198 protein-coding genes, 2 tRNA genes, 5 pseudogenes and 1 riboswitch (2 of these 206 cut by a window edge) are annotated in these 230,686 nt (G+C 42.7%); of the genes and pseudogenes, 107 read left to right on the top strand and 98 right to left on the bottom strand.

The genetic code is table 11. The annotated features are described in order from the left end of the window. Together FIV01_RS16100 and luxQ are read left to right on the top strand one after the other, a co-directional pair. Positions 1–682, top strand: the 3' portion of a protein-coding gene (locus FIV01_RS16100) for a substrate-binding domain-containing protein (protein WP_152432014.1). 416 nt of this gene lie to the left of the window's left edge; 682 of the gene's 1,098 nt are visible here — the last part of the coding sequence; its start codon lies beyond the left edge, outside the window; its stop codon occupies positions 680–682. Then, a complete protein-coding gene (luxQ, locus tag FIV01_RS16095) occupies positions 682–3,249 on the top strand; it encodes a quorum-sensing autoinducer 2 sensor kinase/phosphatase LuxQ (RefSeq protein WP_152432013.1) in 2,568 nt (855 codons plus the stop codon). The genes FIV01_RS16100 and luxQ overlap by 1 nt, the downstream gene beginning before the upstream one ends. Before the next feature lie 59 nt (positions 3,250–3,308). Here luxQ and glpD read toward each other — a convergent pair whose 3' ends face one another. The 6 genes from glpD to yccS all read right to left on the bottom strand — a co-directional run bounded on the left by glpD (position 3,309) and on the right by yccS (position 13,236). Continuing rightward, a complete protein-coding gene (gene glpD / locus FIV01_RS16090; protein WP_152432012.1) occupies positions 3,309–4,841 on the bottom strand; it encodes a glycerol-3-phosphate dehydrogenase in 1,533 nt (510 codons plus the stop codon). A gap of 329 nt (positions 4,842–5,170) precedes the next feature. Then, positions 5,171–8,791 (bottom strand): Ig-like domain-containing protein, encoded by a 3,621-nt coding sequence (locus FIV01_RS16085; RefSeq protein WP_152432011.1) that lies wholly within the window; start codon positions 8,789–8,791, stop codon positions 5,171–5,173. 231 nt (positions 8,792–9,022) lie between these two features. After that, positions 9,023–10,282: a hydroxymethylglutaryl-CoA reductase gene (locus FIV01_RS16080; protein ID WP_152432010.1), complete on the bottom strand. Its 1,260-nt coding sequence runs from the start codon at positions 10,280–10,282 to the stop codon at positions 9,023–9,025. 88 nt (positions 10,283–10,370) lie between these two features. Next, entirely contained in the window at positions 10,371–10,649 is a 279-nt protein-coding gene (locus FIV01_RS16075) for a hypothetical protein (RefSeq protein ID WP_152432009.1), read from the bottom strand. Positions 10,650–10,708: 59 nt separating this feature from the next. After that, the gene (locus FIV01_RS20630; RefSeq protein ID WP_172971863.1) at positions 10,709–10,870 is read right to left on the bottom strand and encodes a hypothetical protein; all 162 of its coding nucleotides are present in this window, start codon (positions 10,868–10,870) and stop codon (positions 10,709–10,711) included. A gap of 209 nt (positions 10,871–11,079) precedes the next feature. Further along, complete coding sequence (yccS, locus tag FIV01_RS16070) at positions 11,080–13,236, bottom strand: YccS family putative transporter (protein ID WP_152432008.1); 2,157 nt, start codon at positions 13,234–13,236, stop codon at positions 11,080–11,082. 193 nt (positions 13,237–13,429) lie between these two features. Between yccS and helD the strand changes: the two genes are divergently transcribed. Continuing rightward, positions 13,430–15,505, top strand: coding sequence for a DNA helicase IV (gene helD, locus FIV01_RS16065; RefSeq protein ID WP_152432007.1), 2,076 nt, complete (start codon positions 13,430–13,432; stop codon positions 15,503–15,505). Further along, entirely contained in the window at positions 15,453–15,830 is a 378-nt protein-coding gene (gene cutA / locus FIV01_RS16060) for a divalent-cation tolerance protein CutA (protein WP_343040092.1), read from the top strand. Before helD ends, cutA begins: the two co-directional genes overlap by 53 nt. Here cutA and FIV01_RS16055 read toward each other — a convergent pair. After that, the gene (locus tag FIV01_RS16055; RefSeq protein WP_152432005.1) at positions 15,794–16,411 is read right to left on the bottom strand and encodes a DUF2238 domain-containing protein; all 618 of its coding nucleotides are present in this window, start codon (positions 16,409–16,411) and stop codon (positions 15,794–15,796) included. The two genes, cutA and FIV01_RS16055, sit on opposite strands and share 37 nt — an antisense overlap. A gap of 236 nt (positions 16,412–16,647) precedes the next feature. On the opposite strand from FIV01_RS16055, the gene FIV01_RS16050 reads away from it, so the two are divergent. Both FIV01_RS16050 and FIV01_RS16045 read left to right on the top strand, forming a co-directional pair. Continuing rightward, positions 16,648–17,487, top strand: a complete 840-nt coding sequence (locus tag FIV01_RS16050) for an isopenicillin N synthase family dioxygenase (protein WP_152432004.1) — start codon at positions 16,648–16,650, stop codon at positions 17,485–17,487. A gap of 129 nt (positions 17,488–17,616) precedes the next feature. Next, positions 17,617–18,234: a DNA-J related domain-containing protein gene (locus tag FIV01_RS16045; RefSeq protein ID WP_114786364.1), complete on the top strand. Its 618-nt coding sequence runs from the start codon at positions 17,617–17,619 to the stop codon at positions 18,232–18,234. Between the two features lie 51 nt (positions 18,235–18,285). Here the strand turns inward: FIV01_RS16045 and FIV01_RS16040 are convergent, their stop codons facing one another. The 3 genes from FIV01_RS16040 to FIV01_RS16030 all read right to left on the bottom strand — a co-directional run bounded on the left by FIV01_RS16040 (position 18,286) and on the right by FIV01_RS16030 (position 22,776). Next, on the bottom strand, positions 18,286–19,941 hold the full coding sequence (locus FIV01_RS16040; protein ID WP_152432003.1) for an ABC-ATPase domain-containing protein: 1,656 nt from the start codon (positions 19,939–19,941) through the stop codon (positions 18,286–18,288). Between the two features lie 69 nt (positions 19,942–20,010). Next, the gene (locus FIV01_RS16035) at positions 20,011–21,900 is read right to left on the bottom strand and encodes a putative bifunctional diguanylate cyclase/phosphodiesterase (protein ID WP_152432002.1); all 1,890 of its coding nucleotides are present in this window, start codon (positions 21,898–21,900) and stop codon (positions 20,011–20,013) included. Between the two features lie 276 nt (positions 21,901–22,176). Then, the gene (locus tag FIV01_RS16030; RefSeq protein WP_152432001.1) at positions 22,177–22,776 is read right to left on the bottom strand and encodes an arylesterase; all 600 of its coding nucleotides are present in this window, start codon (positions 22,774–22,776) and stop codon (positions 22,177–22,179) included. On the opposite strand from FIV01_RS16030, the gene FIV01_RS16025 reads away from it, so the two are divergent. The 3 genes from FIV01_RS16025 (at position 22,775) to FIV01_RS16015 (ending at position 27,618) form a co-directional block, all read left to right on the top strand. Next, the gene (locus FIV01_RS16025) at positions 22,775–23,449 is read left to right on the top strand and encodes an ABC transporter ATP-binding protein (protein ID WP_152432000.1); all 675 of its coding nucleotides are present in this window, start codon (positions 22,775–22,777) and stop codon (positions 23,447–23,449) included. The genes FIV01_RS16030 and FIV01_RS16025 overlap by 2 nt on opposite strands. Then, positions 23,449–25,890: an ABC transporter permease gene (locus FIV01_RS16020; RefSeq protein ID WP_152431999.1), complete on the top strand. Its 2,442-nt coding sequence runs from the start codon at positions 23,449–23,451 to the stop codon at positions 25,888–25,890. Before FIV01_RS16025 ends, FIV01_RS16020 begins: the two co-directional genes overlap by 1 nt. A 288-nt stretch (positions 25,891–26,178) precedes the next feature. Continuing rightward, the gene (locus FIV01_RS16015; RefSeq protein WP_152432754.1) at positions 26,179–27,618 is read left to right on the top strand and encodes an FAD-dependent oxidoreductase; all 1,440 of its coding nucleotides are present in this window, start codon (positions 26,179–26,181) and stop codon (positions 27,616–27,618) included. A 92-nt stretch (positions 27,619–27,710) separates the two neighbouring features. Here the strand turns inward: FIV01_RS16015 and FIV01_RS16010 are convergent, their stop codons facing one another. The 3 genes from FIV01_RS16010 to FIV01_RS16000 are packed head-to-tail and all read right to left on the bottom strand — an operon-like array spanning position 27,711 to position 30,092. Then, positions 27,711–28,643 (bottom strand): 5-oxoprolinase subunit C family protein, encoded by a 933-nt coding sequence (locus FIV01_RS16010; protein ID WP_152431998.1) that lies wholly within the window; start codon positions 28,641–28,643, stop codon positions 27,711–27,713. Beyond that, positions 28,640–29,347 (bottom strand): 5-oxoprolinase subunit B family protein, encoded by a 708-nt coding sequence (locus FIV01_RS16005; RefSeq protein ID WP_152431997.1) that lies wholly within the window; start codon positions 29,345–29,347, stop codon positions 28,640–28,642. The genes FIV01_RS16010 and FIV01_RS16005 overlap by 4 nt, the downstream gene beginning before the upstream one ends. A gap of 10 nt (positions 29,348–29,357) precedes the next feature. Further along, on the bottom strand, positions 29,358–30,092 hold the full coding sequence (locus FIV01_RS16000) for a 5-oxoprolinase subunit PxpA (protein WP_152431996.1): 735 nt from the start codon (positions 30,090–30,092) through the stop codon (positions 29,358–29,360). A gap of 226 nt (positions 30,093–30,318) precedes the next feature. Between FIV01_RS16000 and galE the strand changes: the two genes are divergently transcribed. After that, a complete protein-coding gene (gene galE / locus FIV01_RS15995) occupies positions 30,319–31,329 on the top strand; it encodes a UDP-glucose 4-epimerase GalE (protein ID WP_152431995.1) in 1,011 nt (336 codons plus the stop codon). A 254-nt stretch (positions 31,330–31,583) separates the two neighbouring features. Here galE and FIV01_RS15990 read toward each other — a convergent pair whose 3' ends face one another. Then, complete coding sequence (locus FIV01_RS15990) at positions 31,584–32,219, bottom strand: hypothetical protein (RefSeq protein WP_152431994.1); 636 nt, start codon at positions 32,217–32,219, stop codon at positions 31,584–31,586. A 397-nt stretch (positions 32,220–32,616) separates the two neighbouring features. On the opposite strand from FIV01_RS15990, the gene FIV01_RS15985 reads away from it, so the two are divergent. Both FIV01_RS15985 and FIV01_RS15980 read left to right on the top strand, forming a co-directional pair. Next, on the top strand, positions 32,617–33,156 hold the full coding sequence (locus FIV01_RS15985; protein ID WP_152431993.1) for a cytochrome b: 540 nt from the start codon (positions 32,617–32,619) through the stop codon (positions 33,154–33,156). After that, the gene (locus tag FIV01_RS15980) at positions 33,153–33,725 is read left to right on the top strand and encodes a YceI family protein (RefSeq protein ID WP_152431992.1); all 573 of its coding nucleotides are present in this window, start codon (positions 33,153–33,155) and stop codon (positions 33,723–33,725) included. The genes FIV01_RS15985 and FIV01_RS15980 overlap by 4 nt, the downstream gene beginning before the upstream one ends. Positions 33,726–33,765: 40 nt before the next feature. On the opposite strand, the gene FIV01_RS15975 is transcribed toward FIV01_RS15980, so the two are convergent. Next, positions 33,766–35,397 carry an ATP-dependent endonuclease gene (locus FIV01_RS15975; protein WP_152431991.1) on the bottom strand — a complete coding sequence of 544 codons (1,632 nt, stop codon included), beginning with the start codon at positions 35,395–35,397 and terminating at the stop codon, positions 33,766–33,768. Between the two features lie 197 nt (positions 35,398–35,594). On the opposite strand from FIV01_RS15975, the gene FIV01_RS15970 reads away from it, so the two are divergent. Together FIV01_RS15970 and FIV01_RS15965 are read left to right on the top strand one after the other, a co-directional pair. Beyond that, positions 35,595–37,340, top strand: a complete 1,746-nt coding sequence (locus FIV01_RS15970) for a bifunctional metallophosphatase/5'-nucleotidase (protein WP_152431990.1) — start codon at positions 35,595–35,597, stop codon at positions 37,338–37,340. A gap of 650 nt (positions 37,341–37,990) precedes the next feature. Continuing rightward, a complete protein-coding gene (locus FIV01_RS15965) occupies positions 37,991–38,179 on the top strand; it encodes a hypothetical protein (RefSeq protein ID WP_114786377.1) in 189 nt (62 codons plus the stop codon). 70 nt (positions 38,180–38,249) lie between these two features. Here the strand turns inward: FIV01_RS15965 and FIV01_RS15960 are convergent, their stop codons facing one another. The 4 genes from FIV01_RS15960 to moeA form a co-directional block, all read right to left on the bottom strand. Further along, positions 38,250–38,963, bottom strand: coding sequence for a riboflavin synthase subunit alpha (locus FIV01_RS15960; protein ID WP_152431989.1), 714 nt, complete (start codon positions 38,961–38,963; stop codon positions 38,250–38,252). A 216-nt stretch (positions 38,964–39,179) separates the two neighbouring features. Next, a riboswitch (FMN riboswitch) is annotated at positions 39,180–39,321 on the bottom strand. Positions 39,322–39,401: 80 nt separating this feature from the next. Next, a complete protein-coding gene (locus FIV01_RS15955; RefSeq protein WP_152431988.1) occupies positions 39,402–40,232 on the bottom strand; it encodes a sulfurtransferase in 831 nt (276 codons plus the stop codon). Positions 40,233–40,282: 50 nt separating this feature from the next. Beyond that, positions 40,283–41,032: a molybdopterin-synthase adenylyltransferase MoeB gene (gene moeB / locus FIV01_RS15950; RefSeq protein ID WP_152431987.1), complete on the bottom strand. Its 750-nt coding sequence runs from the start codon at positions 41,030–41,032 to the stop codon at positions 40,283–40,285. Between the two features lie 8 nt (positions 41,033–41,040). Further along, complete coding sequence (gene moeA / locus FIV01_RS15945) at positions 41,041–42,276, bottom strand: molybdopterin molybdotransferase MoeA (RefSeq protein ID WP_152432753.1); 1,236 nt, start codon at positions 42,274–42,276, stop codon at positions 41,041–41,043. Between the two features lie 253 nt (positions 42,277–42,529). Between moeA and folE the strand changes: the two genes are divergently transcribed. Both folE and dbpA read left to right on the top strand, forming a co-directional pair. Further along, positions 42,530–43,183, top strand: coding sequence for a GTP cyclohydrolase I FolE (gene folE, locus FIV01_RS15940; protein ID WP_152431986.1), 654 nt, complete (start codon positions 42,530–42,532; stop codon positions 43,181–43,183). A 109-nt stretch (positions 43,184–43,292) separates the two neighbouring features. Then, the gene (gene dbpA, locus FIV01_RS15935) at positions 43,293–44,669 is read left to right on the top strand and encodes an ATP-dependent RNA helicase DbpA (RefSeq protein WP_152431985.1); all 1,377 of its coding nucleotides are present in this window, start codon (positions 43,293–43,295) and stop codon (positions 44,667–44,669) included. A 133-nt stretch (positions 44,670–44,802) separates the two neighbouring features. Here dbpA and msrB read toward each other — a convergent pair whose 3' ends face one another. Continuing rightward, positions 44,803–45,936, bottom strand: coding sequence for a peptide-methionine (R)-S-oxide reductase MsrB (gene msrB / locus FIV01_RS15930; protein WP_152431984.1), 1,134 nt, complete (start codon positions 45,934–45,936; stop codon positions 44,803–44,805). Between the two features lie 147 nt (positions 45,937–46,083). Continuing rightward, positions 46,084–47,289 carry an aromatic amino acid transport family protein gene (locus FIV01_RS15925; RefSeq protein ID WP_152431983.1) on the bottom strand — a complete coding sequence of 402 codons (1,206 nt, stop codon included), beginning with the start codon at positions 47,287–47,289 and terminating at the stop codon, positions 46,084–46,086. Positions 47,290–47,852: 563 nt separating this feature from the next. On the opposite strand from FIV01_RS15925, the gene FIV01_RS15920 reads away from it, so the two are divergent. From FIV01_RS15920 to FIV01_RS15895, 6 genes are all read left to right on the top strand, one after another. Then, complete coding sequence (locus tag FIV01_RS15920) at positions 47,853–48,428, top strand: acyl carrier protein phosphodiesterase (RefSeq protein ID WP_152431982.1); 576 nt, start codon at positions 47,853–47,855, stop codon at positions 48,426–48,428. A 36-nt stretch (positions 48,429–48,464) separates the two neighbouring features. Then, a complete protein-coding gene (locus tag FIV01_RS15915; protein WP_152431981.1) occupies positions 48,465–49,736 on the top strand; it encodes a DEAD/DEAH box helicase in 1,272 nt (423 codons plus the stop codon). Positions 49,737–49,769: 33 nt separating this feature from the next. Beyond that, the gene (locus FIV01_RS15910; RefSeq protein WP_152431980.1) at positions 49,770–50,276 is read left to right on the top strand and encodes a GNAT family N-acetyltransferase; all 507 of its coding nucleotides are present in this window, start codon (positions 49,770–49,772) and stop codon (positions 50,274–50,276) included. 247 nt (positions 50,277–50,523) lie between these two features. Continuing rightward, positions 50,524–51,297 (top strand): substrate-binding periplasmic protein, encoded by a 774-nt coding sequence (locus FIV01_RS15905; RefSeq protein ID WP_152431979.1) that lies wholly within the window; start codon positions 50,524–50,526, stop codon positions 51,295–51,297. A 151-nt stretch (positions 51,298–51,448) separates the two neighbouring features. Next, entirely contained in the window at positions 51,449–52,777 is a 1,329-nt protein-coding gene (locus tag FIV01_RS15900; RefSeq protein WP_152431978.1) for a hypothetical protein, read from the top strand. A gap of 198 nt (positions 52,778–52,975) precedes the next feature. Further along, positions 52,976–53,542, top strand: coding sequence for a GNAT family N-acetyltransferase (locus tag FIV01_RS15895; protein WP_152431977.1), 567 nt, complete (start codon positions 52,976–52,978; stop codon positions 53,540–53,542). A 78-nt stretch (positions 53,543–53,620) separates the two neighbouring features. Here FIV01_RS15895 and FIV01_RS15890 read toward each other — a convergent pair whose 3' ends face one another. After that, entirely contained in the window at positions 53,621–54,514 is an 894-nt protein-coding gene (locus FIV01_RS15890; protein WP_152431976.1) for a LysR family transcriptional regulator, read from the bottom strand. A gap of 144 nt (positions 54,515–54,658) precedes the next feature. Here FIV01_RS15890 and accD point away from each other — a divergent pair. The 5 genes and pseudogenes from accD to FIV01_RS15865 all read left to right on the top strand — a co-directional run. Then, positions 54,659–55,399 (top strand): annotated as a pseudogene (gene accD / locus FIV01_RS15885) (acetyl-CoA carboxylase, carboxyltransferase subunit beta); the annotation flags it as partial. A 19-nt stretch (positions 55,400–55,418) separates the two neighbouring features. Then, positions 55,419–56,030, top strand: a complete 612-nt coding sequence (locus tag FIV01_RS15880) for an OmpA family protein (protein ID WP_152431974.1) — start codon at positions 55,419–55,421, stop codon at positions 56,028–56,030. Positions 56,031–56,114: 84 nt separating this feature from the next. After that, positions 56,115–56,366, top strand: a complete 252-nt coding sequence (locus FIV01_RS15875; protein ID WP_114786396.1) for a DUF6482 family protein — start codon at positions 56,115–56,117, stop codon at positions 56,364–56,366. A gap of 198 nt (positions 56,367–56,564) precedes the next feature. Continuing rightward, positions 56,565–57,272 (top strand): AraC family transcriptional regulator, encoded by a 708-nt coding sequence (locus tag FIV01_RS15870; RefSeq protein WP_152431973.1) that lies wholly within the window; start codon positions 56,565–56,567, stop codon positions 57,270–57,272. 113 nt (positions 57,273–57,385) lie between these two features. Further along, a complete protein-coding gene (locus tag FIV01_RS15865; protein WP_152431972.1) occupies positions 57,386–58,321 on the top strand; it encodes a DMT family transporter in 936 nt (311 codons plus the stop codon). On the opposite strand, the gene FIV01_RS15860 is transcribed toward FIV01_RS15865, so the two are convergent. From FIV01_RS15860 to FIV01_RS15840, 5 genes are read right to left on the bottom strand one after another with little or no spacing between them, the layout of a single operon-like run. Beyond that, on the bottom strand, positions 58,301–59,206 hold the full coding sequence (locus FIV01_RS15860; protein WP_152431971.1) for a hydroxymethylglutaryl-CoA lyase: 906 nt from the start codon (positions 59,204–59,206) through the stop codon (positions 58,301–58,303). The two genes, FIV01_RS15865 and FIV01_RS15860, sit on opposite strands and share 21 nt — an antisense overlap. Further along, positions 59,203–60,015 carry an enoyl-CoA hydratase/isomerase family protein gene (locus FIV01_RS15855; RefSeq protein WP_152431970.1) on the bottom strand — a complete coding sequence of 271 codons (813 nt, stop codon included), beginning with the start codon at positions 60,013–60,015 and terminating at the stop codon, positions 59,203–59,205. The genes FIV01_RS15860 and FIV01_RS15855 overlap by 4 nt, the downstream gene beginning before the upstream one ends. Positions 60,016–60,024: 9 nt before the next feature. After that, positions 60,025–61,629, bottom strand: coding sequence for a carboxyl transferase domain-containing protein (locus tag FIV01_RS15850; protein ID WP_152431969.1), 1,605 nt, complete (start codon positions 61,627–61,629; stop codon positions 60,025–60,027). 10 nt (positions 61,630–61,639) lie between these two features. Beyond that, positions 61,640–62,809: an isovaleryl-CoA dehydrogenase gene (locus tag FIV01_RS15845; protein ID WP_152431968.1), complete on the bottom strand. Its 1,170-nt coding sequence runs from the start codon at positions 62,807–62,809 to the stop codon at positions 61,640–61,642. 56 nt (positions 62,810–62,865) lie between these two features. Beyond that, on the bottom strand, positions 62,866–63,243 hold the full coding sequence (locus FIV01_RS15840) for a MerR family transcriptional regulator (RefSeq protein ID WP_114786443.1): 378 nt from the start codon (positions 63,241–63,243) through the stop codon (positions 62,866–62,868). Positions 63,244–63,489: 246 nt separating this feature from the next. Between FIV01_RS15840 and FIV01_RS15835 the strand changes: the two genes are divergently transcribed. From FIV01_RS15835 to FIV01_RS15805, 7 genes are read left to right on the top strand one after another with little or no spacing between them, the layout of a single operon-like run. Further along, positions 63,490–64,701, top strand: a complete 1,212-nt coding sequence (locus tag FIV01_RS15835) for an acetyl-CoA C-acyltransferase (protein ID WP_152431967.1) — start codon at positions 63,490–63,492, stop codon at positions 64,699–64,701. 19 nt (positions 64,702–64,720) lie between these two features. Then, complete coding sequence (locus FIV01_RS15830) at positions 64,721–66,214, top strand: CoA-acylating methylmalonate-semialdehyde dehydrogenase (protein ID WP_152431966.1); 1,494 nt, start codon at positions 64,721–64,723, stop codon at positions 66,212–66,214. Positions 66,215–66,225: 11 nt separating this feature from the next. Further along, entirely contained in the window at positions 66,226–67,380 is a 1,155-nt protein-coding gene (locus FIV01_RS15825; protein ID WP_152431965.1) for an acyl-CoA dehydrogenase family protein, read from the top strand. An 18-nt stretch (positions 67,381–67,398) separates the two neighbouring features. Next, the gene (locus tag FIV01_RS15820) at positions 67,399–68,187 is read left to right on the top strand and encodes an enoyl-CoA hydratase (protein ID WP_152431964.1); all 789 of its coding nucleotides are present in this window, start codon (positions 67,399–67,401) and stop codon (positions 68,185–68,187) included. An 8-nt stretch (positions 68,188–68,195) separates the two neighbouring features. Then, positions 68,196–69,326: an enoyl-CoA hydratase/isomerase family protein gene (locus tag FIV01_RS15815; protein WP_152431963.1), complete on the top strand. Its 1,131-nt coding sequence runs from the start codon at positions 68,196–68,198 to the stop codon at positions 69,324–69,326. A gap of 17 nt (positions 69,327–69,343) precedes the next feature. Further along, entirely contained in the window at positions 69,344–70,246 is a 903-nt protein-coding gene (gene mmsB, locus FIV01_RS15810; protein ID WP_152431962.1) for a 3-hydroxyisobutyrate dehydrogenase, read from the top strand. A 12-nt stretch (positions 70,247–70,258) separates the two neighbouring features. Further along, positions 70,259–71,017 (top strand): SDR family oxidoreductase, encoded by a 759-nt coding sequence (locus FIV01_RS15805; RefSeq protein WP_152431961.1) that lies wholly within the window; start codon positions 70,259–70,261, stop codon positions 71,015–71,017. A gap of 58 nt (positions 71,018–71,075) precedes the next feature. Here FIV01_RS15805 and FIV01_RS15800 read toward each other — a convergent pair whose 3' ends face one another. Then, a complete protein-coding gene (locus FIV01_RS15800; protein WP_172971862.1) occupies positions 71,076–72,743 on the bottom strand; it encodes an electron transfer flavoprotein-ubiquinone oxidoreductase in 1,668 nt (555 codons plus the stop codon). Between the two features lie 216 nt (positions 72,744–72,959). Here FIV01_RS15800 and FIV01_RS15795 point away from each other — a divergent pair, with 216 nt between their 5' ends. The 3 genes from FIV01_RS15795 to FIV01_RS15785 all read left to right on the top strand — a co-directional run bounded on the left by FIV01_RS15795 (position 72,960) and on the right by FIV01_RS15785 (position 76,015). After that, positions 72,960–73,709, top strand: a complete 750-nt coding sequence (locus FIV01_RS15795) for an electron transfer flavoprotein subunit beta/FixA family protein (RefSeq protein WP_152431960.1) — start codon at positions 72,960–72,962, stop codon at positions 73,707–73,709. A 10-nt stretch (positions 73,710–73,719) separates the two neighbouring features. After that, entirely contained in the window at positions 73,720–74,658 is a 939-nt protein-coding gene (locus FIV01_RS15790) for an electron transfer flavoprotein subunit alpha/FixB family protein (protein WP_152431959.1), read from the top strand. 166 nt (positions 74,659–74,824) lie between these two features. Then, a complete protein-coding gene (locus tag FIV01_RS15785; protein ID WP_152431958.1) occupies positions 74,825–76,015 on the top strand; it encodes a GGDEF domain-containing protein in 1,191 nt (396 codons plus the stop codon). A gap of 17 nt (positions 76,016–76,032) precedes the next feature. Here FIV01_RS15785 and FIV01_RS15780 read toward each other — a convergent pair whose 3' ends face one another. From FIV01_RS15780 to pdhA, 3 genes are read right to left on the bottom strand one after another with little or no spacing between them, the layout of a single operon-like run. Next, positions 76,033–77,169: a dihydrolipoamide acetyltransferase family protein gene (locus FIV01_RS15780; protein WP_172971861.1), complete on the bottom strand. Its 1,137-nt coding sequence runs from the start codon at positions 77,167–77,169 to the stop codon at positions 76,033–76,035. Continuing rightward, positions 77,166–78,149 (bottom strand): alpha-ketoacid dehydrogenase subunit beta, encoded by a 984-nt coding sequence (locus FIV01_RS15775; protein ID WP_152431956.1) that lies wholly within the window; start codon positions 78,147–78,149, stop codon positions 77,166–77,168. Before FIV01_RS15775 ends, FIV01_RS15780 begins: the two co-directional genes overlap by 4 nt. Beyond that, a complete protein-coding gene (pdhA, locus tag FIV01_RS15770) occupies positions 78,142–79,236 on the bottom strand; it encodes a pyruvate dehydrogenase (acetyl-transferring) E1 component subunit alpha (protein ID WP_152431955.1) in 1,095 nt (364 codons plus the stop codon). The genes FIV01_RS15775 and pdhA overlap by 8 nt, the downstream gene beginning before the upstream one ends. A 630-nt stretch (positions 79,237–79,866) precedes the next feature. On the opposite strand from pdhA, the gene FIV01_RS15765 reads away from it, so the two are divergent. From FIV01_RS15765 to FIV01_RS15755, 3 genes are all read left to right on the top strand, one after another. After that, positions 79,867–82,179, top strand: a complete 2,313-nt coding sequence (locus FIV01_RS15765) for a methyl-accepting chemotaxis protein (RefSeq protein ID WP_152431954.1) — start codon at positions 79,867–79,869, stop codon at positions 82,177–82,179. Positions 82,180–82,369: 190 nt separating this feature from the next. Beyond that, positions 82,370–82,456 (top strand) — tRNA-Leu (locus FIV01_RS15760). A 36-nt stretch (positions 82,457–82,492) separates the two neighbouring features. Beyond that, positions 82,493–82,566: transfer RNA gene (locus FIV01_RS15755), tRNA-Cys, on the top strand. A gap of 306 nt (positions 82,567–82,872) precedes the next feature. Here FIV01_RS15755 and FIV01_RS15750 read toward each other — a convergent pair. Next, the gene (locus tag FIV01_RS15750) at positions 82,873–84,033 is read right to left on the bottom strand and encodes an MFS transporter (protein WP_152431953.1); all 1,161 of its coding nucleotides are present in this window, start codon (positions 84,031–84,033) and stop codon (positions 82,873–82,875) included. 654 nt (positions 84,034–84,687) lie between these two features. Between FIV01_RS15750 and FIV01_RS15745 the strand changes: the two genes are divergently transcribed. From FIV01_RS15745 to FIV01_RS15735, 3 genes are read left to right on the top strand one after another with little or no spacing between them, the layout of a single operon-like run. Then, the gene (locus tag FIV01_RS15745; RefSeq protein WP_152431952.1) at positions 84,688–86,382 is read left to right on the top strand and encodes a hypothetical protein; all 1,695 of its coding nucleotides are present in this window, start codon (positions 84,688–84,690) and stop codon (positions 86,380–86,382) included. A 5-nt stretch (positions 86,383–86,387) separates the two neighbouring features. Next, the gene (locus FIV01_RS15740; RefSeq protein WP_152431951.1) at positions 86,388–87,488 is read left to right on the top strand and encodes a TolB family protein; all 1,101 of its coding nucleotides are present in this window, start codon (positions 86,388–86,390) and stop codon (positions 87,486–87,488) included. Next, positions 87,488–92,188, top strand: coding sequence for an OmpA family protein (locus tag FIV01_RS15735; RefSeq protein ID WP_152431950.1), 4,701 nt, complete (start codon positions 87,488–87,490; stop codon positions 92,186–92,188). Before FIV01_RS15740 ends, FIV01_RS15735 begins: the two co-directional genes overlap by 1 nt. Before the next feature lie 120 nt (positions 92,189–92,308). Here FIV01_RS15735 and FIV01_RS15730 read toward each other — a convergent pair whose 3' ends face one another. Together FIV01_RS15730 and FIV01_RS15725 are read right to left on the bottom strand one after the other, a co-directional pair. After that, positions 92,309–94,240: a gamma-glutamyl-gamma-aminobutyrate hydrolase family protein gene (locus FIV01_RS15730; RefSeq protein ID WP_152431949.1), complete on the bottom strand. Its 1,932-nt coding sequence runs from the start codon at positions 94,238–94,240 to the stop codon at positions 92,309–92,311. A 281-nt stretch (positions 94,241–94,521) separates the two neighbouring features. Further along, positions 94,522–94,650, bottom strand: a pseudogene (locus FIV01_RS15725) (thioredoxin TrxC); the annotation flags it as partial. Positions 94,651–94,799: 149 nt separating this feature from the next. Between FIV01_RS15725 and FIV01_RS15720 the strand changes: the two are divergent. The 4 genes from FIV01_RS15720 (at position 94,800) to FIV01_RS15705 (ending at position 102,493) form a co-directional block, all read left to right on the top strand. Further along, complete coding sequence (locus tag FIV01_RS15720) at positions 94,800–95,888, top strand: ketoacyl-ACP synthase III (protein WP_152431948.1); 1,089 nt, start codon at positions 94,800–94,802, stop codon at positions 95,886–95,888. A gap of 80 nt (positions 95,889–95,968) precedes the next feature. Next, a complete protein-coding gene (locus FIV01_RS15715; protein WP_152431947.1) occupies positions 95,969–97,099 on the top strand; it encodes an exonuclease SbcCD subunit D in 1,131 nt (376 codons plus the stop codon). Positions 97,100–97,111: 12 nt separating this feature from the next. After that, positions 97,112–100,153, top strand: a complete 3,042-nt coding sequence (locus tag FIV01_RS15710) for an SbcC/MukB-like Walker B domain-containing protein (RefSeq protein WP_152431946.1) — start codon at positions 97,112–97,114, stop codon at positions 100,151–100,153. A gap of 225 nt (positions 100,154–100,378) precedes the next feature. Then, positions 100,379–102,493, top strand: a complete 2,115-nt coding sequence (locus FIV01_RS15705; RefSeq protein WP_152431945.1) for a bifunctional glycosyltransferase/CDP-glycerol:glycerophosphate glycerophosphotransferase — start codon at positions 100,379–100,381, stop codon at positions 102,491–102,493. 48 nt (positions 102,494–102,541) lie between these two features. Here the strand turns inward: FIV01_RS15705 and FIV01_RS15700 are convergent, their stop codons facing one another. The 5 genes from FIV01_RS15700 to ylqF all read right to left on the bottom strand — a co-directional run bounded on the left by FIV01_RS15700 (position 102,542) and on the right by ylqF (position 108,114). Continuing rightward, positions 102,542–103,192, bottom strand: coding sequence for a hypothetical protein (locus FIV01_RS15700; RefSeq protein WP_152431944.1), 651 nt, complete (start codon positions 103,190–103,192; stop codon positions 102,542–102,544). 96 nt (positions 103,193–103,288) lie between these two features. Next, a complete protein-coding gene (locus FIV01_RS15695; protein ID WP_152431943.1) occupies positions 103,289–104,248 on the bottom strand; it encodes a TDT family transporter in 960 nt (319 codons plus the stop codon). A gap of 67 nt (positions 104,249–104,315) precedes the next feature. Next, a complete protein-coding gene (gene clcA / locus FIV01_RS15690) occupies positions 104,316–105,719 on the bottom strand; it encodes a H(+)/Cl(-) exchange transporter ClcA (protein ID WP_152431942.1) in 1,404 nt (467 codons plus the stop codon). Positions 105,720–106,152: 433 nt separating this feature from the next. After that, a complete protein-coding gene (locus tag FIV01_RS15685) occupies positions 106,153–107,124 on the bottom strand; it encodes a CobW family GTP-binding protein (RefSeq protein WP_152431941.1) in 972 nt (323 codons plus the stop codon). Positions 107,125–107,169: 45 nt separating this feature from the next. Beyond that, complete coding sequence (gene ylqF, locus FIV01_RS15680) at positions 107,170–108,114, bottom strand: ribosome biogenesis GTPase YlqF (protein WP_152431940.1); 945 nt, start codon at positions 108,112–108,114, stop codon at positions 107,170–107,172. Positions 108,115–108,419: 305 nt separating this feature from the next. Here ylqF and FIV01_RS15675 point away from each other — a divergent pair, with 305 nt between their 5' ends. Further along, positions 108,420–109,982, top strand: a complete 1,563-nt coding sequence (locus FIV01_RS15675; protein ID WP_152431939.1) for a methyl-accepting chemotaxis protein — start codon at positions 108,420–108,422, stop codon at positions 109,980–109,982. Positions 109,983–110,015: 33 nt separating this feature from the next. Here FIV01_RS15675 and add read toward each other — a convergent pair whose 3' ends face one another. The 3 genes from add to tal form a co-directional block, all read right to left on the bottom strand. Next, complete coding sequence (gene add / locus FIV01_RS15670; RefSeq protein ID WP_152431938.1) at positions 110,016–111,014, bottom strand: adenosine deaminase; 999 nt, start codon at positions 111,012–111,014, stop codon at positions 110,016–110,018. An 87-nt stretch (positions 111,015–111,101) separates the two neighbouring features. Then, positions 111,102–113,093: a transketolase gene (gene tkt / locus FIV01_RS15665; RefSeq protein ID WP_152431937.1), complete on the bottom strand. Its 1,992-nt coding sequence runs from the start codon at positions 113,091–113,093 to the stop codon at positions 111,102–111,104. 79 nt (positions 113,094–113,172) lie between these two features. Then, entirely contained in the window at positions 113,173–114,123 is a 951-nt protein-coding gene (tal, locus tag FIV01_RS15660) for a transaldolase (protein ID WP_114786171.1), read from the bottom strand. 445 nt (positions 114,124–114,568) lie between these two features. On the opposite strand from tal, the gene FIV01_RS15655 reads away from it, so the two are divergent. Beyond that, positions 114,569–115,549, top strand: a complete 981-nt coding sequence (locus FIV01_RS15655; protein ID WP_152431936.1) for a sugar-binding transcriptional regulator — start codon at positions 114,569–114,571, stop codon at positions 115,547–115,549. Between the two features lie 190 nt (positions 115,550–115,739). Here the strand turns inward: FIV01_RS15655 and FIV01_RS15650 are convergent, their stop codons facing one another. Continuing rightward, positions 115,740–116,792, bottom strand: coding sequence for a hypothetical protein (locus FIV01_RS15650; RefSeq protein ID WP_152431935.1), 1,053 nt, complete (start codon positions 116,790–116,792; stop codon positions 115,740–115,742). A gap of 586 nt (positions 116,793–117,378) precedes the next feature. Between FIV01_RS15650 and FIV01_RS15645 the strand changes: the two genes are divergently transcribed. After that, entirely contained in the window at positions 117,379–118,449 is a 1,071-nt protein-coding gene (locus FIV01_RS15645) for a hypothetical protein (protein ID WP_152431934.1), read from the top strand. Positions 118,450–118,692: 243 nt separating this feature from the next. Here the strand turns inward: FIV01_RS15645 and FIV01_RS15640 are convergent, their stop codons facing one another. Next, positions 118,693–120,168, bottom strand: coding sequence for a DUF1214 domain-containing protein (locus FIV01_RS15640; RefSeq protein WP_152431933.1), 1,476 nt, complete (start codon positions 120,166–120,168; stop codon positions 118,693–118,695). A gap of 132 nt (positions 120,169–120,300) precedes the next feature. On the opposite strand from FIV01_RS15640, the gene FIV01_RS15635 reads away from it, so the two are divergent. Continuing rightward, a complete protein-coding gene (locus tag FIV01_RS15635) occupies positions 120,301–121,326 on the top strand; it encodes an AraC family transcriptional regulator (RefSeq protein WP_152431932.1) in 1,026 nt (341 codons plus the stop codon). A 125-nt stretch (positions 121,327–121,451) separates the two neighbouring features. Then, positions 121,452–122,456 (top strand): DUF1214 domain-containing protein, encoded by a 1,005-nt coding sequence (locus FIV01_RS15630; protein WP_152431931.1) that lies wholly within the window; start codon positions 121,452–121,454, stop codon positions 122,454–122,456. A 62-nt stretch (positions 122,457–122,518) separates the two neighbouring features. On the opposite strand, the gene FIV01_RS15625 is transcribed toward FIV01_RS15630, so the two are convergent. Beyond that, complete coding sequence (locus FIV01_RS15625) at positions 122,519–123,433, bottom strand: LysR family transcriptional regulator (RefSeq protein ID WP_152431930.1); 915 nt, start codon at positions 123,431–123,433, stop codon at positions 122,519–122,521. 296 nt (positions 123,434–123,729) lie between these two features. On the opposite strand from FIV01_RS15625, the pseudogene FIV01_RS15620 reads away from it, so the two are divergent. Next, positions 123,730–124,299 (top strand): annotated as a pseudogene (locus tag FIV01_RS15620) (Tn3 family transposase); the annotation flags it as partial. Here the strand turns inward: FIV01_RS15620 and vgrG are convergent. From vgrG to FIV01_RS15605, 3 genes and pseudogenes are all read right to left on the bottom strand, one after another. Further along, positions 124,299–124,790: pseudogene (vgrG, locus tag FIV01_RS15615) on the bottom strand (type VI secretion system tip protein VgrG); the annotation flags it as partial. The pseudogenes FIV01_RS15620 and vgrG overlap by 1 nt on opposite strands. A gap of 317 nt (positions 124,791–125,107) precedes the next feature. Continuing rightward, positions 125,108–125,854, bottom strand: a complete 747-nt coding sequence (locus FIV01_RS15610; protein ID WP_152431928.1) for a hypothetical protein — start codon at positions 125,852–125,854, stop codon at positions 125,108–125,110. Next, complete coding sequence (locus tag FIV01_RS15605; protein ID WP_152431927.1) at positions 125,855–126,043, bottom strand: hypothetical protein; 189 nt, start codon at positions 126,041–126,043, stop codon at positions 125,855–125,857. Between the two features lie 435 nt (positions 126,044–126,478). Here FIV01_RS15605 and FIV01_RS15600 point away from each other — a divergent pair, with 435 nt between their 5' ends. Next, positions 126,479–127,000: a hypothetical protein gene (locus FIV01_RS15600; RefSeq protein WP_152431926.1), complete on the top strand. Its 522-nt coding sequence runs from the start codon at positions 126,479–126,481 to the stop codon at positions 126,998–127,000. 574 nt (positions 127,001–127,574) lie between these two features. Then, positions 127,575–127,805 (top strand): hypothetical protein, encoded by a 231-nt coding sequence (locus tag FIV01_RS15595; RefSeq protein WP_152431925.1) that lies wholly within the window; start codon positions 127,575–127,577, stop codon positions 127,803–127,805. Between the two features lie 76 nt (positions 127,806–127,881). On the opposite strand, the gene FIV01_RS15590 is transcribed toward FIV01_RS15595, so the two are convergent. Both FIV01_RS15590 and FIV01_RS15585 read right to left on the bottom strand, forming a co-directional pair. Continuing rightward, positions 127,882–128,439 carry a PhnA domain-containing protein gene (locus FIV01_RS15590; protein ID WP_152431924.1) on the bottom strand — a complete coding sequence of 186 codons (558 nt, stop codon included), beginning with the start codon at positions 128,437–128,439 and terminating at the stop codon, positions 127,882–127,884. A 79-nt stretch (positions 128,440–128,518) separates the two neighbouring features. After that, complete coding sequence (locus FIV01_RS15585; protein WP_152431923.1) at positions 128,519–129,307, bottom strand: M48 family metallopeptidase; 789 nt, start codon at positions 129,305–129,307, stop codon at positions 128,519–128,521. Positions 129,308–129,390: 83 nt separating this feature from the next. Between FIV01_RS15585 and FIV01_RS15580 the strand changes: the two genes are divergently transcribed. The 4 genes from FIV01_RS15580 to FIV01_RS15565 all read left to right on the top strand — a co-directional run bounded on the left by FIV01_RS15580 (position 129,391) and on the right by FIV01_RS15565 (position 132,107). Beyond that, on the top strand, positions 129,391–129,840 hold the full coding sequence (locus FIV01_RS15580; protein ID WP_152431922.1) for a hotdog fold thioesterase: 450 nt from the start codon (positions 129,391–129,393) through the stop codon (positions 129,838–129,840). After that, the gene (locus FIV01_RS15575; protein WP_152431921.1) at positions 129,841–130,074 is read left to right on the top strand and encodes a DUF3389 domain-containing protein; all 234 of its coding nucleotides are present in this window, start codon (positions 129,841–129,843) and stop codon (positions 130,072–130,074) included. A 76-nt stretch (positions 130,075–130,150) separates the two neighbouring features. Then, entirely contained in the window at positions 130,151–131,872 is a 1,722-nt protein-coding gene (locus FIV01_RS15570) for an SgrR family transcriptional regulator (protein ID WP_152431920.1), read from the top strand. Then, positions 131,856–132,107, top strand: coding sequence for a hypothetical protein (locus tag FIV01_RS15565; protein WP_152431919.1), 252 nt, complete (start codon positions 131,856–131,858; stop codon positions 132,105–132,107). The genes FIV01_RS15570 and FIV01_RS15565 overlap by 17 nt, the downstream gene beginning before the upstream one ends. 361 nt (positions 132,108–132,468) lie before the next feature. On the opposite strand, the gene FIV01_RS15560 is transcribed toward FIV01_RS15565, so the two are convergent. Further along, positions 132,469–134,601: a TonB-dependent hemoglobin/transferrin/lactoferrin family receptor gene (locus FIV01_RS15560; protein ID WP_152431918.1), complete on the bottom strand. Its 2,133-nt coding sequence runs from the start codon at positions 134,599–134,601 to the stop codon at positions 132,469–132,471. A gap of 277 nt (positions 134,602–134,878) precedes the next feature. Between FIV01_RS15560 and FIV01_RS15555 the strand changes: the two genes are divergently transcribed. Then, the gene (locus FIV01_RS15555) at positions 134,879–135,751 is read left to right on the top strand and encodes a LysR family transcriptional regulator (RefSeq protein WP_415846749.1); all 873 of its coding nucleotides are present in this window, start codon (positions 134,879–134,881) and stop codon (positions 135,749–135,751) included. A gap of 8 nt (positions 135,752–135,759) precedes the next feature. Here FIV01_RS15555 and FIV01_RS15550 read toward each other — a convergent pair whose 3' ends face one another. Beyond that, positions 135,760–138,429, bottom strand: a complete 2,670-nt coding sequence (locus FIV01_RS15550) for a bifunctional acetate--CoA ligase family protein/GNAT family N-acetyltransferase (protein ID WP_152431916.1) — start codon at positions 138,427–138,429, stop codon at positions 135,760–135,762. A 220-nt stretch (positions 138,430–138,649) separates the two neighbouring features. Here FIV01_RS15550 and FIV01_RS15545 point away from each other — a divergent pair, with 220 nt between their 5' ends. The 4 genes from FIV01_RS15545 (at position 138,650) to yciH (ending at position 141,269) form a co-directional block, all read left to right on the top strand. Beyond that, positions 138,650–139,189 (top strand): SPOR domain-containing protein, encoded by a 540-nt coding sequence (locus FIV01_RS15545; protein WP_152431915.1) that lies wholly within the window; start codon positions 138,650–138,652, stop codon positions 139,187–139,189. 157 nt (positions 139,190–139,346) lie between these two features. Beyond that, on the top strand, positions 139,347–140,339 hold the full coding sequence (locus tag FIV01_RS15540; RefSeq protein ID WP_152431914.1) for a D-alanine--D-alanine ligase: 993 nt from the start codon (positions 139,347–139,349) through the stop codon (positions 140,337–140,339). 234 nt (positions 140,340–140,573) lie between these two features. Beyond that, positions 140,574–140,951 carry a DUF3319 domain-containing protein gene (locus FIV01_RS15535; protein WP_152431913.1) on the top strand — a complete coding sequence of 126 codons (378 nt, stop codon included), beginning with the start codon at positions 140,574–140,576 and terminating at the stop codon, positions 140,949–140,951. Between the two features lie 6 nt (positions 140,952–140,957). After that, positions 140,958–141,269: a stress response translation initiation inhibitor YciH gene (gene yciH / locus FIV01_RS15530; RefSeq protein ID WP_152431912.1), complete on the top strand. Its 312-nt coding sequence runs from the start codon at positions 140,958–140,960 to the stop codon at positions 141,267–141,269. Between the two features lie 265 nt (positions 141,270–141,534). Here the strand turns inward: yciH and FIV01_RS15525 are convergent, their stop codons facing one another. Continuing rightward, positions 141,535–141,807: a helix-turn-helix domain-containing protein gene (locus FIV01_RS15525; protein WP_152431911.1), complete on the bottom strand. Its 273-nt coding sequence runs from the start codon at positions 141,805–141,807 to the stop codon at positions 141,535–141,537. Positions 141,808–142,070: 263 nt separating this feature from the next. On the opposite strand from FIV01_RS15525, the gene FIV01_RS15520 reads away from it, so the two are divergent. From FIV01_RS15520 to FIV01_RS15505, 4 genes are all read left to right on the top strand, one after another. Next, positions 142,071–142,418, top strand: a complete 348-nt coding sequence (locus tag FIV01_RS15520) for a hypothetical protein (protein WP_152431910.1) — start codon at positions 142,071–142,073, stop codon at positions 142,416–142,418. 3 nt (positions 142,419–142,421) lie between these two features. Then, a complete protein-coding gene (locus FIV01_RS15515) occupies positions 142,422–143,069 on the top strand; it encodes a hypothetical protein (RefSeq protein WP_152431909.1) in 648 nt (215 codons plus the stop codon). A gap of 552 nt (positions 143,070–143,621) precedes the next feature. After that, positions 143,622–144,098, top strand: coding sequence for a hypothetical protein (locus tag FIV01_RS15510; protein ID WP_152431908.1), 477 nt, complete (start codon positions 143,622–143,624; stop codon positions 144,096–144,098). 14 nt (positions 144,099–144,112) lie between these two features. Continuing rightward, entirely contained in the window at positions 144,113–144,466 is a 354-nt protein-coding gene (locus FIV01_RS15505) for a type II toxin-antitoxin system YafO family toxin (protein ID WP_172971860.1), read from the top strand. Positions 144,467–144,485: 19 nt separating this feature from the next. Here FIV01_RS15505 and FIV01_RS15500 read toward each other — a convergent pair whose 3' ends face one another. Further along, complete coding sequence (locus FIV01_RS15500; RefSeq protein WP_216649466.1) at positions 144,486–145,028, bottom strand: hypothetical protein; 543 nt, start codon at positions 145,026–145,028, stop codon at positions 144,486–144,488. A gap of 461 nt (positions 145,029–145,489) precedes the next feature. On the opposite strand from FIV01_RS15500, the gene FIV01_RS15495 reads away from it, so the two are divergent. The 18 genes from FIV01_RS15495 (at position 145,490) to FIV01_RS15420 (ending at position 153,572) form a co-directional block, all read left to right on the top strand. Beyond that, positions 145,490–145,669, top strand: coding sequence for a hypothetical protein (locus FIV01_RS15495; RefSeq protein ID WP_152431906.1), 180 nt, complete (start codon positions 145,490–145,492; stop codon positions 145,667–145,669). After that, positions 145,669–146,046, top strand: a complete 378-nt coding sequence (locus tag FIV01_RS15490) for a hypothetical protein (protein WP_152431905.1) — start codon at positions 145,669–145,671, stop codon at positions 146,044–146,046. Before FIV01_RS15495 ends, FIV01_RS15490 begins: the two co-directional genes overlap by 1 nt. Next, on the top strand, positions 146,046–146,537 hold the full coding sequence (locus tag FIV01_RS15485) for a hypothetical protein (protein WP_152431904.1): 492 nt from the start codon (positions 146,046–146,048) through the stop codon (positions 146,535–146,537). The genes FIV01_RS15490 and FIV01_RS15485 overlap by 1 nt, the downstream gene beginning before the upstream one ends. Next, complete coding sequence (locus FIV01_RS15480) at positions 146,518–146,757, top strand: hypothetical protein (protein ID WP_152431903.1); 240 nt, start codon at positions 146,518–146,520, stop codon at positions 146,755–146,757. The genes FIV01_RS15485 and FIV01_RS15480 overlap by 20 nt, the downstream gene beginning before the upstream one ends. Next, a complete protein-coding gene (locus FIV01_RS15475; RefSeq protein WP_152431902.1) occupies positions 146,735–147,394 on the top strand; it encodes a P-loop NTPase family protein in 660 nt (219 codons plus the stop codon). The genes FIV01_RS15480 and FIV01_RS15475 overlap by 23 nt, the downstream gene beginning before the upstream one ends. A 246-nt stretch (positions 147,395–147,640) precedes the next feature. Beyond that, the gene (locus tag FIV01_RS15470; RefSeq protein WP_152431901.1) at positions 147,641–148,450 is read left to right on the top strand and encodes a major capsid protein P2; all 810 of its coding nucleotides are present in this window, start codon (positions 147,641–147,643) and stop codon (positions 148,448–148,450) included. A 9-nt stretch (positions 148,451–148,459) separates the two neighbouring features. Next, entirely contained in the window at positions 148,460–148,729 is a 270-nt protein-coding gene (locus FIV01_RS15465) for a hypothetical protein (protein WP_152431900.1), read from the top strand. Positions 148,730–148,738: 9 nt separating this feature from the next. Beyond that, complete coding sequence (locus FIV01_RS20625; RefSeq protein WP_172971858.1) at positions 148,739–148,888, top strand: hypothetical protein; 150 nt, start codon at positions 148,739–148,741, stop codon at positions 148,886–148,888. After that, positions 148,885–149,091, top strand: coding sequence for a hypothetical protein (locus FIV01_RS15460; protein ID WP_152431899.1), 207 nt, complete (start codon positions 148,885–148,887; stop codon positions 149,089–149,091). The genes FIV01_RS20625 and FIV01_RS15460 overlap by 4 nt, the downstream gene beginning before the upstream one ends. Beyond that, positions 149,076–149,504, top strand: a complete 429-nt coding sequence (locus tag FIV01_RS15455; protein ID WP_152431898.1) for a hypothetical protein — start codon at positions 149,076–149,078, stop codon at positions 149,502–149,504. The genes FIV01_RS15460 and FIV01_RS15455 overlap by 16 nt, the downstream gene beginning before the upstream one ends. Then, entirely contained in the window at positions 149,497–150,003 is a 507-nt protein-coding gene (locus tag FIV01_RS15450; protein ID WP_152431897.1) for a hypothetical protein, read from the top strand. Before FIV01_RS15455 ends, FIV01_RS15450 begins: the two co-directional genes overlap by 8 nt. Further along, on the top strand, positions 150,003–150,611 hold the full coding sequence (locus FIV01_RS15445) for a hypothetical protein (protein ID WP_152431896.1): 609 nt from the start codon (positions 150,003–150,005) through the stop codon (positions 150,609–150,611). The genes FIV01_RS15450 and FIV01_RS15445 overlap by 1 nt, the downstream gene beginning before the upstream one ends. Then, a complete protein-coding gene (locus FIV01_RS15440; protein ID WP_152431895.1) occupies positions 150,611–151,546 on the top strand; it encodes a hypothetical protein in 936 nt (311 codons plus the stop codon). Before FIV01_RS15445 ends, FIV01_RS15440 begins: the two co-directional genes overlap by 1 nt. Before the next feature lie 11 nt (positions 151,547–151,557). Next, positions 151,558–151,728, top strand: coding sequence for a hypothetical protein (locus FIV01_RS20620; RefSeq protein WP_172971857.1), 171 nt, complete (start codon positions 151,558–151,560; stop codon positions 151,726–151,728). 53 nt (positions 151,729–151,781) lie between these two features. Further along, positions 151,782–152,201: a virion protein gene (locus FIV01_RS15435; RefSeq protein WP_152432751.1), complete on the top strand. Its 420-nt coding sequence runs from the start codon at positions 151,782–151,784 to the stop codon at positions 152,199–152,201. 91 nt (positions 152,202–152,292) lie between these two features. Next, positions 152,293–152,511, top strand: a complete 219-nt coding sequence (locus tag FIV01_RS15430) for a hypothetical protein (protein WP_152431894.1) — start codon at positions 152,293–152,295, stop codon at positions 152,509–152,511. Positions 152,512–152,767: 256 nt separating this feature from the next. Next, complete coding sequence (locus tag FIV01_RS15425; protein ID WP_152431893.1) at positions 152,768–153,079, top strand: hypothetical protein; 312 nt, start codon at positions 152,768–152,770, stop codon at positions 153,077–153,079. Beyond that, positions 153,054–153,572: a hypothetical protein gene (locus FIV01_RS15420; protein WP_152431892.1), complete on the top strand. Its 519-nt coding sequence runs from the start codon at positions 153,054–153,056 to the stop codon at positions 153,570–153,572. The genes FIV01_RS15425 and FIV01_RS15420 overlap by 26 nt, the downstream gene beginning before the upstream one ends. Here the strand turns inward: FIV01_RS15420 and FIV01_RS15415 are convergent. Further along, positions 153,562–153,981 carry a DUF3653 domain-containing protein gene (locus tag FIV01_RS15415; protein WP_152431891.1) on the bottom strand — a complete coding sequence of 140 codons (420 nt, stop codon included), beginning with the start codon at positions 153,979–153,981 and terminating at the stop codon, positions 153,562–153,564. The two genes, FIV01_RS15420 and FIV01_RS15415, sit on opposite strands and share 11 nt — an antisense overlap. Positions 153,982–154,280: 299 nt before the next feature. Between FIV01_RS15415 and FIV01_RS15410 the strand changes: the two genes are divergently transcribed. Next, positions 154,281–154,724 (top strand): hypothetical protein, encoded by a 444-nt coding sequence (locus tag FIV01_RS15410; protein WP_152431890.1) that lies wholly within the window; start codon positions 154,281–154,283, stop codon positions 154,722–154,724. 251 nt (positions 154,725–154,975) lie between these two features. Then, positions 154,976–155,221 carry a hypothetical protein gene (locus FIV01_RS15405; protein WP_152431889.1) on the top strand — a complete coding sequence of 82 codons (246 nt, stop codon included), beginning with the start codon at positions 154,976–154,978 and terminating at the stop codon, positions 155,219–155,221. 15 nt (positions 155,222–155,236) lie between these two features. On the opposite strand, the gene FIV01_RS15400 is transcribed toward FIV01_RS15405, so the two are convergent. Continuing rightward, complete coding sequence (locus tag FIV01_RS15400) at positions 155,237–155,962, bottom strand: DUF429 domain-containing protein (protein ID WP_152431888.1); 726 nt, start codon at positions 155,960–155,962, stop codon at positions 155,237–155,239. A 167-nt stretch (positions 155,963–156,129) separates the two neighbouring features. Here FIV01_RS15400 and FIV01_RS15395 point away from each other — a divergent pair, with 167 nt between their 5' ends. Next, positions 156,130–156,672 carry a hypothetical protein gene (locus FIV01_RS15395; RefSeq protein WP_152431887.1) on the top strand — a complete coding sequence of 181 codons (543 nt, stop codon included), beginning with the start codon at positions 156,130–156,132 and terminating at the stop codon, positions 156,670–156,672. Between the two features lie 19 nt (positions 156,673–156,691). Here FIV01_RS15395 and FIV01_RS15390 read toward each other — a convergent pair whose 3' ends face one another. The 11 genes from FIV01_RS15390 to FIV01_RS15340 form a co-directional block, all read right to left on the bottom strand. After that, positions 156,692–157,165, bottom strand: a complete 474-nt coding sequence (locus tag FIV01_RS15390; protein ID WP_152431886.1) for a GNAT family N-acetyltransferase — start codon at positions 157,163–157,165, stop codon at positions 156,692–156,694. A gap of 478 nt (positions 157,166–157,643) precedes the next feature. Further along, complete coding sequence (locus FIV01_RS15385) at positions 157,644–157,796, bottom strand: YoaH family protein (RefSeq protein WP_114786196.1); 153 nt, start codon at positions 157,794–157,796, stop codon at positions 157,644–157,646. A gap of 78 nt (positions 157,797–157,874) precedes the next feature. Further along, a complete protein-coding gene (locus FIV01_RS15380) occupies positions 157,875–159,089 on the bottom strand; it encodes a conjugal transfer protein TraF (protein ID WP_152431885.1) in 1,215 nt (404 codons plus the stop codon). Positions 159,090–159,148: 59 nt separating this feature from the next. Continuing rightward, the gene (locus FIV01_RS15375) at positions 159,149–160,021 is read right to left on the bottom strand and encodes a DUF2861 family protein (RefSeq protein ID WP_152431884.1); all 873 of its coding nucleotides are present in this window, start codon (positions 160,019–160,021) and stop codon (positions 159,149–159,151) included. Next, entirely contained in the window at positions 160,021–160,680 is a 660-nt protein-coding gene (gene vxrB, locus FIV01_RS15370; RefSeq protein WP_114786199.1) for a response regulator transcription factor VxrB, read from the bottom strand. The genes FIV01_RS15375 and vxrB overlap by 1 nt, the downstream gene beginning before the upstream one ends. Next, positions 160,655–162,109: a sensor histidine kinase VxrA gene (gene vxrA / locus FIV01_RS15365; RefSeq protein WP_152431883.1), complete on the bottom strand. Its 1,455-nt coding sequence runs from the start codon at positions 162,107–162,109 to the stop codon at positions 160,655–160,657. Before vxrA ends, vxrB begins: the two co-directional genes overlap by 26 nt. A 145-nt stretch (positions 162,110–162,254) precedes the next feature. Further along, a complete protein-coding gene (gene pntB, locus FIV01_RS15360) occupies positions 162,255–163,631 on the bottom strand; it encodes a Re/Si-specific NAD(P)(+) transhydrogenase subunit beta (protein WP_152431882.1) in 1,377 nt (458 codons plus the stop codon). Positions 163,632–163,643: 12 nt separating this feature from the next. Then, positions 163,644–165,182 carry a Re/Si-specific NAD(P)(+) transhydrogenase subunit alpha gene (locus tag FIV01_RS15355; RefSeq protein WP_152431881.1) on the bottom strand — a complete coding sequence of 513 codons (1,539 nt, stop codon included), beginning with the start codon at positions 165,180–165,182 and terminating at the stop codon, positions 163,644–163,646. A 247-nt stretch (positions 165,183–165,429) separates the two neighbouring features. After that, complete coding sequence (locus FIV01_RS15350) at positions 165,430–165,711, bottom strand: HlyU family transcriptional regulator (RefSeq protein WP_152431880.1); 282 nt, start codon at positions 165,709–165,711, stop codon at positions 165,430–165,432. Positions 165,712–165,721: 10 nt separating this feature from the next. Next, positions 165,722–166,093: a late competence development ComFB family protein gene (locus tag FIV01_RS15345; RefSeq protein WP_152431879.1), complete on the bottom strand. Its 372-nt coding sequence runs from the start codon at positions 166,091–166,093 to the stop codon at positions 165,722–165,724. 247 nt (positions 166,094–166,340) lie between these two features. Continuing rightward, positions 166,341–167,276, bottom strand: coding sequence for a GGDEF domain-containing response regulator (locus tag FIV01_RS15340; protein ID WP_152431878.1), 936 nt, complete (start codon positions 167,274–167,276; stop codon positions 166,341–166,343). A 173-nt stretch (positions 167,277–167,449) separates the two neighbouring features. On the opposite strand from FIV01_RS15340, the gene FIV01_RS15335 reads away from it, so the two are divergent. Beyond that, the gene (locus FIV01_RS15335) at positions 167,450–167,884 is read left to right on the top strand and encodes a DUF3069 domain-containing protein (RefSeq protein WP_152431877.1); all 435 of its coding nucleotides are present in this window, start codon (positions 167,450–167,452) and stop codon (positions 167,882–167,884) included. A 38-nt stretch (positions 167,885–167,922) separates the two neighbouring features. On the opposite strand, the gene modC is transcribed toward FIV01_RS15335, so the two are convergent. The 4 genes from modC to FIV01_RS15315 are packed head-to-tail and all read right to left on the bottom strand — an operon-like array spanning position 167,923 to position 171,954. Continuing rightward, complete coding sequence (gene modC, locus FIV01_RS15330) at positions 167,923–169,029, bottom strand: molybdenum ABC transporter ATP-binding protein ModC (protein ID WP_152431876.1); 1,107 nt, start codon at positions 169,027–169,029, stop codon at positions 167,923–167,925. Continuing rightward, on the bottom strand, positions 169,029–169,715 hold the full coding sequence (gene modB, locus FIV01_RS15325; protein ID WP_152431875.1) for a molybdate ABC transporter permease subunit: 687 nt from the start codon (positions 169,713–169,715) through the stop codon (positions 169,029–169,031). Before modB ends, modC begins: the two co-directional genes overlap by 1 nt. 11 nt (positions 169,716–169,726) lie before the next feature. Beyond that, on the bottom strand, positions 169,727–170,485 hold the full coding sequence (gene modA / locus FIV01_RS15320) for a molybdate ABC transporter substrate-binding protein (RefSeq protein ID WP_152431874.1): 759 nt from the start codon (positions 170,483–170,485) through the stop codon (positions 169,727–169,729). Continuing rightward, positions 170,482–171,954, bottom strand: a complete 1,473-nt coding sequence (locus tag FIV01_RS15315; RefSeq protein WP_152431873.1) for a cobyric acid synthase — start codon at positions 171,952–171,954, stop codon at positions 170,482–170,484. Before FIV01_RS15315 ends, modA begins: the two co-directional genes overlap by 4 nt. Positions 171,955–172,116: 162 nt before the next feature. Between FIV01_RS15315 and FIV01_RS15310 the strand changes: the two genes are divergently transcribed. Next, positions 172,117–172,482, top strand: a complete 366-nt coding sequence (locus FIV01_RS15310; RefSeq protein ID WP_152431872.1) for a YgiW/YdeI family stress tolerance OB fold protein — start codon at positions 172,117–172,119, stop codon at positions 172,480–172,482. A 97-nt stretch (positions 172,483–172,579) separates the two neighbouring features. Beyond that, positions 172,580–173,098: a hypothetical protein gene (locus tag FIV01_RS15305; RefSeq protein WP_152431871.1), complete on the top strand. Its 519-nt coding sequence runs from the start codon at positions 172,580–172,582 to the stop codon at positions 173,096–173,098. Positions 173,099–173,179: 81 nt separating this feature from the next. On the opposite strand, the pseudogene FIV01_RS15300 reads toward FIV01_RS15305, so the two are convergent. Continuing rightward, positions 173,180–176,110: pseudogene (locus FIV01_RS15300) on the bottom strand (chitinase C-terminal domain-containing protein); the annotation flags it as partial. A gap of 345 nt (positions 176,111–176,455) precedes the next feature. On the opposite strand from FIV01_RS15300, the gene FIV01_RS15295 reads away from it, so the two are divergent. Continuing rightward, on the top strand, positions 176,456–177,604 hold the full coding sequence (locus FIV01_RS15295) for an iron-containing alcohol dehydrogenase (RefSeq protein ID WP_152431869.1): 1,149 nt from the start codon (positions 176,456–176,458) through the stop codon (positions 177,602–177,604). 36 nt (positions 177,605–177,640) lie between these two features. Here the strand turns inward: FIV01_RS15295 and torS are convergent, their stop codons facing one another. Beyond that, positions 177,641–180,529 (bottom strand): TMAO reductase system sensor histidine kinase/response regulator TorS, encoded by a 2,889-nt coding sequence (gene torS / locus FIV01_RS15290; RefSeq protein ID WP_152431868.1) that lies wholly within the window; start codon positions 180,527–180,529, stop codon positions 177,641–177,643. 80 nt (positions 180,530–180,609) lie between these two features. On the opposite strand from torS, the gene torT reads away from it, so the two are divergent. After that, positions 180,610–181,608: a TMAO reductase system periplasmic protein TorT gene (torT, locus tag FIV01_RS15285; protein WP_152431867.1), complete on the top strand. Its 999-nt coding sequence runs from the start codon at positions 180,610–180,612 to the stop codon at positions 181,606–181,608. A 10-nt stretch (positions 181,609–181,618) separates the two neighbouring features. Continuing rightward, complete coding sequence (locus tag FIV01_RS15280) at positions 181,619–182,074, top strand: methylglyoxal synthase (protein ID WP_152432750.1); 456 nt, start codon at positions 181,619–181,621, stop codon at positions 182,072–182,074. Positions 182,075–182,092: 18 nt separating this feature from the next. On the opposite strand, the gene FIV01_RS15275 is transcribed toward FIV01_RS15280, so the two are convergent. Continuing rightward, positions 182,093–182,596 (bottom strand): flavodoxin, encoded by a 504-nt coding sequence (locus FIV01_RS15275; RefSeq protein WP_152431866.1) that lies wholly within the window; start codon positions 182,594–182,596, stop codon positions 182,093–182,095. A gap of 153 nt (positions 182,597–182,749) precedes the next feature. On the opposite strand from FIV01_RS15275, the gene FIV01_RS15270 reads away from it, so the two are divergent. From FIV01_RS15270 to FIV01_RS15255, 4 genes are all read left to right on the top strand, one after another. Then, positions 182,750–183,220, top strand: a complete 471-nt coding sequence (locus tag FIV01_RS15270; protein ID WP_152431865.1) for a CreA family protein — start codon at positions 182,750–182,752, stop codon at positions 183,218–183,220. Between the two features lie 109 nt (positions 183,221–183,329). Then, positions 183,330–184,634: an inosine/guanosine kinase gene (locus tag FIV01_RS15265; protein WP_152431864.1), complete on the top strand. Its 1,305-nt coding sequence runs from the start codon at positions 183,330–183,332 to the stop codon at positions 184,632–184,634. Between the two features lie 249 nt (positions 184,635–184,883). After that, complete coding sequence (locus tag FIV01_RS15260) at positions 184,884–186,647, top strand: methyl-accepting chemotaxis protein (RefSeq protein WP_152431863.1); 1,764 nt, start codon at positions 184,884–184,886, stop codon at positions 186,645–186,647. 182 nt (positions 186,648–186,829) lie between these two features. After that, positions 186,830–187,906 (top strand): DUF3541 domain-containing protein, encoded by a 1,077-nt coding sequence (locus FIV01_RS15255; RefSeq protein ID WP_152431862.1) that lies wholly within the window; start codon positions 186,830–186,832, stop codon positions 187,904–187,906. 201 nt (positions 187,907–188,107) lie between these two features. Here the strand turns inward: FIV01_RS15255 and FIV01_RS15250 are convergent, their stop codons facing one another. The 4 genes from FIV01_RS15250 to nrdD form a co-directional block, all read right to left on the bottom strand. After that, positions 188,108–188,605 carry a DUF2247 family protein gene (locus FIV01_RS15250; RefSeq protein WP_152431861.1) on the bottom strand — a complete coding sequence of 166 codons (498 nt, stop codon included), beginning with the start codon at positions 188,603–188,605 and terminating at the stop codon, positions 188,108–188,110. Between the two features lie 11 nt (positions 188,606–188,616). After that, positions 188,617–194,139, bottom strand: a complete 5,523-nt coding sequence (locus FIV01_RS15245) for an RHS repeat-associated core domain-containing protein (protein WP_152431860.1) — start codon at positions 194,137–194,139, stop codon at positions 188,617–188,619. 339 nt (positions 194,140–194,478) lie between these two features. Continuing rightward, positions 194,479–194,961, bottom strand: a complete 483-nt coding sequence (nrdG, locus tag FIV01_RS15240; protein ID WP_152431859.1) for an anaerobic ribonucleoside-triphosphate reductase-activating protein — start codon at positions 194,959–194,961, stop codon at positions 194,479–194,481. Between the two features lie 3 nt (positions 194,962–194,964). Further along, positions 194,965–197,085, bottom strand: a complete 2,121-nt coding sequence (nrdD, locus tag FIV01_RS15235) for an anaerobic ribonucleoside-triphosphate reductase (protein WP_152431858.1) — start codon at positions 197,083–197,085, stop codon at positions 194,965–194,967. Positions 197,086–197,362: 277 nt separating this feature from the next. Between nrdD and FIV01_RS15230 the strand changes: the two genes are divergently transcribed. Next, positions 197,363–198,259: an endonuclease/exonuclease/phosphatase family protein gene (locus tag FIV01_RS15230; RefSeq protein ID WP_152431857.1), complete on the top strand. Its 897-nt coding sequence runs from the start codon at positions 197,363–197,365 to the stop codon at positions 198,257–198,259. An 18-nt stretch (positions 198,260–198,277) separates the two neighbouring features. Here the strand turns inward: FIV01_RS15230 and FIV01_RS15225 are convergent, their stop codons facing one another. The 4 genes from FIV01_RS15225 to FIV01_RS15210 all read right to left on the bottom strand — a co-directional run bounded on the left by FIV01_RS15225 (position 198,278) and on the right by FIV01_RS15210 (position 201,600). After that, on the bottom strand, positions 198,278–198,703 hold the full coding sequence (locus FIV01_RS15225; protein WP_152431856.1) for a YeeE/YedE family protein: 426 nt from the start codon (positions 198,701–198,703) through the stop codon (positions 198,278–198,280). Continuing rightward, positions 198,700–199,119, bottom strand: coding sequence for a YeeE/YedE family protein (locus tag FIV01_RS15220; RefSeq protein ID WP_152431855.1), 420 nt, complete (start codon positions 199,117–199,119; stop codon positions 198,700–198,702). The genes FIV01_RS15225 and FIV01_RS15220 overlap by 4 nt, the downstream gene beginning before the upstream one ends. 78 nt (positions 199,120–199,197) lie before the next feature. Next, on the bottom strand, positions 199,198–200,196 hold the full coding sequence (locus tag FIV01_RS15215) for a hypothetical protein (protein ID WP_415846748.1): 999 nt from the start codon (positions 200,194–200,196) through the stop codon (positions 199,198–199,200). A gap of 81 nt (positions 200,197–200,277) precedes the next feature. Beyond that, a complete protein-coding gene (locus FIV01_RS15210; RefSeq protein ID WP_152431854.1) occupies positions 200,278–201,600 on the bottom strand; it encodes an anaerobic sulfatase maturase in 1,323 nt (440 codons plus the stop codon). Between the two features lie 174 nt (positions 201,601–201,774). Between FIV01_RS15210 and FIV01_RS15205 the strand changes: the two genes are divergently transcribed. Together FIV01_RS15205 and FIV01_RS15200 are read left to right on the top strand one after the other, a co-directional pair. Next, positions 201,775–202,563, top strand: a complete 789-nt coding sequence (locus tag FIV01_RS15205; protein WP_152432749.1) for a formylglycine-generating enzyme family protein — start codon at positions 201,775–201,777, stop codon at positions 202,561–202,563. 132 nt (positions 202,564–202,695) lie between these two features. Then, positions 202,696–203,676: an HAD family hydrolase gene (locus FIV01_RS15200; RefSeq protein WP_152431853.1), complete on the top strand. Its 981-nt coding sequence runs from the start codon at positions 202,696–202,698 to the stop codon at positions 203,674–203,676. A gap of 45 nt (positions 203,677–203,721) precedes the next feature. On the opposite strand, the gene FIV01_RS15195 is transcribed toward FIV01_RS15200, so the two are convergent. Next, the gene (locus FIV01_RS15195) at positions 203,722–204,627 is read right to left on the bottom strand and encodes a LysR family transcriptional regulator (RefSeq protein WP_152431852.1); all 906 of its coding nucleotides are present in this window, start codon (positions 204,625–204,627) and stop codon (positions 203,722–203,724) included. A gap of 77 nt (positions 204,628–204,704) precedes the next feature. Here FIV01_RS15195 and FIV01_RS15190 point away from each other — a divergent pair, with 77 nt between their 5' ends. Next, on the top strand, positions 204,705–204,890 hold the full coding sequence (locus FIV01_RS15190; protein ID WP_152431851.1) for a hypothetical protein: 186 nt from the start codon (positions 204,705–204,707) through the stop codon (positions 204,888–204,890). Between the two features lie 143 nt (positions 204,891–205,033). On the opposite strand, the gene FIV01_RS15185 is transcribed toward FIV01_RS15190, so the two are convergent. The 8 genes from FIV01_RS15185 to FIV01_RS15150 all read right to left on the bottom strand — a co-directional run bounded on the left by FIV01_RS15185 (position 205,034) and on the right by FIV01_RS15150 (position 215,771). Beyond that, positions 205,034–206,344 (bottom strand): BatD family protein, encoded by a 1,311-nt coding sequence (locus FIV01_RS15185; protein WP_152431850.1) that lies wholly within the window; start codon positions 206,342–206,344, stop codon positions 205,034–205,036. Further along, on the bottom strand, positions 206,344–208,059 hold the full coding sequence (locus FIV01_RS15180; protein ID WP_152431849.1) for a vWA domain-containing protein: 1,716 nt from the start codon (positions 208,057–208,059) through the stop codon (positions 206,344–206,346). Before FIV01_RS15180 ends, FIV01_RS15185 begins: the two co-directional genes overlap by 1 nt. Next, positions 208,052–209,143, bottom strand: coding sequence for a vWA domain-containing protein (locus FIV01_RS15175; protein WP_152431848.1), 1,092 nt, complete (start codon positions 209,141–209,143; stop codon positions 208,052–208,054). Before FIV01_RS15175 ends, FIV01_RS15180 begins: the two co-directional genes overlap by 8 nt. After that, positions 209,136–209,678: a DUF4381 domain-containing protein gene (locus FIV01_RS15170; protein ID WP_152431847.1), complete on the bottom strand. Its 543-nt coding sequence runs from the start codon at positions 209,676–209,678 to the stop codon at positions 209,136–209,138. The genes FIV01_RS15175 and FIV01_RS15170 overlap by 8 nt, the downstream gene beginning before the upstream one ends. Continuing rightward, the gene (locus tag FIV01_RS15165; protein ID WP_152431846.1) at positions 209,679–210,641 is read right to left on the bottom strand and encodes a DUF58 domain-containing protein; all 963 of its coding nucleotides are present in this window, start codon (positions 210,639–210,641) and stop codon (positions 209,679–209,681) included. A gap of 12 nt (positions 210,642–210,653) precedes the next feature. Beyond that, a complete protein-coding gene (locus FIV01_RS15160) occupies positions 210,654–211,637 on the bottom strand; it encodes an AAA family ATPase (protein ID WP_152431845.1) in 984 nt (327 codons plus the stop codon). A gap of 114 nt (positions 211,638–211,751) precedes the next feature. After that, entirely contained in the window at positions 211,752–214,070 is a 2,319-nt protein-coding gene (locus FIV01_RS15155; protein WP_152431844.1) for a tetratricopeptide repeat protein, read from the bottom strand. A gap of 153 nt (positions 214,071–214,223) precedes the next feature. Beyond that, positions 214,224–215,771, bottom strand: coding sequence for an arylsulfatase (locus FIV01_RS15150; protein WP_152431843.1), 1,548 nt, complete (start codon positions 215,769–215,771; stop codon positions 214,224–214,226). Positions 215,772–216,114: 343 nt separating this feature from the next. On the opposite strand from FIV01_RS15150, the gene FIV01_RS15145 reads away from it, so the two are divergent. The 4 genes from FIV01_RS15145 to FIV01_RS15130 all read left to right on the top strand — a co-directional run bounded on the left by FIV01_RS15145 (position 216,115) and on the right by FIV01_RS15130 (position 220,507). Next, positions 216,115–217,665, top strand: coding sequence for an arylsulfatase (locus FIV01_RS15145; protein ID WP_152432748.1), 1,551 nt, complete (start codon positions 216,115–216,117; stop codon positions 217,663–217,665). A 132-nt stretch (positions 217,666–217,797) separates the two neighbouring features. Beyond that, positions 217,798–218,910, top strand: a complete 1,113-nt coding sequence (locus FIV01_RS15140; RefSeq protein WP_152431842.1) for an OmpP1/FadL family transporter — start codon at positions 217,798–217,800, stop codon at positions 218,908–218,910. Between the two features lie 312 nt (positions 218,911–219,222). Continuing rightward, complete coding sequence (locus tag FIV01_RS15135; RefSeq protein ID WP_152431841.1) at positions 219,223–220,050, top strand: winged helix-turn-helix domain-containing protein; 828 nt, start codon at positions 219,223–219,225, stop codon at positions 220,048–220,050. Further along, on the top strand, positions 220,037–220,507 hold the full coding sequence (locus FIV01_RS15130; RefSeq protein WP_152431840.1) for a hypothetical protein: 471 nt from the start codon (positions 220,037–220,039) through the stop codon (positions 220,505–220,507). The genes FIV01_RS15135 and FIV01_RS15130 overlap by 14 nt, the downstream gene beginning before the upstream one ends. 105 nt (positions 220,508–220,612) lie before the next feature. Here FIV01_RS15130 and FIV01_RS15125 read toward each other — a convergent pair whose 3' ends face one another. The 7 genes from FIV01_RS15125 to FIV01_RS15095 all read right to left on the bottom strand — a co-directional run. Next, positions 220,613–221,044 (bottom strand): InvB/SpaK family type III secretion system chaperone, encoded by a 432-nt coding sequence (locus tag FIV01_RS15125; RefSeq protein WP_152431839.1) that lies wholly within the window; start codon positions 221,042–221,044, stop codon positions 220,613–220,615. A 24-nt stretch (positions 221,045–221,068) separates the two neighbouring features. Continuing rightward, positions 221,069–223,081 (bottom strand): type III secretion system export apparatus subunit SctV, encoded by a 2,013-nt coding sequence (gene sctV, locus FIV01_RS15120; protein WP_246210550.1) that lies wholly within the window; start codon positions 223,079–223,081, stop codon positions 221,069–221,071. Positions 223,082–223,153: 72 nt separating this feature from the next. Continuing rightward, complete coding sequence (locus FIV01_RS15115; protein ID WP_152431837.1) at positions 223,154–223,486, bottom strand: hypothetical protein; 333 nt, start codon at positions 223,484–223,486, stop codon at positions 223,154–223,156. Next, complete coding sequence (locus FIV01_RS15110) at positions 223,486–223,884, bottom strand: hypothetical protein (RefSeq protein WP_152431836.1); 399 nt, start codon at positions 223,882–223,884, stop codon at positions 223,486–223,488. Before FIV01_RS15110 ends, FIV01_RS15115 begins: the two co-directional genes overlap by 1 nt. Position 223,885: 1 nt before the next feature. Further along, on the bottom strand, positions 223,886–224,287 hold the full coding sequence (locus FIV01_RS15105; protein WP_152431835.1) for a hypothetical protein: 402 nt from the start codon (positions 224,285–224,287) through the stop codon (positions 223,886–223,888). Continuing rightward, on the bottom strand, positions 224,277–225,353 hold the full coding sequence (locus tag FIV01_RS15100) for a TyeA family type III secretion system gatekeeper subunit (RefSeq protein WP_152431834.1): 1,077 nt from the start codon (positions 225,351–225,353) through the stop codon (positions 224,277–224,279). The genes FIV01_RS15105 and FIV01_RS15100 overlap by 11 nt, the downstream gene beginning before the upstream one ends. 446 nt (positions 225,354–225,799) lie before the next feature. Further along, positions 225,800–230,686, bottom strand: partial view of a M91 family zinc metallopeptidase gene (locus FIV01_RS15095; protein WP_152431833.1) — the 3' portion only. Its footprint extends 2,847 nt past the window's final position; only the last 4,887 of its 7,734 coding nucleotides appear in the window; its start codon lies beyond the right edge, outside the window; its stop codon occupies positions 225,800–225,802.

The following is a 230,686-nucleotide window of genomic DNA, read 5'->3' as shown; positions in this document are numbered from 1 at the left end:
ACACCGAAAATTTATTGAAAATGTACTCAGCTCTACTGATACCAAGCTTGTTTTACAAAATATCACTACGCCAGTTAGAGCATGGGGAGACCAAAAACCCTTTATGTATGTCGGTTTTGACCATGTTAAAGGTATGCGCCTACTCAAGAACTACTATAAAGAAAACGTGCCAGTTGGAAGTCGTTATTCGGTGTTATATTTTTCTGAAGGCTATGTCAGTGATGCTCGTGGAGATACTTTTATTGAAGAAATGAGTCACCACGATTCTTATCAACTATCGTCATCTTTCTATACGGCTGCGACACAAGAGTCTGGCTATAACGCTGCTATCAAGGCTGTGGAGAAAGACCCTGAGATTTCCTTTATTTACGCATGTTCTACAGATGTAGCACTGGGTGCTGCTCAAGCCCTGAAAAAATTGAATAGGAATGACATTCTTATAAACGGTTGGGGGGGAGGCAGTGCCGAGCTAGAAGCATTGAGTAAAGGGGAGTTGGCGGTGACTGCGATGCGCATGAATGATGACACTGGTGTTGCTTTGGCTGAAGCGATTAAATGGGATATTGAAGGCAAAGATGTGCCAGATGTTTATTCTGGGGACTTTGAATTGGTAACGAGAACTGATATGCAAACCAAAATTGACAAATTAAAGCAGAGAGCTTTTAGGTATTCGGACCAATAATGTCATTTTTAGCTCGGCGAAGGACTAAAAAGCGTCTTGCCACTTTATTAACGCGTTCGATTTTTCTTACCATAGCAGTTTTATCCTTGGTGGTCGTATTACAGAATTACCAAGTAAATCGACAAGTGGTCTCTCAAGAAGTGGCTCGATCTAAGCTTCAAACCCAAAGTTTGGTTCAGCAAATTTTAAATTTTAGACTCGAAGCCCTTGAAATACAGCAAGATAGTTATAGTCGTAATGGCTCACTGGTCGATGCCTTTATCGCAAAGGATACAAATCGACTTGCTCGATTTTTTAATGGTATTGATCAAGCGACTCCAGAGTTAGCGCCTGATTTTCGTTTTATTACAGAGCAATCTCAAATAGTTTGGGATGATGCCAATTATCAGTTTTATGGCCTTTCAATGGGACAGCTATCGCACATAAGCCAAGACATGACGACAGGGGGTAGCTGGCATTTATCTCAAACCCCTTCTTTACTGGGTACCCGTTATCTTATGGTACGTCGTGTTCCTATTGTCAATATGGCGTCTGGAGAGGTACTGGGTTACTTACATATTGCGGTCGTACTAAACAACAACTTTTCTCTTATGAGTGCAGTGTTGAGAGGCAGTAATGCTGATCAAGTATTGCTTGCTGTGGGATCAGAAGTTATTGCATCAAGCACGAAAGATATCGATTTAAGTCATATCGAATGGTTGGAAGAATCAGCCGTGGATTTTACTGTAAGTCAATATATGGTTTCGAAAACAGATTTGACAATCAGCGACGTTCCAACGTTTTTGTCTATCTATACCATTCAGGATAACAAACCCATTGTTATTATGGTGCGCAGCCACTATATGTGGGTTGCAGTGGCTGTTGTACTCCTTTTCTTGATCGCAGTATATGGCCGTTTATGGCTCGGTAAGCGAGTCTCAAAAGAACTGGTGAAGCTGATGAAATATACAGAAAGTTCGGTCGAAACGAAAGGAATGACTCGATTTCTTGGCTCACACATAGAAGAGTTTGACCAAATCGGTTCCTCTTTTGAACTCTCTTTCCAACGATTTCATGAGCAAGAGAAGCAATTTGCGGACTTATTCAACTTCTCTCTATCGCCAATGACGTTATGGAATGCTCAAGGACAGTTATTAAGAAGTAATCCAGCCGCTGAAAGAAGCTTTTTGGTCAATAACGAGTCAGAGAATGGCGATTACCACTTACTAATTGAAAAGCTTGGCCCTCACATCCGCTTATGTGCAAAAGGTGCGGCATTAAAAGGCATTAACATATCAATAAGAGACAAAACATATCGTTGGAACCTGTCACCTATATTTATAGATAAGGGAGTAAATAATGTTTTGGCTCAAGGGCAAGATGTGACAAGCTTTGTTGAAGCTGAGGTTCAAAGTCTTGCTGCAAGGAGAGAAGCGGAAGAGACGGCAAAAGCAAGGTCTGAATTTTTGGCAAAGATGAGTCATGAACTGAGAACTCCCTTAAACGGCATTTTAGGCGTTTCGCAATTACTAAAAGGAAAGTTATCAGATACTCAAGATGTTGAACACCTCGATGTACTTTGTAATAGTGGTGAACACTTATTGGCAGTACTCAATGATATTTTAGACTTTTCAAAAATAGAGCAAGGTAAGTTTCAAATCCAGTCTGTAGATTTCCGACTTGTGGAATTGGTCAGTGCCGTAGAAAAAATATACACACCTTTGTGTGAAGAAAAAGGTATTAGTTTTGAAGTTTTTACTAATCTTAGCGACGAGACTTTTGCCCACAGTGATCAGGTAAGGCTTAATCAGATTTTATTCAACCTTGTGAGTAATGCTATCAAATTTACACACAGGGGTAGTGTAACAGTATCAATAATGTGTCGTAAGCAACCGACAGGGTACTATTTGAATGTCGGTGTAGAAGATACAGGAATTGGTATAGAACAAGAGCGGATAACCTACATTTTTGAACCGTTTGTACAAGCTGAATCGACCACCACAAGAGAATATGGAGGGAGTGGTCTTGGGCTTGCTATTGTTCATAGTCTAGTAGAAATGTTGAACGGTGAAATAGAAATAGAGAGTACTATCGGAAGAGGTACGCATTTGCAGTTATCCATACCCATTGAACTCGTTGAATCTGCAGAGCAAGTGGAAACCAATACGTTAGTCGAACCAGCGAGCTTATTTGCGCGACCGCTAAATGTGCTTTTGGTCGAAGATAATCATACTAATGCGTTCATTGCTAAGGCTTTTTGTGAAAAATATGGTATGGACGTAATATGGGTTCAAGATGGTTATAATGCGATCGAAAAGCTCAAACAACAGAACGACATTGACCTAATTCTTATGGATAATCAATTGCCCAATTTGGGTGGGATTGAAACGACCAAAATAATTCGTAACGATATGATGTTGGATACGCCGATCTTCGCTTGTACTGCCGATGGTATGCAAGATACCAAGCGTGCCTTTCTAAATGCAGGCGCTGATTATGTCATCATAAAACCAATCAAAGAACTTGCATTAAATCAAGCGCTTATTCATTACAAAGAAAGTCACTTAAGTAAGAATAAAGACTTTTAATCGATGGATAATTGAAGTAAAAGCCCAATAAAGCGCTATTGGGCTTATGTGTTTTGTGTTCAAGCACAGTATTTATTTTTCTCGTACTCGTGGCTTTCTAGGTAATTGGAGATTGCAAGATAAGACTCATCATCACACAGCAAATGTAGCTTACTGCGGCGCTTAAGAACATCGTCAACGCCTACAGCGAACTCGTGTTTAACGAGATAATCAATTTCTTTTTGATAGATACCTGGCGCAAACATTATGCCTAAATCTTGTTTTGTTTTGACACCACTGAGCAATCGATTCACTCGACTGCCATAAGACTGAATCCAACGTGAACGTGTATCAGCGTCAACAAATGGAATATTAGCAGCGAGTTGGGATTGCATGGCTGGCCATGAGAAGTTCTCCCCTCCGGGTAAAGGAGTATCTTTCGTCCATGGTTTGTTGAGGTTAAAATATGGAGATAGTTGCTGCATCGCTGATTCAGCTAGCTTTCTATATGTTGTCAGCTTACCACCAAAAATTGATAATAGTGGTGCTTGGTTTTCTTTGTGATCTAACGAAAGTGTGTAATCACGAGTAATCGCTTGAGGTGAATCTGACTCGTCATCGCAAAGTGGACGAACACCACTAAAGTCAGAAAAAATGTCATCCAATGTTAATTGTTTACGGAAGTGGCTGTTGGTGACCTTGAGCAAATACTGTTTTTCATCATCGCTTATCGATACGTTTCTGGGATCTCCTTTGTACTCAACGTCAGTGGTTCCTATGATTGAAAACCGACCCAAATAGGGAATCACAAAAACGATACGATGATCTTCATTTTGCATAATGTACGCCTGTTCTTCATCGTGAACTTTGGGTACGATAATGTGCGATCCTTTTATTAACCGAATACCATAAGGTGAATTTAACTCAGCATTTTCAGTGAGGAAGTCTTTCACCCATGGTCCGGTAGCATTAACTAAGGCTTTCGATCTTCTAATAAGTGTTTGCCCTGAACGAAGATCATGTATCTCTACATGCCAAACACCGTTCTCCCGTCTTGCTTTGGTTACTTGACAATAATTGCTTACTTCAGCTCCCAGCTCACGGGCTTGGATAATGTTAAGTACCACAAGCCTTGCATCATCAACCCAGCAATCTGAGTATTCGAATCCAATACTCAGTTCAGGCTGCATAACGTTTTGGTTATCAAGCGCAATTTTTTTACTCCCTGGTAGAGATGTACGCTTTCCTAGGTGATCATAGAGGAAAAGGCCTGCACGAATCATCCAAGCGGGGCGTAAAAAAGGGCGATGGGGTAATCTAAATCTCATAGGGAAAGCGATATGTGGCGCTTTTGCTAATAGAACTTCTCGTTCTGCTAAAGACTCGCTGACTAGACGAAACTCATAGTGTTCTAGATATCTCAAGCCTCCATGTATTAGCTTTGAACTTGCAGAGGAGGTAGAACCAGCAAAGTCTTGGGCTTCATACAGTCCAACTTTGAGGCCTCTTCCTGCGGCATCGACCGCGATACCAGCGCCATTTATTCCTCCACCTACAACAATGATATCCAGTAGTTCCTGTTCTTTTTGGTCACTTAAGTAACTATTAGTCATAAAACCGCCATTTGTTATGTTCGTTCGAGCGTTTATTTTTCGTTATACAATCATATTGTAGCTTTTATTGTTAGCGTTTGTCTGGTCAAATATGACCAAGATCATCAAAATAATCACGATTCGAAATTAAATCGAACGAAAAATGTGTTTTTGTGAAAGCTTTTAGGAGTGAATGATGAGAAATTAGGAGGGATACTGGAGCGGCTAACCGCTAGATTCTATGTGTCTATCTGATAAAAAGTCTAGCCCGATGGCTAGACTTTTCTCTCTAGTTTTAAACCAGCACTTTTTTATGGTGGTCTATCCGTATTGCTGGGTGCACATTTGTCCTACCTAGGATTAAGACCTAGCTCTTGTAGCACCAGTTTGAAATTATCACGGCGCTCTGTCATGTTATGAACATCACCAGTTGAGCAAGTTGAATCTGGGCACCCACGGTTAACGATGCCTGAAATATCATCGATAAACTGATGACCTTGCAGGCCGCTATCCACATACTTTTTTAGTTCGTTGTAATAGTTCCAGTCAGGGTATTGGCCACCTTCATCATTGTATTCCTGTACTGACGTTACCCAATAAAAGAGGCCGGCTATCCACTTGATCTCTCTATTTTCCTCAGAGCTACATATCAACCCAGGGTTTGAACAGAAATCCAACTCTGCATATAGAGGATTAGTTGGTGGCGCTTCAACCGTTACACCATCAATTGTTTTGCCTATAGTAGATGGGTCAACGTGTGAACGACCTAGATAATGGTTAAGTGTTCCGAAGTTTTGACGACCTGTCGTTTGGATAACGCCTCGTCCCCACCATCCGCAGCCTTCTACGCTTTCTTGACTACTGCCATCCCAAATAAATTTACCGGCTTTCTGACCGACATAGGTCTTACAATCGTCGCGTTCCCAAACTTGTTTGGATGTGTCTACGTTTTCAGGTACATCGTTACAGTGACCGTCATTCGTCCATCGGCCAGCCGCACCATTCACCAGCAAACCTCGTTCTTCTAGCACAGAGTCTGGAGCGGCAAAGATAGGAGCCGGTGCACCGTACCATTTTGCGTGGGTGAGTGCGCTGACTTCCATCTTGTCATTACGTGGACAAGAATACGCGTGATCTAAACCAGAAATTGGGTTTACACCATAATCCGCATATTTTTGACCAAGTTGACCACAACTTGCGGTCATCGGATAATCGGTTGGCGCACCGTATCTTATTTCAGACCAGTTGTTTTCGTCACATGCGTTGTAACGGATAGTTTCTTGCATGCTTTGAGCAAGGAAAGCAGCAATGGCTACTTTTGCATATTTGATGTTTGTATCATCGTCAACACTGTCGTCCATCAACCAAAACTTGTTACCGGCAACACCAATATTGTGCATTGCATTGAGGCCATCTAGGAAGTCGTTCCACTTGTAAACCGTTGACGGAACCCACTGAGATTGTGGTGTTTCGTAAAGGAAGACTTCGTTATTCATTACACTTTCAGCATTGATTAGCTCGTCGTTTAGCGCTTCGATACGAGTTAATGCACCTTTTTCTAGCTCGTCACCGACGTAATACAGTGGCACCTTCGCAGTTTGGTATAAATTAATTTTGTTGGTAAGTTCTTGAGAGTCTTTATCATACATTAATGCAAACACATTGCTGTATGCCGCTTTACGGATCTGCTGTTCGCTTTGTGTATTGCCCATAAAGTAGTTGACCGTCTGCTCTGTTGGCATATCTGAGAGCATTGCTGGCGTTTCAATGTAATCTGTCACCTGCTTGACGTACTCAAGTGCGTGATGCCATTGCTCGCTGTTTAGTGCAGTCGTTGTATTTGATTTGGTGAACACAACAAAATCGGCTTTGTTGGCTGAACTGGCCTTATACAGTTCAAAACTTTCGAGTAAGTCAGCGGTGAAAACAGAAGCTTCATCCCATACTGATTGACGACCTGAGTGCTTATCGTATGCAAATTCTCCAATGCTTAGTGACCAACCAAATGTCGCTTGTGGGGCAAGAGTGGTGAAAATCAGGTTATGAGCAAGTGCCCATCCCTTCACATCGTCAGTCAATGCATGAATAGCATTCGCATCGATACGGCTGCCAGTAATTTCAATGGCGTTTGTTAACGCCTGTCTAACTGCAATCGTACCAAAAGATGCCCCTTTATCTCGCGTTGCCAGATCGAGAACATCAGATTGAATAATAATCGACGTCGAACCTGCATTTTCAGCCTGTCTTAACAAGGAAACAAAGGTAAGTGTTAGTTGTTCTACGTCGGACAGTGACACACTGCTGCTAGTCTCGATCGTTAATGTACTTGGCGCTTGAGTAGAAGGGCTTGCGACAACGAATGTGGCAGGCCACCCCGCTACTTCTAGACGAACAGGGTCCATTGGATTTCGCAGTGATAACGCTGGGGCTGTGCCCGGCTCAGTGCCATCACAGTTTAAATGCAAACCCCATGAATCATCGCTACCTGGAATCGTTTGTGTCCAGTAATTCGCTGAGTAAGCGATATTATCGTGAACCATAATATCGCCACCAGTCGCGTGGTCACCACGAGTCCAGTTTGGATAAACATTAAACTCACTGCACAGCTCACTCGGTGGTGGTGTCGGTGTTTCTACTTCTTCGACGGTAATTCTTACACTGGCAGTGGAGGTCAGATTTTTGGCATCGGTCGCGATTGCTTCTAGAGTTACAGAGCCAACTTCAGACGCTGTCCAATTACAAGAGAATTGGCTTGTGGCTGATGCATCAAATTCACAGATTTGCTTGTTGTTTGCTTTAACGGTTACGCGAGACAGATCGTCATCAGCATCCGTTGCTTGAACAGAAATCGAAACCGAATCATTTTTGTCAAACTTTGAAGCGTTAGAAGGTGAAGAGAAACTTACCTCTGGTTTGGTGAAGCTCTGACCTGCCTCTACCGCAATGACCATACTACGCTGTTCAACCATTTGATTGTTTTGATCAAGAACCACCACTCTAAGGGTTGTGTTCCCAACCTCGTTTGGTGTCCAAGGCTGTGTGTATATGGTTTGGGTTGGTGTAATATTTTGTTGGCTTAGCTTGTGATTATTTGCCCAAAATTCAAGTTTCGTGATTAATTCTCCTTCAACACGAGCCTCAATCATCGTTGCTTCATCTAGTGTTAGTATTTGACCTTGCGTAGGTGCTACAAAGCTAAGTTCGTGTACTTCAGGAACAATTGGCGGTTCAACTTGTTTTTCTTTTACCAAAATGTTCACCACTTTCTGCTGCGTTAAACCAGACGTGTCTTCTACGACGGCTTTGATAGCATGGCTGCCAACGCCCACCGCTGTCCAGTTGGCTTGATATGGGGATTGTGTTACGCGTGCAATATGAGTGTTATCAACAAAAAAAGTGACGGCTTCTATATTGGTGTTCGTTGCCTCTGCGTTTGCTAGCAGCGTAACTGATTGGTCTTCTTCAAATTCGGCACCGTTAACTGGCGATACTAACTGAAGAGAAATTTCGGGTTCACCTACTTCACCATCGCCATCGGCGATCAGGCTAATCGTGTTTTGAAGAAGAGAGAGATCCAATACACCTCCGACGCCCAAAGTCAGTTCAATACTGCTTCCCCCTAGAAGCTGTGATTTAACCCAGCTACCATCGTCAAAGCCTAAAACCAGCGTGTTTTTGAATAGATCTCCTTGGGCTTTACTGGTGAACGTCATCTTTGGGTAGCTAACACCTGATGCTGACCAATTGGGTGTTGACATGGTTAGGTTCGAATCAAATACAATTTTTGCGTCACGCAGTTCGACGGGTTTTGAGCTATCGTTTGTTAGAGTCACTTTGTATGTATTCCACCATTGGCTTTCTGAGCCTACGATACTTGCGTCGGTGTTCACGCCAGCCTGCACAGTAGGTAAGCTCATACCGATCGCCAGTGCTAATACACTCGGTATTATTGCTAGTGTATTTTTGTTCATTTACTATCCCTTCGAGTAATCTTGATTGGTTTTTTTAAAGTGAAAAATAACTCAAATAGGATTGAACAAGTTCTTGGTTGTTACAATGTCATCAATAGTGAAATCATGATTTTTCAATGTTTTTATGAGACTTTTATATTTTTGACAAGGTAACACTGGGAACATTTTGACGTAATCAACATACGCCAATTTTAGATTAGCGTATGTTGATGATGAGGGGAGTTGATTGGTTTATCGTGCGAGCTTTTGGTGGGCTTTTGAGAAATGGCCAGCACAAAATGCTCCAACAATGGACAGCTCACCAGCTAAGCATAGCCCTGCAGTTACTTCAGCGAGCGCTTTTGATTTTCCAGTGCCATATAATCCCATGATTTCTAGACATGCTTTTTGGCTGGGTAGGTGTGTACCGCCACCCACAGTACCGACCATAATATTGGGTAAAGTAACGCAAGCGTATAAGCCGCCATCCGTATTGAGCTCCATGCGAGTGATTCCGATAGCTGACTCAGCGACACACGCTATGTCCTGACCACAGGCTGTATAGAGAGCAGCCAGCGCATTTGCATAGTGGGCATTGACACCAATTCCTCCACTAATAGCGGCGCCTGTTGTTGTCATCTGACCAAACTTGACCATTTTTTCTGGTGTGGTATGCAGATATTTTTCTACCAGCTTTTTAGATAGGTTTATTTCAGCAGAAACCTTTTTACCCCTGACATGCTTTAATGTGCAAGTGTTGGGTTTTTTATCGCCCGATAAGTTTCCATCAAGAAAAGCTTCTTGAGCTTTGATCGGTGAATGTGCACATATGTAGTTAAACACCTCATTGGTTGCTATCGTAACCATGTTTTGACCTGAAGCATCACCTGTATGAAACTCAAAGATAAGGTATACTCGATTGCCCTCTATATTTACACTAACATCATTTAACTGGCCATGTGCAGTCGTCGATTCAGCAATCTTCTTACATTGCTCATACTGCGTTACCACCCAAGCTACAAATTGTCCTGCCTGAGTCAGGCTATGAAATTCAAACACTGGTGTTCGTGTCACGCCCTCATTGAGCAATATCGCACTCGCACCACCGCCAGATGTAATGAGTTGGGCTCCACGATTGTATGATGCAACTAATGCTGCTTCAGTGGTGGCAAGTGGGATCAAGTAATCGCCATGAGCATGTAAGCCATTAATACGAAGGGGGCCTGCGACTCCGACAGGAATTTTTACTGTGCCGATAAAGTGTTCAATGTTTTTGTTATAGGCATCAGATAGGCTTCTTGTGGTCGGATCGAGTAAATGTTGTTGTTGTGTCATGTCAGATAAAACGTTCCAGCGCTTATCCAAGTTTTTTGCTGAGATGTATGGACTTTGCGTTAGCGACTGCTCAATTGGGGCCGAGTTGGGCAAAAGCCTACTCTCTAGAGTAGCTGAACATAATTCTGTATTGAAGTTTGACGTTCTGTCATGACTAGACAAGTTGAGTTTGGGCATGGTGATGAAAAAAATAGTGTTGTCGAGCGATTCTAGCGTCTGCTACGAGGAAGACAACATTTATTCTTTAATGAGAAGTAAATTTAACCTAAACATGAATATCAAGCAATGTACCGATCATTTCTTGGTCTCTCTGTAATACATTGGTACCAATACGACTATACTGCTCTGCTTGGGTGAGCTTAAACATAGGTTCTATCTGAGAGGCCTCAGGCGGCTTGAATTCCACCTCATTGAAATGGTAGGAGTTATCTTTTTCGATAGGGTTGGTCGCTTTGGGTTGGTATATTTCGCGCGCAGCTTCCTCTGCCATTTTAGATGACTGCTCGATTAGCTGATAGCCGGGTTGCACCGCAGATACTGCCATAATCACCCCCCTATACCTAGTTAAAGCGTAATGTGGATTTGCTTTTTTAGCAAGTTATGCTAGCGAAATAAGCTCGCTATAAGTCGTTGCTCTTCATCAGTTAGTAGAGCGTTTTTAGGCTCTGATAAGGTTTGAGATATCTCAGTTTTTAGTGTTCTTAGCTGACAGGGTGTCATATTTTTAATTTGTTTTTTAAGAACTTCAAACTGCTTTGAATTCATGTTGGGTTGCCTCCGAATCAAATCAATTTTCTCATTCGAATGGCAAGACATGTCTCCTTTCATCGTCTCACCTTGTTACAAGATTTAGGATCCCATCTTATGCAGAATTGCTGCATTTATGTCCGAAAAATGTCAGATGGCTTTTATATCTTTGTGAATTATGCCATATTAATGAACGATAAAGATAACTTAATTGTCATTAAGGCGACTCAGTTTTTTGCACGAATAACGAATTTTTTAGCTAAAGAGTGCAGTTCTGGAAGCATTCGGTATATGAGGTAGAGTTGTTCTAACACCATTTTCACTTCGCTGTTATCTTGATCTCGCCATTCCTCTAGTCGACTTTTCAGATCTAGATCAATACTATTATTTTGTGAATCATAGTGTTCCGAACCATCGAGCAGCTTAGTCAATATTTCCAAGTGATGATGGATAACTTTATGTGCGTCTAAAATCAGTTTGTGGGTCCCCGCTTCACTGATGCGTGTTCTATGGGCACCAAGAGCAGAGGCGTAGCTCAATAAAGCGTGACTTAGTGTCAAGAAACGGAAGCTTTCGTCTGTGGCTGTACGATATCGTCCTGGTTCTATCAGCATTGAACTTATGGCGTTGTTTAGCTTTGCATCGTGGTTATGCGCCTTGCGCCTTGCTATTCGGTAAGGCAAACTATCTTTCTTTCCGATTCGATATTGACCTATGATTTGTGCAAGGTACTCTTGGTTGGCTTGAATAGTTCCAGCCATTACTTTATGCAGCCGTTTTGATTGCCAATCTGGTAAAATGAAAGTGACTGACAATACCGCCAGCGCGCACCCAATCAGGGTATCAGTTAATCTTGGAATAACTATCGCGTAGCCATCGCCGTGCTGATGAAAGCAGAACAGAACTAAAATTGTGATAAAGCCTGTCGCATATCCATAGTTTGCAAGTCGCAGCATAAAAAAAGCGACGCCCGAGATCACAATCAGCAGTAATTGGCTTTCTTGCGAAGGGAACAGAATAAGTAAAGGCACACCTACCAATAGACCAAGTATGGTACCAGCCACTCTAGCAACCAGTTTATTACGAGTTGCACTATAGTTAGGTTGGCAGACAAATAATGTTGTCATCAGTATCCAATAACCTTGTTCAACATGTGTCAGCTGAATTAGACAATATCCCACCGTTAGTGCCAAAGACATCCTCACTGCATGGCGAAATAGCATCGAATCGAGTGAAAAATGTGATATGACTCGTTGCCAGCCCTCTTTCAGGCCATGAGCCTCCGTGTCATCAAGTTCGGTTGTGTCGAGCATACCTGCGTTTGAAGTGCAAATATTACCGAGTTGCTTTTCAACGGTGGCAAGATTGTTAAAGAGATAGTTAAGCTGGTTAATCAATGACTTCTTATCACTCTTTATTTCTGTTTTTAGGTGTTCCAGTGAGCAAACTAATTCATCGAGCGCAAGTAACGACTGACCAGTATGAACATATTCCTTACCTAGCTGGATTGACTTCGCTACTTGTTTACATGCCTGTGCTTGCGTTTCGAGTAGGTGCTTGAATCTAAAGAGTATGTCTGAACGACCAAACTGCTCACACAGCTCTTGATAGCGATAGTGGCTTGAACTGATGCGTTCATGGATGTCTTGAGCAAGGAAGTAAATGTTGAGAAATTCATCACTAGACGATTGAACATGGCCCCGTTTAGAGCGGTTTAATAACGTAGTTTTACATTGGTTCAAAGCAGTCACTGTTGCTGCGTTTAGTGCCGCTTGTTTTATTCTATAGGGTTGGGGATCTAGACCAGTAACAGGGTGAAAGAGTTGGCTCCGCGACTCTAGGTAGTTCGCGAGATGAATAAATACGTTAGCTAAACTTTGTTGAACAGGTTGTTGGGGCCACAGTGCTGACCAAGTTATCGATAATATGAAATACCAAATAGAGCCTGAAAGCATCCAGATAGGTTGTTGCCAGATATTAGAGCTTTGCTCAGCCCCCAACATTGTGTATATGGCGACGAGTAATGACCCAAACGCGATACTTGCGTAGCTCGCACTGATTGCGCCAAGCATGATGAATCCGAAAGTAGAAATACATAGCCCTATCGCAAACAAAATAGGCATGGAAAACAGCAGTTCGATAGAAAATGACGCAATGGCGAAGCAAACTAACGTAATAAATGTAGCTTTGATGCGGCCTAAGACACTATCATCCGTTTCTGATAGTGCGGCTGCGATAACACCTAATATTAATGGAATAACAGAACTGTCGATGGAATAAAACCAGCTGACACTAACTACACCGACTAAAGCGACCAGAATCAGTAGGCCGTAATTGATGGTTTTGTTTACCCAGTAGAGGTGAAGTTGACTTAAAAGTTGCACAGTGATTGTTTTTCGCTCATTTTTAATGACCATGTTAACTAATAATACATGTTAAATTTATGATGTAGATAAAGAAAAATGCTTATTTTCGAGAAACTAACTCGACGTGGATAGTTATCTATTGACAAGATCTTTTCATTGTATGCACTGGTTACGTTATTATGTGGATAATTAGGCCTGAGGAAATGTAAACATGCAGCTAACTGCAACCAAGACTGCACAGTATTTGATACAAAATGAATATAACCGGGTTTCTCTAGAATCTGATGCCATCATACTCAGCTCCAAATGGTTTGAAGAACATATCCCGTTTAGTGTATGGAGTGGTGAAGTTAATCTAAAACGAGGCTTAATTTGGGGTGGTTTGCAGTTTTTTTCTCACTCTAAAGACGGTAGTAGGCAGTCATGGTTAATTGAAGGCCTTTCATGGCAGAACTGTCGTCAGTTTGCTCACCTAGCGGTTGACTGCTATCAAAAATGGCATAACAAACAATGCCAACAGCTTTATACACTTCTTCCCCAATGGGAGATGGCCTTACAGGGGTTAGAGCGTCAACCTGCGTACCTAACACACTCTACCGTTGATTGCCAACTAACGAAGATTTTCGACGATCTAAAAACGGCTCAAATGACGCTGGAAGATGCCGTTTTGATGGCACCCCAGAAGATGGCTAATCTAGTGGCTTGGGTGACCGATACTGAAAATGTTATGCAATTACGAAACCAAAGGTGGATGGAAATCGAGCTGGAAAACTGGAAAGTGCTTTTTTCTCAAATAGAGTCGTCTCCATTGAATTTATCTCAGCAACAAGCAGTTTTACTGAATGATGACACCAATTTAGTGCTTGCAGGAGCTGGCTCAGGCAAAACCAGTGTGCTAACCGCACGAGTCGCATACCTTCTTCAAAGTCATCTTGCCCAATCGGAAGAAATTCTTATGTTGGCATTCGGGCGCGATGCTGCAAATGAAATGCGTCAGAGGCTAGAAAATAAAATCGGTTTAAGTGCTGATCAAGTGAAAGTTAATACATTTCACCAGCTTGCACTAGCTATTTTGAATGATGTGGAAGGCTCCTCAGTCACCATCTCTCCTATTGCCACTGACGATAACCTAAAAAATGCATGGTGTATGGCGTGGTTAAAAAATCATTGGGCTTCATCAACCGCATTCAAACGTTGGCAAAAGCACCTCAAAAAATGGCCAATTGCTTACATCACGGGAGACGATGAGTTAGCAAGCCATGCTGAAAATCCAAAGTTGATTAATTGGTTAGTAAAGCAGCTCGAACAACTTTCTGCATTAGGGTCTACCAAGAAAGATATCCAAGAGAAGTTAGTGACGTTTGATGACTATACACGTCTTAACAGTGAACTTGCCTTAGTTTGGCCTTGCTATCAAGCTTGGATGGCGAAGCTTAGTGAAGAGGGGCATGTTGATTTCAATATCATGATTAGCAAAGCGATAGAATATGTTGAAAAAGGGAAATACAAGCCTACATGGAAATATATCATGATTGACGAATACCAAGATATTTCACCAAAACGTTTACAGTTAGTGGAAGCTTTATGCAATCAAAAAGGATCGCCTAATTGTGTATTGTTTGCTGTCGGTGATGATTGGCAATCGATTTATCAATTCGCGGGTGCGGATGTCGAATTAACGACAGGGTTTGCAAAACGTTTTCGCTATTCAACGGTACATAGGCTTGATACAACTTATCGCTTCAATAACCAGATTGGTGAAGTGGCCAACCAGTTTATTCAGCGTAATCCTAATCAGTTGATAAAAATCTTACAAAGCTATAAACAGAAAAAATCTAAGTCTGTAACCTTGTCAGAGAGTAGTTCGGTAGAAAAGATTCTCGAAGAGTTAAACCGCAAAGCGAAAAGTACTCAAAGCGTGTTGCTGCTCGCCAGAAATCACTATCACAAGCCTGAGCTTTTACCACAGTGGCAAAAACAGTTTGCTTTATTGTCTATCGACTTTATGACGTGTCACGCTAGCAAGGGACGCGAAGCTGACTATGTGATTATTTTATGCGTCGATGAAGGCCAGTTTCCTCCCAGAGTTAAGAGTTTACATATTGATGGTGCTTTGACCCAATCTACGGACCCTTTCCCTTATGCGGAGGAGCGACGCTTATTTTACGTTGCGCTTACACGAGCCAAAAAGCATGTCTGGGTGACGTATTCAGGATCTGGATCCTGCTTTATTCATGAACTTAAAGACCAAGACTATCCAGTTAATGTTAAAAAGCGCGGTGTGTAACAGGATGAAAGAAGAATTATGTATTGTCTTAACGACAACAGATTGTCAGAAAACGGTACAAACAATAATAGAAGCAGCATTAGAGCGGGAGTTGTCTGCTTGTATCCAAACTTTGCCCATTCAAAGCAGTTATAAATGGGAAGGGAAGTTGCACCAAGATAGTGAAACTCTACTTATTTTTAAAACGCAAAAGGTTTGTTACAAGAAACTAGAAGACCTGATTAGTTCGCTCCACAATTATGAGGTACCGGAAGTGATTCAACTGTCAATCTCAGAGGGATTCAGCCCCTACCTGACATGGCTGAAGGAGTCGACACGTTGCTGAGTTAAAAGAAGAGTCAGTGATGTCAGTGCTCCAATAGTGTCCATTAACATATCTTTTTGAGCATCCCAGATGTCCCCTTGAGAACCCAAGAAAGCTATTCCTTCATCCCCTCCGGCAAGGGCAGCATACCACCACTCAACGATTTCGTAGCCTGCAGCCAGTGACATGATAGCAAATAAAGCAAAACATACAGCCAGCTTAACACTCATTAACTGGCGTCGAATCATGTACTCAGCGATGGGGTAGGCATATAACCCGATAGAAAAATGCGCGACACGGTCGAAATTATTACGTTCCGAGCCGATAAGCTGATTGAACCAACTGAATGGAACCTCGGCAAAGGTGTATTTGGCTCCAATAGTGTGCAGTGTAAGCCAGATAAACATAAGAATATAGGCTGTGTTAGAGAACTTGAACTGCTTTGAAATTATCCAAATAAGAGACAATATTCCTAAAGCGGGAATTATTTCTGCTACCCATACAGTATAAGAAGTTGGGGAAATGGCAGAAAAGGCAAATACGACCGCATAACCAAGTGTTAACCAAAATAAAATTGATAGTGATCTATTGTTGGTATCCATTTGGTCATTGCCTCTTTATTCAGTTAACATGTGTATAATGCCATCTAATAAAACACCGCTCAATTAAAGTTTAACTGTTTATCTTTCACATTTTACTAACTGATAATGTTGAAATGCATAATTAACACACAGATAAAATCTGTGTTATTGCGCTGTACCTTGGCAAAGTTTGCTTTACTGGGCCACGAGATTTAGAATCCTGCTTCAACCATAGCACAATGAAATAAAGTGAAGCCATGAAACTGGAAACCGTCGATTATAGGGCCGAAGATGCGGCGCAAAAATTTGTCAAATCACTTCGAGAAACAGGGTTTGGAGTACTGAAAAATCATCCAATTCCCAAAGAACTCGTCGAGTCAATTTACGAGAACTGGTATCAGTTTTTTATGACAGATCGGAAGAATGAGTTCACATACAATGTTGAGACGCAAGATGGTTACTTTCCTCCTTCTGTTTCTGAAGTGGCGAAAGGGCATGCGGTCAAAGATATCAAAGAGTACTTCCATGTTTACCCTTGGGGACAAATACCGGAGGAACTAAAAGCGCAAATTTTGGATTACTATCAGCAAGCAAATAAGTTTGCTGAAGAGTTGTTGGGGTGGGTCGAAGCTCATGCACCAGCCGACATTCAGGACAAGTTTTCTGTGGCACTATCGGAAATGATTAGTGGTAGTGAAAAAACCTTGCTAAGAGTGCTGCACTACCCACCGATGACTGGCGAAGAAGAGCCTGGAGCGATCCGAGCTGCGGCTCATGAAGATATAAACCTACTTACTGTCCTTCCTGCATCTAATGAACCTGGTCTCCAAGTCTTGGGCAAGGATGGGCAATGGATTGATGTGCCCTGTGACTTTGGTAGTTTAATTATTAATATCGGTGACATGCTTCAGGAAGCGTCAGATGGCTATTTCCCTTCGACGACTCATCGTGTTATCAACCCAACAGGTGAGCGCCAAGAAAGTTCAAGAATTTCATTACCTTTGTTTCTTCATCCCAAACCTGAGGTGGTACTCTCAGAGCGCCACACGGCAGATACATACCTGACAGAGAGACTAAAAGAGCTTGGAGTGCTTTAGCAAAATTTGTTTAGCGGGCCAGTGAGAACTGGCTCTTTTTTTGGGTAATGATCGTTAAATCTTAGATATTGGCTCGACAAATCGACAATTTTAGCTTTGTATTATAAATAAACGCTAAATAATTTGGATATGAACGAACATCAGGAAGTCGCCGCCCAATTTGAACAGTATATGGAAAACCCATTGCTGTGGCCCATAATGGAAGTCTTGAAAAAACAACCTTCTGGATGGAAAGTTCACACACTTTCGTCCCATCTTTGCGATCTAGAACTTTTGCCTGTTCTCGATGCTTCACCGGAAAAAGATCTTTTCAAACGCAACTTCCTAATCATGAACGCTTTATATCAATTGCAAGAAACACTGTACCCAGAAAACTGGCTGCAAGTACAAGCAATGGATATTGTGTTGATGCCTCAGTCTCAAGTTTTCGGTCATGAAGTCGATCACGCAGACCCGCTCAGAGACTATTATCTTGATTGGCATAATTACGAAGCGGAAGAAGGTGAGGTGAAACGCTTATTGAACGAGTTTTGGACACGATATAGAGAGTTTGTTGGGAGCATTGATGTAAGCGATATGGATCGGACTAAAGCTCTGTCGTTATTCGAGCTTCCTATGGATGCAAGCCAAACTGAAATTCGTAAGACGTGGCGAAAGCTGGCTTTAAAATGGCATCCTGATAGGGAAAATGGCAATAGCGAACGATTCAGAGTATTGTGTGAAGCTTGGCATGTATTGAGGCATTGATAAGTGTGGTTAGCACACTTATCAATCCAAATTTATGTTAGGTGGCCCAATCTACTTTTTTTGCTGAAATCTTGCTCTTCTAAAACGATTCAGAGCTGCAATCACATCCAGTGCTCGGGGTTTTGCGAGATCACCATACTTGGGCATGTTGCCCAACCAATTTTTATCAAGCATCGTCTGAATTTCTTTAGTTGGATCATCAGATAGGCCTGTTTTATGGGCAAGCTCAAACCAAATCCAGCCTATGGCGTTTATCTCACAACTCGACTCTAGCTGTTCCAATGCAGAAAGATCTGTAAACTCCTTCCCGAAACGTAGCGAACTTGTTCCTTTTGCAGACACCCTAAACTTACCCTCAGCAAGAATTTTCTGTAGTACTGCTCGATTGAGCTGGCGAGGTGAAAAAGTAGACAAAGGAGTTAATGACTCATTAGTACGCTCAGTTGGATACTGTTTGATCACCTCTTTCGCTTTTTGAGTGACGTCTATAGCCTGATAATCATGCATTTGGATAACGTTATCGGCAATATCAAAATAGTCTCCTGAGCCACCCATAACCAAAATTGTTGATGTGTTTAGTGAGTCTCTAAGCTGGCCTATACGATCGACTAGAGGCGTTATCGGCTCTGCATCTTTGCTGACTAATGCTTGCATCCGTTCATCACGAATCATAAAGTTAGTGGCTGATGTATCTTCATCAATCAGGATTGCTTGAGCGCCAGCTTCTATAGACTCTTGGAGCCATGCAGCTTGAGAAGTTGAACCGGAAGCATCTTGAGTAGAGAAGTCACTCGTATCTCGGCCCATAGGTAAGCAGTTTATATAGTTAGATAGGTTTAGGCTATGGACACACCGACCATCTTCTGCACGAATTTTATTCGTATTCCGGTTAGTGACAATATACTCTCTTCCGTCTCCGGGGATATGGTTATAGATAGAACGCTCTATCGCGTTTAATAGCGTTGACTTGCCATGAAAACCTCCACCTACAATCAAGGTAATACCTTTTTTGATACCTAGGCCCGTCACTTTTCCTTTATTTGGAGTGATGATATCGATTTCCATCGAACTTGGGGCTGTAAATGGTTTGGCATCCTGCATAGGTAGATCACTGTTTCCAGCAATTCTCGGAAGTATTGACCCGTTACCTATAAAAGCAATTAAACCGAGCTTATCAAGCTCATCACGCATAAAGTCTTGGTCTTCCACAATCTGGCAGTGGAGCTCGAGGGCTTGCTTATCGATTTCTCTCTCTAATGTAGACCGCCTAATGTATTTAGGCAGGTGAAAAGTAAGCAGGTTGTCTGCTTTCTTACCAAGTACTGAGCGTCCTTCTGCTGGGAGGTTGATGCGAAATCTGAGTTCGATTCCTTCGTCAGTGAATAGGACCGCTGTAGAGTCTAATACTGTTTGCCCTGTTAAAGATATATCAAGGCTGTTTTCTTGTTTACAAAGCTGAGAGAAATAGCGTGCAATGAAATCACGCGCGGCGGTTTGATAAGATAGAGACTTTCCTTGCAACCATTGCAGTCCTGTCAGTGACCATGGGCGAACTGCTCGTACTCTCGAAGCTGATGCATAGGGATCGGACTGTACCTGATCGATCAGGAACCTGTAGTCACCAAAATCATACTCACCTTTGATTTTTTGGTAGGCACGATAGTTTTGTTTTTCAATTTTTTTTAGCGTCGCGGTTAACTGTTCCATAAAGCGATCTCAAGCGCGGTTCATTAGAAGCGAGGATTATAAGAACCGCATGCTACAGAGTAAAGAGAATCAATGCTCTTGAAGTATAACTTGACGGTAGAGATAGTATTCAAACTCATTGCTAGGTATTGGCTTAGAATATAAGTAGCCTTGGCCATACTCACAGCCTTCACTCACGATAAACTCTTCGTGCTTTTTATTTTCAATACCTTCGGCTGTGACTTTCATATTAAATGCACGGGCTATCCCTATGATGGAGCGAACTATTTCTTGGTCCTTACGACACTCATCGATTTTTTCAATAAAACTCTTATCTATTTTTAGGGCATTAAATGGGAATTTTTTTAGGTAATCATAAGAGGAATACCCCGTGCCAAAGTCGTCGAGTGACAGCGTCACTCCTAGGTTGCGTAAACGCTTGAGAGATTTTTCCATTACGATATCATCAATCACGATACCGCTTTCAGTAATTTCTAACTCAATGTTTTTGGCAGAAAGTTGGTGAGTAATGAGTAAATGTTCGAGCTCTTGTACAAATTCCAAGCTGTTGAGTTGGACAACAGAGACATTGATGGCAATTTTAAATTCGGAATTCCATTCTACCCACTTAGTACCTTTTTTGACTGCTTCGGTTAGAACAAAACGTCCTATTTCAAAAATAAGTCCATTTTTTTCGGCTATGTTAATCAAAGTTTCACTGGAAATGTCTCCCATTGTGGGGTGCCTCCAGCGTAAAAGAGCTTCTGCACCTATCCAAGCCCCGGTTTTTGTACAAACCTTAGGTTGAAAATGCAGAAGTAGATCATTGTCCCTTATTGCCTTGAGTAAATAAGACTCCATTTCTTGAGTGTCTGATGAAAAAATTGCTAAATCTTGTGAGTAATAACGGTAATTTTGTCCGCTATCTTTACTTGATAGAGCGACTTTTGAAGCAAATTTCAGCAGGCTATTTGGGCATAATGTATCTTTAGTCGTGCAAACTCCAATGTAAGCATTAAGATGAAATGACTTCCTATCAATCACAAATGTCGATTGGCTCGACTGCACGATATGTTTACACAGGTCATCAAGGTCGCTCTGGTCTTTTAAATCACTAACAACTAACACTAGATCGGCAGACGTAGGTAAAGAAGTAATAATTTTGTCATTTCCTTTATTTTTGATCTTCCGGTCAAACTGAATGAGAAGTTGTTTCCAAGTTATACTGTCGGTCTGTTCTTGAATCAGCAGTCCATTGATGAAGTTAATGTGTATAACAGCATCAAATTGTGTATTGTTTTGGGCTTTTTTTGCAAGTTTGGTTACCTCTTTTTCAAGGGCATGACGATTTAAGAAACCCGTTCTAATATCATGCCATCTCAGGTAATCAATGATTTCCTCGGCACGTTGCCGTTTCTTGATCTCTTGTTCAAGATACCCATTGACCATGTCCATATCATGGTTTCGTGCAACAACTTTATTTCTCAGTTCTATGTTTGTGTTCTTTAACTTTTCTTTTTGATAAAGAATCGATAACTGTAGTTCGATTGAGTTACGAAAGCTCGAGATAAGCTCTTGGTAACAAAACTTGGGTGAATAAACGTCTTTACCCCAAATACAGATTGTGCCGAATACATTGCCATTGGGCCATTTAATTAGTAAACCTTGACAAGAATCTGACCAGCTCTCATGAGACAAAAAAGTGTCTGAACCTGGGGTAAGCTTGTCTTGTTCGGCGAGCATTATATGTTCATCTTCTATCCAACAGCATAGATCTTTATTTTTGGCCCTAGATTTACTGATGTTGTATGAGCTCCATGCATTTTTATTTGATTTAACGGCTCTGGCTTTGTCTTTTTGGGTGTCTACAATCAATGCAGTGGGAATGGACATGATTTCAGCAATTAAGTTAATATTGTTTTGCCAGCTACTTGAGATATCTTCTGGGATAACTAAGTTGGCTGTATTGATGTGTGACATTGGTACCGAATCCTTTGCTGCTAACCGCTTTCATATAATAACTTTAAAGTCAGTAGCATTTGCCCATAGATGTTTGTCTAGTTGACTGACAGGAAGTGATACATAGACTGCATACTTCTGTGTTCTCAATGTTAAGAGCTGCCAATCCTACTGGTTTGTCGCGAAGAGGTCAGCTATATGAGCCTTTTGTTACATCCTGTCTCAGAATTGAGATATTTTCTTGCAAAGAGTCCAGAATTTGAGATAAGCCACGCTGTTCAAGGTTTGAACGGTGAATCAGAGGTGTTCGATCAAATTTTTGGCGACAAATTCTGCAATCCAAGGCTGTGCTTTTTCGTTAGGGTGCAGTCCGTCATCCATCATCCACTTAGGGTTAGTGATCACGCTTTCTAAGAAAAAGGGCAACAGTGGAACATCAAGTTGCTTCGATAGCATAGGGTATAATTCAGCAAAGGCTTGAGTATAGCGTTTACCATAGTTAGGCAGGATATGAATTTGCATAAGTAACGCTTTTGCCCCTCGAGATTGAACTAACTGGATAATCTGACGTAAATTATCTTGTATGAGTTTGGGTGAGAACCCCCTCAGACCATCGTTTGCCCCAAGTTCTATAAGGACGATATCGGGTGTGTGTGTGTTTAATAAGGTAGGTAAGCGGTCTAATCCATTGCCAGTGGTATCACCAGACACACTGGCATTGACCACGGTGAGTGCTCTGCCGGTTTTAGCGATGACATTTGGTAACAATGTCGGCCAAGCTTTATCAATCGACATTTGATAGCCTGCACTTAGGCTATCACCCAACACAAGAAGTTTGGCAGCGTTCAATGGATTTACGTAAGTGAGTAACAAGAGTAAGGAAAGTAATCGAATCATGCATCCATCCGTAATCAAAGCAGAGTCATTATCGAAACTAGTCTCTAACAAACAAGAACAATTAACAATCCTAGAGAACATAAATTTGGATATCAAGGAAGGTGAAAGCATCGCAATTGTTGGGACATCTGGAGCAGGTAAATCGACTTTAATGACTCTTCTTGCAGGCCTTGATACACCCACATCAGGAAGTATCTCACTTTTGGATAAACCGATAAGCGAAATGAATGACGAAGAGAGGGCGCTTATTCGTAGTGAATCAGTCGGGTTTGTATTTCAAAGTTTCCTTTTAGTACCAAGTTTAAGCGCTTTAGATAATGTGATATTGCCGTGTTTACTGAAAGGTGAACCGGAAGACAGAGAACGTGCTCAGCAGTTATTAGCTTCTGTTGGTTTAGAACACAGAATGCGGCATTTTCCTACACAGCTATCGGGAGGGGAGCAACAACGTGTTGCTTTGGCGCGAGCCTTTATGATTCAGCCTAAAGTGCTGTTTGCCGATGAGCCAACCGGAAACTTGGATCAAACAACAGCTGAAAAGGTGATTCAGCTTTTATTTGAACTCAACAAGCAACACGGTACCACATTAGTTTTGGTGACTCACGATATGCAGCTAGCTGACTTGTGCGATAGGCGACTCCACATTCAAGCTGGAAAATTGGAGGAATGCTGATGTGTTCATTTAGACCTCTCACAAATATCAGCAGAATGGTTTCGTGGAGTTTCAGTGAGATACGCAACGCCCACTTATGGCCAATCTCAGTTGCTATTACGCTAATTATTGCCTGCATATTTGCAATAACGGCTCTTGCAGAAAGAGTTGAGCAAGCTGTTGTTAAGCAGGGAAAGGAAGCTCTAACAGCCGATACTGTTTTTGTGTCTTCCAATCCTATCCCTGAGAGGCTTTACGAACTCACTCGTTCACCTGATATTTCTACCTCATTGCAAACCCGTTTTGCAACCATGGCGTTTAGCGACCAAGCCATGAAGTTGGTCATGGTTAAGTCAGTTGATAGTCGTTATCCACTTCGTGGCAATCTTGTTCTGGCTGACAACGAGGGTATACGATCGAGTGTACATCCAAGAGAGTTATGGCTAGATGAGCGCTTATTTACTATTCTAGACATTTCTATAGGTGACAATGTCACTATAGGTGATGCAGACTTTCAAGTGACAGGGCGTGTTGTTGAAGAACCAGGATTGAGCTTTAACCCATTTCAGCAAATGCCGTCAGTATATATACACGGTTCAGATCTCGATAAAACAGGCGCTATTCAACTAGGGAGTAGAGTTCGTTTTAGCCTCTTTATTAATGCTCAAGATTCATCAATTGAGTCTATCAAGCAAAATCTGACTTTGACCCCAAGTGATAGGTGGAAGGATCAGAATACCGCTAGTCGAACCAATGAGGTATTTCAACGCACCGAGCAATACTTGTCTTTAACTGTTGTGATTGTGGTTCTAATGGCCGCAACAATATTAGCATTTACTTGCCAGCATTATGTTGAATCTCGGCGTAAAACTATTGCTATGTTAAAGAGTTTGGGTGCGAGTAAAGTTTGGCTTATTCGCTGGATCTCAATTCAAATCTTGATTTTGTTTTCAGGCGCGATTATCGCAGGCGTATGTGTCGGTATTGCGCTTGAGTATTTTCTTCGTATCCCCTTGGTTGATGTTTTACCAACCCCTCTTCCAAGCTATGGACTAAGCCCTCTCTTTATCTCCGTTTTGACTAGTGTTTTGATCTGCATACCGGCACTTGGAATTCCTCTACAAAGACTATTGAACATTAATGCATTGGAGGTAATGCAACCTAAAGGTGACACAAACTGGAGTTATTGGACCTTTTCGTTGCTGTTGGTCCCCATAATACCCATGGTATGGGTCTACAGAGACAACACGCTAATATGGGTAGTGTTAGGAGGAGTTGTGTCGCTACTTATACTGCTCGCGTTTATCAGCGTTTTTATTATGAGGTTACTGACGAGTCTCAGGTTACCGACGTCTTTCAAGCTAGCTTTGAGTAGAATGAATCGTTCGCCAATAGCGACAAGCTTACAGTTTGGTGCGCTTGCACTTTCACTTATGCTGCTTGCGGTCATTTGGTTAGTGCGGAGTGATTTGTTATCGGATTGGCAAAGAACAGTTCCTGTGAATGCTCCCAATGCATTTGCACTTAACATTGCCCCCTATGAAAAAGACGCGTATCTCGATGCTCTTGATAATAATAATGTCGAAAGATCGGATGCGTACCCTATTATCAGAGGTCGATTAAGTAAAATAAATGGCCACGAAGCAAAAAAAGTCGCTCAAGGTAGAGAAGGCACAGATGTTCTGCGCCGAGAGATAAATTTCACCTATGCTACTGAGGTTCCAGATCATAACCTTTTACTCCAAGGCAGTTGGACGACACAAAAGGGAGTATCGGTCGAGTCTGATGTAGCGAAAGACTTGAATTTAGAGATAGGGGATAGCCTAGAGTTCGTCATTAATGGTCAAGTGGCGATAGCTGAAGTTAACAGCATACGTGAGGTTGAGTGGCGGGACATGAAGCCCAATTTTTACTTCATCTTTACCCCTGACGTGCTTAAAGATATCTCAGCTACTTACTTGGTGAGCTTTCGAGTCGAAAGCGATCAAGATCTATTTCTTAATGGCTTATCAAGAAATTATCCGACGGTAAGCTTGATGGATATTCGACAAATGGGCGCAAAAATTCAGCAACTGCTCGAGCAGATGGTTTGGTCAATCACTCTTCTCGCAGCATTGGGTGTTGTCGCTGGTGTATTGCTGATCTTTACACTTCTTCGTCTTAGTTTGAGCCAAAGACAAGAAGAAATAAGACTATACAGAACTTTGGGTGCTAGTAAGAGGCGAGTTATGAGAACTATTTGGGCTGAGTATGGATTACTGGCAATCATAGCCGGTTTGATTGCTGTACTCGGGGCTGAGTTAGTGGTTGCTGGTGTGGTTTCATTCGGCTTCGACCTCTCGCCAAGCCCTCACTTTGTTATGTGGTTTGTGCTGCCATCATTAACTTTTTGCACACTTGCCTTGGCGATAAATAGTTTACTCAATCAGCTGTTAGCCCCCACAAATAAAGAATTTGGTTAGGTTTGTATGTGCTAAGTTATCCAGTTATCCACAAAAACGGTGGATAAACTTTGGGATAACTTAGCCTGTAGATAACTTAGTATTGCTCTTGAAGCCTGCTGGCATAATGTGTAGGGATGTTTTGTTATTCACAGTACTGATTTTTATGTTTTTCATGAGATGTTAGTCAAGTGCTTTTTTGATTTTTTTTACTTGAAATTAGTTCATTTATCCCCTTTAAAAAATGTGATTTTTTTCACTGAATAAACTCAGTAAAATGTACTGATAATGAGCAAATTAGCGTCACATATGTTAGAAGAAAACAAAAAATCGGATAGGCCTACCATAGCAATCATCGGAGGTGGTATTGCTGGCTCTACGTCAGCTTTGCATCTGGCTGAGATAGGCTTGAACGTTGTGCTGGTTGAAAAATCGCCCTCGTTAGTGAGTGGTCCGCCTATTTGTCATTTGCATGCTGGAGGAAACTTATACAGAGATATTTCGGCCGATCAGTGTATAGAATTACTAAAGCAATCTATCGACTCTGTACGTCTATATCCTCATACAATCAATCGGCGTCCTACCGTTATCGCTGTACCTAAAAGTGATAGTGGGAATCCACACGACCTTATTGAGCGCTTAGAGACCATCAAATCTTGTTATCAGAAGTTGGTCGATGCTGACAACAGAAATCAAGTCCTTGGGTTACCGGCAGATTATTATAAATTGTATAGCTATGATGACCTTCAAACAGTGGCAAAACTTAATCAGAGTGCTCAACCTAGCTCTTTTGATGATTGGGTAATTCCTTTTGCCAAGTCTGTAGATATTGACTCCTTGCAGTTTCCGGTGATAGCTGTACAAGAATATGGTTGGAGTGCATTTCGTGTGGCGTCATCGGCAACCATTGTCCTAGAGTCACTGGACAACTGCCAACTATATACCGACACACAAGTTGTTGCTCTGAACAAAAATGATACAGGTTGGCAATTAGAATGCTTGAATGCTGAGGGTAAAACAATCCATATAGATGCCGATTATTTAGTTAATGCGTGCGGTTACGAAACGGGTAAGATTGATGATTTAGCGCTCGCACCGCGTGAGAGGTTGGTTGAATTTAAAGCCGCCTATGTGACATGTTGGGACGAATGTAATGAGTTTTGGCCTGAAGTGGTTTTCCATGGTCCCAGAGGCACGCCAAATGGTATGGCACAGCTTACTCCATACGCAGGTGGTGTTTTTCAATTACATGGAATGACAGAGGACATCACTCTATTTAGCGACGGACTAGTATCATCTAACAGTATGAGTTCTCAACCTCAGTTGCCTCAAAGACTTACCAAGAAACTCCACTCCGGTTGGGATAAATTCATGGCCTCAGAAAGAACTTACCGTGCAATTGATCATATGGCGAAATTTATCCCAAGCTATAAATCGGCACATGAACTTGGTACCCCTCTATTTGGAGCGCAACAAATCCCCGGTACCGACCAAACCCTTCGTGCTGCGGATGTCTCTTTTGAAGGGCAAAACTATGCAAGAGTTGAGGTAGTGAAGGGCTCTTCAGCCCTTGAAGCCGCTATGCGAATTGCTGATAATTGGAAGTTATTTAACTACGGGGGTTCTAGCATAGAATCTCTTCATCCGCTTAGCATGTCACTCACTGCTCGTGACGTAGAACTAAAAGCAGAAGAGCTTGCGATTCAGCGCAATTATCCTATTGAACTAGCGTTAATATATGGCAATTAAACTGATCCGTGTATAAGCTGATTTGATGAATCCATGTACTGATGGCTAAGACACCCCGTTATTCAGAATGGTGGCCACCACTCTCGTGCATATTAGTAACCAAAAAATCTTGCCCATTGGCACCAAACTTCTTGTAGGCCAAGTAGATCTCCTCTTACAAATCTAACTTTTTGCCCTGGTTTTGATTGTGCTAGTCTGGGGAGATCTATACGGGCGACGCAGCCTACTTTTGGATAACCGCCTATTGTCTGTCTGTCGTTAAGTAATATAATAGGTTCACCATCTGGAGTTATCTGAATTGCACCTAGTGCAATACCTTCACTCAGATATTCTCTTTGTGGAGGGGCAACGTAACCGTCACACAACCTATATCCCATTCTATCAACCAATTTACTAACGCAAAATGTCTGACTGTATAAAGAATCTAATGCGTCCGTTGAAAAGTCGTTTGCTTGATAGCCCTCAATTACTCTCAATTCAAGAGGTAAGTTGTAGTCGGGCTTGTATCTAAAGGTCATCTGTTTGGTTTGAGCTATCACTTCATGCGACTCAAAATGAATGATATCCCCAGCGTTGACCGGCTTTCCATTCTTGATACCGCCAAGCTGATCTCGCGTGACCGTCGCCGTACTCCCCAAATGAACGGGTACTTTAAACCCACCTTTTACCGCTAAATAGCTTCGTAGCCCGTTCTTGGGCAGAGCAAAAGAGAGAGTTTGCCCTTGGCCTGCGATAAAAGTCGACCAATTAACAATAGGTTGACCATCTAATTTAGCATTCAAGTCACCACCTGCGATCGCCATTTCACAGTTTGAGTGAATGAGAAACTCTGCTTGTCCCAACGTAATTTCCAATGATGGGCAATTAGTATGGTTACCAAGCAAATGATTTGCCCAGCTATAAGCGTAATCATCTACAGGGCCACCTTGAGTAATTCCTAAATGTGCAAGCCCGAAACGTCCAAAGTCTTGAATAAGCGTTTGTTGGCCTGGCTTAACGGCTGTGATCGCACAAATATCAGTCACTGCCACCCCCTCGTAATGCGTCCACCAAGATGAAGAAATTCGTCGTTAGTAATTGATTTAAAGCGTACCTTTGTTCCTATAGAGAAAGGCAGAACAGTTGATTTATCAGGCGTGTATAAATCTGTTGGGCAGTTTCCTATTATGTTCCATCCCCCCGGTGAGTCTGAGGGGTAAACGGCGGTGTTATTATTGGCTATTCCGACACTTCCTTTTGGCAACTTGACTCTAGGAGTGGATTTACGTGGCAAACGAAGCGCTTCAGTTATTGAGGAGAGAAAGGCAAAACCGGGAGCAAAACCAATTGCGCATACTGTATATTCCTCCTTGGTATGTAATCCAATAATATCGTCTAAGCTCAGACCTTTAGCTTGATACAGGCTAATCTCAGGACCCACATCTTGATGATAGTATACGGGAAGCTCGAGTACTTGAGTGTCGATACTATCAGGAAGGGCTTTAATCGCCTCTTTAACCAGTTTTTCTAAATAGGGTATAAATTCAAAAATAGAGACTCTATGGGGGAGGTAATCAATCAATATAGAGTCCATTGATGGCGTAACATTCATAATAATGGCGCCAAGCTGATTGGAAAGATATCTGCTTATCTCACCAATTAATAGATAAAGTTTATGACTACACTCGGCCTCAAAGCGAATGAGTATTGAGCATTCCGCTACAGGGTCAACAGAGGTTTCTATATTCACCTTTGTCTCCTTAGAGAGCATCTCTAATTTTATGTATCATTCTGATAGCTTGATCATTGTCACCGTGCACGCAGATAGTATCAGCCTCTATCGGGATTAGACATCCATCTATGGTTCGAACTTTTCCATACTGAGCGATTTGTTTGACTTGATCGAGAATCTCTTCTTCTTGGGACAGCACCGAACCTGACATTGAGCGAGGGGCAAGTTCGCCATTCGATAAATACGCTCTGTCTGCAAATGCCTCAAATAACAAAGGTAATTCATACTTATCGGCAATGTCGAGAAGCTTTTCATTGTCACTCATGGCTAACGTCATAAGTGGGACTCCAAAGCAAGCCACAGCATCAGCCACAGCGTCAAAAATAGTTAAATCGCGCAACATGCTGTTATACAAAGCGCCATGCGGCTTTACGTAACTAATCTGAGTGTTTTGACTTTCAGCCAATGCTTTCAAAGCACCAACTTGATAGATCACCATGTTTGTAATTGAATCTTTATCCATATCTAACTTACGTCTACCGAAGCCTTGTAAGTCGGGATAGCTTGGATGAGCACCTATTTGAGTGTCGTGCTTGATTGCAAGTTTTATCGTATTGAGCATAATATCTGGGTCAGATGCATGAAAGCCACAGGCTAGATTCGCCATATCGACCCATGGCATAATAGCTTCATCATTGCCCATTTCCCACATCCCGAAACTCTCACCCATATCGCAATTGAGAGTTATAGTTCGTTTTGTCATCGAGTAGATCCCAATAGTCATGCATATTCAATATGTTATAAAAATAACAGACAATCAGCGACTTTTTCATGATTTTTGTAATTAAAACGTAATTTTCAGTGTTGTGATAGCTTATTTTAAGTTCAGCTTTGAGAGATATATTGTAGGTGGCGCGCAAAAAGATACTCTATATTTCGTATTAAACATCCTTTACTATGTGATTGAAAATAATGATAAGGTTATTACTATGAATGTGTTAGTCACTGGTGGGTTAGGTTATATTGGTAGCCATACTTGTATTCAAATGTTAGAAGCAGGCATGACACCGATAATTCTAGACAATTTGTACAACAGTAAAAAGTCTGTGCTTGAGCGCATTGCGAAAGTTACAGGTGTTGAGCCTTTGTTTATTGAAGGTGATGTACGAGACAAAGAAAACTTAGTTAAGGTTCTGAAGGAGCAAAATATTGGAGCGGTTATTCACTTTGCAGGGCTTAAAGCTGTGGGTGAATCGGTAGAGAAACCACTCGAGTATTACGACAACAATGTTAATGGCACCTTGGCCCTAGTAGATGCAATGCGTCAAGTTGGTGTCAAGAGTTTGGTCTTTTCTTCGTCTGCAACTGTTTATGGTGATCCTGCGTCCGTGCCTATTACAGAAGATTTTCCTACTAGTGCAACAAACCCTTATGGTCGCAGCAAACTGATGGTGGAAGAATGCCTCACAGATTTTGAGAAAGCGAATCCAGATTGGAGCATCACCTTACTGCGCTATTTTAACCCCGTCGGATCTCATCCGTCAGGCGATTTAGGGGAAGACCCGTCGGGTATACCGAACAACCTAATGCCATTTGTATCACAGGTTGCTGTAGGAAGAAGGGAGTATTTATCTGTATTTGGTGATGATTACCCAACGCCCGATGGAACTGGTGTACGTGATTATATACATGTCATGGACTTATCAGATGGTCATGTTGCTGCGCTGAAGAAAGTAGGGAATAAGCAGGGTCTTCATGTTTTTAATTTAGGTACGGGTAATGGCTACAGTGTTCTAGAAATGGTGGCTGCCTTTGAAAAAGCGTCGGGTAAACAGGTGCCATACAACATTGTGCCAAGAAGGCCTGGTGATATCGCGGAGTGCTGGGCTGACCCATCAAAAGCAATACAAGAACTGGATTGGAAAGCTGAGCGAACTCTAGAACAAATGACGACAGATACATGGAGATGGCAGTCGAATAATCCCGAAGGTTATCCGTAGCCATAGGAAGGCCGCTATCTAATTACTCCTCCCTAAGCTAAGTGATTAGCTCTGGGAGGTACAATATGGGTTGTCTAGCACTACTGAATTTGTTCAATATTCACCCTATTTAAGTAATGGTTACCCTTCTAGCTCTTGTACTTTAGCTCTGCATCCTTAGCGGTTTGGGTAGCCGAAGATTTTGAATATTATTAGACTAACTTGTATGACTGTAAGTGAAAACATTAGCAACAGTTGGTGAAGTACTGGCGACGCTAACTCAACTGTGCGACACAATACAACTGGACGTATTTACGAAGGGCTTGTTTATCAATAGGACGTTGAAGAGGGTGAGTGTATTTAACAAAATATGGACTCAAGGAGAAACAATCTTCCAATAGATGACCTAACAGACTATCGGCTTCTGATAGTTTTACACCTTGTGTTGTATATTGTTCAACATCATCTGGTAGCTGTCCTGTCCACCAATGAATCAGTTCTCTGCTCTGTCTATTTCGTGAGAACCAATGATCGCCAATCAGTAGAAGTAGATCATTAGGTTGAATGGCAAACGAGTATTCCCCTTGCCAATGATCTATGGCTTGAAGAAACGTTTTTCTGCACATGTTGCCACCTGTGACCATATGAGACGCTAAGACCCATACTGTTCCTACATCAGAGGTAATTCTGTAGTGATGGATAGGGTTGAAATGAGCAGTGGAGCCTAAGGCTACATATTCACAGTCATGGCCGAATTTCGTCAATGTACGGGATAGCCGACGGGAGAAGGCTAAACTCAAGTGGTGCTCATCCATCCCCTCACTATGAATATTTGGGTAATGTTTCTGGTAGAGCCTCATACAATCTGTCTGAAACTCATTAACACTCTTTATCAACAAGTCCAACAGCAAGGTGATTCTCCAAAACGTTGCGATACTATCAAAAATGTTAGCACGTGAATTTCGTAATTAGTTACATTTGGATATAAAAATATTAAACATTTTTAGAGGTTTATGGTTAAGATTGAAGTTGCGTCACAACACTACAAAGAGTGTTATTTGTTATGTTGCTATATCTCCAATATCGACTAAACATTTATCGTCTTTCTTGATCACAGTTATGATCATGTCAGTTCTGGGTAATATGGCTCAGTACTCGGGGCCAAAAATTAGTCATCAATTTTTTTGAACAACTTGATCAACTCAGGATGATTTTATGAATGTAAAGATGGGTAAATAATCTGTGATAGGAATAACCTAGACGATAGTCTAGTTGATAAAGAGATGCGTTTACTATTGGATAAGAGCTATGAGTTCAGAAGTTAAAAACTACAATCCAGTTACCAGAGCTATCCATTGGACATCTGCGGTTGTTGTTACCGGTATGTTTGCAGTTGGGCTATGGATGGTTGATTTAAGTTACTACAGTGAATGGTATAAGACTGCGCCTCATTGGCATAAGTCTATCGGGATACTTCTTGCGGGGTTGACCATATTTCGTATCGTATGGAAGAAAGCAACAGTTTCGCCCGATATTGAAGGTAAGCCGTATGAAGTTATCGCCGCCAAGCTGGTCCATTTCTTGATGTACTTAGCCTTGCTGACACTATTTATTTCTGGATACCTAATCTCTACAGAGGATGGGCGAAGTATTGATGTGTTTGATTGGTTTGCAGTCCCAAGCCTAGGGGCATTATTTGAAAATCAGGCTGATATATCTGGAGAAATACATTTCTATTGTGCTTGGGCACTTATTCTGATGGCAGGAGCACATGCTGCGGCTGCGATCAAACACCACGTGATAAACAAAGATAATACTCTACGTAAGATGATAGGAGCTTTAAAATGAAAAAAAAGGTATTCGCTACTGGACTAGCGGCTTTCGTTATGTGGCTGCCATTTGGAGCCAGTGCAGCGGACTACGTTATTGACACTAAAGGTGCTCATGCATCGATCAACTTTAAAGTAAGTCACCTAGGGTATAGCTTTATAAAAGGTCGATTCAATGACTTTGAAGGTGATTTTTCTTATGACCCTAAAAATGTGAGTGCTTCTAAAATATCAGTTACCGTTGATACTACCAGCCTAGACTCTAATCATGCAGAACGAGACAAACATATACGTAGCGGCGATTTCATCAATGCATCAAAGTTCTCCAAAGCGACATTCAAAAGCACAAGTGTTGTCGATAAAGGAGATGGTAAGCTCGAGGTTAATGGCGATTTAAATCTACATGGCGTTACCAAACCAATCACAATAGACGCTCAGTTTATTGGAGCAGGAGCGGATCCATGGGGTGGTGAAAGGGCCGGCTTTGATGGCAAAGTTCGTCTCGAGCTGGCTGATTTTAAAATTCCGGTAGTGGGTTCTTCCAGCTATGTTGACATGGAGCTGCATGTCGAAGGTATCAAAAAGTAACAAACAAGATGCCTCTGATGATTTTGTCAGAGGTATATTTCTATGTATTTCCGTTCGCCATCGTGACAACGCGTTTTAACGTCCACCTAATCAATAATGGTATGCAATCCATCCCTTTCGTCTCGCAGTATGAAACAATAGCAAGTGCAAGGTCAGGTTTCGCAAACTTTTTCAGAACTCTGGTGACCACTTTTTTGGGCGGAATTGGATGATCTAAAGGTATACGGACCATATCTTTAAAAAACGCCTCAAAACCATTGTTATATAAATAATGTTCAATATCTCGATCAGGCAGTTCTGTTAAGCGATGCCTTTCTTGATCATTATCTAATTGAGCTCTAACTGCGGAAGCGTATTTTTTACCTGCGGCATCACCATCGGTGACCACATGCCAATCAATTCCAAATGCTTTTGCTATTTTAACCAAGGACTTTAACCCTGATTGTGCGAACTCGATAATTTGTACACCTTCAGCAGCGAGGTTGTAACCGCATTGATTGGCAAGCTCATTGAATAACCAAACCTCTGTTTCCCCTTCTACTAGAAGCCAGCACCTAGCGAAAAGTGCACCAGAGCGATGGAATCTTATGTGGAATCCAATTCGTCTAAGTTCATCTTTGGAGAAACCTTGAGCGGGAAGGTAAGTGGTAATGGTTCTATCAGACTGCCTCACCAAACGGCGGATACTGTTAAGGGGGACTTGTCCGAGTAGGTCACCGCTATTGGTAGTAAGAATTTTTTGCATTGGCAATAATTGAAGCAGGCTCCAAGCTCTGGCTAAATGGGTCGGGTGAAGTCGACCTTCTGGGTCTTCAAGAATAAGTAATGGTCTAGCACATCGACGTAACTTATTCGGCCCTTTTGCTTGCAAGTAAGCGTTAAGCAAACCCATAAACAATAACCTAGTTTGTTTGCTTTGAGTTTCTTCGACCACTTGAGAAATACTTTTGTTGTTCGGTGAGCTGTTAAAGAAAATGCCATCTCTCTGCTTGCGAAGGTTTTTACGCGTGTTGGATTTGAATGAAAAATAGTGTTCAACCAACACATTCATCGAATTTAAACTGCTTTTCATCTCGCCCTTATTTACGTGGCCAGGAACCGCCATCAAGCGCCGACATGTATTGTTGATTCGCTTTTCGATTCGGTCATTATCATCACCGTTAAAATTTATAGGCCTTTCAAATCTGCGAGAGTCTTTCAGTCTTATAACAGGGTGAAGGGTCATCAGTTCTTGAGCAAGTTTTTCTGAGTGATGTAATGGAAGTGTGTTCCCTTGGTTATCCAGAAATGAGTATCGTGTTTTTACTTCATGCCCATTTCGACTCGCACTCAAACAATAAATGATTTTGTTTGTCCCTTGAGCGTTTTGAATCCATACAGGCCTGACTTTTCGGTAACGACCGGAATTTATTTCTTTTTTGTCAGTAGAAACTAGACTCAATACAATTTGTAGATGTTGTGTTTGAGGATGAGCAACGGAGTAATCGACGTGAAAGTCAGCCATTTCGAACTGATATGGTATGCCCTTCGGTGGTAGTGCAACCGCAAGAGCATCCAGTAGTGATGATTTACCCCAGGTATTTTCTCCAATAAGGGTAGTGAGTTCTTCAAATGCGATGGAAAGTCGCTTGATTCCACGAAAGCCGGAAATTTCTATCCGCTCTAGAAGCATTAACCGATCCCAAGTGAGCTATCCTTCTTATGAGCATAATAGAAAAAGCTCTATGAAGCAGAAGGTTAGTTCACAAAGTTAAAAATATTTATCCCCTTAATCTAGCCATATGTATTTTGTAAACCAATAAAAACATGAAAGTTAATGAATTTGTCATAAGTGTCCATGTATTATGTGTGTGAAAATGAGAGATAAATATGAAATATAAAAAGAATAAGATGTCAAAAATTAGACTTGTGCACATAAATGATACCCATTCACACTTCGAACCTACCTCACTTCAACTATCGATTAGTCTACCAAAGCAAGATATATCACCCTATGTTAGTGCAGGGGGCTTTGCCAGAATAGCCACTCGAAAAAAGCAGCTCGAATCCACTCTTTGTGATTCCAGAGAGATGGTGTTTCTTCATGCGGGTGACTGCTTTCAGGGCACTTTGTATTTTACTTTGTTTAAGGGAGAGGCGAATGCAGAAATGCTTAATGCACTTAACCTTGACGCTATGGCTTTGGGCAATCATGAGTTAGACATGGGTAACCTGCCTGTCGCCAAATTTGTAAAGCAAATTAATTTTCCTTTACTGGCGGGCAATTGGGATCTTTCTGGAGAAATGAGAGACAAAACATACAGGCTCCGAGATAGTGAGAATGTACATTCATTTGATCCTAAAACTCAAACGGCCAGTTGGATTATAAAGTATGTTCAGGAAGAGCCCATCGCTATCTTCTCGTTAGCGATTGATAAAATGTCCGATATATCGAACCCTGACCATGACACGCCCTTTACTGATTCAATACAAACAGCGAAAAATACGGTTGAGGCAATTAAATCTCAGGGAATCAACAAGATAATTTTACTGAGCCATATGGGTTATGAAGCCGACTTTGATTTGGCCGAAAAGGTTGATGGGATAAGTATTATCGTCGGTGGGCATAGCCATCGCTTGCAAGGTGACTTTAGCGCTTTAGGGCTTAAAAAAGACGATGACTATGGAATGGTCGTTAATGATACTTACATTGTTCAAGCAGGTTATCACTCCCTTAGCATGGGACATTGTGATATTGACTTTGATGAGAAGGGTAACGTTATTAAGTTTACCGGAAAAAACGAACTCTTACTCGGTCGGCGTGTTTTCTTGGACGCCAGAATGACGAGTGCAACGGATCAAGCGCCATATAATCTAGCTCGTCAATTTATTGACAATCATCCTAATGTGATTGTTTGTAAGAAAGATCTTAATGTTCAGGCGATTTTGAATAATAGGTACTTACCTCGAGTTCGAGAATTGCAGAACCAAATGATTGCTGTGGCAGGTCGGCCAATGCGTCATGTCAGAGTTCCGGATGAACTTGGTGCAAGTGAATTGGCACCTATTGTTGCTAAGTCTTTTGCTTATTCGATGAGTAAGCTTGGTTATAGTGTGGACTTCGCTATTCATAACGCAGGGGGAGTAAGGAACTCACTGCACCAAGGTAATGTTTCCGTTGCTGATATTGCCGGAAAACTGCTCCCATTTGCCGTCCCTGTTGGTGTTTATAAAGTGAGAGGGAAGGATATTGCCGCGGCACTCGAAGGGGCAATAAACAATGCGCTGAATAATGGAGTTAAGGGGACTGGTGATGGTTCTTATCCATATACACATAACCTTAATTTTAAATATTTAGGCCAAGCACCGATAGGGAAAAGAATTGTTGAACTTCAAATATACACTCCAATCGAAGGCTGGCAACCAATTGATAATAAGAAATATTATTTAGGTACATCCTCAGCTTATACAATGAAAGGCAAGGAAGGGTTCGATGCCTTATTGAATATGGACGGAGAGGAAATTGTTACAGATTGGTCCATGACGGATTGTTTTATTGAGCTACTCAAAGATAATCCGAATGAGCTTAATGCCCCCCAACTGACACAGCAAATTTGGTGGCACAAAGGTTGCTAGTCATCCATTGAGCTAATGTTAACTTGGGGGACCTATGCTAAAGAGAAATTGGTTCGATATCGTGGTTGTAGTCAGCTGGGTAGGAGTTTGGTCAGCGCTGGTTTACTTCATCCCGTCTGGCGGCATATAAATGCCAAAGGTCAGTTTGTGGGGAGGATCTCCCCGCAAACCATTTAATCTCTGTTCGATTTTAACTACGGCAAGATTTCTGCAGCACTTTTCTCTTAAAAATAGATAAATATATCTATTCTATTTTCTTGTTCCAAAATACTTAAATAGTAACACTTCAGTTGTAATAGACATGTCATAATTCGATCATCAGGTTGTAACTCTTAGGTGGGTTAAAAATCACTATTCACAAACTCTTCAATCAACAGTAAGTACCGATTAATTAAAGCTAAAATTTTCAATGTAAACAAAATGTGAACGTAAGATTCTTCGAACTGACAAAGAAACATTCTATGCATAATGTCTATGTTTATCTTCATAATTTTGCAGTTTTAGTGCATTTTATTTTTACTTAATGTTAATGTCTTGTTTCATTAGAAAAACTAATGTCAAGACTGAAAATTTGTCATTTTTTGAACAGCAAATTATTGACTAATATTCACTCATCGAAACAAGTTAACCCAATTTATAGAGAGGAAATCATGGCTCAAGCAATGCACATCGGAACTATTGAAGCACCTATCTCTATGGACAAAAAAACCTATACGGTTTCATTCAAAGGATTGATTGCACACCTATTCGATATTCTTTTTACAGACAATACTCCTCATACGTACTATGCAGGTGATATGTCTGGTCATATTCAAAAAGATATAGGTCTGTATCGATAGCAATAGTAATGCTATCGATAGTGAACTTAAGCGCCAGCAGTAATGTTGGCGTTTTTTAATTTTGGTGAGTTTACTTTTTAGAAATATGCCTGACTGTGGTACTCGTCAGGGAGTCAATACTGCTATTTTTAGTCGTTAGATAGCGTTCAAATTCAGGCAAAAGTGGCCCTAGAGCATCAGTTAATGTATTTCTGATGGTATCGACCACCACTTGAGTCCCTCGTTCAATTTCAATATTGACATAATCTCCGAGAGCTTTTTCTTCAAATGTCGTTTGGCGGCGAGTTTCAGGGATGAGCCAAACCTCAAACCAATTGCTTGATTTATCGACTTCAGAAACTGTAAGGCTAGCACCATTTATCGCTATGTATCCTTTTGGAAAAATATAGGGCTTAAGTGATGGTGGAAGCTCAAGCCTAAGACGGTAATTATCTTCTATTGTTTCAATTTCAGCGACCTTAGTTTTGTCATCAATATGTCCAGAAAGAGGGTGTCCGCCAATTTCTGCCCCATCTTTCGCTGCCCGCTCCACATTTACCTTTGTGCCTGCGTTACAGCTTCCAAGCGTGGTGAGCCGAATACTTGGCAGCATTACATCAAATGAGGCTTTGTTCGGTGGTAGCAGCTTGGTGACGGTTAAGCACACACCATCGACAGCTACACTTGCTCCTATGTCAAGGTCATTGCAAAAGCCTTGTTCAAACTCAATGTCGAAAGTACGGATCCCATTATGATCCTCTATGTCCTGAATGGCGGCGATTGAGGAAATAATTCCAGTAAACATTAGTGCTGCTCCGATTTGATGTTTATGAAGGCATAGAGGCTCTGACAAAGCTTGGTGGCTATGGTTGATAGAACAAGCTTGGAAGCGATGAAATATGCAATTCGACGTATGAACTGAATCTGATTCATGGTGACTCCTAGATAGTTAACCTGAATCAGGGCGATGTGATACAAGAGCCAGCATAGGTCACTCTAATAAGTCAGAGTAAGTGTTGGCTCTTATTCTCTTTCATCCGGACTATAACCGTCGGCTCTGGTTTCTCACCAGATCTGCTGACCTCGAAACATCGAGCGCTCGCGGGCTCATCTCGATGAGATTTACCGCCGGTGGGGAGTTGCACCCCGCCCTGAGAATAGTTGTAAGGTCCAAGTTTGGATTATGGCAGAATAATAGATTTATCCCTAATTGGAAAGTGAGGCTGGTTTAAGGCTATGATTTCTAGCTCTCAATTGGCAAATCGGAATTTGCTCCCCATTCTGTCCAAGAGCCATCGTATACCAATAAGTCACGGTAACCTGCAATTTGAGCGGCAACTAAAACAATAGCGGCGGTGACACCAGAACCACAGCTAAATATATACTTTGCTTTTGCTTGATCAAGAGAGGTGGACAAGATTTGCTTTAGCTCAGTGGGTGATTTGAGCTTATGCCCATCTATTAGTTCAAGAAATGGCTGACATATCGAGTTAGGGATATGTCCAGAACGTAAGCCCACTCTTGGCTCAGCAACTTTTGCCTTAAAGCGCTCTTGAGAACGAGCATCAACGATTTGGCAAGTTGAATCATCTATATGGCTCAACACAAAATTAGAGTCGACAAAATAATTGGAGTTTAGTTGACCAATAAAATTACCTTTTAATGAAATCTTCTCATAAGAAGTCGTTGTTTCGAGACCTGAGTTTTTCCATTCTGTTAGGCCGCCATCGAGTATATACACCTCTTTATGTCCCATTGCTTTAAACATCCACCAAGCTCGCGGTGAAGCGAAGGTGCCGCTGTTGTCGTACACAACGATAATGGAGTCTTGATTTAACCCTAAGTCGCATGCAAGCGTGTTAAAGCGCTCTTCAGTGGGCATCATATGCGGAAGTGACGAGTCAATATCACAAAAGACTTTATCGTAATCGAAACGAATGGCACCCGGGATAATATTTACTTTGTCATTTGTAGGGGCCGATGGGGCTTGGAAATCAATACTTGCGTCGAGGATAGAGAGCTTTCCAGTATTACGCAGTTCGTTTAACTGTTTTGGTGTGATAATGGGTGACATAAATTTCCTTATTTACACTTGGTGAGTTTGTGTTTGGCCGTTTAGAAAATTTAACTACATACAATGCAGCTACTTTGCTTGGATACTTTCAGCTCTTGCCATGACATGGTCATGCCATCCATAAGTAACAACATGCCTTGTTTAGGTTGACCAAAATTTGCGATAAGCTTGATTGCTTCTAGTGCTTGTATTGTACCGATAATACCGACGATAGGCGACATAACGCCTGACTCCACACAGCTCAAATTAGTGTCTCCAAATAGAGAGCTCAGACATTGATAACATGGCTGACATTTATCCTTATAGGTAAAGACACTTATATGTCCTTCCATTCTTATCGCTGCGCCTGATACTAGGGGGACTTTGAGTTTGTAACAAAGTCGGTTGAGCTGGTTTCGAGTATCAAGGTTGTCAGAACAATCAAGGACTAGTGTATGCTGACTAACCTCATACTCTAAATCTGGTTCATCTAATCGCTTGGCTATGGAGTGAATATTTAGGTGAGGGTTCAATTGTTTGAGCGACTCAGTTGCAGAGTTCACTTTGTATTGCCCTTGGTTACTGTCGTGATGCAAGACTTGCCGATGAAGGTTAGACAATTCAACCACATCGTCATCGATAAGCGTTAAACTGCCGATGCCGGCGGCGGCTAAATACTGGCTAGCAGCACACCCTAAACCGCCAAGACCAATAATAAGGACTTTGCTTTGTTTTAACGCCTCTTGCCCCTCAAAATCAAAGCTTTTGAGAGTAATTTGGCGATTATAGCGCAGCATTTCTTGATCAGAGAGAATGGTCAAATCAATTCCTAATAGAGTGAAGGATTAAACAGTTGAATGTTGACAGTGTCACCTATTTCAACATGCCCACGGTCTTGCTCAAGCACTGCAAAGCAATTGGCGAGACTCATAGAACGGAATGCTCCTGAACTTTGATTGCCCGTACTTTCAACAAAGAATTGACCATTTTCAATACTATATATGGCTCTTTGGTAATCTGTGCGTCCGGGAACTTTTCTAAAGGCAGAGCGCGACTCAGCCGGTATCGATTCAGGTGCTTTCCATTGAGAATGTCCTGCTAATTTTGCTAGTAGAGGTTGAACTAAAACGTACATAGTGACGACCGCTGATACCGGATTTCCTGGAAGTCCGCAGAACCATGCGTTTGTTAAAGAGCCGAAAGCGAATGGCTTACCTGGCTTGATCGCCAGTTTCCAAAAATCAATATTTCCGATTTCTGCTAGTATCTGCTTTGTGTAATCTGCTTCACCAACACTGACGCCACCAGAAGTCACGACAACATCAGCCAATGCTTGGGCCTTTTCAAAAGTAGACTTTAGCTCGCTTGGACTATCAGGGATAATACCTAGATCTATGGCCTCACAACCGAAGTTTTCAATCAAAGGTTTTATACCATAGCGGTTGCTATCATATATTTGCCCTGATTGGAGAGGTTCACCCAATGAGACTAATTCGTCACCAGTAGAGAAAAAAGCGACGCGTGGCTTTCGAAAAACATTAACATGGCTAATGCCCAAAGAGGCAATCATAGGGATATCTCGAGCCGTCAATCGAGCGCCTTTGGGCAAAACCAAGTCACCTTGTTTTATATCGTCGCCTTTTGGTCGAATATTGCTTTGTGGCTGGATGTTCGATGCCTCAAAGATAGCGCCTTGGTCTGTCACTTGTGCTTTTTCCTGCATAATGACAGCGTCACAACCCTTAGGAACTGGGGCTCCGGTCATAATTCTCACACAGGTATTTTTCGGCCAAGTCCCGCTAAAAGGTTGCCCAGCATAAGATGTACCGGCCACAGGTAAGGCTTTATTTTGGCCTAAATCCTCAATGCGTACAGCGAATCCATCCATGGCAGAATTTGCAAAAGGTGGGACGAAAATGGGAGAGTTAATATCTTCTGCGAGCACATAGCCAATCGCATCGAGCAACGGGAGTGGTAAGTCTGTTTGAACTGGTTTAATTGATGCTAGCATCTTAGCTATCGCATCATTGATTGGCATTAAGCCAGGCGCGTCACAGCAACCCATCATATCGCCTCTGTATTATTGTTGTTTTGTTACTAATGTCGTTAATGATTATCGTACCATAGATAATGGCAGCTACAATAAAAGCCATTGATAAAATATGGGTGTAATTGTGCAAAAATACGAGTATCCTAGCTTTCCCAAAATCTTACCCATTAGGGTGAGGTTCGTAGCCACTCAGATTGAGTGACTTTTTGGAACAACAGATACCATAGGTTGATGTTAAAACGGCAAACAAACTTTGAGAGGAAGTAGGATGTCAGGTCTGAGTGAATCTGCAAAATTGGTAAAAGAAGCGCTAGAGAACCGTGGGTTAGAGACGCCAATGTTACCAAATCAAATGAACCGAGAAGAGAAAAAAGAAAAAATTCAGCATCATATGCGTGAAATTCTTACTCTATTGGAACTCGACCTTACAGACGATAGTCTTGAAGAAACACCACATCGAATCGCCAAAATGTATGTCGATGAAATTTTCTCTGGTCTGGATTATTCAAATTTTCCTAAAATCACTGTCATTGAGAACAAAATGGACATGAGTGAAATGGTACGTGTTAAAGGTATCACAGTGACCAGTACGTGTGAGCACCACCTCGTTACCATAGACGGACTGGCGACCGTTGCCTATATTCCCCGAGGAAAAATAATCGGCTTATCTAAGATTAACCGTATTGTGAGGTTTTTCGCTCAGCGCCCTCAGGTCCAAGAGCGAATGACCCAGCAGATCTTGGTTGCTCTGCAAACTTTGCTCGAATCTGATGATGTTGCTGTGACTATTGATGCCACTCACTACTGTGTTAAATCACGCGGAGTCATGGATGCAACTAGTGAAACTACGACTACAGCCCTTGGTGGTATTTTCAAGAGCAATCCTGCCACAAGACATGAGTTTTTGCATGGAATACGCTAGGTAATAAACTAAGCCAACTATTTTTATGAGCCGCTTCTTGTATGAAGCGGTTTTTTGCTTTTTACGGTCAGTACCAACAATGGACCTGACCATTCTTAAAGGTTTTTTTATGAGCAACACATTTAAGAGTCTTAACCTAAAAACTGAATTGATTGAGACACTAGATAGTTTAAATTATTTTGAAATGACACCGATACAACAGCAAGCATTACCTATTGTATTGCAGGGGAAAGATGTCATAGGGCAGGGTAAAACTGGTTCGGGGAAAACCGCGACTTTTTCGTTGGGGTTACTCAGTAATCTTAAGGTAAAGCGCTTTCGTGTTCAGTCATTGGTGTTGTGTCCAACTCGTGAATTAGCTGACCAAGTCGCTCAAGAGATTCGCATGCTTGCTCGTGGAATTCACAACATCAAAGTATTAACTTTATGTGGCGGGATGCCCATGGGCCCACAAATTGGTTCTCTTGAACATGGAGCCCATATATTGGTGGGCACCCCAGGGCGAATACTTGATCATTTATCAAAAGGTCGCATCAATTTAGATGAGCTTAACACTCTAGTGTTGGATGAAGCTGATAGAATGTTGGAAATGGGCTTTGAAGAGGCCATTGATGCGATTACTGCACAAGCTCCTAAAACAAGACAGACGCTATTGTTTAGTGCTACTTTTCCCGCCAATATTGAAACATTAGCATCAAAAGTGATGCAAGAACCACAGATGGTCAAAGTTGAGTCAACTCATCAGCTAAGCACTATTGAACAGCAATTTTTTCTACTTGAGACGCTAAAAGAACGTGATGAAGCACTTGAAGCTTTGCTTTTAACCCACAAACCTGAGTCTTCAGTTGTGTTTTGTAATACCAAAAAAGAAGTTCAAAATGTCACCGATGAACTGAATTATCGAGGCTTTAGTGTTACAGAACTTCATGGTGATATGGAGCAACGTGACCGTGAACAAGCGCTGACGATGTTCGCCAATAAAAGTATCTCAATTTTAGTTGCAACGGATGCGGCCGCTCGAGGTCTGGATGTCGATAACTTAGACGCGGTCTTTAACTATGAGTTATCTCGTGATCCAGAGGTTCATGTCCATCGCATTGGGAGAACAGGGCGTGCAGGGGCGAAAGGTATGGCGTTTAGCTTTTTTAGTACCAAAGAGTCGTATCGTGTTGCTCAAATTGACGAGTATATGGACATTGAAATTTCGCCAGTAAATCTACCTGAGAAGCCTATTGAAAAACCTTTCTACCCCAAGATGCAAACTATTCAGATTTTGGGCGGCAAAAAACAAAAAGTTCGAGCTGGTGATATCTTAGGTGCGCTAACTAAGCAAGCGGGGTTGGATGGAAAGAAGATAGGCAAAATAAAAATCTTACCTATGGTTTCATATGTTGCGGTCGAGCATGATCTTGTAAAGCCAGCCCTTAAACAGCTTCAAAACGGAAAAATGAAAGGCCGGGATTTTAAAGCTCGCATCATGAAGTAACGGCACAACCCAATAAGTAATCATTCTATTAACAAAATAAGACTTTCTTATCGAAAGTCTTATTGTCTACTATGAGTAGCTCGTAAAGAAAAAATTAAGCCAGCCTAAACCGGATGGCTTGGCTTATTCGTTTTTAGCTAGCAAATAAATACAGGTACTCGCCATAACCTTGTTGCTCTAATTCTTCCTTGGGAATGAATTTCATTGCTGCTGAGTTCATACAATAACGCAATCCAGTTGGGGCAGGGCCGTCTTTGAATACGTGACCTAAATGAGAGTCCGCAAAGCGACTTCGAACCTCGGTTCTTGGATAAACAAGGTAGTAATCGGTTTTAGTCACTATGTATCCTTCGTTAATCGGCTTGGTAAAGCTTGGCCACCCTGTACCTGATTTGTATTTATCAGTTGAAGAGAATAGCGGCTCGCCAGAGACTATATCAACGTAGATGCCTTCTTGCTTGTTATCCCAATATTCATTATTGAAGGCTTTCTCAGTGCCTTCTTTTTGTGTTACGTAGTACTGTAAACTGGTTAGCTTGTCTTTAATTTCTTTATCCGATGGTTTTTTATACGGCTTCACATTGGCAACGGCGTTATGTTCATCAATCAATTGACGCAGTGTTTTAGGGTTTTTCTCTCTGTCATCACCAAATATATCATTAAGATACTGATCTCGCCCTGAGGCATAGCGATAGTAGTTATAACGAATTTTGTTATGTTTGTAATAGTCTTGGTGGTAGGCTTCTGCCGGCCAGAATTTGGAGAACTTGATCAATTCCGTTTTGAGTGGTTTTTTAAAGATTCCAAGGCTCTCAATTTCATCCATAAAATCTCTCGCAATCTGCTTTTGCTCATTATTATGATAAAAAATCGCTGGACGATATTGAGGGCCTCGGTCTACAAAGGACCCTTTGTTGTCCGTTGGGTCTATGTGACGAAAGAACTGATCGAGCACTTGTTCGTAGCTGACAGTATTTGGGTCAAATTTCACTTCAATGACTTCAATGTGCCCTGATTTACCGGAAGAGACCTGCTTATATGTAGGATTTTCCAGCTCACCACCTGAGTAGCCGGACACTACGTCGATTACACCATTGAGCTTTTCTAGATCAGATTCAGTGCACCAGAAGCAGCCTCCCGCTAGGGTTGCTATTTCATAACCATTTACGTTTTTAGTGTTTACTTCTGTTTTAGCGGCGCCTAAAAATGACGTTAGGGCTGCCATCAGAGCAAGGGCAGAAAGGACTATCTTCGACTTAACTTTCATATCAACCTCTTCGAATACTTTGTCTTTGACTAATAAGAAAGGTGAGAACACAAAAAAATTGCATTTAATATGACTTTTTAACAATACGAGTCGTAGGGTACAAAAAAGGCAACCTAAGGTTGCCTGTATTTGATTGATATTATTGGACTAGCCCAAAGAGGGAAGAACGCCAGTAGTAATCAGGATTTGAGCGGTAATGATCACTAAGCCGACTGACCCACTAATCATAAGTCCTAGATTGCCGCCAATAACCTGATATGTTTGCTGATTGTTTTGACTCACGCGGGCTTTTTTTACCATCAAAACAGGAAGGAAAATGGCGAGAACTGCGAGAGATATGGCCGCGTAACCTAAAGCCATGATAAAACCTTGTGGGTAAAACAGAGCGAAGCCCATAGGTGGCAAGAAGGTGATTGCGCCTATGATAATGCGGTTGGATGACGCTTTCTTTTTGTTGAAGGTATCGCCCAAAAACTCAAATAAGCCTAAGCTAACACCCAAGAACGAAGTCAATAGAGCAAGATCTGCAAACACACCAATAGTCTGGCTTAGGTTTGACTGATGAACTTTGGTTGATAATGTCGCAATAAGTCCACTTAAGCCTTGATTCTCTATCAATGTATCTTGGCTGACTACGCCTAAAGTAACGATTTGCCAAAACACATAAATGATCAATGGAATAGAAGAGCCTATAATGATGGCTTTTCGAAGTGATGGTGTGTTGCCATCTAGGTAATTGACGATCGCAGGTATGCTGCCATGGAAGCCAAAAGAGGTAAAAATAACCGGTATAGCAGCCACAATTAAGCCTTGCTCTATTGGCATGCTAAGGAGATAAGACTCAGTCACGTTTGGGGCGAGAAAGCTCAGTGCTGTGGCCATAGCGATCAGCTTTACAGCAAATAGGACTCGGTTCACCTTATCTACGGTACTCGTGCCTATGGTTACCACTGAAGCTACGATAAAGGTAAATAAAACTGTCGATGAAGTACCGCTTAACTCAAAACCCGTAAAATAAGCTAGGCGTTGACCAAATTGAGCACCACCGCCGGCTATGTAGGCCGCACATAAAGAATAAAACAGAAAAAGCATAGAGAAACTAGCTACCCATTTACCTTTACTTCCCAAAAACTGTTTAGCAAGAGTGTGCAGAGTAGCACTTGAGTCCGCATGCTGGTGCAACTCAACCATTAATAGTGCGGTGTATGACATCAATGCCCAAAGTGCAAACATAATAATCAGTGATGACGAAAACCCTATCCCAGCAGAAGCCAGTGGTAGAGCTAGCATTCCTGCTCCAATGGTCGTCCCGGCAATGATCAAGGTGCTGCCTAGTACTTTTGATTTCTTCATGTATTATTTTCTTTACAGTTATTTATTGTGGGTCTTAACGCTTTTGCACATGACAAACTACGTTTTATATCTTATTGAATAACGCATTTTGTAAAAAAAAGGATTTCATTTCAAGTGTTGTGTACATATTTTTGATCATTGGTGTAATTTATATTTTACATTTTTTTCACGATAAAGTGGAGTTCATCCTGTTCAGGATGATCAAAAACCAATCGATGACTCAAAGCTTCTGAACATCATTTTTTCAAAAAAATGTCATAAAGTTGGTGTAAAACGGTTGGGTAAACTTTATAGTCGAGTTGAGACTTGGAAATAAGTCTTTAGAAACGATGTATACAAGGGAGGTCAGAATGAGCGACCAAATCGTAAACGATGAATGTCTTGAGTTAATAGATGCGATGGAAATAGGTTTTACCTTGTCAGATTATGAGTGGGTAACCGATGAGCTGATAGATGATACGTTAAATTAATCATCTTTTATACATTCATACCAAGAAAGAGCCAGTGCAAAAGCGCTGGCTTTGTGCTTCTATGGTACTTGTCTTTTTATTTTGTAGAAACTGATGAACTATCTTGCCCATTTGCATATCGCATCGTACTGTCAGTCAAGTTTACTGGGTAACTTACTTGGTGATTTCGTCAAAGGTGATCCAGCCTCTCGTTTTACCCCTTCGATAGTGCAAGGTATTAAGTTGCATCGTTATGTGGATAGCATGACGGATGGCCATGACCAAGTTAGAATAGCAAAACAACTATTTCTTGGTAGGCGTAGGCGATTTTCTGGTATTGCTCTTGATATGTTTTGGGACCATTGTCTTGCATTAGAGTGGCAGCAATACCATCAGAGTAATCTGAGCGATTTTTGCCAAAAGGCAGAATATAAAGTTCGTGAAGAGTGTGACCAAGTTCTACCCGAAAGATTTATGGTTGTCACCGAGGCGATGTGGAAAGGCCGATGGTTAGAATCTTACCAAAGCATGGAAAACATACACTTGGCGTTGCAAAGGATGTCAACACGCTCACCTAGAATGGCAGAGCTAGTTTCCTGTTCTGATACGTTAGATCTGCACTATGACTGCTTGAAAAGCATTTTCCATGTTTTATATCCTGAGATACTAAACGCTTCGAAAAGATTTTGATAGAATACTAGTCCCTGTTTTATCCGGAAATCTAACATGCCTTCATTTGACCAATTAGGCTTATCTCCAACTTTAACCAAAACTCTAAACAAATTGGGGTTTAGCACTCCGACACAGATACAAGAGCAAGCAATTCCTGTTGTTATGCAAGGAAAAGACGTGCTTGCTGGAGCGCAAACAGGAACAGGCAAAACAGCGGCTTTCGGGCTGCCAATACTGAATAAAATATTAGACGCTAGTGATGAGCGAGATCGGCAATCTAACGACGTACTGGCTTTGATTGTTGTTCCGACACGAGAGTTGGCGCAGCAAGTATTCGAGAGTCTTACCGCTTATGCCGAGTCAACAAAGATAGAAATTGTCACCGCATATGGTGGAACCAGTATCAATACGCAAACTCGTAATCTTGAATATGGGTGCGATGTCCTTATTGCAACGCCAGGTCGATTACTGGATCATCTGTACTGCAAAAATATAAGCTTAAAAAAAACTAAATACTTGGTACTCGATGAAGCTGATCGTATGTTGGATATGGGCTTTATGCCTGATGTGCAACGTATTCTTAAACAGATAAATGCTAATCGTCAGACTCTATTTTTTTCAGCAACTTTTGATAAGAAGATTAAAGCTATTGCCTATCGACTGATGAATGAACCTGTTGAAGTTCAAGTCACGCCATCCAATAGCACTGCGGAAACTGTTAAGCAGGTGGTATATCCCGTCGATAAAAAGCGAAAAGCTGAATTACTCGCTTATTTGATTGGTTCTCGAAACTGGCATCAGGTGCTCGTCTTTACCAAAACCAAGCAGGGTAGTGATTCTCTGGCTAAGGAACTAAAGCTAGATGGCATTGTTGCGGCATCAATCAATGGAGACAAAAGCCAGGGCGCTCGTCAAAAAGCGCTTGATGATTTTAAATCCGGCAAAGTGAGGGCATTGATAGCGACTGACGTAGCGGCTAGAGGTTTAGATATCAATCAGCTAGAGCAAGTTATAAACTACGATATGCCTTATAAAGCAGAAGATTATGTTCACCGTATTGGGCGGACTGGTCGTGCAGGGTATGAAGGCATTGCTATTTCTCTGATGAGTAAAGATGAGGAGTATCTACTTGCCGCAATTGAAAGGCTTTTAGATACTCGTTTGCCGCAAGAATGGCTACAAGGTTTTGAGCCCAGCTTGGAAGACACGGGAGACAATGAGCTGAAACAAACTAAGCGCAGCAAAAGCCGTTCTGCGGAGAAGCGAAAACTTAAGGCTCAAATGAAAATTCATTCTAATAGAGGAAAGAAGAAGCCAAATAAATAAAGTTGTTCATTTTGATATATCAAAGGGCTTGATATGCGTTTAGAACTATTGTCAAAAAAGCATGATAAAAAACTCCTTAAGTTTGAACTTGAGAATAGAGACTGGTTCGAGTCTATGATTCCTCCCCGAGAGCCCGAGTTTTATTCTTTATTGGGAACTACAGAGCATATCCAATTGTTTTTACTTGAGTATAAAGCAAGAACTTTAATCCCAATGTTAATTATTGATGATAAAGGGAACTTGGTTGGAAGGATCAATGTATCTAACATAGACAGCAATAAACATCAGGCACATATTGGTTATCGAGTCGGTCAAGCGTTCGCAAATCGTGGAATCGCCAACTATGCGGTGACTAATATGGTGCGAATAGTAGAAAAGTTTGGCATTAAAGAGCTACTAGCTTATGCCTCAACAGAAAATATTGCATCGCAAAGAGTACTCAAAACCAACGGTTTTAAAGCCGTGGGATTGGTATCAAACTATGCTGAATTGCATGGTGTTCCGATTGACTGTATTGAGTTTAAGCTATGCTTGAGTTAGTAAAACAAGCTTGAATCATTGCTCGTAGTCTAAACATTTGTATTTCTATATCGGGATTTTTCTGGAAATTTTTTTCGCTGTGTTTTAGTGAACAATAAATAAAGAATATAAAAATTATAGAGTTACAAAAATTTAGAGGGTTTTTGTATGCTCTTAGTGCAGTTTGTAGTCTTGACTTAACCTAACCATGCACTATTACTTACCGTTAGTATCTATTAATGCTGAAGGAACAGTGTTCGGAGTCACTATGAAAAAAACCTTAGCTCTACTTTGTACAGTTCTAGCCTCTACCTCAGTCCTTGCAAAAACCAATGTTACCGTTTTTGGGGATGACTCTTATCCACCATATTCTTACATTGATAGCGGTCGCATGACTGGTATATATACGGTCATTCTAGAGCGCATTTTCGAGAAAATGCCTGACTACAATGTAACCATAAAAGGTGTTCCGTGGAAACGAGGACTACTTGAGATAGAAGGGGGCAAAAATTTTGCCTTGTATCCTCCCTACAAACGTCCAAAGCAGCGTCCGTATATGGAATACGACATGTCTATATTGGATGAAAAACTTGTTGTAGTGTGCCAGAAATCTGTTCTCAGCTCACCGAGACCTAACTGGCCTGGTGACTACATGGGATTGACCATTGGTAACAACTCAGGATTTTCTGCAGGCGGAGATGAGTTCAAAGCTGCTGTTAAAGCTGGGAAGATAAAACTCAGTGAGACGAAAGGAACGCCTAAGAACTTACTCAAGCTTATCGCTGGGCGTGTGGACTGTTATATGAACGACGCCTTGTCGATACAGTGGGAGCTCAAAAAGCTCCAGAAGGAAGGCAAGTATAACGGCTCAAGCATTGTAGAAGGTGCGACAATCAGTTCAGAGCAAGGCTTCCTAGGATTTGCTACCAAAGGCGATAAATTCCCATTCAAAGATGATTTCAAGTCACAGTATCACAAAATTCTTTCGGAAATGAAAGCGAGCGGTGAAGTGGATAAAATCATTCAAGAATATTTGAAATAGTGTAAGAGTTTCATAGACAAGCGGGAGTTAACCTCCCGTTTTTTTTTACTTAGATTTCTTTATTTTGTTTTTTGTTAATAAATCCTTCTTATTGACCATTATTCAACTAAACTTTTTATTGAAATTAAATTTTTCAGTAGTGGAAATTAATATGATATATAATAAGGACTTAATCCTTCAATCTATAGATCAATATAATAATTCAAATGGGAAGGGGGCTGAAAGAAGCCGAATGAGTGATTGGTTGCATTTTGAAAATCACGGAAAAGCTGGTCAAGTTAGAGCGAATATATTGAAGAGCTATGTAGAGAAGTCCCAGCCTATATATATTGGTGGTTTGATATCAGAGTATTTGTCTGCCTCTGTAAAACCAGGAACACTTAATAAAATAATAAAAGATAATAGTCAAAAAGATTGCTTTAAACATGCGAAGGTCCTCAATGGCGGAAGCAATAACTCTGCTTCATTAAGAACATACGTAAAATCTGCACATAACAAAATAATTTCTAGAGATGCACAATATACTAAACCGTATCAGAATAAGTTGCTTGAAGGAAACTCTGTACCACCAGAAAGAATGATTGCTAGCGGGTTTAGCATATTTAAAAGTGATTTAAACAAGGTTAAAGACTTAAACTCGTCGGCACATACAGTTACTATGTATCAGCATAAAAGTACAAACGACATGTACTTTGGAAAGTCTTTAACTGACGGCAGTGAAGAAAAAATCAATGCTTTATCAGAAATTTTATATTCTCTAATATGGCAAAAATTTATTGGTGATCGTTCTTCTAAGTCACTTATCATGCTTGATGATAGTAATCAGATTTGTGGAATTTGTTCAAAAGGACTAAACCAGTTCAGTGAACTAAAGACGCAGCTAGGAAAAAATGGTTACCCTTCTAAACTAGGCTTACTCTCTATTGCTGTATTATCATATTTGCTTGTTGAGGATGATTTGCATACAAAAAATGTTGGTACATTTAATTATCATGGTGAGACGGTTTTTGGAAAAATAGATCATGATTATATTGTTTCAAAATTTAAAACTCATCAGTCTCACTTTAACAATGACTTCAACCTTGAGCTATTAGTCGGATATCTACTGACACAGGATGTCAATTTACTTAAATTAATGCTAAAAAGTCTTAGATTTTCTCCTGGAACAAAGAATAGTACTATGCTTAATTTTGGTCATTATTTAAGAGGACTAAATGGTGGGGCCAACACAACATTAGGAAGAAAAGCAACTCGAGATTTTTATTCAAATTATGTAACCATTCATAACAAATCTGAATGTGAGTTTTTGAAAAATAGAATAAAAACGTTGAATATAAGAGAAATGGATAAAGACTATGATAGCATTATAAAATTCGCAGCAAGATATAGTATTGTAGGTATAGATAAAATTAATGACGTTTATTTCTTTATTAAGAATAGGGTTTTAATCGCTAAGAATGAGTTATCAAGCCTAAGTTAGATTTGCAAATAACATAGTTAATCATTACACAATGATAGACTTCCTTCTTTCGAATCATAGATCAAAATATTGACGTTGATTTTTCGCTATGTTCTGGTGAAAGGCACTATAATCTCGACTAAACTTGGCAGGTCGTACATTTGGTGTACTTAACTGTATGAGCCTTAATGGATTATGGAAAATTTACAGGGTTTACAGATGGAATTAAAAGTCGCTGCATATGAAGATTATGAACGTTTGGCTTCACTGCAGGCTCAAAGTTGGAAAATGTTTTATCAGGATGCTTTGGAACCGAAATATTTAGATCTTGATATCCTCGCCGATCGCCGAGCTGTTTGGCAAACTCGCCTCATCAACCCTCCTTATAATCAACATGTTCTACTGCTTGAAGAAGGTGGATTACTCTGCGGGTTTATATGTGCATTCGGTAACCATGACTATGAAAAGGGAACAATTATTGATGCATTACACATCGATGAGTATTACTTAGGAAAAGGGTTGGACGTTAAATTAGTTAGTCATGTAGCGCAGTGGGTTAAGAAGCACTTCCCTAATAATGGTATTTATGTGAATGTTGTAAAAAGTAATCGCAGAGCGATTACTTTTTGTGAGTGGTTGGGGGGGCACTTTAAACAGGAAAGAACTTGGAATACACCTTGTGGTTCCCAAGTCCCAGAGCTGATTTATTCTTGGAACTCGCCCGAGAAGTTACTTGAATCAACTTCGCGATCCCAGAGCAGTGTGCTTAATTTGGTTAAAGGGTAGTCTATTGCCATCGAGACTAAGCGCCTTGTGTGCTAGTGAACACTGATTAGAGATCTTAGCCTAGGCTGGTACAGCGCTTTAGCGATGAACACTTTTCTGAAGGTGTTCGATAAATGATCCAACTTTTTTTGCTAGATGTTTTCTGGATGAATAAAAGGCATACAGCACGAGATCTTCGGCTTCATACTCTAGATGAAGTTCGGTGAGTAACCCTTTATCGATTTCATTTTGGCAAAATGGCAACGGTAATATTGCAGCGCCCAAGCCAGCCATTGCCCCTTGTTTGGCAAGCTGACCACTGTTGACTCTATAAGTAGAGTGAATTCTCTGGGTAATAGTTTCTCCTTTTTGAAGTTTAAAGACCCAGGGGGGCCCACTTAACACAGAAAACGTGCTAATGCATGGGATATGGTGCAAGTCACTCAACTTATTTGGTTTTGAGTAAGTGCGCAGTAGTTTTGGGGCTGCAACCACTGTACTGGTCCAGCGAGTGATCTCCCGTGCTATCCAACTGCTGTCTGGTAAGTTGCCTCTATGGAAACTGAGAAAGACATCAAACCCGTTCAGAAAATCTTGGTTGGGGGTTAAGTTTGTGTCACAGCATAATGATATTGACGGGTGTTCAACGCAAAAAGATACCACAGCTTCTGCCAATTGAGGAGAATCTGGCATGAGCACTCTAAGTTGACCAAATGCATCATGGCTGTACTCAGTCACTTGGTTTAATGCGTTATCAAGCTGTAAGAGCAAAGGTTGAGTTTGTTCATACAACTGATCTCCCGCTGGAGTGGGTGAAGTTTTACGAGTGGTCCTATTAAATAGTCGAGTGTGAAGCGTATTTTCAAGTAAACCGATATGACGGCTAACATTAGATGTCGGTAACCCAAGAAACTCAGAGGCTTTTTTAAAACTATTGTTCTCATAAACACAGTGAAAGCTTTTTAACCATTGCTGCTCAACCTTATCTATCATCTTCAACTGTCGCATTTTTTGAGATTATAAATTTAAAAATAGCGACTTTATTACTTAAATTCGCCCGATACAATCCTTTTACCATGTCTGCGTGCCAATAAGATACTGGCAGTTATAAACTGAAATAGATGAGCGAAGATAACAATGAGCTGGTTAGAGAAATTAGTACCAAGTAATAATATAATTAAAAGACGCAAGGCTGAGATACCAGACGGTGTATGGATGCAATGTCCCAACTGTACTAAGACATTATATAAAGCGTTTGTTGAACAAAATTTGTATGTATGCCCGGAGTGTATATACCATATGAGAATGCCTGCTCGTGAGCGATTGGCATCTTTCTTAGATCAAGGCGAACTAATGGAAATGGGAGGTGATATACAACCCAGAGATATCGTCGGATTTAAAGACGTTAAACAATATAAAGAGCGTCTAAAAGTCGCCCAAAAACAGACCGGAGAGAAGGATGCACTGGCCGTATTAAAAGGTGAGTTGTATGGGTTACCTATTGTCACTTGTGCTTTTGAATTTTCATTTATGGCGGGATCAATGGGCTCGGTGGTAGGAGCTCGGTTTGTTGCTGCTGTTGAAACAGCAATAGCCGAGAAGTGTGGACTGGTATGTTTTTCAGCATGTGGCGGGGCACGGATGCAAGAGTCCTTGATGTCACTACTACAAATGTCAAAAACCAGTTCAGCTTTGGGGCGTTTATCTGATTTGAGACTACCTTATATATCGGTCTTAACAGACCAGACCTTTGGTGGGGTATCGGCAAGTTTAGCTATGTTAGGAGACGTTAATATTGCCGAACCAAGGGCAAGAATTGGATTCGCTGGCAGGCGGGTTATTGAGCAAACGGTTCGCCAGCAATTGCCCGACGAATTCTTATGTTCAAGCAGGCTTGATGGGTGTCACTGAAGATAGTGATTACAACCGTGTTACCACTCCAAACTATTCGGCCAATATCGAAAATAAGGATGAGGTTGGTGCGTATGTTCAAGTGGTGATCCCCTTTGGTGGCGGAAAACGTGAACGTTTAAACTGTAATCGCCTTTTCAATATTGAAATCGATCGCCTAAAAGCACAGATTGAAAAACTCAAAGCGGAAGCCAGCCTGGGTGATATTTGGGCGCAGGCGAGTGAAGAACAGGATAAAAGCATTCCTGAGATGATCACAGTCGATGAAACACGTGGGACTGCACTTTTCGATGTCGATGGTTACTCGCTGAACTCATCGTTTACTCATAAGTTTAACGATGTGGTTTTTACACTTCTTGATAACGATCAAGCGAAAGTTAAGGTTATCGTACTCAATGATTCTGGTTTACCAGAGAGTGAAGAGCTGGATCTTGCCGAGCAACGAGCAGACTCTATCGCAAAATATCTAGAGAGTAGAGGCATTGATAAAAGCCGGATAAAAGTACTCGCACGAGGGAACCTTTACCCCGTAGAGGCGAGTGATACCCAAGAAGGCCGAAACGCAAATACTAGGGTTGAATTTATCATTAGTAGGTAAGCTGATGATGACAAATCGCGTTTAAGTAATCAATTTTCTGATCCACAACGTACAAAACCATAGACTCACAGTGGAGAAAACAAAATGGAATTGCAAATCGAATCATTGGAAGGTGGAATTTATTTAGCTTATTCGGTAGATGGTGACGAGAAGATGTTACTGCGCGATGGCAATCATGACCCACTTAAATTTTCGAGCTTATGTCAAGCGAAGGAGCATTTCAAAGACCAGCAGTACCATAGTGCTTGCCTGGTTCACCTTAGCGCGTACGACGAAATGTGTGGTGAAAATATCGCAGCGGGTATCCCTCTCAAAACAGACCTTCAATGGTACTAAGCGACTCCAATTAAAGCTGTTAGGCCAACACTCTTGCGGTGTTGGCCTTCTCTGTATTAGTATCTCGCAAATACGATCATTAAAATATTCGTATCCATAAATGTGTATGCTCAGCAAGATGTATTATTCATAATGCATTTGTCTTTTTTGAATTTTTATTGATTATTATATTTCAGCATCAAGGAATATGACTCGATCGTGAAAAATAGCCTTTCTATACGAGCGTATACCCGTCAGAAGCATGGTCACACACATGACTACCATCAATTGGTTTTGCCGATAGCTGGCGCAATCGATATTGAACTTGATAGTTACGTAGGAAGCGTTTCTGTTGGCGAGTGCGTTGTCATTCCTTCGGGAATCTGTCACCACTTTCGCGCCCATGAATCCGCTCGGTTTGTTGTTGCCGACTTAAACGAGTTACCATCAAATTTACTTGATACGACAAGTTTGGTATTTCCCATATCGGCGCCTCTCCTATCCTACTTATCGTTTGTCGAGTCTCAGCTACAACATAGGGTCGAAGATACTCTTGAAGAATCTATGATGTCTATGTTCAATCAGCTTATGCTTCAACAATCTTGTGACATGAAGATAGATCGTAGAATTCGACTAGCAATACAAGCTATAGACAAGGATCTCAGTGATGAAATTAGCATTGACTCTTTAGCTGCAAAGGCTTGCCTTAGTCCAACACAATTTAAGAAGTTGTTTAAGCTTTCTACAGGTCAAAGCGTGATGCAATATGTTGCCAAGCAGCGTATGGAAAAGGCGAAAGCTTTATTAACTCACACTGATATGCCAGTTCAATTGATCTCTGAAGCGGTTGGATATTCCGACCTGTCGGCATTTAGTCGGCGGTTTTCTCTGTTTTTTGGTCTTTCACCTAAAGCAATGCGTGGTTGAATGTTTGATTAACTGTTGAGTCTCTAAAGCCAACTTTAGTGTCTTATCTGCAAAGTTTATCTAATCTTTTTCATTATCATTTGTGTATTAACTACATACAAAAGAAAATGGTAATGACACTCATGGTACATCAAAAACAGAGAAAAATTGGCATAGGTTTGATTTTATTCTCGTCTTTGCTTTGGGGAACAACAGGAACGGCTGCTTCATTGATCCCCAATGTGAGCCCTTTGGCGATTGGTGGATTTTCTATGGGCTTAGGCGGTTTCTTATTAGCATTGCTAGCGCGAAAAACAATCATCAGCGATAGGATGATATTGAATGAAAACAAGTGGCTAGTTTGTATTGGAGCCTTAGCCTTAGCGGTTTATCCTCTTGCTTTTTATACCTCGATGAAGATGGCTGGAGTCGCTATTGGTACGGTCGTGTCTATATCTAGTGCGCCATTATTTGTTGCCATCATAGAACGTCTTTTTAGCAAAAATACCACAGTGGATTTACTTTGGATCTTTAGTCTTTTTATCGGCACATTAGGCATAAGTTTACTGGTCTTTTCAGACTCCTCTGTCGCTATGGAGTCGTCTGAGATAAATCACCATATTGGTATTAGCCTAGGGTTGTTAGCCGGTTTGACTTACGCGATTTATGCATGGGTGGCGAGAGATCTAATCACTAAAGGGGCGAATTCAAAATCTGCGATGGGAAGTGTTTTTGGTTTAGGTGCTGTATTTCTTATCCCCTCACTTATTTTTACTGGGGATGGGCTATTTGACACACAATTAAGTACCTCAGTTGCTTTATATATGGCATTGGTACCAATGTTTTTAGGGTATGTTTGCTTTGGGTATGGCTTAAAAGTGGTGTCAGCAAGTCAAGCAAGTTTACTTACGCTTTTTGAACCTGTTGTTGCGACTGTATTTGCGTTAAGTATAGTTGGTGAGCGTATTGAAGCGCTTGGATTGATAGGTATAGGGCTGATTATGATGTGTTTACTATTGCAATCATATCAACCCAAAAGCAAGTCTCATCTAGCGCTGCAAAGCGAGTGATACTTTGGATGTCGGCTTTCTACCCAGCGTATCACTGATTTCCCAACCAGCTTGAGCAAGCAGGTGTAGATCGATTCCAGTCTCTATACCTAAGCCATGGCACAGGTAAACGACATCCTCGGTGGCGACATTACCGGAAGCCCCAGCAGCATATGGGCAACCGCCAAGTCCAGCAACACTGCTGTCTATCACTTTAACACCCATTTGCAGGGATTGGTAAATATTAGCTAATGCCTGCCCATAGGTGTCATGAAAGTGAACGGCGATGCGCTCAAGTGGAACTTGCTTACTTACAGCATCAATAACTTTAGCTGTTCGCATCGGCGTGCCTGTGCCTACGGTGTCGCCGAGAGATACCTCATAGCAACCTAGATCAATCAGGGAGCGAGCAATTTTCGCGACCTCGTTTGGATCGGTTGGCCCGTCGTAAGGACAATCAAGGATACAAGACAAATACCCCCGTACGGGAATGTCTTGAGCACGTGCTTGCGCGATGACGGGCTTAAACCTCTCCAAGCTTTCTGCAATGGAGCAATTGATGTTTTTCTGGCAAAACCCTTCAGATGCCGATGTAAATACAGCAACCTCATCGGCTTTGGCCGTTATTGCGGTTTCTAATCCCTTTAAATTAGGGGCTAGGGAGCTGTAGCGAATATTAGGCTGACGCTTAATTTGCTGCATCACCTCTAATGAGTCCGCCATCTGTGGCACCCACTTGGGTGAAACAAATGCACCTGCTTCAATAAATTTAAGCCCACATGATGACAGTTGATCAATGAGCTTTACTTTAGCTTCTGTTGATACTGCTTTCTCATTTTGCAGGCCATCACGAGGTCCAACTTCAACAATTTTTACTGACTGAGGCAGATCTGTTTTTGGGATCATGGTTGTCCCTCACTTACCCAGCTCGCAGAGCGCTTCTCAAAAAATGCGCTCAGTCCTTCTTGCCCCTGTTCTGAGGCCCTAACTTTTGCAATAAGCTCACTAGTATAATCAATCAGCTCATGCGCCAATGGTTTAGACTCGCATTCTTGAATAAGGAGCTTAGTCTTTGTTATTGCAACAGGGCTGTTAACAAGTAGATGAGAAAGCAAATGCTCTCTGCGCTCGCTTATTTGCTCTGAAGACACCACTTCATGAATTAGCCCCATATTTAGAGCTTGCGCTGCATCAAATCGTTCGGCCGTCAACATGTAGCGCCTTGATTGGCGAGCTCCAATACTACGATTCACGTACGGGCCAATAGTTGCAGGTACTAAGCCTAATTTGACTTCGCTGAGACAAAAGAGTGCGCTGTTATCTGCCAACGCAATATCACAGCAACATATTAGTCCTAAAGCGCCGCCAAAGGCGCAGCCGTGGACAAGAGCAAGAGTTGGATGTGGAAAATTGTCCAAACATTGCATCAAAAACGCTAACCTAGATGCGTCTTGTCGGTTTTCTTGCTCAGTTTTACTTGCCATAGACTTCATCCATGCCAAATCAGCACCGGCAGAAAAATGTTTGCCGTTTCCTTGCAGCACTAGGCATCGAACTGACTCGTCATGAGCCAGTGATTCGATGGATTCAATTAATGCTTCGATTACCTCTGCGTTAAAGGCATTGTGCTTATCAATGCGATTTAACGTTAAGGTTGCAACGCCACGTGAATCAATATGGCAGTCTAGGTATGTCCTATCCTTGGTGTTGTTCATACCGTTTCCTTACATTCTGAAGATACCAAACTGACTATCAGGAATAGGCGCTTGAGCCGCCGCTTTGAGTGCTTGTGCTAATACATCACGGGTCTGTTTTGGGTCGATAATTCCATCGTCCCACAGTCTTGCACTAGCGTAGTAAGGGTGTCCTTGCTGCTCATACAATTCGACAATTCCTTTCTTGAATTGATTTTCTTGAATGTCAGACCATGGTTCGCCTTGGCGCTTCAACACCTCGCGTTTGACTTGGGTTAGAACTCCAGCTGCTTGCTCGCCGCCCATCACAGATATTCTGGCATTGGGCCACATCCACATTAGAGTAGGGTCATATGCTCGGCCACACATTCCATAATTACCAGCACCGTATGAGCCGCCGATAATAATGGTAAATTTAGGTACATCGGCGCAGGCCACTGCCATAACAAGCTTAGCGCCGTGTTTGGCAATGCCTCCTTCCTCAACTTTTTTCCCAACCATGAAACCAGTTATGTTTTGCAAAAACAACAGAGGAATCTTACGTTTTGCGCACAGCTCGATAAAGTGGGCACCTTTCTGTGCGGATTCAGCAAACAAAATGCCATTGTTGGCGACGATCCCGATCAGTCTACCTTCAATTCGAGCAAATCCACAAACGAGGGTTGTACCAAATAAGGCTTTAAACTCATCAAAGTCTGAGTCATCGACGATGCGGGCAATCACTTCTCGAACATCGAAAGACAGGCGTAGGTCCGAATTGACGATGCCATATATTTCTTCAACTGGCAGTCTAGGAGGGAGAACTTTGTCGATAGGGGCCTGATTTGCCACTTGATTACAGCTTGATAGTGCTTCACGAGCCATGTGCATCGCTTGTTGCTCATTTTCTGCGTAGTAATCGGCAACACCAGATTTCCTACAGTGAACATCGGCACCGCCAAGCTCTTCATCTGTCACAACCTCACCAGTGGCTGCTTTGACAAGCGGAGGACCTGCCAAGAAAATTGTGCCTTGTTTTTTAACGATTACAGACACATCTGCCATAGCAGGTATATAGGCGCCCCCCGCAGTACAAGGACCTAACACAACGGCAATTTGTGGTATGCCTTTGGCTGACATACGCGCCTGATTAAAGAATATTCGCCCAAAATGATCTTTATCAGGAAACACTTCGGCTTGATGGGGGAGGTTAGCACCGCCAGAGTCGACCAAGTAGACACAAGGTAGGTTGCAGCGTTCCGCAATTTCCTGCGCCCTAAGGTGTTTTTTGACGGTGAGTGGGTAATAAGTTCCACCTTTAACAGAAGGGTCGTTTGCCAGAACCATACATGGCACGCCCTTGATTTGGCCAATTCCTGCCACGACACCAGCACATGGGATGGACTCTTCGTATACTTCCCATGCCGCAAATTGACCTACTTCTAAGAAGTCTGACCCAGGATCAAGCAGAAGATCGATACGTTCGCGAACAGGTAATTTTCCTTTCTTGCGCTGTCTTTCGACAGCTTTCGGGCCTCCACCTTGCTTTAGGCTCTCTAGATCCGCACTGAGTTTTTCTACAAGCCCGGTCATTGCTTGCTGGTTTTTAACAAACAATGGGGAATCGGTTTTTATTTTAGTTTTAATGACTGCCATAACATCCTCGTTAGCGTGACTCTTCAAACAGCTCACGCCCAATAAGCATCCTGCGAATTTCTGACGTTCCTGCACCAATTTCATAGAGTTTTGCGTCTCTTAATAAACGTCCGGCAGGAAATTCATTGATATAGCCGTTGCCACCAAGTAACTGGATAGCATCTAGGGCAATTTGAGTCGCCATTTCGGCGCTGTATAAGATAGCTCCAGCTGCGTCTTTTCTGGTCGTTTCTCCTCTGTCACATGCACTTGCCACAGCATAAACATAAGATCGAGCAGCATTGGCTCGGGTGTACATGTCTGCAACCTTGGCTTGGATTAGCTGAAACTCGCCAATAGAGCGACCAAATTGCTTGCGGTCATGGACATAAGGAACCACGAGATCAAGACAGGCTTGCATAATGCCAAGTGGACCTGCTGCAAGTACAACACGTTCATAATCCAAACCGCTCATAAGAACTTTTACGCCTTGATTTACTTCACCTAGGACATTTTCAACTGGAACTTTGCAGTTGTTGAATACCAGCTCACAGGTATTGGACCCTCTCATCCCCAGTTTGTCGAGCTTTTGAGCGTGGCTAAAGCCTTCAAAATCACTTTCTATGATAAAAGCAGTGATCCCTTTCGATGCTGCGGAAGGGTCGGTTTTTGCGTACACGACAAGAACATGAGCATCTGGACCGTTAGTGATCCACATTTTGTTGCCATTAAGTACGTAGTGATCACCTTTAAGCTCGGCCTTAAGTTGCATGCTCACCACGTCAGAGCCAGCATTAGGCTCACTCATCGCCAAAGCACCAATATGCTCACCAGTAACGAGTTTCGGTAGATATTTTTCTCGTTGGGCAGCGTTGCCATTGCGAAATATTTGGTTCACACATAAGTTTGAATGTGCACCATAGCTCAAAGCAACGGAAGCTGAAGCGCGGCTTATTTCCTCCATCGCCACCACATGAGCAAGATAGCCCATGCCAGCACCACCAAACTCTTCATCAACCGTGACACCAAGCAATCCCATTGCTCCCATTTCAGCCCAAAGATGGTTGGGGAACTGGTTTTCTTCGTCCACTTTAGCCGCAATAGGGGCTATCTGCTCTCGAGCAAAAGCATTGACGTGCTCTCTCAACATGTTGATTGACTCGTCGAGTCCGAAATTGAGAGGGGTGTATTGAGATATCATATCGCCTCCGATTGGCTGATTTTCTGTTAAGCACAACATCCATTATTGATGACAGTTCAACTTGCTTTAGAACGCTCTAAAGCCTCTTCACATCGTTTTCGAGCAGTATTCAAATCTTCTAAGACTATGGTGATGTCTTCCAACTGACGTTTGAGTACGGCTTCCTTGTCGTCGATGATTTTGAGCATTTTTATTAATTGAGTATCCAGCTGATTTGTATCGTAAAGTTCCAACAAGTCACGGATCTCGGCGAGCGAAAAACCCAGACGCTTTCCTCGTAAAATTAGTTTGAGACGAACCTTGTCTCTACGTTGATAGACGCGCATACTTCCTTTGCGTTCAGGTTGAATAAGGCCCATATCTTCGTAAAAGCGGATACTTCTTGTTGTGATATCAAACTCTTTTGCGAGCTCGCTGATTTTGTAGGTTCCCACCAGGTGAAACTCCCCAAGTTTGGTGATAGACAATCACACTGTACGCTACGACGGTAAAAAAGATTTTACAGTTTGCGAATGTGTTTGTTTACGTTAACGTAAATGTTAGTGCTATGCTTACGTAAACGTCAAGGAATAAACGTGCAAAAATTTAATGGCCTAACGAGTAAAAGTGATGCTTAAGACAGTCGCAACGCAGTTGCTTGATGGGCTGAGCCGTTTTTAAACCGTCATGAGGAGTAGGGAATGGAACAGAAAGAGATTTGGATCGTAGCGGCGAAGAGAACCCCAATGGGTCGCTTTCAAGGCATGCTATCTGAATATTCTTCGCCTCAGCTAGGGGCTATGGCAATCAAAGCTGCTGTTGAAGAGCACCCGGAAGTTGCTGGATTGATAAACGAAGTGTACATGGGGTGTGTGTTACCAGCAGGAACAGGTCAAGCGCCAGCAAGACAAGCTGCGCTAGGTGCAGGTTTGGATGAAGCAGTCGGGTGTACGACGGTCAACAAAGTGTGCGGGTCAGGAATGAAATCCGTGATGCTGGCACATGATCTTATCCGAGCTGGAAGTGCTAACTGTGTCCTTGCTGGTGGTATGGAAAGTATGACCAATGCCCCTTATCTTCTCAAAGAAGCACGGTCTGGGATGCGCATGGGGCACAAATCCAGCTACGATCACATGTTCCTTGATGGTCTTCAGGATGCTTATCAAGGTGAGTTGATGGGCGTATTTGGTCAACAAATTGCGGATAAGTTGGAGTTTACGCGCCAGAACATGGATGAGTGGGCATCACTTTCTGTTGGCAGAGCGATGCAAGCTCAGCAGCAAAAGTTATTCGATGATGAAATGGTCTCTGTATCTTTGCGAAATGGCGAAGTGCTGGATTATGACGAACAACCACCATCTATAAAGCCAGAAAAAATTCCACAACTTAAACCTGCTTTTGCTAAAGATGGCTCTATCACAGCGGCAAACTCTAGCGCCATTTCTGACGGGGCTGCAGCGCTTGTCGTTATGGATGGACAGTTGGCTCAGCAAAAAGGCTTGAAACCACTAGCGATAATCAAGGGGCATGCTACTCATGCTCGTCAACCATCTGAATTTACTATTGCACCAGTGCACGCTATTGAGCATTTGCTCTCCCAGCTTGATTGGGATATTGATGAAGTAGATCTGTGGGAAATCAATGAAGCTTTCGCTGTCGTAACTCAGATTGCCGTGAAGCAACTTGGTCTTGATAGTGAAAAAGTGAACGTAAAAGGCGGAGCTTGTGCACTAGGTCACCCGATTGGGGCAAGCGGTGCAAGAATTATCGTGACTTTGATTCATAGCTTGCGTCAGCTTCAAAAATTAAGTGGTGATGGCAGTTCGAATGAAAAACGTGTGACGAAGGGTATCGCATCACTGTGTATTGGTGGTGGTGAAGCAACCGCTATTGGAATAGAAATACCATTATAAAAGACAAGGAAAAACAATAATGATTCAGTCAGTTCCCTTATTCATTGGTGGAGAATTCTGCCAGTCTCAAACAACCGAGTGGGTTGAGGTCACAAATCCAGCCACAAGCGAAGTGATTGCTAAGGTTCCATGTGCAACAGAACAAGAAATGGAACATGCAATAAAAAATGCTGCAGAGACCTTTAAATCATGGAAGGACGTGGCGATATCAGAGCGCGCCCGTGTCATGCTTCGTTATCAGCATTTACTTAAAGAGCATCATGATGAGCTTGCAGAGCTACTTTCAAAAGAAACAGGCAAAATTTTAATTGATGCGAAAGGTGATGTTTGGCGAGGGATTGAAGTCGTTGAACAAGCAGCCAATATTGCCAGTAACATGATGGGTGAGACAGTTGAGAATGTTGCAACAGATATTGATTCTTACTCAATGATTCAACCGCTTGGTGTTTGCTGTGGTATTACACCGTTTAATTTTCCAGCCATGATCCCTTTGTGGATGTTCCCACTAGCCATTGCAGCCGGAAATACTTTTGTTCTTAAGCCATCAGAGCAGGTGCCGCTTACGGCGATGAGGTTAGCAGAACTATTTGAACAAGCCGGTGCCCCTAAAGGGGTATTGCAAGTCGTTCATGGCAGAAAAGAGCAAGTTGACACTCTGCTAAAGCATCCTGTTATTCGCGCTGTTTCTTTTGTCGGCTCTGTTCCTGTTGCTCAGTACATCTACAAAACGGGCACTGACTACAACAAACGAGTTCAGGCTTTTGCAGGGGCAAAGAACCATATGGTCGTTATGCCTGATGCGAATAAGGCGCAGGTAATCAACAACTTGGTTGGTAGCTCAGTCGGTGCCGCTGGACAGCGCTGTATGGCGATTTCAGTGGCTGTATTTGTGGGTAGCACAAAAGAATGGATCGAAGACCTGAAAACAGAGATGGCGAAGATGCAGCCCGGTGCTTGGAATGACGATAAAGCGGCATATGGTCCGCTTATCAGCAGAGAAGCGAAAAATCGCGTGGTAGCGCTCATTGAGGAAGGTAAAGCTCAAGGCGCTGTATGCCAGCTAGATGGAACTCAATGCAATGTTGAAGGAATGCCACAAGGAAATTGGTTGGGTCCAACGCTGTTTACAGGTGCTACTACAGATATGTCCATCTACGAGCAGGAAATTTTTGGACCTGTGTTAGTGTGCATGGAAGTCGATACCCTAGATGAGGCCATCGAGCTAATCAATAACAATCCATATGGGAATGGGACGTCAATATTTACTGCTAATGGCGCAGCAGCACGCAAATATCAGCATGAAATTCAAGTTGGACAAGTGGGAATTAATGTCCCTATTCCAGTTCCATTGCCTTTCTTCTCATTTACAGGCTGGCGCGGCAGTTTTTATGGCGATTTACATGCATACGGAAAGCAAGCCGTTAGATTCTATACCGAAACCAAGACGGTTACTTCACGTTGGTTTGATGACGATATCCCGACTGGGCCAAACCTAACCATTCAGTTGCGATAGCGGGAGGCGAAATGGATTTTGAATTAAATGAAGACCAGCGCGCGTTCGCCGAAACGGCGCAGCAGTTTGCCATGGGGCAACTTGCTCCCATGGCAGCAGAGTGGGATGAAAAACAAGTATTTCCAAAGGATGTCATTAAAGCCGCTGGAGAATTGGGCTTTCTAAGTTTGTATACACCGGAAGATGAAGGTGGACTGCAATTAAGCCGGCTAGATTCTTCGATTATTTTTGAACAACTTGCCATGGGCTGTACGTCAACCACGGCATTTATGACCATTCATAATATGGTGACTTGGATGATTGCGAGTTTTGCCTCTAAAGAGGCCAAACAGTCTTTTTGTCCAAACCTGATTTCTGGAGAATGGCTCGGATCCTACTGTTTAACTGAGCCGAATGCGGGTTCAGATGCTGCATCGCTGACGACAAGCGCAAAAAAACAGGCTGACACTTACGTTATAAATGGTGGTAAAGCCTTTATTTCTGGCGCAGGCGATACGGATGTTCTTGTCGTGATGGCGCGTACAGGAGACCAATCGGCAAAAGGCATTTCAGCGTTTATTGTTCCAGCAGATGCTGATGGAATAAGTTATGGACGTAAAGAGCCTAAGATGGGCTGGAACAGTCAGCCTACTCGCGCGATTACCTTTGATAATGTTGTGGTGCCAGAGCACTTCCGTTTAGGCGAAGAAGGGGAAGGGTTCTCTATTGCGATGAAAGGCTTAGATGGCGGACGTATAAACATCGCGACTTGTTCTATTGGTACAGCGCAGCAGGCACTTAATGAGGCCTTGCAATACGTCAAAGAAAGAAAGCAGTTTGGTAAAGAGCTGGCTCACTTTCAAGGTTTGCAATTTAAATTGGCTGACATGGTCACTGAGTTGGTTGCGGCGAGACAAATGGTGCGTTTAGCGGCGAGCAAATTAGATAATAAGGACTCGGAAGCTACGGCATATTGTGCGATGGCGAAACGGTTTGCGACAGATGTTGGATTTAAAATTTGCGATCAGGCTTTACAGCTCTACGGCGGGTACGGGTACATTAAAGAGTATCCGATGGAACGCCATTTTAGGGATGTTCGAGTTCATCAAATCCTCGAAGGAACCAATGAAATCATGCGTCTGATTATTGCTCGCCGTGTGCTAGCAGAAGGCTCTCAGCTACTTTAATTTTAGGGACAGATTACAATGAATATTTCAGAGAGCGGTGCCATTGAGCACACTATCCAAAATCATGTGGCAATTGTCACCATGAATAATCCGCCAGCTAACACTTGGACAGCGGACAGCCTTACAGAGCTTAAACAGCTGGTTTTAGCGTTGAACAATAATAAAGACGTTTATGCGTTAGTTTTAACTGGGCAGGGGGAGAAGTTTTTCTCTGCTGGAGCCGATTTAAAACTTTTTGCCAGTGGTGATAAAGCAGTAGCGGTTGATATGTCACGCCTTTTTGGCGCGGCATTTGAAGCTTTATCGAGCTTTAGAGGCGTCTCCATTGCTGCAATTAACGGTTATGCCATGGGAGGGGGATTAGAAGTTGCACTCGCTTGTGATATTCGTATCGCCGAAGAGCAAGCTGTGATGGCGCTCCCAGAGGCGAAAGTTGGCCTGCTTCCATGTGCTGGGGGAACACAAAACCTAACAGCTTTGGTGGGTGAAGGTTGGGCGAAACGCATGATTTTGTGCGGAGAGCAAGTCACAGCAGAGCAAGCTCTAAATATTAAATTGGTCGAGGAAGTTGTCAGTAAAGGCAATGCGCTAGATGCGGCAATAAGTCTTGCAGAAATGGTTGCTAATCAATCACCATCCTCGGTGACAGCCTGTAAATCTTTGATTCAAAATACCAGAACCAATCCCTTGGCTCATGGATTAGTCAGAGAACGTGAATTGTTTATCCAATTATTTGATACAGAGGATCAGACGGAAGGCGTGAATGCCTTTTTGGAGAAGCGTCCACCTCAATGGAAAAATAGATAGGGGGAGGTATGACAGCATTGGTTCGTTTTGAAGAGCTAAAGTGTAAAGAAGGAAATGCAAAGATCGGTGTTGCAACGCTTGATAATGCACCTTCGTTAAATGCTCTCAACTATGACATGTTGATGCAGCTTAAAACTCAGCTAGAGGTCTGGCATGAAGACGATAACATAGTTTGTGTTTTCCTTGAGGGGCAGGGAGAGAAAGCTTTTTGCGCTGGTGGTGATGTTCGTACTATGCACGATAAGATGAGTCGCGGTTCTACCGAAGAGATCGCATCTTATTGCACTTCTTTCTTCAAACTTGAATATGAATGCGATTACTTGATCCATACTTACTGCAAACCCATCATTGCTTGGGGACAGGGTATTGTGATGGGCGGTGGTATGGGACTCTTTATGGGGGCTAGCCATAAGGTGGTTACTCCAGAAAGTCGCCTCGCTATGCCGGAGATTAGTATCGGGCTTTACCCAGATGTTGGGGCCACATGGTTCTTGAATAAGTTAGATCCCGGAATTGGACTATTTCTTGGTATGACAGGGGTTATGGTCAACGCCACTGACGCATTGGGTATTGGGCTTGCCGATCACATTGTTCGTGCTGATGACAAAGCGGATTTACTCTCTTGTCTCAAAGACGCGCTTTGGTCAGACATTGAAGATGTGTATCAAGAAGTGAGCGTACTTCTCAATGAATTGAATAATAGAGTCAATGGGCACCAGCCTGATTCGCAAATGCTGCCTTTTATTGATGAAATAAAACAAGCATGCAATGCAGAAAGTGTTACTCAAGTGAGTGAAAATATTCTCGGGTTGTCTGGAGAGACGAAATGGATAGAAATCGCCAAAAGCAATCATGCTTTGGGCAGCCCGATTACAGCGCATGTTTGTCATCGCCAATTGACACGATATCGTGATTTGTCGTTGGCAGATTGTTTTCGTCTTGAGCTCAGCTTGTCTGTTCGCAGCTGTTTGCTTGGCGAGTTCCGTGAGGGTGTGAGAGCCCGCCTAATTGATAAAGATAACCAGCCTAAATGGCGATATAGTCGAGTCGACAACGTTGATACAGGCACGATCAACAACTTGTTTAGCTCATTATGGGATGAAAATGACCACCCATTAGCGTCCCTTGGTCACTACTAAAAATAAGGAAATTACTCATGAACACCATTGCGTTTATCGGTTTAGGTAATATGGGTGGACCCATGGCGGAGAATCTGTTGTCTGCAGGGTTTAATGTGCGAGTGTTTGATTTGATGCCAGAAGCGGTAAAAGTTTTAGAGTCAGCAGGCGCCTATGCAGCATCTTCAATCGCGGATGCAGTAAAAGACGCCGAATCAATCATTACTATGCTTCCCGCTAGCCAGCATGTAAAAGATGTATATCTTGGCGATAATAAAGGCTCGAAAGGGCTATTGGATTTGGTTGAAGATGGCGCATTTCTGATTGATTCATCAACCATTGATCCTCATTCAGCGAAAATGGTTGCTGAGAGCGCTGCACAAAAGGGCCTTGATTTTGTCGATGCTCCTGTATCTGGCGGTGTAGCTGGAGCTAAAGCTGGAACGTTAACATTCATTGTTGGTGGATCCGAGGCTGCTTTTTCTAAAGCTGAGAATGTGCTCAAACATATGGGTAAGAATATTTTCCATGCAGGTAAAGCGGGCGACGGACAAATGGGCAAAATATGTAACAATCTGATGTTAGGTATTTTAATGTCTGGTACTTGTGAAGCGCTGAATCTTGGCATTGACAATGGGCTCGATCCAAAAGTCTTATCTAACATTATGCTGCAGAGTTCTGGTCGCAATTGGGCTTTGGAACTTTATAATCCCTGCCCTGGTGTTATGGAGACTTCGCCAGCAAGTAATGACTATCGTCCAGGATTTATGAGTAAGCTGATGCTCAAAGACTTAGGACTTGGGTTAGATGCGGCTTCAATGAGCCAATCTTCGGTCCCAATGGGATCTCTCGCACGAAATCTGTATGCTTTTCATAACGCAAATGGTAATGAGGAGCTAGACTTTTCAAGTTTGTTCGAGTTTTATCAATCAGGAAAGTAATGGGGTACGCGAATGGAACTAAAACATAGTGTTGTAGCTATTACTGGGGCCGGGCAAGGTTTAGGTCAGATGATGGCGACAACATTGGCAAAAGCGGGAGCTGAATTAGCTTTACTCGATGTAAATGATGAAGCCTTGCTAAATACCAAGGAACAGTGCAATGTGCTGGGAGTGAAAGCATTGACCTATAAAGTTAATGTCACAAACGAGCAGCAAGTTGAGCAGGTATTTAGTGACATTGTGAGAGATTTCGGTCAACTGGACGGTTTGATTAATAATGCAGGGATCCTTCGAGATGGCTTATTGATCAAGGTTAAAGATGATGAAATGACCAAGATGTCTCTTGAGCAATTTAATTCAGTGATCGATGTAAACCTTAATGGCACCTTTCTCTGTGGTCGAGAAGCAGCCGCTCAGATGATCAATACCCAACGAAAAGGAGTGATCATTAATATTTCCAGTGTTGCAAGGGCCGGGAATATTGGTCAGAGTAATTACGCTGCGTCCAAAGCTGCTGTGGCAACACTGGCGACTACGTGGGGTAAGGAGCTTGCTCGCTATGGAATTAGGGCCGCCGCGATTGCACCTGGTGTGATAGAAACATCGATGACGGGAGGCATGAAACCAGAAGCTCGAGAGCGTTTGGAGAAGATGGTCCCAGTGGGTCGTATGGGTTCCCCTGAAGAAATCGCTCAAACCGCGAAATTTATTTTTGAGAATGATTACGTTAACGCTCGAGTATTCGAGGTTGATGGCGGAATATTCATGTAAGAAAACGGGTTTTCGTCTAACAAAAGGCACGCTGTTTAGCGTGCCTTACTCTTTTTTACTACATATTCTGGTAGTTGGGTCCACCGCCACCTTCAGGTGGTATCCAAGTGATGTTTTGCGAAGGGTCTTTAATATCGCATGTTTTGCAGTGTAGACAATTGGCTGCATTGATTTGAAGCTTAGGGTTATTATCGACGGTGATAATTTCATATACTCCAGCTGGACAATAGCGTTGGCTTGGCTCGTCAAACCTTGGTAAATGATTCTCAATGGGTATATTTAGGTTTTTGATCACCAAGTGGCAGGGTTGATCTTCCTCGTGTTGTGTGCCGGACAGATAGACAGATGACGGTCGGTCAAAACTCAGCTTACCATCAGGTTTTGGATAGTTTACGCTTGAGCAATCAGAGACTTCTTTCATTCCAAGATGATCTGGCTTGGTGTCTAAGATATTCCACGGGGCTGCTCGGTTAAACAACTTGTGCCAAACATTCTGTTCCAATGTTGCAAGAGCACCACCAGCAATGGCGCCATACCTGTGAATTGATGAGGCAAAATTCCGGCTTAAATGGAGCTCACTATAAAGCCAAGATTGTTCAAATACACTTTGATAATCAGGCGTGTTTTGATTGTTTTCTTCTTTTAACTGTGAGAAAACGGCTTCAGCGGCCAACATGCCTGACTTCATTGCCGTATGGCTTCCCTTTATTTTGCCTGAGTTAAGGGTGCCCGCATCACAGCCAATTAATAGACCACCGGGGAATTGTTGTTTTGGTAGAGAATGAAGTCCACCTTTCGCAATCGCCCGAGCGCCATAAGCGATCCTTTCTCCACCCTCAAGATATTGGCTTATTAGAGGGTGATGTTTAAAGCGTTGAAACTCATCGAATGGACTGAGGTGAGGGTTTGAATAGTTTAAATCAACGATAAGCCCGACGACGATTTGGTTATTATCTAAGTGATAGAGAAAGCTACCGCCGTTTGAATTCGTTTCATTTAGTGGCCAGCCCGCACCATGTAGGACACGACCCGCTCGGTATTTAGGGTGATCATCAGGGACTTGCCATATTTCCTTGAGTCCTAGGGCGTAGTGTTGTGGTTGGCACTCATTGGCGAGCTGGAATTTTTCGATCAGCTCTTTGCCTAGGTGACCTCGCGCTCCTTCGGCAAAAAGAGTATATTTTGCTTTTAGTTCAATGCCGGCTTCGAACGAGGGCTTTTGCTCTCCTGACTTATTTAGCCCCATGTCAGATGTGTTGATACCAATCACTGATCCATTTGAGTCATAATTTATGCTTGTTGCGGCGAATCCTGGATAAACTTCTATCTCAAGCTCTTCGGCTTTTTGACCTAACCAACGACACAGGTTAGCTAAGCTAATAACATGATTTTTCTCGCTATTATGCATAAGATTGGGCGTCATAAAAGACGGCAGTTTTATATGCTGATGATCTGAGGTCATGTAGACAAACTCATCCAAGCTAACTGGATTATTAACAGGAGCCCCTAGATCTTTCCAATCAGGAAATAATTCATCCAAGGCTTTTGTTTCAAATAGTGCACCAGAAAGGATATGCGCCCCAACTTCAGCGCCTTTCTCCACAACGCAAATAGATACAGGCATGTCATTGATTTTACTAAGCTGTGCAAGTTTTATTGCGCTTGACAACCCTGCAGGTCCTGCACCTACTACGACAACATCAAACTCCATACATTCTCTTTCCATTGGTGTAAACCTACCTTTCCAGATTTTGAACACTAATCAATATAGTCTAGTTGACGTAAACGTAAACTTTACTAAGCTATGTATATGACAGAATCGGTGACCAATTGTGTTTAATGTGAAGCCGATCGGCAAAATATAATCGAGAAACTCAGTATAAACATTCTGAATATCAGCCTGTTACTGTTCTGTAGTTACTTTTAGCACCAAGGAGGAGATGTGAAAGTACTAGTAGCCATAAAACGTGTGATCGACCCATATGTAAAAGTTAGGGTGAAGAGTGATGGCAGCGGTGTTGAAACGAATAACGTTAAGATGTCCATGAACCCATTTTGTGAAATTGCAGTAGAAGAAGCGGTTCGTCTAAAAGAGTCTGGCAAAGCGAATGAAGTGGTTGTCGTGTCCATAGGAGATGCTGCGAGCCAAGAAAACCTTAGAGGAGCACTTGCATTGGGAGCTGATAGGGCAATCCACATCAAACATGATGTGTCTCCTGAACCTCTTGCCGTTGCAAAATTGTTGAAAGCGGTCATGGACAAAGAGAATCCAGCGCTTGTGCTTCTTGGTAAGCAGTCAATTGATACGGATAACAATCAAGTTGCTCAGATGCTAGCGGCGTTAACTAACCGTCCTCAAGGCACTTTCGCCTCTGATGTTAATCTAGATAATGATCATGTTAGCGTGACTAGAGAGGTCGATGGCGGACTTGAGACCGTCAAACTTCAGTTGCCTGCGATCATTAGTACCGATTTAAGGCTCAATGAACCACGTTATGCATCCTTGCCGAATATCATGAAAGCTAAAAAGAAACCTTTGGAGGTTATTACCGCAGATGACTTAGGCGTAGAAGTAATATCGACTCATGAAATCATTGAGGTAATGGCACCAAAGGCGCGGACAGCAGGGGAAATGGTAGCCAACGTGAGTGAGCTAATTTCTAAGCTTAAAAATGACGCTAAGGTCTTATAGGGAGATGGGCATGAATTCAAAAACGTTAGTCATTGTTGAGCATGATAACCAAGTTCTTAGTAGTGATACCTTAAAAACGATTTCTGCCGCTACAGTGCTTAATCAATCAATAAGTGCAATTGTTGTTGGTTGTGATTGTCAGAATGTTGTGGATGCTGTCGCTCGTGTTGAAGGCATCTCAGAAGTGCTAGTGGCAGATTCGGAGATTTACCAAAAGCAGCTCGCAGAGAATACGGCGCCATTGATTCAGCAAGTCGCGGCGAGTTATTCACATCTTTTTGCTCCTGCGACAACGTTTGGCAAGAACTTGATGCCTAGGGTTGCGGCTTTGCTTGGGGTCGGTCAACTATCAGATGTTATCAAAATCGAATCTGAGGACACAGTCATTCGTCCTATCTACGCGGGTAACGCGCTGGCCAAAGTAAAGTCATTAGATAAAGTTAAGGTGATGACAATCCGAAGCTCTGCGTTTGACAATGCAGCGGTGACTGATAATGCGAAAGCTGAAATCAAGGTTGTCGACATTAATATCGGTAACGACATATCTGACTTAATTGAACGCCAAAAAACGCAAAGTGCTCGTCCAGACTTACCTGCTGCGAGAGTAGTTGTATCAGGTGGTCGAGGAGTAGGCAGTAAGGAAAATTTTGCTCTAATCGAACAACTAGCGGACAAACTTGATGCTGCTATTGGTGCCTCTCGTGCCGCAGTGGATGCCGGCTTTGTCTCTAATGATTTACAAGTGGGTCAGACAGGGAAGATAGTTGCGCCTGAGCTTTATATTGCGGTTGGAATATCTGGCGCCATTCAACACCTTGCTGGTATGAAAGATTCGAAAGTGATTGTTGCCATCAATAGTGATCCGGAAGCGCCAATCTTTGAGGTGGCCGACTATGGCTTAGTGGGAGATCTGTTCGAAATACTGCCAGAGCTGACACAAGCTGTTTAGTACATAGCTGCAAACTGTGACTGCAACTCCGATAATTGCTTTTTCACTTATCGGAGTTTTTCAGTTGAAGCTAACTCAACTAGGACCAAATACACGTAAAAGACCGATGAGTCTGATTAGATTTCCTAAACTTATCCTATTGGGTAGTTTTTAGGATGTCCTATAAATGACAATAAATTTAGATATCGCCACTCTATCAATCATTTGTGTATTACTCTCCGTGTGTTATTGCATAGGGCTTTTTTTAATTCAGAGACTTCAGCCAAGCGTATGTGGCATTAATACGATTGCGACTTCTTTACTACTACTTTCTCTTAGCTTCTTTTTTCTTAGTTTCGGCAATGATGTAACGCTTTGGTTATCCAAGATTCTAGCGAATTCTTTAATGGCTTTTAGCTATATTTTGTTGCTTATGGGAATTTGTCAGTTTAGAGGCTTTAGCGTGAAGCTCGCTAATGTCGGATTCTACAGCTTTCCTGTCCTTGTTGTTGGATTAACCTATTTTACCTTTTTCATGCCTTCGACTAGTGCGAGGGTGATTTTGATGTCGATTTACATCTCGACCATGTGCTTTGTTTCTATTATTGCTAACCACAAAGGCAAAAGCATTGATATATCGCCTTCGACAGTTTTGCTTTCTGTTGGGCTCGCGATTCAATCTAGCTATAACTTGTTTCGCTTCGGCTGGAGCTTATTTGAAGGTGTGGTAGATGACTTTATGCATGTAGGAAATGTGCATCAATTAGCCTTTGTTAGTACTCTACTCATGATTATCTTAATCTTTTTTTCAGTGACTTGGATGCTGACAGGGCGCTTGGTGGCGACGCTGCATAATACTGCGATTAAAGATGACCTAACTCAACTGTATAACCGCCGTGCACTTGAGGAGTTGATTCCAACAGAGGTCGCTAGAGCTCTTAGGCATGGTCAACCTTTATCGATAGTCTTACTCGATATCGACCATTTTAAACAAGTGAACGATACTTATGGCCATCAGATAGGGGATAAGGTACTAAGTACAATCGGCAGTATACTCAAATTACACACTCGTAGGGATGATCTGAGTTTTCGCTATGGTGGGGAAGAGTTCATGGTATTACTACCCAATACCGAGATCGAGAAAGCACTGATTGTGGCAGAAAAATTAAGAGAGGAGATAGAAAACTCTCGAATGTTGCCAAGTAAAAAAGATCGCTGTACAGCAAGTTTTGGGGTTACACAGTTACGTGATGAAGAGTGGCAAAGCGCTGTAGAGCGTGCTGATGTTGCACTCTACAACGCCAAAGAAAACGGCCGTAACCAAGTTATTGAAGGGAGAGTTAACCTTGTCTCGACTGTTAATGGAGAAGAAAGTTAACGCCCCTTTCACTTAGGTTACTTAAGCTTCATTTCCAAATGTTCGACCATAAATTTAGTAAAGCGTGCTGCTTCACCACCAGTACAAGCCCTGTGATCAAAGGTCACTGATAGTGGCATAGCTTTCACTGCAACAGCCTCATTGTTTCTCATCACCACCTTTTCTATGATGCGTCCTGCACCAACAATGGCCACTTGAGGTGGAGAAACGACAGGAGTGGCATAAAGCCCCGCGATTGCACCAAAGTTAGACACGGTAATGGTTGCGTGCTGTAACTGTTCACGGCCGATTTTGCGGTCACGTATTCCAGCTACGGTGTCATTAAGCCATGACCGAATATCGGCTGTTTTCACTTCGTGGGCATTGCGAAGCACAGGAACATACAGCCCGTGGCTACTGTCTACAGCGATGCCAATATTCACTGCACTGTGAACACAACGCGTCATTGTTTCAGCATCAAACCATGCGTTCAGAGCAGGCTCTTTTTGACAGGCATGAACGACAGCCTGAATCAAACGTCCCGAAATGTCTTCGCCCTTCACCCAGTTTTCTAAAAGTGCTTCTTCTGTAATCGTTACTGAAGCCACATTATGATGAGACTCAGACATGGTGCCAACCATGGTTCGGCGAGCACCTTTAAGCACTTCAGTTCCAGGCTGCTGTTTTCCAGCCTCTTCATAAATATCGGCGTCGGTGATCATGCCGTCGTGTCCGCTGCCTTTAATTTTAAGTAAATCGACACCTAACTTCTTAGCCAGAAGCCTTGCAGAGGGCATAGCTGTGATCGGCGAGTCATCATCAGTATTGCGAGAGGCACCGATCCAAAAATCATCAACATCGACTTTGTGGGTTTGATTAGAAACGTTACCCACAACGGTTGCAGCGTCTTTTTGTTTCTCTTTACTGCTCTCAGTAGCACCTTCTTCTTCGATTTCGAGTAAAAGGCTACCAATGTTGATCACATCACCTTCTTCGCCATGGCGGCTAACAATTTTACCACTATATGGAGCGGGGACATCGACTACAGCTTTGGCTGTCTCAACCGTCAAAATAATTTGGTCTAGCTTGACCATATCTCCTACATTAACATGCCATTGCACAATTTCTGACTCGGCAAGTCCTTCACCAAGATCTGGTAGTAAAAACGATCTCATTTCCAATCCTCCATGAGCTCTTTCGCTGCAATAACAATGTCTTCTTCTTGAATCATAAAATAATCTTCATTTCGGTAATATGGCATTACCGTATCCATGCCTGTCACTCGTTTCGGTGGCGCTTTGAGCTTACACATAGACTGTTCGGCAACACGTGTAATGATTTCGGCGCCAACACCACAGCTTCTACTTGCCTCATGAACGACGAGCAAACGCCCAGTTTTGCTGAGTGATTTGAAGATAGTATCCATATCAATCGGCTTTATACTGGCTAAATCAATTACTTCTGCCTCTATGCCTTGTTCTGAAAGTTGTTGAGCCGCTTGCAACGATTCAACAACAGATGCTCCCCAAGTGACAAGTGTGAGGTCTCTACCTTTACGTAGTGTAAAACATGTATCTATAGGTAGGGCTTCACCATTATCAATCACATTCGATTTTACTGTTCGGTAGATCCTTTTGGGTTCGAAGAACATCACAGGATCATTGCTTCGAATTGCGCCAAGAAGTAAACCGTATGCACGCTGCGGTGATGAAGGGATAACGACTCTAAAGCCAGGAATATGAGCAAAGATTGCTTCAATACTTTCTGAATGGTGCTCTGGAGCATGGATACCCCCGCCAAACGGTGCTCGGAATACAGCAGGGCATGATAAGCGGCCGCGTGTTCTGTTACGCATTCTAGCGGCATGGCAGATGAGGTGTTCTAAAGCTGGAAACACGAATCCTTGGAATTGGAACTCAGCAACAGGTCTCAGCCCTTGTGTTGCCATACCGACACTGACACCACCGATCAGCGCTTCCGCCAATGGCGTATCAATAACACGTTTAAAGCCAAATTTATCTTTAAGCCCAACGGTGGCTCTAAATACGCCGCCGTTATCACCAACATCTTCACCTAACACTATAACATTGTTGTCTTTAGACATTTCATGGTGCAGAGCAAGGTTGACCGCTTCAACGAGTGTAATCTCAGACATGTTTTCCTCCCTGCATACGCATTGCTTTAGTTATGAGTTCGTCACGCTGTTTGTTAAGTTCTGAAACAGGCGACTCATAAAGATAATCAAATGCAGCTTCAGGTGCCTGAGGCGGGAGGTTCAGGTAACGTTCTACAGCTTTTTCAACTTCGACTTTTGCGCTTTCTAGTAGGGTTTGTTCGTCTTCTTCAGACCAATGCCCTTGCTCCGTCAAATACGTTTTGAGCCTTTTAATTGGCTCATATTGCCAAGCTTGGTTTAATTCATCTTTACTTCTATAGCGCGTTGCATCGTCGGCTGTTGTATGGTCGCTTAGACGGTAACTCACTGCTTCAATAAGAGTCGCGCCTTTGCCTTTTCTTGCCCTATGTAAAGCGGTTTGGACTGCATCGTACATAGCGATAACGTCGTTACCATCCACTGTGATACCAGGGATACCTGCGCCTTTTGCTTTCTCCGATAGAAAATCAGCAGCGCATTGCAGCGCTCTTGGAACTGAGATCGCCCATTGGTTGTTATTGACAACAAATACCAGAGGTATGTTCCACGTCCCAGCACAGTTGATGGATTCAAGAAAATCGCCTTTTGAAGTGGCGCCATCGCCGCAAGTGACTAGCGCTGCGTTGTGGTCTCCAGCAATCTTAAGAGCAGACGCAACACCTACGGCATGAGTACATTGTGTAGCGATAGGTACACAATAAGGCAAATCGCGACACTCGATTTCACTATTTTCAAAAGTGAAATCGCTACCTCGCTCATCACCACCCCAGTACTGAAGGTTTTTTTCCATACCAATTCCTCGAACCCACATAGCAGGCATATCTCGGTAGTATGGGATGAAAACATCCTGGGGTTTCATTGCGTGACCTATGGCAATACCAAAGGCTTCTGCGCCAAGATGCGAAGGGTAGGTACCTAGCTTTCCGGTTCGTTGTAATGCGACAGCTTTGTTGTCGTAGGTGCGTGCGACTACCATGTCGCGATAGAACTTTTTCAGTGTTGTAACATCAGCCCACTCAGGTAGTGGTTTGACGACTTGGCCATGTTGGTCGATAAATCGATTCATGGGTAATGCCTGAACGTTCATCTCAAGCTCCTTATTGTGCTGCATTCTTTGGCAGCAATTGATTAACATCCTCCTGATGTGGCCATTTTAAATATTCTGAGTTTTCTCTCAAATTGAAATACTATTCTAAATAACCGGATAAAGTTGTTGTTAAGTACTGATATATTGTTCTTATCCAGTTTTGAATGTTGGCAACATCAGTTGGGTTAAGTGTAACTAAATTGTTAAATATTGCCTCCTATAGAATGGGTAACGAGAGTAAACTAATCCTTACAAAGTTAAAAAAACAGATGAAAGTGCTGGTTTTTTTATCGCTCACAGACTGGATACGAAAAGATCCACTAATGATGAAGCAAAAAAAAATAGAATATTATCTGGTTTTTTTTGTAAAAAGCGCCAAGAAAAGTCATTTAATGTAGAAAAATTAGAGTCATAGCGGCGTTAGGTACCATTGTTTAGCACGAGTATGAAGTATGGTATCCGTGGTTTAATAAAGAGATTACCTCTGGGCACTAGCTTAAAGATGCTATATATAAACTTAGATAATGCAAGGGTATTAAGTTATAATAATGTCATTGAAATGTTTAACGTCACTTTGTCTAGGCCTATCATAAAAAACAGCGGACATGGATTTCTGCATAAGGGCTGAGTATGAGAATTGCCACAAAAATTGTTCTTGCTTCGACTTTACTGTGTAGCGTGGTTGTTGTAGCGACTGGCTCGTTCGTAGGATGGAGAGCGGCATTGCTGTCAGAGCAAGCGTTATACCAGAGGGCTATGAGCCAACTTACGTCCATCAGAGAAAATAAAAAAAGTGAAATAGAGAACTATTTTCAGCAGATTAGAGGACAAATCGTTACGGTTGCTAATTCAATTGGTGTTAAAGATGCCATGCTCGCTTTCTCTGACGCATTTGAAAACTATCCGATTGAGCGAGTCAGCGATGCGGATTTAGGTAAGTTGTCTGACTATTATTCCTCTGGTTTCGGCGCGACATATTTAAGCTCTAACGGCGGTCAATCTGCAAATGAGCTACAGGTTTTAGCCAAACTTCCAGCGAGAGCAAAAGCACTTCAAGCGCGCTATATTGGGGTCAATCCTAATCCGCTTGGTGACAAACACCAGTTAATGGCCGATTCTTTAGGCACCCAGTATGATGAGGTCCATCAAAAATATCATCCAAGTATCAAAGGATTTCTCGAAGAATTTGGCTACTATGACATTTTTCTTGTTGATACAAATGGTAATATCGTTTACTCGGTTTTCAAGGAGTTAGATTACGCCACTAACCTAAACTCTGGTCCTTATGCGTCGACTGGCATTGCCAAGGCATATAAACAGGCTCTGAATATTGGCCCTTCACAATATTACTTAGAAGACTTTTCGCCTTACTTTCCATCCTATGAAGCGGCAGCTTCATTTATTGCCACTCCTGTAGTAATAGATGGAAAAACACAAGGTGTTTTAATATTCCAAATGCCTGTCGATAGAATAAATAAAATCATGACCTTCGGAGAAAATTGGCAATATGCTGGTTTAGGTAAAACCGGTGAGACGTATTTAGTAGGGCCAGATGAATTATTAAGAAGTGAATCTCGCTTTTTAATCGAGGCGCCCGAACAGTATTTCTCTAAACTCAAAGCGCTCGGTGTGCCAGCGGAAACTCTTGATCAAATAAAAGGAAAATCTTCCGCCATCGGCCGTTACAAAATTGGTAGCGATAGTGTTAAAGCTGCGCTGAGTGGAGAGAGTGGTACCGATGTCGCTATGGGCGAGATTGGCGTTGAGGTTTTATCAGTCTATTCGCCTCTTGATGCCGCTGGTCTGAAGTGGGCGATTGTCACTGAGATTGAAAAAGCTGAGGCACTATCTGATCTGCAAGTCTTGGTAAATGCAGGTATCATCACTGTCGTTATTAGTATCGTTATAGGGGTTATTGCAGCGATATCAGTCTCTTATTTTCTTGGAAGAAGTATTGCTCGGCCAATTAGCAAAGCGAGTAATAAAATCCAAAGTATCAGTAGAGACAATGATCTTACTGAGCGTCTTGATGAAAATGGTAAAGATGAGATGACGGACTTGGCGATATCGCTTAATTCCTTATTTGCGCATCTTCAAGATATCATACGCAAATTTGCCCAAGCCACTGATAATCTGAATAACAATATCCATAGCATGAGTGGAAATATGAACAGTACTCGTTTGGCGGCAAATGCTCAAAATGAGCGTGCTGAAACGGTTGCTGCTGCCATAAATCAAATGGCGCACTCAATTTCGGAAGTCGCTGAATTTGCCAGTCGCGCGGCAGAGTTTGTTAAAAATGCAAACGATACGGGTAGTAAAGGTGTAGGTGTTGGAAGAAACTTGGGAGTGGAAATATCCCAGCTTAATGAAGAGATGCGGACGGCTGTTGATGCAATTAGCCGTCTAGATAATGAGAGTAACTCCATTGCAGAAGTTTTGGATGTGATACAAGGAATTGCGGAGCAAACTAATTTGCTGGCACTTAATGCCGCTATTGAGGCAGCTCGGGCCGGAGAACAAGGTCGAGGTTTTGCGGTAGTAGCAGACGAAGTACGTAATCTTGCCGGAAGAACCCAATCTTCGACAGAAGAAATCAGAGAGAAAATCGAATCTTTGCAAAAAGAAACAGGTGATGTCTCGACGAGCATAACTAATGCCAACGAAACGGTGTCAAAAGGTGTGGAAACCTGTGACACAAACGCTCAGATGCTCGAGCAAATAGTGACTATGTTGAATGACCTTAATGAAATGAATGTGCAAATAGCGGCTGCTACAGACGAGCAACAATCAGTAACAAGCCAAATTACAGACAGTATTACATCTATTGCCGATTCCTCATCAGAAGTGTCGAATCAGGTTGGTGATGTGGATGACATTCTTAAAGGCTTATCATCTCAAGCTGAGCAATTAAATTCAGAAGTATCACAATTCAAGTATTAGCTGGGGGCAATTCAGTGAAAAGAGGAAAATTTGTTCGAACTGATTGCCTAATATTCCGCTAAGGTTGGTTTTTAACCATCTGAATAAAAAAGATAAAAATTTTGTTGACCTGACATCACAATAGGTTAAAGTACGCCTCGTTCCAGCGGCACAGCCCGCTGAGATGGTGTTACCATCGCATGATTGCGTTGCCCTGGTGGTGGAATTGGTAGACACAAGGGATTTAAAATCCCTCGGCGTTCGCGCTGTGCCGGTTCAAGTCCGGCCCGGGGCACCATCTAAAGTTTCCGTGCGGAAAAGAGACACAATGTAAGGCGCGTTGGCAGAGTGGCTATGCAGCGGATTGCAAATCCGTGGACCTCGGTTCGACTCCGGGACGCGCCTCCATTACTACTAGACTAGCCACATATCCCATCAACCGTTAGTTTCAGTTTGCCTTTAGAAAATCCTGAACAAGCTAAATTTTAATCATTCCTTCTTAATTTAGACACAGACAAATCCAATTTCTCTTCATAATTGGGGTGATATTCTTAGTCAACAACGACACTAGAAATCAATCTGACTTTTCATATAGTGCTTAAAGAATTTAGCACTGGGCCATAGAAAAAGCGGGAAAATGTTATTGAGCAATGATTCATCGAAAATTTGCGGATGAATCATTGCTCCATTTAGATTAGAAAGAGACAGTTCAACTTATTCTCCGGCTACCACATGATTTTTGAACTTTAAGCTTGCAGCAAGCATATATAGACACGTTGCAAGCAAGATAGAGAACAAATATCCCAGTAAAGAGTGTTCTTGAGACATATAATGGTCAGCAATAACAGGGCCTAATACTGAGCCTATGCTATAGCTAAACAACATTACTTGAGTTGCTGATACTATGTATTTTGCCTCTAGATTGTCACAGCTAAGGTTGATGGCGATTGGATACAAAGCAAAGGCGGCCATACCAAGCAAAAATAGCCCTGATGCCATTAAGCGCATATCGTCATCAAACATAACCAAGCTAACCGCCAGAGTACCTAGTAGACAGAAAAACGCCATTAATAGTGTACGGCCTAAATATTTCGACATCCAAGGCACCACCGGCTGCACCAACATCCCGCCGAGTATGATAAGCGCCATCAGTGAGCCTATATCGGAGTTTTCAATTCCCTGATCTGCAAGCTCAAGTGGCATCATGCCATATATAGCCCCTATAACAAGCCCTGATACTATGCTACCAATAATGGCGGCATGACTGAGCTTTAAAATTTGCTTAGCCGTTAAATGTGCAATGGACTCGGACTGAGGCTGCTCACATCGTCCAAATAAAACAACAGTAATAGACGAGCAAACCAAGACGCCAATGATGAGAAAAGGCACATACCCACCGACATCCACATAGCTGATCCCCAATTGTCCAATTGCGCTGCCACCATAAAGCGCCGCCATATACAAACCAAGACGTTTAGCGCGAATAGACGGAGAGCCTTGCAGCAACCAAGATTCTACGACGACAAAGATACCAGCTACAGAAAAGCCTGCCACAAGACGAGCGACTAACCAGACCGATGAATGTGTCAAGATCGGCATAACTAGACTTGTAATGGCAAATACTGCCAAACACAGGCCTAGTGTATGCTTGTGACCCAAGCGACTCACTATAGGCTCAATAATGATCGCTCCAAGCAAAAGACCAACATAAAACACACTTGCTAGCCAACTCGCTAATGAGCTGTCCAGCCCATAGTAAGGTAGCATAAGTGGGATCAGACTCATTAAATAGCCTGAAGCTACCGCATAAAGAGCCAGCGCAATAACAGGGGTTGAAATGCGAGCTTTTGCTGCAGGAGCAAGAATGTTTTCCAATGTCGTCGCCTCTTAATATAAGTCATAGTTAATAAATTTGGCGCGAATATGAGGTTATTTGTGCTTTGGGTAAAACGAAAAATTTTGGTCGTTTCGATAAAAATTTTTTTTCGAAGCGTTTTATGATTCAAAACAAAGAAAAGACCGTATCAATTAAACTTAATTTGCCCTTCTCTAGGATAAACTCTGGTGTTTTTAACTTCTCATAAGCCTCACTAACTCATTGCTTATAATGATTTTTAGGCAGTGTTTAATTTTAACAGTCGACTCTTTCACAACCTTTGGGCAGCATTATTGTTGGAATGCTTCTAATCTTGTGTCTAGATGCTAGGTTTGTCTGACTTGCAGTAACTATTTTTACAAATCGAGTGTTTTTTTTGTTCGCTGGTCGTAATTTCAGCCACATCAGATGATGTGACTCGTGTCCAAAACGTCAAAATTCTTAATAAATCCGGCACTTTACCTATTAATTTGGTAAGAATGACAGCCGCCTTTCTTGTAGAATACCCCTCAGAGTTTGTCTTGTTTTTAAGCACCTAGGTGTACCGGTATCTGATGGATGGACAAACAATGAATAGGGCTAGGTCGCGCTGACTGAATCCCCATAAGCGAATATTGCCCGCTTAAGGTGATAGCTATGTTTTGGAGTAAGTAATGAGATTAAGTTGTCGGTTTATTTTGGCGAATCAGCTCAAGCCTGAGCACCTGTCCTATATTGTGTTACCAGAAAAAGTGCCGTGGCAAATGCGAGGTTATAAACGGGCCAGTGAGATCCACGCCTTGTTGCCGGCTTTTTTGCAGCGTTCTCTTGAGCCTTATAAAAAACGAGATGTAGCCTCATACCTTGAACGATTAAAAGGGGAACTCAAAAAAGGCCAGTCGGTGGCGCTTTCCATGTCTCCTCATTCTTCGCCTGTGTCGGCACCCCAATTAAGCAGCATGCCACTTTTAGCAAAAAAAGTCGCAGAGCTTCAAGAGGCGCCCGTCACTTACAGAAAAGCAAACTACGCGCCAATTACCGATAATACAACGCTCGCACCCACTATTACCTATGTCCCCACCCAGCCGACCCCAGAGCATAAAATCGTGGTTGAATTCGCTGGACAATGGAACAACACACCAGCTTATTTGTCCCTGGGTCAGACCAGTAAGCAAAACAATGCTAAGGCCAGCCCAAAGCGCGATAGGGAAACGTCTCACCGAAGTCTTGCTACTTTTAAGGGATTAGAAACTGATAGCAGAAGTTTGTATCTCAACATTCCCTGCTCAGGATTCGCACCGATCCAGCTTAAGTTAGCTGATGATATTGAGCCTGTAGAAAAAGAGGCTCAAATGGGCGAATGGGATAACGTACTCATCCCTGTTTTGCCCGTTGTTAAGAACAGCAGTGGTATGGCCCTGCGTGATAAAGGCTATATCTATATCGTTTGGAACAACAAGGTATGGCGAGAGTTAGCCATTCAGCCCAACGGCTATTTTCGTGATATAAACCTTGACTACTATCAGCAGAAAGAACTTACTTTCCGCCACCTTAATATTGATCTAAGTACAGTACTTAACGATCATCATTATGGCTCGGAGCCATTTGAGATCAAACAAAATGGCAAAGTGGTGTGTCGCAGTGAGCTGTCTGAAAATGAAACCGAGCGTGTGTTTGGTTTAGTCGAAAAAGAGGTTGAACTTGTCTTCCCCCATTTAGACCTAGAGCCGATAACCTTAAAGACCCTGCCAAGCCCACACAGAGTCGATCAAGGCAATCAACGAAAGCCCGATGGGGTGCCATTGCCACACATTTGGGTTCCCTACAAACTCAAAGGTGAGGTGCAAGATTCGTTGTTTTTACACTACAGCGAACAAGCGCTAAGTAATGACCAAGTCATGGATCTTGAGGCAGACCCTGCCTCTTGCGCGATACCGCTCAGTGAGCTGAGTCAATACAGTGAGAGCCAAGTCTTTTCGGAGTCAGGAGACAAGGTTCTATGTTTGTCGCATCCGGCCCAAGGCGCAAGTGGAGGCGCATTACTTGACGCTCAGCACAAAACCAATATTGCAGGGGTTAATATGCCTAATTCCGGTGGACTGGTGATTGAGTATCGTAAAGAGCTGATCGCGGATGAAACCGATGATTTCTTTGAGTTGAAAAATAGTGAATTTGAGTGGTCTTCACGCGCGTATTTTCGCTCTGCGGCAACCAATGAGCAAGGCAATTTGCTGCTAAGGTTTGCCGCGCCGCCTCCTGAAGTCAAACAGGTGGATATTTTACGGGCAGCCCACAGCGATCATGGTCGCGGCGCCCAGCACTACGTATTAGTCGAAGCCAATGTGCCGGTTTCTGAACTTACAGGATAACAACAATGAACAAATGGTTGATCGGTTTGATCTTAGCCGCCCAGTTGGTTGGGTGCGGCGCTGAATCTGACCAAGAAAACACGCCGCCTCGTCAATATACCAAACAAGAATTGTATCCCGATCGCCACTATGTGACGGAAAACAATTGGTATGAAATGGTAGACAGCGAAAAAAATCACTTTACCGATGGTAAGGATCGCAGCCAAATTCAACCTTTTCCCAAATATTATATTTATCGTGCTAAAGAGTGGCCAAGAGAAGATCTCAATGATGTCAGCTCGTATGATTTGCCTCGGGTTCAATTTTACTGGGCCAATATGGGCGATAAAAACGACCCTATGTACAGCGCCTATGAAGGGCAAACCAAAATCTGGAGCATGAAAACCGATGGCACTGATTTGCGCTTGGTGCTGGATAATATGACCAGTGATGGCTATGGGAAAATGGTACGCTCGCCAGATAACCGCTACCTTGCGTATGGCAATGGTCGAGAAAAACGGGTGTACGATTTAAAAACCGGTCAGACTTATTCATTGGCCGATAATTATGGTGTGCCGCGTTTTGCTTGGACCGAAGACAGCAAAACACTGTACTTTACCGATACTAAAGACCTTATTTATAAATGGGATATTGAAACCAAACAAGTAGTGCCGTCCGATCTTCCAATGACGGATACCAATGTGTTTTATCAAGGTAACCTATACTCAGTAAAACATTTTGGAGTAATAAAGTATGCAGGGCTTTCGAACCAAAAGATGAAACAAGTCTCTTGGGGTAAAGAGCTAAGTGTCGCTGATGCCCGATCGTTGGACCGTTCTATTAGCCCCACGGGTAAATATGCATGGGCTATCAATAGAACACATCTTTTTAAAGTTGATATGGAGAAAGGAACGGCGCAAATGATTAAATCGGGCATGATGCCTTATATTTTAGGCCTTAATGGCCGTTTTGGTGGCAGCAAGCATATGACCACCTTTGCCGTAAGAGACTATCAAACCGATAAAGAATGGGAATGGCGGCCATTGGGTATGAACCGAACCATAGAGCATAATAGTTTGTATAATGCGTTTGCCAATAATGGTCTCTGGTTTAAGGAGGCGAAGTAATGGTTAAGCAATATACCGATGAGTACTTTCTATTTGGTACTTACTTTAAACAGTATAGAAATGATGACGATCAGATGGTTTTTGATGATTGGCATCAATCCGCTGACCTCACCACTGAAGACTCGCTTAACGGGAAAATTCGCCCCATCCCTTATGCGCCGGTCATGGTTAATGCAATAACTGGAGTCGATAATCGCCAGCTTTGGGCCAGCAATCAAATTGGTAAACTGATGAATTTAGGCCTTGGCCAGCCAAGTAGCGATGTTCTAGTCCCTGAGCCGCAAAACCAGCAAATGGCCGATACCACAGACCTAATCCTATTGCACCATGGCTCGCGGGTAACCAGCCTAAATAGTCAAGATTATGAGCTGAGCTTTCCGCCAGTTAAACTGCTGGCGCATTTAATCAGTGATACCGCCATTTCAGTCACTCAGTTAGGCGGCGCGCTAAAATCCTTGGCAAAAGAAGTGTTGCCAACACATCAGGGTGTAAGCTTTACCCCAACCCAAATCTTACCAAGCCAGCTTGCCCCTGCCTATCAAGCCAGCGTTGGCAGCCCCCTAACCGAGGAGCAGAAGGCGTATAATCACTGGCGCGAAGAAAAAATGGCCGCGCCAGAGACGCCGATTAAGGGCTTTGTGGTGCCTAGCTATCATACGCTGGCCGTGGTATTTAGTGACCCACTGTATAAAGGCGCCGAGGTGTCGCTGATTCGGCCAATCGACGATATTGATGCTGAAAATCCAGATGCTGCCACTGAAGAGCTGGTGGCGAGTGCATGGGTAGTGAAAACAGCCAAAGAGGGCAGTCAAGACTATTTGCCGTGCGCCTTATTTAATCTTGACCCTGAAGAGATAGACACTGGCTTTTACCTGCTGCGCATTAAATTTTGGCAAAAAGAGTATGAGCAAATAAATCAAGGCGCTAAGCTTCCAGATAGCGTCACCAAAAGTAACCTCAGCCATGACTTTCGCAAAAAAAATGTCACAGATGATAAACCTCAAGATGTTTACTCCTATGAGCTGCATGAACGCTTGGTGTTTCGCGCCAACGGTGGGCTGGGTAAAATTGCCCATGTGTGCGGCGATATGCTGTCGCTTGAAGAGTTGATCATCCATCAGTTTCCTAATCAACTGCCAGAATATAAAGACTACGCCAGCGAAGGTCAGTTTTATCAGGCCGATGCGGTGGCGGGTATTGGCGCATTTTCGCTTTCCACTCAAGCGATCAAAACCTATGAGTCGCTGGCAAGCGATGTGAGCCTAATGGATGGCCTTGCGTTTATTGAGGCACCGGCTGAAATTGCCGCCACCATAGGCAGTGCGTTTAAAGATAATATCGACCAAGAGTTTATCCCTGATATTGCGCTTGCGGGCATCGCCTTTAGAGAAGCGGTATCGGCCAATCGCGAGGCGTTTAAAACGTGGAACCAAGCCCAGAATATCTCTAGGCGAGGTCTTACCTTTGAAAAAACGCTGGCGCTGATTTTTAAAAAGAAGGTAGTCGATGGCGCGTACCTAAAGCGTGAGCTAGAAGCGTTGAAAGCCCTCTACCAAAACAAAGAGTACACCCGAGTGATAGGGCGGTTGTCTCAATCATGGGGGCAGCTCATCTCCAAAGGAGTGCCGGCTGTCAATACTGTGGCTGAGGTGATGACGTTTTATAATGATTATCAAAGCTTTTCTGAAATGAAAGACAGCGCTGACAGTGCGTTTAAACAGCTAGAGCAGTTGTCGCAAAGTTACTTACAGCAAGTGACTTTTGTGCGCAAATCAGACCAAAAAACCAAATGGCAGAGTAAAGCTGAATCCTTGCAAGAGCAGCTTGGAGAGCAGGCGCGTATTCGCGTCGATAAGCAAGGCATTGCGGTCAATCTTAACTTCCAATTTAACTCGGCTGAGGTCAGTAATCAGCAGCATCCCCTGAACAGTGATTTTGACAGCCTTTGTGAGAAGTTGTGCCACTTGTTAGAAGCGAATCTAAGTTATCAGGTGGTGATTGAGGGCCACGCAGGGCCAATAGGCAGTGAGAAAAACAATCAAAAGCTGTCTAAGTGGCGAGCGCAACACGTCACCGAAAAAATAGTCAGTTATGCCCAAGATAGCCAAGCGCTCGAAAAACGCATTCATTATGTCTATTTTGGCAGTACGCGCCGTTACTACGACGATGAAAGCCAATATCAAGACCACGATGACCGCTCCGACAGTGCAGATATTGCCATTGACCGCCGAGTAGAAGTGCGTTTGGTGGTCCCTGATTTTGCCGTGTCTTTACCCCCAAGTCGCACAGGCACGCTCAAACTAGAGAGCTTGCATCAGCTATGGCAGGGCTACTTGATAGACGCAGACAAACAGCAAGGTGACATGCTGCAATCGGCGATTGGTGCGCTGTGCGGTATCGCTATGTTTACCCCGCTTGCGCCGGCGGCAGGGGCCTATTTTATCGGCTCAACCGGCTTGGATGTGTTAGACACCGCCTTCACCTTGCTCGATGAAATGAATAGTTCAAGAGTGTACACCTCGTTTAAAGAGGCGTTTGAGAAGAAAAGTGAACTTAAGACACTGGGTAAAATCAACCGCAACATCATTCAGCAATATCTTAACATCAATGAAAAGATTGAAGCCCAAGAACTCAATGCCGAGCAATTGGCCGACCATCTAGACAATCAAGACTTGCCAAAAGAGCTGTTAAAGCGTTTTCTTCTCAGAGCCTATGCCATCAATAGCTTGGTTGAGCTGTTGGCGCGTATCCGTTTAAAAGAAACGTTCAACCCTTTTACAACGCGTGGCAGCATTGTTAAAGATTACCAACTTAACCATTTCATTGAAACCTATGTGATGAATGACAACTGGGAAATTCCCGAGCATAATTACAATACGCTCGCGCACAATTGGCTCAATCGTTTCTCTTCGTCATCACATCGCCGCGACCCTTATTATGTTAGTAAAAGGAGCATCAGCGGCGCATTTCATACCGGCTTTCCTGTCCAAACCGCCATTTACCTCGACAAAGGCGAAAAAGCGCTGGAGAAATTCAGTAAGGACTTTGATATGTCTAAGCCCGATTTAACGGCGGCGGATGTGGGCTTTAGCCGCCTATTGGTGTTTGATGACGAGACTAACGCTTGGCTGTCTCATGCCGATTGGCTCGATCAGCAACGCAATTTAAATAAACCGAGCGCTGGGAAAATAGGGCCGTTTACAAGGGTTAAAATTCAGGTATTGCTCACCGCAGCGGCCTCAGAAGACAGTAAAACGCTCTTTCACTGCGACCTCTCTTATGAGGTGTCTCGCTTGTTGTTTGATATTGAAGGCCCTTCATACAGTTTGCTGATGGGGCCAAAGCAGCAAAGCGATTTTACCTTACAAGACAGCCAGCTTGAGGACTATTTTGCCAAACAGGGCAAGGAGACTTTAACGGGGTTTGAATTTGAGCCGACCTATTGGTTTGGCGCACTAGAGATACCAGGGATAAAACCCTTATACCAAACCAACCTTATCGAGGATATTCGCTCCCTTACCGATGAAAACGGGGCGTTTGATTTGTGGGTTGAAAGTAATGGCGCTCACCAGTTGGAATACTTGTTTAAGCTCAACGGTAAGATTGTTCTTGCAACAAGGCCGGATACACAAGTTCTCACCTTAACGCGCGAAGTGCCCGCAAGAGATGCCCGTTTTGACTATGGCGTGTTTGACGAATCACAAAGTAAAGCCTTGTATGATGGCCAGCACATGCAGAAGGTACGCCTAAAAGGGTCCGATCTCTTGATTGAGGACTTTATTACCAGCCCATCGGTTAACCAAAGAGAAAACACCCCTGCGATTGTGGGTGGCGACTTGATAGTGCTCCCTGCGCTGAGAGTCGGCTCTGAGCTGAAGTTCTTCAAGCAAGGCACCCGCAGTTCAATGTCGCTTGATCAAGGTATTGCTTTTGATAGCGATAGCTTCGATTGGTCGAAAGAAACACCCTCATCCTTATATGTTGCCGTGATCTCTGACGAGTTTGAGAAAGAGACCTATCAAACCATGCATCTTGATCCTATGAGTGTCCCTGTGGAAATGCAGCTTGGCGGGCTTGATAAATGTGCGGGGCCGAAAATGGCCAGTCGAATGCATTACGTCGGTCAGGCTGAGGTTGGGATAGAGCGGCCTGCAACTAGCCCTTATGAAACGCCAAGTTATATGATGACGTGGAAACAAAGTGAGCCAGAGGACAATGAAGCTTTAGAGGCCGATCTTGTCAGCTTTGCAAGTCAGGCACTAGAGCAAATCAGCCAAGAACGTGAAGAGCTAAAAGACAGGCTCATAGACTGCGGTGATAAATTTGTTCATGTGATGAAATTTGACCTTGCTTACGTTGCGCCAAACGGTCGAAAACTCAATGGGCTGCGTCCTTTTGGTGACATAGTGTCACAGGGTGGCTTAACACGTTCAGAAATTACCCTGCTCAGTGTGGCTCAGCGCGATGTTGCGACAGAGTTTGAGCTGGAAATACAGCCAATAGCGCTTCCGGCGTCAAAGTCACTCGTTGCTGGTATGCCATGGTCGCAAAGTGTTGAGCGCGAGCAGATATACAATGAATCCGCCGCCCGTCACTGGCGCACCCTTACCGACGAGCAAAAACGCAGCGAATGGCTAGAAAATTGGATCACCAAACAAACCATTTCACTCGAAGCCCCCGTCGCCGAGCTTAAGGTTTAAACCTCCAAAATAAGATGGTAGAAACCTAGACCCAAAGCCGCATCTCAGTTGAGATGCGGCTTTGTCCATTTTTAAACTTATGACCGTTTACTAAATAGCTACACCATCTACGAAATTAAATCACGGCTGTGATAATAACTCCTGCTTCACTCTTTTATAATTCTGATGGGTTTGAGCAGAGTCTGATAGTATAGTCCAAAATTGATCATTGGATGATGACATTACGGATGTGAGTGCAATATCAGTAACTGCTTGTGTCATTGAATCAGCTGTTTTAACTTTATTAAATTCAGGGTGAAACTGAAGTAAGATTGCAGGTGCTGATCCCGGATATTTTATTTCGGAAGCTTTAACAGTTCCCTCATATGTTATAATAGGATCCAAATATTCATTAGCTCCATTATTTTCGGGAACGGCTTGGTGGTGAGCAACGGCACTAATGAGTGGATTTTGCAATACTTTACCATATAACCCTGCTTTTTCTTTACTATTAGGTCTAAATCTTTGAATGCCCTTATGCCCCTTTATGTGTTGTTTTATCTGTGCGCCAAAATAGACATTTGTCATCTGATACCCTCGGCAAATAGCCATGAGTGGAATACCTTTATTTATAGCTTGATCTATAATTGAAAGCTCAAGTATTGAACGACGATAATCCCCACCCCAAGAGTTTTTCTCATGATCTTCTTTGCCATACAATGAAGCGGGTATATCCTCTCCTCCAGGAAGATAAAAGGCATTAATATGTTTTGATATGTTAGTAGACTTTCCTAAAATTTTATTTATTTCAGGATAGGTATCAGGGTTTTCTTTTGCTAATTCTAATAATTGTTTAGGAATTGGGGTACCACTATTATTTTCTGACCTTATTTTAACAAGTAATTTACTAACTTCACTGTTAACATTCTCTGGAATAATTTTTTGTGGTTGTACTGAAATACGTAGAGGTATTATATTCGCTTCTCTAGCCATTTTCATGTAAGCTTTTGGAGTTGTAACCCCTCGAACTTCAGCATAAACAGGGATTATAGCTAAAGGTTTACTAATAGTAGCAGTATTTTTTACTTTTTCTGTTACAACGAATTTGTCTAAGTTATTAAAAAAATAACAGTCTCTTAAATTACTTTCAATAATATGGGAGTCATTGATTTCAGCATCTAGGAAGTGAGACCCAGGAGCTGTTATGTTTTTAAAATGACAACCTTTTACTTGTGAGTCCTCGAAACTAGTACTAATTATATCACTACTTCTAAAGTGGCAATTAGTTATCCGTGACGCTGTAAACATTAATTCACGCATTTTGCATTTATTAAAGTGACAGTTTTTTATAGAGGAATTTTCAAATGATGCGTTAAGAAGCTTACAATATGAAAATCTGACATTAGATAAGTTAGATTGGGTAAAGTGACTCCAACTAAACTTACATTGATGAAAGGTAATATCATTAATATTTATGTTTTTGAGTAAATTAGTATCTATAAAGTTTATTTTTTCAATTGTTGTTGAGTATCCGTTTTTTATCAGTAGCTGTCCTAGGTCTACTCTTTCGCCGTTATTGCTACATGATTCTTTTTCAATTAGTTTAATTAGCTCATTTTTTTTTATTTTTTTATTGTCTAAATAAGAAGGTTCAACCTTATTTTTTGATTCAAACAATAGTGATGTTGGAGAATATTTTCTATCTCTCATAGCTATTTTAACATCTGATTTTCTTGATATACTGGGCGTTTCTTCAAGAGAGTTACGAAGCTTACTCTCTATAATATCTAATTCATCACTATTAAAACTAATTAAAAATTTATCATTTATAAAATCTTTTGTTAATAATTTTTCTCTTTTCAATAAATTCTTTCCAAAAAGCTTTTCCTGTGATGGGGTTAGTCGATCAACTAAACTTTGAATAGACTTGATCTTGATAGACAAAGAAGTATTTAACTCACCAGATTCCAAAGTTGGATATTCTCTATATTTAGAATTAGTGGCTGCTATAGAAGATTTAAGCACTGTAGGGACTCTCTTTTTAATGACTTTTCTGTCACTTATAATAGCCACATACCCCTATGAAAAAAAGTTACTTAACCTGAGATTTTGTTAAGCCAGAACTTAGATAAATCTAACAGAACAAGAAACGATCAATTAATTCCTAGCTATATTCAATTTTTTATCCAAAACTCAGTTTAATTATGAATTTTACAAGAGAGAAAAAACCATTGATATTCAATCAATTATAGATAAGTTAATTCAGGATTCTGAAATCGATTTTTCTTCTCAAACCAAGGAGTGACAAGGGCTGAGCTAATGTTCACGGACAAATCGGTCTTTTAGTTAATTACCCCCTCTATCGGAAAACCATCAAGCAGTGTGCTTGAACATTTCCCGCATTTGGGGCTTTCAGATACTCTTTTCGTTGGGATTCGATTCATACTTTGGCAAGAAGGGCAGCGTGTATTAAATGTTGACATGATTGTTTTCTCGTTAGTTTTCTACACAAGTGTGACGTTGATTTTATCAATGAGGTGACACAGAAGATAGTCGCTAGTTATACTTTGAAAATACAAATATTCCAACCGACTATGTTGGCTATCTAACACAATAAAAATAAAGGTTTCGAATGACTACAACATACGCAGAAATTACTGGCTGGGGTAAGTGCCTTCCGCCCTCTATACTCTCCAACCAAGATTTAGGTACTTTTCTTGATACCTCAGATGAGTGGATTCGAACCAGAACAGGGATTGAGAATCGTAGAATTAGTCATGTCGACACTTCAGAACTTGCCACGGTTGCGGCAAAACATGCCGTCGCATGTGCTGGTTTGGACATCAATGATATCGATCTTCTTATTATCGCAACCTGTTCACCAGACTCTCTTATTCCTAATATGGCATCTAAGGTGTCACAAAACTTAGGAATGGAAGGGACAATGGCGTTTGATCTAAACGCTGCGTGTACCGGCTTTCTTTATGGTTTAGAAACAGCAACAAAGATGATGCAATCGGGAAGTTACCGTCATGCCTTGGTGATTGGTGCCGAGCGACTGTCATTTTTTATTGACTGGTCCATGCGAGAAACCGCCGTGTTATTTGGTGATGGAGCGGGGGCTGTTGTACTGAGTCAATCAGAAAGCGCGGTGGGTTTACAAAATGCGCAGCTCGGCTGTGACTCTCAAGGTAGAGACATACTGTCGGTGCCTAAATTTGGCAGTTCAATGAACCGTTTTGCTGCCGATAATGGATACTGGGAATTCAATTTCATCGGAAAAGAGATTTTTAAGCGAGCCGTCAAAGGCATGGGGGCAGCAGCCCATAATGTGTTAGAAAGAAGTCAGTTATCGACAAAAGACGTAGACTTGGTTATTCCTCATCAGGCGAACATACGTATTATTCAAACCCTGTGTGACTTATCCGGTATTGGGCAAGACAAGGCATTTATCAATATTCAAAAGTATGGTAACACGTCAGCGGCGACCATTCCTATTGCGTTATGCGAAGCGCTAGAGCAAGGGCGCATTAAAGCCGATGACAATATGTTACTAGCAGCTTTTGGCGCAGGGTTAACTTGGGGAGCAGCACATGTTAAATGGGGGAGTCGAATCACGCCAATAGGTGCCAGTGACGCGGCATTGCCAGAGTGTGATAAACCAGTGCTTGAGTTGATCGATGAGGCGGTTAATTTCTGCAAGAAACATACTACTTACTGATCACCTAACCCTTACTAGTGAATTGGCGTGTCGAGATGATATGATGCGCCTTGAGCTATTTAAATGAATCTAGGAACAAAATGAAGTTTCTTCACACCTCGGATTGGCATATTGGACGTCAGTTTCATAGTGTTTCTCTCCTTGACGACCAAAAGGCGGTATTGGCTCAGTTAGTCGAGTATTTGAGAGAAAACCCAGTTGATGCGATTATTATTGCGGGCGATATTTATGACCGTTCGGTTCCGCCAACAGCTGCAATTGAGCTAATGAATCATTTTGTTAGTCAGGTTTGTGATGAACTCAAAGTGCCTATTATTCTTATCCCAGGCAATCACGATGGGGCACAAAGGCTTGGTTTTGGCTCGTCGCAAATGAAAGGTGCTGGATTACATATCTTGTCGAGTTTTGAGGACATGTGTCGACCCGTTGTGATTGATACAGATGCTGGAGAGGTGGCCTTCTATGGCATGCCATATAATGATCCTGAAATGGTACGCCATTATTTCAAGCAACCCGTGTCGACGTTCGATGATGCGCATAAATTCTTGGCTGGTGAAATTAAGTCTAGATTTAGCCCAAAGCAGAAAAATGTATTGATCAGCCATTGTTTTGTGGATGGGGCGATAGAATCTGAGTCGGAAAGACCACTTTGTATAGGTGGATCAGAGCGAGTTAGTCACGAGCATTTTGTCGACTTTGATTATGTGGCACTCGGGCATCTTCACCAACCACAAAAAAAAGGTCAAGAGTTCATCCGGTATTCCGGCTCTCTAATGAAGTACAGTTTTTCTGAACAACATCAGAAAAAGGGCGTGACCTTAGTTGAATTTGATAAAAATGGCTTTAAGTCAGCGACACATATTGATCTAAAAGCGCCGCATCAGATGCGAATTATCGAAGGTGAACTGAATAACATCATTGAGCAAGCTAAAGAAGATCCTAATCATGACGACTATTTATTGGTTCGTTTAATGGATACTCACGCCATTCTAAACCCGATGGAAAAGCTGCGCAGTGTATACCCCAACGTATTACATATTGATAAACCGGGCATGTTAATTGGTGTAGAGAAAGAATTGGCAGCCGCTACACTGTCACGCAGTGAAGTAGATATGTTTCGTGACTTTTTTAAAGAAACCCAGAATGCTGATTTAAGCCACGAGCAAGATGAGGCGATTTCGGACCTGATCATGCAGCTAAGCCGTCAATAACAGGGGAAACGAATGAAACCACTATTGTTAACCCTGCAAGCCTTTGGTCCTTTTGCAACGACGCAAACTATTGATTTTCGATTATTAGGCAGCAACCCTCTATTTTTAATCAACGGTCCAACAGGGTCGGGCAAAACCTCAATTTTAGATGCGATTTGTTTTGCTCTGTACGGAGAGACGACAGGCAATGAGCGACAAGCAACTCACATGCGATGTGATTTGGCCTCACTCTCGACACCGACAGAGATAACATTTGAGTTTGCGCTCCATGAAAAACGTTACCGCGTAACTCGACTACCAGAGCAGCAAGTGCCTAAGTCGCGTGGAGAGGGTACAACAACACGCAAACATACAGCATCACTTTATGAAATCACCGAAAGTGACCGGTTAATTACCAGCAAAACGGCTCAAGTGAAGCTGGAAGTGACCAGTCTACTTGGTTTAAATGAAAGTCAGTTTCGTCAGGTAATGGTGCTACCGCAAGGAAAATTTCGTGAATTATTGCTTGCAAGCTCAAAAGACAGAGAAGCGATTTTTGGTCAGCTATTTCAAACCGATATCTACAAAAAAATTGAATTCGCTTTAAAAGACAAAGCCTCGTCAATTGTTACCGCTAAAGAAGAGTTTGATAACCAAATACAAGGCGCGCTGAAAGTTGCTGAAGTGTCTTCAGAGCAAGAATTGAATATTCAAATTGAAGACATCACCCAACAACTGGCTAGAGCTAAGCAAGAGGAAAAATCGAGCTTTGAACGCCTTAATCAAGCGAAAATTAAACTTGAGCAGTCGAAGATGCTTGCTGGTCAATTTTCTAAGCGAGAGCAAAGTCAAAAGAGCCTCACCCTTCACTTAGAACAGCAAGATAAAATAATAGACATGACCTCATTGCTTGAGCTTGCGGTAAGCGCGGAAAAGCTCAATGTGCCGTATCAACATTGGCAATCATGTCTTAATCAAGTCAAGGCGCTGGAAAGCAAAATCTCGACTTTAAATATTGAAAGGCAGCAAGCTCAAACCCACTTAACTTTGTGTGAGCAAGGATTACAAAAAGCCACATTAAACGCAGAGCAACTACCTAGATTAAACGAACAACTTTTTCATTTAGAGCAAAGTAAAGAAAAACTAAAAGAGATAGACTCGCAGCAAACTAACCTAAAAATGCTTGAATCCCAAGGTAAAGAGTATGTTCACACCATGGCAAAGTACCAAGCGTTAAAAGCTCAGCTGTTCGAAGAGTTAAAGAAAAGTGAATGTGACTTAGATAGTGCAAGGAAAGGGACTACGGAGAAAGTCTCTCTTCAAGCTGATATAGCGAAAACCCAGCGTTTATTGGCCGACCTGAGTAAATTGAGATCTTTGGTCACTGAGCAGGTTCAGCTTACCAACCAAACCGGTACTATGCGTATAGCTAAGCAGCAGTTAGAGAAAGGGTTAGCAGAGAAACGCCAACATGCGGACAAGTTGGAAATGCATTGGCATAGTGCTCAGGCAGCGGTACTGGCTAAACGACTTAAATCGAACCAACCTTGCCCAGTTTGTGGCAGTTGTGAGCACCCGAGCCCAGCTGAATTTGAAGGTAAGGAAGTATATAAGCAGGATGTGCAACAAGCTCGTCAAGTTGAAACCGCGGCATTAGATCAATTTAATACGGCACTGAACGAACTGGAGCGTCATCACTCCTTGTGTGAGCAGCAGGAAAAACTGATTCACTCATACAAACTGGAATTGGGTGATGATGCTGTTCTCGATATTGAATCGACAGAGCAAAAGCTTTTGCACTTACAGGCAAGATACCATGAACTTGATGCCATTGATGTACCTAAGTTAGAAAGTGTCGTTGCGGAACTTAAGCAAAGGTGTGAAAACGGTGACGCAAAAATATATTCTTTGCGAGAAGAAATATCAGCCAATGAAGCAAAACTTGAGGCGCTGAACAAACAGTTGAACCAGCTACGTGCCTCAATGTCTGGCTCATATGACTCTATTGTCCAACTTGATACCGAGTATCTAGATCTCCAGCAGAATATTGGACGGCTTAACGATGCGTTAAAGTACGCGCAAGAGTCACAGCATAACGCGACGGTAAGCTATTCCAATATTGAGTCTCAGATTTCTTCCCACCAAGAATTACTGGCTGTAGCGCGGAGCAATACGCAATTGGCTGAGACAGAGTGGGATTATGCTTTAAAGGCCGCTTCCTTTTCCTCATTGGCGCATTTCCTGGAATGCCGTTCTAGTTCAGAACAAATACAACAATGGCGTGAGCAAATAGAGCGATATAGCTCGACCAAGTTAAAACTCGAGCAAACCATTCATGATATTGAGCAAGAACTTGCCAACACTTCCCGGCCAAATCTAGAAGAAGAGCAACTTAATGTTACGCTTCTTGAGTCAGAACACGTTAAGTGTCGAGGCGAGCTTGATGCTGCTCAATCGCTTTTCCATCGCTTGGAAAAGGTGGCTTCGGACATTGCCCAATTACGAACTAAAAACAGTCAACTCGATGACGAATATAAAGTTTATGGCACACTTTACGATGTCGCGAGCGGAAAAACGGGCAGTAGAATTAGTTTACATCGCTTTGTGTTGGGCGTATTACTTGACGATGTATTGATTCAAGCTTCGCAAAGGTTGAGAGTCATGAGTCAGGGGCGTTATCAACTGGTACGTAAAACCGAGGGCTTTAAAGGTGTCGCTGGCCGAGGGTTGGACTTATCGGTAGAAGATGGGTACACAGGTAAAACGCGTGATGTAGCAACATTGTCAGGTGGAGAATCGTTTATGGCGGCACTGGCACTCGCACTGGGCCTATCGGATGTTGTTCAGTCATACAGTGGTGGGATAAGACTTGATACCTTGTTTATCGATGAAGGCTTTGGCAGTTTAGATCCTGAATCATTGGATTTGGCGATGCAAATTCTAGTAGATCTTCAGCAAACGGGGCGTATGATAGGTGTTATCTCTCATGTGTCAGAGCTCAAAGAGCAGATGCCACTGCGGCTGGATGTGAACTCATCAAGATCAGGAAGCAAGATCTCCCTTGTTGGGGCATAAATGTTCTCAGTTAGTCTTGTTACTCAATGAGCGTAATTACAGTCTTTCGTGATTTGGCCGATACAGTAACGAATACCGGCTTTGAAAGACAGAGTATCCATTAGGACATCTCTAACTATAATATATAGATTACTTATAAGTTTATTAAATATTAGCAGGAATATTTTTCCACATCAAAATTCTTATTATGCTAATATTAAACAAATATTGCTTAGAAAAAATATTATGGAAAGTAAAACAATAGATATCTCGATTATTGTACCAGCGAGAGATATTTCATATTCTATACTCAATGCTATTGATTTGTTAGAAATACGAAAATTGAATATAGAAGTAATTATTGTAACCTATAACATAGCCGATAGTAATAATAATTATTCATTTGATAAATACTCTGAATTAGATGAGGTTTCAGTCATCACAAGCGATTTTCCTGAAAATGGTTATTGCTTTAACTTAGGAATGAAAAAAGCTAAAGGAAAATACTTGTTCTTCATGAAATCAGATGGATATGTTGTTAAAAATGGACTGATTTCTTTATTTGAACATGCGGAAAAGTATAGTTTAGATATGGCAATTGCTTGGGCAAAGTATGTTGGAGACAACGGAGCATATATAAACCCAACTCATTTTCTAGGAAAAATCAATTCAACTACTTTTGAGCAAACTCCAAAACTGATAAAAAATACATTCCCTTTCAATAGGATATATAGGAGAAATTTTTTAATAAGTGATAACGAGTCAGTTTTCTCAGATTTTTCAAATTACTCAAATGATAGCAAGCCATGTATTTATGGATATTGCAAAGCCAAAAGAATAGGATCTGTTGACAAGGTCGTCTATATAGAAAGGGCTGAAGGTAATAAATACTTAATTGAAGATATAAAAGAATCTATTCTCACATCAATGGACCTTGATATTACTTTATGTACTTTTGAGAAAGAAACTCAAAAGAAAATGAGAAAATTTTTCTTCATAAAAGATTTAATTAGTAAACTAGGTGAATATTCTAAGACTAAGTCATTTAAAAGTAAAGATATTAAGGACGTAAAAACATTTCTGATATATAATTATTATCTGCTTAAATACTTAAGCCCTAGAGAGTTGACTTTTTTAAAGAGTATATATCACAATGATTTAAAAAAACGCCATGTAATCTTCGATCTAAACTTTAGTGCATTTAAATATATTATTAGACAAAAATCCATTATATATTATGATTTCATCAAGTCATTTTTACTATTCAATATAGGGTTTTGTTTTTCAAAAATTTCCAATGTAAACATTTCTCTTATAGGAGAAAGGGAAGGGAAGACAATATCTGACAATGGTTTTGCTTTTTTTAAAGGTGTAGGTAGGAGAATAAACTGTTATTTTGTTACTAACGAGAAAAACATTGAAGAAGCTAGTAAGCATGGTAATGTCTTAAAGTATGGCAGCCCTAGGCACTTACTTTATGTTGGACTGGCGAGAAGATATTTTTTTGATGTGTCAATGTTGGATGTTTCTCCTTATTGGGGAGTATTCAATAAAAATATAACAGATAGTAAAAAACTTATTTTTTTACAGCACGGTGTGACGGCACTCAGTCGTACATCATTCTATTATGATTACTATTCAATGAAGTACAGGAATGAACTTCCAGACATGCTATGTGTTTCATCTGAATTTGAGAAAAAAAATCTAATTAGCGAATACTCATTTCCTGAAGATATTATTAAAGTCACCGGGTTTTCGAGGTATGACTATCTTCCTGAAGTTGCGAAAAAACAATGCAAAAATATTCTTTATATTCCAACTTGGAGAAATTGGCTAGAACACCAAAGTTTGGATGAATTTCTAAACTCCCAATACTACCTTTCCATTATTGAACTAACGTCCAAATTGTCAAAATGGGCAAGAGAAAATGATCATAAGATTACTTTGGTATTACATCACAAGATGTCTAAATTTAAAATTGACTTTAATCTCCCATGCGTCTCGTTTGAATATATGTCAGATCTGAACTGGGAAAATATGTTGTCTACAGGTCGGTTATTAGTCACTGACTATTCATCTGTCGTATTTGACTTTATAAGATTAGGAAAGCCAGCGATTACTTACCCATTTGACAAAGAAACATTTCTTGCTGTCCGGGGGGGGGAAATGATTACGGATAAAGAAACACCTTTCTTGGCATCATGTAATAATAGCGACGAAGTTATTGAAAATATTGAAAAAATAATAAATGATGAGATAACCTATCTAAATGATGAACATGTCTTCTTTGATTATAATGACAGATTGAATTGCAATCGAATTTTAACAATGGCTGACGAGCTAGATAGAATCGAACTATGATTATACATGCTGTCCAAGAATGTTCTGACAGTTACCTACTTTTCTTAATCAAACACCATAATCTACATTTTTCATCTCTATATCCGAGTAACTCGCCCGTTGTTTAATTAACGCGGGTAATCTTGTTATGAATCTATGTTCAGTTTGTAACTTCTTCCATAAAATATCTAAGCAATAGTGATGGCTAACGAGTTTATTGAGCTTGAGAGGGAGCTTGCTTGAATGCTCTAGACCGAGTGCAGATTCAAAAAACGTGCTCATTAGCTTAACAGCGAAGCTTCTATGGACAATATAGCCTGATGCGGTTTGTGAGTTGATTACCCGAGAAAACCCGAGTTGATCATCGATCATTGCAATAGGTATGGCTTGGTTATTGCCAAGAAGAAACACATCCCACTCGTTAGAGCAGTCCAAAACTCTCTCTAAGCTAGAAAGAAATAGTTCGCACTCTTGGACTTCAAAGTCATCTTCCAAGACTAACAAGTATGGACTGGAAGAGTAAGATAAATAATGGGCAATTAAGTTACCATGACTCAGACTGCAGCCTAACGCGCCACACTCTGGTTTATAGTAAGCTTCAAAGAATGACTCATCATCAATAGTAATACCGCATTTTTTTAATTCAGATACGCTCTCTGCTTTGCGGTCTGCTCTATGAATTAAATTGATGATTTTTAGTTGGACTTTGTCATTAAACATTGTAAGCACCTTAAGAACCTAGATTCCAATATGCTACGCATCATTAGCAGAGATAGCTATAGTGTCTGGTTTGAATTCCGTTTAATTCAGATTACTTCAAGCTGATTTTATAAGATTTAATTCAGGCCAGTACATCTTGATATATCTGAGGGTAACCCAAATGACCAAGCCTGTAGCGATAGTCAGTTCGAAAAAACCAAACTTATGCAGCCAATGCCAATGAGGATGATATTGTTCGAAAAAGCTGGTTAAGCGATGCATAGCAATTGCGCTAATTACAGATGGGAAAGTCACAGCGGCAATCGAGGGTTGAAACTTAAGCCGAATGAGACGGAAGTAACAGAGGTATATGGTTAATGTCATGGTAATGGCTATGCCCGCCAAGGCTCCTGTGAGAATTGGATCTGGCTGGCGAAAGTTTACCAAGTATGACGCAAGTGATAGGTTGATTGGCGCCGCCATGATAGCGAGAGTTGGTCGCGCTCTTTTTGGCAATCTGCCCAAAAACATCAGTCTGTAGAGAACGACAGGCAACATGACAAAATAGGTTGCGATACAAATAGTTACTAAAGATTCAGAAAACACGTTGTGGCCAAATTTAGTGCCAGCTAATGAACTACTGATAAGACCAACAGGGTACAAGAACCAACTCGGAACAATATTAGCAAGCTTAAAGTTTTTAGCTTGGAAAAAAAAGAACAGAACCATCATAGTAAGGTGTAGCGACAATGCAGCAAACCATAATGGATAGGCGATAAAAGGGGAAATAACCGCTAAATAATCGCAGAGTACCAGCAGCGCCATACTCATGGGTGCCAGTAAGCTTCCGTTAAGAGGCTTACGGAGATCGTTTAAAAATAGTCGATAGTTACTCAGGTATTTAATTAATACAGGAGTAAGTAATAAGGCGCCGATTGCAACAAGGTAGGGTCGGATAAAAACACCCACTTCAGGAACATACAACGCCCAAGCGTGCCCCAAGCCAATGATGCCCAGTGACAATGCTGCTTGTGAAGGAGGAACATTATGAAACTTAAGAAAGCGTCTCCAGTTCAACTGCGTAAATCCTAAATAAAATCTGATTAACCTTATAATGATATCAATTCAGTTGCTTAATTAGCAACTATGATTTGTTCTCACAAGGTAGATCTTCTTGGCGTAACTTTTCATTTTTTAACGTTCGATGCAGAAGCTGGCTGTAGATAGGTTGGCCTCCTAAGAATTGAGCCACAATGACAGCGCCCAGACACGTGATAATAAGAGGTAAAATCAAGTAGTAATTATTCGTCATTTCAATAACTAATAATATACCTGTGATGGGCGCTCTTACTGTGGCGGCAAACAGCGCCCCCATACCTGCAATGGCGAACATGCCCGGAGAGATTAAAAGCTCTGGAAACAAAGTTTGTACGATAAGACCAAATGCGTAACCAAATAGAGTCCCAAGCGCTAGCATAGGAGCGAAAATGCCACCAGGTGCGCCTGAAGCAAAGCAAAGTAGGGTAGTTAAAATACGAGCGATAAAGAGAATGATTAAAACCCCAGCACCATAACCTCCATTGGTAATGGTAGGAATGAGACTGATCCCCCCTCCGGTTATTTCGGGCAAGTAAAGCAGCATTAGACCGAAAAAACCGCCTAAACAGCTGCCTGTAATCAAATACCGCTTACGATCATTTCGGTGCAGCTTTACAAACAGATCCTGGGAAAGATTGATCAAACGATTGAATGCGACACCAAATACACCAAACATTGCGCCAAGCAATAAGAAAAGCCATAGCGCTGCCAATTCTGGTCGTTGATATTGGGGCATGGTGATGACGGCATCCTGCCCATTGATGTATCGAAAGACAATATTGGCAGAAATTGCCGAAATAATAACGGCACGGATTGAAATAAGTGAATAACGAAACTGAGGTCGCATTTCTTCGACCACAAACATAATACCAGCCAGTGGTGCGTTAAAGGCGGCGGCGAGTCCTCCTGCGGCGCCAGATGCCAGTAATGAGTGCTGCGTATCATCATTTTTGACCTTAAATATGTCAGTAACCATACGGCCAATCGCACCGCCCATTTGAACTGTTGGGCCTTCTCGACCCAGAACCATACCCGAGCCCAACGCGCCCATTCCGCCAAAAAATTTAACGGGTAGAACTCGCCACCAACGAACTGGTCGTATTCCATCCATGGCACCTTCAATTTCAGGTATGCCTGAACCTGCGGCTTCGGGAGCAAAGCGATGAACTAAATAATATCCGATGAAAGCCAGTGCAGCACTAATCAGGATTGCTGCAAGCCAAAGCGGTAGCAAACGACCAATGGCTTGTTTCAACCAGTCAGTTCTGGTGTCTGAAACAAAGTGAACCGCCATCTCAAACAGGGTACCTACAAGGCCAGATAATATTCCTACTATTAAAGAAAGGGCGAGAACAGAGAGAGGTGTTTTGTCTTTTGAGAGAAATTGATTAATCGTATCCTTTGGCACCTTAGATAAAAAGGATTGCTTGATCTTTTCTCTGGTGTTCATTTTTATCTTGGTCCCTGTTATGAGTATGTATCAGTGCTGCGCCCGATGCTCAAGCAAATGGTCGCTTAGGGTGTTAGGGATCAGTGGGCTGATTATACGCTTGAAGAGAGTAATAGTTATCTATCAAAAGTGAAAATTTGAATTTCAAATACGCAAGAAAAGTATATGCATTAAGTTTTATTTTGTTGGCAGAAGATCACACTTGTTTTCTTGATCTCTGAGCGATATAAACGACAATTAAAGGGTAAGGAAATCTGAACTAATCGCATAGAGAAAGTTATCCTTACACACAATATGGAAAGTTTTACCCAAATATGCAGAAATCCTCGTATTAATATCAGAATGTCGAAGATGAAGGCACTGATTCGCAAGCTCACGATTGAGTCACGAGGGACAAGGCGCACTGATTGGTGCGCCTTTTGTTGTTTAGAGTTTATGAAAGGCCAGCAAGCTGCTGAAGGATGGCATCGAGCTGCTCCCAAGGTAGCTTCTGGCTATCAATGACTTCGATCCTACTTTCTTTGGCTGACATTGACGCTTCTGATACTGAAACTACACCATGAGAGATATTGAGAGTCATTACCCCTTTATCCGTTTTCATTACCCCTTTGATACGCTCAGCCGTTAGGTCAGATAACATGGATAGTAATTCATCAAAGCAAAATTCTACCTGTGCGCTAAAAAGCCAACCACAACTGTAATAGCCTTGGCCGCTATTTTCTCGCCTAAGAACGTGCTGGCCACTACTGAGAGTCAAAGGTTTAGCAATATCACCATGATGAGTATGTAAATTAACCCTCTGATTAGGATCGTTACGTCTTATGTTGTCGAGGATTTCAATCGGGAAGTGACCGTTTTCGACAAGGTGTGCATCGATCTTTGGCGGATCTTGTTTAGCTACCCAATCATTGAAAGCGTCTATGTCTGCCGCTGTACTTAGGTCTACCTTGTTTCCTATCACGACGTCAGCAATGCTGAGCTGTTCAATAAAATTATCATTAGTTAGATATTTTGGATTGGAGAGATTGCGCGGATCGACCAGTGCAATAGTTACCTTTAAGTCAATATGCTCACGAAATTGCTCAGACGTAAGAGTTGCGAGGATCTTGTCTGCATGCCCCAATCCCGTGGGTTCTATGATCAATCTGTCAGGCTTACTACGCAACAAAGAGGTAATTGCGACAGATGTAGGCACACCAGCAGCGCAGCACATACAGCCGCCCGGCACCTGTTTTACTAGCGTTCCTTGCTGTGTGAGTATGGCGCCATCAATCCCTATTTCACCAAATTCATTGACCAGCACAGCCCAATTTTCATTGGCAGGCTTGTTTTTGAGCAAGTTAAGTATGGCGGTTGTTTTACCTGAACCTAAAAAGCCTGTGATTATGTTTGTTGGTGTTTGCATATCAATCGTTCGTCATTCCATTTCTACATCTATTCAAGAATTCAATCAGCGCTTGTTTTTCAAATAGCGTTTACGACGTTCTTCTTTCTTTTGTGCTTTAAGCTCGGCTTTACGCGTTGCTTCGATTTCGACTTCAACCAACTCTTTGGTAATCATTTCAGGACGCTCAAGCGTGACTTGCCCCAAGGTGCCATTACGTAGCTCATGGAGCAAAATCTCTGAACATTTGTGTAAATCGACACGACCACCTGATCGTAATGCGCCGCGCTTACGACCAATTTCTTCCATCAACTCAATGTCGCTTTGCGGCAACTCTTCGATTTGGTAACGCTCTTTCAAGCGTTCTGGATAGGCTTGGGCTAAGTATTCTACCGTATAGAAAGCCACTTCTTCATATTCCATCGCAGTGTCTTTAACTGCGCCTGTAGCTGCAAGGCGAAATCCGCTGTGTGGGTTTTCTACTTTCGGCCACAAAATTCCTGGCGTATCAGAAAGTACAATACCGTTTTGTAAGTTGATCCTTTGCTGACGGCGAGTGACAGCGGGCTGGTTTCCCGTTACTGCGATAGTGCGACCTGCAAGCGTGTTGATAATGGTTGATTTGCCCACATTTGGGATGCCCATGATCATGGTGCGAATATTTTTGCCAATTTCTTCACGGTGGGGTGCTAGCTTGCGGCAAAGGTCCAAAATTTTATTTACTTCTTGCGGATTAGACGTGGTAATCGCCATCGCTTTGACATCTTGCTCTTTTTCGAAATGCTCGATCCATAATTGAGTCAATTCAGGATCAGCAAGGTCTCTCTTGTTTAGAACTTTTACAACCGGTTTGCCAGCGCGGATTTCAGAGATCATCGGATTTTCACTGCTAAATGGAATGCGAGCATCCAATACTTCGATGATGACATCAGTTTGTGGAATGGCTTCTTCGATTTCTTTGCGGGCTTTGTGCATGTGGCCCGGAAACCATTGGATTGTGTTGTTAACCATGTGAATATTTGGCCTTTGTAAATAGGAACGGCTGGCGGCATAACGCAATCGTGATGGTTGCTACCCACGATGACGCTCAGTTGCCGTAGAGCACTAAGTTATAGCTAATCTTAACATTGAGTTTGAGTTTCTCATAACTTAGTCATTGGTTTTTTCCAAAAGGCCTAAACCACAATAAGGCTCTGATATACAGTGAAAGTTATGATAATTAAAAAATGTTAAATGAAACTGATTTAATACTTTGCCTTAGCTGTGTTTGTTGTTTATATTTCTTTTTTCATATGGATAATTCGAAAAATAAGTCTATGGCAGCTACCCAACATTCCCAAGAACATGAAACTTTATTAGAAACCAATGAACAACTTGTTTCCACTACCGATTTAAGTGGTGTAATTACCTATAGTAACGAAGCTTTTTGCCGCATTGCCGAATTTAGCCAAGATGAATTGCTTGGGCAGCATCACAACATTGTCCGTCACGATTCTATGCCCAAATCCGCGTTCGCCGACATGTGGGCGCATTTGAAAAATGGTCAGGCTTGGCGTGGAATTGTTAAAAACAGGACTAAATCAGGCGGCTTTTATTGGGTAGATGCTTATGTGACGCCCATTTATGACAATGGCAAGATGGTTGGTTACCAATCAGTTCGGGTTAAGCCCAAAAGAGAATGGGTAAATGTTGCCGAGAAGGCATACAAAAAGTTGCTAAAAGCCGAAAAGTCAGGACGTCGCCTATCATTTCCTCGTTTCGATGCGCTGCGCTACGTCATTGTGTTTGTTGCCCTCATTGCACCGTTGCTCGCAAAAACGTTTGCCGTTGAAGGCGTGCTTAGCTGGATTATGAATCTGCTTCCACTTGCAGGCTTTATGGCTTTTAAACAAGAGCTTGTCGATACACCGAGGCAGCTACAGCATTTAAGAACAGTTTATGACAGCATCAGTCGTTTGATTTACTCTGGTCAAGGGCAGTTTTCTGTTGCGGATTTTCATATTAAGTTGCTATCAGCGCGTATTCGTACTGTCTTAGGACGAATGACAGACTCAGCAAAGCCGCTTTTGAGTCTATCAGACAGTTTAAGCGCGACAACTAATGAGGTGTCACAAGCGCTTGAGCAACAAACTCGCGATATTCGCCAAGTGCGAGTGGCATCAGAAGAAGTGGAATTGACGGCTAATGAAGTTTCAACCAGCACTCATGAAGCCCATGAGCTGATTGATGATACGCTAAATACTTGTTTGCTAGCCAAAGAGACGATAGATAAAACGCATGCCAACCTTGAGCAGTTAAGCCTTCAAGCAGAGCAGGCCACACAAGCTACTTTTCAATTGAGCGAACAAGCGCAAAATGTCAGTCAAATGATGGAAGAAATCGGCGGGATCGCAGAACAAACCAATTTACTGGCACTCAACGCGGCAATTGAGGCGGCAAGAGCGGGGGAGCAGGGAAGAGGTTTTGCAGTTGTTTCAGATGAAGTTCGAGCGCTTTCAGGTCGCACGGCCAATGCCACTGTGCAAATCAAAGACAGTATCGGTACTATGTTAGAGACGATTGAAAAGTGGCAGAAAGATATTATTGAAAATCGCGAGCAAACCAATGCCTGTGGTGAAGTGGCTCAAGAAAGCGCAAAACGTCTATCAGATGTTGAAGCTATGATGCATTCAATGGACAATTTGATGAAAGTGGTCGAGGATGCCTCAATGAAGCAGCGCCGACTATCAGAGGATGTGAATTTGCATATCCAGTCGATTGCGTCGGCAGCGGAGAAAAACCTTTTGGCAACTCAATCAGTTAACCAACATTCCCATGAACTGCGTAATCAAGTGAACGAGTTTTATCATCTCGCGCAGCGGTTTGAAGAAAAACAATAGCCGAGAAGTATCGGCTATTGTGACTAGACAGTTCTACGCAGGTATAAAGCTGCGTAGGTGCCGTTTCACTTGTTCAGAAGTAAACGCAGACTCAACACTGTATGAGTAAATCTTGAAGTAATCATCAAGTGTTAGCGCAAATTCTTGCATGACTTTTTCCACTTCCGCCGTCATTGTTGTATTCGACACAGTGCGATTATCAGTATTGATTGTAATGGCGATACCATCTTTTAAAAATACCTTAGCAGGGTGGTTAGATAGGGCAGTAACCGCCTTAGTCTGAACATTACTGCTTGGGCATGTTTCTAAAGCGATATGCTGATCTTTGACCATGTCATAGGCAGCTTGATGGCCAGTAATGTGAATACCATGACCAATACGTTCAGCGCCTAGTAAGTTGATTGCATCATAAACGTTTTGCCCCACACCTTGCTCGCCAGCATGAATCGTGACGTGATAACCTCTATCTTTAGCGTACTCGGCATACGGGACAAACTCAGCGCAAAATCCAGCGGCTTCTCCACCGGCGAGATCAAAGGCAGCAATACCATTGCCTAAATACGGCTGACCAACATCTAATACTTCTTTGATTCTGTCTTTTGGTGCATGGCGAAGAATCGAAAGGATGTAGTTGCCTTTAATATCGTAAAGCGATTCTGCGCGTTTCATGCCGTTGACAACGCTTGATAGCACTTGCTCAAGTGTTAAACCGCTTTCAAGGTGTAATAGGGGGCCAAAACGTACTTCAAGGTATTTGACGTTTTCTTTCGCCGCATCTTCATAAAGCTCGAAAGAAATTCTCTCGAGTGCGTCAGCGGTTTGCATCACAGAGAGGGGCAAGTCAAAACGCTTTAAGTATTCGTCAAGATTTGGGCAAGTTTCAGGCGCGATCATCAGCTCGCGTATTTGCTCAATATCTTGAGTCGGTAGGGAAATACCTTGCTGATTTGCAAGATCAAGAATCGTTTCTGGGCGCACACTGCCATCAAGATGACAGTGTAAGTCAATTTTAGGAAGATCAATAAATTGCATCAGTCTCTACCTTTATTGAAAGGTTAAAGTATCGTTATTCATTCAAAAAAGCCCCGCATCGCGAGGCTTTGTTTAGCGCAAGATGGATTAATCGAGTAATTCTTTCGCTGTGTTCAGCACATTTTCAGTGGTAAAGCCGAACATCTTAAATAGCTCACCTGCTGGCGCTGATTCACCAAAGGTTGTCATACCTATGATGCGGCCGTCAAAGCCAACATACTTGTACCAGAAGTCAGCAATACCCGCTTCAATAGCCACACGCGCTGTCACATCTGATGGCAGAACGCTTTCGCGGTACGCTGCGTCTTGTCTATCAAAAGCATCAGTCGATGGCATAGAAACCACGCGTACTTGCTTGCCTTGCGCGCTTAGCTCAGCCGCCGCATTAACTGCAAGCTCTACTTCGGAACCCGTAGCAATTAAAATAAGCTCTGGCTGGCCTTGGCAGTCTTTTAGGATGTAACCACCTTTGGCAATGTTCGCCACTTGCTCTGCGCTGCGCTCTTGCTGCGCGAGGTTTTGACGAGAGAAAACCAGAGCAGTTGGCGCATCTTTACGCTCAATCGCCAGTTTCCAAGCCACGGCAGATTCAACCTGATCACACGGACGCCATGTGTTCATGTTTGGCGTCATGCGCAATGAAGCCATTTGCTCAACAGGTTGGTGTGTTGGGCCATCTTCACCTAAACCAATCGAGTCGTGCGTGTAGACTTGAATGTTTTGGATCTTCATCAATGCGGCCATACGCATCGCATTACGTGCGTATTCCATAAACATAAGGAAAGTCGCGCCGTAAGGGACAAAGCCGCCGTGCAAAGCAATACCATTCATGATGGCTGTCATACCAAATTCACGCACGCCGTAGTGGATGTAGTTACCTGATGCATCTTCCGCCGATACTGACTTAGAGCCAGACCACATAGTGAGGTTTGAAGGCGCTAAGTCGGCAGAGCCGCCCAAAAATTCTGGCAGCATTTGACCAAAGGCTTCCAGCGCGTTTTGCGACGCCTTACGTGAAGCAATATTGGCAGGGTTAGCTTGCAAATCTGCGATGATTTGGCTGGTTTTTTGTTCCCACTCAGCAGGCAGTTCGCCATTTAGACGGCGCTTAAGCTCTGCCGCTTCTGCTGGGTAAGCCGCAGCATAAGCGTCAAATTTTTCATTCCACGCTGCTTCTTTGGCTGTGCCAGCTTCTTTGGCATCCCACTGGGCATAGACATCCGCAGGGATTTCAAATGGACCATGTTCCCAACCCAATTGCTTGCGAGTAGCCGCAATTTCATCAGCGCCAAGCGGAGCACCGTGACAATCGTGAGAGCCTGATTTATTCGGTGAACCAAAACCAATAATGGTTTTAGTACAAATTAATGTTGGACGAGGATCGGCTTTCGCAGCTTTGATCGCCGCATCGATCGCTTCAGGATCGTGGCCATCCACCGCTGGAATAACGTGCCAGCCGTAAGACTCAAAACGCTTAGGCGTATCATCAGAGAACCAGCCTTCAACGTGACCATCGATTGAAATGCCGTTGTCATCCCAAAACGCGATAAGCTTACCAAGACCTAGTGTACCCGCGAGAGAACACGCTTCATGCGAGATCCCTTCCATCAAACAGCCATCGCCCATAAAGGCGTAGGTGTAGTGATCGACAATGTCATGGCCTGACTTGTTAAACTGCGCCGCTAGCGTTTTTTCCGCAAGGGCCATACCAACTGCATTGGTAATACCTTGGCCAAGAGGACCTGTAGTCGTTTCAACACCTGGCGCGTAACCATATTCTGGGTGGCCTGGCGTTTTAGAATGAAGTTGGCGGAAGTTTTTCAGCTCATCAATCGACAACGCGTAGCCTGAAAGGTGCAGCAGAGAGTAAATCAGCATAGAGCCGTGTCCGTTAGACAGTACGAAACGGTCACGATCGGCCCATTCAGGGTTTGCTGGGTTGTGATTTAAGTGTGAACGCCAAAGAACTTCAGCGATATCCGCCATGCCCATTGGGGCGCCTGGGTGACCAGAATTGGCTTGTTGTACGCCGTCCATGCTAAGGGCACGAATAGCGTTAGCTAGGTGTTTGCGATCCATAATTAATACCGAATATTATGTTTTTCTTAAAAAGGAAAAATAACAGGGAAGACAGTGTCTTCCCTGCTGATAATTTAAATTAAAGCTTAGCTTCGATCATGGCTTCTAGTTTGCCTTGGTCAACTGCGAAGTTGCGGATACCTTCTGCCAACTTCTCTACCGCCATCGGGTCTTGGTTGTGCTCCCATAGGAACTCTGCGTGAGTCATTGCCGCTGGACGCGCTTGCGCACCTTTAGAATCCACCAATTTTTCAGCTACGTGGCCTTCAGCTGCTTCTAGCTCTGCCAATAAAGCTGGTGCGATAGTAAGACGGTCACAACCCGCAAGCTCAAGGATTTCGCCGATGTTACGGAAGCTTGCACCCATCACAACTGTGTTATAGCCGTAGTCTTTGTAGTAGTTGTAGATTTTGCTGACCGATAGTACGCCTGGGTCTTCTTCTGGAGAGAAATCACGACCTTCTTTCGCTTTGTACCAATCCATGATGCGGCCTACGAATGGAGAGATAAGGAACACACCAGCTTCTGCACAAGCGCGAGCTTGAGCAAATGAGAATAGAAGCGTGAGGTTACAGTTGATGCCTTCTTTTTCTAAAATCTCAGCCGCGCGGATACCTTCCCAAGTTGAAGCAAGCTTGATTAGGATGCGATCGTTAGTAATGCCTGCGTCGTTGTACATTTTTACTAGCTGACGAGCTTTTGCAACACTGCCTTCAGTATCGTAAGAAAGACGAGCATCAACTTCTGTAGAAATACGGCCTGGAATGGTTTTTAGAATTTCTTTACCAATGTTTACCGCCAGCATGTCACAGGTATCTTGGATTTGCTGTGCTTTGTCGCTGCTTTGAGTTTTTGCGTAGTCAATGGAAGCATTGATAAGAGGGGCGTATTCTTCGATTTGAGCGGCTTTAAGAATCAGAGAAGGGTTGGTAGTGGCATCTTCTGGTTGGTATTTCTTGATAGCGTCTATCTCACCAGTGTCTGCGACGACAGTCGTTAGTTTACGAAGTTGCTCTAATTTGTTGCTCATTTCGGTCATCCTATATCATGGGCTTTCACACTAAAACCATAGTGTGATTAGTACAATGTCAAACTCGTTAGCCAGCGTTTTAGCCTATGGAAATTGTGCCAACTCCGCTAACGATTCTCAATTATGTGGCGATAGAGCATCTGTAATGAACATTTGCTCTTTCATTGAGTAAATGATGGGTTCATATTTATCTCTTCGACGCAGAATGTCAATCGATAATTACCCTTTTACAGCAGGTTTGTGCGGGATTTTTTTTCGGCATGAAACTAAGCGTGTAAATCAAACGTTTGCTATCGTCTGGCGGGCGTTGAGCAGGGTTTTAGACAGGCTAATTTTTGGCTGAGAATTTGTAATGCAGATGAGCAAATGTTGCATTATTTTGTTAGCCTGACATATGCTACGTCTCTGAGCACATGTTTAGTCCTTGTTTAGGAGCTTGATTACAATGAGTAAGTCGCCCAATGATATGTCTGACGATAGCGCTGATCTGTTAACGGAAGTTTCCGTTGCTTATTACCAAGATGGTGCGACGCAGGAAGAAATCTCAAAAAAATTTGCCGTATCGAGAGCAAAAGTAGGTCGTATGCTCAAACAAGCGCGAGACGAGGGCATTGTTGAAATCACGGTCAAATACCACCCTGTATTTAGCGCCAAGATAGAACAAAGGTTGGTTGAACGCTTTGGCGTTAAGCGCGCTTTAGTCGCACTTGATCAGCCAAGTGAAGAACAGCAACGCCTGCAAGTGGCAGGCTTGGTGTCTAAATTTATGGCCAGCTCAATTCAAAATGGCTCTGTCGTTACTGTGGGACAAGGCAGAAATGTCTCGGCTGTCGCGCACCATGTTGGTGTGATCCCACAAAGAGACGTGAAATTCGTCTGTGGCATTGGCGGCATTCACCCCAGAGGTGGTATGTTTAACGCTGATCACATTTGCCGTCAGTTTGCCAAAACCTATGGTGGCACCTCAGAGACACTTTATGCGCCAGCTTACGCAGAAAACCCAGAGCAAAAGCGCGCCTTTATGCAAAACGCGACCGTCAAACAAACCTTAGACTTGGCGCGCAAAGCTGATGTCGCATTAGTGGGCATAGGGGATATGAGTGAAAACAGTTATATGGTCGATTTAGGCTGGTTTACCGCCGATGAAGTGGTGCAGTCGCGAATGAATCAAGGCGTGGTAGGCGACTTTGCCGGATATGACTTTTTCGATATTCATGGCAAGTCCGCCAAAACCGTTATGAGTGATAGAGTAATAGGGTTGGGCATTGAAGAATTTCGCCCGATTTCGCAAGTCATCGCCATCGCCGCTGAAAACAGCAAACCCCTCGCCATGCTTGGCGCACTAAGGACAGGCGTGATTGATGTGATCGCCACCAGTGTTAGCAATGCCTTAACTGTATTAAACCTTGATGAACAGATGAAATAGCACCCATGTGACGCTGTCACTAAATACTGCTAGGATTACAATTACATACCAAGATGTCGGTGAACTGGTGGACGATATAGAAGCCTCTCAGGTTACCGCTTAAACTGCTGTACGCTGGGATATTGAATGCTTCTAAGAAGTGGACAATGCCAATCCAAAACTGGAATACGACATTGTCTCAACTGGCCATTCATTTTGATGGGCGCTTGGAGGTGCAGAACATATCTTCAAGGGTATCTTTATTGGTCGATTTTCTGACTGATAAGTCGATAGTATCTCTTAATATACCCGCTTTACGAATCTCGCTCATTAGCGCTGCTCTCTCAGCTTTTGAAGTATCGTTTTCATCTGTCACATTTAATCTACGTAGGACTTTTTCAGATTTAGTCGGAGCGTCCTGAACTCTATTGAGAAAGCTTTCTGAGATAGTGTCCATTTTTTGTCTAACACGAAGCCCACGTTTTCCATTGGACGTAGGTGTTACCAAAAGTTCTTCTAGAGTTAAACCAAAAGCTAACGTCGCACCATTCTCTATACTTTGCTTCTTAGCCATAACTTTTTCGTTGTGGTCCTGCCCCTCTTTCGGAGAGCGAATAACATCAGATCTAAACCTATGTTTTACACTATCCGCAATATGAGAATCTTCATGTAATATGGCTGGGCCATATGCCCATGAATCCATTACAATGCTTATTTTATACTTATCCTCGGTCGACTCTTTAGATGTTTGTAACTCCACCCATTCATGGTCGAAACCTCGGCCATTTACTCGATATAATTGTTCATTCATCTTTAGTTTTTTTGCGTGTTGTGCCTGTAGCACTGCTGAGAATTCAGAACAGTTTCCGGTTTTTGCTACCATAGCTACAGCTGCTTCCGTTGCATTTATCATACAGCGGTCTCTTATTTTATTCTTGCAGACATACTCCGCTATATAGCCTCTCTGACGTATGGTATCGATATGAGGTTTAAAAGGATCAACTGCTTTTGCCTCATCGCTGTATGAGTCGGGTATATTACTTCGGCCGTTCTTCAACACCTCCCTCGTTTCAGCCATCGAGAGGTTCGCTCTATATAATGCCTTTATAGTATCGGTATCTGGCTTTTCGTTCAGCAAAGTTTTATGCAACAAATACAAATTTGTATCGACATTATAAATTCTAGCTATCGGCATTAAACCACTATCATGGTTTTGTTTCCCCGTCGTTTCGAGTTGGTTCAGCGGTGCAGTAAAAACTCTCAATGTATAGTCCTCTATTATTGCCAGCCGGTTACTTTCTTTAAAGGTGACGTGGACTATATTGAGCCAATTAACATTAAGTGTGTCATATGTTTGATTATGAAAGTTTGCGTAAAATGTTGGCGTTGTTTGGGGCAAAATATGCAAGGTTCTGAGAACTTATTTCTGACCAGCAGAAGTCCCCCTTGCGCGATATATGATTCTCTGAAGTCCCCAGTTTTGAGATGAATATCAATCGGTAAGCTGACTTCACGAAAGTAGCTTACCGCTGTTCGTAAGCGCGTGCACAGGGAATACATTTTCTTTATGATACAAAGTCTTACTGATAAAAGAGATTTTTTTACATATAAACTCAGAACTTTACACGACGAATTACTGAGACCTAATGCTAAGGTCAACTCTGTATTGTTAACCAAGTCATTTAATTAGGGCGTGTTGATCTTTCGTGAGCATTTCTAAAGATCAGTGGAAAATATGTCACCATTATTGATTTTGACAAGTTAGTTAGGTAAATGACCTTTACAATTTTGGTAGAAAATAGCACTAATAATAAAATTATAATCTAGACGAAACTACATAGGGAAAAACCATGGTGTCTTCGATTACTAATATGCCACCCAATAGATCGATTTATAGCAAAGGTGAGCACAATATAGCTATCAATAATTTAATTGTTTCAGCTACCCAAAAAGTGCCATTAAATGAAAGTCAAAAAAACGATTTGGATGCGCTGTTTACACAGGCTAAAAGCAATGATCAAGATAGTATAGAATTACTTCAAAACTTATCATTAAGCGATGGAGAAGTTTCTTCATATGCCCAACATCTTTTATGTAAACTAATTGCTAAGGAAGATGGGGCATCATATGACGCAGCATGCTCTGCGCGCTCTGGTTGCCAAAGCCTGATTACCAATTTCTCTGAAGGTATCATTACTAATAAAATATTAGAAGATAACCCCAAATTATTGCTTGTCGCTGGCTCTAAAATCGAAGGAGATGGTCCGTATCGAGAGCCAATTCCACTTCAAGTCAAATCAAAAATCGTAAGCTTCGATGAGAAAGATGTTAAACCACAGTGGTGGCACGAGACAAAGCTGGAAGATGGTCAATTTGAAACCCCAAAGCCTTCAACCATCAAAGATAAAGATTATTGGGTAAAAGAGCATAAGTTACCTGATGACGGTGCTTGCCAATTCAGAGCCGCATTTACTTTGAGGGACAAGGATGATAGGTGGTTATCTGCATCGAAAGAAGATATTCGCGATGAAATAGAAAAGAAACCAATGTCAGTAAAACAGGCTATATGTGATTCTGTTACTTTCTTAAAAGAAGCAGACTTAATTCCTGACCGATTTAAAGATTTTTTTGATGAAGAAGGTTTTGAGGCTCATGTTTATGATAAGACCATCAAGTCTGGAGATTTCAACCTCTATTCCCCGCGAGGTATAGAGTCTGCTTTAGGTGAATTTCCGACATTAACTAGTGAAGAAGAAGAGTTCTTATCAACTTTGGCTGACAGTATTGGTGAAAATTTAAAAAGCGTTTTTAAATTACCATTAATTTCTGAAATTTCTGATGGCTCTAGAGCATATTCAGTTCCAACGGGTAACCACTATAACTTAATTACGCCAGTTGATTTTTTCACGAAGATTGATTAATTCATTTTCTTTTACTCGTTATTTTTCGGGGGTTCTTCCACAGTACCTCTTGATGAGCAGATGAAATAGCACTCATGTGACGGCGTAACTAAATTCGTAGTTACGCCGTCACTTATAACTGATTCAAGCGAGTGTTTTTAGGGGCTAATGTTAGTGGTTATGACATAAAGTCTATGTTTATCCATTAGTATTAGAGCCTGACTCTGTGTAGTAGCTCAGACTTAATCATGGTGGCTTTTCGGGTTACTTCACGTGTTTAAAGTTTGGCAGAATCGTTTCTGGCTTCTGGTCAACAAACGCTTTGCTTGGTGAGTAAGCACGGAAGTACACAAACCAGTTTTCATCTGGTCGAGTTTGTACCCAGTTTGCTTCATTCACACCTTCTGGCTTAGTTGGTGAGAAATGGAACGTGTAATTACCGTCTGCGTCTTTCACTGTGCTCGGAACGTTAGAGCCCACATCGGCACGTTGAATGTCGTTATCGATGATAGCGCGGTTTTCCACATTGTACACAGTAATGGTCCAGAACAAATCGGCGTAGTTCACATCGCCATCTAAAGTTAACGTGTAGTGATTGCTGCCATTTAGACCATAACCTTCGCCATCACGGTAGTTATCAAGGTAAATCTGACCCCAACCACCATTTTCAAAGCCATGCATTGCAATGTCGTTTGTCACCGCTTCATAAAACCATGCCGCACGGCCATCGAGATCCATACCATAAGCGCGATCTTGGTTTGGTGTTGATGCTGTTGCGACTTCCCATCGGTTCCCTTCAGGCCCATATACTGATTGATGTAAACGACCCGTTTTGTTGAAGTCGATATTCTTAGTCATTGCCTCACCAAGCACTACCGCTTCTTTCATGGTCTTCACTTGCTCGGCATTTGGCTCGAAAGGTTTACCCTTCTCAATACCCAATGGACGCAACATGTCATGCATTATGCGATCGCGTTCTGCAACAGGTTCTGTTTGAATGGCTTCGTTGAGCACCAGCCAAAACTCCATACCACGTGGGTGTTTCGCATCGAGACCTTTTTTCGGGTAGTTAACACCTCGATCGCTGAGTGGTTTGCCATCCAGATGCGTGATTGACATCGACTCCAAGTCCGTCATGCGCTGTTTCTCTGTTTTCGCCATTAAGCGCACACCAAAGAAAACATAGTTGGTATCTGATTCAAGTACCACCGCATCTTTTGGTAGGTTCTTCGGTGTTTCGCTGCCCTTAGCTTTTATGACGTATGTGCCTGGTTTAGTCATTTGTGCAATGCCAATCTGCCACATGGTATGCACCGCACCACGCAGTTCATCGGTCGGGATGTTCACCACAACGGGCTCTTTCTCTACGTTAAACCATGTAATCGCGTAGGGCGTTGAGGTGTTGTAAGTTAAGCCACCCAATTTAGATTGATGCGATGCCACATAAGTAATTTGGCCATCTTCTGAGCCCATTTTTTCATACGCCGCCTTCCACGCGTAGTTAGACGTCAGCGGAATAGACCAAATGTAAGCTTGTGTCGCGCGCTGAAAATCCATCAGATTAAACAGTTTCTTTGAGCTTTCCTCTGTTGGAATACCGTTGAGCACGCTGGTTTCAAAAGCAAAATCACCAGAGCGGGTGTGCATGTTCTCAATCTTGATGTTGTTGTCTGCGTATGCGCTACTGGTTAAAGCGGCAAATATCAAACCAGAGATAAGGGTTTTCGTTACTTTTTTCATGTCTATTCTCTAATCGTCGTTTCAGGCGGTATCGGGAGGATGAAGTTGAAATAAGTCATTTCTTGACCAACTCAATGTGGCGCAGTATAAAAGTAAGCCAAGACTGAAAGTTGACATTTTGAGAATATTTGAGTGAAAAACGAATATCGATTGAGTGCGTTATACCTCTCTGCTTTTCCTAGATTGTGCAGACGATATGGTGTTGAGCCTCAAACCTTAACCTCAAAGCTCAATATTCAAATCTCAACCTTGCACGATGAAAACCAAGAGCTTAGCCACCAGCAATTTTCAGAACTGCTGAACTTGGCCGCCAAAGAGACCAAAGACCCGTTGTTCGCCCTAGAGCTCAGTACCTTGATTGACTACCAGTCTTTGGACATCGCTATGTTGCTGATTGCCGGTCAGGAATCTCTCGCAAACATCTATCCGGTTTTGTTTGGCCTGTACAGCTATCAGCAACGCGCTTCTCGCCATCAACTTGATATTCGTGACGACATTGCTCGCCACTTTACTCAGTTCTTATTCGAACCCAATGTCGATACAAGCCAACACGCTTTGCTTTCCATTGGAGGAATCATTACGACGTTCAAGATGGTATTGGGCGAACGGTTGAAGTTGCATCAAGTGCATTTTAAAGCGCACTACCAAGGTGAGTCAGGAGCACAGCAGCAAACACAAATAGAACGTCTTGAACGTTTCTTTGGATGCAAAGTGATATTGGGTAGTCAGTTCGATGGTTTTGAGTTCCCCAAAGCCCTACTCACAGAAAAGCCCGATTTGGAAATGACCATTACCAATCAAATGCGACGCAAAGTCTCTCACGATCTTCAACATCACAACACGCTATTGGAAATCACCACCAACTCGATTCTGTTATTGCTTCCGCTCGGTGATATCAGCAAAACCTTGGTCAGCAAAATGCTCGGCATCCACCCGAGAACATTGCAGAACTTGTTGAACAAAAATAACCTCACCTATCGAGATATCGTGAACTCGGTTCGCGACACCGAGAGCAAGAAACTGCTCACCAACAGCGAATATCCAATCCGCACCATTGCTGACATGCTTTGCTACGCTTCTACCGATTCTTTTATCCGCCAGTTCAAACGCACCAATGGCACCACACCTTTGCAATATCGAAAACAGCATCGCGCGTGACGGCTGGCAATCCAAACTTGCAATTCGATTTGGTTATTATATGAATTACATCAATTCATTTCTGTCATCGCAGACATATCGATAAAGTGAGGCCATCTCTTAATGACGATCTCAAGGTAAGCGACATGAAAAAGACCATCTTAGCGACTCTTATTGCCATCACCTCGATGCAGACCATGGCTGCCGTTAAAGTGACCGACGAAAACTTCGCCCGTGCAGAAACTGACCTGTACTTCACTCAACAACTAGAGCGCCAACCAATCAATGTGTTTGACCACAACCGAGGCAGCGTCACCGTTGATAATCAGATGATCATTCGCTCAAACACCGACTTGCTCTACTCGACAGCCGTGGTCGATGTGTCGAAAGGGGCCACTTTCCGTTTAGCGAAAGGTGATGCTTACCAAATCATGCATTTCTTCAACAACAATCACGACAACCACATGGCGATTTACGGTGGTGACGAGATTTACATTGATTCGAAAATTGCAGGCTCGGATTACATATATATCCTAATGCGTACCGCTACAACGGCAGGCATGGAAGAAGCACATCGCTTACAAGATGCCGCCGTGATTGATGCAAAATCCGCAAAACCATTTAAGCCAGCGCAAGATTGGGACAGCGCCTCTCGCGACGCGGTACGTACGAAATGGGAGAAGCAAGTCAACACGATTAAGACAGAAGAAGCCTTCACTACTGGCATTACTGCAACGCCAGATAACAAGCAATTTATGATTGGTACCGCTGTGGGCTGGGCTGGCTTACCAGCAGAGTACGCGGTGTACTCTTCACGAGCAGGTACTGGCAAAGTTGAGTGTGCTGACATCACCTTCGATAAACCGTCACTAAGCTATGAAAAAGGCGGTTACTGGTCTATCACGGCATACTCAGGCAAAGGCTGGTTGATGACGGATAGCAACAGCGCAGACTCAACCTCCGCTGTACCAAACAAAGATGGTTCTTACACTATTCACTTCGCACCGAAAGGCGAGACATGCAGTGCCGCGAATAACGTAATTGAAGTGAACGATGCAGGCTGGAACTTCACGCTGCGCGCTTACCGTCCAAGTAACAAAGCCAAAGCGATTAAGGAAATGTACAACTTCCCGAACGTGACGGCAAAGTAACGTGGGACAAGCGGAATCTCCTCAAACCAAGCCTCTGAGAACAAGCCTCTCGATGGAGAGGCTTATTGTTTTTCTTGGATGATGGCTTGGGAAGTGGTGATGATTTTTCGTTTGAGCCACTGATGCATGGGATGCATGCGCTTATTGTGCGATTCCACCAGCACAATATTTTTAAGCTCATCTGGGGTGTGATTAGGAAAAGAGACATACTCAAACTCACCGCGCAGATAATGAGCAAGTTGTCGAGAGCAAGGCAAGATGATCTCACTCTGTTTGACCACCTCGAGCAAAATATGCAGATAGGAGCTTCGCGCTTTAACTTTCAACACTTCGCTTGAAAGATGCTTAGCAATAAAGGGCTGAGTATCATTCCAACTCGGCACCAACAAACTGGCGTATTCTGCTTGGTTGATTTCAGCTTGAGACAGAGTCTTTCCTGCCAAAGGGTGGTTGATTTTCACTAGCCCAAAAAAATCATCTTCACCAATCACTTGGTGGGTAAATTGCTTATTGGTGTCGACTGGCGAGTAGTTGATGGCCGCTTGAATCTCACCATCGAGCAACTTTTTGAGTGTTTGAGAACCCCAATTCACTATGTTTACTTGTGCGTTTGGTGCCTCTTCAATCACCGCTAAACACAAGCGTGCACCGAGCCAGCTGGAGATAAAACCGTTAATCGCAATGGTAATGTTACCTTGGTAATCGGTAGGCTCAAACGTTGGCGAGTCAAGAATCACTTCATCCAAACTCTCCATGATCATTGACAGCTTGTCTCCCAGCTCAAGTGCGCGAGGTGTTGGCTTTAAGCCAGAGTGAACGCGAGTAAATAACTCATCATCAAAGTAATCACGCATCCTTCCCAACGCTTTGCTGACTGCGGGTTGGCTCAAGGCTAATTGGTCGCCCGCAATACGCGTGTTCTTGGTTTCAAGTAACACCAGAAAGATACGCAGTAAGTTGAGATCCAGTTGCTTCATCGTGATTCGTTCCCTAGTACAACCCTGTTTAGGATCGGCTATTTGGTCGAGTAGCCCGAAGGAACTTCCCCTTCAGGCTCTCACAGAACCGTACGGGGTATTGCGCCCAATTCACCGATAAGTTCCACCTAATCCTATTTTATCAATATTTTCATGTACTTAAAAATAAGTTTTAACTCTTGCTTTCTTCTTGTAAGTCCATGATTGTCATAGCGTTGATGCCTTTTTTCGAGGCCCCACTGATTAGAAAAGTATGTTGCCCATTTCATCGAAAAGTCCAAAGTTTGCTCACAGCCCTTGATATTAGCCTTAAAAAGGCCATCAAGCACCAGTTAATTATTGATGAATGGGATAATATCCAACATATCCTATGTTCGCTGAGCCGAAAATCGACAAACCAAAGTACTGTAATCAAAAAATTATCCAATAGTAAACGAAATAGCAAAACACTAGCGGCATTACGAGAATATGACCGATTAATTAAAAGCTTTTACGTTCTGGAATATGTGGACAACTAGACCTTAAGACAATTTGTACAGCAAGCCTTAAACCGTGGTGAAGCATACCATCAATTAAGAAGAGCCATAGCCTCAGTTAACGGCAACCAATTCAGAGGCGGTAATGATTACGAAGTTGAGCTTTGGAATAATTGTGCCCGACTAATCGCTAACTGCATCATTTACTATAACTCGGCTTTACTTTCTGAGCTGGTCGAAAGGTATGAGAAGGAAGGAAATGAAGAGGTGGTAAAGCTACTCGCCAACTTATCCCCTGTAGCTTGGGGGCACATTCAGTTGGGAGGTAATTACACATTTGCTCGTCAGCAAGAAACGTTTAGTCTGGAGGGCATATTAAAGGATATTTGAGAGTGATACAGCATAGGTCCAAGATAAGAAGCGTTGAGCGGCGTGCTGACAAGCTCTGGAATCGCGTCGTTACTGTCAACAATCACCATGGTATGCGCAGCATCGCTGTGTTCAAAGTAAAACCACATGCCGTGCTCGGCTAAAAGGCGCTGAACAAAATGGTGGTCATTTTCGCGGTATTGCAACACGTAGTCTTTTTCTTGATATTGGCCCGCCAGTTCAAAGCGGTAATCGCTCATCCCCGCATCATCAAGAACATGGCGAATAATATCTGGCGCGGTTTTGTTTTGGAAAATACGGCAATCTTGGCGCTGGGTTAAAAACCAAAGTTGAGGCACCAAAGTGATCTGGTAGCGAGAATAGCGCCGACCAGAGCCCATATAACTCAGCTCTGAAATGCTGCCATTAAACTGGCGAGCCGCTAAACCTTGACCATAAACACTCAGCACGCCAGTTTTTCTGCTCAGTGCCTCAAAGCTAAACTCAATATCATTCGCCATACCGCTTCACTCTTATGACCCAAATAATTGCGGGTAATCAATCTACATGCATATTAAATGGCTGAATTGTAATAAGTTATGTGGAAATCATCACTGCGCTAAACCACTCGGTGAACGATAAAAGAGGCTGATAAAGTAACCAACTCAATAGTATATTTGCTTAGAATGGCATTTAAGGAGACCGTAAGGCTAGTGAAAGTGACGGTTTCCACCCTCGGCAGAAATTTGTGGTTTTGTGATGAGGTTTGCAGTGTGGGGTTGGGACTTTATATGTTTGTTTTTGCCCCTTTATCGTTCAGAGTAAAAGCTCAGTCATATTCTTTTATTGTGCATTTGCTCTTTTGTGTGATGTAGTAGTACTCGACGTTAAGGTTAATGATGTTCTCATACTTGATTATAAGTCTATCGCCTTTAATCTCGTAAAATCGATTATCTGAGGTTTCGGCAACGTTCACTGGCGTCTCATCGTCTTTGATGTGACGACGAGTAGCTTCAGAGATAACCAAACGATCAAGCTGACCATCTTTGGTTAAGTAGAAATCTTGCAGCATCCCATAGTAGAGGTAAGTGCCTTCACTGGTATCTTGGGTTGCGGATATCTTAATGAACTGAGCATCTTTTTCTCGACTCAAGAAGCCTTTCAACTCGTAATACCAAGGCGTGTCAAATGCGAACTTTGAGTCTTTGTAGGGGTTATATTTAAAGACTTGGGATTGCATCAATTTACCAGCTCCATGCGATGCATAGAACAGGACAATGAAGTAGATGCCAACAATCCAGATGTCAGGGGTTAACTGCGACACTTCATCACTTGTGAGCTTGGTACCGGATAGTATTTTCAAGCAAAGAGCGAAATCGATGGGGTTTAAGAGGCTATGTACTATACCTGCGTAGATGAACTGAATAACAAATGCGCACACAATGGCGGTCGCAGATGACGCTTCAAAGGGTTTCTTCTCTAGTGTGTTGTTTTCTCGACGCTCATAAGCATTGAGATAGATGTAGCCCGGGAGAATGAGAAGTAGAATGAAAAAAGCCGACAATGCAATATTCATTTATGCCGGCTCTGCGTGTTGGCTGCTATCAGATGTATTTGGGTTGGTTCTGGAAATGATATATGTCGTTCCGTCGGATAATGTAATTTCTTGATTGTCCAGTTGGCTTGTAATTACCTTTCGCAGTTCCTCTCGCCCTTTGGTATCTCGCCTGATATGACTTGCGAGTTTGCCCATTAACGCTTTCATTAGTCACCTCCTTTTATTCCATATTAGAGTGGACTAAGGTTTGGGTCAACCTTCAGCTTTAATGCCTTATCAAAATTGCGTAGCAATGAAACTGTTCTGTACTTGCAAAATTGGACACTAAGCTAATGGCTAAGTAACTTTATTATCCTAATTTAAGGATAGCAATAAGGGCAGACACTTTAATCAAGGATATGCACATTAGGCAAACCAAACAATGAATATGAGTATTGATTCACATTTTTTCATGTGTATAATTACACCTGTTTTTATATACAATAACATCGAGTAAAATAAGTACTGCTGCTCAATTACTGTAAGATATAAAAGCACAAAGATATAAGTATGATGCATACCACTATGTTCGCTCGGCAAAAGCATAGGCTCGAAAAGATTTAGCTTGTCGGTTTAAACCCAAAAGGAAACGGAGTACAGGTTTTGGAAAAAGTAGACCAACACAAACAAACGGTAGTGGAATTTGTTTTTAGCGAACTCATAATTTTTTTATCCCAGATTACAGTATTCTTTATGGTTGCGGTTTTTACATCGAATTTTTTACACAACAAAGAAAAACTACTGTCATTTTCGGCGCAAAAGATCAACGATGGCACTCTCACTGAATTGGGTCTCACGTTTCTGGCTATTCTCGTTGTGATTGGTCTGTTTTCTGCCCTCGGTTGGATTTTCGATAACAAGTATGTCGAACAGTATGTAAGAGAAATCCTTTGTGAAATGCCCAAAACTATATATGTTTTCGGTTCAGCTGCTACGGGTGCTATGCTCGCCATATCTTTGTTCTCACATATACACCCAACGTCCGCGACAAATGCTAAAAGTTTTGCGATGCTTTCTGTATTCTTTGCATTCATCGTATTTTTATATGGCTGTGGGTTTAGCTACGCCTTTAAGCGTAAAACTCATATTTTGCCAAGAAACCAACAATCCAACGTAGTAGAGTGACTCTGTGGCCGGCTGAGCAAATATATGTTACCTAATAATGATAGTGACACTAATCGCAATTAGGTAAGCGTATAGTTCTGACGGTCGATATGCTTATTTTAGTAAATAGCATCTAAAAAGCCGATCTATAAGGGTAATTTTCAATACTTTGATTTAAGTAATATCACTAGTATTTTGAGAGAATCGGTTAAAATCGGTGAACTAATATTCCATATGTGAAAGCTACCAATACATAAGGGTATGACAAACTAAAGTGACAAATAATTGTCTGGAGGTTGAATTGAATTTTATCAGTGTGTTGATCGAGGAGATTGAATTACAGGAGCGGTCTAAGTTATGCCCTATATGTATGGTAGCAATAAGGACAGACACTTTAATCACCGACTATGATCACAGGGCATCGTAACCCACTCACCAAACCCAACCCCTCTAGCACGATAATTCCCCTTTTCTGTGCTGGCCATCTAACTTTGACCAAAGAACTTTGGAATTATTTGATATAGAAAAGCAATTAGTTAGTATGGCGAAATATCAGCACTGTATTGTTTTTAAATAGATTTGAAGGGGTTTTGTTATGATTGCAAGCGAAGTTGATTGTAAGGTATACCCATATCATCCAGATTGTCGGGGGATTAATAACATAATTAATGAAGGGGTTGAAGGGCTAGGCGCTGGTTATGATCAGGCTTTATCTTTATTTGCCGATGATAAAGCGCAGGTTGTCAGTTTTATTTCAACCAATTTGAATACAGAGCTTATGTCTTCACTGCAAAGTTTGGTAGCTTCTTTTGGGTTAATCGGCTAGTACATGATTCGAATAGCCTAAACAACAAAGGCGCTTATTGAGCGCCTTTGTTTTATCTCTCGAAAGTAACCTGTGACTACTTCTTACGGCAGAACTCTGCGATAACGTACATAGACTGGCCGCCGTTGGCTTTGCCTGAAACTAGCTTTGGATCATCGCCAATGCTGATGCCGCGAATCACAGTGCCTTGTTTAATCACTTGGTTGGTGCCGCGAACAGGGAGATCTTTAATTACCGTTACGTCGTCACCTTTTTTCAGTTCTACACCATTACAATCAAGCGGCTTATCATCGTCTGACATACCTTGCATGGCCCAGTTCATGGTTTCTTCTTCCATGTACATCATGTCTAGTGCATCTTGCGCCCAGCTTTCACTATTTAAGCGAGTCAGTTGTCGCCAAACGGTGACTTGAACGGCAGGGACTTGACTCCACATGCTGTCATTTAGACAGCGCCAGTGGTTGATGTCTTCAGGGCTGTCTATTTCGCCAAGGCATTTTTCACACGCCATTAACGCTTGATCAACGGTAACATGGCTGTGCGGCGGAACTGGATAAGCGGTAAGAGGGGTGTCACTGCCGCATAGTTCGCATTTTGATTGGCAGCGTTCCAACATGGTCGCTTCTGAAGACATAATAGGCTCACATAGTAGAGGTAATTAATGAAGGGCATTATTATCCATGTTATGGCTAGAAAATAAAGGCCTATGCTCATTATAAGCAGTTAGGCCGTTTAATGTTGTAATTGGGTAAAGACGCTATTTTCGCTGACAAATCTTGAATGCGCGTGCTGTGCGATGGGTGAGTTGATAGCAGCTCGGGCGGCTGGCTGCCCCCAGAGGCTTTGGCCATATTTTTCCAAAGCTCAACACTTTGTGTAGGATCAAAACCTGCTTTTGCCATCAGTTCTAGGCCGACTAAATCAGCCTCAGATTCTTGAGTTCTGCCATAAGGCAGCAGCACACCATATTGAATGCCAAGCCCCAAGGCAGCCATGGTCGCACTTTGGTACTGGGCGTATTGCGAGGAACCAAGTGCAGCACTGGTAATTTGTAACCCTGCATTAGTAAGTTGTGATTGTGATAGGCGCTCATTACTGTGATCGGCCAACACGTGAGCAATTTCATGGCCAATGACGGTGGCCAACTGGTCTTGGTTTTTCGCCACATCAAGTAGGCCAGTATAAACACCAATCTTGCCACCGGGTAGGGCGAAAGCGTTGACCTGTTCACTATCAAATACCACCACTTCCCAATCTTTAAACCCAGCCTGAGCAGGTAAATGCGAAGTAACCGCCTTGGCGACACACTGCACATAGGCATTGGTTTTATGATTTGTGCTGATTTTTTGATCTTGCTTCATTTGTTCAAAGGATTGGGCGCCAAGCGTACTCATGTCTTGATCTGAAAAAAGCAGCAATTGCTGACGACCTGTTGGTGATGAGCTGCACGCCATCAAGCCGATTGCACTCAATAAAGTGAGGCGTTTCAATGAATTATACATAAGTTATTCGGTATGATTGTTATTATTCCTTTAATCATATCATTTGACTAAAATGCTGTGTAATGAATCATGAGAGAACTTGTATGACAATCTGGAAACAATCGTTTGATCTCGATGGCTTAAATGCGACCTCAGAAAACACCTTAATGCGTCATTTAGGCATAGTGTATACCCGATTTGGTGATAACTTCATCGAAGCGACCATGCCTGTTTGCCATTTTACCCATCAACCCTTTGGTATGTTACATGGCGGAGCATCTGTAGCGCTTGCCGAAACGCTGGGTTCGATAGCGGCCAACATGTGCGTCAGCAAAAACTCCTATTGCGTTGGGCTAGACATCAACGCCAATCATGTGCGTTCAATGCGAGAGGGCAAAGTTACCGGTCGAGCTGAGCCTGTGCATTTAGGGATCTCGACCCAAGTGTGGCAAATCGATATTCGTGATGACAGAGAACGGTTAGTGTGCACCAGTCGCTTAACCATCGCGGTAAAAAAGAAGCGTAATGCCAAGCATTCGTTTAAGGAAAGTTAGATGGTGATTGATTTCTCGGCGGGTAAAATCATTGTTACCCCTCATGAGCTAGTCATTAAACTAGCATCTGAGCATATGATCACTCTGCAAGCTCAAACCGATGCGTTGCAGCTGATTGGCCGAGGTGCCAATGTAATAGCCGCTCACGGCGCGGAAAATAAATGGTCGATCAAGCTTGATGACGAGGCGCAGCTCAGTCTGATTGCTGAACAAATGGGGCTAAAGCTTCAATAACCTTATCCTAAGCTTGCCTAATTGCTCATAAATAAGGAAACTTAACAGAGTTCACTTTGATTGAGATTTCCTCTTTATGAGCAGTCCTAGACTACGCGTTCAATTTGAAACCTTGTTTGAACACTACAATGGTCAAAATTGTGGTATTCAATTAGAAGAGATCACGGATATTTTGTTTTGCACTAGGCGTAATGCACGGATTGTATTAAACAAAATGGAAGAGCAGGGGTGGATTGAATGGCACCCTTCGCCAGGCCGAGGTAAGCTTTCGCAGCTCAACTTTAAACGTAGCCGAACCGATGTGAGTGAAAACCTCGCCAGACGATATCTGGAAGAAGGCAAGATCACTCAAGCGCTCAATGCTTTAGATCAAGACGCAGCTAAACTGGCGCAAATAGTCGAAAACTATCTAGGTGTGCAGCAACAAGAAGGCGAGCAAGTGCTGCGTCTTCCGTATTACCGAGCGCTCTCTATGCTCAATCCACGCAAACCAGTACGCCGCTCTGAGCAACATATCGCAAGGCAAATTTTTAGTGGTTTGACCCGTTTGGATGAAAATGAATCGCTTAGTCCAGATTTGGCCCACAACTGGGATATGCTTTCACCCACACATTGGCGCTTTTATTTAAGGCCCAACGTGCGCTTTCATAACGGTGAGCAGCTGACCACTGAAATAGTCGTCGACTCACTACACGAACTTAGAGGTAAACCTCTTTATCGGCATATTTGCGATGTAACGAGTCCTAGCCGATATGTGGTGGATATTTTGCTCGATAAGCCAAATTATCATCTGCCTTTGATGCTGTCTGAATCTGATGCCAAAATCTTGCTTCCTGAAAGCAGCAGGTCTGCGGATTACGATCAAATGCCGGTGGGGACTGGGCCATATAAAATCGTCAGCAACACCAAAACACATCTTGTTTTGCAAGCTTTTGATGGATATTTTGGGTTTAGACCTTTGATTGACAGAGTAGAAGTGTGCGTCATTAATGATATTTATGGGTCTATCTTATTTCCAAGTATGGAAAACACCATAAAACAAACCACTGAAAAGCCGACAGATGTCGAGTTAGACCCCGGCTGTACCTATTTCTTACTTAATCGTCGAAGTGGTCTGGCTAAATCCGATCAATGGGCAAATTACTTTAGCCAGCGGCTAGGGTCTTTAAATCTTTACAATCAGCTACCGCAAGAAAAGGTGGTTGAGTTAGGCGTTCTTCCTGCACATGGCCTAAAGCCGGGCTGGTATCATCACACCGCTCAAGGGCACTATACTTCTCCGCCTTCTTATCGCAAGGTGACGATCGCCTATCACGGCCAACATCCGACATTTCCGGTTTTAATCCCAAGTGTTGAAGCGCTTCTCAAGCAAGATAATCTTGAGGTTGAACTGGTGAAGTATGATGTTTCTTTACCCAACCCCGAGCAAGTGGATATTTGGTTAAAGCCGATGGGAATTTCTACTCATCGCGACGATGGTTTAGCAGGTTGGCTGCTTAATTACAGTGATATTGAACAGTTTTGTAACCCTGAAGATTTCGACGATTGGCTCGAGTTAGTGCAAACATGGCAAGGGCAAGAAAATAGCCGCTTTCCGGCACGAGAAATTGGTAAATCTTTGGTTGATCGTATGCAAATCATACCCATATTTCACTGTTGGCTAGGCATTGGTAAAGAGCAATGCGGCGCGCTGCAAAACGCCAAATGCAATGCGCTGGGTTGGTTTGATTTTAGTCAGGTATGGCTCAAACCTGAGCAGTTAGTAGAAAGAGTGCAAGTAGATGGCGAAGCCGAATAAGAAGCAACCGACCAAAACCGTCGATATTTATTGTGCCAAATGTCGCTGTGAGCTATTTAAGTACCGAAAAGGTGGAAAAGGGGCCTTAGTGAAATGCTTTAAAGAGCGAATCGTGGCGGATTTTACCTCTATACCTTGTCATTGCCCTCAATGTGGCGGGGAATTTGCGCGCGATACTTTGATACGAGGCACGCCCGCATTCAAAATGATCGGTGGTAAAGTGATTTTTAAATAAAAAGACGGATAAGCCACTACTGTCATTTAACATACTATGGTGAAAATCAGCCTAATCAGGCTTTTTTACGGCGTGAGCCACAGAAAGTATAAAATTGTCATTTCGGGGGGTATCATTGATTTTTAAAAGTGATAGAATCGCGCTGTCTAAATTTTACTCCACTTTACTGTAACCAAATAGGTACTCTCAATGGAACTAGGTCTTATCATCGCTTTCATCGTCGCTTCCGCTGTAATGGTCAAGAAAGAGATGGCAAGTTCGAAATAAGTGTAGGTTCGTTCACAACCGTTTTTGATGTCCTTTGAACGAATATAAGAAAAAAGCTCCCATCTGGGAGCTTTTTTAGTGGGTTAGAATTGTTTTAGAATTCATATTTTGCAGTGATGGCCCAGTTGCGGCCTGCTTGAGTGTTGTCTGCATCTAATGCGTCTTCGCCTCTCACATCACTCCATTTCCAATATTTACGATCCGTTAAGTTAAACAAGCCTGCCGACAAGGTTAGATCTTTGATTGGTCGATAGTAGGCGGTTAAATCTATCACGGTTGCACTCGGAGTACCGACTTGATCCGGCGTTTGTGTTTGGATATCAGAACTGAGGTTTATATCTGACAGTTTTTTCTCAGCATAATAGTTGAGCGCAATGCTGCTACCCCAAGTATCATTGGGCGAGTCGTAATCAAGTGATGTGACCGCGTTCCATGGGTTTACTGAGTTGAGCGGCTGTTTGTCGCCATCTTCACCTTCTGTGTAGCTGGCGGCAAAACGGGTTGATATCCCATCAGGCAGCTCAAAAACATCACTGACCATAACACGGCTTGAGAACTCGATTCCCTTAATGTTTGCTTTGCCAATATTCTGGTATTGATAAGTACTGCTATCAATCGTCACTCGATCAATAAAGTCACTATAGTCACTGTAAAACACCGAAATTTCAGACTTAGAGTAGCTATTGGCGAAGCGATAACCCGTTTCATAAGTGACGCTGTCTTCGGCCTCTAAGTTAGGGTTAGCTAGGTTGGTATAACTATGGTGTGGGTTTACCGAAGAGTAAGTGTAATACAACTCTTCAAAAGTGGGCGCTCTATGGCCTTGGCTTATTTGGGCAAAGACTTTAGAGTTGTCCGTTATGGAGTAAACAGTACCAAGTCTTGCGGTTAAGGCAGAGCTTGTACTGGTTTGATAATTGTCACTAGAGCTACCAGCGGTGGAATTGTCTGGTTTGGTTTCAAACCTATCCCAGCGCAATCCTGGTGTGACAATAAGCTTATCATCCAAAAGGGATATTTGATCTTGCAAGAACAAACCAACACGAGTTTCTTTTGCATCGGGTTGATAAAAGTTCAGCGAGGTTTGATTGCTGTTTAAGCGATCTATTTCTTTATTGGAATTTTTAATATCCTTATAAGAAGCGGCCATACCGTAGGTGACAAAATGTTCCGTATTGTCTGTCGCTAAATACTTATTAAACTCAAAATCAGTTTGAACCCCTTGATCTTCATACGAATAGTCTTTTATTTCGTCCTCTGGGCCACTAGAGGGTGTGCCTTGGCGGTCGGTAATATTGTTTTGTTTATGAGAAAGCCACGTTACCTGACTATCAATCGAGTCTGCCAGTAAGCTTGTACCCTCCCAAATATGTTTTACACCTAGCTTGGCTCTTTCCGTCGTGTCATCTAGTGTGTATTTTGTGTATGAGGAATGCGCCGCATTTCCGGTGCTGTTTTGATTGATCATCTCACCAATCAATTCAATGCGATTAGCATCATCAACTTGATACTGAAGTTTGACCAGCAAATTGTCGGCTTTGGCATCCAAGTCGTTGACGGAGTTGTTCTGATAATCACCATTCGCGAAGTTTTCAATAAGACCTGAATCACTGCGCGTGTAGGCAACCATAGACTCTAGGTCTCCACTGCGGTTGGCTAGAACAACATTTTCTTTGAAAGCGTCGTTTCGCGAGGCAAATCCAAGTTTAATCTGGCCACCAAATGTTTCGCCTTCTTTGAGGAAATCACTGGGATCTTTAGTTTGAAACGCAACGATACCACCAATGCCATCAGAGCCATATAAACTGGACGCAGAACCTTTGACAACCTCAACTGATTTGATCATATCAATGTCTAAAGCAAGACGGCCAGATGAGATAAACTGGAAGCTTTGATCATACAAATAGGGCTGTGCAACCCCATCAACCAAAATGTTAACTCGGTTACCTTCCATTCCTCGAATATTAATTTGCTGGATCCCCATGCGTCCGTTAGACACAGCGTCTACACCAGGAGTGTATTTGAGGACATCGTCTACATTGGATGCGAGCGTTTTTTCAATCTGTTTGTCGGTAACGACAGAAACCGAACCAGCGACTTCTTCAAGTTGTTGCTCATTACGTGTGGCTGTGACAACCACTTCGTCGAAGAGGGCATAGTCATCCGCATAAACATTTGATGAGCAGGCCAAAAGTATAGAGGCTGACAAAAAGGATTTGTTATACATTTGCATTTACCTAAAGTACGTCTTAAAAATGATGCGGACTGAACTCTATAGGATCTAAATGATAATTACTATCGTTATCATTTCAGTTATTGTGGTTGTTTTTTGTGTTTTTGTGCTATAGAAAAATGAAAAATCATCTAAAATACAGTAAGATATGAATTATTTTTCTAATTTTTAAATAAAGTTGGTTTGGGCCAATAATGAGATCTTGATCTGTGTCTGAACTTAAAAATTAATCGTGGTGATAAATGTGAGAAATCCAATTACTCTTGAAGCAATGCACATTCTCGATGCTATTGACCGTCGAGGCAGCTTTGCAGCGGCAGCGAATGAGCTTGATAGGGCACCATCGTCTCTGAGTTACCAAATCCAAAAGCTAGAGCAAGACTTGGACATCACCATCTTCGACAGATCAGGGCACAAAGCCCGTTTTACCGAAGCGGGGAAGCTTATTCTTGAACGAGGTCGTATGATTTTGGCGGCGACAGAAAAGCTAGTTAATGATGCGAGTGTGCTCGCGAATGGTTGGGAGTTAGATATCACCATCGCATTGGATGGCATTTTATCCGTTGAGGACTTTTTCCCTATGGTGGAAGAGCTGGGTAACATCAGTTCGACCCGCATTCGTTTACAAGAAGAAATATTAGCCGGCTGCTGGGAGTCGTTAGAGCAAGGGCGCGCTGATCTGCTGGTTTGCCCTAAGCCTGAGAGTATCCCTCAAGATGTAAAAGCGGAATCCATCGGTTCAATGACAATGGTGTGGGTTGCGTCGCCTGAGCACTATGTCCATAAACGAAGTGGTGTGCTTGATGAAGCAGCCAGAGCAAAATATCGCGTTGTCGCAATAGCAGACTCAGCAAGAGAGCAACCAGCGATGACGGTCAATATTTTACACAAACAGCCAACATTAACCGTGTCTAATTTGGCAGCAAAAGTGTCGGCACTCAAATCAGGGCTTGGTATAGGAACACTTCCACGAACTGTTGCTGAGCCTCTTATTCAGCAAGGAAGTTTGAAAAAGATCGCAGACACCCATGATCTTAAGATTGACATACTTTTGGCTTGGAAGCGAAATCAAATGGGTGAAGCCAAGTCATGGTGTATCCAATACCTTAAGAAAAATTGGCCCATGAACAACCATAACAACTAAAGCGCGTCTTATTCGCTCAATTTTAAAACCATGTCAGCAGTGCCATCCTCAAATTGTACATCTAATTCGAAGCCCAGGTTTTGCGCCAACATAAGCATGCCTCTGTTGGTTGGCATGGTTACACCAGAAATTTGCTTAGTGCCTTTTTGGCGACAATAATCGATTATTTTTTGTAGCAACAGTTTGCCAAGACCCATTCCTTTAAGATCTGAGCGAACTAAGATCGCAAACTCAGCATCGGTATTGTCTGGATTAAGCAGCGCGCGTGACACGCCAATAATTTCAGGGTTTGAGTCAGAGTTGGCAATGGCAATGAAGGCCATTTCTCGATCGTAATCAATTTGGGTGAGATTAGCTAATGCTTCATGATTGAGTTCGCCAACATCACTAAAAAATCGATTGTACAAGTCTTCTTTAGACACCTTGCTCACAAACTGTGCATGGTTAGGTTCATCTTCTGGAAGAATGGGGCGCATGATAATGTCTGAACCATCTTTAAGCTGGACTCTTTCTTCGTACTCAACTGGGTATGGCCTAATTGCTAAGCGTTTTTGGCCTTCTCCCTGACTTTGTTTAAGAGTCATATCTGCATCAATCACTGTAAATTTATCTCCCGCAGCAAGTAGCGGGTGAATATCTAATTCATAAACTTGCGGGCAATCAACGATCATCTGGGATATTCGCACCAATAATTCAGAAAGCTTAGTAATATCCATAGGCACGGGTAATCGCTGAGGGCGGATCTTTCCTTCCTTGATGGCGCGAGTAACCAAGTACCTCGCCAGCGCCATGTTTAGTGGCGGTAAGGCACAGGTCGCATCAATAGATTCATCCCATTCAGCCCCTCCTTGACCAAGCAGAATAACAGGGCCAAATGTATGATCGGTTTTTACCTTAATACGGATTTCTTCCCCGCCGGCGAGTTTTGCCATTGCTTGGATCAACAGCCCATGTATGTTTGCCGATGGGTAATGGACTTCTGCGCGATCTAAAATTGCTTCAGCAGCGCTTGCCACCTCGTGATGGTTGCGCAAATTGAGCATGACACCTTGGATATCTGACTTGTGTGCAATATCTGGTGATCGCAGTTTAACCGCCACAGGGTAGCCAATCTGCTCTGAAATATGGACAGCTTCACTGGCATCAGAAGCGAGCCAAGTTGGCAGCACATTAAAGTTGAAAAACTTTAAAAAAGTGCCAATCTGATGAGTGTCTAACTCTAGGCTTACATTATCCTGTAACTTATTCTCAATCCACTGCTTGGCATCAGTAAGTTCACTGACATGCATGGGCTCAGCATTGGTTGGGGTTTCCATCAGCTGTTTTTGATTTCGCCGGTACTCGACTAAATGCATGAAACCAATGACAGCACTTTCCGGGGTTCGATAGGTGGGGATGCCCGCATTGGTGAAAATCTGGCGAGCGGATTTGACTGTATTCTCTCCCGACCAATTAGTCAGTATATTGAAATGTTGCCGGCGAGGGTGCTTGTTTATCGCTTCAACAATCGCTTGGGCAGTTTGTTGATTGTGTGTGCTCGCCGATGGACTGTGCATGATGAGGATTGCATCTGCGCAATCGCTATCCATGACAGCATTGATGGATTTGATATAGCGATCTTGTCCTGCATCACCGATTAAATCTATGGGGTTATTGTGACTCCAATTGTCTGGTAATACTTCACTAAGCTTATCGATAAGGCTTGGTGGCGGGGAGGCTAACTGACCCCCCTTCATTAATAATGTATCTACCGCAATGATAGCAGGGCCACCGCCATTAGAGATAATGGCGAGTCTTTCGCCTCGTAACGGAATGGAATGCGTCAAGGTTTCAACGGCAGCAAACAATTCGTGAGAATTATTAACCCTCAGCATTCCTGAGCGCTGGATAGCCGAGTCATAGATGATATCGAGGCTATCAAGTCCGCCAGTATGAGCATACGCAGCGGTGCGACCAGCCTGTGTTTTACCTCCTTTGAGCACTAAGATGCGCCGATTTCGCGAAGCCGCTCGAGCTGCTGACATAAAACGTCTGGCATTTTTTATCGTGTCCACATAGAGAAGTATCGCCTCGGTTTTCGAGTCCATGCTCAAATAATCGAGCAAGTCTGCAAAATCCATATCCAAAGCATTGCCTAAAGAAATGATGGCTGAAAAGCCGATGTTTTTATCGTTGGCCCAATCCAAGATTGTGGTGCACATGGCGGCTGATTGGGAAACAAATGCAATTTTTCCTTGTTTAGCATTGATGGGAGAACAGGAAGCGTTGATCTTCTCCCATGGCATGATAATACCGAGACTATTTGGGCCAAGCAGTCGTGTTGCGCTTCCTTTCGTGATATCACTGAGTAGTATGTTGTTTTCTTTCGTTAATCTAGTGGCGGACAGAACGATAACATGTTTGACTTGACGAGCTACAAGCTGCTGCAAGAGAGCTTCATTTCTAGAAGCATTAGTACATAAAATAGCGACATCAGGCGTGATTGGCAGTGAAGAAACGTCAGGATACGCTAATACACCACATACCGAGCGATGTGTCGGGGTAACAGGCATGACGACGCCTTCAAAACCCGCTTGGAGAAGGTTAGTCATAACTATATTACCTGCGCTGCTCGGTTTAATCGAAGCTCCTACAACGGCAATGGATTTAGGTTTAAGTAGGGCACTAAGATTATTCATGGCAGACCTTCACAAAATATTTTTACTACCAGTCTAACGGACCTATCCGACGAAACCAGAATGAAATAAGTGTTGTTATACGCTGATCACCTGACACGCATCTGACTTTGTGTATCACATCACAATGTAGCGGGGAATATTTCGAAAGTGAGCTTGATTCTCTGACTTTCTAACGGCATGATTTACAGTAACTTCTACAAAAGGCATGTGAAGAATCCCCATGAAAAGAATCGCAATAGTTAGCTTACCCTTAATACTGTCAGCTTGTGTGTCGAGTGACTACGTCACTGATGTATCTTCTGAAAGTTACCATGAAGATTATAAAACGGCAGCAATGCAAGAACCACTGATGGCCGAACAAGACATGGGCAACGGCATGATGGAAGAGGCGACGATGACAGTTAAGCCTATGAACAGTAAGGCTAAGCCTGCAGTTGCGATAGTGGCACCGACAGAGAAGCAAAAAGCCATGAGCTCACGATATGGCTTCACCATTCAAGTAGTTGCCGTGGGTACCCAAACAAAAGTGGATAAATTTGCACGCAAGCTACCAAAAAATGGTGAGCCTATCTGGGAAAACTACAAAGTAGTGAATGGTACTAAGTGGTATACCATCCTTTATGGTGATTATGCGACGCGAATGGATGCGAAAAAAGCCATCGCCAAGCTGCCTAATGAGCTGCAAGATATGAAACCATTTGTAAAAAGTATTGATGTGATTAAGAAATCCCAATATCCAACACTTAACAAGCTTAACTAATTATTCTCAAAGGGGGCACTAGCCCCCTTTTTTACGCATAAAAATTGACCGTTTGAATTGTCAGCAATGACATGCTTTAAGCAAATCAATGAATCTTTTCTGATTTTTGATTACTATCGGTTTTTAATACCTCTGTTATATCACGGAAAAATTTCTCATGGCGAATACAACAATTTTACTCCTTTGTGGCGGTGGCTCTGCGGAGCATGAAGTATCACTAGTTTCTGCAGACTATGTTCAGGCCAAGTTGGAGTCCATTGAGAGCTTTGATGTCATTAGAGTTGAAATTAAGAAAGAAGCTTGGTTTTGCAGCGATGAGAAAGTGTATCTAGACACCAATAAGGGCACACTGAATTTTGAACATCGCGCTATTAAGGTCGATTTTGTCGTGCCATGTATTCACGGCTACCCAGGTGAAACAGGGGATATCCAATCAATGCTGGAACTCGCTGGTTTGCCTTATCTTGGCTGTGGTCCTGAAGCGAGCACAAATTGCTTTAATAAAATCACTTCAAAATTATGGTACGACACACTCTCTATACCCAATACGCCATACATTTTTTTGTCTGAGAACAGCCCTCAATCTTATGAAGACACCCTAGCAGCATTTGATAAGTGGGGTGAGGTATTCGTTAAAGCTGCTCGCCAAGGTTCTTCTGTAGGTTGTTACAAGGTCACAGATAGAGGGCAACTTAAAGCGGCGATTGATGGCGCCTTTGGCTATTCAGACCAAGTTTTAGTTGAAAAAGCGGTTAGACCACGAGAGTTAGAGGTCGCTGCATTTGAATTTAAAGGGAAACTACACATTACGCCTCCTGGTGAAATAAAAGCGCCACAAGATGCTTTCTATTCGTATGACGAGAAATATAGCTCAACAAGTCAATCTATTACTGATGTCGAAGCGTCTGATTTGAGCGAGGAACAACTGAGCATTATTGAAAAATCGTCGAGAAAAGTGTTTGAGCAAATGAAGCTTCGTCACCTATCCAGAATCGACTTCTTTTTAACACCTGATGGACAAGTCTATCTTAATGAAGTCAATACCTTTCCGGGGATGACTCCAATCTCAATGTTTCCAAAAATGTTAGAGCACACCGGCATTACAGTGATCGACTTTCTTAAAGATTGTGTCGAAACATCACTTATTTAGTGAAATCAATATGGATAGCAAACGTCATACTTTTCACATGATGAGATTTGGTAAATCACTATAGTGTTGAAAGAGTTACGGTGTATCTTCGTTGAAATTATCATCGCAGTGTGATGATTTAACTAGATTTATTTTTGTGGGATGGACTTCAGTAAATTTACCTTTTGCCGATAAACTTGAATAAGAGTGATATACAATTATTATTAAATTAACTGATTACTAAGATAAAATACTATGGCTGCTGCAACATATCGAGGATTTACCCTCAAAACTGCTGGAAATTCTACCGATGTATGGCAAGTTCAGATTAAGAATCATACTTTATCTGGAAGTATGCCTGCGGTTAAAAAGAGCATTGATTGGTTTTGTGACACTGCAAATATCATTGATCCAAAAGAATTTGGATCTCTCGGTAACAAAAAAGAAACTGAGGGAAGTCCAGTTCAAGAGGATTTCCATGGTTACACACTCAAGAACGACAATGGTAATCCAAATGAGTGGTACTGTTTCTTTAATGGCAAATTAATTAAAGGCGGAAAGCTTGCCATGCAAAAGCATATCGAGGCATACTTGATCGCCAAGCAGAAAGCAGAACAACAACAGAAGAAATAGTTATTTATGAGTCTCGTATATTCGACAGAGGTCGGCAGAATACAGTCAGAACCGGAAAAGGTTCAGCGCCCTAAAGGTGATGGCATTGTTCGTATACAGCGCCAAACCAAAGGTCGCAAGGGTAAAGGCGTAAGCATAATCACAGGCCTAGATTTAGAAGATGCTCCACTCAAACTTTTAGCAGCCGAATTAAAGAAAGTATGTGGATGTGGTGGTTCAGTAAAAGATGGCACCATCGAAATACAAGGTGATGCCAGAGATAAAATCAAAGCGCATCTTGAAAAGAAAGGTCATACAGTGAAACTTGCTGGCGGTTAAGGCTTTCAAATAAACAAATTTTCAAGGCTAATATCTAACTTATTCATCTGTGATGCTTAAGTTAGATATTAGCTATTTTATGGTAAATAGATTATGTTGAATGCAATAGACATGTTGTAAGCAGAGAGACGAGGAGTGCAGATGCACTCTTTAGTATTGGATACTTTATTTAACATAATGCACGTAATGCGCACTGGTAAGGGTAAAAAAGAAAGGCAACTTTTACATCAAATTCAAATAGTTACCTTTACTTTTTACTCTAAAATCAAGCGGATTTTTTTATACTTGTCACACGTTCAATTGCTTCAACAACACGTTCATTTTTAGAACGCTCAGCCAATATAGCAAGTAATGTTAAATCTGGGTCTAGTCCTAAAATAACTGCAACTTCACAGGCTAGATCGTCACTCATTGTCTTTCCATTACGCCAATTTTGCACGGTTGTATGGCCTATACCTAAGTATTTAGCTACTTCTCGTGTGCTATGTATCTGTTTTTCTTCACATAGTTGATTTAATAAATCTAAGGTAGTCAGCATGTTTTTTACCTCCAATGTGAAGTGTATGACAAAACAAGGTGTACGTGAGCCCTGTACAACAATATCTAAATGATCTTTAATCTGTTTTGTTCAAGTTGAAGTGGATTTTGTGAAGACCGGTGATATTTGAACAAGTCAAGTCGGGAGACTTTACGATCCTTTTAAAGCCCCCAAAGTGAGTCGAAGCGCTACGGGGGCTATCTGATTAAAAGGCATCGTTTCTCCTAAGTATTGACCAGATAAATCAAAATAGGATCAGGATTATGTCAGTTACCCGTCAACCTCTCACATTTGAGACACTCATAAGCGAAAGCCCTACTCAACCAAACCAAGATAAATTAAATGTATTCTCTGAACATTGTCAGAAAATTCTGCTTCGTGTTATTCAATTAAACGCATCGACACCACACACGATTTCACTTGACGTACATGGTGACTCAGCAGATTTGTTTTGGTTTTATAATGACGGCCCAAAACTCGATAGACCGTCGTATAGCGACCCCTCAAACTGGATAGTCTACACTTGGCAGTCTATCGAAGAGATCAATCAGTTTTTCCTTGAGGCTAATATTGGCCTTGACCTTCTAGAAGCAGAAACAAAGGCTGCTTAGTCCATGAGTTACGATCCATTTGTGCATAATGAACAGCAAAAGAAAAAGCGCCAAGAGCGCCCTCTTTGTCGTTTGCATTATTCATTGATGACTCGCATCCTTAATAACCCCTCATCGTCTACCGCGTTTCTGACCGAGAACGGGCGTACAAGCCAAGAAAGCATGATTAATGATGTTGCTCGATTCATGTATGTCTTGGTCAATGAAATGTGCATGACGACTGGAAAGATCGGCGTAGATACAAAAGACGGTTTCTTGCTACGCACTTGGGGCTATGTGGAAAAAGAACTCAACATGCCCAATTGGCGCGTTAAGCAGTGTAAAGACTACGCGATGAAAAGAGGTTGGATCACATCGGTTCAGCCTCGTGAGCGTTACACAGGCAAGGACAACCTAGAGAAATGGCGCGGGCTTGCATCTATCAAGAAAGTGACTGATAAGTACTTTGCTGACTTAGGCATACTCAAGAACCGCTTAGAGGCCAAGGCCAAAGCCCGTAAATACCTAAAGAAACGTGCCACAGAGTGGAAGCGTCCCGTTAAATACATCCTTACGCCTATCACTTTGCTTGCTCGCCGTCGTAAAGAGCGTGCACAAGCAAACAAGGCCGCTCCAACTCAAGCGCCTACAACACCCCCTATCCCCATTTAGAAAGCCTAAAATGCAAAAAGCCCCTTAACTGGGGCTTTTGTCGTTGTATAGACGCAATCATTTTAACTTAAAAATATTAGTACAGCTCAAATATAATACATTCCAAATGTATTTAAAATACTTTTAGCAAAATCATGACCTTACCTGTGAATCATGATGTGACTTTTGTCACAGCTTATGGCGTATTTACTACTCCTAGATATAGTCTACGTTCTTACTCCCTTTTCTCAGTCCCAATGACTACTTTTCATAGTCTTCGACTAGAACGAATAGTAGTGATGTTAGTGAATATTAGGGAATACATCCTGAAGGATGTTGAAAAGGAAGCGGCTCTTCTTGTCAGCAAGCTGACTGGAGCCTTAGAGCTGCACCACTCCAACACAGTCGATTGACACCATACACGCGGTTAGTATGACCTTCGCTTATCGCTTCGCGATGGTCTGGCAAGGTGAAGGGCGAGATTTTAGGCATTAAAAAAGCCTATAGTGTAATACTTAATAACTTTTGTGGTATGATGTAAATAAGTTATAAGCTCTTTTAAGGAGAGTTATTATGCACGCTACAGATATTTCTAGCCCTTTTAGTGGCTTGTTTAGTGCAGTCAATTTTTTAGTACAGGGTCGCCAAGAATCTAGATCTCATAGTGGGGTCGAAGAAGGCTTTAGCATGATGGTAAACGGCCTATTTATGGTCCTACAATCAACGGAAGTTATTCTCAACGAAAAAATAGACTTGATCATGGACCATGAAGAGTCAATCGTATCTGACGATATGTTTGCAGATTTCCATGAATTCGAAAAAGTGGTTAATAATTTACAGCCTTTGGTGTTTGAGCATGGCTTAGGGCTACCAGATGACTACCGCCGTTTAATCGCTCGTGTTGTTGAACGATGCAGAATTTTACAAAGTTTGGAACGTCAGTTTAGAGAGCAGGCTTCCGCTTCTAGCCGCGTTACTTCTTTCGATAGCCTCAAGCGCGATAACCCTAACACAGTAAAAAAGTATGTTGGAGGCTGGACAGAAGCATGACAAGGAAAGTGTTTTTGTCCAATTTCACGGACTGGACTACCCCCTCAAACTCTCAGCTAGTTAAAGACCTAAAGCAGTACTTCCAGAAGAAAGTGCTCCCTTCAACCATCGGGCGTGACGCCCCATTAAAACGGCCTAAAGATGCTCAATTTGCTGGCTTAATGCATATACATATTGGCACTTTTAATGACATTAACTACCAATACTATCGTACTTCCGACGATTGGGTGATATACGCAACTGGTCTATATACCGATTCAATTTTAATAATTGACGTTTTAAGCCCAGACGCACACTCTCGATCTGAGCAATTGGATTTGATGAGCCACTATATTAAGCTTGGTGATGAGTTCAGAAATCAGCTTTAAATGGCGGTGTTATCGGCTATTATGAACACTGATTAGCTTTTCTGATTCCTGTTACACCTTTCAAGCTTCGTGTTGAGTTCTTCAGCGTCTCTAAGTGGGTATGAAATTGATCTTTAGAGTTCGCATCTAGGCGCTTGTACATTTCTACAATTTGAGCGACATCTTCGGCGATTGTTCCAGGGACTCTGACGACCTTACTTGGCTTTTTAGCCTTCTTTCGTCCGGCCCCAGCCCTTTTACCACCGTGGCCTAGCGCCAAATCATCAAACAGTGCTAATTGATGCTCTTTTTTCTTCATTGGGGTTGTAGAGTGTTCAACCTCTTTGATATCTGTTACAGATTTCATGTTATTGCATTCGTTATATATGGTAAGCGGTGTGCCCCATCCCTCTATACAACAAAAGTCAGGGTGCTTATCCATGTATGACTTAGCGATACGGCTAGAGACATCGGGATTATCTTGATAATGATAGCCTTCATTAAATAGCCCTACCTGATTCTGGAATTCTGAAAGCAGGGTTTTAACGTCCTTGCTCAAGACCACTTTGCATAATGTGCTCATTTCGGTTCCCTTAGCGAATTTGACAACTTGAATATTGTAACGAATTTCAAGTTGTGAATAGGTGATACCATTCAAGGTTTATATAAAACCAGTGCCTTATTTCTATGAAATGAGTATAATTGCTATCGGATTCGTAAATTTCTTCGGCTTGTTTCTATTAACGTCAGTTAAGGTAACGAGCTATATGCACTATCAACATAAAAAATTAGTTGTCTTTCTCCTATCGCTTTCACTACTGAGCATCGGTCTCTATCTATCAATACCAATAGAGTTCACTGATGTATTGTCTCCCTACGTGTCTAAAGGGGTCTATCTCCTACTCCTCGCCATAATGTTTTTCTTGGGCTGTTGGGCTAATAACAGTCAACAGCCGCCCAAAACGGAAAAACAGAAGATTGATCTCATCGTTTACGCTTGGGCCTTTGTCGGCCTGTTATCAGTCATGATTGAGTGGTGATTGCATGGAACAGAAAACACTCCAAAGCGAAACCGCACGCTTGCTCAACGAAATGGACACCGAATCACAAGCCTATAAGCCCCCTTTGGGGTTTGGCTTTGTTAAGCCTTGGTTAACCAAAACGGTTTGGCTATTTAAGGCCTTTAATCGTCGTCTCAATGCACTGGAAAAGGAGCGCGGATAATGGAAAAGGAAATCTTAGGTTATATCACTTGCCATACTTGCATGTCCCCAAAAGCCATTATTCAAGGCTCTGGCAAGCGTAAAGACTATGTCTATGGCCGCTGTGAATGTGGTCCAGATAATCGAACAGGCAAGCCAGCACAGCTAGAAATGAGAGGCTTTAAAACTCTTGAAGAGATTCAAGCGGAAATCGAAGCGCTCAACCAACCCAAACCAGAGTCAAAACCGGAACCACAATCAGAGCCAACGCCTGTTGTGAATGAGTCACAACCGGATAGTCAATCAAAGCCAATCGGAACGGCGGCGTGTGTGGGCATTGGAGCGGTAACGGGTTTTGTATTAGGCGGCATGTTTAAAGTATTAAAGGTGGTGGTGTAATGAATGAGCAAGTATTAGAAAACAATCAAATGGACGTAGAAGAAATCGAGCAGTTAGAGCAGCACAGCGAGCTAGACGAAAAAGCACTACTGGCCGAGCTTAACGGCGACGACTTCGATCCCGAAAGCGTTATTAAGCGCAAAGATCCCAAACAAGCGGCAGCACTTGAAGCAGGCAAACAAACCGCAAGTGTTGTGCTGGGTGTGGTTGAGCAAGGGCTTAAAATGTTTGGGCATAAGGCGTTTGAGTTTGACCCTGACGGCGCGGAAGGTGTCGCGCAAGCGGCCGCCCCTTTGTTTGTGAAATACAATGGTGAGCTTCCCCCTTGGCTGGCCGAATATAAAGAGGAAATTGCTTTCATTGGCGCAACAGGTGCACTTGGCTTTAGCTCATATCAGCAAATCAAAGCCCTTAAAGCCTTTGATAAAGCCAAAGAAGTTGAACAAATGGAAAATGAAGAGGAGCAAAGCCATGCTATTACTCAAGAATAACGCCTCATTTTACCATTGTAATTGTCTAGGTGTTGAAATGCTGTTGTTGATTCATGATAGTGAAAGAGTAGATTTTGATTTATTGATAGGTGGAGACGAACCATTAACTGAACAAGAGGCAGCAGCGCTTATTTCTAAGGGCGTAATGCTGCAATGTCATGCTAATGCCATTGTGCCCATCAAAGGAGAGGCAATCAATGCAGCCCATCAACCCGAATAATGCCCTTAAAAATGGTCATGTGTTTGCGGTTGGGATGAGTGGCAGCGGCAAAACGTCCGCGGCTAAGAAACTCTTTATCAAGGCGACTGATCAAGTCGCCATTTTTGACCCAATGGGTGACTATACTGGAAAGCTTGCGGGGCGCGTGGTCCGTGGCTACAGCGATATTAGAGAGTTTGCCGCCGCATTAATTGCAGGTCGTAAGACTAAGCAAGGCTTTAAGATTGCCTATCAGCCTAATTTTGAAACCACACCGGAAGACTTTGATAAATTTTGTCAGGTCGTATGGGCGATGGGCAACGGCAAGCACGCAAAAGCGCTCAAAATCATCTGTGAAGAAGTCGCCGAGCACAGTGAAAATGCAGGAAAAGCGACAGGCTATCACGGCAAACTGTTGCGCTTAGGACGTAAGTTTAACTTGCACACCATCAATCTATTTCAGCGCGGGCAAGAGGTATCGAAAACCATCATCGATAACTGTCAGCGTGCGTGTGTGATGATGCAAAAGACCAAAGCCAGTGCTCAATATTTGGAAAAAATGACCGGAATACCCGCGGATGAGATAGACAAACTTAATCCGCTTGAGTACTTGCTGCAAGACGGTAAGCACTACGAAAAAGGGGTAATTCGCTGGTAATGTGTGAACCAAATCAAACTTATTGCCAACCCATTCACAATAACTATTAGGTATCGATTGTGAATACCTTGCTTAAGTAGAAGCCGTCCAATGTTGGGCGGTTTTTTATTTGGAGCAAAGCATGAAATTAGATGCGAAAAATATCGGCATCATCGCAGGTATCGCGGCAATGGTCGCGGCAGGCGTCGTCTGGGCATCAAACAACATTGATGCGGTTGAAGACACAATTGGTTAAGGGGTTTTGATATGAATTCAGTAATGAAACTTAACTCCTTTACGGGCATTAAGTGGGGCGAGAAAGCGACCATGACCCTTTCCACGGGGCCAGTGTATGAAGAAATCTTTCTGGAAACAAACCTCACACCTGAGCAAATCAAGCGCGTTTCTATCACATTGAATGCTGATGAAATCATCATCCTAGACGGTGAGATTATGAAGACTCTTGAGGCTTACAAAGGCATGCCGTCTATTGATGGGTTTTATCATATTCCACTGGCTGACATTACGGCCAAAACCAAAAACGGGATGCGCTATACCGCCCTTGTGACGGAAACAGGCGACAACATCACGCTAGAGGTGGAAATTGCAGATAAGCCCACTGATGATGCACCGGATGTGCAATTGAAAGGTCATGCGACGGTCTCCCCTGCTCAGCCAGCGCGCATTGTGGTGCCTATGATTCAAAAGCAGACCATGCAAGCGGGCTCAACAGAGAATGAATTTCTTGACCTCAAAAGTGGTGCACTCGTGCACGTTCGCCGACTGCACTTTTTAAGCGGTGAAGTGAATGGCCTAGAAATTCACAAAGACTATGTGAAGCTGTACGACTCCACGCGAGCGGTGGAAACCATGCGCGCTAAACGTAATCGCCGTTTCTGGCAAACGGGTGTGTTTCACTTTGACCCCATTATGCGTGGCTACTATCTCGATGAGCTATTCCCCACATACCACAGCAATGAGTTAAAGCTCACTGTAAAAACAGATTCAGCGGTTGGCACCATCCCAATCTTGGTTGAATCCGTCAAAGTGGTGCGTCCTGACCTCATTCAGCAGTAAGGGGGAGCTATGTCTTTATGGGATGACCTGAGCGACTTTGGTTCTGGCGCGCTTGATAGTGTCGGTGAAGGGTTTGATCGCCTTGTCAAAACAGCCACGACCTCAGAGCAGCAAACCGTGAATTCGGGCACCACGGAACAAACCGTTAAGCAAGCGGACGACCACGGCAACAAGGTCACGCCCACAGCTCAAACGAACGATAACACCCTACTCTATGCGGGAATTGGAGTAGCAGCGTTATTGGGTGTTGGTTTGCTTGTCGTGTTGGCTAAAAACTAGGGGGTAAGCATGCCTTTGATATGGGTTGCGCTAGCGGCAGGGGGTGTGGGATTTGGAGGCGGGTTCTTTGCAGGCTCGACCGCATCAAAAATCATTAAGTTAGCCGCACTTGGGGGCGGCGGCTATATCGCCTATCAGGTGATTAAGGGGAGCAAATGATACCAAATGGGCTAACCAATAGCGGTTCAATGCCCGTCAATGCAAGCGGAGGTCACGCTGGCCCATCCAGTGTAACCGCCCGTAATTCATTTGGCGGTATTCGCAATGGCTCAATTAACTTTGGCGGCGGTGGCGTGTCGTCTTGGTTGCCTTGGGTTGCACTCACAATCGTTGGGGGGCTACTGGTATGGCAAAGCAAGTAAACCTAACTTATATCGGCCCAAAGCGCGCTGATGTGCGCTATCACTTGGAGCAACTAAAACCCGCCTTTAATGGTTCAGAGTGTGCCAAAGCGGAATGGTTGGAAATGGTCGAGCGTGTCCAGACGGGAAGCGCGGCCCTATACCAAGCTAAAGCCGATGATGTATTACTTCGCTTTGTTGGGCGTGTGATTGATGGGACGTATCACATCAACGCAATGGCGGGGCATGGTTTGCGACAAACCGCCCCCGTGATTATCGAGCGTTGTTTAGCAATGGGCTATACCGCGATCAGTTACAACACTTATCGCGCTGGCATGGGGCGAATTTTGCTTGGTTTTGGCTTTGAACTCGACAAGCAACTGAGCCAAGCCGAGTCTCGCTACATGCTCGATTTAGGAGGTGTCTATGGGTAAAGGAGGAAGCAGTAGCAGCCGAAGTTCGACTCAAAACACCAACGTCAACGGCACAAGTGCAATAAGTGGCGATAACTTAGGTGTCGTTCTGAGCGGTATTAATGGTTCATCTATTAATGTGACCGCAACTGACCACGGCGCAATGAAAACTGCGGAGAACATGGCTAAGGCTGCAATGGCAAGCAATACAGAAGCTATGAAGCAAGCGAGCAATCTCAGCTCAGAAGCCATAAAAAGCAATGAGCGGGTCATTGATAAGTCGTTTGATTTTGGTGAGAAATCGTTGAATGCGGTATCCAAAACCAATTCAGAAGCCATTGACGCAATGAAAGTGCTGGCTGCACAAAGCAGTGAAAACACGCGCACGGCGCTAAAAGTGGCAGAAAAAGCAAAAACTCATGAGCAAACAGGCACAGCCCCGCAAATGACGAAAATTGCCTTGGGCGTGTCCGGCGCGCTTGCTGTTGGAATGGTGGCGCTAGCATGGAGTAAGAAATAATGGAGTTACAACCAGGGACACAAACGCCAATTTCGGTCGGTGGCAAAGGTAAATATTTGATTGTGCGCTCGACCAGCGCCCCTGTATTTATCAGTGCTGACAGCCTAAGACCACAACGGCTTGAATCGGGCGACCGAATCAATGTATCTGAGTTCGATAAGATGTTTTTAGAGCACAAAGCGCCGCAGACCGTGGCCTTTGATTATCAAATATCAGATCTTGAAGTAAGACCCGCCTCAACCAGTGGCCTAGTGGTCCAGCGCATTATTGAGCCTATCGAGTTTTCGGCAACGGTGCATGTGGGTGATGGGCTGAAAGTCGAACCGCTCTCCCCTGACACCATGACCACGAAGCCGGATGTTGAAATTGCGCCTAATGCCAAGGTGAAAATCTGCAATAGCGGGTTTCGCCAAGTGTCCATTCAAGTCATTAGTGACGAGGTAACTACCTTGCGAGTCGGTGATTTTCATATTGCCTCTAATCGCGGGTTGATGGTGATGGGGAGCAAGCACGCGACAGGCTCCCTATCGTTGGACTACACAGGCGAGCTTTATGCAGTCAATACCAGTGCGTCAACCGCTCGTCTATCCATTGTGGGGGTGAAGTAATGCACGTCTATAACCCATTTTTTAACACCAAAACAACCATTTCAGACGTTGACCAATTGGCCGACCGCTTGCTGGCGCTGTCTGATAAAGATGCTCAGCTAATTAGCGATGTGTTAAGCCTCACTCAAGAGGATGCCGCGCTACTGAGCAAAATTCATCAGCAAACAGCGGTAATTGAGCAACAGAAAGCGTTGATTACTCAGCAAGGCAGCGATATCAGCCTACTAAAAACAGAGGTTAATAAAGCGCAAGCCCTTGCTAATGCGAGTTGCGAGAATCTCTTGATTAACCCTCGCGGCAAAATTAACCAAGCCAATGAGTCAGACGGTGTATTGGCTGCGGGTGTGTATTTCTGTGATGGCTGGAAAGCGGGCGTGAATGGTGCAGAAGTGTATCGAGACGCGGACGGTTTCCGTTTGGTGAGTGGTTCGATAGTTCAACTTGTACCAAACAACGTTGAGCCCAATCAAACTTTGCGCGGGAACCTGACCACGGTTAGCGGTACACCGCAAATTAAAATCAATGGTGGTACGGATTCAGCGCAGAGCGACAGCGCGGAATACATCCAGTTTGAGGTAAGCGGCGATAACTCCAAATTTACCAAATTGGTTATGGCTGAAAGCGTAGAATTGCCAATCTACGACCAACACGCCGATGAACTCACACCGTGTTTGCGATTTTATCGGCGAAACCTAACTCGAGTAGTGAATAGCCATGCGACAAACGGATTGTATCACATTTACCAAAACGTTGAGTTTACTCAGATGCATAAAACCCCCGCTATTGGTTTAAGGGTAATTTCTTACCCATCCGGTTACACAGGACATAAGGTTTCATCAATTAAGGCTGACGGGTTCTATGTTGATTTCTCAGGTAGCAGTGTCAGTAACAATGCTGTGGCCAGTTTTGACTATACCGCTGACGCTCGACCATAAGGAATTGACAGATGAAATACGCAAATCCTGAAAATACGGCAGTTATCTGCGCTCACCCTGTTAGCTGTGAGCAATGGACAGTGCCACGTGGTCACCGTTTTTGGGCTGAGTTCGGAATTGATATTGCAGAGCAAGAAAGCCGAATCGCAGACGCTGACCCTCAATCAGAGCAGGTGCAGTAATGCGCCCGCTCTATCTTTCTCTCATATTAGGAGCCGTTGGAGGGCTTATCTATATGGCATACAAACAAACATTGCCTCGCGGGGTGCGTAACAATAACCCGTTAAACATCCGTGAAAGCAAAGGGGACACCACACAATGGCAAGGCGAATCATTATTCGATACCGACAAATCATTCGAAGAGTTCACGAATCCCGCGTATGGATTTCGTGCCGGTGCGCGAGTGCTTCGTTCTTATGAGCGGCAAGGCTTCAGTACCTTAAAGGAAATGATTCAACGCTTTGCTCCGGCTCATGAAAATGACACGGATAACTACGTTCGATTTGTCAGCAAAGAAACAGGAATCGCGCCCAATCAGCGTGTCAATGTCAATGACAACGACCAGTTAGCGAAACTGCTTCATACCATGTCACGCATGGAAGTGGGCGATTATTACTCGCTGAAAATGGCGCAAAAAGGAGTTGCACTGGCATGACCAAAGAAGACTGGAAAAAACTTGGGATCACCATCGTAGGCGGCGTTGCAGCGGCCTACACCATTAAATTTTTAAAAGCGAGGAAGCTACTATGAAAAAATGGTTAGAAAAAGTGGGCGTTAATCTTGATGAGCCTTCTACGAAAAAAGGGTTAGCTTTGCTTGGGTCTGGCGCAGCATTGGCGCTTGGCCATCCTGAGTTATTAACCGCCAACGTGACGCCTGAAGGTGTTCAATACGGTGGCATTGTTGGCGTAATGTTCCCCATTGCGATAGGTCTTTGGGAAACTATCCGTAAAGAGTTTGAATAATGGTAAGTGGTGATGAGGACAAATCAGCGTTGGCCCTTGGTCGTGGTCCCTACACTATTACTGGTGTCTTGGTATGCGTATGCTAGGACGAAAGGGAGAGATAAACTGGTAAATGTGCCCGCCCCCAGACAGAATCCTTTACCTAATCTAGACAACTTAATCAATCAGCTTTAACCAAGGGCGCTAAGCGCCCTTCTTATTTCAAGTTATCAGAATAAACCTGTATACTTATTATGTGACTAAATCAGGAAGCTTTATGAAACTTTTCTTTGTCGATAATAGCGGTGAAAAGCGGTACCTAGAGTACGAAGCAAAAACGCGAGCTGAGCTTAAAACTCAGATTGGTAGCCCGCAGTTTGATTACGAAGGCAATAGCTACAGTATTCGAAATGTGCAGGCTGAAACCTCATCAAACAGTGTCTTTCCTGCCGTTTTGGGTGGTGCGTTGGGCATTTTAGCGGGTGGGCTTGGCGTTGCAATTGGGGCAACTATTGGAGCTATGGCTGGAGAGTCAATAGTTGAAACGGAGAAGAAGGAAGTCAATGAATTCAATTCAAGTACTCTTTAACAATGGACGGCCCAAGTTTATTGTCTTTATTATTTTCATATTCGGGATTTTAGGTGCGTTATGGTTTGATGGCCTAAATAGTTTTGCTGTTGAACTAGCCAAAGAACACGCTCGTGAAATTCGCCATATCATTATTGGGCTTTTTATATCGACTTACGCCAGCGCTTTTGTGGTCGAAAGCCATTACAACCATTCTCCAAAACTTGTTGATACCATACAAAACTTCTCCACATCTATTTCTACTTTACTCGGAGCTTATCAGTTAGCTATCTGGTTATTGTTAGATATAAACGCACAGACAAAACAGTACCTTCCTCACGCTGATAAAATTGACTCATTAGTGTTTTTGATTGCAATAGTGCTTTTGGGCCAACTGTCTATAAAGCAAGTCTCAAAAGAGATCATCAAGATTAGTGAATTGTTTGCGAGCAAAACAACAATTACCGTCACGCCTTCTTCAATTTCCTCTAGTAGCAACGTCACTAACATCTAGTAGCAGGGCGCTTAGCGCCCTGCTTTCTTTTAATCCTATAGCGTTTCTTTTTTTTTCGCCTGAACTGTATGACGTTTGAGTTGGTTTTTAGGCTCATCCTGATGTCCAGCTCCATCAAGTCATACGCGGTTAATTCCCTTCCTCCTGGTGTAAACAATTTATCCCCGCGAATTTTAAAGCCCCGCCAAGGTTTGGTGATGGGCAGATAGCCACGATGCATGATCAATAGCAACCTAACCACAGACATTGGCCATGTACCTTTCGTTTGCCAGTTCTTAACGGTTTGAGGGGTGACACCAAAGAAATCAGCCGCTTGTTTGTTATCGTCAAAGTGCGAAAGCAGCATGTCTTTGACTTGATTGATATACATGTTATGAGCGAATAGTTCGTCTTTTAAGTCTTTTCTCATGTGATCCCTATCTCATTATTATAATAAAGCCCCTGATTAGGGGCGAAGGAATCAAGAATCATATTTTCTCAGCATTCGCCTAACAATTGGGATTGAGTAGAGCATTTATACAACTTTTGGTTTTTGTGATAGCTTTAAAATTTCCTTACTGGATGCATAGTGTTTTAATGAACAGGAATGTAACTAATTGAACATAAGACAAAGTAATACGCACTAATCGTATGGGTGCCTTCAAAAATACTCAACATTAATCAACTAACATCAGTACAAAAAAAGCACTCTTATTGGTAGCTTCAAGTTTGTTTACAAACAACATTGCTATAAACAACATTGTATTGAATTTTAGAGCTAAGGTCTGTAACAGCACCTCCTCTGCGATTGAACTAGGGAAAAAAACGGGAGATTTTTCTCTAGCGCAAAACATACTTAAAGTTAAACAAGACAGCAATACTAAAAAGTCCATTGCTGCGCATACTTTCCGCATTCAAGCCGAAAATAAATCCGATAACTTGGGCAAACGTTACCAGAAATTCGGGTATGGTCATCATGACACCAAGACTTACGGAGTAAGCAAGCATCAACATAATCTGATGGTTAGGATAAATAGTGCTAACGATACTCTTAAAAAAGCGGAAGCTAAAGTAACTAAGTACGAAGAGCGTCAGGCTCAGTTACAAAACAAAGAGCAAGAGCTTTTTAAAGCGCAGTTTGAAAAAGCGCACAACATCTCTCATTGGGATTGATTTAAGAGCTAGGTGTGTTGAACGCCTAGCTAAACTTAGATATTGATAATTAAACATTCATGTACCTTCGGCGAGATTCTGCGAGAGAATCGTCCGTAGCGCTTCGCTTGAACCCCGCCTCGCGCTTTTTTTCTACCAGTTTGCTGTTTGGGGATTGTGTTCTCCAAACAGAATAAAACGTTATGCTCAGGAACGTAAGGAAAGGCTGAATGTGTACGGGCTTGATTTGCTAATCGGTGCGCCGTCATGGCATGTACGCAGCAAGCGGCGACAACATCTATATTTATGAGGGCGAGAAAAGCTTTAGTAGCGGTGAAAAATGTATCGATATCACTTTACCTAACGACTCTATGTTAGAAATGACAATGGACCATGCTAAGAAAGAAGTTACTATCTCTAAAGCAGGCTCTTTCCACAACGATGATAACGTTAGCTTACAGGTAGTAACGCAGTTAATTCAGGAGCTGTTAGATGACTACAAATTGAAGTTAGAATAGTCGCGGCTTTTACCATCATATACAGCATATCTGAGGAACCCAGATATAACCGTCATTGGAGTCGCCATAGGTAGTGCCTATGGCGTTAAGCTGGTAAAGCGCGGCTATATATAAGCATATTATCGCATCAAGCGTATCTTCATTACTTTTTAGCGCTTTTCCCTTCAACGACTGAATTGTTGATTCAGACAAGAATGGTTTAAACTGCTGAGGAATTTCAAGTGCAAGCACTGATGAACATTGCAGCTTGGATATCAAGTTGGCCAATATCACCTGCCCTTGCCTCTTATCCGCGACATTGCCCTTTTTGTATAGCAACCTCTCTGTTAGCCCAAAGCATTCAATAATACTTGGATGTGGATAACACTCAATTTGCCATAGTGTTATCCCCAAGTGTGCAAACCCCATTTCTTTCAATGCCAATGAAAGGTGCACGCTCATGGGATTTGGATAAAGAGACTGGTTAGACGGATGACACGCTGCTTTTCTTGCACTATAAGTGCGGCTTAACGCTTTTTCACATTCTCGTTGGCCAGTCTGATTATTTATTATTAAAGGCGCGTCGATAGCAACACCAACAAGATGTTCCAAACTTGATAAGTATTCGACTATTGTCTTCTGACCGAGTATGGCAGGTTCAACAGCTTCTAAGAATAGTTTATTACCAATAAAGCTTCCAACCGCTATCGCTGATGTATTCTTCTCCCCGTTCCACGCAAGATCAATACCTGCTAGTCTCATATTTCTCCGGATAAAAGGTCTAAAAAGGCGATCCTAACTTCGTCTATCGAACATCTAGAATATGTCATGTATTATCAATCATAATTTGTTCGATTTGTTGGCTAGTATCTTGTAGCCAAATAAGAGAGAATATCGATGAGTTTATCTATTGTTGCTGATTGTTTTCTATGAGAATACTCTCCGTATTATTGCTTTGTACTCTTGTTGGTGGTTGTGTAAACCACCAAATAAATCAACGACCTTTTCTTGATAACTTAGAGTATACGCATGTTTTCGGTGAGCCAACTCCAGATGGTCAGAAGGTACGCTTGGTATACACACCTGAAGGCAAGGCAGATAGAGAAGTAATTGTTAATATTGACGAGCCGGTTGACTCTATTTCCATGCACTTCCGGTTATGTGAAAACAATGGGGTTTACGACGGACTAACTGACGATGAACAAAAACACATCCAATCACAAAACGTGGATTGTGACTCCTGGCTTACACTCACTCCGTTGAACAACAACAAGTATGCCTTATCTTATGAGCTAAATATTTTAATTGGATTTAATGTTGAGTATTCAGACACAAAACGCGAGTTTACACCAGTTATGAAAAAGCTAGCTCAATATCGTGTTATCTATACGCCAAAGTCAGTGGCTTATCCTCTCCAACGATATATAGATGATATCGTTGTCGAGGAAACAAAAGTGGAGTTTATGCTGTAGCGTTTGAAAAATTGTGAAATCACACATTTTCTGACAGATCAAGCCTCATTGGGACATCTACCATGCCTTCCCTAGTTCTTACCCCCGCGATGCGCTTGAAGCCAAAATTCTTGTATACATGTTCCGCGTTTACCGCCGAATTAACGGTAAAATGAGTATGTCTTGTTTGACGTAAACTGGCAGATTTTGCCATTTCCCATAATTTACGTGCGATTCCTTGCCCCTGATAATCATCTGAAACGAATAAATGATATAGATGATTAGAATCACGCATACCGATGACGGCGATAATATTACTTTCTGGATCTATGGCTATATGATATTGATAACCTGATTGTATGTAATCTTTAATACTTTGACTTGTCATTGAACCAAGTAATGTTTCATGGAATGACTCATCGCAGGTAGGGCAGACATATTTTTTAGCTAAAGCTTGTATAAGTTCACTAATCGGTTGAGCATGCTTAACCTCGGCTTGTATAAATCTAATCATATGTCCCTTTCGCTATGCAATATACAAATTAATCGTATCATACTGATATATAATATTTAATTTATCAAGACATAATCTATGAGTGACATTGTAACTAAGTATCAAATAAGATGATTAGTTACAATGTCACCATTACTTTTCATCTTAGACAAAGTCACTCTTTATCTAGTCATTTCTAGTTTCTAAAAAACAGACCCAAATTAGTAACCAGAAAATACATAACGAGCTAGTCGCACAGCAGAATATTATGCTGCGCGATAGTGAGCGCTCGCAGACTGATTCAAAGTTTTTGTAATTAAATTACAGGTGGTTTTTGACGTATCGTTACTACAGAACATTATTCTGTAGTAAGCTACTGTTTTATTTGGTTTTTAGCGGTTCTACACTAGTAGGTGGTTTTAAACCGGAGAGTTGAATTGCGAAACAACAAAAAGGGCTAACAAGTGCCCTCTTCTTGATTAATTATTTATTGAAGTGATTAAGTGGTAGAGTCGTTGGTCTGATTACGTATTTGCTCAGCGATTAACTTTATTGCCTGCGCTGTACTCATTCCTTGAGCCATAAGCTCTTGGATTTTTTCTACTGCTTCTTGTTGCTCGGCATGTGAAAGTGTGGGGAGATCATCAAACATAAATTGGCTCCGTTAAGCGTTAGGAGCCAACTATATTATTATTTAACAGAATCGGCCAGTTTTTCGTTAAAACAAATATTAGTAACTGGCAAGAAAGTTAATGTACGCACCCATAGAGTTTTCATTGGTATAGCTTGCGCCAATATCCATTTGAAAAAGGTTTAACGGTGACAAACCAATCCCAGCGGTGAATGTATCATCTAAATTATCGTAAGCTAAATTTCGTCGCCAGCCTGCACGCAGTTTTAACTGACGCATAATATCAATTTCGCCCCCTACTCTCACATATTGAGTGTTGTCTTTAAAATTGGTATAGCGCTCATCTTCATTGATGTCGTAATCGACACTAAATGCTGAATAATCTCCGACTAGACCCAGGCCAACGGTATATTGAGGTCTTATTTTATAAGAGTAGGATACAGCGGGAATTGTTCTTTCTTCTCCGGGGAATATATCCGACTGCAAGGTTTGCGCAGCCAGTTCTTGGGTTGTAATATCACGAGAAACAATATTCATAGCTGACACCCCAAACCTTAAGGGGCCGCGAAACCATAAAAAGCCAGCATCCATATTGAACATGGTGTCACCCGTGCCATTATCCCGCACGTCTTTAATGTCGTAATTGTTTAAGTTAGCTGTATAAACATAGGTATAGATGCGTTGTATTTTAGGTGATATACCAAATGAAATATGTTGGCCAAGAAAGGTTTGATATTTAGCTAGCGATACACCAACCTCCGCAACGCCAATTGCGACTGCATTAACTGCACTTAGCTCCGCATTGACCGCTGTGTTAAGATCTGTGTTGCCGGTGTTAGCACCAGTATAGATATCTGTTTGAGCAAAAGCTTCGGTATACGCTTTACCAAATAAGTTAGCCGCTACCCAACTATTTGGGATAGCTAAAGCTACAACCCCTCCCAGTTCTAACTTGGCAATATCGTTTTCAAGTCCATTTAGCGTTGTCTGAAGCTCAGCTGCATCAGCTGAGGAAATGCTGTTTGAACTAATAGCACCGTCTATTATCTTCGCCGCTTGATCAAGACCATCGACCATTTCATGTTCATCATTATAATTTAAGCCAATCGAAGGAATGATCATTCCGGCATCATCGTTACGACGATAAATTGCGGTAATAGCAGGATTATAAAATGGAGCGGTTAAAAAGTTGGAGGATACAACACCAGTGCCTCCCATTGAATCTCCCCGCGCTTCAACAGCATAGGTTGCCGCATAGGAATGAGCAGAGAGAAAGGCTATAGGTAATACTAAGATTTTTATTGATTTTTTCATATCGATATAAACTTCTTCATCCCTGTGGTTTATATCGTCTAATTGTGTATGAAGTTTAGCTATTCCTCTACAGATATATCATATGTTTTACTAATAATTTGGGATTGTTCAACAATTATGGGACCTTGCCACCTTTGATGAGTCATCGAAACTGCGAGAACGTAACGATCTGGAGGAACAATATTGGACTCTAGTGAGGTTGGATAGTCAGACTCATAGGATTCTCCCCATACTTTATTATATTGACCGTCAACATAATCGTAGAGAGAGGCATCAAGTTTTGGTAATGGACAATGTTTGTTCAGCAGAGCATTTCGCTCAACACGCCACTGATCTTTAGATTGCCAACGAATACTCACTTTTGCCTTAGATTCACCAAAAACCAGCCATGAACTCCATGAAGTCTGATCTTTTGCCGTAATATCAACTCGATATAAGCCCATTGGAATTTTGCTATTTAAGTTATAGCGTTTGACGTAAGACTTGGTAGGTGAATCCTCTTCACTTAGGCTAATAAAAGATTGATCTGCAGAAATACTTTTTTGAACCCAACGCGTAAGAGAAATATCTGAGACTTCTTTACGTGATGAAACTTCTATAAGTGCTCTGTATGAGTCTCTTCCCGGACTTTGAGTATCAATCGCTCTGACCGTGACATTTTTCAGCCATTCTGGAAATGGCCTTGAGTCTAGACTTTTACCGCAGTCAACTTGGAGCGATTGCTGAAAAAGCTCATTGAGATGGGGAGAAATGGCCTGATTTTTATCCTGTTGCCAGACTTCTACCAAAGCAACAAACATTGCTGGTAAATCGTTATTGAGCAGAAACTTATGGGCTTGAATCAAGGGTGAGTTGTTCTCAAACCATAAAGTGTTGGCAGCTGAGATGGGCGTACTAGCAAGCACGCCCAATAATAGTGCTTTTAGTCTCATTAGGCCTTCATTTTGTATCCAACACCACGAAGAGTCTCAATCTCTAGCCCCGGCAGCTTTTGGCGTAACTGCAAAACATGAGTGTCTACGGTTCGTGTCGTTGGAAAATGATTGTATCCCCAGACATGGTCCAATAACTCATCTCGCGTAAACACGCGCCCGAGGTTACTTGCTAAAAAGAGTAAAAGATCAAACTCCGTTCTGGTTAGCGTTATAGATTCCTCTTTATAAAATACTTCACGCGTCGCTTTATCGATTAATAGATGCTGCGTTTCTACTTTACTATCGTCCTGAGCTTCTGATTCAGGAGCCCTTAGTTGTGCACGAATACGAGCAAACAGTTCTGCCTCGGCGAATGGCTTAGTTAAATAGTCATTTGCGCCTGCATCTAAACCAGTAACCTTGTCTTTTACGGTCACCAACGCCGTCAGCAGAATAACTGGAACATCTTTTATTTCTTTCCAGCCGACTAGGTGCTCTACGGAGTCGCCATCAGGCAGTTGGCGATCTAAAATCACTAAGTCTGATTTCTCCCAGTACTGTTCTACTTCTGCAATGCTTTCAGCGTGAAAACATTCATATCCTGCTTGTTCTAAGCTAACTAGCAGACCATCGGCCAGATTTTTGTCGTCTTCAACAAGAAGCAGTGTCTGTTTCACAAGGTATCTCCAATATAAACGTTGTTGGTGGGCCGACTAGGGACATTCGTCCCCCCATTCGACTCACCATAGATTCAACGATGGTTAAGCCTAAACCAAGACCGGCTTTACTAACAAATGGTTGACGCAATTGGCGCCAATCTTTTTGAGTTAACTCACCTTGGTCTATAAGCTTAACAGTAATTAAATTATCCTCTGTACCTATATCCAGTACAATAGGAGCAACCCCATATTTGATGGCATTGCGTATTAAATTATCAATACAAGTTCCAAGCCAATAGACATTTAGCTTTGCGGCTACATCTTGATTGATTTTAAGTTTAACTTTGCCGTTAAATTCCTCATCAACCTTAAACTCTAACCATTCTTTCACTGATGGAACCCATTCAGTGGCGAGCGGCTTGTTGTCAGACTGAAGATAATCTTTACTCGCTTCGGCAAGCTGTCTTAAACGGCGAGAATCTTCACAAAGTCGCCGAAACTCATCGTATACAGATTCAGGCAATTTTTCGAACTCTCGTCTAAACCCTTCGACTGTAAGAGATAGACTCGCGATCGGGGTTCTAAGTTCATGTGTGAGTATCTGAAGAATCAACATTCGACTCTTCATCTCTTGTCGCTTTGTATTCCATCGATACACTGCCCAGCCTAACACCAGAAAGATGTTGGCTATGACAAGCACAACCATACTAATACGTAGGAATTCCGAATGGTCTTGTACATCCCAACAGAGGTTTCCTCGTCTAACAAAGCAACTATTCGAGTCACCTTTTAGCGCAACGCTTAACCCTGCTTCATCGGCGTTTTTTCTCCAAGTACTTTCAGGAAAAACAAGATAACTGTCATTTTGCCTTAACCAAAGCTCACCTTGCTCTAGAAACATGCTGGAACCGGAAATTAGGGCCATAATGGTTTCTTCGTCCATTCTTTGCAAACGACCCAACAATGTTACACGTGGTGCAAGCGGCCGCTCTTTTATGTGCATATATTGTTGTAACTGTTCTTGTTTTTCGGGATGAAGCTCAGCGTACCTTTTCGCATAGGTACCACCACCAGGGTGAATTAGCCCGCTGCGAGCGAACCACTTTTGGCTTAACTTGGTACCTTTACACATAGCTCGAGTAAAAACGAGAGGCTCTGTGATCAGTGGGCTGAGAGGCAGTTTGCCTGTACAGTTTTGAGCAATTTGATAAAGGCGTTGTATGTCCCTTAACGGGTATGCAGACGTTTGCGGGAGCATTGAATTAGGTGTAATTAAGCGCGTGGGATAGTCTGACTGCAAAATACGAATGTCATAAGATGCAGTGAAAATATCTTGATTGAACGAGTCGACAAACTGATCAATTCGCTCAGGTAATGAATTCGCGCTGGCCGTATTACATATAACTGCAATAGCGATCACCAATATTTTTAAAACCGTTCTAATCAATGCAAAAATCTGTAAATCAATGGGTTAGATTTAGAGTAAAGTATTATCGCAAAAATATAAATTTCCAATGTGATATTGGTGTCAATAATGCGACCCGCAAAACGAAAGAAGCCAGCTAATGCTGGCTCCGACTCGTCAGGCTATACTACAGAGCTTTGGATATCGCGTCTACACTCTCTTTCGCGTCTCCGAACAACATTTGAGTATTTTCCTTAAAAAATAACGGGTTTTGTACTCCTGCATAACCAGTATTCATTGAACGTTTAAACACAATGACATTTTTGGCGTTCCAAACCTCTAATACTGGCATGCCTGCTATCGGGCTAGCAGGATCTTCCTGCGCTGCTGGATTCACCGTATCATTGGCACCAATAACCAAAACAGTATCAGTTTCTTCGAAGTCATCATTGATCTCGTCCATTTCTAGGACAATATCATAAGGCACCTTAGCTTCGGCTAATAATACGTTCATATGACCAGGCAACCGCCCCGCAACTGGGTGGATACCAAAACGTACATTCACCCCTTTAGCTCTAAGTTTTTCTGTTATTTCATGGACAGGATATTGTGCTTGCGCGACTGCCATTCCATATCCCGGAGTGATGATGACGGATTTAGAATTCTTTAATAGCTCTGCCACTTCATCTGCCGATGATTCACGATGCTCACCATGAACAACATCACTAGAAACTAAGACTTCTTGGCCAAATCCGCCAGCAATAACGCTAACAAATGACCGATTCATTGCCTTACACATTATGTAGGAAAGAATCGCGCCTGATGAACCGACTAAAGCGCCAGTAACAATAAGCAAATCATTGGCAAGCATAAAACCTGCTGCTGCTGCTGCCCAACCGGAGTAAGAGTTAAGCATTGACACAACGACAGGCATATCTGCTCCACCGATGGATGCAACTAAATGATAACCAAAAGCCAATGCAATCAATGTCATTACGAACAAGGCGAGCAAACTTCCATCTGCTTCTACGAAACGTGTTAGCAACCAAGCAGACACAATGACAGCCGCCAAGTTCATTTTGTGCTTGTGAGGTAAGTTTAACGGCGATGAAGACACTAAGCCGCGCAGTTTGCCAAATGCAACCACCGAACCAGTAAAAGTTACTGCGCCAATGAATACGCCGAGAAAAACTTCTACCAAGTGAATGATATGCTCGGCATGCGTCGCCGCTTTAGGAGCATCTAGATAGCTGTTATAGCCTACCAGTATCGCTGCCAAGCCAACGAAACTATGCAGTATTGCAACCAATTCAGGCATTTCAGTCATTTCGACTTTCTTAGCATAGTGAATACCTATGGTTCCACCAATTGCCATGGCAATAATTATCCAGACAAAGCCTTGGGATTCTGGGCCAAAAATAGTGGCAACCAAGGCAATCGACATACCAGCAATACCGTAATAGTTACCATATTTTGCAGACTCTTGTTTAGAGAGACCTGCTAAGCTGAGAATAAAAAATAGTGCAGCAACAATGTACGCTGCTTGTGTTAGTCCTGCAGACATATGTGTTACCCCTTAATCCTTACGAAACATTTCAAGCATGCGTTTTGTTACAGTAAAACCGCCGAAGATATTAATGCTTGCAATCAATATGGCGATGAAGGCTAAGAAGGAAACTGCTCCATTCCCTTGACCTATTTGTAACAGTGCACCTACAACAATAATTCCTGAAATAGCATTGGTCACTGACATCAAAGGAGTATGTAAAGCGTGTGTGACATTCCAGACAACGTAATAACCAACCACACAAGCAAGGACAAAAACGGTAAAATGACTCAGAAATGATGCTGGTGCAACAGAGGCCACCCAAGCAAAACTAAATAAACCTACCCCCAGTGCAGCAAGTTTTTTAGTTCGAGACACTGGCTGTTCTTTTTTCTCGGTGTTTTTTGGCACTTCTTTTGTTTGCTGCTGTGTTGGCTGAGCAGAAACCTGTATCGGAGGCGCTGGCCACGTAACTTCACCATTTTTGACTACAGTCACCGCTCTTAGCACGACATCATCAAAGTCTATATTGATGTTGCCATCTTTTTCCTTACATAGCAGCTTAAGAAGATTTACTAGATTAGTAGCGTAAAGCTGAGATGATTGAGTCGGAAGGCGCCCAACCATATCTGTATACCCGACAACTTTTACTCCATTTTTCGTCGTAACGACTTTATCTGGCTTGGTATATGCGCAGTTTCCTCCATTTGCAGCCGCGAGATCGATAACGACACTGCCGGGTCGCATGCTATCCACCATTTTTTTTGTAATGAGTTTCGGCGCGGGTTTGCCTGGAATTAGCGCTGTAGTAATAATGATATCGACATCTTTTGCTTGTTCAGCATAAAGCTCTTCCGCTTTTTTATTGAATGCCTCTGACATTTCTTTGGCATATCCATCACCAGATCCAGATTCTTCCTTAAAGTTCACTTCAAGGAACTCTGCTCCCATTGATTGGACTTGCTCTTTGACTTCTGGTCTTACATCGAATGCACGAACGATGGCGCCTAAGCTACCCGCAGCTCCGATGGCTGCCAAACCAGCCACTCCGGCACCAGCAACAAGGATCTTAGCAGGAGGAACCTTTCCTGCTGCTGTAATTTGTCCTGTAAAGAAACGTCCGAATTCATGTGCCGCTTCAACAACAGCCCGATAACCGGCAATATTGGCCATTGAAGATAAAGCGTCCAGAGATTGAGCTCTAGAAATACGTGGCACTGAATCCATAGCTAGGACATTAATCTTTTTAGCAGATAGCTTTTCCATAAGCTCGGTGTTCTGAGCAGGCCAGATAAAGCTTACCAGTGTTGCCCCTTCTTTGATGAATTCTATTTCTTTATCACTGGGTGCATTCACTTTAAGAATGATATCAGATAGCCATACTTCATCTTGGGTTGCAATATTGGCACCGCTAGCCGTAAAAGCATCATCACCAAAGCTGGCAAGCTCGCCAGCCTTAGATTCAATATTTACGCTAAACCCTAATTTCAATAACTGTTCTACCGACTTTGGAGAAGCGGCTACGCGCGTTTCACCCGCAAGTATCTCTTTTGGTACTCCGATTTGCATACTGGTTCCTTGACTGCTGGCAACAATGATTCATTGTTTTTATCGAACGCTTTCATGAACTTCAAGCACTTTGTATGGAAAATACAAAGTGCAGTCATATCTAGGTACCCTTGGTGTGACAAATTGTAGATTTAGTACAACAATTTCATCGCTTACATAAAACTATGAGAAAAAATCGGGTGGAAATGAAAAAAAAAGAATCCGCAAATAACGAATCCTTTTCTTAAAACAGGTGGGTCACTAGTCTCTATGTGAATATGTCGCCTTTTGTTTGATCGATGAACATTTTCGCTTTTGCAAGCATGAACTCATTGGCGTCCGACTCTGAAGCTAGGACATCCGAGCGTATAAATCGATGCTCTCTTACTTCCCCTTCTATATTCTTGGTAATACGGCCAGCGATGCGAAACTGTCCACCTTCAGCTTGCGCTTCTTGGTAGATGAGAAACCCTTTATACTCTTCTGGCTGTATATCCTTACTACTCTGTTCTTTTTGATTGCTACCGAACAGTCGAGAAAATAATCCCACTACTAAACTCCTAAGTACCGTTTTCATTTGGTGCAAGCGGCTTTTCAAACCACTCTAGTTCGATGTCATCGTCAAATTTTGGTTTACTAAACACAACTGGGACTTCATCTTTGCGCTTACTTCTTCTATCTTCAATTATCATAGATAGAGATGCTTTAACCGCGTCTTCAGAATAGCGTTTTAGCACCACAAGTCTTTCTTCTGATAGAGCGGAAAGAAAGTCTATATCATAGCGAATATATACAGGTCGCAGTTGACCCAGTGCCAAGCAAGCTAAATCGGCAAGCTGCTCATGATCAAATCGATCAGTATATTCACTATCTGCTAATACCTGTCCAACTAAAGTTTCCATATAGTTATGAACATCAACACTAATCTGCATAAACCTCAACCCCTTTAAGATTTAGATTTCCTTGAGCATTAGCTAATGGTAAAACATATACCTCATACACCTTTACAAAAACACCACGCTTAAGCCACTACCGACATCAATACTCACTTTTCATTATCTATTCTAGTAAAAACCTTGGCATACCATCAAATAAAAGTGTCCAAATAAATTGCCACGCAACTTAAGAAACATCAGTTGGGGGTGATAGTTTTTTCAGGCGAATAAATAGTAGGATGTACTATTGCGAAAAAAACGTGAAACGGTTTCTGCCCGCTTTTTTAGACGCATACAGACCTTTGTCAGCCATTGCATACGCTTCTTCTGGATCTTCTTTACCTGTGGGAGTAAAACAACAGATCCCTTGTGACACCGTCACAACATCAGAAATGCCACTATACTCATGCTTTATTGCTAAGGATTCTATGGTCGACTGTATCCTCATTGCATGTTGTTTCGCATCCTCTTCATCGACATGCCCCAACACAACAACAAATTCTTCACCGCCATATCGGCCTACGATTTCCCCACTGCGGGAAAAGAGTAAAGCTAAAGCCTGAGCCATTTCTATTAAACACTTATCACCTTCAATATGACCATAGTTGTCGTTGAAGAGCTTGAAATAATCGACGTCTAATAATATCAGACTAAGTGGCAACCCGTGCCGGCCATGAATTGAAATCATTTCTTTTAATTTTTCATCAACATAACGACGATTTTTCACCTTAGTTAAACCATCTTCACTGGCAAGCTTCTCAAGCTTTTGATTTACCTTGGCAAGTTCGGCTGTTTTTTGGTTCAACTCTCTTCGCATAAATGCAATCCTTTGCATAGCAGTAAGCTTTGAGCCTAACACTATTTTATCAACTGGCTTGGTTAAGTAATCATCACCTCCAGCCTCGATAGCATTTGCGATCATTGCAGGTTCATCGTGACTACTGAGAAAAATGATAGGTATCCATTCTTCATATAGTGAACGAATTCGCTGTGAAACCTCGAAACCATCCATTCCTGGCATGGATATATCAAGTAAGATAAGGTCTGGTTCAAAAACGGAATACAGTTCTAGGGCCTGCTCTCCTGACGCCGCCATTTCTACGGTATGTCCTAGTTGCTTGAGGCGAATAGCCAATTGCATGCGCTCCATTTGCACGTCGTCGACTAGGAGAATTTTCATCGAAGATCCAGAGATTTTCACGCGCATGCCCTATATTAACTAGACTGTAAAATCAGTTGCTTATAATGAAGGTTACTCTATGGAGGCCATTTCTTCCACTATAGTTGACATTTTATGCGGATTTTCTACGATAGCCGTCACTCACTTATTATAATCTAAGAGAAGTTAATCTGATGTCTGAAGATACCCAAGCTCCCCCACTTATTGATCTTTCTACCGTTTCTGAAGAGCTACGTCGCGTTATAGAATTTGACAAGGTCCCCGAGCAAATGCATGCCATGGTGGCGTCGATTCATCAAGCTTCAGAAGATGCGGTTCGTGAAGCTTGGAGTCAACTACCAGCAAGTGCTCAAAACATTTTGGATAGCTTTGAACAATTTCATGCACTTGTTTCAGTGAGCCAAGCATTTGCTGGGCTAAATGTTATCGAAGAACTTCAAACACAAGAACTATCACAAACTATCGCTAGTGAAAATAAAGAAGCGTATCAAGCTGACATTATTGAACAAGTCATGCACAACTGCATTAAAGATATGCTAAAGCAAGTTAAAAAAGCCAGGCGCGATCCTCTGCTAAAGCGTGAATTTACTCAAGTGTTTGCAAAATAAATTCGTCTCAAATTGGTACAGTGTGATGAGGAATCGATTTACTTTTTGAGTACGATATCGTTTGTTGTCACACTTACTCCTTTAATTTGTGCAAAAACGTTCAAACCTTTCTTTAATTCCAGTTCATCTCTTGCCCACGCTGTTATTTCTGCCCATAGAAAACGTTGCTCTGCTAATTCAAGCTTCACATAGATACTTTTGCTCCGGTCATCTTCATCTTGATTCGAGATTTCAATAACTTTTGATGGCAATATATTACGGATTGAGGTTTGAGATGGTTTATTTAGGGTAATAGATACATCAGCAGCCTTAACTTGAATCCTAAGCTTAGACTCGAGCGGTACTTCGAGCTTTTGTACCCAAAGATCGACATTTTCAGTAAGTTTAAGTCGCGATAGAGCATAATCTTTATTGTGACTGGCTAAACTTGCTTCAAAGAGCGAACTATGATGGCTTGAAGTTTGCCATTGACTCAATGCTGGGGTTTGCCAGATTGCTTCAAGAGGCCCTGAAGCGACCACTTTACCACTATCAATCACAACGATATGATTAGCGAGACGTACAAGTTCATACAAACTATGCGACACATAGATAATCGGCAACTGTATTTCTTGAGCCAAATGCTCCAAGTAAGGCAATACCTCTTTTTTTAGAGGCATATCGAGCGATGCCAATGGCTCGTCCATCAACAAAACGGCAGGTTTATATAATAGAGCTCGACCGATAGCAACTCGCTGTTTTTCACCGCCAGATAGCTGGCTAGGATACCTGTGAAGTAATGATTGTAAGTCAAGAAGGTTTAGTATTTTGTCAAAGTGTTGAGTGTCATGTTGAGTCACTCCGTATAATAGATTCCCTTTGACGCTGTAGTGTGGAAAAAGCCTTGAATCTTGAAATATGTATCCCACTTTACGTTTATGAGTAGGAATATTTACCTTAGTCTCAGAACAGAACAAAGTGGTCCCAGATACAATGACCTCACCTTGATCAGGCTGGTTTAGTCCCGCAATCACATTAATTAGCGAGGTTTTCCCAGCCCCCGACTTCCCGAATACAGATGTTATTCCTTTATTTGGGATCGTGACGTCAATATCAAACTTTGTATGCCCCAGCTTTTGCTTAAAGCAAACACGTATACTGTTCATTATCCCTCCAATCTTTTTTGGCACTGCCGTGCAACAAGCTCGGAAATCATCAATGAGGACAGTGCGATAGATATAGAAATAATACATAAGCGCATAGTTTCAAATTCTGCGCCGGGTGTTTCTATTGAAGAAAACATCGCGAGTGGAAGCGTTTGGGTTACTCCAGGGATGTTGGAGACAAAACTTATCGTTGCCCCAAACTCACCTAAACTTCGAGCAAACGATAATAGTGTCCCGCTTACAATCCCGGGGATCATCAAAGGCAAAGTGATAGTGAAAAAACGTCGAAGCGGTGATGCACCTAATGTAGCTGCCGCTTGATCTAATTTAGGGTCGATGCTCTCAATACTTAGTCGAATCGAACGCACCATCAGTGGCAATGCAACAACAATGCTTGCGAGCACTGCACCCTTCCAATTAAAAGAGAATACAATGCCCAAATATTTGTACAACCACTGACCAATAAAGCCTTGTTGGCCCATTGAAACAAGCAGTAAGTAGCCAATAACAACAGGGGGTAATACAAGTGGTAAATGCAAGATACTGTCCAACCAACTTTTGCCAAAAAACTGTTTTTTTGCCAATAACCAACCAAAACCAATACCAATCGGCAATAGCCACAAAACAGTATAAAAAGCGACCTTCAAACTCAGTATGAGAGCCTGATATTCATATTCAGAAAGCACGCTACTGACTCCTATAGAAAACCGTACTGATTTAGTAAGGCCGTACCTTGTTTACTTTGCACAAAGTTAGCAAAATCAAGAGTTTTTTTATCAGAACTAAGTAATGCCATTGGGTATGTAATCATAGTATGACTGGATGAAGGAAACGTCGCTACAACCTTAACTTTATTACTTGTTTGAGCATCAGTTTGGTAGACAATACCCAGCGGGGCTTCTTCTCGCTCAATAAGCCTTAGTGCCACCCTAACATTACTTACAGGGGCCAACTTATCGTGCAAAGATTGCCACACACCCATAGTCTGTAGAGCCTGTTTGGCATAAATACCAACTGGTACAGCCCGGGTATCCCCTACCACTAACCGCTTGTCTTTTAAGTGAGTTAACCACTGTTCTTTGCTACTCAAATCTAACGCCACTGACTGATTGCTCGGTGCGATCACGACCAGTTTATTACTCGCAATGCTAGTGACGGCGTCACTTTGTGTTTTGTTTTTCTCCACTAGGTAATCGATCCATTGGGTGTTCGCTGAGATGTATATATCTGCAGGTGCTCCAGCCAATATTTGCTTTGCAAGAGAAGAAGAACTCGCTAAGACAGGAACAACTGTAACCCCTGTCTTAGCATAATATGCATCACCTAATACTCTGATTACATTAGTCAATGACGAAGCTGCATAGACGTTGATTGATGTAGCGTTAACCCCTGTCGAAATCACCAAAACAAGGAATACGGTGATGGCTCTATATGCACAGTACGTTTTAAGGTTCATTGGTAGAGCTCTGGCCAAATTCGCGTTAAGTCGATGTGTTTTTCTACTGCATCTGCAATCCTATCTATTGCATTTTCTTGTTGCTGACCATGATCGATAGCTTTGATATGGTCTGCACCAGACCACTCACATATCAGCGCTAGCGCCTCTGGTGAGTCAAAAACCCCATGCAAGTATGTACCAAAGACTTGGTTACACTCACTGATAGCTCCGTCAACTGGCTTCAAGTCATTCGCGTCAAAGATCGCAGCATCCTTTTCATCACAAGACGTTCGACCTACATGAATTTCATACCCAGTTACTGGTGTGCTTTTTTGATTTAATCTAAGTATTGCTTGCACCTCAGTGAGTTGTTTTCGCTTGGTAAGTTCAGTTTCAACGGGTAGAAAATTTAGTCCATGTGACATCCCCTCTTCCCCTTCAACCCCGTGCGGGTCTCTTATCATGCGTCCCAGCATTTGGTAACCTCCACAAATTCCTATCAGCTTTCCACCAAGCCTTAGATGGCGTTGAATATCTTTATCCCAATTTTGTGAACGTAAATAGTCAAGGTCAGATCGTACTGATTTTGTTCCAGGTAATATCACCAGATCAGCACGATCAATTTTTTCTCCTTTGGAAACATAGCGAAAATGAATATTTGGGTGGGCCCTTAATGCGTCAAAGTCAGTATGATTACTCATTCGAGTTAATACAGGTACAACAACTCGGAGTTGTATGGCTTCCCCTATATTCTGCTCACTACTGATACTGTCTTCTGATTCTAACTCTAAGCCATGCAGAAAAGGCAAAACACCGAGTACTGGCTTTGATGTTTTTTCTTCCAGCCAATCAAGCCCTGATTGGAGCAGAGATATATCACCACGAAAGCGATTAATAACAAAACCCACAACGCGATCACGCTCCGATTCCGACAGGAGTTCCAAGGTTCCAACAATGTGGGCAAAAACGCCGCCACGATCTATGTCTGCGATAATGACCACAGGAACGTCTGCAACTTCAGCAAAACCCATGTTGGCAATGTCATTGTGCCGAAGATTGATTTCTGCGGGACTACCAGCGCCTTCAATAACAACGGTCTGATAATTTCGCTGTAATATCGAAAAAGATTCTAGAACTTTGGGAAATACGGTTTGCTTGTAATTATCATATCCGACAGCTTCCATGTTTCCAATTGCTTGGCCTTGCAGAACAACTTGTGCCCCTGTATCGGAATTGGGTTTCAACAGAACTGGATTCATATGCACGGTCGTCGGTGTACATGATGCTTGAGCCTGTACCGCTTGAGCTCGCCCAATTTCGCCACCATCCTTTGTAACTGAGCTATTAAGCGCCATATTTTGTGGTTTAAAAGGCGCTACTTTAATTCCTTTTCGTGCGAGAAGACGGCATAAAGCAGAAACAAAAACACTTTTACCAGCATCTGAAGTTGTACCTTGAACCATCAATGCTCTGGATGGAGTCTGCATATTACATTCTTTGGTTTTTCATGTAGTAGAGAACAATCATCATAACGTTTTTGTACCGTTTCTCTCAACTTTTGAATGTCACTTGCATCGTTTTGTCCGAGTCGTCAAATAACCCACATGGCATAATAATGTTGACCTTGTGGAATCAAAAGAGGAAAAACAGTGAGCCAAATACTGCCATCGATTACTATAACACTCTTGCTCCTGCCATTAGCAAGTATTGCCAGTAGCGAAATCCCCTCAGGAATTCATTTCAATGGACCGGTAAATTTAACAACCGTCGATTCTTTGTTAGATGACAATAGTGTATTTACCAAGCGTAATGCAATTCTTGATGGACATATTGTCCGGCAAATTAGTATTTCGAGTTTTATTTTCTCCGATGGTAAGAGAGAAATTCAAATCGAAGTCAGTGATAAAGTGAAGCTAGAACAATCCATTGATGCAAATACAGATTTACGGATTTTTGGCAAATTCTCTGGTGGAAATAGTCCAGAAATTGAAGTGGATCATATTCAAGTTTTGTAAACGTAAAGTAATTCAGCTCCGATTGCGATAATATTTGGCTTACATATTGCACAATATTTTAACCGTCAAAAACTTGATGCGAGTTGGAGTACTTACTTTGAAAAAGATCACCTTAATCAGCGCTCTTTTATGCTCTGGTTTTTCTAGCGCTGCAAATGCAAACAACTTTAACTATAACTTTATCGAAGTAAGAACGGCAATTAACCCTGAATTGTTTGGCGCTGAGCTTAGCACTTATTTTACTGACAACTCTCACTTTGTCTTAAGAGCCGATACACTATTCGATAAGGACTATGATTTCGCCGGAGGCATTGGATTTAATGGTCCAATAAGCCAATTCGCGGATATATATGGTCAGCTTCTTTTGCATCAAACCAAGTACACTCGTGACTACCAAGAACGTAGAGAAACAACCGGTGAGCTAAATATTGGTATCAGGTTATGGCTTGCCGATCAAATAGAGGCCACTGGGAGACTCGGTCGTAACGATGATAATTCGGTCTTTTATGCTGGTGTGCGTTTTCACTCAACGGACCAACTCTCGATTGCTGCTGAAACTCGCAATAATGGTCTTTACGGCCCTCAGATCACTATGTCTGTTAGATTTCATTACTAGTTAATCCAATTCGGCGATTAAGAGGCTTTGGATTCACAAAGCCTCTTGGTTTTGTCTTTACTGTTCACTTCGTTGTTGCTTACTACTGCTCGCTACCGGTAAGTTTGGATGTTCAAATTTGAACGCATAATCAACCCCGTTAACCTTCACACTGTAATTAGCAGGGCCAGAAATAGGCAAGTAGTAAACCATATCAAGCTCATAAGAGCCCCCTACAGGTAAATTCTTCCAACTTGGTAGAGTGAAAGACACTCGATGCATTGGCCCGTCAAGCCCACCAACGTTATTGGGACGGGTATGACCAGATGATATAACCGATAAACCCGCGCCAGATTGGTCTTTAGCGTTGTCTGGCGTGGAAACAGGTATATCAAACTGGAATTCTGTTCCTCCAGGTAAAGCTTGGTCGCTATTATTGGTGAAAGTGATTTTAGGGTTGATTGGGTAATTTTGGTCACCCGCTTTGAAACCCGTCACGGCCACATTGATATCCAGAGCCTGAGACGCAATAGGAGTCGTTGATAGTTTGTTACCATAGGGCGTAGCGGATTTGAACTTATCGTAGATAGTCTGGGTCATGGTCGAACCCATATGGTATTCACCTCGACCTGACAAACAGGCTTGCTCAGACTCATCAATTTGCGATCTTAACCCTTGGCTATCAAGTAAATAACAATTGTAATCGCCCGCAAGCTCCCAGAACATGATACCGCCAATTTCCTTATCAATTACATAGTCTGCTTTGAGGTTGACAGAAGCCTTATCTTCAGTCGATAGGAAGACTTTCTTCTCATTGTTCCATAGCCATGGTGCAACAGCGACGCTGTCATAATGGCGTGTATAGTACCCCGTTAATCGATCGCTCGGATCATTGACAGGATCAAGCCCGTATGCCGATGAGTATGTACCCCAAATTTGATTCTCCAAATTCTTAGCGTGCCACATGGGGTTTGAACCAGCCCCCATCTCATTACCGTTAGCGTCTTTATCGTGCCACATGTTGTCAATACCAACGGCACCGTGTCCACAATTGTTTTTCTCACCCTCTCCTGTGCCTGGAGGGCATTGAGTTTGATCAGGTAATGCTGCTCTGCCCCATAACCCATCCGTTCCACCACTGACGCTCTGCCAGCCTCTCGTATAATATGGGACACCAATGTTGATACGACCTGCAGGCATTGAGCCTCTAAAATAGTGATAGGCCCAGTCTGTATTTAGATAGCCGATACCACCATACGCGGCCGTTTTGTAGACGTTCCATTGGATAAGTTCAGAATCTTTACCCGTATCATAAAGTGCTGCGTTATGCCCAACGTGATCGTTCCACGCACCGTGTAGGTCATAAGTCATGATGTTAACGTAATCCAAATACTTAGTTACATCAAAAGATTCCATTCCGCGCAGCAAGTACCCAGAAGAAGGCGCGGCAATAGTCAGCATATAATGAATACCATCTTGTGCTGATGCCTTATCCAGTTTATTGCGCAGTACTTTCATTAACTCCTGGTATGAAGCCCATAAATAGCGACGTCTTGGCTCCATGAAGTCTGTATCATCTGGATTTCCTGCCCCTGCCATCGATGTTGGATATTCATAATCGATATCCAGACCATCAAACTTATATTTGCGCATCATTTCAACCGCAGATGTTGCAAACGTTTCAATACCCGCATGGTTTATCGAGCCATCAGCGTTAGTAGTCATCGTATAAAAGCCACCATCCGCAACTCGGTTACCATCTTTATCAAAGTGACCGCCTGTTTCAGCCCAACCACCAACGGAAATCAAGGTTTTTACGTTATATCTCTGCTTATATGTCGCAAGAGCACCAAAATGGCCCTTAAAGCCAAGAGAGGGATCAATATCAACGTCAGACCAAGTTTTGCCTACTGCTGCGTTATCGGGATCGTTTACATCACCTATGTTCATTTTTCCATCAGAGCCAATGCTGACAAACGCATAGTTAATATGTGTCAGATGCTGCCAAGGAATGTCTTTTACTAAATATGAGGTTTGTTCATCATCTTCAGAGCGCCAGCTAGTGAAATAACCTATCACTCTTCGAGGATGGTCAGCCCCCATTTTTTCACGTCCGTTTTCGTCATAGATGGAACAATAAGGTACACTCACACCTTCAGTTTGATACAAACCATCTGGGCGGCAAGAAGCGACGGTTGGGGCTTCTTTTACTTCAAGTAACACAGCGGATGAACTTGAGGAAGCCCCCTTATCGTCAACTGCTTTAGCAATAACAGGTAAGACCCCTTTTCTGGAAGTCTGGTAATCCAGTGAATACGGTGCCATTGTTGCAGTGCCGACAAGTTCACCCGCAACATAAAATTCCACCTTTTCAACCCGGCCATCTTTATCTGCTGCGTTTGATGTAAAGGTAACGGTATCGCCAAGATCAACACTGTTAGCTGATAACATAAGATCCACGGTTGGAGGTTCATTACCTGGCTGGGTTGTGGACACTTTTATATCAACGCTACTAACAATACTTTGTGCGCCGCGATTGTCATGAGCTATCGCGGTAATATTGTGGTTACCTGCAACTGCTAGCCAATTAATCGAATACGGGGAGGTTTTATCTTCACCGATAGGTTGACCGTCAACAGAGAAAACCACTTTCTCTATAGAGCCATCGGAATCATTCGCAGTGGCAGCTATCACAACAGTTTGGTCGACTTGGATTGAATCTGAGGCTTTAGGAGAGGTCAAATCAACACTCGGTGGTTGGTTTGTATCAGCCAAACATACGCCCAACTCTTTCCATTGAGACCACTGGCCCGAGTTAGCATCAGGTGCATCACCTTGTGTCCAATAATTTGCTTGATAAGCATAATCTAAGTGTCGGACTTTTTGCCCTCCAGTATAGACAGTTTTATTATCCCAATCGGATAAAGGTGCGCAATCAATCGCAGCATAACTTTGAAATGCAGTCAGACAGGAAGCGCTGAGTAAACTCAGCTGAAAGAGGCGCCGACGACGCCTTGACGTTGTTAGGTACATTCTTGTTTTCCTTTAAGCTATTGTTTTATTTTTTTGGCTTGTTGACTTTATTATTTTTAAGCCAACTTAAATTTCATCGTGAAATAACTTTAGAAAAGAACAGGACCGCTCAAGATTAAAAATGTAATATCTATAAAATCGCTCGCAAGTTTTTCTGTCTGAAGTGCAATTTCTCAGTAGTAAATTTGCGGCGTGAACATGTCGTGTTAAGCCACTGGTATTTTGCTGATGTTGTCCCCATATATTCTTACATGCTGGATTGACCGTGCAGTTTGTCAAAGTCAACATCAACGCTCAGTCCCGATAAAATTCGGGCCTCCAACTACAGATAACAAAGGAATGGCAATGCGTTTTAGTTATGTTAATACTACCCAAATTTTCTTTGGCCAAGGCCAAATAAGTTCAATACAGTCATCCATCTCACCAAGCGATAAAGTTTTGGTTATTTATGGCAGTGGCTCAATTAAGAAAAACGGTGTTTATGACCAGGTCGTCAACTCACTTAAAGACCACCACTGGGTTGAGTTTTCAGGTGTTGAGGCGAACCCAACCAAAGAAACACTGGATAAGGCGGTCGACATAGTCAAACAACAGAACATCGACTTTATTCTCGCTGTTGGCGGTGGCTCTGTTATTGATGGCTCAAAATATGTTGCAGCCGCAGCAAAATACCAAGGCGATGGTTGGGATATATTGACAGGTGACTACCAAATATCAGATGCCACTCCTCTTGGCGCAGTGCTTACACTCCCTGCAACAGGTTCTGAATCCAATGCAGGTGCGGTAATTACTAAAGCCGCAACCCAAGATAAGTTGTCTTTTGGGAGCCCACATGTTCAGCCTAAATTTGCTGTGATGGATCCTGATGTAATGAAAACGCTACCTGAGAAACAACTTATTAATGGTATTGTCGATGCTTGGGTACACGTCTGTGAGCAATATTTAACCACAAGTCATGGTGCCATGGTTCAAGATGGTTATGCTGAAACCTTATTGCGCACGTTAAAAACGCTTGGTGAAAGCTTTGAACAACGTGATAGCGATGGTTGGCGTGAAAATCTCATGTGGACAGCAAACCAAGCACTGAATGGTTTAATTGGAACGGGCGTTCCACAAGATTGGGCAACTCACATGATCGGCCACGAACTTACCGCACTGTGGGGCGTCGATCATGCTCGTTCACTCGCAATAGTACAGCCTTCCCTACTTAGAAATCAGCTTGAGCATAAACGTTCAAAGCTCGAACAAATGGGTGTTAACGTTTTTGGCCTAACTAAATCAGACGATTTAGCCGAAAGAACCATTAATGCGATAGAAAACTTTTACCAAACGATGCAGGTATCCACTCAATTAACCGAGCATGGCGATAACAAGCAGAAAGCGATTGATGCTGTAGTCTCTCAGTTAGAACACCATGGTTTGAAGGCTCTAGGTGAGAATAAAACGATCACCCTTGAAGCCAGTCGACAAATACTAACGAGCGCGATTGCCTAATATAGATAAAAGCAGCATTTGCTGCTTTTACTTTAGTTAGCTTGAAACTTCGTTGACCAATCGATGTAATGAGTCACTAGACTGTTGAGCCAAGTTCGGTAACTGTGATTTGACTTTCTGGTATGCGATAATTGGTTGGTCTGCCTTTTCGATATCTAAGCACATATCATACAAAGCCTGAAGACCAAGGCTTCCTGAAGACCCCTTGAGTTTGTGTGCTAGCGCCTTTAATTGGCCTGAGTCCCCATCATTTTCCGCTTCCTGCATAAGCTGCAATATATCTTTCGCCATCTCATCAAATATGTCTATAATTTCCTTCATTTTGGCTTGACCTAAAATCGATATATCTTGCTCGATTGTTTTGTCATTAACAATATGAGTTTTATCGTCTTGACTTTGTTCAGGCGGATTAAAAATCGGTTGATTTGAGACTGAATCGGTCAAGTTTTTTTGCAGCATGTCGGACAATGCCTCTTTATCAAGAGGCTTGGGTAAAAAGCCATCAAAGCCCGCACTCAGATAAGTTTGCACTTCTTCGTTATACACATGTGCCGAAACTGCAATCATCTTCGCTACACTGTCACTTTTAATACGTTTTAACGTGGTGAGAAGGTCCATTCCATTACAATCAGGAAGGTTAATATCAATCAATGCAATATCGTAATGGTTCTTACCATACAGTTTCTTCGCCGATTCTCCATCATGGGCGGTATCAACCGCATGACCTAAACTTTCCAAAAAGCCCTCTGCAACCATGCTATTGACGGGGTTGTCTTCAATAAGCAGTACTCGTGCAAGTCGAACCATCCCTGAAGGCAGATGTTTGGGAGAATGTTGGTTTCCCTCTGGTAGGTAAAGACTGAAACTAAACCGACTGCCCAAACCTATTTTAGATTCTAGTCGTAGCTCACCACCCATTGCCTGAACAATCCGCTTACTGATAGCCAATCCCAGCCCAGTTCCTCCCATACTCTGAATACCTCCCGATGCTTGTGTAAAGGGATCAAACAGGCTCTCCTGCTCACTTTCCTCAATACCTATTCCGGTATCCGACACGATAAAGTGTGTATTCTCTGGTTGAAATGGATCCGGTGAGACACTAATAGTGACATGTCCAGCGTCGGTGAATTTGACCGCGTTGCCGACTAAGTTCGTTAACACCTGGCTTATACGGGTCACATCGCCAAGCATGTATGGTGAAACCCTACTATCAATAGAAACGCGAATTTCAATACGTTTTTCTTTCGCCTTACTATCGAGTAACTGCTTAACCTCTCGAACTGTCTCATAAATTCCAAAATCTACAGGCCTTATTTCTAAAAAGCCAGCTTCGATTTTTGAGTAATCTAAAACATCATTTAAGATTGCTAATAAGGTTGAACCACTACGATTAATGACATCGATAAAGTGATTTTGTTTAGAGTTAAGCCCTGTATCTTTGAGCAGCCGAGCGGTTCCCAATACACCGTTTAAGGGAGTTCGAATTTCGTGGCTCATGGTGGCAAGAAAGGTTGATTTTGCCCGATTGGCTTTTTCTGCAGTCGCTCTCGCGAATTCATGATTGATCACTTCTTGATTGAGCTTTTCATTGCTCTCTTCAAGTTGACGTGTTCTCTGTGCGACAAGTTCTTCGAGATGCCCTTTGTGCTTCTCTAATTCTCGCTTGGCTTGTGCTTCACTCTCAGCAACCAATTTAAGTGACTTAGCAGTATCTCTCGCATTGGCTATGGCTTTTCCCATATCAGCCAGTTCGTCGTTACCTTCTATGTTAATGTCTATGTTTAACTGACCATTGGCAACAGACAACAATGCCGTTGAGTACTCGGCTAAACGCTTTACCACTGAAACATAGACAAGTTGCCAAAGAATCACAGCAACGATCACCATCCCCATTAGGGTAATGAAAGCCAAACTAAACTGTGAATATTGAAGTGTTGTGTGTAATTTTGTGACAGCATCGGTCGTGGCCATGTTAGATTCATCAATCAGTTTGGCAACAGTTGCATTTAGATCTGTTAGCTGCACTAAGGTGTTACGCAATAGCATTTGAGCTGTATATTCGCTTTGGTAGCGCTCAACCAACAAATCAAACACGACACTTCCATGGTCTAACTCTGTTAAAAGCTGCTTCATTTGGATAGAACGAGTGGGATCTTCAATCGTTTGTATACGACGTTTCATGATCTCAAGGTTGGTTTTAAATGCTTCTTTAATGCTGTTTATTCGGTCGATGTTAGAGGTAGTTCTTGTTTCTTCAATGTGGTTGAGTAATTTAAAGGCCAGCAAATGCAGCTCATGTAAGCGCTCAGCCCGATCTAGGTCAACTTCGACTAAAGTATCTAGCGCTTGATAGACTTTAGCTGTATTTTTGTTATCCAACAGATTATAGATTTGTGTAACGTTGGCTACAGCGTTTGTGCTGGTATTTGCTACTTGCGTTCCCGTCAGCACCTCTAACTCAGACGCATGTTGTCGAAGTGACCCTGTAATACTAGATAACTGTTTATCGAGAAACAGTTTTTTCTCGACCACAAGTCCAAGCTCTGCCAATGTATTAATCACGGTTTGCAACTCATCTTCTAATTGGGTTAACAAGTTAGAGTCAAATGAATCAGATCCGAGTTGTTTAATATGTGAGAGTAACTGTTCTAACTGTGAAAATAGAATTTTTCCAGATTGCTGCCGCTCTGCTTCCGTTTTTGCACTAGAGAGCGTTTGAACAGAAGATATAATGCGGGCACTGAGCTCAGAGACTTGTCTGGCTTCGATCATCGAGGGAATGGCTAAGTTAACCACTTGTCGCTCTGTTCTGGCAACTGACGAAAAACCAACTACCCCAATCGCTGAAGAGATCATCACTAAGGTTGCCATCGCAACAAACGCAAACAGTAATTTTCGACCAATACTGGCCTTTTCTAATAACATTTCGCAGTTACTCTTCTGTGGGTGTTGACAATAGGTTATATTCTGCAATGTTTATGGACTTATTCGCAACGGTGTACCTCATGCTTTCAGCCTTAAACCTTAAACCTTCTTCGATAGCCGTGCTGCTAGTCAACTGCTTTTTTACGAGCAATATAGCTGCATCGACAAAGCCGTTAAAGCTATGTGCTCTATATCCACACCTGAAAGATTCGTATTGGTTATCCGTAAATTATGGCATGGTTGATGAGGCGGTACGATTAGGCATCACCCTCAAAGTTTTCGAGGCTGGAGGTTACCCTAACAAACAAAAACAACAAGCTCAGCTAGAAAAATGCCACGAATGGAATGCAGACGCCATTATTTTAGGTACGGTAAGTCCAGATCTTTATTTGAAAAAAATAAATCAGCTAATAGGCAACACTCCTGTTTTCGCCAGTGTTAATGCACTGTCACTCGATCCCAAATCTAAGCAACTTAAAGGTCAAGTAGGTGTAGATTGGTATTGGATGGGTTATTACGCGGGACAATATCTCAAAGACAAACACCCAAAGAACTCAGGGCAAGTCAATATCTCGCTCTTACTAGGTCCTAAGTCAAGTGGCGGAACTGATCCTGTGATGCAGGGTTTCATTGATGCGGTTAAAAGCAGCGATGTTCACATTGCTCAATCACACTGGGCTGATAACGACAAGGAATTACAGCGTAACTTAGTCCAGCAAGTCATTGAGAGAAACGACATAGATTATATCGTAGGAAGCGCCGTTGCGATTGAAGCTGCGATCAGTGAATTACGAATCGCAAATAAGTCTGGTGAAATTGGTCTTATCGCTACTTACTTAAGCCATGGTGTTTATCGTGGTTTACTTCGTAATCGAGTTGAGTTCGCTCCCACTGACAAAATGGTGCAGCAAGGGCGGATGTCGGTTCAACAGGCAGTCAATCATCTTCGCGGATTACCCTATCAATCCAAGCAAACTCCTGTTATTGAACCGCTAACGCCCGAAAAGCTTAATCCAAATGTGATATCCCAATCTTTGTCACCGTCAGAATATCGCCCTACTTTTCATGTTAATAACTAGGATAGAAATGATGAAAAAAACCACACGTACGATGTCAAAAAGCAAACATATCGCTCTTGTCGCTCATGATAACTACAAGCCAGAGCTACTGCGATGGGTCTTGGAACATAAGACAAAACTACAAAGTCACACTTTGTATGCCACAGGCACAACGGGAGCAATGCTGAATAAAGATACGGGCCTAAAGATAAAAAGTATGATTTCTGGTCCTATGGGGGGCGATCAGCAGTTAGGAGCACTTATTTCTGAAGGTAAGATAGATATCCTGATCTTTTTTTGGGATCCACTTAATGCCGTTCCGCACGATCCCGACGTCAAAGCACTATTAAGAATAGCAAGTGTGTGGAATATCCCAGTTGCGGCCAACCGAGCTACTGCAAATTTTCTGGTTACTTCAGATTTGATCGAATCTGAGGTCAGTATAGAAATTCCAGATTATCAAGCCTACCTTGCTGAAAGACTTTGATTGATGCAGTGCTGCCGGTTAATTTGATTCAACAAAGATATGGGCGTACTTATGAGCCGCGACCGCAGAGTGGTTTAGCAAAGTGGAGAGAAAAGCCGTTGAATCGTCGGAATTTGAAACAATATCAGATATCAAGATAGACTCGTCTTTTATTGTTACAACCGCTGCTGCCGAAGGCTCACCTTGATGGAAGCCGACATATAAGTCACAAGGTTCAGAAAAGATTATCTGGCTTAAAAATTCAACCACCAAGGCTTGATCTTGTTCGCTATTCCAGCGCTTAGCTTGTAACAACGAAAACATGACCGTTAATCGGTGAAAATCCACTTTATAAATGTCGTCCTCAGCAAATTCTGCATTTGCAGTCGGCAACGTTTTTATTTGACTACAAGAACGAGAATGAGCCGCAGATAAATACAGCTCTCGTCCCAACAGGCTCTCTTGGGTAGGAAAATCGACTTCTACTTGCTGGCTAAACCAATGATTTTTGATTTCAAGAAGTTCATTTGGACTTTGGTCCATATTTCAAGCCTTATGGGAAAACATGGGGCAAGCTTATAGACAACGACATGACGTCACAAGTATTTTTAACCATCCACTCAAGTTCCATCTAGAATATTTGGGTTCAACCTGTTTTAATTTGCCTAACTAAATGAAAAAGTGACAGATAAAATCATGTTAAGGAAAATAGCCGCGGTAACTATGCTCTCTCTTGGACTCACTGCTTGCGATAACAATGAGGTTGGCGATGTGTCTTTGGGCTTGTTTACGTTAAAAGATATCAAAATCGAAAATTTAAAAGATGATGTGGTAACCGGCGTAACCTGCCATATCGCCTCAGTTGAAGCCGACTTTAGCTTAGCTGATCCAAGTGATAGCTCTATTTCATGTCGTCAAACTGGAGATATAACACCAGAAATGATCGCTAAAATAGACAAGAGTAAGTCGGGCGAAGTCGTGTTTAGAAAGTCAAAAAGCATATTCTTTAAGTCTATGAAAGTTAGGCGAATTTATGATTCAGAAAATCAGACTTTGCTCTATTTATCCTACACAACAAAAGAAACAGAGGGTAGCTTCAAACACAGTTTATCAACGGTTCCACTCTGGGGTACGAAAGCATATTCTACAGCGGTTATAACCAAATAGTAGACAGGGCCAGTGTATGAAAAATTGGCCCTATTCCCTGTAAATAAAATGGAAGCAATCCTATTATAATGTGATATGATGCGCGAAAATTTCTAACCCTGTTCAAAAGATGAAATTTCCTGGACAACGTAAATCTAAGCACTACTTCCCTACTCACGCTAGAGATCCACTTGTCAACCAAATGAAGCAAACACCAAAGCTTTTTAGGCCGATTATCGTCGGTGTTGGTCAGACAATTGTTGATATCGAAGCAAGAGTTGATGACGACTTCTTAGCAAAATATGACTTGAGCAAAGGTCATTCATTAGTGGTTGAAGAAAGTACAGCGGATGAATTATATGCTGAGCTGGTCAATCGCGAGCTAATCACGCACCAATACCCCGGAGATACTATTGGCAACACGCTGCATAACTACTCCGTACTCGCAGACAGTAAGTCTGTTTTACTGGGTGTGATGTCTAAGAATATCGAAGTTGGCTCGTTCGCTTATCGCTATTTATGTAGAACATCATCGCGAATGAACCTCAATCATTTGCAAATGGTGGAAGGTGCTATCGGGCGTTGTTACACCCTAATCTCTAAAGATGGTGAGCGAACCTTTGCGATAAACGAAGGGTATATGAATAAGCTCCGTCCAGATAGTATTCCTGAGGATGTATTCGATAAAGCCTCTGCACTTATCGTTTCGTCCTATTTGATGCGCGGTAAACCCGAAGACCCAATGCCTAAAGCGGTAGCCAGAGCTATAGAAATTGCTAAGTCTAAAAATGTCCCAGTGGTTTTAACTTTAGGGACAAAATGGGTCATTGAAGGTAATGCCGAATGGTGGCAAGACTACATCAAAGAAAATATTTCGATTGTTGCGATGAATGAAGAGGAAGGAGAAGCACTTACTGGTGAGAAAGACCCTCTTCTGGCTGCCGACAAAGCTCTTGAATGGGTTGATCTTGTGCTATGTACCGCAGGTCCTGTAGGTTTATACATGGCAGGATACACGGAAGATTCGGTCAAGCGAACAACAGAGCTGCCATTGCTTCCCGGCAATATTGCTGAATTTAATAAATATGAATTTAGCCGCGCTATGCGCAAAGAAGATTGCACTACACCTATCAAAGTATACTCTCATATCGGTCCATACTTAGGCGGCCCACTTGAGATCAAAAATACCAACGGTGCAGGAGACGCGGCACTATCGGCACTTTTGCATGACATGGCAGCTAACAGTCACCACCATATGAATGTACCTAATTCATCTAAACACGATCACCCCTACCTGACTTATTCTTCTCTATCGCAGATTTGTAAGTATGCAAACCGTGTAAGCTATGAAGTATTAACCCAGCATTCCCCTCGTTTATCAAGAGCTTTGCCAGAAAGGGAAGATAGCCTTGAAGAAACTTATTGGGATCGTTAATCTATTTACAGAGAGCAGTTCTTAACTGCTCTATTCCCAAACTAAGCGCCCTTTCATTGCTCCCTGCCTAGACTAAACCTCTATTTTCGTCACTTATACCAAGTCTAAAAAGACGATATATCATAGCCTTACAAGATAGCATTCCGATATGGCATATCCTAAGAGTGCATAATTGATATATTTATAATTAGCAACTACTCTTCAAAGAGTTGTTAATCAACCGATCAAACCAATAACTTAGGTAGTCACATGAATATTAAGAATAAACTATATTCATTAGGTGCAGTCGCCGTTTTAGGAGTTGCCTCATTACTCTTGACGACCTCCCATTTTGCTCAAACTTCTGAGCAGCTCAACAAAGCGACCTTACTTGTCGCGAAGCTCGAAATTCGCCTCCTTAACTTAAGACGTAACGAAAAAGACTTCCTTCTACGAAAGGATATGAAGTACCTCGATAAGTTTGATGAGAACATGGATATTTTCCTCGGCTTAGAGTCTGAATTATCACCCGTATTAGAGGCTAATGATCTGCCCTCCAGCGCTTCAGTTCGCGATGGCATACTCAAATATCAAGCCGGATTTACTAACTTGGTCAATGGCTATAACGCATTGGGCTTAAAATCCGAAGAAAAATTGCGAGGTCAATACAATTCCGCACTGTCCAATATCAAGTCGTCACTCTCGAGTGATCAGCTTGTCAGCCTTGCAGAATTTGACTCGGGCGTAGCGAAAGGTGAAGTAAAAGAAAGCTTGTTACCTTACAACTCAAGCCAAGTACTCTCCACAGCTAAAGACGTAGTCGCACAGATGAAAGTTATTGGCCTTAAGTACAACGAAGGACTTTTGGGCGAAACTAGGGGTTTATCGCACAACGTTGAAAAGCAATTTAAAACATTCGCTGCAGCATTAGCCGAGCAAAGTGAAACTACTCGAAAAAGCCTAGACGCCATCAAACAAGGCGTAAGCCTCGCGGTGATGATCTTCATTTTGGTGTTTATTTGGCAGATATCCCGTTCGATCAACCAACAAGTTTCAGCCTTGCTTGGAATAATACAAGAGATTGCTCAATCAAATAATGTGTCCCTTCGCTCCCAGCTCAAAGGCAACAACGAGCTAGTCTCTATTGGTACTTACTTCAATCGCCTATTAGATAAGCTGGAAGATCTGATATCAGGAACACAAGCTAAATCGTCTGAACTTTCTAGTAGTACACAAAGTATGCACGATGAGTTACACGGTGTGATTGAACAATTCCACATTCAAGCGGATCACACCTCAACAATGGCAACATCTGTGCAGGAGATGGTTTCGACTATCAACGAGATTTCTGAAAGTACTGCTGTCGCTGTAGAAGGCGTTCATCAAGCGACAATCAATGCACAAAGTGGTCGTTCGGTGGTTGAAGAAACCGTAAGAAATATTGGTGAGTTGTCCCAAATCCTCTCTGACAGCCAAGGCTCCATTAGCTCACTTAATGACCATGTAGACAAGATTGGTGATGCGGTAAACATTATCCAAGGCATTGCTGAACAAACCAACCTACTCGCCTTGAATGCCGCGATAGAGGCGGCTCGTGCAGGCGAACAAGGCCGCGGGTTTGCTGTTGTGGCAGATGAAGTGCGAGCGTTAGCGAGCCGAACGCATCAATCAACCGAGGAAATCACCAAAGTCGTGACCGATATCCAGACTCAAATGGCGACAGTTGTCACCAACATCGACCAATGTAATGAACAAGGTCAGCAAACCTTAACGGCCTCTGAAACATTGGATGACAGCCTAGGTCAAATCATAACGGATATGACCAACATCCAAGCCAATTCAGAACGTATTGCCTCCGCAATTGAAGAGCAAGGTAGTGTTATGAATCAAGTGAGCGACAGCATTACTGAGTTAAATACTATTTCAGAGGGTAATATGCAATCTGCTCAAAATTGTCTTACGGAGGTTGATAAAGTATCCAATCAAGCTGGAGATATGGACCAAGCGGTTGCTGAGTTCCAAACTTCAAAATAGTTAGTTGCCGTTTGTATAAAGCGCTTCACCAGTGAAGCGCTTTTTTTGTGACAGTAAATAAACACTGAATCAAGAAGTATATTTCAAAATGTGCAGCCCTCACATAGTCTGCACATATCGCTAACAAAAAATCTGACCGAATTATGGTATATATGTCCGACTAACGTAAGTTTGGAAAAGTTATGAAAAAGCATTGGAGCATTCTCGTTCTCACGTCTACTGTTAGTCTTTGTAGTCACGCCGCAATACCACAAGCTACGCAAGACTTTATTGCCGGTTCAGAGCAGATTAAGACCACGTATCAACAGCACTTACTTTTTCTGCCTCCATTTAAACTTGGCCATTACGCTATTCGCATGTATCGTCAGACAGGCGATAGCAGTTATCAGACGGGAATTTGGGTTGATACTGCTCGTGTAGCCAGTAACCTAAACCGAATAGCCAATGAGTTATATAATCCCTCTCTTATTGAGCAAGCTTCAAAGAATATCGATAAACGCTACCAAAACTCAGACCCAGTAAAAGAATCATTAAGAAAGAAAACGCTCCAACAATATACAGAATATATAGAGCTTGCTGTTAATCTTATTGGCTCAATGGCTCGAGCGGATGAGTTAGGACTCAAACATATTCAAGATGACAAATTACGTGCGCTACTCAACCATTATGATTTCGCAAACTATGCGATAGACCCAGATATGATCAAAGCATGGGCCGCCCAACTGTCTAATCAGGTTTATTGGCTTAAACAGCTGGGTGTTCAAGATATCGTTGATGAGTATATCTCAGCGTTTAAGAAGACTTATCCTGACCATCTTGATACTCAGCTAACTGATCAACAATACGCCAACAAAATTTATGGCCTAACGCATATTATTATCGCTGCGTCTGGTTATTATCAGCATTCTATTAACGAGAAAGACTATCAGTGGGTTTATGACTATTTTCGCAGCAACATAGACACCATTATTGCAAGAACAAAAGAGGATGTGATTGCAGAATCAGGCATAGTGTTTTTATTAGCAGGTCTACATGACGACCCAGCACTGATTAAAACACAGCGCCATATTCTAAACAGTATCGACCCCAAACATAATATGGTACTCAGTACCACCGGAAGTGCAGACATTAGTAAAGGAGAGCATCGTAATGTTCTTTCAGCGATCCTTTTAAATTGGCAAGGAACCAATAGCTCAGTAAATATACAGCAGAGCCCTCACCTCTTTCCAACCTTACCTTATGGTCTGGTTGCAAAGTAGCAAGAAGATGTAACGTCAAGTGATTCAGAAAATCCGGCATGTTTACAAGGGAAACTCTATTGAGGTGTGTGTCCTTATAACTTCTGACTCAAAACTCTCAAATTAAAAAGGCCTCACATATTGCAAGGCCTTGGGTTTTAGTTCAGCACACTATGATATTTAGTGTGTGTCCTTTTAAATACTATGTAGGTGTGTGTACTTTTAAATACTTTCTTTTTCGACCTCTAAAAATTCGCTCCACTTTTCTAATAAACGCGCTGTATTTTTTTCACTAGAACCAAGATCTGGTTCTTCGGTGGGCATATATCTAACAAAACCAACTATAGATTCAGGGTATTCAAAATCGGCATAAATCTGTTCTACTACTCCCAATGGATCAGAACAGCACTCTCGATTTTCATACACCCAAGCTAAAATCAGAAACAACCATTTTCTCAAAATCACTTCTTCATCCAACTCTGGTTGTATGGAAGCTAGTTCATCAATATATGGGTGAATATCATCGTTTTTATTGAGTGACGCAAGATCTAATAACTGTTCCGGATATTCATCAAGTAATGCAAGTTCAGCCATTGCGGCCTGAATCGCAAATTCTCGAGATACAAATCGCTTCTGAACAGCTACCAAAATTTCTCGCCAGGATACTGTGGCTAGAGACGAAGTAAAACTATAAGTAGGTAGACTAGGTAAATATTTCATATTGGTCCTCCTTACTGGGTTATCTTAGTAGGAACACCATTAATCCTACCCTTTTTAAACAACTGGTGTGATACAGTGCCATCTGATTCGAGCAAATACTCAAAAACCCCAGATTTGCCATCTAAAGTGCCTTTAGTTTGCAGCAATGTTCTTTGCACTCCATCTCCCCCCCGAATTATGAAGACCTTTCCTGCGGCCAGTTGATCCTTTGTTAGAAAACTAGCTGCCAAATGATTTTTATCTTGTTTGGTAAGTGCTGTCCCCACCCTGTCTGCTTTAATAATTTCTTCTGCGGCAAGAGATGAACGAAGTTTTTCAAAACTGGCAACATTAGTCGCATCATGCACCTTTGAGCTCGCGGTGAGCATATCAACCGCTTCATCGGAGTGTTTCGCTACCGTATAAGCGACTTTACCCGTTTTAACCGCTGCTTTACCGACTGGACCTAGCAGTATCGTCGCACCCGCAAGGTTACGATCTAGGTCACCAAGCTCGACCCCGCCAAATATCGTCTCGCCTGTACTAAACTCATAAGCCGCTTTAAGGTTACTGACAACAGGAATAAAGTCCATCGTCAGTTCGACAGCTTCAACTAGGCTAAAGTCAAAGTCGAACATTCCCCCGAGCTCATTTTGAGTATAATCGATATACGAACCAATAAAGCCATGCGCGAAATTGGTCGCAAAGTCTCCACCATAAATCTCGCTGGTGATCATACCCCCGACAACGCCAGAAACAAAGCTCTGAACCAGAGTTGTAAGATTTTGCGTGTATTGATGAATATATCCATTAGCCGTGGTTTGCAAAAACGAGGCAAGGAAGGTATCAGAGAAGTCTCGGTCATAGATCAGGCTGTCGGCACCTGCCATTCCAACACTTTTAATGACATTACTGACCGTGTTTGCTAGCGTGGTTCCTTCGCCAACTAAATCGATCATATACTGAGTTTCCATCAAACCATGAGCAACACCAGCAGCAATTCCTCCAGTAAGGGCTCCATGTAAGATAGACTTTTCAATCCCTTTAAGATCTCCCTTACTGCTGATCACATGACTGGTCGCTGCAACAGTTGCTCCTGTTGCGGCCCCCGCCAATGATGTAGCAACCATGCCTGCACCAAACTGCGCTACCATCACTTCAGAGAAGTAGGTCATTGCATATGGGCTAACCCACGCAGCCACCGCCATCGCGAGCACCATTTCGGGGTTTTCTTTGATCATTTGACCAACGATCTTAACTCCATGGCGCACGTCCGATTCCCAGCGACCAACTTCATGACGAGCCCGCCTTTCGAAGCGTTTCGCTTCGTGACGAATTTGACGCTCTACCCGCTGAACTTCATTACGAACGCGGCTTTCGGCACGTTTTACCTCGTTACGCACTCGACTTTCAGCACGCTTCGCCTCTGCCCGAATTTGATTGGCGACTCGACTGGCTTCTCGCGCGAGTTTTTTAAAACCTCTCCCGATTTCTTTGCCTAATGATTTGAAACCTCTCCCAATTGATTTAAACGCTCCCCCAAATGAAAAATAGCCGCTTGGATCAATGTTGTTGACAGGGTTATTTAGATTAAAGGTGTAGCGATTGTAATTCGCCACTGACTCTTTGCCTTTAATAAAGGCATCGGCTTGAATAAAGCGTGCCAAATACGGGTCATACACTCTACCCTTCATATGAATCAGGTCAAAGCCTGCAACACCCACATGACCAAACATAGAGCTATAAGTCGGTGAAACGGCAAAAGCATCATCCATTTCAGGCATGAGTACATTATGCGTTGAACCAAACGGGTCAGTGAAGGTTTGTGAAGTAATCGTACCTTCAGCGTTGGTGACCATTATCTGCTGACCGAGTCGGTCAGTATGAGAGTAGGCAACCGAACAAGAAGACTCACTACAGGTTAGCGCAAAGCCATTGCCCCCATAAGTCTCGTATTGTTTGTTACCAGAGGTTTGATTATAGGTATAAGCACCAGATGAGAACGATTTTTCGGTTACCCATTCAAGGCTTGATACATCAAAACGCTTATCGGTGCGGACAATCTGTTGACCGTCTGGCCCATAGGTAAAGCGAGTTTCATCTCTATCAACGACTGTGTTGTCTTGATTGTCTGAGACGCGACCAACATAGACAAGGCGATTGCTCTCGTAGCGGAACTGTCTAAGCCCATCCGATAACATGTTGCCATTTTTGTCATAAGTAAAGTGACGAGTCTCACCATTCTCCTCTTCAAGACGAGTCAGCTTAAACGGATCAGCGGATTCATAGTAATAATCACCCACACCAGTTTTGTAGGTAATGTTGCCATACTTATCATATTCAAACTCGGAAGTGGCTGAGATAAACCCGTTTGCGTTGATCTCTTGGCAAATACCGTTAGCGCAGAATTGCTTAATAGTATGAGCTTTTAGCCTGTCTTGTTCATCATAACGGTATTCATCTTCAAATGAGGTTTCGCTACGATTACGGTAGTAAAAATGGCGTTTACGGCTAGACAAGAGGTCATCAGAGTTATAACGATATTCATAACGATACACCAAGGAGCCACTGCGTGTTGCCGACTGTTCTAAGAGTTGGCCTGATACACGATCATAGCGATAAAACTCTTCTAGACCATTACCAAAACGCACATTCGTGACACGTTGCTGGGCATCTTTAGCTAGGATTTCTTTATAAAGTTCACCGGTTTGAGCATTGGTCCACTTATATGGCGAGCCATTGCTGTAGCCAATTTCAAGTGCAAACTCATTACCTAGACGAGAGGGTGTCGTCTCCTTTTTAACTTGACCGTTACTGTTATACTCGTAGGAAGTCGTCTGGGTGTAGCCGTCTTCTAAAGTAATCTCTCGTTTTTTAAGCCAGCCATTGGGCCACTCGTAGGTGTTAACTTCCTCATATATTGTCTCTTGGTTAGCACAGGTTTGTTGTCTACCCGCAACCTTAACAACACGCTTTGGCTCTGCAAGTGGCAGTTTAGTTGGGAACTCGTAACACACGGTTGACTCAGGCGTCGACATGCGTATTACTCGATTGAAGTTGTCATAACTAAACTCGGTGCGGTCGCCGTTGGCATCCTGCTGCCAAGCAAGTTGTCCTTTTAGATTGTAGTGATATTTCCAATCTCCACGAGATGGGTCAATAGTTTGTGTTCTTTGCCCACGCGCATCGTAAACATAAACAATCTTGGTTTCTGGGTTACTGTTAAGTTCAGATGACGTCAATTTACCCAACGCATTGTAGGTAAAGCGAATGGTATTGCCGAGATGATCATCAACCTGATATAAAAGCCCTGTAATGTCATGATAACGACGGACAACATTGCCCCACTTATCATATGACTCGGTCACATTATCAAGTAGCTCTGAGCGACTTTCACTTTGGCCATTAACTTCATATTCGATTTCGCGTGTTTCAGCATCACCTTTGACAGCGTATGTTACTGCTTCATCACCTTCAAAATGCGGTAATAGTAGCTGTTTCGAATATTTGTCTTGTTTGAGTTCGGCTGAGATGATGAACCTGTCGTCCATCCCTTTTAGGATTTGGTACTGACCGCGACTAGTCACACACGTCATTGCACTTGGTGTAGCGTTATATACAACCGAGACTGTGTCACTAGGACAAACTGCCACCCACTCATTCAAGCGTGCTGGCACATCGTCAATTGCGTAAAACTCTGTCTTTTTAGTGATACCACGAGCTGTTTTTGCAACCACTCGGTTTTTGTCATCATAATGGGTTTCCTCATAAGGAGTTCCATTAATTGACGACGTTTCCACTCGACCTGTCGCTGTAGTTCGATACTGATAGTCTATACATTGACCATTTTCACATCGCTGCGTGAGGTTATCACCTGTATATTGGCTTGTCTCACGCAATACGACCTGACCATTGACCTTTCTAACTCGCGCCGTCACTCTGCCTTTCGCATCCTGAGTGACTGCATCACTTGTGGTATAGCCCCCCTGACGCGTGATCTGTTCAACCAGTTTATCGTCTCGATAAACATACTCAAACTCTTTAACCAATTGATCGCTAACGCCGTTTTCATAGGCCGGACTGATGACACTACGACGTTCAATCTTACCCACTGCATAATCATTTTCAAATCGATACTCGACTTGGTCTTCTACCTGCTCACCATTGTTGTTATCAGTAATGGTGATGCGTTTTTCTAGGCGATTTTGGTCGTCATAGCTGTTTTCAATCGTTTTAGTTTGGCTGATATTGCCGTCAATATCATACACTGACTCAACAACACGCGCTTTCTGCGCTTGACCATTGGATGTCAGTCGCCATTCGATATCGGTTTCAGACAATCGATATTCAGTATTATCGATATGCCCAAAACGTTCGATTTTATTGGCAAGCCCAGCATAGTCACCATGAGTGATATAAGTGGTCAAGTTACGTGTGTTACTGCTCGGGTTTGGCACACTTTCTTGACTCAAAAACTGAGGCTGTCCCGATGCATTAACAGTATAGGAGTATGTCGATTTAGCTCTGCTAGAACCAGAAGTTTGCTTGGTATCACGGCTTACAATTGCCATCACACCACCCATGTATTTATAGTTGTTGGTGACGACTTGTTTATCATCCTTCCAACCTGCTAAATATGGGAATTTGTTTAAATTCGCGGAACGCCCATAGTCAAGCTGAATCGGTAAGTAACAACTTGGTTCACTCTGAGATTTTAAGCGTTCACATTGACCAATCGCCGATAGATAGTTAGCTTGATATGGCGCCTTGGCCCAACCAGAGCCGTTCGCATTCTTGATGCCAGAGGCATCATCGACCCAAGTTTGTGTCTTGAAAAAGTATGAGACAACCTTATCTTCATGCTCAACATCGATTGTGGTGAGATTACCTGCCGTATTAACCGTTACACTTGGATCGGCTTTTAGAGACTCCAACCCTTCAATTCGGTAACTGTTTTCAACAAAAGATAAACGAGCCTGTGTTTGCGCAAAAGGAATCGATAAAGAGAGCGCAGCTTGTCCACCATCAGTCACATAAGAATCAACACTGATACTGTTTTCAGTTTGGGCAAATGAGGCATAAGGATAGGCAAACTGACTTTTAATCAGGCCAGAAACAATGCCTGACTGAACGACACTGGGAGATGATTTGTAATTATTAATCGAAAACTTATAGCTTCCCATCCTTACATATACGGATGAGCTTGAACTATATGAGTTGTGGGCTGCGCGCGCCAATTTATTTTTTTGGCTTGTGCGAACAAACTCATTGTACTGAGTCGTTTGTTTAGGAGTAAAACGTTCTGCTTTCCACTGACTGCCTTGTTTCCAAACACGCAGATAGCTAGTTCTTTCAATTTCTGGCGTTTCAGGCCCCAAAGGGATGGGAGTAACAACATCTCCATGAATTAAAACCATGGGTCTAGGTTCTACCAACTTTGCATAAAATTGGTAGGTGTCTCTACTTACATCTTTCATGTACACATCAACACGCGTTGCATGGGCTGATGAGACAACAAACATGAGTAGGAAAAATATAAATTTATGTATTTTCATTTTATTTGTATTTATCCAATAATTTCCACTGCGCTTCGTAAACCAATATCTTTAAAGTCCTTACTCCCTCCAATTTCAGTCAATTAACAAAAAAAAACGACTAACCAAACAAAGTTAACCGAATAAAAAAAGGTAAAATAATATCATTTGAAAATACTATTTTCCACATCAATACCCAAGAGGAGAAGAAAGAGATTAGGATTAAGAAAAGCGCAGATTATCATTATCTTTTGACTAGAAAATGGACTAGCAGAAAGTTGAAAGTGGTTAAATTGGTGAAAAAAGCGTAGATTATGATTTGAGATTAATAGCGTAAGAAGTAGCCACAATTTGAGCAAACTACAAGGCCCAAACAAGCTCCCTCACCCAATAAATTATTTGGTTTGAGCTGCCACGCCATTTTATGGTGAGATCTTTTTTGTCTTGTTCAAACTTGCCGTCAATAAGGACATCGACTTGCTGAACAATAGCGCGTTGCTTTGGAGAAAGTGACTTGAGTATATAACCCGTCCATAACCAAATATCTTTGTCTGGACACTCTTGTTTTACACGTTTTACCAGAGCCAATATCGACTCTACATTAGCAGGATGAAGCGGATCACCGCCCGACAAAGACAGCCCCCTTCTCTTTATTCGCGTATCATTAAGGTCAGCGATGATCTGGTCTTCCAGCTCTTTTGTAAACAAATGACCAGAGTCAACACGCCAAGTGGATTGGTTATAGCAGCCTTTGCATTGATGCTCACAGCCTGAAACGAACAAAGTGCAGCGCGTTCCCTCTCCGTTTACAACATCCACTGGGTAATAGACATGATAGTTCATGGTTTAGAGATGTTTCACGCGGCGAATGACCTCTTGCTGCTTGCCTGCGTTAAAAGGTCTTGCATCTGGGCTGCCTAAATAACCGCATACTCGCCTTGTTACAGACACTGTGGAGGAATCGTGATTGCCACAGTTGGGACAGCAAAACCCTTTACTTGTGCAATCAAATTCCCCGCGATAACCGCATTCATAGCATTCATCAATCGGTGTATTGGTGCCATAGTAAGGCACTCGTGAGTAACTGTAATCCCAAACATTTTCAAGCGCCTCAATGTTCGATTCCATATTGGGAAATTCGCCATAACAAATAAAGCCACCACTTGAAATTTCAGGGTACGCCCTTTCAAAGTCAATTTTATCGTAAGGGTTGACCTTCTTTTCCACATCAAGGTGAAAACTATTGGTGTAATAGCCTTTGTCCGTCACTCCTTTGATTACGCCGAATTCTTTGGCATCAATACGGCAGAAACGATGACACAAGTTTTCACTTGGTGTGGCATACAAGCTGTATCCGTAGCCAGACTCTTCACTCCACTGGTTAGCTGCGCGTTTAAGATGTTGCACTATTTTGAATGCTTTGGCTTGCAGATCAGTACTGTCATATATATGGGCCTCATTATCATACAAGGCGATAATGGCTTCATGAAGACCTATATAACCAAGCGAGATTGAGGCTCGCCCATGTTTAAAAATGTTTGCTATTGGTTCTTGTGCTTTTAGCCTTACTCCGCAAGCCCCTTCCATATACAAAATTGGGGCAACGCGAGCTTGCACGTTTTCTAGCCGAGCAATTCGAGTTTCTAACGCCCTGCGAGCAAGTACAAGTCTTTGATCAAGTAATGTATAAAACTCGGCTTCGTCTTGATTTGACTGCAAAGCAATTCGAGGAAGGTTTAGGCTGACCACACCCAAATTATTGCGTCCATCATAGATAAACTCACCGTTTTCTTGGTAATCGTTGAGGAAACTACGGCAACCCATTGGGGTTTTAAATGACCCTGTCACTTTTACCACTTGGTCATAGTTGAGAATATCCGGATACATACGCTTTGACGCACACTCTAGTGCGAGTTGCTTGATATGATAATTGGGATCGTTGCGACTACGATTTAGCCCTTGTTTGATGGTAAATACGAGCTTAGGGAACACCGCCGTTTTACGGTTTTTTCCAAGCCCCGCTAAACGATTTTTTAATATGGCTTGCTGAATCATACAAGAAGCCCAGCACGTACCCAACCCAAAGCCAAAAGTCACAAACGGCGTTTGCCCGTTAGCTGTGTGCAAGGTATTCACCTCGTATTCCAAGGACTGGAAAGCATCAAAACACTCTTTTTCGCTACGACTACGAGCAAAACTTTGTGAATCTTCTATGTTCCACTCTTTGGCAACCGCAAGATGCTTTTCATAACTTGCCATAACGTAGGGCGCAAGCACTTCATCAATACGATTGACGGTTGTACCTCCGTATATATGGCTAGCCACTTGAGCAATAATTTGTGCGGTCACCGCTGTAGCAGTAGAGATCGACTTAGGCGTATCTATTTCAGCATTGCCCATTTTAAAGCCATGAGTCAACATGCCTTTTAAATCAATCAGCATACAGTTAAACATGGGGAAAAACGGCGCATAGTCTAAGTCGTGATAATGGATATCGCCTTTGTCATGAGCAGCCACAATATCTCGAGGAAGAATTCGAGTTTTTGCGTAATGCTTGGCCATAATCCCTGCCAATAAGTCTCGCTGAGTCGGAATGACTTTGCCATCTTTGTTGGCATTCTCATTGATCAAATCAAGATCACTTTGAGCAATTAATCCTTCGATTTCCCTCGTTAACCCACTTTGTTTTTCTCTCGCAATATCACGATCATGGCGATACTCAATATAAGAACGAGCAAGCGACGGAAATGGACCTTTCATCAACTCATTTTCAACTAGGGTCTGGATATCCGCAATATCAATCTGGCGATGATCCTTAAGCTGAGCTTCTATGATAAGCGCTACCTCAAGCGCATAAACCGCGATATTTTTGCCTTTGACCTCTGAAGCAGCCTCCACGGCTGATTGAATACGCCCACGACAAAAAGGCACCTTTGAGCCATCACGTTTCATTACAATTGGTTTCACTTATCCTCCTTAATCCAATCCACAACAGGTCTAAAATCACAATATAATGATAATAACTAACAGCTAGACACTATATATTGTGCATTTAACGAGAATCGGTAGAGGTGTGTCTTGATATCGATCAACAAAGCTTTGTACCTGATGAACAAGACACCAATCGTATTGGCAGAGATCGCACTCTAGTAAGAAATTCTTATCTTTGTTTGCAGTTTTTATCACTGAATCAGTGTTAATTTCATGTAGAATTGAACGCTTTAATCAACAGCACCCTTTTGTCATGGCTAAAGCTTACTCTAACTGGAAGTACTTGGCACTTGCGCTGATATTCAGTTTCCTCTCTCCCTATATCGCGGCATCTTCCCTTTCATTTACGACGTGGAATATAGAATGGTTAACGACCACGCCTTCCAAACAGTTTATTGAGTCAAAACGCACACAAGCAGACTTTGACGCACTAGCCAACCATTTTGCAACCATGAATACTGGCGTTCTCGCCTTTCAAGAAGTCAACGACATAGCGGCGCTTCGCGCTGTGGTAGGTAAAGATTATGATATTTACCTATCAGAGCGAGCCAACACAAACAATAAGCGACATCAGTTTGAGAATATAAATCAATACACGGGTTTTGCTATTCGTAAAGGATTATCTGTCGAGAGACAATCTGACATTAGGCTCGACCAGCTTAAAAACAGTAAGCTTAGATTTGCCACTTATATGATAGTTACACCAAAACAAAAACCACCCTTACATATATTGTCAGTTCATCTAAAGGCGCGTTGCAGCGGAGCATACAAAAACAGCAAGGATTGCCAAGTGCTTATGTCTCAGGGGAAAGCATTGAACCAATGGATTTTGGATCGCGAAAAAGCAGACGAGCAATATATGATTTTGGGGGATTTTAACCACAACTTGAGTTATCAAGGTGACTGGCTTTGGAAAGCGATCACGCAAACTTCTTCAGCCAGCCTTGCGACACTGTCCACTCAGCCACGTTGTAAAGTACGCTCTAGGCACCAGCCTAAGCGCCTTCACCAATTTCGCTCTTTGATTGACCATATCATAGTCAGTAAAGAACTATCACTGAGCGCGCCAAAGCAGGTCACTTTTCCAAGTGAACAAGTGCTTAAATACCACTTAAGTGATCATTGCCCATTACAAACCACGCTTGAATGAAAAGAACACAAGAACGGCTTAATCAGGCATTGAATGTTTCGCACCCTGAGAGCCGACGAGCATTGCGATGATAAAAATAACGATATCTAGATTGGCAAACCCTAGGCTAGCCATGGCTGGGCCTGGGCAGATACCTGCCAACCCCCAGCCTATACCAAATAATACCGCTCCGAATACCAGTCTAAAATTGATGGTTTTATTGGTCGGAAGGCAGTAGCTGTCACCAGATAAAGTCTGTGATCTTTGCTTTAACCAAAGATGATAAGCAGGAGTGTATACTGCCAATGCACCTAGCATGACAAATGCCAAGCTTGGATCCCACTGACCAGCAATATTAAGAAAACCGATGACCTTGGCGGGATCAATCATTCCAGACAAAGTCATGCCAGCGCCAAACAACAGGCCACTTGCTAATATAGATAGGCTTAAAATTGTCCGTGTCATAGCTGAATCTCATAGGTTAGCCACACAGTAGCCATAGCAAAGAGCATAAATATGCATGTCGCAACGACAGACCTAACTGAAAACCTCCCTATCCCGCATATACCATGTCCACTTGTACAACCATTCGCTAGTCGAGTACCAAAGCCGACAAGTAAGCCCGCCAGAATAAGAGTATGAATTGGAATAGAGGTGGTATCTGGCACTTGAATATCCAGTATTGCTAAACAAGCTAAACCACCAGCAGTAAGACCGACTAAGAACAGCACTCGCCAAAGTCGATCACCTTTGACTGGAGAGAGCAATCCATTAATTATCCCACTGATACCTGCTACTTTACCGTGAATAACAAACAGAAAGACCGCTGATAAGCCAAGTAATAAGCCTCCAAAAAAGGAGGTCCAAGGAAGAGTATCCATTATGTCTACACCAAAATATTAGTAATTTCTAATATTTTAATTGCTAATATAATGGAGTTCAAGATACAAATGAATTAACTAACGCTTCTTTAACCCATCAATGACCGATTTTGGCGCGACCTTGGCAAGCTCACTCAGACATTGATCTGTTTTTGGATTGTTATGGCGAACATAGATATCACACACAGCATATAACTGCTCTGGAGCACCAGAAATCAAATACGCCTGCTCAAAAGATCTGATTGACTTTTGTAGGTCATAATTCTCTTGTAGCACACCAGTTAGATACCAATAATAGCTATTATCTTCTGCCATCTCTGCCGCTTGCTCAATTTCAAACGCAGCATTTTTCTTATCATCAAGCCTGACCAAGGCCAATGATTTCGAATAGTGAAGAGGCGCATTGTTGGGGTTTAGCGTGATCCCTTTGGTCAGAGTTTCTACAGCAATACGATCTTTTTCTTGAGCACGATAATTATCCGCTAAACTGAGCCAAATCTCGGGATTATTAGGTTGTTCCTTTACCAGAGTTTGATAGATGTCGTCTGCCTTTTTCCACTCCTGATGCCAACGGTAGACATCTGCTAACAGTAATTGCGAGCTTGGATCTGTGTCGGCTTGTAAATCTGTAATAAGCTCAGCGACTGGTTTTTCGAGTATCTGCTGCTGTTTTTTATTCAGATTTGAAAAATCTCGAACCAGATTGGTCGCCGCGGTAATGCGAACTCTCGCTTCGTTGTCTGTAAGCAAAGGCTCAATCAAACGCCAGCGATGTTCAATGCTGTACGGCGCCGCTCCAACAATCGCTGCTTCTCGAACCTCTGGCTCGCTATCTTGTAAGCTTCTTACTACCGCAACCAGTGCATTTTGACTGGGATAGTTGGCTAATTCCCGAAGCGCTTGAATACGCTGAGCTTTAGGCTGCTTAATATCCTGCGCTTTGTAAGAGAGCGCCGCTATTCTTTGCTGCGGGGTCACCTGCTGCTCTTGATGCTGCTTTGGAAGGGCCGATTCTTGGCCAGTACTCGCTGCAAGCGAAAGCTGGCAGATTGAGGCGCCAACTAATAGAACCATCATTTTTTTATAAACCCGAGTGCGTTTATTCACTGAGGCATGAGTTCTTGGTTCATGGTTTGAATATAATCGCATCACCACACCTCAAAACTTAGTTTCAAATACAGAAGGTTTACCCAAATGATCACGCAACATGGCATCACTATATTTTCCATGCGCAACAGGGTTGCCCGTTGCCCGGAGAATATACGCCATGGCCTTATCAGCATGAGAAAAAAACTTCTTCCAGCCAGCACACAAATAGTTCAATCCAGGCTCACCCTCTTGGGTGCGAATGAATCGGTTTTTAGGGCATTCACCATAACAAGCAAATTGATAATCACAGCTCTGACATTGACGTGGCAATGTGCGCTTTTTAGCAAAACCAAACTTTTGTTGCTCGGTACTATAGGCCAAGGTGTCTAGTTTTTGATGGTGAATATTGCCAATTTTATATTCTGGGTAAACATAGTGATCACACGAATACACGTCACCATTTGGCTCCATAGCCAAACCTTTACCGCAAATTTCACCCAAGGTGCACAAAGGATTTTTTCGTCCCATCCATGCTTCAATGCTAGCTTCAAAGTATTGAACAAACACTTTACCTATGTCGTTTTGTATCCACTCATCAAAGATTTCAATAAGGAAATTACCCCATGCTTCATCTGCGACACACCATGATTCCACAATTGAATTTTTATGACCAGGGATCAAACGCTTATCACCTTGCTTTAACTGTTCCTGCGGCTGCCAAGTTTGGGGGGCGGTAGTGCGAAACGTTTTCTGTTCAACAATGGGAATAAACTGCATTTGAGGCGAACGCACTTCATCTCGCAAAAAGCGATAAACTTCGAGCGGATTACGACTGGTTAAGTTGTTCACGCAAGTTAGGGTGGCAAATTTTACTTGGTGTTTATGTAGTAACTCAACAGCCTTCATCACTTGGTTGAATGTACCGCGACCAGCACGATTGGTTCTATGAGCATTGTGCAACATTTCAGGCCCATCAATACTCAAGCCCACTAAGAAGTTATGTTGTTTTAGAAACGCACACCACTCATCGTTAAGTAAAGTTCCATTAGTCTGCAAATCGTTCGAAATAATAATGCCTTGAGGCTGGTATTTGGACTGGAATTCAACAATTTTTTTAAAATAGTCCAAACCCAGCATAGTGGGCTCACCACCCTGCCAAGAGAAAATAATTTCGGGTGTATTTTGCCCTTCAATATATTGGCGAATATAGGTTTCTAACGTGTCATCGTCCATTACAGGTGAGCACCCCTGTTTGTACTCAAGTAAGTCCTGTTTACTGAGGTAATAGCAGTAAGTGCAGTCAATGTTACACACAGCGCCGATAGGCTTGGCCATTACATGCAGCCGTTTAGACGCTTTACCATTATATTGAGGACCCTGAGTAATATGCATAAGTCACCTTTGTCTGTTTAAGTCAGTTAAAAACAGTCTTAGCCGCCCTGCTCTTAACTTGGAAAAACAATCATAAATATCATTAATGCAACAGGCTTGTTATACCGGATATAACCTTTTTTCATGGCTGTTGCTGTTAAGCTAAGGTTTCAAAATATGAAAGAGAACTCACTGATGAAAGTTAATAAAAACGTAGTCTTACATTCACTTTCCATTATTTTATCGAGTTTATTGGTCAACGGCTGTGCGACAAAACCCTCTCACCCTATTGCTCTCAACATTGATCAAGATATGGTTAAGGTAGAAGGAGGCTCTTATATCAGGGGTTCAGACAGCAATAGCGCAAACAAAGCCGAAAACCCCGCCAGAAAGGTAGAAATCGACAGCTTTTATATTTCTAAATTCGAGGTTACACAAGAGCTGTTTGAGTCTGTGATGGGGTCATCATTGAGCTACTTTCATGGCCCAAACATGCCAGTAAATAATTTAAGTTGGCAGCAAGCAAATTACTTTATTCAGCAGCTTAATCAGTTAACCGGTGAGCACTATCGACTTCCCACAGAAGCAGAATGGGAGTTTGCCGCCAAAGGTGGTAACGAGAGTCTCGGTTATACCTACTCAGGTTCAAATAGCATTAGCGATGTTGCTTGGTATGCGAACAATTCACACAACCAAGCACACCCTGTTGGGCAAAAACAACCTAATGAGCTTGGCCTTTACGACATGACGGGCAATGTCGGAGAGTTTGTCATCGATGCTTATGACGATACCTTTTATCGATTTGGTCCAACAACTAATCCTAATAACGCAAAAGAGGAAAAAGCAGGCTTAGCACACAAGGTCGTTCGAGGCGGAAGTTTTGCCTATGATGCTGATGAGTCTGAAAATTTCCGCCGAGATTTCGCAAGTCAGTCTATAATAATGTCGGACATGGGACTTCGGCTAGCAAAAGATACTCAGTAGCGAAAACGCATGCCCAATACACGGTAAGTTTTTACACACGTTTTTGGTTAGGTTAGACAAACGTATATCACCTTATACGTTTATCTATCGCTGCACTCACATAAATACCACAAACACATAGGTAGCCTACAAATGAATAAGCACATCTGTACCCTCGCCGTTTTATCGAGTCTTTCCTTCTCAGCTTTGGCTGTAGATTGCGACCCTAATTTGTTACCGTCATGGAAAGATGGTACGAGTAAGACGGAAATTATTCAATTTGTCTCTCAATCTACAGATAAATCGCAAAATACCTTTATCGCAGAAAAAGATAGGATTGCTGTATTTGACAATGACGGCACGCTTTGGTCAGAAAAACCCTATTATTTCCAACTTGCTTTCGCCTTCGACCAAGTGAAGTCAATGGCAAGTACCCATCCAGAGTGGAAAACACAGGAGCCATTCAAGTCGGTCCTGAACAACGATATACCAGGCGTTTTTAAAGGGGGGGAAAAAGCACTTTTAGACATATTTACAGCGACACACAGTGGCATCACCGTTGACGAGTACCAAAACCGCGTGGCCACATGGCTTGAAGCAGCCAAAGACCCGCGATTTAGCAAGGCGTATACTGACCTAACCTATAAGCCGATGCGAGAGATGCTAAATTATCTTCAAGACAACGGCTTCAAAACTTATATTGTCTCTGGTGGCGGCGTTGATTTTATGCGTGTCTGGGCACCGGATGTGTACAACATCCCTCAAGAGCAAATCATCGGCAGTGCGCTTAAATATCAATATGATTACAACGATGGTAACCCAACCGTAACCAAACTTAATGAAATTCTTAGCATTGATGACAAAGAAGTAAAAGTTGAAAACATTCAGCATGTCATAGGCAAAAAACCTGTGCTTGCTGTAGGAAATTCCGATGGTGACCACGCCATGATGCAATGGGCAACAAGCCAGCCCAATTCGATGGCGATGATCGTTCATCACACCGATAAAGACAGAGAGTGGCAATATGACCGCAAATCAAGTGTTGGTCACCTTGATAAGGCCATGGATGAAGCAAACAAACGCAAAAATTGGCACCTAATTGATATGAAAAACGAATGGTGCACTGTTTACTAATTCCCTCATCGCTCCCCATTATGGGGAGCGTTCAAATCAAAACGCCTATTTACGAATCGCTTTCCCTGCCCGCTTGATTTGTACTCTTAACCACTGATGCGCACTTTCGTTAGTTCGACTGGAGTGCCAAATAGCATATAAATCATGCACGCTATCACTAAAAGGAAGAGGAAACGATTTAAGATTATAGGTGTTAGAGAAATGCTCGATAGTAGACTCTGGCAAGGTACCAATAAGCTCACTACTATTGATAACAGGCAACATTTCCATTGCACCTGCCGCACGATAAACAATGTTGCGCCGAGCTAGGTCTTCTATATCTTCACCGGTAAGCAAACTATCCCTTGCCTGCCAGCGAGCCACAACCACATGTTCTTCTGCTAAAAACTGATCAACGGTACAAGTGTCTACCAAGCGAGGATGATCAGCGCTACACACCACCATCAAACGCTCAGAAAATATCGCTTCTGTTTTGAGTACCGTTCGCCCTCGCGGCGGTAAATCTATAATTAAATCATAACGTTGAAGGCGCAAATCAGCCTCGTAATCCTCGGTAAATAGCGGGTGAACCTCTAAGGCAATGTTTGGTGCTTGATCGCGAATTTGACACATAAGTTGCGGCATTAATTCGTAACTGGCTACAGACAAACAAGCAATAGAAAAAATTCGATTGGATACTTTAGGATCAAAACTACTTGAAGCCGACAAGGTCGAAGTAAAGTTTTTTAGCGCAGTTAACATCGCTGGGTAAATATCCATAGCAAAACTGGTTGGATCAACGCCTGAAGGGCTGCGATGGAACAATGGCTCATCATAAATATCTCTTAGACGAGCCAACGCTTTACTCACCGCTGGCTGGCTAATATCCAACCTAGCTGCGGCTTTAGATAAATTTTGTTCCTCATAAATCGCCACAAAAATGGGAATAAGGTTTAAGTCTGTATTCTTCATTGCACCAACACAATATCCAACATCGCTCTATTCTAACCAACTTGCTTCCTGACCACGACTTAAAATCAAGAAATTGAGTGGCGATACAGGTTTCTTCGAATACTAAATGCCAAGGTATTGAGGAGTTTGAATCAGGTCAATATAGGCCAGATGTGGACGTGATTTATCAAAACGATTTGTACCACTCGGAGCGTTGGACAGATGTAGGCAAAACTCCTGCCGATCAGTACTTAGGCTGGGTGTTTATCTCGGGCTGTAACTAAATCCATCATTTTATTGGGTTAATAGCAATCCGAGTGCGACTCTTGTACTCGGAATCATGACTGAATACCTAAATAACGCTAGATTAAAATCCAAGAAAAACGAGGATGTCATTAGACTTAAATGAAGGGGATCGGTCAAGAGCTCACGATTGATCTCTCTGAGTTTTTGTAAGTTTAGGAAGCGCTTTGAAGCTTGCTAACCTAAATCGATTCGTTCTCATTCGTTTTATCACTTTCCATAATGACATAAACAAATGTTTGTCTTTGTCTCCATCTTGCAATCGGCCACTCTTTTTAAGCCAAGTATCTGAAGTCAACACTTGGCTCATTTCTAATCCATTGGTATTCATTCGTAAATGTCGATACAAGAAAGTTCGTGCATCACTCCATCGCTCATCACTGAGCAAGCGGTTGAGCACCCACCAAGCGGGCATAGGATGAGTGCGATAGTATCGTCGAGCAGTCACTAACGTAATACCAGTGGCTAAAATGATTACACCAGCAACATAAAACCATAGCGAATAGGCGCGAAGAAATGACTGAAATGTGTGTTTAGCGATAAAGGTTTTCCCTGCCACTATGTGTGTTTCAAGTTGTTGGGTTCTGCTGTTCCACCACTTAAATTGATATTTAGGTAAGCTTAATTCACCACCTTGCTGGATCACATACACCATTTCTTCCACACGGCTTGATTGATAATCACCACGTGTGGCCGTATCCGCCAATTTATTAGGTTGAGGATACGCTTGGTATTGTGGTGTTGCGCGATCAGATAGAATATCGGGCAGTAGGACTGACAGACTGTCTTTGGCATTAATAACTACAGTTCGCGTAATAGCATCACCCACTTTAAGTTCATCATTGGACGTTGACCAAGTCTGTTTGACATCCACATCGGTCGCAGTAAACCACGGCCCCTCAGCGCTTACCAACCCAGAAGGCAATTTGGCTTCAAAATGTATTGGTCTAGTATACAAAGTGCCCGATACTGACTTGCCACTAGGCGCTGACACTTGAACAGTCACTGGAATAGGTGGAATTACAAACTTACCCGAAGATTGGGGATAGAGGGTTACTTCCCAACGCTGCCGAGACCAAGTTTTGCCTTGTTTTTTCTCAGTGTAATTGGTTGCAAGCTGGTTGCGCTGCTTGGCAATAACATTGGGTATCTCGGTGCGACCAATGCGAGTACCGCCAGTAAACCAACGTGGTGTAGCAACCTCAATGTTTAGTATGATTTGTTCATTAACGCTGAATGACTGGGGTTTTCGATCGTTTCTCACACCATCTTGCTTGCCAACCCATGCTCGAAGTTCAACGTCGTTACTGCGCTCAAGGCCTTGAATACTTTGGGCCTGTGCTTGACTAGGCGTTGAGATAGCCACCAGTACTATTAACGACAAAACCACTGATAAAAAGTAACGAAATCGGCTTGTTTGAAATACAGTTTTCATTATTCTTGATCCTCTTTTTCAGAGCGACTAACAAGAGCAGATCTCTTGCGCAGTTGGATATGAAATTTAGCCTGAAGAAAATATTTTGGATCGGCCTCTACTCGTTTTAACCACTTATCGGCCAATTCTTGGTCGGAAAGAAGTTCACTGGCACTTAAGGTTTCTTTGATCATCAATTCTGACGACGTTTTCTCATCCGCTCCTTCAGCGGTTTGCGGGTTGTCACCCAGCTCTTTTGAGGTATCATTTTCTGTGCCTGCTTGACTCTCACTCGTTCGATTGATTTCTTTAACAATATCTTGGATCACCTTGAGGTTATGAGCCACATCTGAGTTTAGTGGTTCGCTTAACGTGTCGCTATCAGCCAAAGATTGAAGGATATCTCGCGCAGCTAGGTATTCTCGCTGACGCGCAAGCGCACTTGCCGCATTATATAGACCTAAGTCTTTTGTTGTTTGTGACGAGCTACTCTGCGTTTCGAGAAAGGCACTGTGTGCCAGCTTATACTCGCCAGCATAGTAATACGCCGTCCCTTTCCTCAACGGATCGGTAAAGTGCTTGGCAGCCTCTAGGTAATCTTTGCGATTAAACCAACGCTGGCCCTGCTGATTGGGTGTCAGCCACAAGTCCCACCACCATTGAGACATTCGGTCTATTGTCGTTCGTTCTTCAAGCACCTCGGCTGTCTCGGCTTTCAATGATACGGTTTCGGCCAAAACCTGGTGAGACGAAAATGCGGTAATGGAAATAGTCGCCAGCAAACACCATTGCACCAACCAGCCTTTACGAAACCAAAGCAACATAATCAAAGCGATGGGGAACAGCAATTGATAGCCCATATCTTGCCATGGCATAGCCGAATCCCCATTGAGCTGCATGTTACGCTCTATATATCGATTTAATGTCTCAATATCGGCATTATCCACTGTCACTTCCACGAGATGACCAGAAGTGTTGCTGGCTAGCTGCTTAAGCGAATTTATATCCAGTGGACGATCAGAGATCACATCTGAATTACCAGTGGCTAAAACTAACAATTGATAGGGCCTGTTGGAAAAATAGGTTTGATAAGCTTGTATCGTAGTCGGACTCACACCATCGGTCACCAGAAGCACAGTCGCGCCGAGTTGACCTTGCAACTGTTGATCAATAAGAGGCAACGCTTCTTCGGCCATTTTTCCTTTTTTGGGCATAATGTCAGGCGAAATAGCCGCTAAGAAAGGCGCAAATACTTCGCTGTCTTGGGTAATGGGCATGGCCACATGGGCAGAGCCAGAATACACAATTAACCCCGTTCGCCCTCCCTTTCTTGCCAACAATAAATCACGCATTTTGTGTTTTGCGCGCTCTAAACGGCTAGGGGGCAGATCTTTCTGTAACATTGAATCGCTGGTATCCATGACGACTAGCATCGACGCCTTATCTTCACCAAAAGGTGAGGCTTGGCGCTGCCAAGTGGGCCCAGCACAAGCGATTATCGCAAGCCCAATAATCACGACTAGTAGCTTTAAAGGTAATTGCTTGCGCCAGCCCTGTTCACCCAAAGTGAGAGCTTGGCGCAGATGCTCGGGCAATACATCCTTCCAGCTCGGCCTACTTTCTTCTCGCCATCGCAACCACAGAAGCAACAACATAGGGATGAACGCCAAGAGCCAAAGTGGGCGGATAAAGTGAAACTGAGTCACAAACTGTTCGATGTCTAAACTGTTAATCATGTTTATCTCCAGACATCTCAGCCCCTACCGAAGATGATGGGCCGCGACTCGACAGCCGTTTGCGTTTAATAGTGGCAAGCAAGAATGCGGTTAAATACATCAGCACAATCCAAACTATCAAGTAATGATGAAGACTTTGCTTTGGCCGATAAGTCGTGCTGTTATATAACTGTGGCTCCAATTCACTGATTCGCGCATAGGCCCTTTCAAGTTCATCACGATTGAGCGCTTCAAAGGCTTCACCACCTGAATCCTTTGCAATTCGCATGATGGTGTCTTTATCCAGTGCATTTTCTCCGACTGTTTTCGGGTTACCCATAGCAATGACATGAATACGTACCCCTTTTGCCTTCGCCACTTTCGCCGCGTCTATCGGCTCAACAAAGCTGCCCGTATCATTGCCATCTGTAAGGACTATAGCGACTCTTTCTCGCTTTTTTTCAGCCACTTGTTTTTGTTTGTCACTTTGCTCAAACACTTTTATCGCAAGACCAATTGCGTCACCAAGGTGGGTACTTTGCCCCGCCATCGCCACATCCGTTTGCTGGAGCAGTTCGAGCCATACTTGTTGGTCGGCGGTAAAAGGGGTTTGAACAAAAGCAGCATCACCAAAAAGAATTAATCCGAGCCGATCACCTTGTCGGGTTTTGACAAAATCTGCCAGAACCTCTTTCACAGCGTCTAAACGTGTCACTGACTTACCTTGCTTAGATACAAAGTCTTGCTCTGCCATCGAGCCCGATAAGTCAACAAGCACCATAACGTCTCGGCCCAAACTTTCACGCACTTGCGGCGCGCCAAGAATGCTAGGTTTAGCGAGCGCTGTCACAACCAAAATCCAAGACAAAGCGAGTGTTGCACGTTGCCACCAGGTTGGCGTTAGTTGGCTCGCTCCTTCTGAAGGCGTTTCTCCAATGGCTTTAACTAACAAATTGAAAAAAGGCACTTTTATCGCCACTTGCTTAGTGCGATAAGCAGGAACCAAATAATAGATAACTATTGGCAATGGCAGCATTAAAAACCACATGGGATGATCAAATTCAACACGGGATAGTTGGCTGATCAAGGAAAGAAAATCATTCATATCTTCCCCCTACCAATCGATTTAAACATGTTTTAAATAGTGGCTTGGTCTCTCGATGATTATGACTTTTCACCCAAGCCAGTGCGCGTTGTTTCAATAAAGCGCATTCTGAAGCATCAAGTGCGATATTTGGGTCAAAAACACTCTTCACCCAGCGCTTGCTTACATCATCGGTAAATTGGACACCCTTAGGGTTCAATTCATCAAGCTTGTGCAGAAACTTTTCGTCAAATAAAGGCGCGTTACTGTTGTCGAGGTAGATAAGAACAATTTTTAAAATTGAAAATAACTCTTTTGCATCGCTATCCTGATTAGGTTGCAGTTGTGATATTGCCTGAGCGGCTTCACTGCGATAGCGGTTATGCCACCAATGAGCGGTGATACGATATAACCAGTAGAGAAATAAGACAAAACAGACAGCCGCTAGAATTTTCCAACCTAGAGTCTGAGGCAGCCAGCTTACGCTATCTGGCACTGCAACATCATGAAGATCGCGCAGAATATAAGTACTTGGAGGTGTATGAGTTTGAGCCATTTATCGTCTCCCCACCTGCTTTTTAAATTGAGCGATATGGTTACCCGAGGTATCCAGCTCGATATGAGGTAGTCTTTTCATCGCCATCAATTCTGCTACTGACTGCCTCTGCTTAGTGGTTTGTTCTGCCAACCCAGCGCTTGCAGCTGCTACTTTGGTCTGATTGTCGAGGTTTAGCTGATAACGGCCATCTCCAATCACCCATTTCATTTTGACTAAGTCTTTGGGTAATGCTTGCTCAAAGGGATCGCTAATGGTGACGGCCAATACATCATTATGCTGCTGAAGCTGCTTTAAATGATCGAGATGATGATCTTCACAATCTCGCCAATCACTGATAATGATGAAAGTCGATTGCTTAAGCTTCATTCGTTTCAAGAGTGAAACCCAATGCCCAAAGTCGACTTTATCTGAATTAAGTGACTGCACGTTTAAGCGTTGATTTGCCTTGGATAGTCGTTTGAGTTGGGCTAAGAAGTCATGCTGAGAGCGCTTTGCTTTGCTGTGGTACAAAGCGTTATCCGCTGCAATCACAAATCCGACCCTATCACCATCTTTTAACACTCGCCATCCACACATCGCCCCTAGTTCGGCAGCTACGACCGATTTCATTACTTGGGTTGAAGAGAAAAACATCCCACTGCGCTGATCAATGCAAACCATCACGTTACGGTCTTTTTCTTCTGTGTAGCTGCGCACATGTGGTTTTCCGGTACGCATGGTCACTTTCCAGTCGAGATTACGAATATCGTCGCCTGTTTGGTAATGGCGCAACTCCTCAAAGTTCAAACCACGGCCACGAAAAAGGGAGTGATGCCTGCCCGACAACACACTACCTGAATTTAAATGAGGCAGTAAGCTGAACGATTCGACTTGAGCTTGCAGACGGACCAAGCCTGCGTACTCACAATACAAACGAGGATCAAGCCCCTGATTTTTTGGAGCAATTTTTGGCCGAGCCATAACGCTTCCCGCCTATCCGATTTCTACGTGGTCAAGCAGCTCTATCACTACCCGTTTGTGGTCGACACCGTCTGCAAGGGCATCATAGGACAGGGAAAAACGATGACCAAGTACGGAAGGAGCCATAGCACGGACATCGTCTGGTGTTACGTGGTCACGCCCCTGTAACCATGCATAAGCCCTTGAGCATTTATCCAAAGCAATGGAAGCACGCGGGCTGGCGCCTATTTCCAGCCATTTTGTTAAATGAGAATCGGGGTAACGTTCTGGCTTACGCGTCGCCATTACTAGCGCAACAATGTAGTTTTCAACCAAGTCAGAAACCGTCATTTCTGGCAATTGACGACGCGCCTCCATGACTAAGTCAGGGTCGATATGCCACTCATTTTCAGGCGTCATTGAGGTTTTAGCACCCTGCTCTTCACCTCGTACCAACCGAATAATGTCGCGCTCTGCCTCATCTTCTGGGTATTCAACCGTGACCTTCATAATAAATCTATCCATTTGCGCTTCAGGCAATGGATAGGTGCCTTCTTGTTCAACAGGGTTTTGAGTAGCGAGCACCATAAAGAGCTCAGGAAGCACATGGGTTTTATCACCGACAGTGATGGTGCCTTCTGCCATCGCTTCAAGTAGCGCCGCTTGAACCTTGGCTGGCGCACGGTTTACTTCATCGGCTAATACAATACTGTTAAAAATCGGCCCTGCTTGAAACATGAGCTGAGGTTTTCCATCTAGCTCCTGATAAACTTCTGTCCCTGTCACATCAGAGGGCAGCAAATCTGGGGTGAACTGAATACGGCCAAAACTAGTGTTTAGCCTTTGCGCGAGTGACTTTACAGAGCGAGTCTTGGCTGTACCCGGAAGACCTTCAAGTAACACATGTCCATTGGTGAGCAAACTGATGACCAAAGCTTGAACCACATGACTCTGTCCAATCACACTTTCTTCGGTGCGTTTTATCAACTCGTTTATGGCTTGCTGTACATGATTCATCCTATTCCCTCAATATGCATTGTGATTGCTGTGTACATCCTACTCACAAGCGCTATAACTATTGGTTATAAACTTAATAGCTACCCAATCGTAAATTCTTGCTTAATTACATTTTTATCCACCCGCTCCGGCCACCTTAGCCCTCAGCTGCTCAACCACCTGAGGAGGCACCTGCTTACTCAATCGATTTACGCACTGCTCAAAAGCAAAGGCGATACTACCGGCTTTAAAATTGCGTGCCAGTACATCACACTCGGCGTAAAGGTGTTGAGGATCGCCACCCACCTCATAAGCAGTATTCAGCGCTTGACTAGCCGCCAGAACATTGTTTTTTTCCAGCGCCAATCCATAAACGTACCAATAATGTGGATTGCGCTTGGCGGTTTCAGCAGCCTGCTTTAAAAGCTCAATCGCCTTATTATCGTTACCAAGCCTTAACCACGCTAAACCCGTACTGTAGGGCAATGCGCTCGATTTAGGCTGAGCTTTCATTCCGGCGCTGAGCACCTCTATCGCTTTGGTTTCCTTATTTTGAGCGCGATACAAATCAGCCAAATTCGCGTAGCTGTTTTCAAAATAGGGCTCAATCTCTATTGCCTTTTTATAAGCATCAATCGCTTTATCGGTTTCTCCGAGATCGCGATAGAGATTACCAAGATTGGTTCTACCAAAGCCCCTGTCCGAATTAAATGTCTGAATGCGATGATAATCATCAAGAGCAGGTTGAAGTTTCTCTTTTTGAAGCGGGTTCATTTCAGAATAATAACGAACCAAAGCACCTGCAGTTTCCGCTCGCACAGACAAAACAGGATCATTCAATAAAGGCTCTAGGATTTGCCACCTATCACTGAAGGAGTACCCCGAAGAGCCTGCAATAGCGCCAAGACGAATCATTTCATCATCATGTTTTACCGAGCGAGCCAGTGACACTAGCGTATTTTGCCCAGTATTACCTCCCATTCGCTCAAGTACCGACGCGCGGATAATATCACTCAGTGAAGAATCCTGAGCCGAGAATGCCAAAGCATCGGAAGCACCACGATGGCCAATGGCATCAGCGTAGAAAGCAAGCGCGAAATGGCGTTGGTTACGATAGTTCGAGTTCGGATACCACTTACCGATTTGTGCATCGGCCCATTGCGCCGTTTTATCCTCGTGACAAGATGTGCAGACATTCGGTGTGTTGATATGCTGACTAAGATCTGGACGTGGCACATGCCAACTATGGTCGCGACGAGGATCAACTTGCATATACGTCGTTTCAGGCATATGGCAAGTGGTGCATTTTGATGCTTTTGTGCCCGCCGTATGGAAAGTATGCTTTTCTGAGCTGTACTCAGATGCCGAATGGCACTGCAAGCACACCGCTTCTTCCGCTATTTTAAGCTGTGCATTATGCGGATCGTGACAGTTAGTGCAAGTCACGCCTTTCTTCGCCATCTCAGATTGTAAAAATGAGCCATACACATAAACTTCATCGTATATTTGACCGTCGTAATGATAGAGCTCTGGCGTAATTAAACTCAGACGATATTTGTCAAAAAATGAGTTATTAACGTGATCGCCCGTTTCATTGAGTTGTGTTCGTCGACTATGACACTGCGCACAGGTTTGTACTTGCTGAGTCATGACAATCTCTTTGGGCTGTAACGTGCTGTGACCTTCTTTTTGTACCCATTCTTTCACCGCTTTGGATAAATCGCGGTCAAAACCTAAATGTCCTATTTCTTGTTCCCAGAGCCTATTAGATTGCGCCAGTTCCATATGCTTACTGGCAGGCCCATGGCATGCCTCACAACCAACGTTAATCTCAGACCAAGTAGTCGAGTAAGTATTTAACTGGGCATCATAATTTTTCTGTACATTGGTAGAGTGGCAATCGGCACACATGAAATTCCAGTTTTGTCCGGAATTAGTCCAATAAAACTCATCGGTCGGAGTGGTTTCTGGGTAAAGGTGAAACCAGCGTTGTCCGCCTTGCTCTTTGCGTCTTGAGTCCCAAGCAAAAGGCAATAGTTGAACTCTTCCGTCGCCAAACTCAACCATGTATTGCTGAAGCGGTTGCCAGCCAAAGGTGTAACTGACTTTATAGTCGTGCCAGTTGCCATCCGCACCTTGAACATTCACCCAATATTGGTCATTTTTACGATAGAAACGATTCGCTTTGCCATTAAAAGTGAAAACATAATCATTGAAATCACCCAAAACAGACTGCGGTTCAACGTGTTTCATGGCCATATCGTGATGGGAGCCTTTCCATGCGGTAAACTCTTTTTGGTGACAATCAACACAAACTTGAGTACCGACAAAATCAGCCGTTAAAGACTTGGTTGATTGAGAAGTTTCTGAAAACGCGCTTTGCATCCATACCAGAAAAATGACGAGCACAAATAGACGTTGTATCGCCTGATTACGACTTGCCCACTGAGTCATGACTGCCCTTATAAGAGTTGTTTTTATTTTTTCTCAGAAAAGATAGAAGATATTGCCTTCAAAATGCAATAAATTGCACATCATTAAAGGGAGAACTCATACCAAGATCAAAAAAGGGCCACTGAAGGCCCTTTATAGATTCTATTGATCAATTTACTTGTTATGGCTTTCCTGAAGTTTTTCCATCACTTGATCGAGTGAGAAACTGGCCGCTTTTTGTCTTGGTGGGAATTCAGCAAACGTTTCTAAGAATTTACCCACATACGCTTGCGCCGGCACCAGCATATACGCACGATCTAACATCCAATCGTAATAAGTATTGGACGTAATATCTGCAACTTCATAAGGATCCATTCTCAGGTTGAAGATCTTAGGTAAGCGAAGTGCCACAAAGGGTTCAGCCCAGATGCGCAAAGTGCCCTCTACTCTTTGCTCCATAAAGACGATCTTCCAGTTGTTATAACGAAGTGCTGTAAGATCGCCATCGTCAGAGAAATAGAAGACTTCTTCACGCGGCCCTTTTCTCTCCTCACCGGTCAGATAAGGCAGGAAGTTATAGCCATCAAGGTGAACTTTATAATTTGTTCCACCAACAGACTCGCCTTTGACCAATTTTTCTTTGACATCACTTTGTCCAGCGGCGGCTAAGAAAGTCGGCATCCAATCCATGTGATGCATAATTTCATTAGACACACTGCCCGCCTTGATTTTACCTGGCCAGCGAACCATGGCCGGAACACGGAAGGCTCCTTCCCAGTTAGTGTTCTTTTCGCCGCGAAACGGTGTGATACCCGCATCAGGCCAAGTATTCATGTGAGGACCATTGTCTGTTGAATAAAAAACGATGGTATTGTCTTTGATGCCAAGCTCGTCAACTTTTTTCAGCAATTGACCTACATGATTATCGTGCTCTACCATGGCATCTGCATAGTAGCTGATCCCTGTTTTACCCAGATGCTCTTCTTTAACATGAGTGCGGAAATGCATTCGAGTCGCATTCCACCACACAAAGAAAGGTTTGTTGGCTTTTACCGAGCGATCCATAAAATCGAGCGCCGCATCCAGAGTCTCTTCATCGACCGTTTCCATGCGCTTACGAGTTAATGGACCTGTATCTTCTATCTTTCCGTCCGCATAAGACTTAATCACCCCACGTGGACCAAATTTCTTACGAAATTCTGGATCTTTCGGATAATCGACGTTTTCAGGTTCTTCTTCTGCATTAAGGTGGTAGAGATTACCAAAGAACTCATCGAATCCATGATTGGTGGGAAGGTGCTCGTCTTTATCACCAAGGTGATTTTTACCAAATTGCCCTGTCATGTAGCCCAGAGGTTTCAAAAGTTCAGCAATGGTGACGTCTTCTGCTTGTAAACCTAGATCAGCGCCTGGCAGACCGACTTTACTTAAGCCCGTTCTCAATACGGTTTGACCAGTGATAAAGGTTGCACGGCCAGCGGTACAAGATTGCTCACCATAATAATCGGTGAACATCATGCCCTCTTTAGCAATGCTATCTATGTTGGGTGTTTTGTAGCCCACTAAGCCAAACGTATAAGCACTGACGTTGGTTTGCCCGATATCGTCACCCCAAATAACCAGAATATTGGGTTTGTCTGCGGCGATACTGCTTGTCGTCACGCCAAGTAAAGCCGCGGCAAGAATTGCTAGCCGGCGTTTAACGCCATATTTCACTGTCATATAAACCTCTATTTGTAATAGAAAATGCTTTGCGCACACAAATTTATAGTCGACAAAATAGACCAGTGCCAATCTAGTAGCATATTAATTCTTGAACTCAAACCCAGATCTTATAATTATTATGAATAAGTGAGTTGACGTGATATAAGTCTAGAACCATAAACGCTGATTTTGGACAAAATACATATAATATCCATTAATATACAGTAACTTGTAAATCCCTATAACCAATGGTTATATGCAGTATAAAGCGACGCTTAGCAAGTAGCGTATTATGTTAGTCAGCAACGAAGTGCTAGCACCAAACACTCGTTTTCAACTTACTAACCAATTTGGAGTTTTTATGGCTAACCAAATGAGCAAGCTTGCTATTGGTATCGGCATACTCGCGACCTCAAGCGCAGCAGTGGCCGCAGATAAACCCAATATCCTCGCGATCTTTGGCGATGATGTGGGTTATTGGAATATCAGTGCGTACAACCAAGGCATGATGGGATACGAAACCCCAAACATAGATCGTATTGCCAATGAAGGCGCACTCTTTACTGATCACTACGGACAACAGTCTTGTACCGCGGGGCGCGCTGCCTTCATCACGGGAGAAGAGCCGTTTCGTACCGGATTGCTCACCATTGGTATGCCAGGATCCTCACATGGAATTCCGGATTGGGCACCAACTATCGCCGATCTCTTAAAAGAACAAGGTTATATGACTGCCCAATTTGGTAAAAACCATTTAGGCGACCAAGACCAACACTTGCCTACCAATCACGGGTTTGATGAGTTCTTTGGTAACCTCTACCACCTCAATGCAGAAGAAGAGCCAGAAACTTACTACTATCCTAAAGATCCAGAATTTCGCAAAAACTATGGTCCGCGCGGGGTCATTAAATCCTTTGCTGACGGCAAAATTGAAGACACTGGCCCTATGACGCGAAAGCGTATGGAGCATGCTGACGAAGAGTTCCTAGAAACCTCACTCGCCTTTATGGAGAAAGCGGTCAAGGCAGACAAGCCTTTCTTTATCTGGCATAACACCACACGCATGCATGTTTGGACGCGTTTACAAGAGAAGTATCGAGGTAAGTCTGGAGTTAGCATCTATGCTGATGGCATGCTAGAGCATGATGACCAAGTCGGCATCTTACTCGATAAGCTCGATGAACTCGGCGTTGCTGACAATACCATTGTCATCTATTCAACCGATAACGGGGCAGAAACCGTGACATGGCCAGACGGCGGCGCCACTCCTTTCCATGGAGAAAAAGGCACCACGTGGGAAGGCGGCATGCGAGTCCCTCAGTTGGTTCGCTGGCCAGGTGTTATAAAACCTGGGTCCAAATATAACGATATGATGGCTCACCAAGACTGGTTACCTACCCTACTTTCCGCCGCTGGCGTCCCAGATGTCAAAGAGAAATTGGCCAAAGGATATAAAGCAAACGGCAAGAATTGGCGCGTTCATATTGATGGCTATAACTTCATGCCTTACTTCCAAGGTAAACAAGAAAAAGGCCCACGTGAATCTCTGATGTATTTCTCATCCAATGGTGAGCTTAATGCCGTGCGATGGAATGATTGGAAACTCAACTTTGCCACTATGGAAGGGAATATTTCTGACGCAACACGAGCTACGCCGAACTGGCCTCAGATCATTCACTTGCGCGCCGACCCGTTTGAGAAAGCGCCGAAGGAATCAGGAATGTATCTGAGATGGATGGCAGACAATATGTGGCTATTTGTTCCAATCCAAGATGTAGTTGGCAAATTCACCAACACGCTGCAAGACTACCCGATGCAACAAGGTGAAACCATGAATCCAGCTGATATGAGCTATCGTTCGCTCTCTTTGCAGCAAAAGCTTAAGCAGCTTGATGAACTAAAAAAGCAGTAATCCAAGAATAGGTCCTAAGCGCAGGGACGCGCTACCTTAAGGCTTAACTTAAGTCCAACAATGACGCCGCTTGATCAGCAGGCGTCATCCAACACAGTGTCCATTAATGGTATACAAATTTGCAGGTTAACCATGAAAACAATTAATAAATTCATTGCTGTAGCGCCAATGATACTCATCAGCAGTGCCCATGCTGGCGGGCTCTACCTATACGAAACCTCAACCACAGATATCGGACTGGCCTCTGCTGGAATGGCAGCTAGGGCCCAAGATTCATCGGTTATCGCGGCCAACCCAGCGGGCCTTGCCAATGTAGAAGGACAGTCTTTTTCCGGTAACTTTATCAACCTCTACGGCGATGCTACTCTGGATACCATAGGTGGCGGTGATGCAGGCAATACCATTCAATATGTCCCGTTAGGCTCAGCTTTCTACAGCCAGCAACTCAACGATAAATGGACAATCGGCGCGGGCTTTTACGGTAACTACGGCTTAGGCCTACAATATGAGCATTTATTTTCTCGTTTAGAAGTACCTAGTGCGACCACGCAAGCACTGACATTCCAACCTTCTGCGTCATACCGGATTAACGAGCAATTATCTGTGGGGGCCTCGTTAGGTATTCACTACGGCATTTTTGACTTGAAAGCCTACTCTACGAATTCAAACGCAGTGAACATCGACCAACACGACACCGATGTCCAAGTCAATGGCAAATTAGGTTTATTATACGAATTTAGTTCTGATACTCGAATTGGTTTAGCTTACACCAATGAAACTGAATTTGAGTTTGATACCAGTGACGCACTTGCGCCCCAGCAGGTCATCTTTAGTGCCTTCCACAATATCAACGACAAACTTGCTGTAATGGGTAACCTCAATTGGCAAGATTGGAGTGATTACCAAACAATAATGGGCGCAGACACTCAAGATACCTATCAAGTCGCCCTTGGCACTCAATACAAAGTTAATCAGCGTTTAACGTGGAACGCAGGCTTTGCTTACGATTCCAGCATGTATGCCAACCAATCTCATGGCGATATCACTATTCCTGCTGGTAAAGCTTATCGTATAGGCTCGGGCTTCGACTACCAATTAGATAATACCAATACCCTTTCTATCGCACTCGAAGCAACTTTGATTGATTCTTCAGAATTCCAAGGACCAAATGGCAATACCATCGCACAATTTAATGACCCAGCGCTTTACTTTCTCAGCTTAGGATACAGCTGGAACAGCCATTAACTCGCCCTTTATAAGTTCCTACCATTGAAGTTATTCACCAGTTACTACAGAGCAGCTGGTGAATAATTCGTTGATCTATAACGACAACATAATAATAAACACCACCTTCATCCAAACATTAATACTACATAGTTATGCATAAAAACATCATACTGGGCAATTAAATTCACAAAAAGTGACATTAAATTCACAATGGCCTGACAGAAAGAAATGATCTTTCTCTAAAGTGCCTACCTAATAAAAACATAATAAAAATATCAAAGGCTAGGTTGTAACTTCTAAACTTTCTAAACTTAGGTGAGTAAACAATCGATGACATCCTATTATAAAGTAGGGAGCTTGATCCTTGACGAAAGTTCTCTGTCTATATTTAACGTAGAGACTAAACAGAAGAAAAGAGTGGGTACCCATGATTTTTTTGTACTTTTAGAACTCTGTAAGAATGCCGGAAATATTGTTAACAAAGAGCATCTTCTCGAGAATGCTTGGCCAGGTAAAATTGTTGCTGACAGTTCAATTACCCAAGCCATCAGTAATGTCAGAACATTAATTGGTGACGATGGAAAGAAGCAGCTATGGCTTAAAACTGTATCAAAAGTTGGATATAGACTCGAAGATAGTATAGTCACACAATCTAGTATTGAAGAGTTGGGAAGTGAACTGCCGAACCAGTCCCCTTTAATAGAAGTAGACACAGAGCACGCTGATAGTATTGATCATACAGAGTCAAAAAAATTAAGCGTCAGTCATTTACCCATGGTTAGCAAAGAAAACCTTATTCTCCTCTCCATTTTCCTGCTGATAACTTTGCTATCATGGACTGGTATTAACTACTATAAAGTAACTTGGGAAGACGAGTTCACTAATACTTTACCTCCCGTTGTTTTCAAGGACGACAATTGTGTTATTTATTCTTATATAAGTGATATACCTGAAGATTTTATACGCAGAATTCAAGAATCTTCAGAAGCTCATAACGCGAAGCTGGTTGCATTAATGATAAAAAAGAACAACTTCTCACTGTCATTAGTAAAGCAAGATGGTTCGCTATACAATAAACTTATCTCCTCGCGCTCAACTAAATCTCGACAAAGTCTATTAGATTCTGTTTTGGAGGAGATTAATAATGCGTACTATTAAAATTACTTTATTTACAGCCTTGTATCTCACTCTAGTCGCTGTTTGGGCTGTAGGCGATACATCTAAACATGCACTTTCTGGAGAGTTCGACGTGACTAATGATGACCCATCTTATCATGGCAAAGGAAGCTACGAAGTCTTTCGAGAAGGAAATCATGTCGAATCAAAACTGTTCATAGAAGAACAAAGTGATAAAGGAAAGATATCTGGCGAGGTGCTCAAGACTGGAGAACTTAAGCCAACGACCGATGGACGTTATAGCTTCAGTATTAAGGAATTCAGCGCAAACTTTTCTAACTTTGGAAAAAAGAACTTTCCTATGAGTAGAGTTGCGAGCAGTTCAAAGAAGCGACTTCGAGGTATACATCCTGTTGATGTCATACTAAAAAATGATAAATACGTTGTTATCGCTACTTACCTAAATGGTGGACAAGTGATTGCTCTAGAAAGACATTGAGCTTTCTAGCTAAACTATCCTTTCAATATTTTTGCAATAGCCGAGCGACAGTACTCGGCTCGTTTTCCTGTTAAAATTTCGCAACTTTTAATGCACCCTCCAAAGTTATGCTGCCTCGTTCAAAACACTTTTTATCACCGAGTGAAAATCTTCTACGACGCTAGAAAACTCGCTCACGTTATCTACACAATTTGGGTTCACTAGTGCTTTAATTTCAAAACCATCTTCACATTCACCAATTACTGGTTGAGATGTTTCTACATTTAACATAGGTTTAGATAGTAGTTTCAGTATAGATAGAGAGAAGTGATTCAGATCTGATACTTTTGTGTTAAATCTACTCCATAACCAAAGACGATCGTTTTCTAGTGAAATATGAACATCTTCACAGTCATCAAACTCCATTTTTATCGTTGAATAACTATCAAAACCAAGTAACAATTCCTCACTACAACCGAGTTGCATTAAGGCGTGTCGAACCGATTGTGCTAGATCTTGAGTCGTATTTTGTGAAAATGACAATGGGTCTCTATACATAATATTTTCCTTTTGATTATCAATTTATAGGTTTATTTGACTTATAGGCTGAATGTTGACACTTTCGTTCAGTTCTTGAAATGAAAGTACCGATAGTTCGGGGAGACGCGGTTCTATCAATTTTTTTACGTAGCGCCTTATATCCATCGCTGTGATAACAACAGGCATATGAGGTCTACTATCCAAATCACCAACAGTCGCTACTAAATTTTCCAATAAAGACTCAGACTGTCCAGGATCCATGGCTAAATAGCTTCCTGATGATGTTTGACGGATAGCACTTCGAATAGCCTCTTCTGCATCCTGCGTCAACATATATGCCATAAGCATGTTGCTATCATTGCTGTACTTGTGACTAATAAATCGATTGAGTGAAATTCGCACATACTCAGCTAGTTGAATCGTGCACTTTTCCTTTTGGCTCCATTCGACCACAGCCTCAAGAATTGTTCTTAAGTTCCTAATGGGGACTTGTTCAGACACTAATCGTTGCAATATCTCCGTCAATTTAAACACAGGAAGTTGGCGCTGGACCTCTTTGACCAATTCCTCATAGTCTGACTCAATATGTTCCAATAGTTGTTTAGTTTCCTGAACACCAATAAACTCCTGTGCATGCTTACTAAGCAAAGAATGAAGATCCGCCACAAGAGCATCCAATTCATCTACAACATCCAACCCCATCGCTTCAATAGCTTCACCAGTTTGATTCTTTGCCCAGAACAAGCTTTTACTGAGGAAAGTAGATTTCTCAAATGACATATCTAGCATCTTCAACTGCTGCTCATCAGAAGTAATAAGTGTATCGTTTTGCACTATATACCCTGAAAGTACGGGAACTTCGTGTACAAAAAGCTGATAATGAGCATTAAGTGATTCACTATTCTCTTTTGTAGGCTGGCTGTAGAGGTGGATAGTTGGAAAAGGAACACCAAGCTCTGTCGTTAGCTTCTGACGAAGCTCTGTCAACGCGGGAACCAACCTTTCAATGGTAATACCTTTTTCAGGTAGTTCTTTAATAGAAAGCGATAATGGCTGCGTTAGGGAGAAGCCTTCTTGTTTGGTCGTCCCAGGCCCCTCCCCTTCAGTGACAGCCTCCTCTATGTCATCGTTAGAAGAGGTATTTTTCGCAGATCGACTCAACCAATATGAGGCAAAAAACAACAATGCAGACAATCCAAGGAACGTAATAGTAGGGAAGCCTGGTAGCAAGGCAAACAGCAGTAGAATAACACCACCAATTAACAATGCATTTGGCTGCTTCTTGATTTGAGTACTTATATCCTTACCTAAATCTGCGCTTTTCTCTGATGAGACCCTAGTCACTATCATCCCAGAAGTAATAGCAATAAAGAGTGCTGGAATCTGAGAAATCAAGCCATCACCAATGGTCAGTAATGCATATATAGACAGCGCATCACCAGCAGATAAACCATGTTGTGACATTCCAATCGCAATTCCTCCTAGAAGGTTTACTACGATGATAATTAGCCCAGCTATCGCGTCCCCTTTGACGAATTTCATCGCCCCATCCATGGCTCCGTATAGCTGTGATTCCTTTTCTATCTTGTTTCGACGCTCTTGGGCCTCCTCCATATCTATAGTTCCAGCACGCATATCGCCATCGATACTCATTTGCTTACCTGGCATCGCATCTAAACTGAAACGCGCCGAGACTTCAGCCACACGTTCAGCACCTTTTGTGATAACCAAGAACTGAACTATGGTTATAATAAGAAAAATGACCGCACCAACGACCAGATTCCCGCCAACAACAAACTCACCAAAAGTGTATACAATTTGACCAGCATCAGCTTGAAGTAGTATTAGTCTGGTTGTAGTGATAGAAAGAGAAAGTCGAAACAAGGTTGTTAACAAAAGAAGTGATGGAAATACTGTAAATTCCAAAGGCGTGTGAATATAAATAGCCATCATCAATAATATAACGGCTATGGTTAGGTTAGTCGCAATAAGAACATCAACCAAACCCGTAGGCATTGGTAAGATCATCATAAACACGACTGCGATTAATAGCATTGCTAAGAAAAGGTCGTTCCGACCGGAAAGTTTTTCTAATATATTCTTCACTTACAACGTCCTTTTACGTATTTAAAGGATACTTGGGGTTTTATCCAGACTGGATAAATATATTTTCTTAGCAAGAGCGCTATGACCAAGTGCGAAAATTGCTCTGGCTTCTAACCGCCTAACGTTTGTCATTTTGCGTATTGAAATCGGTAGTCTAGTCAGCGTTTCCAAAGCCTCTGTGTACTGCTCAAGTCTTATCATGAGCTCAACAAGCACAACACGTGCCGCTATATCACCTCGCTCTTCTAACCAAACGGCAGCCCATTTAGCTCGAAGCCACTGCTGTTGTTCCAAAAACAAGACTAATACTCGACGAACGGTACTAATATTTTCATTATTCTTTTCTATGAGCACTAGGCACCTACCAAAGAAGACATCATTAATCTCAAACCACGCGATAACAACCAGAGTTTTTCCGCTTCTTTTAAGAGATGCTGACTAGCCTCATCTTCCTCAAGCTGCAAGAATTTCCCTAATTTCTGCAATTCATATTCACCGATTGTTCTTTCAGAGAGCTCAGCTTGGGCGCGATACCATGAGCCTAGGTCCTCTGAATCAAGCGTGTTAGTTATCCCTTCTTCTGAAAACCCCGGAACACCTTTATGTGAGACAACACTCGGATATTTATCTCTATCTTTTCTTTCCTCTATTACCGTTACAGCACTATTGTCCGAGTCATTAGACGTAGAGCTTGAAGGCGGGATCGGATAGAGCACATTTTCTGTTAATCTTTGCGATGCAGGCTTTAACATACTAACCACTCACTTTCGCTAGTCTGAGTTTGTCTAATATCTGAATGAATTTCTGATAAAGTTGTTCTTGCCTCACCTCTGCACGATTAAATTTAGACAAAAGGTGTACTCGACCACTTTTATCAACTGCGCATTGCAAGTGGCTTACCGGTTCTAGAAGTAAACTCTGCACTGCTTTTGGTGTAAGCCAAGATGCAGAAAGACACGCTCCAAGTGATAGACAAACATTGTTCCAACTCAAGTCGACATGAATTTCGTCATTTGGCAAACCAAGTTCTTGCGGAATAATCGTAAAACTTAGACAACCTTCTGTATCATTAAGACTTAACAGCAGTTCCTCTTGGCAGTGATAATTAAGTAAATTAAAAAAACCGGAAATAGCATCATATTCACTACTGTGCATCCAGCCATTCCTCCTCTTTATTAATCGCCTGATCTACGCAGTCTTGTAAGCTCGTCGTTACCCTTACACGATGCTCAAGTGTGGGATACATTCCCTCCGGTAATGCCATTGCAATTCTTCTCATCTGCTGAGCTGCAACAACCTTTGCATTGGGCAAAGTTATCCCCATATCTTTCATGCTATTGTCAAACCGACTCTGACCCACATGTTGGCTATCAGCAAATGTCAGGAGATGGTCCATTAAAGCCGAGCTATTAATTGGAACAAAGCAGAGCTTCTCAATGAGTTTGGCAACATTTTCAACCAGTTTAAAAACCGTTGTAAGCTGCTTCAACTGACCGAGGTTTGACATGACTTGACCAAGCACAGACTTATCATCACTTGGTTTTAGTGAATGATAATCAGCAGATAGTGCTGTTTGATGAATTTCTATTGCTTTCTCTATCGAACCATACTCTTTCGCCATGACCTGTAAGTCTTGCCATGCCTTACTATGCGTTTGATACTCAGTAAGAGTTCGGTATTCTGATCTTGCTTGCGCGATGTCTTCTATCGGAAGTTGCTCTGCAAAAGCAGCGCTAGTGTTAAGCGTAATTGAGATCGATTTTTGATGCTGCTGAAAAAATGTATCTAGTGCCTCATTGAAATGTCTTTTATCGTTTGGATCACTAGATTCAGCTAATACTTTGCCAGCAAGGTATTGAAGTCCTTCTTCATCACTGAAACTTTCCAAACATAATAAGAACTCATCTGCAGTTTTGGATTTACCAAGATTAGCTGATACAAAAGAGAGCAATTTTTTTTGCTTTTCTAGATCTGGAACCTGCTGAAGATATTCTTGGATTTCTTCGATGAATTTCAGTTGGTCTCTGTCTGACCTTTGATTCGCTTTAGTCTCATCTTTACTGCGATTTCGTCGCTCAGAGATTGCGGACCCCAATTCTTCTAGAGAACTGGCCAAGGAACTTTGAGGAGATGCCTTTACTTTGGAAAGAACACCATTTTCTGGTATCCCTTGAGCCATTACCCCTGAATTCAACGCCGTATTCATTACGTTACCTGACATGCCTACATATCCTCTTCTGCTAGGAACGATCCCTTAAGACAACATGATAAAAAGCAACAAATTGGTGCTCATCACCCGAGGTACGATAACAATTCAGCACAGTGAAAAACTCAAAAAAAGGCAAAAAATTTCCATTTTATCCAAAATCAGGTAGGTGTTACCCTAACTCCTAGCATTACTGCCATTGTTTAGAACCAACATTTTTTATTTATGTGCAACAAAACCAATCACGTTATGCGAACCCAAAGTCACTTTCTGTCCGTATGACTTCTTATTTAGATGGGGTCAATATCGATGGAATGGCTTTTAAAACAAACTTAACGATTCAGTATTGGGGGATATGGCTGAGCGAAAAATGAAGTGTCACATAAAAAGTGCTGAAAAAGGCCAAACACAGTCCTCTTATCAGCACGATTTATCAACTTTTTAGAAAAAGTAACTTATCTCTACAAACCCGCAGCACGGGCTAAAACGATGCCAAATTGCCAAACCCCAGGTTGGGTCGTCGTTGAACTCCCTCCAAGCCTTGCGTCCCTAACAGAAGCTAAATCATCTCCCGTACGCCGGTAAAGTGTATCAGAAAGCCTAGGCTCATGGCTTCTAGGCTGGCCAACAGAGGCAGGATTTGTCCTTCTAGAATCAAACACATCCCTGACAGTTGTCCTTTGTATTGGCCTATAACGAGGGCCGGTCCGACCCGCATGAGAAGCTTCTTGACCACCATTTCCCCCCCAATCTTCTAGCCGCCTTGTGTTGCCTCTAAACCCTTGCCCTTCCATATTTTGCCTTCTAGGTTGCACACTCGAAGAATGATCCGATGAGCCTCCCTGACGTATTGGTTGGGAGTTTCCAGCTTGCAAGCCATGCCCTTCACCATTTCCCTGAACCCGTCCAGAGAACGAGGCTTCTCTGAAATCAGTTCCCTGATTACCCTGAGCTTGATTAGGTACTCTCACTTGGGCTGCATTGGTTTCATTGAACCAAGAAGGTCTAGAAAGCACAGACGCGTCCTCCACATAGTCAAATGCCCCTCTTGCCTTGCTGTCACTAAATTCTGATGTACCAGTACCCGTCTTAACTTTAGCAAATTTAACTAGAGTTCTTGGCCTATCTTGGAGAGCAGTTTGGTATGTCCGAAACCATTCGTCTGATGTCATCACCTTCGGGCCGTCGGGAAGAAACCTAATCTGATCTCTGGTAACATCAATGGCCATTTCCACACCATCTCTGGTAGCAAATACTACATAGTGATTAGTTCCTATTCCTTGCGCATTCGGCCATATGCCAAGTTCCCCAATATGGACATTGCTATAGTTGGGGTCTTTTGCAAAAAGGTTGCGATAGTGAACAGCCGCTGCTTCACATTTCCCCCTAGGATTAACAGATAATTCACTGAATTTGGGATCATTAGCTACTTTTACTCTTGTACTCTCAACAGTACTCGCAACGACTTCATTACTCTGCTTGCTAGCTTGAGGAAGCTTGGTTGCTGGTTCAAGAACAACATCTTGCTGTCTAAGTGGCCCACTACCAACTTGCCTAGGTGGGGTTATATCATCCAAACCACCCGCACGGCCTCCATTAGGCCTAAAAGATCCACTTGTTGTGGGGGCGTCATCTAAGTTGTTAGCAAACGCACGATAAGCTTTAGCTCCTTTCCCAAGAATACCTTTTAACGCCTGACCAGCAACCTGACCACCAACCTCAGCTCCTACACCAATTAAGCCTTCAATAATGTAGCCTTCTTTTTCCTCTGGAGAATCTGCTATGGCCGCTTGCGCAAAAGCTGGGCCAGATCCCATAACAATGCCTAATGGAACGGCAATAGCTGGGTTGGCTAGTGCTAGGGGGACACTGGCTAGTATTAACAAGGGTTTAATCATTTCTAAAGCCACCAAACCCCTTCTTTCGCCATCACTAGTCGCCTCCCGATCTGCGATATCGACTAGCCTATCTTGCATGACACTTAGCATGTTTTCCGCAACATGAGAAGGATTCACTTCTGTTAACTCTATACCATGCCTAAGAGAGTTTGGGTTTGGAAGATGGGCCTGGAGCCATTCTTCCAACTCATCATTGCTTAGCGCAGCTCTACAGGACTCCATCGATTCAAAATGAAGCTGCTCTCCTGTAAAATGGGATACTAATACAACAGGCGTTTTCTCCCCCTCAGTTTGAGATTTAAGTTCAACCAGCATTAAACCATTTGCTTTTTCACCGCCATATATTACCTCCAGTGGCCCCATCGAGAATGAGCCAAGGTCATTAGATACAGTAGGTGTTACTAACTCATACACTTTGTCTTGTGAATGATCAAAACCCAAATCCCACAGAATATTACCTACATGACCATTAAGATTGGATATCAAGCTGTCTGGGTTACCTTTGGCAGCATCACTGGTATCAAAGACTTGTTTAAGCTCGTTAATATAATCATTTTGCATATCTACTGCTACTAGATCATCGATTACATTCTGGTCACCTTTTCTTGTATCAACAAATCTATACTCTTCACCGGTAACCGTAACACCAAATTTGTTCTGCATTGCTAGCTTCTTCTCTAGCTCTCCCAGCAGTAACTCCCTAACTGTCCCTGTGTCAGCAAATGTTCCTCCACTAGGAGCCACGGTATTTGTACTTGAACTGAGACGACAGGAATAACGCACCTTATCATCCAGTGTCAGGTTTGTTCCATGCTTTTGGTTTATGTCATCTAATACTTGCTGTAGATATACATCTAGATTTTTAACCTTAGAATCAAACGCAAGGAATCTATAATCTATAGGATCTTTATTTAATTTTTCAGCCGTTCTAGCAATATCTCCTCTCATTTCCTCTAAATATACCTTTTCGGCGTCACTAACCTCCCTTGGAAAAATTAAATAAAAGTCGCTGTAGTCATCTTGGGATGTTAAATATTCAAGAAGAGTGATCGGAGTGGGATCTACATTATACTTTGGAGAAGATACAAATATGGTCATGGATGCAAGATCAGAAGTTGGTATCGGCCTCCCGTCTACTATAAAAAAGCCGTTTGACTTGGCCTTTTCAAGGCAAGCAAAAGCGTGTTGAAATTCCCCTTCCTGTTTGATTTCCCTTTCAGAGCTGACCCCTTGTTCAGAAAAACGAGGTCGAAATTTATCAATATATTCACGCTCTCTTTGGTCAACTAACAACAGCTTCGCATTCACCCTTTGTATCAACGTTTCTTTGGGGACTCCATTAATAATGGTTTCTTCAGACTGTTCAAGAGCCCTTATTTCGTTGTTATAGTTTTCCCTGAGATTTACAAAGACATCCCTATAATTAACTATACTCAAGTTGCTTCTTTTATCCTGGAAAAATGCGCTAATATCCCCGTCAACTTCTTCTGTTAACTGAACTGACAGCCTTTCTATGGTCCTAAGTTTGGTCATTAGATCATCGGCGGTATCAATAAGGCTTTGCAAGCCTGCGTAACCTTCACCGTGGTCTGGCAATTCTGGCCTTTTTCCAGTAATGGCCCAGTAATCATCAGATAAATCTAAAACGATACCTTCCAGCCTATCCCGAGCTTCCACATATCTGGGATCATCAGGGTTACGACTAAACTGGCTTTCAGTGATACCAGAATACTCTTCAACCTCTCGTCCTAATTCTTGATAACGTTCAGTTAAGGTTGTTAACCTTTCTGAGGCGTCGTCGACAGCGCCACTTTCTGGGGCTACTGCATTATCGTTTTCAACCCCAAAAAGATGGCGGACTTCAGGCAAGTTTGACATATAAGCTTCATTAAGTAATTTCTCTTCTGCTTGTTCTAATAACTGCTTTTGCGCTAGTAAAGTTTGAACTTGCTCTAGCGTTTTTATCTCTCCATTGGCAAGTTTTTCTTTCACTGACGCTAATTTTGATAAAACAAATGTATAAACTTTAACACGATCACCTGAAGTGTATGCATCTTCTAACCCTGCCATGGTTTCTCTTTTAAAATCATCAAGAGCAAGCACTTGAGTACCGTAGACATAGACTTGTTCGGACTGCACACCCCGACCACTGTCAATATCACTTTCTACGCTCGCCAAATATTGTTCTGCCATATTTTTTTCAAACGAACCTGCCTTGGCTTCAGCTAACCACAGTTTTGCAAAGGCTAGCCTTTCAATGTTTGGGGCTTCACTTTGAAATCGGGCCATTTGGTTATTGACCACATTAAGCTGGGCATTAAGTCTCTTTAACTTGCGCTTTAATTTCCCCTCCTTAACAAATCTCCAGTTAGGGTTGTCCTCTTTTCTCCTTTCCGTCTCTTCGATCTGTTTTTCAAGGGTCTTCCAACTCCTAAACAAGCTAACTTCCGTTCTCAGGTTTGAGTTGTCTGGGTGCTGGAAGTGAAGCCTTCCTTCAGCCGAATTATCACCTTCGGTGTACTCCAAGCGCTCTTCTATGCCGAGTTCATCCCTTAGCTGATTTACAGTAAAGATCGGCGCCCCTTCTTTCAGGTACTTTTTCTTTACTTCCGGGTCACTGAAATCGACTTCTTGGCCATCCGGGGTTTTATATGTTGCACCTACTGCCATAGTCTCTAAGAGCCTTTTCTCTTCCGCAGTAAACGGCTGTGTATCATCATCTCTACGCAAATTGTCTTTATCTAGGCGATGTATCAATTCATGAGCAAGTGTCAGCATAGGCTGATCGCCTCCTGCGCTCTCTGAATCGTGCGACAGTGTATTTAAAGGATCAAAGTAGATGATGTTGTTATCTAGGTCTATGCTGGCAGGGTGAACACTGATCCCATCGTGTTCCACTTCTTTTGGGAAATGTATGGAAAATGGTTTTCCTTCCAATGCCTGCTGGAGCTTCTCACCCATTTCTGTGTCAGCCTCCAACTCATCAAGCACACTTGAAACATGGTGGTAGTATTCTTCCGTGCCCTCGATGGTAATGCTAAGACCTTCTGCACCTTCATATTGCCAAGTCTTTACCTCTCCGGGATATCTTTCTAGTTTGGCAACCTCGTCATCGGCATCAATCGCAGTAACACCACGTTCTTGAGTCCCATTCAGATTGCCTGCCAATCGTGCTTTGATGGCATCTGAAATCTCCTCAGACACCAACCCTGGAGCACCAGAAACCAAGCGCCCCGCCATACTAGCGTATGAATCGATCTTTAATTGCTTACTTTTATCTCCATTCACATGCCTTCCATGAATAGAATCCAGCGAGCTTTCTTGCTCTTTGACCTTAGCGTTATAGGCCATACCACCTACGGCAAGCGACCCTCCTAGCCCCACCTTAGCTACCGTCGGTAAAGGGGAGGTAATAATTTGAAAGCCCAGTTGTTTGAGTTTCTTCTCTAA

This window comes from Vibrio aquimaris, assembly GCF_009363415.1.
GTDB lineage: Bacteria > Pseudomonadota > Gammaproteobacteria > Enterobacterales > Vibrionaceae > Vibrio > Vibrio aquimaris.
This window is presented reverse-complemented; position numbering and strand designations above follow the sequence as displayed.

What these genes read in the sequence shown, in the direction of transcription:
- luxQ (WP_152432013.1), top strand. Translation starts at nt 682, where the DNA reads ATGTCATTTTTAGCTCGGCGAAGGACTAAAAAGCGTCTTGCCACTTTA.
- glpD (WP_152432012.1), bottom strand. Translation starts at nt 4,841, where the DNA reads ATGACTAATAGTTACTTAAGTGACCAAAAAGAACAGGAACTACTGGAT.
- FIV01_RS16085 (WP_152432011.1), bottom strand. Translation starts at nt 8,791, where the DNA reads ATGAACAAAAATACACTAGCAATAATACCGAGTGTATTAGCACTGGCG.
- FIV01_RS16080 (WP_152432010.1), bottom strand. Translation starts at nt 10,282, where the DNA reads ATGCCCAAACTCAACTTGTCTAGTCATGACAGAACGTCAAACTTCAAT.
- FIV01_RS16075 (WP_152432009.1), bottom strand. Translation starts at nt 10,649, where the DNA reads ATGGCAGTATCTGCGGTGCAACCCGGCTATCAGCTAATCGAGCAGTCA.
- FIV01_RS20630 (WP_172971863.1), bottom strand. Translation starts at nt 10,870, where the DNA reads ATGAATTCAAAGCAGTTTGAAGTTCTTAAAAAACAAATTAAAAATATG.
- helD (WP_152432007.1), top strand. Translation starts at nt 13,430, where the DNA reads ATGCAGCTAACTGCAACCAAGACTGCACAGTATTTGATACAAAATGAA.
- cutA (WP_343040092.1), top strand. Translation starts at nt 15,453, where the DNA reads ATGAACTTAAAGACCAAGACTATCCAGTTAATGTTAAAAAGCGCGGTG.
- FIV01_RS16055 (WP_152432005.1), bottom strand. Translation starts at nt 16,411, where the DNA reads ATGGATACCAACAATAGATCACTATCAATTTTATTTTGGTTAACACTT.
- FIV01_RS16050 (WP_152432004.1), top strand. Translation starts at nt 16,648, where the DNA reads ATGAAACTGGAAACCGTCGATTATAGGGCCGAAGATGCGGCGCAAAAA.
- FIV01_RS16045 (WP_114786364.1), top strand. Translation starts at nt 17,617, where the DNA reads ATGAACGAACATCAGGAAGTCGCCGCCCAATTTGAACAGTATATGGAA.
- FIV01_RS16040 (WP_152432003.1), bottom strand. Translation starts at nt 19,941, where the DNA reads ATGGAACAGTTAACCGCGACGCTAAAAAAAATTGAAAAACAAAACTAT.
- FIV01_RS16035 (WP_152432002.1), bottom strand. Translation starts at nt 21,900, where the DNA reads ATGTCACACATCAATACAGCCAACTTAGTTATCCCAGAAGATATCTCA.
- FIV01_RS16025 (WP_152432000.1), top strand. Translation starts at nt 22,775, where the DNA reads ATGCATCCATCCGTAATCAAAGCAGAGTCATTATCGAAACTAGTCTCT.
- FIV01_RS16030 (WP_152432001.1), bottom strand. Translation starts at nt 22,776, where the DNA reads ATGATTCGATTACTTTCCTTACTCTTGTTACTCACTTACGTAAATCCA.
- FIV01_RS16020 (WP_152431999.1), top strand. Translation starts at nt 23,449, where the DNA reads ATGTGTTCATTTAGACCTCTCACAAATATCAGCAGAATGGTTTCGTGG.
- FIV01_RS16015 (WP_152432754.1), top strand. Translation starts at nt 26,179, where the DNA reads ATGTTAGAAGAAAACAAAAAATCGGATAGGCCTACCATAGCAATCATC.
- FIV01_RS16000 (WP_152431996.1), bottom strand. Translation starts at nt 30,092, where the DNA reads ATGACAAAACGAACTATAACTCTCAATTGCGATATGGGTGAGAGTTTC.
- galE (WP_152431995.1), top strand. Translation starts at nt 30,319, where the DNA reads ATGAATGTGTTAGTCACTGGTGGGTTAGGTTATATTGGTAGCCATACT.
- FIV01_RS15985 (WP_152431993.1), top strand. Translation starts at nt 32,617, where the DNA reads ATGAGTTCAGAAGTTAAAAACTACAATCCAGTTACCAGAGCTATCCAT.
- FIV01_RS15980 (WP_152431992.1), top strand. Translation starts at nt 33,153, where the DNA reads ATGAAAAAAAAGGTATTCGCTACTGGACTAGCGGCTTTCGTTATGTGG.
- FIV01_RS15975 (WP_152431991.1), bottom strand. Translation starts at nt 35,397, where the DNA reads ATGCTTCTAGAGCGGATAGAAATTTCCGGCTTTCGTGGAATCAAGCGA.
- FIV01_RS15970 (WP_152431990.1), top strand. Translation starts at nt 35,595, where the DNA reads ATGAAATATAAAAAGAATAAGATGTCAAAAATTAGACTTGTGCACATA.
- FIV01_RS15965 (WP_114786377.1), top strand. Translation starts at nt 37,991, where the DNA reads ATGGCTCAAGCAATGCACATCGGAACTATTGAAGCACCTATCTCTATG.
- FIV01_RS15960 (WP_152431989.1), bottom strand. Translation starts at nt 38,963, where the DNA reads ATGTTTACTGGAATTATTTCCTCAATCGCCGCCATTCAGGACATAGAG.
- FIV01_RS15955 (WP_152431988.1), bottom strand. Translation starts at nt 40,232, where the DNA reads ATGTCACCCATTATCACACCAAAACAGTTAAACGAACTGCGTAATACT.
- moeA (WP_152432753.1), bottom strand. Translation starts at nt 42,276, where the DNA reads ATGGGTTGCTGTGACGCGCCTGGCTTAATGCCAATCAATGATGCGATA.
- folE (WP_152431986.1), top strand. Translation starts at nt 42,530, where the DNA reads ATGTCAGGTCTGAGTGAATCTGCAAAATTGGTAAAAGAAGCGCTAGAG.
- dbpA (WP_152431985.1), top strand. Translation starts at nt 43,293, where the DNA reads ATGAGCAACACATTTAAGAGTCTTAACCTAAAAACTGAATTGATTGAG.
- msrB (WP_152431984.1), bottom strand. Translation starts at nt 45,936, where the DNA reads ATGAAAGTTAAGTCGAAGATAGTCCTTTCTGCCCTTGCTCTGATGGCA.
- FIV01_RS15925 (WP_152431983.1), bottom strand. Translation starts at nt 47,289, where the DNA reads ATGAAGAAATCAAAAGTACTAGGCAGCACCTTGATCATTGCCGGGACG.
- FIV01_RS15920 (WP_152431982.1), top strand. Translation starts at nt 47,853, where the DNA reads ATGAACTATCTTGCCCATTTGCATATCGCATCGTACTGTCAGTCAAGT.
- FIV01_RS15915 (WP_152431981.1), top strand. Translation starts at nt 48,465, where the DNA reads ATGCCTTCATTTGACCAATTAGGCTTATCTCCAACTTTAACCAAAACT.
- FIV01_RS15910 (WP_152431980.1), top strand. Translation starts at nt 49,770, where the DNA reads ATGCGTTTAGAACTATTGTCAAAAAAGCATGATAAAAAACTCCTTAAG.
- FIV01_RS15905 (WP_152431979.1), top strand. Translation starts at nt 50,524, where the DNA reads ATGAAAAAAACCTTAGCTCTACTTTGTACAGTTCTAGCCTCTACCTCA.
- FIV01_RS15900 (WP_152431978.1), top strand. Translation starts at nt 51,449, where the DNA reads ATGATATATAATAAGGACTTAATCCTTCAATCTATAGATCAATATAAT.
- FIV01_RS15895 (WP_152431977.1), top strand. Translation starts at nt 52,976, where the DNA reads ATGGAATTAAAAGTCGCTGCATATGAAGATTATGAACGTTTGGCTTCA.
- FIV01_RS15890 (WP_152431976.1), bottom strand. Translation starts at nt 54,514, where the DNA reads ATGATAGATAAGGTTGAGCAGCAATGGTTAAAAAGCTTTCACTGTGTT.
- FIV01_RS15880 (WP_152431974.1), top strand. Translation starts at nt 55,419, where the DNA reads ATGGGTGTCACTGAAGATAGTGATTACAACCGTGTTACCACTCCAAAC.
- FIV01_RS15875 (WP_114786396.1), top strand. Translation starts at nt 56,115, where the DNA reads ATGGAATTGCAAATCGAATCATTGGAAGGTGGAATTTATTTAGCTTAT.
- FIV01_RS15865 (WP_152431972.1), top strand. Translation starts at nt 57,386, where the DNA reads ATGACACTCATGGTACATCAAAAACAGAGAAAAATTGGCATAGGTTTG.
- FIV01_RS15860 (WP_152431971.1), bottom strand. Translation starts at nt 59,206, where the DNA reads ATGATCCCAAAAACAGATCTGCCTCAGTCAGTAAAAATTGTTGAAGTT.
- FIV01_RS15855 (WP_152431970.1), bottom strand. Translation starts at nt 60,015, where the DNA reads ATGAACAACACCAAGGATAGGACATACCTAGACTGCCATATTGATTCA.
- FIV01_RS15850 (WP_152431969.1), bottom strand. Translation starts at nt 61,629, where the DNA reads ATGGCAGTCATTAAAACTAAAATAAAAACCGATTCCCCATTGTTTGTT.
- FIV01_RS15845 (WP_152431968.1), bottom strand. Translation starts at nt 62,809, where the DNA reads ATGATATCTCAATACACCCCTCTCAATTTCGGACTCGACGAGTCAATC.
- FIV01_RS15835 (WP_152431967.1), top strand. Translation starts at nt 63,490, where the DNA reads ATGGAACAGAAAGAGATTTGGATCGTAGCGGCGAAGAGAACCCCAATG.
- FIV01_RS15830 (WP_152431966.1), top strand. Translation starts at nt 64,721, where the DNA reads ATGATTCAGTCAGTTCCCTTATTCATTGGTGGAGAATTCTGCCAGTCT.
- FIV01_RS15825 (WP_152431965.1), top strand. Translation starts at nt 66,226, where the DNA reads ATGGATTTTGAATTAAATGAAGACCAGCGCGCGTTCGCCGAAACGGCG.
- FIV01_RS15820 (WP_152431964.1), top strand. Translation starts at nt 67,399, where the DNA reads ATGAATATTTCAGAGAGCGGTGCCATTGAGCACACTATCCAAAATCAT.
- FIV01_RS15815 (WP_152431963.1), top strand. Translation starts at nt 68,196, where the DNA reads ATGACAGCATTGGTTCGTTTTGAAGAGCTAAAGTGTAAAGAAGGAAAT.
- mmsB (WP_152431962.1), top strand. Translation starts at nt 69,344, where the DNA reads ATGAACACCATTGCGTTTATCGGTTTAGGTAATATGGGTGGACCCATG.
- FIV01_RS15805 (WP_152431961.1), top strand. Translation starts at nt 70,259, where the DNA reads ATGGAACTAAAACATAGTGTTGTAGCTATTACTGGGGCCGGGCAAGGT.
- FIV01_RS15800 (WP_172971862.1), bottom strand. Translation starts at nt 72,743, where the DNA reads ATGGAAAGAGAATGTATGGAGTTTGATGTTGTCGTAGTAGGTGCAGGA.
- FIV01_RS15790 (WP_152431959.1), top strand. Translation starts at nt 73,720, where the DNA reads ATGAATTCAAAAACGTTAGTCATTGTTGAGCATGATAACCAAGTTCTT.
- FIV01_RS15785 (WP_152431958.1), top strand. Translation starts at nt 74,825, where the DNA reads ATGACAATAAATTTAGATATCGCCACTCTATCAATCATTTGTGTATTA.
- FIV01_RS15780 (WP_172971861.1), bottom strand. Translation starts at nt 77,169, where the DNA reads ATGAGATCGTTTTTACTACCAGATCTTGGTGAAGGACTTGCCGAGTCA.
- FIV01_RS15775 (WP_152431956.1), bottom strand. Translation starts at nt 78,149, where the DNA reads ATGTCTGAGATTACACTCGTTGAAGCGGTCAACCTTGCTCTGCACCAT.
- pdhA (WP_152431955.1), bottom strand. Translation starts at nt 79,236, where the DNA reads ATGAACGTTCAGGCATTACCCATGAATCGATTTATCGACCAACATGGC.
- FIV01_RS15765 (WP_152431954.1), top strand. Translation starts at nt 79,867, where the DNA reads ATGAGAATTGCCACAAAAATTGTTCTTGCTTCGACTTTACTGTGTAGC.
- FIV01_RS15745 (WP_152431952.1), top strand. Translation starts at nt 84,688, where the DNA reads ATGAGATTAAGTTGTCGGTTTATTTTGGCGAATCAGCTCAAGCCTGAG.
- FIV01_RS15740 (WP_152431951.1), top strand. Translation starts at nt 86,388, where the DNA reads ATGAACAAATGGTTGATCGGTTTGATCTTAGCCGCCCAGTTGGTTGGG.
- FIV01_RS15735 (WP_152431950.1), top strand. Translation starts at nt 87,488, where the DNA reads ATGGTTAAGCAATATACCGATGAGTACTTTCTATTTGGTACTTACTTT.
- FIV01_RS15720 (WP_152431948.1), top strand. Translation starts at nt 94,800, where the DNA reads ATGACTACAACATACGCAGAAATTACTGGCTGGGGTAAGTGCCTTCCG.
- FIV01_RS15715 (WP_152431947.1), top strand. Translation starts at nt 95,969, where the DNA reads ATGAAGTTTCTTCACACCTCGGATTGGCATATTGGACGTCAGTTTCAT.
- FIV01_RS15710 (WP_152431946.1), top strand. Translation starts at nt 97,112, where the DNA reads ATGAAACCACTATTGTTAACCCTGCAAGCCTTTGGTCCTTTTGCAACG.
- FIV01_RS15705 (WP_152431945.1), top strand. Translation starts at nt 100,379, where the DNA reads ATGGAAAGTAAAACAATAGATATCTCGATTATTGTACCAGCGAGAGAT.
- FIV01_RS15700 (WP_152431944.1), bottom strand. Translation starts at nt 103,192, where the DNA reads ATGTTTAATGACAAAGTCCAACTAAAAATCATCAATTTAATTCATAGA.
- clcA (WP_152431942.1), bottom strand. Translation starts at nt 105,719, where the DNA reads ATGAACACCAGAGAAAAGATCAAGCAATCCTTTTTATCTAAGGTGCCA.
- FIV01_RS15685 (WP_152431941.1), bottom strand. Translation starts at nt 107,124, where the DNA reads ATGCAAACACCAACAAACATAATCACAGGCTTTTTAGGTTCAGGTAAA.
- ylqF (WP_152431940.1), bottom strand. Translation starts at nt 108,114, where the DNA reads ATGGTTAACAACACAATCCAATGGTTTCCGGGCCACATGCACAAAGCC.
- FIV01_RS15675 (WP_152431939.1), top strand. Translation starts at nt 108,420, where the DNA reads ATGGCAGCTACCCAACATTCCCAAGAACATGAAACTTTATTAGAAACC.
- add (WP_152431938.1), bottom strand. Translation starts at nt 111,014, where the DNA reads ATGCAATTTATTGATCTTCCTAAAATTGACTTACACTGTCATCTTGAT.
- tkt (WP_152431937.1), bottom strand. Translation starts at nt 113,093, where the DNA reads ATGGATCGCAAACACCTAGCTAACGCTATTCGTGCCCTTAGCATGGAC.
- tal (WP_114786171.1), bottom strand. Translation starts at nt 114,123, where the DNA reads ATGAGCAACAAATTAGAGCAACTTCGTAAACTAACGACTGTCGTCGCA.
- FIV01_RS15655 (WP_152431936.1), top strand. Translation starts at nt 114,569, where the DNA reads ATGAGTAAGTCGCCCAATGATATGTCTGACGATAGCGCTGATCTGTTA.
- FIV01_RS15645 (WP_152431934.1), top strand. Translation starts at nt 117,379, where the DNA reads ATGGTGTCTTCGATTACTAATATGCCACCCAATAGATCGATTTATAGC.
- FIV01_RS15640 (WP_152431933.1), bottom strand. Translation starts at nt 120,168, where the DNA reads ATGAAAAAAGTAACGAAAACCCTTATCTCTGGTTTGATATTTGCCGCT.
- FIV01_RS15630 (WP_152431931.1), top strand. Translation starts at nt 121,452, where the DNA reads ATGAAAAAGACCATCTTAGCGACTCTTATTGCCATCACCTCGATGCAG.
- FIV01_RS15625 (WP_152431930.1), bottom strand. Translation starts at nt 123,433, where the DNA reads ATGAAGCAACTGGATCTCAACTTACTGCGTATCTTTCTGGTGTTACTT.
- FIV01_RS15610 (WP_152431928.1), bottom strand. Translation starts at nt 125,854, where the DNA reads ATGAATATTGCATTGTCGGCTTTTTTCATTCTACTTCTCATTCTCCCG.
- FIV01_RS15605 (WP_152431927.1), bottom strand. Translation starts at nt 126,043, where the DNA reads ATGAAAGCGTTAATGGGCAAACTCGCAAGTCATATCAGGCGAGATACC.
- FIV01_RS15595 (WP_152431925.1), top strand. Translation starts at nt 127,575, where the DNA reads ATGATTGCAAGCGAAGTTGATTGTAAGGTATACCCATATCATCCAGAT.
- FIV01_RS15590 (WP_152431924.1), bottom strand. Translation starts at nt 128,439, where the DNA reads ATGTCTTCAGAAGCGACCATGTTGGAACGCTGCCAATCAAAATGCGAA.
- FIV01_RS15585 (WP_152431923.1), bottom strand. Translation starts at nt 129,307, where the DNA reads ATGTATAATTCATTGAAACGCCTCACTTTATTGAGTGCAATCGGCTTG.
- FIV01_RS15580 (WP_152431922.1), top strand. Translation starts at nt 129,391, where the DNA reads ATGACAATCTGGAAACAATCGTTTGATCTCGATGGCTTAAATGCGACC.
- FIV01_RS15575 (WP_152431921.1), top strand. Translation starts at nt 129,841, where the DNA reads ATGGTGATTGATTTCTCGGCGGGTAAAATCATTGTTACCCCTCATGAG.
- FIV01_RS15570 (WP_152431920.1), top strand. Translation starts at nt 130,151, where the DNA reads ATGAGCAGTCCTAGACTACGCGTTCAATTTGAAACCTTGTTTGAACAC.
- FIV01_RS15565 (WP_152431919.1), top strand. Translation starts at nt 131,856, where the DNA reads ATGGCGAAGCCGAATAAGAAGCAACCGACCAAAACCGTCGATATTTAT.
- FIV01_RS15560 (WP_152431918.1), bottom strand. Translation starts at nt 134,601, where the DNA reads ATGTATAACAAATCCTTTTTGTCAGCCTCTATACTTTTGGCCTGCTCA.
- FIV01_RS15555 (WP_415846749.1), top strand. Translation starts at nt 134,879, where the DNA reads ATGCACATTCTCGATGCTATTGACCGTCGAGGCAGCTTTGCAGCGGCA.
- FIV01_RS15550 (WP_152431916.1), bottom strand. Translation starts at nt 138,429, where the DNA reads ATGAATAATCTTAGTGCCCTACTTAAACCTAAATCCATTGCCGTTGTA.
- FIV01_RS15545 (WP_152431915.1), top strand. Translation starts at nt 138,650, where the DNA reads ATGAAAAGAATCGCAATAGTTAGCTTACCCTTAATACTGTCAGCTTGT.
- FIV01_RS15540 (WP_152431914.1), top strand. Translation starts at nt 139,347, where the DNA reads ATGGCGAATACAACAATTTTACTCCTTTGTGGCGGTGGCTCTGCGGAG.
- FIV01_RS15535 (WP_152431913.1), top strand. Translation starts at nt 140,574, where the DNA reads ATGGCTGCTGCAACATATCGAGGATTTACCCTCAAAACTGCTGGAAAT.
- yciH (WP_152431912.1), top strand. Translation starts at nt 140,958, where the DNA reads ATGAGTCTCGTATATTCGACAGAGGTCGGCAGAATACAGTCAGAACCG.
- FIV01_RS15525 (WP_152431911.1), bottom strand. Translation starts at nt 141,807, where the DNA reads ATGCTGACTACCTTAGATTTATTAAATCAACTATGTGAAGAAAAACAG.
- FIV01_RS15520 (WP_152431910.1), top strand. Translation starts at nt 142,071, where the DNA reads ATGTCAGTTACCCGTCAACCTCTCACATTTGAGACACTCATAAGCGAA.
- FIV01_RS15515 (WP_152431909.1), top strand. Translation starts at nt 142,422, where the DNA reads ATGAGTTACGATCCATTTGTGCATAATGAACAGCAAAAGAAAAAGCGC.
- FIV01_RS15510 (WP_152431908.1), top strand. Translation starts at nt 143,622, where the DNA reads ATGCACGCTACAGATATTTCTAGCCCTTTTAGTGGCTTGTTTAGTGCA.
- FIV01_RS15500 (WP_216649466.1), bottom strand. Translation starts at nt 145,028, where the DNA reads ATGAGCACATTATGCAAAGTGGTCTTGAGCAAGGACGTTAAAACCCTG.
- FIV01_RS15495 (WP_152431906.1), top strand. Translation starts at nt 145,490, where the DNA reads ATGGAACAGAAAACACTCCAAAGCGAAACCGCACGCTTGCTCAACGAA.
- FIV01_RS15490 (WP_152431905.1), top strand. Translation starts at nt 145,669, where the DNA reads ATGGAAAAGGAAATCTTAGGTTATATCACTTGCCATACTTGCATGTCC.
- FIV01_RS15485 (WP_152431904.1), top strand. Translation starts at nt 146,046, where the DNA reads ATGAATGAGCAAGTATTAGAAAACAATCAAATGGACGTAGAAGAAATC.
- FIV01_RS15480 (WP_152431903.1), top strand. Translation starts at nt 146,518, where the DNA reads ATGCTATTACTCAAGAATAACGCCTCATTTTACCATTGTAATTGTCTA.
- FIV01_RS15475 (WP_152431902.1), top strand. Translation starts at nt 146,735, where the DNA reads ATGCAGCCCATCAACCCGAATAATGCCCTTAAAAATGGTCATGTGTTT.
- FIV01_RS15470 (WP_152431901.1), top strand. Translation starts at nt 147,641, where the DNA reads ATGAATTCAGTAATGAAACTTAACTCCTTTACGGGCATTAAGTGGGGC.
- FIV01_RS15465 (WP_152431900.1), top strand. Translation starts at nt 148,460, where the DNA reads ATGTCTTTATGGGATGACCTGAGCGACTTTGGTTCTGGCGCGCTTGAT.
- FIV01_RS20625 (WP_172971858.1), top strand. Translation starts at nt 148,739, where the DNA reads ATGCCTTTGATATGGGTTGCGCTAGCGGCAGGGGGTGTGGGATTTGGA.
- FIV01_RS15460 (WP_152431899.1), top strand. Translation starts at nt 148,885, where the DNA reads ATGATACCAAATGGGCTAACCAATAGCGGTTCAATGCCCGTCAATGCA.
- FIV01_RS15455 (WP_152431898.1), top strand. Translation starts at nt 149,076, where the DNA reads ATGGCAAAGCAAGTAAACCTAACTTATATCGGCCCAAAGCGCGCTGAT.
- FIV01_RS15450 (WP_152431897.1), top strand. Translation starts at nt 149,497, where the DNA reads ATGGGTAAAGGAGGAAGCAGTAGCAGCCGAAGTTCGACTCAAAACACC.
- FIV01_RS15445 (WP_152431896.1), top strand. Translation starts at nt 150,003, where the DNA reads ATGGAGTTACAACCAGGGACACAAACGCCAATTTCGGTCGGTGGCAAA.
- FIV01_RS15440 (WP_152431895.1), top strand. Translation starts at nt 150,611, where the DNA reads ATGCACGTCTATAACCCATTTTTTAACACCAAAACAACCATTTCAGAC.
- FIV01_RS20620 (WP_172971857.1), top strand. Translation starts at nt 151,558, where the DNA reads ATGAAATACGCAAATCCTGAAAATACGGCAGTTATCTGCGCTCACCCT.
- FIV01_RS15435 (WP_152432751.1), top strand. Translation starts at nt 151,782, where the DNA reads ATGGCATACAAACAAACATTGCCTCGCGGGGTGCGTAACAATAACCCG.
- FIV01_RS15430 (WP_152431894.1), top strand. Translation starts at nt 152,293, where the DNA reads ATGAAAAAATGGTTAGAAAAAGTGGGCGTTAATCTTGATGAGCCTTCT.
- FIV01_RS15425 (WP_152431893.1), top strand. Translation starts at nt 152,768, where the DNA reads ATGAAACTTTTCTTTGTCGATAATAGCGGTGAAAAGCGGTACCTAGAG.
- FIV01_RS15420 (WP_152431892.1), top strand. Translation starts at nt 153,054, where the DNA reads ATGAATTCAATTCAAGTACTCTTTAACAATGGACGGCCCAAGTTTATT.
- FIV01_RS15415 (WP_152431891.1), bottom strand. Translation starts at nt 153,981, where the DNA reads ATGAGAAAAGACTTAAAAGACGAACTATTCGCTCATAACATGTATATC.
- FIV01_RS15405 (WP_152431889.1), top strand. Translation starts at nt 154,976, where the DNA reads ATGTACGCAGCAAGCGGCGACAACATCTATATTTATGAGGGCGAGAAA.
- FIV01_RS15400 (WP_152431888.1), bottom strand. Translation starts at nt 155,962, where the DNA reads ATGAGACTAGCAGGTATTGATCTTGCGTGGAACGGGGAGAAGAATACA.
- FIV01_RS15395 (WP_152431887.1), top strand. Translation starts at nt 156,130, where the DNA reads ATGAGAATACTCTCCGTATTATTGCTTTGTACTCTTGTTGGTGGTTGT.
- FIV01_RS15390 (WP_152431886.1), bottom strand. Translation starts at nt 157,165, where the DNA reads ATGATTAGATTTATACAAGCCGAGGTTAAGCATGCTCAACCGATTAGT.
- FIV01_RS15385 (WP_114786196.1), bottom strand. Translation starts at nt 157,796, where the DNA reads ATGTTTGATGATCTCCCCACACTTTCACATGCCGAGCAACAAGAAGCA.
- FIV01_RS15380 (WP_152431885.1), bottom strand. Translation starts at nt 159,089, where the DNA reads ATGAAAAAATCAATAAAAATCTTAGTATTACCTATAGCCTTTCTCTCT.
- FIV01_RS15375 (WP_152431884.1), bottom strand. Translation starts at nt 160,021, where the DNA reads ATGAGACTAAAAGCACTATTATTGGGCGTGCTTGCTAGTACGCCCATC.
- pntB (WP_152431882.1), bottom strand. Translation starts at nt 163,631, where the DNA reads ATGTCTGCAGGACTAACACAAGCAGCGTACATTGTTGCTGCACTATTT.
- FIV01_RS15355 (WP_152431881.1), bottom strand. Translation starts at nt 165,182, where the DNA reads ATGCAAATCGGAGTACCAAAAGAGATACTTGCGGGTGAAACGCGCGTA.
- FIV01_RS15345 (WP_152431879.1), bottom strand. Translation starts at nt 166,093, where the DNA reads ATGCAGATTAGTGTTGATGTTCATAACTATATGGAAACTTTAGTTGGA.
- FIV01_RS15340 (WP_152431878.1), bottom strand. Translation starts at nt 167,276, where the DNA reads ATGAAAATTCTCCTAGTCGACGACGTGCAAATGGAGCGCATGCAATTG.
- FIV01_RS15335 (WP_152431877.1), top strand. Translation starts at nt 167,450, where the DNA reads ATGTCTGAAGATACCCAAGCTCCCCCACTTATTGATCTTTCTACCGTT.
- modC (WP_152431876.1), bottom strand. Translation starts at nt 169,029, where the DNA reads ATGAACAGTATACGTGTTTGCTTTAAGCAAAAGCTGGGGCATACAAAG.
- modA (WP_152431874.1), bottom strand. Translation starts at nt 170,485, where the DNA reads ATGAACCTTAAAACGTACTGTGCATATAGAGCCATCACCGTATTCCTT.
- FIV01_RS15315 (WP_152431873.1), bottom strand. Translation starts at nt 171,954, where the DNA reads ATGCAGACTCCATCCAGAGCATTGATGGTTCAAGGTACAACTTCAGAT.
- FIV01_RS15295 (WP_152431869.1), top strand. Translation starts at nt 176,456, where the DNA reads ATGCGTTTTAGTTATGTTAATACTACCCAAATTTTCTTTGGCCAAGGC.
- torS (WP_152431868.1), bottom strand. Translation starts at nt 180,529, where the DNA reads ATGTTATTAGAAAAGGCCAGTATTGGTCGAAAATTACTGTTTGCGTTT.
- torT (WP_152431867.1), top strand. Translation starts at nt 180,610, where the DNA reads ATGCTTTCAGCCTTAAACCTTAAACCTTCTTCGATAGCCGTGCTGCTA.
- FIV01_RS15280 (WP_152432750.1), top strand. Translation starts at nt 181,619, where the DNA reads ATGAAAAAAACCACACGTACGATGTCAAAAAGCAAACATATCGCTCTT.
- FIV01_RS15275 (WP_152431866.1), bottom strand. Translation starts at nt 182,596, where the DNA reads ATGGACCAAAGTCCAAATGAACTTCTTGAAATCAAAAATCATTGGTTT.
- FIV01_RS15270 (WP_152431865.1), top strand. Translation starts at nt 182,750, where the DNA reads ATGTTAAGGAAAATAGCCGCGGTAACTATGCTCTCTCTTGGACTCACT.
- FIV01_RS15265 (WP_152431864.1), top strand. Translation starts at nt 183,330, where the DNA reads ATGAAATTTCCTGGACAACGTAAATCTAAGCACTACTTCCCTACTCAC.
- FIV01_RS15260 (WP_152431863.1), top strand. Translation starts at nt 184,884, where the DNA reads ATGAATATTAAGAATAAACTATATTCATTAGGTGCAGTCGCCGTTTTA.
- FIV01_RS15255 (WP_152431862.1), top strand. Translation starts at nt 186,830, where the DNA reads ATGAAAAAGCATTGGAGCATTCTCGTTCTCACGTCTACTGTTAGTCTT.
- FIV01_RS15250 (WP_152431861.1), bottom strand. Translation starts at nt 188,605, where the DNA reads ATGAAATATTTACCTAGTCTACCTACTTATAGTTTTACTTCGTCTCTA.
- FIV01_RS15245 (WP_152431860.1), bottom strand. Translation starts at nt 194,139, where the DNA reads ATGAAAATACATAAATTTATATTTTTCCTACTCATGTTTGTTGTCTCA.
- nrdG (WP_152431859.1), bottom strand. Translation starts at nt 194,961, where the DNA reads ATGAACTATCATGTCTATTACCCAGTGGATGTTGTAAACGGAGAGGGA.
- FIV01_RS15230 (WP_152431857.1), top strand. Translation starts at nt 197,363, where the DNA reads ATGGCTAAAGCTTACTCTAACTGGAAGTACTTGGCACTTGCGCTGATA.
- FIV01_RS15225 (WP_152431856.1), bottom strand. Translation starts at nt 198,703, where the DNA reads ATGACACGGACAATTTTAAGCCTATCTATATTAGCAAGTGGCCTGTTG.
- FIV01_RS15220 (WP_152431855.1), bottom strand. Translation starts at nt 199,119, where the DNA reads ATGGATACTCTTCCTTGGACCTCCTTTTTTGGAGGCTTATTACTTGGC.
- FIV01_RS15215 (WP_415846748.1), bottom strand. Translation starts at nt 200,196, where the DNA reads ATGATGGTTCTATTAGTTGGCGCCTCAATCTGCCAGCTTTCGCTTGCA.
- FIV01_RS15210 (WP_152431854.1), bottom strand. Translation starts at nt 201,600, where the DNA reads ATGCATATTACTCAGGGTCCTCAATATAATGGTAAAGCGTCTAAACGG.
- FIV01_RS15205 (WP_152432749.1), top strand. Translation starts at nt 201,775, where the DNA reads ATGAAAGTTAATAAAAACGTAGTCTTACATTCACTTTCCATTATTTTA.
- FIV01_RS15200 (WP_152431853.1), top strand. Translation starts at nt 202,696, where the DNA reads ATGAATAAGCACATCTGTACCCTCGCCGTTTTATCGAGTCTTTCCTTC.
- FIV01_RS15195 (WP_152431852.1), bottom strand. Translation starts at nt 204,627, where the DNA reads ATGAAGAATACAGACTTAAACCTTATTCCCATTTTTGTGGCGATTTAT.
- FIV01_RS15185 (WP_152431850.1), bottom strand. Translation starts at nt 206,344, where the DNA reads ATGAAAACTGTATTTCAAACAAGCCGATTTCGTTACTTTTTATCAGTG.
- FIV01_RS15180 (WP_152431849.1), bottom strand. Translation starts at nt 208,059, where the DNA reads ATGATTAACAGTTTAGACATCGAACAGTTTGTGACTCAGTTTCACTTT.
- FIV01_RS15175 (WP_152431848.1), bottom strand. Translation starts at nt 209,143, where the DNA reads ATGAATGATTTTCTTTCCTTGATCAGCCAACTATCCCGTGTTGAATTT.
- FIV01_RS15170 (WP_152431847.1), bottom strand. Translation starts at nt 209,678, where the DNA reads ATGGCTCAAACTCATACACCTCCAAGTACTTATATTCTGCGCGATCTT.
- FIV01_RS15165 (WP_152431846.1), bottom strand. Translation starts at nt 210,641, where the DNA reads ATGGCTCGGCCAAAAATTGCTCCAAAAAATCAGGGGCTTGATCCTCGT.
- FIV01_RS15160 (WP_152431845.1), bottom strand. Translation starts at nt 211,637, where the DNA reads ATGAATCATGTACAGCAAGCCATAAACGAGTTGATAAAACGCACCGAA.
- FIV01_RS15155 (WP_152431844.1), bottom strand. Translation starts at nt 214,070, where the DNA reads ATGACTCAGTGGGCAAGTCGTAATCAGGCGATACAACGTCTATTTGTG.
- FIV01_RS15150 (WP_152431843.1), bottom strand. Translation starts at nt 215,771, where the DNA reads ATGACAGTGAAATATGGCGTTAAACGCCGGCTAGCAATTCTTGCCGCG.
- FIV01_RS15145 (WP_152432748.1), top strand. Translation starts at nt 216,115, where the DNA reads ATGGCTAACCAAATGAGCAAGCTTGCTATTGGTATCGGCATACTCGCG.
- FIV01_RS15140 (WP_152431842.1), top strand. Translation starts at nt 217,798, where the DNA reads ATGAAAACAATTAATAAATTCATTGCTGTAGCGCCAATGATACTCATC.
- FIV01_RS15135 (WP_152431841.1), top strand. Translation starts at nt 219,223, where the DNA reads ATGACATCCTATTATAAAGTAGGGAGCTTGATCCTTGACGAAAGTTCT.
- FIV01_RS15130 (WP_152431840.1), top strand. Translation starts at nt 220,037, where the DNA reads ATGCGTACTATTAAAATTACTTTATTTACAGCCTTGTATCTCACTCTA.
- FIV01_RS15125 (WP_152431839.1), bottom strand. Translation starts at nt 221,044, where the DNA reads ATGTATAGAGACCCATTGTCATTTTCACAAAATACGACTCAAGATCTA.
- sctV (WP_246210550.1), bottom strand. Translation starts at nt 223,081, where the DNA reads ATGCTATTAATCGCAGTCGTGTTTATGATGATCTTACCAATGCCTACG.
- FIV01_RS15110 (WP_152431836.1), bottom strand. Translation starts at nt 223,884, where the DNA reads ATGTTAAAGCCTGCATCGCAAAGATTAACAGAAAATGTGCTCTATCCG.
- FIV01_RS15105 (WP_152431835.1), bottom strand. Translation starts at nt 224,287, where the DNA reads ATGCACAGTAGTGAATATGATGCTATTTCCGGTTTTTTTAATTTACTT.
- FIV01_RS15100 (WP_152431834.1), bottom strand. Translation starts at nt 225,353, where the DNA reads ATGTCAGGTAACGTAATGAATACGGCGTTGAATTCAGGGGTAATGGCT.